Source organism: Halomonas sp. Mc5H-6 (genome assembly GCF_024124705.1).
GTDB lineage: Bacteria > Pseudomonadota > Gammaproteobacteria > Pseudomonadales > Halomonadaceae > Vreelandella > Vreelandella subterranea.
Window position 1 is genome coordinate 343,120 of the sequence record NZ_JAMXSI010000002.1, and the last position, 167,136, is coordinate 510,255.

The 167,136-nt window shown below is 57.8% G+C and carries 136 protein-coding genes, 1 pseudogene and 1 riboswitch (1 of these 138 only partly in view); of the genes and pseudogenes, 70 read left to right on the top strand and 67 right to left on the bottom strand.

Annotation, left to right across the window (positions count from 1 at the left end; translation table 11 throughout):
* From NH395_RS18450 to NH395_RS05030, 3 genes are all read right to left on the bottom strand, one after another.
* Positions 1 to 1,028: the 5' portion of a TonB-dependent receptor gene (locus tag NH395_RS18450; RefSeq protein WP_366065200.1), read on the bottom strand. It extends 529 nt beyond the left edge of the window; the window shows 1,028 of its 1,557 coding nt (coding positions 1-1,028); it begins with the start codon at positions 1,026 to 1,028; the stop codon falls past the left edge of the window.
* A gap of 176 nt (positions 1,029 to 1,204) precedes the next feature.
* Complete coding sequence (locus NH395_RS05025; protein ID WP_253022851.1) at positions 1,205 to 2,197, bottom strand: ABC transporter substrate-binding protein; 993 nt, start codon at positions 2,195 to 2,197, stop codon at positions 1,205 to 1,207.
* 499 nt (positions 2,198 to 2,696) lie between these two features.
* The gene (locus NH395_RS05030) at positions 2,697 to 2,933 is read right to left on the bottom strand and encodes a hypothetical protein (protein ID WP_253022852.1); all 237 of its coding nucleotides are present in this window, start codon (positions 2,931 to 2,933) and stop codon (positions 2,697 to 2,699) included.
* Between the two features lie 386 nt (positions 2,934 to 3,319).
* Here NH395_RS05030 and NH395_RS05035 point away from each other — a divergent pair, with 386 nt between their 5' ends.
* From NH395_RS05035 to NH395_RS05070, 8 genes are all read left to right on the top strand, one after another.
* Positions 3,320 to 3,832, top strand: a complete 513-nt coding sequence (locus NH395_RS05035; RefSeq protein ID WP_253022853.1) for an RNA polymerase factor sigma-70 — start codon at positions 3,320 to 3,322, stop codon at positions 3,830 to 3,832.
* A 117-nt stretch (positions 3,833 to 3,949) separates the two neighbouring features.
* Positions 3,950 to 4,168: a DUF4880 domain-containing protein gene (locus NH395_RS05040; protein ID WP_253022854.1), complete on the top strand. Its 219-nt coding sequence runs from the start codon at positions 3,950 to 3,952 to the stop codon at positions 4,166 to 4,168.
* Between the two features lie 227 nt (positions 4,169 to 4,395).
* Positions 4,396 to 4,641 (top strand): MbtH family NRPS accessory protein, encoded by a 246-nt coding sequence (locus NH395_RS05045; protein WP_230446157.1) that lies wholly within the window; start codon positions 4,396 to 4,398, stop codon positions 4,639 to 4,641.
* On the top strand, positions 4,631 to 5,371 hold the full coding sequence (locus NH395_RS05050; RefSeq protein WP_253022856.1) for an alpha/beta fold hydrolase: 741 nt from the start codon (positions 4,631 to 4,633) through the stop codon (positions 5,369 to 5,371). The genes NH395_RS05045 and NH395_RS05050 overlap by 11 nt, the downstream gene beginning before the upstream one ends.
* On the top strand, positions 5,349 to 6,059 hold the full coding sequence (locus NH395_RS05055) for a 4'-phosphopantetheinyl transferase superfamily protein (protein WP_253022858.1): 711 nt from the start codon (positions 5,349 to 5,351) through the stop codon (positions 6,057 to 6,059). The genes NH395_RS05050 and NH395_RS05055 overlap by 23 nt, the downstream gene beginning before the upstream one ends.
* 31 nt (positions 6,060 to 6,090) lie before the next feature.
* Positions 6,091 to 7,092, top strand: coding sequence for a TauD/TfdA family dioxygenase (locus NH395_RS05060; RefSeq protein ID WP_253022860.1), 1,002 nt, complete (start codon positions 6,091 to 6,093; stop codon positions 7,090 to 7,092).
* A gap of 45 nt (positions 7,093 to 7,137) precedes the next feature.
* On the top strand, positions 7,138 to 12,510 hold the full coding sequence (locus NH395_RS05065) for a non-ribosomal peptide synthetase (protein ID WP_253022862.1): 5,373 nt from the start codon (positions 7,138 to 7,140) through the stop codon (positions 12,508 to 12,510).
* Between the two features lie 3 nt (positions 12,511 to 12,513).
* Entirely contained in the window at positions 12,514 to 24,411 is an 11,898-nt protein-coding gene (locus tag NH395_RS05070; RefSeq protein ID WP_253022864.1) for a non-ribosomal peptide synthetase, read from the top strand.
* Between the two features lie 1,054 nt (positions 24,412 to 25,465).
* Here NH395_RS05070 and NH395_RS05075 read toward each other — a convergent pair.
* The 3 genes from NH395_RS05075 to NH395_RS18455 form a co-directional block, all read right to left on the bottom strand.
* Complete coding sequence (locus NH395_RS05075) at positions 25,466 to 27,661, bottom strand: TonB-dependent siderophore receptor (RefSeq protein WP_253022865.1); 2,196 nt, start codon at positions 27,659 to 27,661, stop codon at positions 25,466 to 25,468.
* A 116-nt stretch (positions 27,662 to 27,777) separates the two neighbouring features.
* Positions 27,778 to 29,070: a lysine N(6)-hydroxylase/L-ornithine N(5)-oxygenase family protein gene (locus tag NH395_RS05080; protein WP_253022866.1), complete on the bottom strand. Its 1,293-nt coding sequence runs from the start codon at positions 29,068 to 29,070 to the stop codon at positions 27,778 to 27,780.
* A 23-nt stretch (positions 29,071 to 29,093) separates the two neighbouring features.
* The gene (locus NH395_RS18455) at positions 29,094 to 30,206 is read right to left on the bottom strand and encodes a GNAT family N-acetyltransferase (RefSeq protein ID WP_253022867.1); all 1,113 of its coding nucleotides are present in this window, start codon (positions 30,204 to 30,206) and stop codon (positions 29,094 to 29,096) included.
* Between the two features lie 204 nt (positions 30,207 to 30,410).
* Here NH395_RS18455 and NH395_RS05090 point away from each other — a divergent pair, with 204 nt between their 5' ends.
* Entirely contained in the window at positions 30,411 to 32,057 is a 1,647-nt protein-coding gene (locus NH395_RS05090) for a cyclic peptide export ABC transporter (RefSeq protein WP_253022868.1), read from the top strand.
* Here NH395_RS05090 and NH395_RS05095 read toward each other — a convergent pair.
* On the bottom strand, positions 32,043 to 32,663 hold the full coding sequence (locus NH395_RS05095) for a cytochrome b (RefSeq protein ID WP_253022869.1): 621 nt from the start codon (positions 32,661 to 32,663) through the stop codon (positions 32,043 to 32,045). The two genes, NH395_RS05090 and NH395_RS05095, sit on opposite strands and share 15 nt — an antisense overlap.
* Entirely contained in the window at positions 32,656 to 33,600 is a 945-nt protein-coding gene (locus NH395_RS05100; RefSeq protein WP_253022870.1) for a siderophore-interacting protein, read from the bottom strand. Before NH395_RS05100 ends, NH395_RS05095 begins: the two co-directional genes overlap by 8 nt.
* Positions 33,601 to 33,775: 175 nt before the next feature.
* Here NH395_RS05100 and fhuB point away from each other — a divergent pair, with 175 nt between their 5' ends.
* The 4 genes from fhuB (at position 33,776) to NH395_RS05120 (ending at position 39,030) form a co-directional block, all read left to right on the top strand.
* Positions 33,776 to 35,776: a Fe(3+)-hydroxamate ABC transporter permease FhuB gene (fhuB, locus tag NH395_RS05105; protein ID WP_253022871.1), complete on the top strand. Its 2,001-nt coding sequence runs from the start codon at positions 33,776 to 33,778 to the stop codon at positions 35,774 to 35,776.
* A 5-nt stretch (positions 35,777 to 35,781) separates the two neighbouring features.
* Positions 35,782 to 36,561, top strand: coding sequence for a siderophore-iron reductase FhuF (fhuF, locus tag NH395_RS05110; protein WP_253022872.1), 780 nt, complete (start codon positions 35,782 to 35,784; stop codon positions 36,559 to 36,561).
* 26 nt (positions 36,562 to 36,587) lie between these two features.
* A complete protein-coding gene (locus NH395_RS05115; RefSeq protein WP_253022873.1) occupies positions 36,588 to 38,246 on the top strand; it encodes a multidrug ABC transporter permease/ATP-binding protein in 1,659 nt (552 codons plus the stop codon).
* A 178-nt stretch (positions 38,247 to 38,424) separates the two neighbouring features.
* Positions 38,425 to 39,030: a LysE family transporter gene (locus NH395_RS05120; RefSeq protein WP_253022875.1), complete on the top strand. Its 606-nt coding sequence runs from the start codon at positions 38,425 to 38,427 to the stop codon at positions 39,028 to 39,030.
* 3 nt (positions 39,031 to 39,033) lie between these two features.
* Here the strand turns inward: NH395_RS05120 and ltaE are convergent, their stop codons facing one another.
* Positions 39,034 to 40,041: a low-specificity L-threonine aldolase gene (ltaE, locus tag NH395_RS05125; RefSeq protein ID WP_253022877.1), complete on the bottom strand. Its 1,008-nt coding sequence runs from the start codon at positions 40,039 to 40,041 to the stop codon at positions 39,034 to 39,036.
* Positions 40,042 to 40,155: 114 nt separating this feature from the next.
* Here ltaE and speG point away from each other — a divergent pair, with 114 nt between their 5' ends.
* The 3 genes from speG to NH395_RS05140 all read left to right on the top strand — a co-directional run bounded on the left by speG (position 40,156) and on the right by NH395_RS05140 (position 43,763).
* A complete protein-coding gene (speG, locus tag NH395_RS05130; protein WP_253022879.1) occupies positions 40,156 to 40,710 on the top strand; it encodes a spermidine N1-acetyltransferase in 555 nt (184 codons plus the stop codon).
* A 675-nt stretch (positions 40,711 to 41,385) separates the two neighbouring features.
* Positions 41,386 to 42,147: a metallophosphoesterase gene (locus NH395_RS05135; RefSeq protein ID WP_253022881.1), complete on the top strand. Its 762-nt coding sequence runs from the start codon at positions 41,386 to 41,388 to the stop codon at positions 42,145 to 42,147.
* Positions 42,148 to 42,278: 131 nt separating this feature from the next.
* Positions 42,279 to 43,763, top strand: coding sequence for an alanine/glycine:cation symporter family protein (locus tag NH395_RS05140; protein WP_253022882.1), 1,485 nt, complete (start codon positions 42,279 to 42,281; stop codon positions 43,761 to 43,763).
* A 37-nt stretch (positions 43,764 to 43,800) separates the two neighbouring features.
* On the opposite strand, the gene NH395_RS05145 is transcribed toward NH395_RS05140, so the two are convergent.
* The 4 genes from NH395_RS05145 to NH395_RS05160 form a co-directional block, all read right to left on the bottom strand.
* A complete protein-coding gene (locus NH395_RS05145) occupies positions 43,801 to 44,751 on the bottom strand; it encodes a cation diffusion facilitator family transporter (RefSeq protein ID WP_253022884.1) in 951 nt (316 codons plus the stop codon).
* A gap of 69 nt (positions 44,752 to 44,820) precedes the next feature.
* Complete coding sequence (nirD, locus tag NH395_RS05150; RefSeq protein WP_253022886.1) at positions 44,821 to 45,213, bottom strand: nitrite reductase small subunit NirD; 393 nt, start codon at positions 45,211 to 45,213, stop codon at positions 44,821 to 44,823.
* 47 nt (positions 45,214 to 45,260) lie between these two features.
* On the bottom strand, positions 45,261 to 47,768 hold the full coding sequence (nirB, locus tag NH395_RS05155) for a nitrite reductase large subunit NirB (protein WP_253022888.1): 2,508 nt from the start codon (positions 47,766 to 47,768) through the stop codon (positions 45,261 to 45,263).
* Positions 47,769 to 47,770: 2 nt separating this feature from the next.
* On the bottom strand, positions 47,771 to 49,111 hold the full coding sequence (locus tag NH395_RS05160) for an FAD-dependent oxidoreductase (protein WP_253022890.1): 1,341 nt from the start codon (positions 49,109 to 49,111) through the stop codon (positions 47,771 to 47,773).
* Positions 49,112 to 49,789: 678 nt separating this feature from the next.
* On the opposite strand from NH395_RS05160, the gene NH395_RS05165 reads away from it, so the two are divergent.
* From NH395_RS05165 to NH395_RS05175, 3 genes are read left to right on the top strand one after another with little or no spacing between them, the layout of a single operon-like run.
* Positions 49,790 to 52,510: a nitrate reductase gene (locus tag NH395_RS05165; RefSeq protein WP_253022892.1), complete on the top strand. Its 2,721-nt coding sequence runs from the start codon at positions 49,790 to 49,792 to the stop codon at positions 52,508 to 52,510.
* A complete protein-coding gene (cobA, locus tag NH395_RS05170; protein ID WP_253022894.1) occupies positions 52,470 to 53,369 on the top strand; it encodes a uroporphyrinogen-III C-methyltransferase in 900 nt (299 codons plus the stop codon). Before NH395_RS05165 ends, cobA begins: the two co-directional genes overlap by 41 nt.
* Before the next feature lie 2 nt (positions 53,370 to 53,371).
* Positions 53,372 to 55,096 carry a bifunctional protein-serine/threonine kinase/phosphatase gene (locus NH395_RS05175; RefSeq protein ID WP_253022896.1) on the top strand — a complete coding sequence of 575 codons (1,725 nt, stop codon included), beginning with the start codon at positions 53,372 to 53,374 and terminating at the stop codon, positions 55,094 to 55,096.
* A 40-nt stretch (positions 55,097 to 55,136) separates the two neighbouring features.
* Here the strand turns inward: NH395_RS05175 and NH395_RS05180 are convergent, their stop codons facing one another.
* The 4 genes from NH395_RS05180 to NH395_RS05195 all read right to left on the bottom strand — a co-directional run bounded on the left by NH395_RS05180 (position 55,137) and on the right by NH395_RS05195 (position 58,691).
* On the bottom strand, positions 55,137 to 55,385 hold the full coding sequence (locus tag NH395_RS05180; protein ID WP_253022898.1) for a hypothetical protein: 249 nt from the start codon (positions 55,383 to 55,385) through the stop codon (positions 55,137 to 55,139).
* 297 nt (positions 55,386 to 55,682) lie between these two features.
* The gene (locus NH395_RS05185) at positions 55,683 to 57,530 is read right to left on the bottom strand and encodes an ABC transporter ATP-binding protein (RefSeq protein ID WP_253022900.1); all 1,848 of its coding nucleotides are present in this window, start codon (positions 57,528 to 57,530) and stop codon (positions 55,683 to 55,685) included.
* A gap of 67 nt (positions 57,531 to 57,597) precedes the next feature.
* Positions 57,598 to 58,128, bottom strand: a complete 531-nt coding sequence (locus NH395_RS05190) for a chromate transporter (RefSeq protein WP_092826908.1) — start codon at positions 58,126 to 58,128, stop codon at positions 57,598 to 57,600.
* Positions 58,125 to 58,691, bottom strand: coding sequence for a chromate transporter (locus NH395_RS05195; RefSeq protein ID WP_253022901.1), 567 nt, complete (start codon positions 58,689 to 58,691; stop codon positions 58,125 to 58,127). Before NH395_RS05195 ends, NH395_RS05190 begins: the two co-directional genes overlap by 4 nt.
* Positions 58,692 to 58,865: 174 nt before the next feature.
* Here NH395_RS05195 and NH395_RS05200 point away from each other — a divergent pair, with 174 nt between their 5' ends.
* Positions 58,866 to 59,534, top strand: a complete 669-nt coding sequence (locus tag NH395_RS05200; protein WP_066316927.1) for an FCD domain-containing protein — start codon at positions 58,866 to 58,868, stop codon at positions 59,532 to 59,534.
* Between the two features lie 78 nt (positions 59,535 to 59,612).
* Positions 59,613 to 60,176, top strand: coding sequence for a DUF1415 domain-containing protein (locus NH395_RS05205; protein ID WP_253022903.1), 564 nt, complete (start codon positions 59,613 to 59,615; stop codon positions 60,174 to 60,176).
* Here the strand turns inward: NH395_RS05205 and NH395_RS05210 are convergent.
* The 8 genes from NH395_RS05210 to NH395_RS05245 all read right to left on the bottom strand — a co-directional run bounded on the left by NH395_RS05210 (position 60,167) and on the right by NH395_RS05245 (position 69,211).
* Positions 60,167 to 61,825 carry a diguanylate cyclase gene (locus NH395_RS05210; RefSeq protein WP_253022912.1) on the bottom strand — a complete coding sequence of 553 codons (1,659 nt, stop codon included), beginning with the start codon at positions 61,823 to 61,825 and terminating at the stop codon, positions 60,167 to 60,169. The genes NH395_RS05205 and NH395_RS05210 overlap by 10 nt on opposite strands.
* 106 nt (positions 61,826 to 61,931) lie before the next feature.
* Entirely contained in the window at positions 61,932 to 62,438 is a 507-nt protein-coding gene (locus NH395_RS05215) for a GNAT family N-acetyltransferase (RefSeq protein WP_253022914.1), read from the bottom strand.
* Positions 62,439 to 62,514: 76 nt separating this feature from the next.
* Positions 62,515 to 63,507 (bottom strand): LLM class flavin-dependent oxidoreductase, encoded by a 993-nt coding sequence (locus tag NH395_RS05220; RefSeq protein WP_066316921.1) that lies wholly within the window; start codon positions 63,505 to 63,507, stop codon positions 62,515 to 62,517.
* 142 nt (positions 63,508 to 63,649) lie between these two features.
* The gene (locus tag NH395_RS05225; protein ID WP_066316919.1) at positions 63,650 to 64,336 is read right to left on the bottom strand and encodes an SDR family oxidoreductase; all 687 of its coding nucleotides are present in this window, start codon (positions 64,334 to 64,336) and stop codon (positions 63,650 to 63,652) included.
* A gap of 99 nt (positions 64,337 to 64,435) precedes the next feature.
* Positions 64,436 to 65,698 carry a nitrate regulatory protein gene (locus NH395_RS05230; RefSeq protein ID WP_253022916.1) on the bottom strand — a complete coding sequence of 421 codons (1,263 nt, stop codon included), beginning with the start codon at positions 65,696 to 65,698 and terminating at the stop codon, positions 64,436 to 64,438.
* 67 nt (positions 65,699 to 65,765) lie between these two features.
* Entirely contained in the window at positions 65,766 to 67,118 is a 1,353-nt protein-coding gene (locus tag NH395_RS05235) for a NarK family nitrate/nitrite MFS transporter (RefSeq protein ID WP_253022918.1), read from the bottom strand.
* A 298-nt stretch (positions 67,119 to 67,416) separates the two neighbouring features.
* Complete coding sequence (locus NH395_RS05240) at positions 67,417 to 68,463, bottom strand: patatin-like phospholipase family protein (RefSeq protein WP_253022920.1); 1,047 nt, start codon at positions 68,461 to 68,463, stop codon at positions 67,417 to 67,419.
* A 25-nt stretch (positions 68,464 to 68,488) separates the two neighbouring features.
* Positions 68,489 to 69,211, bottom strand: a complete 723-nt coding sequence (locus tag NH395_RS05245) for a murein L,D-transpeptidase catalytic domain family protein (RefSeq protein WP_253022922.1) — start codon at positions 69,209 to 69,211, stop codon at positions 68,489 to 68,491.
* 125 nt (positions 69,212 to 69,336) lie between these two features.
* Here NH395_RS05245 and NH395_RS05250 point away from each other — a divergent pair, with 125 nt between their 5' ends.
* Entirely contained in the window at positions 69,337 to 70,971 is a 1,635-nt protein-coding gene (locus tag NH395_RS05250) for a L,D-transpeptidase family protein (protein ID WP_253022924.1), read from the top strand.
* Positions 70,972 to 71,046: 75 nt separating this feature from the next.
* On the opposite strand, the gene NH395_RS05255 is transcribed toward NH395_RS05250, so the two are convergent.
* On the bottom strand, positions 71,047 to 72,771 hold the full coding sequence (locus NH395_RS05255) for a peptidoglycan DD-metalloendopeptidase family protein (RefSeq protein WP_253022926.1): 1,725 nt from the start codon (positions 72,769 to 72,771) through the stop codon (positions 71,047 to 71,049).
* 500 nt (positions 72,772 to 73,271) lie between these two features.
* Between NH395_RS05255 and NH395_RS05260 the strand changes: the two genes are divergently transcribed.
* Together NH395_RS05260 and NH395_RS05265 are read left to right on the top strand one after the other, a co-directional pair.
* Positions 73,272 to 74,186: a LysR family transcriptional regulator gene (locus NH395_RS05260; RefSeq protein ID WP_253022927.1), complete on the top strand. Its 915-nt coding sequence runs from the start codon at positions 73,272 to 73,274 to the stop codon at positions 74,184 to 74,186.
* Positions 74,187 to 74,262: 76 nt separating this feature from the next.
* Positions 74,263 to 75,261, top strand: coding sequence for a glutathione S-transferase family protein (locus NH395_RS05265; protein ID WP_253022928.1), 999 nt, complete (start codon positions 74,263 to 74,265; stop codon positions 75,259 to 75,261).
* A gap of 84 nt (positions 75,262 to 75,345) precedes the next feature.
* Here NH395_RS05265 and NH395_RS05270 read toward each other — a convergent pair whose 3' ends face one another.
* Together NH395_RS05270 and NH395_RS05275 are read right to left on the bottom strand one after the other, a co-directional pair.
* Positions 75,346 to 75,843: a PRC-barrel domain-containing protein gene (locus NH395_RS05270; protein WP_253022929.1), complete on the bottom strand. Its 498-nt coding sequence runs from the start codon at positions 75,841 to 75,843 to the stop codon at positions 75,346 to 75,348.
* A 103-nt stretch (positions 75,844 to 75,946) separates the two neighbouring features.
* Positions 75,947 to 76,144, bottom strand: coding sequence for a CsbD family protein (locus NH395_RS05275; protein ID WP_085918181.1), 198 nt, complete (start codon positions 76,142 to 76,144; stop codon positions 75,947 to 75,949).
* Positions 76,145 to 76,666: 522 nt separating this feature from the next.
* Between NH395_RS05275 and NH395_RS05280 the strand changes: the two genes are divergently transcribed.
* Complete coding sequence (locus tag NH395_RS05280) at positions 76,667 to 78,379, top strand: DEAD/DEAH box helicase (protein ID WP_253022930.1); 1,713 nt, start codon at positions 76,667 to 76,669, stop codon at positions 78,377 to 78,379.
* Between the two features lie 119 nt (positions 78,380 to 78,498).
* Positions 78,499 to 79,191, top strand: a complete 693-nt coding sequence (nfi, locus tag NH395_RS05285) for a deoxyribonuclease V (RefSeq protein ID WP_253022931.1) — start codon at positions 78,499 to 78,501, stop codon at positions 79,189 to 79,191.
* On the opposite strand, the gene NH395_RS05290 is transcribed toward nfi, so the two are convergent.
* Positions 79,192 to 79,908 carry a glutamine amidotransferase gene (locus tag NH395_RS05290; RefSeq protein WP_253022932.1) on the bottom strand — a complete coding sequence of 239 codons (717 nt, stop codon included), beginning with the start codon at positions 79,906 to 79,908 and terminating at the stop codon, positions 79,192 to 79,194. It lies immediately after the preceding gene.
* A 99-nt stretch (positions 79,909 to 80,007) separates the two neighbouring features.
* On the opposite strand from NH395_RS05290, the gene tpx reads away from it, so the two are divergent.
* Entirely contained in the window at positions 80,008 to 80,511 is a 504-nt protein-coding gene (tpx, locus tag NH395_RS05295) for a thiol peroxidase (protein ID WP_253022933.1), read from the top strand.
* Here tpx and NH395_RS05300 read toward each other — a convergent pair.
* Together NH395_RS05300 and NH395_RS05305 are read right to left on the bottom strand one after the other, a co-directional pair.
* Positions 80,501 to 81,184 carry a type 1 glutamine amidotransferase gene (locus tag NH395_RS05300; RefSeq protein ID WP_253022934.1) on the bottom strand — a complete coding sequence of 228 codons (684 nt, stop codon included), beginning with the start codon at positions 81,182 to 81,184 and terminating at the stop codon, positions 80,501 to 80,503. The two genes, tpx and NH395_RS05300, sit on opposite strands and share 11 nt — an antisense overlap.
* 76 nt (positions 81,185 to 81,260) lie before the next feature.
* A complete protein-coding gene (locus NH395_RS05305; RefSeq protein ID WP_253022935.1) occupies positions 81,261 to 82,271 on the bottom strand; it encodes an amidoligase family protein in 1,011 nt (336 codons plus the stop codon).
* A gap of 141 nt (positions 82,272 to 82,412) precedes the next feature.
* Between NH395_RS05305 and NH395_RS05310 the strand changes: the two genes are divergently transcribed.
* The gene (locus tag NH395_RS05310; RefSeq protein ID WP_253022945.1) at positions 82,413 to 84,899 is read left to right on the top strand and encodes a mechanosensitive ion channel family protein; all 2,487 of its coding nucleotides are present in this window, start codon (positions 82,413 to 82,415) and stop codon (positions 84,897 to 84,899) included.
* On the opposite strand, the gene NH395_RS05315 is transcribed toward NH395_RS05310, so the two are convergent.
* Positions 84,816 to 85,247 (bottom strand): hypothetical protein, encoded by a 432-nt coding sequence (locus NH395_RS05315; protein WP_253022947.1) that lies wholly within the window; start codon positions 85,245 to 85,247, stop codon positions 84,816 to 84,818. The two genes, NH395_RS05310 and NH395_RS05315, sit on opposite strands and share 84 nt — an antisense overlap.
* Before the next feature lie 38 nt (positions 85,248 to 85,285).
* Positions 85,286 to 86,275 carry a J domain-containing protein gene (locus NH395_RS05320; RefSeq protein WP_253022949.1) on the bottom strand — a complete coding sequence of 330 codons (990 nt, stop codon included), beginning with the start codon at positions 86,273 to 86,275 and terminating at the stop codon, positions 85,286 to 85,288.
* A gap of 133 nt (positions 86,276 to 86,408) precedes the next feature.
* On the opposite strand from NH395_RS05320, the gene NH395_RS05325 reads away from it, so the two are divergent.
* Entirely contained in the window at positions 86,409 to 87,836 is a 1,428-nt protein-coding gene (locus tag NH395_RS05325) for a hypothetical protein (protein ID WP_253022951.1), read from the top strand.
* Between the two features lie 139 nt (positions 87,837 to 87,975).
* Positions 87,976 to 88,665 (top strand): CBS domain-containing protein, encoded by a 690-nt coding sequence (locus NH395_RS05330; protein WP_253022952.1) that lies wholly within the window; start codon positions 87,976 to 87,978, stop codon positions 88,663 to 88,665.
* 82 nt (positions 88,666 to 88,747) lie between these two features.
* Here the strand turns inward: NH395_RS05330 and NH395_RS05335 are convergent, their stop codons facing one another.
* From NH395_RS05335 to NH395_RS05380, 9 genes are all read right to left on the bottom strand, one after another.
* Positions 88,748 to 89,872, bottom strand: coding sequence for an aminotransferase class V-fold PLP-dependent enzyme (locus NH395_RS05335; RefSeq protein WP_253022954.1), 1,125 nt, complete (start codon positions 89,870 to 89,872; stop codon positions 88,748 to 88,750).
* A 130-nt stretch (positions 89,873 to 90,002) separates the two neighbouring features.
* The gene (cdd, locus tag NH395_RS05340) at positions 90,003 to 90,410 is read right to left on the bottom strand and encodes a cytidine deaminase (protein ID WP_253022956.1); all 408 of its coding nucleotides are present in this window, start codon (positions 90,408 to 90,410) and stop codon (positions 90,003 to 90,005) included.
* A gap of 23 nt (positions 90,411 to 90,433) precedes the next feature.
* On the bottom strand, positions 90,434 to 91,159 hold the full coding sequence (deoD, locus tag NH395_RS05345) for a purine-nucleoside phosphorylase (protein ID WP_092826966.1): 726 nt from the start codon (positions 91,157 to 91,159) through the stop codon (positions 90,434 to 90,436).
* A gap of 14 nt (positions 91,160 to 91,173) precedes the next feature.
* Positions 91,174 to 92,418 (bottom strand): phosphopentomutase, encoded by a 1,245-nt coding sequence (locus NH395_RS05350; protein ID WP_253022958.1) that lies wholly within the window; start codon positions 92,416 to 92,418, stop codon positions 91,174 to 91,176.
* Positions 92,418 to 94,166: a thymidine phosphorylase gene (gene deoA / locus NH395_RS05355; protein WP_366065230.1), complete on the bottom strand. Its 1,749-nt coding sequence runs from the start codon at positions 94,164 to 94,166 to the stop codon at positions 92,418 to 92,420. Before deoA (NH395_RS05355) ends, NH395_RS05350 begins: the two co-directional genes overlap by 1 nt.
* Entirely contained in the window at positions 94,166 to 95,491 is a 1,326-nt protein-coding gene (deoA, locus tag NH395_RS05365) for a thymidine phosphorylase (protein WP_253022960.1), read from the bottom strand. The genes deoA (NH395_RS05355) and deoA (NH395_RS05365) overlap by 1 nt, the downstream gene beginning before the upstream one ends.
* A 1-nt stretch (position 95,492) precedes the next feature.
* The gene (deoC, locus tag NH395_RS05370; protein WP_199283772.1) at positions 95,493 to 96,296 is read right to left on the bottom strand and encodes a deoxyribose-phosphate aldolase; all 804 of its coding nucleotides are present in this window, start codon (positions 96,294 to 96,296) and stop codon (positions 95,493 to 95,495) included.
* Positions 96,297 to 96,385: 89 nt separating this feature from the next.
* Positions 96,386 to 97,669 carry a NupC/NupG family nucleoside CNT transporter gene (locus tag NH395_RS05375; protein ID WP_199283771.1) on the bottom strand — a complete coding sequence of 428 codons (1,284 nt, stop codon included), beginning with the start codon at positions 97,667 to 97,669 and terminating at the stop codon, positions 96,386 to 96,388.
* 33 nt (positions 97,670 to 97,702) lie between these two features.
* A complete protein-coding gene (locus NH395_RS05380; RefSeq protein WP_199283770.1) occupies positions 97,703 to 98,542 on the bottom strand; it encodes an outer membrane protein OmpK in 840 nt (279 codons plus the stop codon).
* A 413-nt stretch (positions 98,543 to 98,955) separates the two neighbouring features.
* Here NH395_RS05380 and NH395_RS05385 point away from each other — a divergent pair, with 413 nt between their 5' ends.
* The 7 genes from NH395_RS05385 to NH395_RS05415 all read left to right on the top strand — a co-directional run bounded on the left by NH395_RS05385 (position 98,956) and on the right by NH395_RS05415 (position 105,596).
* The gene (locus NH395_RS05385; RefSeq protein ID WP_253022962.1) at positions 98,956 to 99,723 is read left to right on the top strand and encodes a DeoR/GlpR family DNA-binding transcription regulator; all 768 of its coding nucleotides are present in this window, start codon (positions 98,956 to 98,958) and stop codon (positions 99,721 to 99,723) included.
* A gap of 308 nt (positions 99,724 to 100,031) precedes the next feature.
* Entirely contained in the window at positions 100,032 to 100,988 is a 957-nt protein-coding gene (cyoA, locus tag NH395_RS05390) for a ubiquinol oxidase subunit II (protein WP_199283768.1), read from the top strand.
* Positions 100,989 to 100,991: 3 nt separating this feature from the next.
* A complete protein-coding gene (gene cyoB, locus NH395_RS05395) occupies positions 100,992 to 103,031 on the top strand; it encodes a cytochrome o ubiquinol oxidase subunit I (protein WP_199283767.1) in 2,040 nt (679 codons plus the stop codon).
* Between the two features lie 2 nt (positions 103,032 to 103,033).
* On the top strand, positions 103,034 to 103,654 hold the full coding sequence (gene cyoC / locus NH395_RS05400) for a cytochrome o ubiquinol oxidase subunit III (RefSeq protein WP_199283766.1): 621 nt from the start codon (positions 103,034 to 103,036) through the stop codon (positions 103,652 to 103,654).
* Position 103,655: 1 nt separating this feature from the next.
* Entirely contained in the window at positions 103,656 to 103,973 is a 318-nt protein-coding gene (gene cyoD / locus NH395_RS05405) for a cytochrome o ubiquinol oxidase subunit IV (RefSeq protein ID WP_253022964.1), read from the top strand.
* 5 nt (positions 103,974 to 103,978) lie between these two features.
* A complete protein-coding gene (gene cyoE / locus NH395_RS05410) occupies positions 103,979 to 104,872 on the top strand; it encodes a heme o synthase (protein ID WP_199283764.1) in 894 nt (297 codons plus the stop codon).
* Between the two features lie 118 nt (positions 104,873 to 104,990).
* Positions 104,991 to 105,596 carry a Yip1 family protein gene (locus tag NH395_RS05415; protein WP_085918156.1) on the top strand — a complete coding sequence of 202 codons (606 nt, stop codon included), beginning with the start codon at positions 104,991 to 104,993 and terminating at the stop codon, positions 105,594 to 105,596.
* A gap of 89 nt (positions 105,597 to 105,685) precedes the next feature.
* On the opposite strand, the gene pta is transcribed toward NH395_RS05415, so the two are convergent.
* Positions 105,686 to 107,869, bottom strand: coding sequence for a phosphate acetyltransferase (gene pta / locus NH395_RS05420; protein WP_253022966.1), 2,184 nt, complete (start codon positions 107,867 to 107,869; stop codon positions 105,686 to 105,688).
* Complete coding sequence (locus NH395_RS05425) at positions 107,866 to 109,050, bottom strand: acetate kinase (protein WP_253022968.1); 1,185 nt, start codon at positions 109,048 to 109,050, stop codon at positions 107,866 to 107,868. Before NH395_RS05425 ends, pta begins: the two co-directional genes overlap by 4 nt.
* Positions 109,051 to 109,218: 168 nt before the next feature.
* Between NH395_RS05425 and NH395_RS05430 the strand changes: the two genes are divergently transcribed.
* The 5 genes from NH395_RS05430 to NH395_RS05450 all read left to right on the top strand — a co-directional run bounded on the left by NH395_RS05430 (position 109,219) and on the right by NH395_RS05450 (position 113,936).
* The gene (locus tag NH395_RS05430) at positions 109,219 to 110,139 is read left to right on the top strand and encodes a DMT family transporter (protein ID WP_253022970.1); all 921 of its coding nucleotides are present in this window, start codon (positions 109,219 to 109,221) and stop codon (positions 110,137 to 110,139) included.
* Between the two features lie 63 nt (positions 110,140 to 110,202).
* Complete coding sequence (locus NH395_RS05435) at positions 110,203 to 111,264, top strand: HlyD family secretion protein (protein ID WP_253022972.1); 1,062 nt, start codon at positions 110,203 to 110,205, stop codon at positions 111,262 to 111,264.
* Between the two features lie 2 nt (positions 111,265 to 111,266).
* A complete protein-coding gene (locus tag NH395_RS05440) occupies positions 111,267 to 112,343 on the top strand; it encodes a DUF2955 domain-containing protein (protein WP_199283759.1) in 1,077 nt (358 codons plus the stop codon).
* Positions 112,344 to 112,528: 185 nt separating this feature from the next.
* The gene (locus NH395_RS05445; protein ID WP_082925981.1) at positions 112,529 to 112,714 is read left to right on the top strand and encodes a CsbD family protein; all 186 of its coding nucleotides are present in this window, start codon (positions 112,529 to 112,531) and stop codon (positions 112,712 to 112,714) included.
* A 142-nt stretch (positions 112,715 to 112,856) separates the two neighbouring features.
* Complete coding sequence (locus tag NH395_RS05450; RefSeq protein WP_253022974.1) at positions 112,857 to 113,936, top strand: NAD(P)-dependent alcohol dehydrogenase; 1,080 nt, start codon at positions 112,857 to 112,859, stop codon at positions 113,934 to 113,936.
* Positions 113,937 to 114,043: 107 nt separating this feature from the next.
* On the opposite strand, the gene NH395_RS05455 is transcribed toward NH395_RS05450, so the two are convergent.
* From NH395_RS05455 to NH395_RS18460, 4 genes are all read right to left on the bottom strand, one after another.
* Positions 114,044 to 115,714, bottom strand: a complete 1,671-nt coding sequence (locus NH395_RS05455; protein ID WP_253022976.1) for a hypothetical protein — start codon at positions 115,712 to 115,714, stop codon at positions 114,044 to 114,046.
* 180 nt (positions 115,715 to 115,894) lie between these two features.
* Positions 115,895 to 117,784, bottom strand: coding sequence for a phosphomethylpyrimidine synthase ThiC (thiC, locus tag NH395_RS05460; RefSeq protein WP_253022978.1), 1,890 nt, complete (start codon positions 117,782 to 117,784; stop codon positions 115,895 to 115,897).
* 34 nt (positions 117,785 to 117,818) lie between these two features.
* Positions 117,819 to 118,502, bottom strand: coding sequence for a thiaminase II (tenA, locus tag NH395_RS05465; protein ID WP_253023083.1), 684 nt, complete (start codon positions 118,500 to 118,502; stop codon positions 117,819 to 117,821).
* Positions 118,503 to 118,591: 89 nt separating this feature from the next.
* Positions 118,592 to 118,747: riboswitch (TPP riboswitch) on the bottom strand.
* Positions 118,713 to 118,958 (bottom strand): phage integrase N-terminal SAM-like domain-containing protein, encoded by a 246-nt coding sequence (locus NH395_RS18460; RefSeq protein ID WP_366065239.1) that lies wholly within the window; start codon positions 118,956 to 118,958, stop codon positions 118,713 to 118,715. Its footprint overlaps the riboswitch before it by 35 nt.
* A gap of 330 nt (positions 118,959 to 119,288) precedes the next feature.
* Between NH395_RS18460 and NH395_RS05470 the strand changes: the two genes are divergently transcribed.
* The 4 genes from NH395_RS05470 (at position 119,289) to NH395_RS05485 (ending at position 121,753) form a co-directional block, all read left to right on the top strand.
* Positions 119,289 to 119,936: a HEPN domain-containing protein gene (locus NH395_RS05470; protein ID WP_253022980.1), complete on the top strand. Its 648-nt coding sequence runs from the start codon at positions 119,289 to 119,291 to the stop codon at positions 119,934 to 119,936.
* Between the two features lie 91 nt (positions 119,937 to 120,027).
* Complete coding sequence (locus NH395_RS05475) at positions 120,028 to 120,987, top strand: DUF6602 domain-containing protein (RefSeq protein WP_253022982.1); 960 nt, start codon at positions 120,028 to 120,030, stop codon at positions 120,985 to 120,987.
* A 156-nt stretch (positions 120,988 to 121,143) separates the two neighbouring features.
* A complete protein-coding gene (locus NH395_RS05480; RefSeq protein ID WP_253022984.1) occupies positions 121,144 to 121,425 on the top strand; it encodes a type II toxin-antitoxin system RelE/ParE family toxin in 282 nt (93 codons plus the stop codon).
* 13 nt (positions 121,426 to 121,438) lie between these two features.
* The gene (locus tag NH395_RS05485) at positions 121,439 to 121,753 is read left to right on the top strand and encodes a HigA family addiction module antitoxin (protein ID WP_253022986.1); all 315 of its coding nucleotides are present in this window, start codon (positions 121,439 to 121,441) and stop codon (positions 121,751 to 121,753) included.
* A 131-nt stretch (positions 121,754 to 121,884) separates the two neighbouring features.
* Here the strand turns inward: NH395_RS05485 and NH395_RS05490 are convergent, their stop codons facing one another.
* The gene (locus tag NH395_RS05490; protein WP_253022988.1) at positions 121,885 to 122,706 is read right to left on the bottom strand and encodes an SDR family NAD(P)-dependent oxidoreductase; all 822 of its coding nucleotides are present in this window, start codon (positions 122,704 to 122,706) and stop codon (positions 121,885 to 121,887) included.
* A 98-nt stretch (positions 122,707 to 122,804) separates the two neighbouring features.
* Here NH395_RS05490 and NH395_RS05495 point away from each other — a divergent pair, with 98 nt between their 5' ends.
* From NH395_RS05495 to NH395_RS05515, 5 genes are all read left to right on the top strand, one after another.
* Positions 122,805 to 123,704 (top strand): LysR family transcriptional regulator, encoded by a 900-nt coding sequence (locus NH395_RS05495; RefSeq protein ID WP_253022990.1) that lies wholly within the window; start codon positions 122,805 to 122,807, stop codon positions 123,702 to 123,704.
* A gap of 43 nt (positions 123,705 to 123,747) precedes the next feature.
* Positions 123,748 to 124,515: a CPBP family intramembrane glutamic endopeptidase gene (locus tag NH395_RS05500; protein WP_253022992.1), complete on the top strand. Its 768-nt coding sequence runs from the start codon at positions 123,748 to 123,750 to the stop codon at positions 124,513 to 124,515.
* 338 nt (positions 124,516 to 124,853) lie between these two features.
* Positions 124,854 to 125,459 (top strand): outer membrane beta-barrel protein, encoded by a 606-nt coding sequence (locus NH395_RS05505; RefSeq protein ID WP_253022994.1) that lies wholly within the window; start codon positions 124,854 to 124,856, stop codon positions 125,457 to 125,459.
* Between the two features lie 245 nt (positions 125,460 to 125,704).
* Positions 125,705 to 126,043, top strand: coding sequence for a phosphotyrosine protein phosphatase (locus NH395_RS05510; protein WP_253023004.1), 339 nt, complete (start codon positions 125,705 to 125,707; stop codon positions 126,041 to 126,043).
* A 106-nt stretch (positions 126,044 to 126,149) separates the two neighbouring features.
* On the top strand, positions 126,150 to 126,518 hold the full coding sequence (locus NH395_RS05515) for a GNAT family N-acetyltransferase (RefSeq protein ID WP_253023006.1): 369 nt from the start codon (positions 126,150 to 126,152) through the stop codon (positions 126,516 to 126,518).
* A gap of 58 nt (positions 126,519 to 126,576) precedes the next feature.
* Here the strand turns inward: NH395_RS05515 and NH395_RS05520 are convergent, their stop codons facing one another.
* The 6 genes from NH395_RS05520 to NH395_RS05545 form a co-directional block, all read right to left on the bottom strand.
* Positions 126,577 to 127,248, bottom strand: coding sequence for an MFS transporter permease (locus NH395_RS05520; RefSeq protein WP_253023008.1), 672 nt, complete (start codon positions 127,246 to 127,248; stop codon positions 126,577 to 126,579).
* A complete protein-coding gene (locus NH395_RS05525) occupies positions 127,245 to 128,204 on the bottom strand; it encodes an aldo/keto reductase (RefSeq protein WP_253023010.1) in 960 nt (319 codons plus the stop codon). Before NH395_RS05525 ends, NH395_RS05520 begins: the two co-directional genes overlap by 4 nt.
* Positions 128,201 to 128,611 (bottom strand): hypothetical protein, encoded by a 411-nt coding sequence (locus tag NH395_RS05530; protein ID WP_253023012.1) that lies wholly within the window; start codon positions 128,609 to 128,611, stop codon positions 128,201 to 128,203. The genes NH395_RS05525 and NH395_RS05530 overlap by 4 nt, the downstream gene beginning before the upstream one ends.
* Positions 128,612 to 128,648: 37 nt before the next feature.
* Complete coding sequence (locus NH395_RS05535; RefSeq protein WP_253023014.1) at positions 128,649 to 129,470, bottom strand: aldo/keto reductase; 822 nt, start codon at positions 129,468 to 129,470, stop codon at positions 128,649 to 128,651.
* 134 nt (positions 129,471 to 129,604) lie between these two features.
* On the bottom strand, positions 129,605 to 130,858 hold the full coding sequence (locus NH395_RS05540; RefSeq protein ID WP_253023016.1) for a permease: 1,254 nt from the start codon (positions 130,856 to 130,858) through the stop codon (positions 129,605 to 129,607).
* A 364-nt stretch (positions 130,859 to 131,222) separates the two neighbouring features.
* Complete coding sequence (locus NH395_RS05545) at positions 131,223 to 131,897, bottom strand: FAD-binding oxidoreductase (protein WP_253023018.1); 675 nt, start codon at positions 131,895 to 131,897, stop codon at positions 131,223 to 131,225.
* Between the two features lie 97 nt (positions 131,898 to 131,994).
* On the opposite strand from NH395_RS05545, the gene NH395_RS05550 reads away from it, so the two are divergent.
* On the top strand, positions 131,995 to 132,417 hold the full coding sequence (locus NH395_RS05550; protein WP_253023020.1) for an MAPEG family protein: 423 nt from the start codon (positions 131,995 to 131,997) through the stop codon (positions 132,415 to 132,417).
* 71 nt (positions 132,418 to 132,488) lie between these two features.
* Here the strand turns inward: NH395_RS05550 and NH395_RS05555 are convergent, their stop codons facing one another.
* Positions 132,489 to 133,445, bottom strand: coding sequence for an AraC family transcriptional regulator (locus NH395_RS05555; protein ID WP_253023022.1), 957 nt, complete (start codon positions 133,443 to 133,445; stop codon positions 132,489 to 132,491).
* Between the two features lie 450 nt (positions 133,446 to 133,895).
* On the opposite strand from NH395_RS05555, the gene NH395_RS05560 reads away from it, so the two are divergent.
* The gene (locus NH395_RS05560; protein ID WP_253023024.1) at positions 133,896 to 135,080 is read left to right on the top strand and encodes an efflux RND transporter periplasmic adaptor subunit; all 1,185 of its coding nucleotides are present in this window, start codon (positions 133,896 to 133,898) and stop codon (positions 135,078 to 135,080) included.
* Positions 135,081 to 135,086: 6 nt separating this feature from the next.
* Positions 135,087 to 138,275: a multidrug efflux RND transporter permease subunit gene (locus tag NH395_RS05565; RefSeq protein ID WP_253023026.1), complete on the top strand. Its 3,189-nt coding sequence runs from the start codon at positions 135,087 to 135,089 to the stop codon at positions 138,273 to 138,275.
* Here the strand turns inward: NH395_RS05565 and NH395_RS05570 are convergent.
* Positions 138,248 to 139,189, bottom strand: coding sequence for a sodium-dependent bicarbonate transport family permease (locus NH395_RS05570; protein ID WP_253023028.1), 942 nt, complete (start codon positions 139,187 to 139,189; stop codon positions 138,248 to 138,250). The two genes, NH395_RS05565 and NH395_RS05570, sit on opposite strands and share 28 nt — an antisense overlap.
* A gap of 119 nt (positions 139,190 to 139,308) precedes the next feature.
* Here NH395_RS05570 and NH395_RS05575 point away from each other — a divergent pair, with 119 nt between their 5' ends.
* Positions 139,309 to 140,271 (top strand): LysR family transcriptional regulator, encoded by a 963-nt coding sequence (locus tag NH395_RS05575; RefSeq protein WP_253023029.1) that lies wholly within the window; start codon positions 139,309 to 139,311, stop codon positions 140,269 to 140,271.
* Between the two features lie 5 nt (positions 140,272 to 140,276).
* Here NH395_RS05575 and NH395_RS05580 read toward each other — a convergent pair whose 3' ends face one another.
* Positions 140,277 to 140,942 (bottom strand): phosphoribosyltransferase, encoded by a 666-nt coding sequence (locus tag NH395_RS05580; RefSeq protein WP_253023031.1) that lies wholly within the window; start codon positions 140,940 to 140,942, stop codon positions 140,277 to 140,279.
* Between the two features lie 172 nt (positions 140,943 to 141,114).
* Here NH395_RS05580 and NH395_RS05585 point away from each other — a divergent pair, with 172 nt between their 5' ends.
* The gene (locus tag NH395_RS05585; protein WP_253023033.1) at positions 141,115 to 141,585 is read left to right on the top strand and encodes a GFA family protein; all 471 of its coding nucleotides are present in this window, start codon (positions 141,115 to 141,117) and stop codon (positions 141,583 to 141,585) included.
* 16 nt (positions 141,586 to 141,601) lie between these two features.
* Here NH395_RS05585 and NH395_RS05590 read toward each other — a convergent pair whose 3' ends face one another.
* Positions 141,602 to 142,327 (bottom strand): CDP-alcohol phosphatidyltransferase family protein, encoded by a 726-nt coding sequence (locus NH395_RS05590; RefSeq protein ID WP_253023034.1) that lies wholly within the window; start codon positions 142,325 to 142,327, stop codon positions 141,602 to 141,604.
* A gap of 243 nt (positions 142,328 to 142,570) precedes the next feature.
* Here NH395_RS05590 and NH395_RS05595 point away from each other — a divergent pair, with 243 nt between their 5' ends.
* The 4 genes and pseudogenes from NH395_RS05595 to NH395_RS05610 form a co-directional block, all read left to right on the top strand.
* A complete protein-coding gene (locus tag NH395_RS05595) occupies positions 142,571 to 143,554 on the top strand; it encodes a zinc-binding alcohol dehydrogenase (protein ID WP_253023036.1) in 984 nt (327 codons plus the stop codon).
* 23 nt (positions 143,555 to 143,577) lie between these two features.
* Positions 143,578 to 143,976 carry a 6-carboxytetrahydropterin synthase gene (locus tag NH395_RS05600; protein ID WP_066318779.1) on the top strand — a complete coding sequence of 133 codons (399 nt, stop codon included), beginning with the start codon at positions 143,578 to 143,580 and terminating at the stop codon, positions 143,974 to 143,976.
* Positions 143,973 to 145,919 (top strand): glycosyltransferase, encoded by a 1,947-nt coding sequence (locus NH395_RS05605; protein ID WP_253023038.1) that lies wholly within the window; start codon positions 143,973 to 143,975, stop codon positions 145,917 to 145,919. Before NH395_RS05600 ends, NH395_RS05605 begins: the two co-directional genes overlap by 4 nt.
* Before the next feature lie 4 nt (positions 145,920 to 145,923).
* Positions 145,924 to 146,799 (top strand): annotated as a pseudogene (locus NH395_RS05610) (lysylphosphatidylglycerol synthase transmembrane domain-containing protein); the annotation flags it as partial.
* A gap of 51 nt (positions 146,800 to 146,850) precedes the next feature.
* Here the strand turns inward: NH395_RS05610 and NH395_RS05615 are convergent.
* Positions 146,851 to 147,699: a RibD family protein gene (locus NH395_RS05615; protein ID WP_366065263.1), complete on the bottom strand. Its 849-nt coding sequence runs from the start codon at positions 147,697 to 147,699 to the stop codon at positions 146,851 to 146,853.
* A 64-nt stretch (positions 147,700 to 147,763) separates the two neighbouring features.
* Between NH395_RS05615 and ribA the strand changes: the two genes are divergently transcribed.
* The gene (ribA, locus tag NH395_RS05620) at positions 147,764 to 148,864 is read left to right on the top strand and encodes a GTP cyclohydrolase II RibA (RefSeq protein ID WP_253023040.1); all 1,101 of its coding nucleotides are present in this window, start codon (positions 147,764 to 147,766) and stop codon (positions 148,862 to 148,864) included.
* Between the two features lie 29 nt (positions 148,865 to 148,893).
* On the opposite strand, the gene NH395_RS05625 is transcribed toward ribA, so the two are convergent.
* Genes NH395_RS05625 through NH395_RS05640 form a run of 4 tightly spaced genes read right to left on the bottom strand, consistent with a single transcriptional unit; the run spans position 148,894 to position 153,932 of the window.
* Positions 148,894 to 149,661, bottom strand: a complete 768-nt coding sequence (locus tag NH395_RS05625) for a creatininase family protein (protein ID WP_253023042.1) — start codon at positions 149,659 to 149,661, stop codon at positions 148,894 to 148,896.
* A gap of 14 nt (positions 149,662 to 149,675) precedes the next feature.
* Positions 149,676 to 150,458 carry an FkbM family methyltransferase gene (locus NH395_RS05630; protein WP_253023044.1) on the bottom strand — a complete coding sequence of 261 codons (783 nt, stop codon included), beginning with the start codon at positions 150,456 to 150,458 and terminating at the stop codon, positions 149,676 to 149,678.
* On the bottom strand, positions 150,458 to 152,443 hold the full coding sequence (gene mdoH, locus NH395_RS05635) for a glucans biosynthesis glucosyltransferase MdoH (protein WP_253023046.1): 1,986 nt from the start codon (positions 152,441 to 152,443) through the stop codon (positions 150,458 to 150,460). The genes NH395_RS05630 and mdoH overlap by 1 nt, the downstream gene beginning before the upstream one ends.
* Complete coding sequence (locus NH395_RS05640; protein ID WP_253023086.1) at positions 152,436 to 153,932, bottom strand: glucan biosynthesis protein G; 1,497 nt, start codon at positions 153,930 to 153,932, stop codon at positions 152,436 to 152,438. The genes mdoH and NH395_RS05640 overlap by 8 nt, the downstream gene beginning before the upstream one ends.
* 301 nt (positions 153,933 to 154,233) lie before the next feature.
* Here NH395_RS05640 and NH395_RS05645 point away from each other — a divergent pair, with 301 nt between their 5' ends.
* Entirely contained in the window at positions 154,234 to 155,742 is a 1,509-nt protein-coding gene (locus tag NH395_RS05645; protein ID WP_332612018.1) for an alkaline phosphatase, read from the top strand.
* A 49-nt stretch (positions 155,743 to 155,791) separates the two neighbouring features.
* Here the strand turns inward: NH395_RS05645 and NH395_RS05650 are convergent, their stop codons facing one another.
* The 3 genes from NH395_RS05650 to NH395_RS05660 all read right to left on the bottom strand — a co-directional run bounded on the left by NH395_RS05650 (position 155,792) and on the right by NH395_RS05660 (position 157,622).
* Positions 155,792 to 156,727, bottom strand: a complete 936-nt coding sequence (locus NH395_RS05650; protein WP_066318755.1) for a lysophospholipid acyltransferase family protein — start codon at positions 156,725 to 156,727, stop codon at positions 155,792 to 155,794.
* 2 nt (positions 156,728 to 156,729) lie between these two features.
* Positions 156,730 to 157,137 (bottom strand): DUF4870 domain-containing protein, encoded by a 408-nt coding sequence (locus NH395_RS05655; protein ID WP_066318753.1) that lies wholly within the window; start codon positions 157,135 to 157,137, stop codon positions 156,730 to 156,732.
* A gap of 101 nt (positions 157,138 to 157,238) precedes the next feature.
* A complete protein-coding gene (locus NH395_RS05660) occupies positions 157,239 to 157,622 on the bottom strand; it encodes a glyoxalase/bleomycin resistance/extradiol dioxygenase family protein (protein WP_066318751.1) in 384 nt (127 codons plus the stop codon).
* Between the two features lie 31 nt (positions 157,623 to 157,653).
* On the opposite strand from NH395_RS05660, the gene NH395_RS05665 reads away from it, so the two are divergent.
* The 8 genes from NH395_RS05665 to NH395_RS05700 all read left to right on the top strand — a co-directional run bounded on the left by NH395_RS05665 (position 157,654) and on the right by NH395_RS05700 (position 166,722).
* Entirely contained in the window at positions 157,654 to 158,307 is a 654-nt protein-coding gene (locus NH395_RS05665) for a class I SAM-dependent methyltransferase (protein ID WP_253023049.1), read from the top strand.
* Between the two features lie 167 nt (positions 158,308 to 158,474).
* Complete coding sequence (locus NH395_RS05670) at positions 158,475 to 159,848, top strand: MFS transporter (protein ID WP_253023051.1); 1,374 nt, start codon at positions 158,475 to 158,477, stop codon at positions 159,846 to 159,848.
* 126 nt (positions 159,849 to 159,974) lie between these two features.
* A complete protein-coding gene (locus tag NH395_RS05675; protein WP_253023053.1) occupies positions 159,975 to 161,762 on the top strand; it encodes an acyl-CoA dehydrogenase in 1,788 nt (595 codons plus the stop codon).
* Between the two features lie 139 nt (positions 161,763 to 161,901).
* On the top strand, positions 161,902 to 163,530 hold the full coding sequence (locus NH395_RS05680; RefSeq protein ID WP_253023055.1) for an acyl-CoA synthetase: 1,629 nt from the start codon (positions 161,902 to 161,904) through the stop codon (positions 163,528 to 163,530).
* 41 nt (positions 163,531 to 163,571) lie between these two features.
* Positions 163,572 to 164,420 carry a 3-hydroxybutyryl-CoA dehydrogenase gene (locus tag NH395_RS05685; protein WP_253023057.1) on the top strand — a complete coding sequence of 283 codons (849 nt, stop codon included), beginning with the start codon at positions 163,572 to 163,574 and terminating at the stop codon, positions 164,418 to 164,420.
* A gap of 117 nt (positions 164,421 to 164,537) precedes the next feature.
* On the top strand, positions 164,538 to 165,311 hold the full coding sequence (locus NH395_RS05690) for an enoyl-CoA hydratase-related protein (protein WP_199283722.1): 774 nt from the start codon (positions 164,538 to 164,540) through the stop codon (positions 165,309 to 165,311).
* Positions 165,312 to 165,437: 126 nt separating this feature from the next.
* A complete protein-coding gene (locus tag NH395_RS05695) occupies positions 165,438 to 166,127 on the top strand; it encodes a glutathione S-transferase family protein (RefSeq protein WP_199283721.1) in 690 nt (229 codons plus the stop codon).
* A 55-nt stretch (positions 166,128 to 166,182) separates the two neighbouring features.
* Positions 166,183 to 166,722: a YaeQ family protein gene (locus NH395_RS05700; protein WP_199283720.1), complete on the top strand. Its 540-nt coding sequence runs from the start codon at positions 166,183 to 166,185 to the stop codon at positions 166,720 to 166,722.
* The last annotated feature ends 414 nt before the right edge of the window (positions 166,723 to 167,136 follow it).

The window sequence follows — 167,136 nt, forward strand, 5'->3', positions numbered from 1 at the left end:
TCGTCCGTGTTTGAGGTAGGGATGCTGACGCCAGCAGTGCTTTGCTGTGTATCGGTTTCTCGGTCAATATGGTTGGCGATAATACGAAAATTGCCGCCGTTATCAAGCTCATGCTCCAGTTCGGCGAAATAGCGCTCGATGCTTTCATCCTTCACGTCCCAAAGCGAGCCGTGATAGGTGGACCGATCAATGTCCAGTAACTGCCCATTGGCGAGCTGCGGGAGGCCATAATTGGGCCTGGATTCGCCTGATTGATCCATGAGACCGACAGATATGGTGGTGCTCGGAGTGACGTCGTATTCTAACGTGCCATACCGTGTGGTGTTTTCGGTATAGACATGGTCGATGAAATGGTTCCGATCATCATGTACGCCGACAAAGCGGCCACGAAGTCGGCCAGATTCATCCAGCGCTCCCGTGACATCGACTTCACCGCGATAGGCGTCGTGAGAGCCATACGATAGCGCCGTCTGAAAGCCGAACTCTTCCTGGGCGCGTTTGCGCGCCAGATTGACGGTACCACTGGGCTCGCCTGAGCCCTGAATGAGCCCGGCTGGCCCTCGTAAGACTTCCACACGGTCCAGTACCGCAGTATCGAACATGGTGTCGGTTACGCCGATTGCGCTGTCGATGGGGGTGCCGTCGAGCAGCATAGTGTCAATTTCGTAGCCGCGCGAGAGGTAGACCGATGCCGTGGGGCCGAAGTCTCGTTTGGTGATGCCTGTGGTGCGTGTCAGGACGTCATCCAGCGTCGTCATGTTCTGGTCATTCATGCGCTCTCGGGTGATGACGCTGACAGATTGAGGTGTCTCTTTGAGGGACAGTCCTTGCTTACCTATAGTCACCCTGTTTGACGTGTAAGACCCTGTATCTTCGGTAGTAGGCTCAGAGATTGCTTCGCCTACTACCCTGACAACGGGCAAATCAGATGAATCTTGGTCTGCTTCCTGAGCAAACGCCGAAGAGCTGCAAGCAGCCAAAGCAATAGCTGCCGACAGCCACCGCTTGCGGAAAAGAGGTTGGCTCACGAATGTTCTCCTTGCATTAAATTTGTATCGATTTTATGCAAATACTAATTGTTATTATTTGTATTATGAATAGTTTTTATGTCATGTCAACGCTATGTAGGCAATGGGAAAGGCAGGAGATAAAAGACAAAAGTTCATGCAAGAGAGGCGATGATTGTTAGCAGGCAGAGCCAGGATCACTGACTAGTATTGGCAGAAGCATTGCCGCTTTCAGTCAGGCGGCTAACAAGATTGTCGGCAAAACGCCGGGCGGCAGGTAAACCTCCCCAGGACCAATAATTGACGGGGATAATCGTATAGCGTCCCTGTTTCACGGCTGGCAAATGTCGCCACTGGCCATCCGAGAGGAGTTGTCTCACACCGCCGTCCGGACCATAGGGGCTATCCAGAAACACCAATTTGGCATCAATATCAAACAGAGATGTCGCGCCGACGGTGGTCATTCCCCATCGGCCTAGGTCCTCCTGCCAAGCGTTATCCAGGCCAAGGCGGTTTAACATCATGCCTTCAACGCTTCCTTCGCCGTACACGCGGGCATGGCGCTCATCCATCAGGCGTACCACTAATAAAGGCGAATCGATATCCGTAAGCGCTTGCTTGAGAGATGTGAAGTGGCGGCTGGCTTGTTCGATATAGTGTTCTACCGCGTCAGGATCTTCCACCAAGTCGCCAAGCTGACGCGTCAGTTCCTCGATTGTTTCCCAGTCGTTATGGTTGCCATTGCTATCGGCATACCTATAAAGCCGGTACTCCTTAACCTCCGCAATTTTTCTGAGCCTGGGGAGTAAACTGACATGAGCAGGCGGTGAGATCAGAATATGTTGTGGTGGGTCACTTGCAAGCAACTCAAGGTTGGGAAGGTGGCGGTAGCCGAGGTTGGTTGCATGGGGTAGAACCCCCTCTTGCCGTGAATATGTTTCGTATCCTTCAAGGCCCGACAGAAACTTAGGTGGATGACCTATTGCATTGAGGGTCTCCGCGATGGCGAAATCAAACGTTGCCAATGGCGCTACGCTGTTTTTCTCGCTGGCCATTGATGCGTTGCCCATTAAGAAACTGATGAGCAACGCAATCAATAAGGCCATGCTTTTATGACGTACAGAGCGATCTAACGTCTTTTTTTGATATGCCAAAATCATGCCTGTGTTTTGCGGATAAAAAAGCGCCATCGTCACTACGGATAGAGCGTATACCAACACCCAGTTTCAGCCTGGGTAGACCGACATCACTGAGGCGATAGTCACCCCATGGCGAGAGCTGGTTTAAGTGGCTTGTGTAGGCATAGGCTGCGACTAGATTGACGTTGAGGATGACGTTTGCCTTATTCGGCATCCCAGGAACGCGAGCCTCCGCTTGCAAGAAGTGAGGTGATTCACGAATAATCTCCAAACATTAACATGTCTTTTTATACGAATATTAATTATTTTTGTTTGTATTATGGATAGTATCAAGGCGAAGTCAATATCGCGTGAGCCTGGAGAAGAAAGGCTATGCCGCGGAGACTTCTTGTTTATTGGGTGATAAGAGGGGAGAACGTTGGCGTCGTCGTCCTATCCATTAAAAAACCCCGCATATGAAAGCGGGGCGAAAGCGCACTGGCATTGAATTCCTCGCGGTCGATATCCAGACCACAATCCAGGATGACGGTATCGCGGATGGCCGATGAAATCAGCGTCTTGAGCCCGGTGAGGGGGTGTTCTGCTTGGAGGTGGTGAAGTAATAGTTGCCATCATCATCCGGGTAGGGGAATGGATGGGAGCTTGATTCCTCTTCACGATGATAGGCTTGAAGGTACAGGTTCTGCCCAAAGAAATCCGCATGATGGTAGTTGGCGTTGAGCATGCGGCGGTCGGTTTTCGGCTCCCGGTCGGCCGAGAAACCATCACGGATTTCAGTCTCTCTCAAGTTGGGCGTCGATGAGGCCAGATTGGGAAAATAAACCCCTTTATCGTCTTCATAGCCGGATTCATACAGCTGGGCCTTGAGATCCAGCGTCTGGTTTTCGGTTAGTTGGAAGCTCAGGTTACCGAGAATATCGAGGGAGCGGTTACCCTGAAAATCAGGGAAGATGTCATCTGTGGGTAGGCATCGCTGTTGAGCATTTCATAGAGATGGTGGTTGGGGGCTACTGGCGATTCTCAAAGCGGTGGCGTCTATGTGCCGCTGGATAACATCAAGCATATCCTTATCAAAAGTGGGTTGGCGCTCACCGATTGACTTACTGTCATTTAACGCAAATAATAACTATTGCTATTTATTCCGTGGTGTTAATCAAGGCAGGAGGCCAAACCGTGGATACCCAGTCGTGGAATGCTGAGTTAGAGGATATCTTCGTTAATCAGCGACCCCGGCTCTGCTGTGTCGCCGCAAAAGTATTGGGCAATACTGATCAAGCCGATGATGTTGTACAGGATGCCTATCTTAAAATTTCAGAAGCAACCACCCTTTTTGAGGTAAAGCAGCCCATATCCTACGTGTCACGGGTGGTGCGTAACCTCGCCATTGACCGCTGTCGCCGTTCCGCTTTTGAGTCTGCATTGTTTGCAAAAGAAGAGGAGGGAGATAACACCTCTTGCGCTTCGCATTCGCCTGAGGTGATTGCCATTGATCGCCAGGCCTTGGCCCAGGTGGTTGAAGCGTTGGATGAGCTACCTGAGCGGACCCGCCGCGCCTTTGAACTCTACCGTTCGGGAAGCCATACCCAGCGGGAAGTGGCCCAGCAATTAGAGGTTTCCACCACGTCGGTTAATTTTATGATCCGCGATGCGCTGACTCATTGCCGTCGGTCGTTACAAAGGCGGTAAGCCTACTTTTGTGTGCCTCCTTTGTTGTCGCTTTGTTACACTGTTTTTAGGTGGTTATAGCGTCGAAAGCCCAGACGCTTCCCCAGGCAGGTATTGAGCAGGCAGTAGGCGCGAGGTTTGACAGTAACGATGGATAATGGAAGCGGCGACGATGCCGTTTGGCAAACTGCTATTGATTGGCTGATGCGAGAGCATGAAGAGACGTTGAGCGACGCTGATCGCGAAGCGCTGAATGCATGGTTGGCAGACTCTTCCCAGCATCGCCGAGTATTTCATGAAGCAGAACAGCTTTGGCTGCTCACGGGGATGATTCCGCGCAGTGATGAGCGCAACTGATAACTCGCTGCTTTTTAACCACTCCGTTTTTTTGTGCCCCTGGTTTTCCTCCTTGATGGTTTGACGCCTTCCATGTTTTTAAGCGCTAGAGCCGTTTAGCCCTCGCCCGCATTCTTTCTATTTTTTCCTTCCCGACATTAAATTTTCTGGTTCCTCACACGTCATTAATTAATGAGAAGCAATTGCGTTTTATTTCTCATTCCTTAGGCAACGGTGAGGTTCTACCCATGACAAGCTGTTTTGATCGTGAAGATGCTGTCTTCCGCGTATTAGTCAACCACGAAGAGCAGTACTCCCTCTGGCCGGAATGGAAAGCGATTCCTGCTGGCTGGACGGATACCGGTGTGCTCGGCGATAAGCCAACCTGCCTCGACTACGTCGAAAAGACCTGGACCGATATGCGACCACTGTCACTGCGCCAGTGGATGGATGAGCAAGCCAGTGCCGAGGCGGAGCAGGTGAATGCCGGTTAAACGTTTAAGGCTGCTCTGCCTGCCCTGCGCCGGGGCCAGCGCCACCATGTATCTGCGCTGGAAGCGCCAGTTGCCCGCCTGGGTCGAGGTGTATCCCGTCGAATTGCCTGGTCGTGGCGAGCGCCTGGGTGAGCCGCTTATCGACGACTTCGAGACCCAGGTGGTGCGGCTGTGCGAAGAGCAGGCAACACGGATGCGCGGTGATTTTGCCCTGTTCGGCCACAGCATGGGGGCGCTGCTGGCCTACGGCATGGCGGCACGCTTGCGCGATGTGGGGCGCCCTCAGCCACGGATGCTATTCGCCTCAGGCAGTGCAGCGCCCTCAATGCGCGACCCAGAACGCTTGGCGGGGCTTGATAACGATAAGGCCTTAATCGCGGATCTGCGTCAACAGGGCGGCACTCCTGAGGAAGTTTTCGAAAGCCCTGAACTGCTGCGCCTTACCCTGGACGTGTTAGCAGCGGACTATCGCCTCTGCCGCAGTTTCCGCTATCGCGGCGGGTCGCCGCTTGCTTACCCCCTACAGGTACTCGCTGGGCGTGAAGACGATATCGAGGAAGAGCGTCTGGAAGCGTGGCGGCGAGAAGCGGGTGGGGCGTTCTCTTTAAACTGGTTCGAAGGCGGCCACTTCTTTATTCGCCAGCAGCAAGCGCAAGTGCTGGAGACCATAGAACGTGCGCTGACCCGGAGGCTTGAGGAGGTGCCCCATGCAGCGCCTGCGGTTAGCTGAAGGGGTGCCAGAGGGACTTGAGGTTTGGTGCCTGGCGCTCGACCTGAATGCCCCGGTGGCCGACGACGATGATCGACTGCTGAGCCGAGCCGAGTGGCAGCGTGCCCAGCAGTTTCGCCATCGCGCCGATGCCATCCGGGCCATGGCAACACGCGCTGCCCTGCGGCGTCTGCTATCTGAGTACACCGGTATAGCGCCAGAAAAGCTGGTGTTTACTCAGAACGCCTACGGCAAACCCGAGCTGGAAAACGCTGAGGGGCCTGCTTTCAATGTTTCCCACTCTGGTGATGTCGCCCTGATCGCGCTCGCTCCCGGCGGCGCGGTGGGGGTCGATATTGAGCGTCGCCGACCCGAGGACGAACTGGCGCCGTTGCATGGGTTGGTTCTATCGCCTAGCGAGCAGCGTGATCACATTAGCGGCGCCAATCTACCCTTTATGGAGCGCTGGGTGGTCAAAGAGGCGGTGCTCAAAACCCTGGGCCTTGGAATTACCGATCATCTGCAGTCGCTCTCTATTACGTCCTCTTCAGGGCCGAACACCTATCACCTTGAGCACTCGCTTCCCGTGTCATCACCTCTGCAGGCATGGCCGCTGCCAGCGCCGAGTGGCTATGCCGCTGCCCTGGGTTATATCGACACAAGCTATCTCGACTCGGGCTATAGCGATCAAGGCTATGCCCAAGGTTAACGCTACTCAATGACTTTTTAGGAGATCAATAATGGACAGCCAAAGCGCAACACTAACGCACCCAACCAACGCCATATCCCAACGTCAGGGGCCAGCTGATTCGGAGCTGCCCATTTTGATTTCCCCCGCCTACCCAGGGCAGCCGCTGCTGGAAGCCTTTGGTGATTTGCGTGCGGATATTGAGTCACTAGTGACCAAAGTGGGCGGCGTGCTACTGAGAGGCTTTGACGTTCCCGCCGTTGATGATTTTCAACAGTTTGCCGCCGCCTTTGGCCATCCACTGCTGAGCTACGAGTTCGCCTCGACGCCACGCTCAGCGGTGTCCTCGGGCATTTATACCTCCACCGAATACCCCGCCCATCAACATATTCCCCTGCACAACGAGCAGGCCTATACCCGTGAGTGGCCGATGAAAATCTGGTTCCACTGTGTCACCGCGTCACCCGAGGGGGGAGAGACGCCGATAGCCGATAGCCGTGCCATTTACCGCCGTATGCCGACAGAGATTCGTGAGCGCTTCGAACCCGGCATTCTCTACGTGCGCAACTACGGCGATTTCGATATGCCTTGGCAACAGGTGTTTAACACTGAAGACCGCGCCGAAGTGGAGGCATTCTGCCAGCGCGCGGGGATTCGCTGCGAATGGAAACCCGACGGCGACCTGCGTACCACCCAGCTATGCCAAGGCATAGAGACTCACCCGGTCACCGGTGAGCCGGTGTGGTTCAACCAGGGCCACCTTTTCCATGTCTCCAACCTGCAGCCAGAAGTACGTGAATCGCTGGAAGAGATGCTCGACCCCGAAGACATGCCGCGCAACGTCTTCTTTGCCGATGGCAGCCCCATTGACGATGCCATTTTCGATGAGATCCGCGGCGTAATGGCCGAGGAAACGGTGATGTTCCCCTGGCAGGCGGGCGATGTGCTGATGCTCGACAACATGTTGGTCGCCCACGCACGAACGCCGTTTAAAGGGCCGCGCAAAGTCGTTGTCGCCATGGCGGAAGGTCACGGCAACCTCTCCAACGACTGAACGCAAGACTTTACCCCACGGCCAGGAACTCCAGCAGGTACGTATATGAATATTAGGCACGCTCAGACAGTGAACAGCCGCCCGTCCCATAACGATGCTAGTCGCAATGACGCTTTTAGAAGCTATGTTGAGCATTTAAGTCGCCTGGCCCGGGAAAGGCCCAACGACAGGGCGCTGACTGTGGTGAATGCTCAGGGTGAAACCACGCTTGACTACGCCACCCTGGAGCGACGTTCACGTGCCCTGGCCAGCGAGCTACAACAACGGTTCCCTGTGGGCGAGCGTGCCTTGATCCTGCTGGATAACGATGAACACTACGTGGTGGCGTTCTTTGCCTGTCTGTACGCCGGGGTGATTGCTGTGCCGGTCTTCCCACCGGAGTCGGCCAAGCAGCAGCACCTGGCACGTCTGTTTGCCATCGCCGATGATTCTCAGGCTGCCTGTGTGCTCACTTCTTCGACGATTATTGAGCTGGTTGCTTCAGCGGGAAAGGACTTCGGTAGCGCTGAATTGATCCCCGTAGATGCAGTAAACGAGGCCCTCGCTGACCATTGGGTCGAGCATCGCCCTAAGCGCGGTGATATCGCCTTTTTGCAATATACCTCAGGCTCCACGGCCACGCCCAAAGGCGTTATGGTCAGCCATGGCAACCTAATGGCCAATGAGCGCGCTATCGAGACAGGTTTCTCGATTGGTGCTGATGATGTCTTCGTTAGTTGGCTACCGCTTTACCACGACATGGGGCTGATCGGTGGCCTGCTGCAGCCCCTCTATCGCGGTATTCCTGCTGTATTGATGAGCCCCACCTTCTTTTTGCAGCGGCCGGTACGTTGGCTGGAAGCGATTTCCCGCCACCGGGGCACCATTAGCGGTGGCCCCGATTTCGCCTATCGGCTGTGCCTTGATCGTATTCGCGACGAACAGATTGAGACGCTCGATTTATCCAGCTGGCGGGTCGCGTTCTCAGGCGCCGAGCCGGTACGCCACGCAACCCTCACTGGCTTTATTGAACGCTTCTGCCCGGCGGGCTTCTCTGCTGATACCGCAGCCCCTTGCTATGGTCTAGCTGAAGCCACGCTGCTGGTTAGCTGTAATCCGCGAAGTACGGGCGTGGTGAGCACGACTTTTTCGCAACAGTCGCTGGCCGAGGGGAAGGCCGCCTCAGCGGTGGAAGGCAATACACTGGTGGACTGCGGCACCCCGGAGCCAGGCCACACAATCGATATTGTCGATCCCGATGGGCTTCACTCGCTGCCCGAAGGCGACGTCGGCGAGATCTGGGTCCAAGGGCCCAGCGTGGCACAGGGGTATTGGCACAACCCTGAAGCCACGGCCAAAACCTTTGTTACCCGTGATGGGGTCAGTTGGCAGCATGCCGGTGCTGGTGATAGCGACGCTCACGATACCTATGCACAAGGCAACGACGCCCGCTGGCTACGCACCGGCGATTTAGGCTTTTTACACCAAGGGCAGTTGTATATCGCCGGGCGTATTAAAGACCTGATCATTCTGCGCGGCAATAACGTCTACCCCCAGGATATCGAGAGCGCTATCGAGGCTGAAGTGGAAGCCGTGCGCAAAGGGCGCGTGGCGGCCTTTGCCGTGACCACGCCTGAAGGCGCTGAAGGAATCGGCGTTGCGGCAGAAGTCTCCCGCGGCATGCAGAAGCTGGTACCCGCCGAGAAGTTGATCGAGGCACTCAGTGAGGCGGTAGGGTCCGCCTGCCATGAGCCGCTCTCTGTCGCGCTGCTACTCAACCCCGGTGGCCTGCCCAAGACCTCCAGCGGCAAGCTACAGCGCAGTGCCTGCCGCCAAGGCTGGGAAGCGGGCAGCCTGGATGTCTACGCCATTCACGCCTTCGGGCATTTTGTCAGCGGCGGCGACGATAAGGACGCTGCTTCTGGAGAATCATCGCAATCTAGTGCGGAACCAGGGAGTGAAACGGAGCAGACGTTAGCGACGCTCTGGCGCCAAGTGCTGGGAGACAGCAATGAAACGCCACTGGGGAGCAATGCCCACTTCTTCGCCAGCGGGGGTAATTCTCTGGCGGCAGTGCAGTTGGCGTCACGCATTAGCGATCATTGGGCGATTGATTTTTCAGCTAAGTCAGTGTTCGAACACTCCTCACTGGGCGCTATGGCAAATCAAGTCGAGCGTATCAGCAGTGACCATGCCAATTCGGGGCGATCGCCGATCCCAATATTGTCATCTACACAGCGTTCCGAGCCATTGCCTCTCTCTCCTGACCAGCAACGCCTATGGTTTTTATGGCAACTGGAGCCTGAGAGCACTGCTTACCATATCGGTGGCATTCTGCGTTTATCAGGCCAATTGGACACGGCAGCAATGCGTGATGCCTTTGGCGGTTTGGTGGCCCGGCATGAGTCGTTGCGTACTCTGTTTTACGTTGATAAGGACGGGGTTCCCAAGCAGTTAATTAGACCTGACGCTTCCTTTGACCTGGAAGTCGTCGATTTTCGTGGCATGCCTGCTGAGGAGGCTCGGCAGCGTGAGGATGACACGATACGGCGGATAAATGATGAGCCGTTCGATCTCTCAACAGGCCCGCTGTTGCGAGCCGCGTTGCTGCGTGTGAGCGACGATGCCTATGCTTTGGTCGTTGTCATGCATCACATTATCTCCGATGGCGTATCGATGCAGATCATGCTCGATGAGCTGGCGACTTCTTACCGTGCCTATATTCGTAGTGAGCCTGCTCAGTTGCCTGAGTTGAGTGTCCAATACGCTGACTATGCAAGTTGGCAGCGTGACTGGCTGGCCGCCGGTGAGGGAGAGCGACAGCTTGCTTATTGGCAACAACAGCTTGGTAGCGAGCACCCTGTGTTGGACTTGCCAACCGACCATCCCCGGCAGGCGTCAACGGCCAAGCGTGCCGGTCAGCATGAGTTTTCTCTTCCCAACGAGCTCCAAGTGGGCCTGCGCCGATTCGCCGAGAGCCAGAATACAAGCCTTTTCACTGTGCTCTTGGCAGCCTTTCAAGGACTGTTGCACCGGTATAGCGGGCAGCAAGATATCCGCGTGGGAGTGCCGGTAGCTAATCGGCAGCGTCAGGAAATAGAGAGGGTAATCGGGTTCTTTGTTAATACCTTGGTATTGCGCAATAACATCGATAGTCGCCACTCATTTGAAACGGTACTGACACAGTGTCAAGACGCTGTTATCGGTGCCCTGGCGCACTCAAACTTACCTTTTGAGCAGCTTGTTGAAGCGCTACAGCCCGCACGTAATTCGATTCATAACCCACTTGTCCAAGTCATGTTCAACTATCGGCAAGAGGATCTCTCTGGGTTTCAGACATTGCCCGATTTGACACTGACTGAGTCAGGGTTTCTACACCAGGATGCTCAGTTCGATTTAACGCTAGAGGTGCGGGAGTCCCCTGACGGAGAGCTGAAATTTAGCATGGTTTATGCGTCGGGGCTGTTCGAGCCTGAGACCATTCGGCGCCTTGCGGGATATTTTGAGACATTACTGCAAAGGTTGCTGATGTCACCAGGGCAGGCACTGGGTGATATCGAGTTGCTTGAAAATTCCGAGCGACAGCAACTTATTCAATGGGGAGTAAACACTCAAGGATACTCCGATGCTGTGCCAGTTCATCATTTGATTGAGCAACAAGCGGCGACAACCCCTGAAGCCACGGCGCTCGTATTTGCTGATAAGTCATTCAGCTACGCTGAGCTTAATACCTACGCCAATCAACTAGCGCACTATCTAATCGGCCTGGGAGTGAGTCCCGAAACCCGAGTGGGCATCGCCATGGAACGCTCCATCGAGATGGTGGTGGGGCTATTGGGTATTCTCAAGGCGGGCGGCGCCTATGTGCCGCTGGATCCAGAGTATCCCATGGAGCGGCTGGCGTTCATCGCCGACGATAGCGGCATTGAGCTGCTGCTGACTCAGCACCATTTACGCGAATCATTGCCGGTAGCGGATGGTCTCAGCGTTGTTGAGTTGGATCGGCTGGACGTTGCACATCGCGGCTCTACCGATCCGGCGGTGGCGCTGCACGGCGAGCACCTCGCCTACGTGATTTACACTTCGGGCTCCACCGGGCGGCCTAAGGGCGCTGCCATCCGCCATGATGCCTTGACCAATTGCATGGTCTGGATGCAAGAGACCTACCAGCTCACCGATGCGGATGCCGTATTGCATAAGGCGCCATTCGGGTTCGACGTCTCGGTTTGGGAGATTTTCTGGCCGCTGAGTGTCGGGGCACGTTTGGTGATCGCCCAACCGGGCGACCATCGTGATCCAGAGCGCATCATTGAGTTGATCCAGCGGCATGGCGTTACCACGCTCAACTTTGTGCCTTCAATGCTCAAGGCCTTCCTAGCCTATCCCGATGTTAAGGCCAAGACGCGGCTCAAGCATATTATGTGCGGTGGCGAGGCCGTTCCAGCCACGCTGCAGCAAGATGTGGCTGAGTGCCTTGATGGTGCCAACCTGCATGATCTCTATGGCCCCACCGAAGCCACCATTCATGTCACTCACTGGTGGTGCCGTGATGACGTCCACCGCCAGATCCCCATTGGGCGACCCATTAGCGGTACCCGTACCTACGTCTTGGATGGCGAACTCAACCTGGTACCACAGGGCGTCGCTGGAGAGTTGTACCTGGGCGGGGTAAGCCTGGCCCGTGGCTATCTCAATCGCAGTGATCTCACAGCGGAGCGTTTTGTCGCCGATCCGTTTACGGAGGGCGAGCGCCTCTACCGCACCGGCGATCTGGTGCGCTGGCGTGATGATGGTCAGCTCGAATACCTGGGCCGCCTTGATCATCAAGTAAAAATCCGTGGCTTGCGGATCGAGCTAGGTGAGATCGAAGCCGAGCTATTAGCTCAGCCGGAAGTTCGCGAAGCGGTGGTGGTCGCCCAAGAAGGCCCCGGTGGTTCTAGGTTAGTCGCTTATGTGGTGCCCCAAAACGATAGTGAACTCTACACCAGTTTACTGAGTGAAATGCTGGGGCAACGACTGCCGGACTATATGGTGCCGGGCGTCGTTGTCACGCTCGAGGCACTGCCGCTGAATGCTAATGGCAAGGTGGATCGCAAGGCATTGCCCGAGCCGGACTTGGCCAGTAACTCGCAGTACGAGCCGCCCCAGGGCGAAGTGGAAGAAGCGCTGGCGGACATCTGGTCAGAGGTAATTGGCGTCGAACGTGTGGGCCGATACGACAACTTCTTCGAGTTGGGAGGCCACTCGCTTTTAGCAACTCAGATATCGGCTCGTTTCACGCAGCGCTTTGGTGAAGCGTTGCCAGTAAGACTTATTTTTGAACATCCAATGCTGACGAAACTGGCAACACAAGTCGCATTAAAACAGGTGAATGCCGAGGGTGATCGCACGAAGCGGCTCTCCACTATGGATCAACTGCTCAACGAATTGGAAGGGTGAAGCATGGAATTGGACGAAAGAAAGATTGCTCAACGTTTTGCAGAGTTACAGGTTGATGCGCAGCGAAGTTTCCTGAATAAGCTGAGAAGTAGTGGCATTGATTTTCGTGAGCTTCCTATCGTACCGGCTACCCGCGCTGAGCGATTTCCGTTGTCATATTCGCAGCGTAGCTTATGGCTGACGTGGCAGCTTGATCCGACAAGCCCGGCTTATAACATGCCCGGTGTATTTCATTTGCAAGGCCCACTGGATGTTGCGGCATTCGAGTCGAGTGTGAATGACCTTGTGACGCGTCATGAAGTACTCCGCACGATATATCCTCAGAGCGAGGATGGAGAGCCTCAGCAGGAAGTTCTCAGTGGCTGGCGGGCTCCGGTATTACAAGATGATTTACAGCACCATGCCGGTTCAGAGCAGGAAAAAGAACTACAGCGCCTTATTGGCGAGTTCTCTCAGCGCCCGTTTGCGCTTGATGTTGAACCGCCATTCCGCATGGCAATCTACCAGTTGAATACTAACCATCATGCGGTTGCCATTGTATTGCACCATATCGCTTGTGACGGTTGGTCGATTCAGTTGCTCATCGATGAGCTGTTCGAGCTTTATGAAGCCCAAATCCAACAACGTAATGCAGCACTACCATCGTTACCCATTCAGTTTGGTGACTATGCGATATGGCAGCGGAGTTGGTTTGAGGCTGGCGAAATGGAGCGGCAGCTAGACCACTGGCGCCAACGCTTGGGGGACTCGCACACGCCTATCGATCTTCCTTTTGATCGCCCAAGAGGCTCCCTGGAGACATCGAAAGCTGGCCAGTGTCATGTTCAATTATCTCGTGAGGTGAGCCAAGGTATTCATCAGCTAGCCCGTGAGCATGGCGCTTCGCTGTATATGGTGATGCTGTCACTGTTAAAGCTGACGCTACATCGCTTCAGTGGACAAAGCGACATAAGGGTAGGTTCTCCAAGTGCTAACCGTAACAAAGCTGAAACACATGGTTTGATTGGTTACTTGCTCAATGTTCAAGTGCTGAGAACCTTATTAGAGCCTACAAAGGGGTTTGCCAGTTTATTAGATGCAGTTAAAGAAACCGTGCTTGATGCGCAGGACTACCAGGATATTCCTTTCGATACTTTGGTAGAGGCGCTACAGCCTGATCGCCAGTCTGGCGTACATCCGCTATTTCAGATCAAGTGCACCCAGCAGAAAGAGCTGGAAAGAGAAAAGACCGTAGGTGACTTAAAGGTACATCTTGAAGAACTCAGCGGTGGTGATGCTCACTTCGATCTAAGCGTTGATTTTACCGATTCCTCCGATGGTATTCACTGCGTCTTCGCCTATGCGACGGCACTGTTTGACGAACAGACAATCAAGAGACTCGCCGGAGCACTACAAAGCCTGGCTGAGCAAGTGCTTAAAGAACCAAATACGCCGTTGGCATCGCTCGAAATCCCCGCCCCGACTTCGGTGCTTGAAGGCAAATCAACCGCATTATCTTATGGCAACGTCACACAGCTCTGGGGTCAGGCCGTCGAAGAGCATTCCCAACAACTTGCGATGCAAGATGCATGGGATAATACAGTCACTTATGGAAGTTTGGATGCCCAGGCTCAAAGGCTAGCTGCAGCGTTAAGGGAACAGGGCGTAGGCCCCGAGGTGCGTGTTGCCATTCACGCCGAGCGTTCATGCGAATACGTACTCGGCATTCTTGCCGTACTCAAAGCGGGCGGGGCCTTCGTGCCGCTTGATCCACAACTGCCAGCGGAGCGTTTGGCCTATCAACTGGCTGACAGTGGCGCTCGCTTAATGCTGAGTAGTACGGCTTGCGACTGGAGCGGTGACGTTCCGGTAATGGAGCTGACGTTTGCCGATGATATTCCAGTTGCAGTAGAGCACGAACTACCCGTTATCCATCCCCAACAGACGGCCTATGTGATCTATACCTCTGGCTCCACGGGCAAGCCCAAGGGCGTAGCGGTCAGCCACGCTGCGCTGGCCAATTACGTGCAGGGCGTTCTGGAGGCGCTGGCGCTACCAGAGGATGCCCGCAACATGGCGATGGTGTCGACGGTGGCGGCGGATCTGGGGCATACGGTGCTGTTTGGTGCCTTGTGCACCGGGCGCACCTTGCATCTTATTTCCCCCGAGTGCGCCTTCGACCCGGATGCCTTTGCGGCTTATATGCGGGAACAGCAGGTGGATGTGCTGAAGGTAGTGCCTAGCCACCTGCGGGCGCTGTTGAGTGCCGCAACCCCGGCCGATGTACTTCCCCACGAGCGTTTGATTCTGGGTGGCGAAGCGGCCGACTGGGCGCTACTGGCGCGTATCGCCGAGCTCAAGCCCACCTGTCGGGTGCTTAATCACTACGGCCCGACGGAAACCACGGTAGGCATTCTCACCCAGCACGCCGACATGGCCGATCGAGCTGCCAGCACACTGCCGATCGGCACGCCGCTGGCCAATACTCAGGCCTATGTGCTTGACCCGTGGCTTAATCCGGTGCCGAAGGGCGTAGCTGGGGAACTCTACTTGGGTGGCCTAGGACTGGCTCAAGGCTATCTACAGCGCCAGGGGCAAACGGCAGAACGTTTCGTCGCCAGCCCCTTCCATGCAGGCGAACGGCTCTATCGCAGCGGTGACCAGGTGCGCCAACTGGCCGACGGTGGCCTGGAGTTCCTTGGCCGTGTGGATGATCAGGTCAAGATTCGCGGTTATCGGGTGGAACCAAACGAAATCGCTGCCCTGCTGCGCGATCAGCCGGATATTGCAGAAGCCGAAGTAATTGCACGGGAAAACGAAGAAGGTCGCGCGCAACTGTACGCCTATGTGGTGATGGCAGCCGGGAGCAGCGTCGATGATACCGCGTTACTCGCGCAGCTTGGCGAACGCGTTCCGAACTATATGGTGCCCAGCGCCATGGTACGGCTGGATGCCTTACCGCTAACCGCCAATGGCAAGCTGGATCGCAAGGCGCTGCCCGAGTCGGTGCAAACCGGTAGTGGTAAAGCCTTTGAAGCTCCCCAGGGAGAAGCAGAAGAGGCTTTGGCAGCGGTCTGGGCCGATGTAATCGGCTGCGAGCAGGTGGGTCGTAATGACAACTTCTTCGAACTGGGTGGCGACTCCATCCTCAGCTTGCAGATCGTCGCGCGCTCTCGTAAGCGTGGCTACAAGGTAACGCCCAAGCAGTTGATGGAAGGGCAGACCGTTGCCGCCGTGGCGGCGATGGCCACGCCCTTGGCGGCTGCTGCCCCTAAACAAACGGCTGCGCCCGATAAGGTGGCCCCCTTTGCACTGCTGCCGGTACAGCGCTGGTTCTTCGAACAGAACTTTGCCGAGCCACACCACTGGAATCAGTCGTTGATGCTGGAAGCGGCCAGTGTGGTAGACACCGCGCGGCTACGGCGTGCCATTGAGGCAGTGGTCGATCATCATGGCGCTTTGCGGCTGCGCTTTGAGCGCATCGACGATCGCTGGCAACAAGCCTATGGCAAGCTAGCCGACGATCTCTTCGAGCACCTCGACCTGAGCGATCAGGCGGATCCGGCGCAGGCCATCACCCAGGCCGCCGATGCTGCACAGCGCAGTCTGAGTTTGGCGCGGCCGTTCCGTGCCATATGGATGGAACTGGGAGGCGAGCATGGCGGGCGACTGCTGTTAGTGGCTCACCACCTGGTGGTAGACGGCGTGTCGTGGCGCGTGATTCTCGACGACCTGCAAACGGCCTACACGCAGTTAAGTGCAGCAAAGGCGCTCGACCTGCCACCAGCCACCACCTCGCTTGATGAATGGGCGCGCGCCCTGGCCGACTACGCCACATCGGAGGCGTTGGCTGAGCAACGCCCCTATTGGGAAAGTCTCGTCAACGAGCCAGAGCCTAGTCTACCGGCACAGAATTCCCAGGGCCGCAACACCGTTGCCGATACCTCATCACTTGCCGGCAGCTTGTCTACTGAGGCAACTACGCAACTGCTGGGGCCGGTGCATAAAGCCTATCGTACCCAGGTGGATGATCTGCTTCTCACGGCACTGTCGGGCGCCCTGTGCCAATGGGCGGAGCGAGACAGCGTACTGATCGAGCTGGAAGGCCATGGCCGCGAAGACCTGTTCGACGGTATCGATCTCAGTCGCAGCGTGGGCTGGTTCACCTCCCTCTACCCGGTTCGCCTGACGCCGGGTAATGCAGAGCCTGCTACGAGCCTAAAAGCAATCAAAGAGCAACTTCGCCAAGTGCCTGACAAGGGGCTCGGTTACGGCGTGCTGCGCTATTTGAAAGAGGAACCCGCGCTGGTCGGTGGTGCCTATCCCCAGATCACCTTCAATTATCTAGGCCAGTTTGACCGCTCTCTGCAGGGCGATGCGGCCTGGAAACTCGCCAAAGAGAACGCCGGGCAGCCCCGCGCACCGCAAAGTGAACGCCGTACCTGGATTGAGGTGGTGGCCTGGGTTCAGGAGGGCCAGCTGCAGTTTGGCTGGCATTACAGTCGTGAGATTCACAGCGAGGCAGCGATACATGCCTTGCAAGCAAGCTTCCAAGCGCAACTAGAGGCATTGATCGAGCACTGTGACAGCGGCGTTCGTGGCGCCACGCCATCGGACTTCCCGCTGGCGGGGCTGAGTCAGGCGCAGTTGGATGATTTGCGATTGGATGCCACCAATGTTGAGGACATCTACCCGCTGGCACCTATGCAGCAAGGGCTACTATTGCATACCCTGCTCAATCCAGGCGCGGGTATGTACATGATGCAGGATCGCTACCGATTTGCTTCGCCGATTGATATCAACGCTTTCGAGAAAGCCTGGCAACGAGTCGTCGAACGGTATGAGGTTTTACGTACAGGATTCGTCTGGCAAACCGAAGACATGCAGTTGCAAGTGGTGTATCGGCAAGTTCCTTCGCCAGTGGAATATATCGATTGGCACGGCATGGACGAGGATGAGGCTGATCGTTGCTTGTCGAAGTTATTGCGCCAGGAACTTGATGATGGCTTCGATCTGGAAAGGCCACCACTGCTCAAGGTACGCCTTATTCAACTGGCGGAGAACCTGTTCTACGTCGTACAGAGTTTCCACCATATTCTGATGGATGCCTGGTGCCGCTCCCTGTTGCTCAGTGATTTCTTCCACTACTACGATGCCTATCGTCTAGGTACGAGTCATGAGCTGACGCAACCAAGGCCGTATCGTGATTTTATCGCTTGGTTGCAGCAACAGGATGCCAATGTCCTCCGCAACTATTGGCAACATGAGCTTGAAGGTTTCGATGAGGTAACACCAATTCCTTATCTTAAACCGCACGGTTCGCTCGACAGTGTTGCCACGGTGGCCGATGTATTCTCTTCTCTCTCCCACGATGAGAGTGCAGAGCTACAGAACGTTGCCCGACAGCATCAATTGACTGTCAATACGATCGTACAAGGAGCATGGGCACTGCTGTTAGGGCGGCTTTCCCAGGTGGATGACATTCTGTTCGGTGTGACAGTGGCTGGGCGTCCGCTAGAACTGGAGGGCATACAGGAGACGATGGGGCTGTTTATCAACACGATTCCACTGCGTGTGTCAGCGCCTTCGCCGCAAACATCTGTCCTTGATTGGCTGCATGAGCTATTGGCGAAAAACCTGGAGATGCGTCAATACGAGCACTTGCCGTTAGTCGAAATCCAATCGCTAGGAGAAGGGCTACAAGGGCGCAGTCTATTCGATAGTCTCTTTGTATTCGAAAATGCGCCGATAGAGGCCAGCATCACGGAGAAAATTGAAGATCTTCATGTGTCCATCAAGGGTAACCGAACCCACACTAATTACACATTGACCGTAGTGGTGGTGCCTGGCGAGCAATTGATGCTGCAGCTCTCCTACGATGCCCGAAAGTTTGACGACTCCGGGGTCGAGAGACTGCTCTCGGGCTTCCGTCAAATCCTCTTGCAAATTATTGACAGGCCTGACGCTCTCTATCATGAGCTGGAAGTATTGCCTGTAAATGAGATGAAGACGCAGCGGGCGCAGTGCAATGGGTATTCAGTTGCTTATCCCTTTGAGCGAGGCTATATCGAGCTGTTCCGTGAGCAGGTACGACAGCATCCACGCCAATTTGCCGTTCGCCACCAGGGAGAGTTTCTCACTTATGATCAGCTAGAAGGCACCTCTAATCGCATTGCCCAGGCGCTGCGGCAAGCAGGGGTGAAGAAGGATGATGTCGTAGCCCTGCAGGCCGAGCGTGGTTTGGCGTTACCGAGCATGATTCTGAGTACGTTTAAGGCTGGCGGTGCGTATCTAGCACTGGATACCCGGCTTCCTGATCAGCGTATCACCGATATGCTAGCGTCCAGCCGGGCATCGGTTCTGGTTGTCACCGCTGAGCAGACACCGCATCTCGAAGGTGTGCTTGCATCCATGCCCAACCCGCCGCAGATGTTTGTGTTCGAAGATCTCGTCGTGGCGGAAGGGCTAGAGGGGGATATCAACGTACGGGTGCACCCTGATCAGGCCGCCTATGTCATCTATACCTCCGGTTCCACCGGTGAACCCAAGGGTGTAGTCGTTAGCCATCGTGGCATGCTCAATAACCAGTTGAGCAAGGTTCCCTACCTGGATCTGTCGGCCAGCGATGTCATCGCCCAGACCGCAGCGCTGAGTTTCGATATCTCCGTCTGGCAAACGCTGGCGGGGCTGTTGTGCGGTGCTTGCATCGAGATCGTGCCTGATGAGATTGCACGCGACCCCAGCGCGTTGCTCCCTTATGTGCGCGACAACGGCGTCACGGTACTGCAAAGCGTACCTGCAGTGATCCAGGGAATGTTGAATACTGCCTCAGTCGACCTGCCAGCACTGCGCTGGCTGCTGCCCACGGGCGAAGCCTCCACGTCTGAGCTAGTGCGCCAATGGTTTGCGCGCTACCCGACGATCCCATTGGTCAATGCCTATGGCCCTGCAGAATGTGCCGATGATGTATCCCTGCACTTACTGCGTAGCGACGATGACGAGCACGTAGCCGTGGTGCCAATCGGTAAACCGGCCGATAACACCCAGTTAATCGTCCTCGACAACCAACTGAACCCGCTACCAACGGGGGTGAGTGGCGAGCTATATGTCGCCGGTGTTGGGGTTGGGCGGGGTTACCTGAATCAGCCGCAGCTGACGGCGGAGCGCTTCGTGCCCAACCCGTTTGCCGATGTGCCTGGAGAGCGGCTTTACCGGACAGGCGATCTTGCCCGCTATCGCACCGATGGCGTGCTTGAATACATCGGACGCACTGATCAGCAGGTCAAGATACGGGGCCAGCGCATTGAGTTGGGAGAGATAACGTCTCGGTTGGTGGAGTTCGATGTAATACGAGAAGCGGTAGTGGTGGCCCAGGAAGGGCCGGGAGGAGCCAGGTTGGTAGCTTATGCTGTCGCCCAGCCACATGAATCGATCGATACGGCCGAGCTACGCGAACGTCTGGGGCAAGTATTGACCGACTATATGGTGCCAAGTGTGGTGGTGATGCTCAATGCCTTGCCACTAACGCCCAATGGCAAGGTGGATCGCAAGGCATTGCCCAAGCCCGACTTCGCCAGTAGCTCACAATACGTTCCACCACAAGGGGAGACGGAAGAGGCACTGGCGGCGATTTGGAGCGAGGTGCTGGGTGTCGAGCAGGTAGGGCGCCACGACAACTTCTTCGAGTTAGGGGGGCACTCGCTGTTGGCACTGAGTGTGCTTGAGCGTATGCGAGTTCGAGGCCTGGAGTCTCAAGTAAGAACGCTGTTCCAATCGCCAGAACTAGCGGCCTTTGCCAAGGCGCTGTCCCTAGAGCCTGATAGGAAAAAACTGGTTGTACCCCCCAACAGGATTCCAGAGCATTGTCGGTCGATCCAGCCGGAGATGCTGACGCTGATCGATTTGGATATAGATGAAATCAGTCGCATAGAAGATGCAGTGCCAGGCGGGGCGATTAATATCCAGGATATCTACCCTCTGGCACCATTGCAGGAGGGCATCCTTTTCCATCACCGATTACAGCAAGAGGGTGACACTTATGTACTCCCTTGCCTGCTGGGTTTTGATAGTAAGGAACGACTTGAGCAGTTCGTTGCCGGTTTCAATCAACTTATTGCCCGTCACGATATTCTGCGCACTGCAGTGCTCTGGGAAGGGCTTCATGAACCAGTACAAGTGGTGTATCGGCATGCCTCACTAGAGGTGGAGTGGCTGGAAATGGAAGAAACCAGTGTTTCGTGCAGCGTTTCCGAGCGACTAAATGCTCATGTTAATCCTGAACATTATCGCATCGATGTACGCCAGGCGCCGATGGTGCGAGCTATTGCGGCACAAGATGCTGAGCAAGGACGATGGCTACTGCAACTGCCCAGCCACCACCTGGTGCTGGATCACACCACACTTGATCTGCTAGTGGACGAGATTGCCCTAATCCAGCAAGGACGAGAAGGTGAGTTACCCAAACTGCTGCCATTCCGAAACTTCGTAGCACAGGCAAGGTTGGGAGTGAGTCAGACAGAGCATGAAGCCTTCTTTAGAGAAAAATTGGGCGATGTTGAGGAGCCTACTGCTCCATTCGGATTACTGGATGTACGTGGCGATGGCAGTGGTATTGAGGAGATTCGCCTACCACTGACAGCAGAACTGGCCCAACAAGTTCGACAGCAAGCACAGCGACATGGTGTCAGTACCGCTACCCTATTTCACCTAGCCTGGGCGCAAGTGCTGAGTAAAACGACAGGGCGGGACGACGTGGTATTCGGCACTCTACTATTTGGCCGTATGCAAGGTAGTGAGGGCGCCGAAAGAGCACTTGGGATGTTCATTAACACGTTACCTATTCGTATTAGACTAGGTACTAACAGCGTGGGCGACTGTTTACGCCAGACCCATAGTGAGTTGGCCGAATTGTTGAACCACGAGCATGCTAGTCTCGGACTAGCACAGCGATGCAGCGGAGTAGGTGGAGGATCACCACTGTTCTCAACCTTACTGAACTATCGTTATAGTGCTCTAGAGGAGAATGCAACTAGCCGGGCGTGGGAGGGGATGAAAGCCCTGGGCAATCGGGGGCGTACTAACTACCCAATTGTGATGTCAGTAGACGACCTTGGCGAGGGGTTCCAACTGGTGGGGCAGGTTAGCCACAAACTCGGGGCTCAGCGGTTGTGTGATTATATGTGTGCGGCACTGGTCGGCATTGTAAATAGTCTTCAAAAGGCGCCTCAGCAATCATTGAGCGATATCAGCCTGCTAGGAAAAGACGAAAGGCAGTTGTTGAACGAGTGGGGGGAGAGCTCACTCCAGCATCCCAGTGGTCAGCCAGTCCACCAAATGATTGAATGCCAAGCCATGAAGACGCCAGAGGCAATGGCATTGATCTTCTCCGAGCACCGTCTCAGCTACGGCGAGCTTAATATTCGTGCCAACCGTTTAGCGCACTATTTGATTGGCTTGGGTGTGCGCCCTGAAACCCGGGTGGGCATTGCCGTTGAGCGCTCTATCGAGATGGTAGTAGGGCTATTGGCTGTTCTTAAAGCTGGCGGTGCATATGTGCCGCTGGATCCTGATTACCCCACTGAACGGCTTGCTTATATTGCCGAAGACAGTGGCATCGAACTACTCCTGACCCAACAGTTTCTTCGCGAGATTTTGCCGGTCTCGGAAAGTCTGAGCGTTATTGAGTTGGATCAGTTGGATGTCACGCATCACGCCTCGACAAACCCTTCGGTGGCGATCCGCGGCGAGCACCTCGCCTATGTGATTTACACCTCAGGCTCCACCGGGCGACCCAAGGGCGCCGCTATCCGCCATAATGCCTTGACCAACTGCATGGTCTGGATGCAGGAGACCTATCAGCTCAATGAGTCAGATGCTGTCTTGCATAAGGCGCTCTTCGGTTTTGACGTCTCCGTATGGGAGATTTTCTGGCCATTGTGTGCCGGGGTTCGCCTCGTGGTAGCTCAACCAGGCGATCATCGGGATCCAGAACGCATCATCGAGCTGATCCAGCGGCACGGAGTCACTACACTTAATTTTGTGCCTTCCATGTTAAAGGCTTTCCTGGCCTATCCCGATGTTAAGGCCAAGACGCGGCTCAAGCATATTATGTGCGGTGGCGAGGCCGTTCCAGCCACGCTGCAGCAAGATGTGGCTGAGTGCCTTGATGGTGCCAACCTGCATGATCTCTATGGCCCCACCGAAGCCACCATTCATGTCACTCACTGGTGGTGCCGTGATGACGTCCACCGCCAGATCCCCATTGGGCGACCCATTAGCGGTACCCGTACCTACGTCTTGGATGGCGAACTCAACCTGGTACCACAGGGCGTCGCTGGAGAGTTGTACCTGGGCGGGGTAAGCCTGGCCCGTGGCTATCTCAATCGCAGTGATCTCACAGCGGAGCGTTTTGTCGCCGATCCGTTTACGGAAGGCGAGCGCCTCTACCGTACGGGGGACCTGGTGCGCTGGCGGGAGGATGGCCAACTTGAGTACCTGGGTCGTCTTGATCACCAAGTGAAGATCCGCGGCCTGCGTATAGAACTAGGTGAGATCGAAGCCGAGCTGTTGGCTCAACCGGAGATTCGCGAAGCGGTAGTGGTTGCACAGGAAAGTCCTAGTGGCTCGAGGCTAGTGGCCTATGTGGTGCCTCAAGCCGACGGTGAGCTCGATACCCGCGCACTACGTGAAGCGCTGGGCCAAAAGCTACCGGATTATATGGTGCCGGGCGTCGTGATTACGTTGGATGCACTGCCATTGAATGCCAATGGCAAGGTGGATCGTAAGGCGTTGCCCGAGCCGGATCTAGAGGAAATTCGTGAGTATGTGGCACCCTCTACCTCGGAAGCCCAGCAGCTCGCCGAGATATGGCAAGAAGTGTTGGGTGTTGAACGGGTCGGTGAGACCGACAACTTCTTCGAGTTGGGCGGGGACTCCCTGCTGAGCTTGAAAGTGATGGGGCGCGTGCAAGCACTGCGAAAACCTGGACTTAACTTCAAATTGTTCGACCTGATGCAGAAATCGACCATTGCGGATCTGCTGGGACTGAGGGGTAACAGCGAGTCGCTGCCGAAAGGGACTGTCATGCTCAACGGTGAGTGTCCCGATCAGCCGCCGCTATTCTGCATCCATGCTGTGATGGGAACGGTTTACGACTATCAACCATTGGCCCGACACCTGCAGGGAATATGCACGGTCTATGGACTGCCGTGCCGGATGCTAACTGATCCTGAGCATCAAGACTCGTCTCTGGAGGCAATGGCGGATGCCTATGTGGAGACGATACGCCGCATACAGCACGAGGGGCCCTATCGACTATTGGGATGGTCCCTTGGTGGGGCATTAGCTGCGATGATCGCGGCTCGACTTGAAGGGCTAGGGCAAAATGTGAGTCAACTGGCTTTGATAGATCCCTATATACCGGGAGGTAGTCTGCGTAGTGAGGATAACTGGCAGCGAGATCTTGTTAGTTTCTCATCGGCCATACTGCCAGGTATTTCACTTGAAGCGCTCGGCGGCAATGAAAAAGATACTAACGAACCGAGTGAGGAAGAAATTGCCATTAAGTTAGAGAGATCAATGACATCATCCGATACAAATGCGCGCGAGGGGTATGCTGCACTGGGCAGTGAAGAGCTTGCTCGGATATTCTGTGTGGCGCGGCACTTGAAGCACCTTTCACTACAGCTTGATACCTTGCCAGAATTAAACTGTGAAGTGAACTGTTGGTGGGAAGCGGGAAGAGCTTGGGAAGAACAGAGAGCGCTGGTTGAACAGTTGAATAGCGTCCCTAAGACCTCAACTGAGACTCTCAATGATCATTTCTCAATCATTACTGATAGTGCCTTGCTCTCTCAGTTGGAGAAGCTGTTAGGAGTTAGTGTTGGGCAACACTCGTACGAAGTTGAGAGAAATCTATTTTGAATAATATATTTTTTTGACTTTATAACTCTTAATGTGGTTTCAGTAGCGCGCTAGGAACGCTTAGCGCGCTTTGATTAAGTTTGGGTATCTGCTTGTAGTGCTTCTTGGAGAGGTTCAGCAAAGCGGAGCATTGAAGTAAAGCCTCCCCATGGCCAATAGTTTCTTTCCATACTTACTGACGTATCATCTAGCCAATGCTGCCATAGCCCTGACCTTGGTAATGTTGAACCAGATATGTCTTGAGCATGAGCTGGGTTAAGAACAACGATTTGGCCTGTCAGTGCAAATGCTTCACGAACTGAAAGAGTACTGAACCCCAGTTATTAGTAGGTCCCTGCCAAGCATTTTCACATCCAAACTGTGTCAAAGCTGCATCTTCCAGGCTCCCTGATCCATAGACACGCACATGTTGGTTATCTCGGATTTTGATAATCAATAGAGTTTCGGTAGGCCTCCCAAGCTGTGCCGCAATCGCTGACATTCTTGCTTCTACAGAGTCAATGAATGCTTCGGCCTGCTGTTGCCCGCCATTAAGCTTCCCCACATTCCTAGCCAATTGTTCAAGGCTTACCCAAACATCCAGGCCTTGCATAAATGGCCAGACTTTACTACATGAGCAATACGGGAAAGTTTGTCTTATAAGTTAAGGTGGGCTGATGGTGCTATCACTATGTAATCAGGAAGTAAATATTCTTTGTATAATTATCTGTATTGTGCTAAGCCCGCTAAAGAAATGGGTAGTTGGTGTAAGGCGCTGAGTGTATCTACCACCGCATAGTCAAAAGTAACATCACGCTGCTGATCATCAGAGTTGGCCGCAGTTAATAAAATTAAAATAAGGAAGATTGGTAATATTATATTTTTATACGCTGATGATGCCATGTCGTCTTTGTATACCTTGACTAGTAGATTAAAAATTAAACTCTGGTTTTTGGCCTGTCATTATAAAAGGGGAGCTTGAACAAAAAAACGAGATGCCTATGAGTATAAAGGCACCTCGATTTTTCATTTTAGCCTGAATATTTTTTCTTAATTCCTCAATAGGACAAGCCACCTACCAACGATAGCTGACGGTTGCCGTCACATTGCGCTCTTCGCCAAAATGGCAAATCGTGGTGCTAGAGCAAGAGGAGGCATATTCTTTATCAAGGAGATTATTGGCATTGACCTGCAAGTTCATGCCCTCAAGGTCGCTTGATAACATGCCAAGGTCATATTCCAACATGGCGTCGACCAGAGTATAGCCGTCTACCTGAAAAGTGTTTGTATCATTGCCCCATGTGGCGTCGTTGTAGCGCACGCCCGCGCCTATGCCCAGTCCGTTTAAAGTGCCATCCGTGAATTCATATTTGCTCCACGCAGAGGCCATATGGCGGGGCACGGCGTAAGGTGTATTGCCTTGGGTTTCATCATTGGTCTCAACATACTCCATATCCGTGTAAGTATAGTTGGCGAGTAATGAAAGCTGCTCAGTGGGACGTAAGATGGCAGAGAGTTCTAAGCCGCGTGAACGTACTTTCCCGATAGACTCATAGAATGATGTGTTAGGAACGGCTTCGGAAACATTCTCCTGCTCTAGATGATATAAAGCGGCCGTGTACTGGTCGTTGCTGCCGGGTGGTTGGTACTTGATACCTGTCTCGTATTGAGAGGCCTCACTGGGATCTAATGTGTTGCCGAAGGCATCAGTCCTTGTAGCGGATGCTGCCTGAAATGATTCCGAGTAACTGACATAAGGGGAAATACCGTTATCAAAGGCATACAATAAGCTGGCACGACTCGTGAATTTCTCATTGTCGCTTTCAGACGACATACCCAAGTTTGTGTAGGCGGTACTGGTGTTAGCCCAGTCCTGACGCCCTGACAGGTTTAAACGCCAGCGGTCTAAACTGATTTGATCCTGCAAGTAAACCCCAGTCTGCTCCACCTTGTTGATGAAGTTAGTAGGCGCTGCGTATGTGATTTGTGTGTTTCCATACTGAGGGTTGAAGGCATCCAGAGGTGACGCCGACCCGAATTGCCATTCTCCAGAGTTGCGTTGGTACTGGTAGTCCACACCGGTCAGCAGCGTATGTTCAAGAGCCCCGGTCTTAAAATCCCCCTGTAGCTGATTATCTACATGGTAGGCGTGCATGGATTCATCGGCTCGCGCTGCGCGTCGGTTTAGCAGATTACTATCGCCAACGTAACCGCTGGAATAGATTTGATCATAATCGATATCCGCAGAGGTGAAGCGGAAATTTTGCCGGGCCTGCCACTGATCGTTGAACTGATGTTCTAGTTGGTAACCTATTAGTCGTTGATAACGCTCGAATCCATTGACACCTGGCTCCCCATCAAAGAAGCCATTATCGATCTTTCTGCCATTATGATCTCGTATCGTTCCATCAGCCGGTGTCCACCCGTAGTAGCCACTATTCGGCTCGTGTTGCAGGTAGGCCATTAAGGTCAGCGATGTCGAATCGGTTGGCAAGAACGTTACTGAGGGAGCAATGGTATAGCGCTCGTTCTCTACATGATCGAACTGGCTGTCCGAACCACTCGCTAACCCTACTAGACGATAAGCGACCTGTTGGCTTTCCCCTAAGGGGCCACTGAAATCAAATCGTGCTGTACGTTTATTATGGCTGCCCGTTTCTAATTGGAGCTCATGGCTGGGTGAGAATAGAGGACGTTTACTGGTCAGCCCAACCAAACCGCCAGGGTAGCTTTGCCCATATAAAACAGATGTTGGTCCTTTGAAAACATCGACCCGCTCAAGAAAATAAGGATCAATTTGCAACGAATTATAGCCTCCAACATCACTTGCCATTTTGAGGCCATCAAAATAGACGTTGTCGATACTACCGACGCCACCAAAGCCACGCATATTAATGAAATCGTAACGATTGCCAAAACCGTTGCGGCCACCTGTGAACACACCAGGGCTATAGCGCAGGGCTTGCTGTATCGTTTTCGCGCTTTGATCTTCGATCTGGTCGCGTGTGACCACGGATACCGACTGGGCTGTCTCCATCAGAGGGGTGTCAGTTTTGGTGGCACTGAGACTAGTATCGGCGGTATATCCCTCAGTCGGCAGTAGGGCACCTGAAACTCTATCCTCGGTTACTCGCACTGTAGGTAGTGTGCTTGAGGTTTCACTACCTGGCGATGTGGTTTGATCAACTTCCTGAGCAAACGCCGAAGAGCTGCACGCAGCCACAGCAATAGCCGTGGTTAGCCACCGCTTGCGGAAAAGAGGTTGGTTCACGAATGTTCTCCTTGCATTAAGTTTGTATCGATTTTATGTAAATACTAATTGTTATTGTTTGTATTATGAATAGCTATAACCCGATGTCAACACCTGGTGAACACCGGGGTTGGCCACTATGAGGTGGGGACTTCTTGCTTACAGGGAGAGGAAGTAGACAAGGCGTTTGTCTGATCTAATGCATCGCAGATTTCACTTGTCCTTGCTGCCAAAATCGACAGCAGGGTGTCGCTCAAGCCATGGGTGGGTTCGCAACTTCCCTGCAGGAAAATAGCCGGTTTGAACTCAGGTTTGGTGTAGAGCTGATAATGACGATTGACGGCAAAGTCAGATAGGTAGTCTTCAACCGGGGCCAGTAGCTGTTTATAAGTGTCGCGTACATAGCCGGTGGCGAGCACTACGGCGTCGTAACGGGTGATATCCGTATGGCCTGTCTCCAGGTCACGCACGTTGAGCTCGACGCCTTCGTTAGTTGCTTCACTGCCGATAACCTCATGGCGGCGGCGGAAGCGGTGGCGGGCTTGGCCGGTCACTTTTTGCTGGTAGAACACATCGTAAATTTCCTGAATCAACGCCAGGTCAGGGGCTGAGTAGTTGGTGCTTTTGTACTCCTGCAGCAGTGCTTCACGCTGGCCGGTGGGGTTGTTGAACACGTAGTCGGTGTATTCGGGATTGAATATCTCGTTAACGAAGGGGCTATCGTCCGAGGGTTTAAAGGCCCACGCCCGGCTAATAAGATCCACCTGAATGCCTTCGCGGTTGTGCAGGTCAAGGAATATCTCAGCGGCGCTCTGGCCCGCGCCGATCACCGCGATGCGTTTGGGGGCGTCTTGCTTGGCCAGCTCCCGGAGATAGTGGCTGGAGTGGAAGACCCGCGGGTCGTCTTTTAGGCCGGCGAAGCATTCGGGCACATTGGGCGCACCGCCTACGCTGATCACCAGTGAACGGGTCAGCCTTTCCTGCACCGTGCCGTTCTCATCCCGTGAGCGCACGCGGAGGTAGACGACCTCGTCATTGTCCGTTTCGGGCAGTACTTCAAACACGTCCTCGCCATAGGCGCACTGGTGTTCAAAGTGACTGGCGGTCCAGCTTAGGTAGTCATTGAACTCGTGGCGGCTGGGGAAGAAGGTCTGCAGGTTGATGAAGTCCTGTAGGCGGCCTTTGCTGTGGAGGTAGTTGAGAAAGCTGAAACGGCTGCCTGGATTGCGGGGCGTGACCAAGTCTTTGAGGAAAGAAATCTGCATATGGGCATTGTCCAGCAGCATGTGCGGGTGCCAGGCAAAGCAGGGCTGGCGTTCAATAAAGAAGGCATCTCTTGCTTGCCCTGACTGTCGTTGCTCGTCGAGCGCAATGGCCAGGGCAATGTTGGAGGGGCCGAAGCCGATGCCGATCAAGTCGTGAATATGCATAAGAGTCCTCGTGGCTGACGTGTTTATAAGGTGAAGCGTGGGTCGGGTCGTGGCGCAGACCCAGGGTGCGGAGGCAGCGGAATCCAGCTGCGCTCGTTAAAGAAGTGTTCGCGTAGCTGCATGCCGAGCATGGCCCGCTTATGGGGGAAATCGAACGCCTTGACGTGGGCATAACCGCACTGGGCAAGGTTGTGCAGCATCTTGGCGTTATCTACGCGGGGTTCGATCACCAGGCGCTGGGTGCGGCAGTCATCCAGAAACAGGTAGTGCGATATGGAGGGTAACCAGGCCGCCACATAGGGCCGCCCGCGAAAAGCGGCTTCGCCGATCAGCACGTGCCAGCCGCGATCAAAGTCACCGGCATCGTAGTAAGCGCCAATGCGATCCTCCTTGGCCCAGTAAGTCTCGAAATAGCCGAAGGGTTCGCCGTCGATACAGCCGATCAGCGGTACCACGCTGGGATTTTGCAACGTGCTTTCCAGCCGCTCGCGGTGCTGTTGCAAATCACCCTGCTCTTCCCAGAAGTGGGCGACGACCGGGTCGTTCATCCAGCGGTTGAAGCGTTCAAGGTCGAGCTCCAGGTCAAGGACGCGAAAGCTCAGGGTGGCATCCAGCCAGGGAATATGGCGCTGATAGACCGTGCCACTGGGGCGCGGTGGGCGGCGTGGGTGTCGCTTGCCATTCGCCAGGATGGGTTGCTGTGGGTAGGGGCGCATGGCGGGATAAGTCAGCCAAAGGGTTGGCAGCTGCCAAAATAGCTCCGCGTAGGCCCAGAGGTCTCCATGGGGATCTTTAACCGCAATGCCAGTTGCGCACAGATTGGCATGCAAAACAGTGGGTAGCTGTAGACGAAGCGCTACAGCCCCAGGGTGAAAGGCAAAAGCCCCTTCGATAGCCGCCAGTAACGCCGGGAGAGGAGGTGCTGAACGCTGTGCCCACTGCAGCGTCAAGGTGCTGTTGTCATCTACTAACAACCACTCAAGACGTTCTTGATGTCCTTCCACATAAAGTGTCTGCGTGGTGATCTCATAGGTAACGCGATAGGTGCCCCCTTCTGGTCGTGAGAGCAGCGAGGCTACCGTGGGGCTTTCATAAGGTACCTGTACCTTTGTTTGTGCCTGGACAGAACTGGACACCGCTAAGCTCCTATCAATAAGAACGAATCAAAGAAACGAAAAAAACGAAAAAATCATCCCACCGGAAGGCGGCGTTACTGACTTCCTTATCTAAGGACGAATGAGAATGAGGCTTGTTTACATAAATATTAATTAACTTTCTGTGTGGGCGGTTCGTCTTTAGAAGTAGCTGTCGATTTTCAATCACTTTCCAACGAGGTGAATGTGCTTTCCTATCTGATTCGTCGAACCCGCGGGTTGATGACCGCTGCTGCGCTGGCCAGTATTCTCTCGGGGCTTTTCAGCGTGCTGCTGATAACCCAAATCAATGCGGCGTTAACCAGCGATGCCGCCAGTCGTGCCAATACAGCCTGGGCCTTCGCGGGGATTGCCGTGGCGTTAATGGTCTGCCGAATGGTGTCGACGGCGCTGTTTGAGCGGTTGGGGCAGCGTGCCCTGGCGGAGTTGCGCAGTTTTGTCGCCCAGTGCGTGGCTGAGACCCCCTTTGCTCATTTCGAGCGTGCAGGCAGTGCGCGGATCCAGTCAGCGCTCACCGAGCACAGCAACAACGTGGCGGTACTGTTCGTTAGCTTGCCGGTGATTTTGACCAATACGGTTATCGTGGTGGGGTGCTTGGGCTACCTGGCAATGCTGTCATGGCAGGTGTTCTTGTTTGCTTTAGGGGTGATTGGGCTGGGGGCTGTCGGCTACCACCTGGTGCACTTACGCGCTATTCGTTACCTCCAAAGTGCGTCGTCAGAGCAGGATCGACTGTTTGGTCATTTCCGCGCGCTGACCGATGGGGCGAAAGAGCTACGCCTGCACCGGCGCAAGAGCCGGGTCTTTATGGATCAGATACTGGGGGAGTCGGTTGAAGGCGTGCGGCGGATGCGCACCTATGGCATGTCGCTGTTCGTGATATCGACCAGCTGGGGGCAGTTCCTGATGTACGCCTTCATTGGCCTGGTGCTGTTTGTGTTGGCGGGCGATGGGCCTAATCAAACCCAGGTCATGACCGGTTTTGCCCTGGTGTTTGTGTATATGGTGACCCCCCTTGAAGGCTTGCTGATCAATATTCCGCGGATCAATATGGCGCGGGTGGCCGCTAGCCGAATTGACGACATCACCCGCGAGATGCCCCATGGGCAGGAGCGGCAGGCGTCACCTCAGGCGCCTGATTTTCAACGGCTTGAACTGCGCGACGTCACCCATCAGTACTACCACGAGCAGAGCGATGACTTCTTTGAGCTAGGGCCGATTAATCTGAGCTTTACGCCGGGAGAAGTGGTGTTTCTGGTGGGGGGCAACGGTAGCGGCAAGACCACGCTGGCCAAAGTGGTAGTGGGGCTTTACCCGCCGGAAGGTGGCGAGGTGTTGCTCAATGGGGAACGTGTTGAGGCGGATGACTGGGATGCCTATCGGCAGCTCTTCTCGGTCGTTTTTTCAGACTTCCATCTTTTCGAGCGCCTGTTGGAGGCGCCGCGGGAAGATCTCGACGAAGAGGGTAACCGCCTGTTGGCCAAGCTGCACCTGCAGCACAAGGTGCAGGTTGAAAACGGCGCATTCACCACCCAGGCGCTCTCCCAGGGCCAGCGCAAGCGCTTGGCACTGGTAGTGGCTTACCTGGAAGACCGGCCCTTCCTGGTGTTTGACGAGTGGGCGGCAGACCAGGATCCGTTATTCAAGGAGGTGTTCTACTGCGAGGTATTGCCAGAGCTAAAACGCATGGACAAAGCGGTGCTGGTGATTACCCACGATGACCGCTATTTCCACCTCGCGGATCGATTGGTGCGGCTGGAGAGCGGCAAGCTGTTGGCGCCAGAGCAGTCGGCTGACGCTGAGGTGGAGGTGGCGTCCTCAGCGGCCACTTGAAACCATCCGCGACAACACCTTGTCTTTAAGCCAGAAGCGGTGAATCAGCGCCATCGCGATATGGCCGATGACCAACGCACATAGCAGCCACGAGAGTGGGCCGTGAAGCAGATTGGCGGGGGCGGTCATCCAGGTGATATCGCGCTCGACTTCGGGCACTAGCTCCATACCGTAAAAGCGCAGCGCCCCGCCACGCCCGTACTGACGCAGAATGGCAAAAGCGGGTAGCCAAATCAGCAGCCCATAAAAGGTGATATGTACAAGGCGTGCTATGCGGCCGCCCCATCCAGGCGGCTGCGGAGGACGCTGCTTGCGGTTGACCCATGCCCAGCCAAGTCGCGTCAGGGTTACGATCAGGAGCATAAAACCCAACGAGCCATGAGGCCCGATGCTCGCTAAAAAGAGCGTGATAGCGTTTTCGCTCATTCCCCGCCAGGCCAGCAACACGGTAAATTGCAGCGTGACCAGTGCGGCGGTCAGCCAGTGCAGCGCACGGCTTATGCGACCGTAGTGGCTGGGGCTGTCTTGCCAGCCAATGGTCGCTTGAATTGGCTTGCTTGTGTGATCACTGTTGAACGCTGTGGCGTTTGCTGCGCCTTTATCCATTGGCCTTGTCCTTGCGCCAGTAGCCCATGCTGGTGACGTACTGTTTGGGAAGCCCGCACTCGTTGACCAAATAGCGGCGCAGCTTCATGGCGACCTTGGTTTCAGCGGCGATCCAGGCGTAGAAGGGCGCGCTGTCGTCCAGGGTGGCGGATTCCCAGAGCGGGCCGTCCTCATCGTCGCTTTCGTCGTTGGCAGTGGCGCTGGTAGTAGCGTTAGCAGGCGTGCCGCCCAGCGCTTGAATTTCCCTATGCAAATCGATATCGCGCAGCGCTCTCATTAACAGCTCCCCGTGCTGGCAATTGGGTTCGGCATCGCGGGCCAACCAGTGCAGTTTGGCGGCCTGGGGCAGCGGCTGCACATCGTCGCTGCGGGGCACTTCGAACAGTGCTTCGGCCCTGGGTTTGAGCGGCAGGTCATCGAGGGTTTCCAGAATACCAGCCGCCGCGGGGAGGGCGGTTTCGTCGGCGATGATCAGGATCCGGCGTACGCCCTGGGGCGGCTTCCACTCGTAACCCAGCTTTGGGCCTTCCGCATTGGCGTCGGGAGCCGTCATGGCCAGGCGGTCGCCGGGACGGGCGCGCATTGCCCAGCGCGACGCGGGGCCATTGTCGCCGTGGAGCACGAACTCTATATCCACTTCAGCCTGTTCGGGGCGCAGGGCACGGATGGTATAAGTACGTGCAGAGGGCCGCTGAGCATCTGGTAGTGCGCGGTAGGCACCGTACCAGTCATGCTCTTCCAGCTTGGCGATCTCAAACAGCGGGTCGAGGCTGCCACCGCCTTCGGGAAAGAACAGTTTGACGCGCTGATCTGGGGCGTAGGTCGCCATGTGCCCAACGTCTGGGCCGGTAAAGGTGAACCTGACGAGGGAGGCGCTGACTTGAGTGCGCCTCGCCAGGGTGATATCGAAAAGCTGATAGCTCGGTTTGGCTGCCATGGTGGTGTCTCCATTTATATAAGGAGTCAATTGTAGTGTTAATTATTATCATTTAGAATCGTCGTCAATAATTTAATCACTAACCTCTAGAAAACAGTAAGGCTAAGACAATGATTCTGCTGCCTATCACATCCTGCTTGGCGAACGGCACGGCCACCACCAAAAGGGGCTCGCTATGCTAGGCGCCGCGCAAGTTGCCCAACGGGTGGGAGGCATGTCGCCCGCGAAAGCCTGCCTGTTGCTTAGCCTGCCGATGGCGGTGCTCTTTTGGCTGGGCCTGGAGGGCCAAGGGGGAATTACGCTAGGGCTACAGGCATTAGTGGCGCCTTCCTTTGAGAACGTTGATGAGCTGCTGCTTCACTATGCTTGGTGGCCGCGCCTTTCGATCGCGCTGCTGGCCGGTGGCGGCTTGGGGCTGGCGGGCGTGCTCATGCAGCAGGTGCTGCGCAACCCCTTGGCGTCGCCCACTACCCTGGGAGTGGCGTCGGGCGCTAATTTGGCGTTGATGGCCGCCACCTTGCTGGCGCCGGGCCTGCTGGTGGCTGGCCGCGAATGGGTGGCTTTGCTGGGCGGCGCGCTGGCGGTGGGGTTGGTTTTCCTGCTTTCCTGGCGGCGCGGTTTGGCACCGATTGTGGTGGTGCTGGCGGGCTTGGTCGTCAATTTGTACCTGGGGGCTCTCTCCACCGCGTTGCTGCTGTTTAACCACGAAGCGCTCTCCGGGCTGCTGATTTGGGGGGCGGGGTCGCTGGCGCAAAACGGCTGGGACGGCGTAGCGACTCTCTGGCCGCGGTTGGCGATTAGCTGTGTCGCCGCCTGGTTCCTGCTGCGCCCTCTGGCGGTGCTGGAACTTGACGACGCCAGCGCGAAGAGCCTGGGGGTCTCGCTTACCTATCTGCGCTTCGCAGGCATGGGGTTGGCCGTATTTATTACTGGCAGTATTGTCAGCGTGGTGGGCATCATCGGTTTTATTGGTTTGGCCGCGCCCAACATTGTGCGTATGGCCGGGGCGCGCCGCTTAGGCCCACGGCTGTTATGGTCGACCCTGTTGGGAGCGGTACTGCTGGCGACGACGGACCTGCTGCTGCAGCAGTTCGGCGGCATGGTGGCGGCCTTTATTCCCACCGGGGCGATTACCGGTGCCCTGGGGGCGCCGCTGTTAATGTGGCTGATTCCACGCCTGAAACTCCAGGGCGACCAGCCGCCGAAAGGGGCGGGGGTTTTCGCTCATCGCCACCCGGCGCCTTACCGCCTGGCCACCGGTTTGATCCTCGCGCTACTGGGCGCCACCCTGCTTGGCCTGCTGGTCGGCCAGGGAGTTGATGGCTGGTACTTGCTGTCGCCGGATAACTGGAACGTGATGCAGTGGCGGCTGCCGCGAGTGATGGCAGCCGCCGCCAGCGGCTTGATGCTGGCGATTGCCGGGACAATTCTGCAGCGCCTTTCCGCCAACCCCATGGCCAGCCCTGAAGTCCTGGGTATCAGTGGTGGTTGTGCCATTGCGCTGATTTTGGGGATTTTTCTACTGCCCGCGCCGACCAACCTAATGCTAATCGGGGTTGGCACCCTGGGGGCTTTCGCAACGCTGCTGGTATTGGTAGGTATCAACCGTAAAAGCGGTTATCTCCCCGAGCGTTTGTTGCTCACCGGGGTGGCGGTCAGTGCGCTGTTTGACGCCGTGCGCAGCGTGATGCTGGCGGGCGGTGACCCTCGCGGCCAGCAGGTGATCGCCTGGTTGGCGGGTTCTACCTATTACGTGGATATTACCAATGCGGTAGTGGTCGGGGGTATTGCTGCGGTGTTGGCATTGGTCACGCTGCCCTTTACCCGCTGGCTGGATATTCTGCCTCTGGGCGCGCCGACCGCACGCGCGCTTGGGGTCACCCTCAACCGCGCCCGCTTGGCATTGCTGCTACTGGTGGCGCTGCTCACCGCCTGTGCCACCCTGGTGGTGGGGCCGCTGTCGTTTATTGGCCTGCTGGCACCCCATATGGCGCGCCTGGTGGGCTTCGCCCGCGCAGGGCAGCATCTGCTGGGGGCGGCGTTGATCGGTATGCTGCTGATGGTGCTGGCGGATTGGGTCGGCCGTCAGGTTATCTTTCCGTATGAGATACCGGCCGGCTTGGTCGCCTCCCTGATTGGCGGCGCTTACTTTATGTGGGGGCTGCGGCGGCTATGAATAACATGGCGATCAAACCGGGTGAGCTTTTGGCAGTGGCGGATCCTGCGGAGGCGCTGTTGGCGCTTTACCGCCAGCCACCGCTGGATAACATGAAGGCCCCGGCGTTTGGTCCGCCTGATGAGCCGACGCTGGCGGCCTCTGCGTTGCTGGATCGAAACTTCTTGAGTGAGCAACTGGCGCGCTATGGCCGCAGCCACGGTGACAATGCTGACCGCAAAGCCGTTGCGTCGATCTGGTCGAAATTTCATTTCAGCAGTGTCTCGATTCCGACGCTGGTGGCCAATCTGTTATTGGGTTACGACTTACCGTTGGGTGGGGATGAGTTGCGACTGGCGTTTGGCGATAAGGGCCAGACCACGCGTATCTGGCTGCCCCACGGGGGCGTGCCATTGGCGTCCAAAGCGCCCCAGGCGCGATTCAGTCGCCTATTCGATGACCACTGTGCACCGCTTATCGAGACGCTGGCTGTGGTCTCCGGGCTTTCTGAAAAAGTATTCTGGAGCAACCTTGGTCACTATGTGGAGTTTGTGGGAAAGACCTGCGCGCGGCACCCCGATTTCAGCGGAGCCGGTGAGCCGCTGTTGGATTATCTCGACACCAAGACGCTTCCCGGTGGGCGGCGCAACCCGCTCTACCAGCCGGTGCGTTATCTGGAACTGGGCGGTGAGACACCGTCCAGGGTGCGGCGGCTGTGCTGCATCAAATATCGGCTACCCGGCGAGCCCCTGTGCGGCGGCTGCCCGCTGAAACCTGAAAACAAGCCGGCCAAGCGTCGGCGCTAACCCCGAATCGCCAAGGAGCCCTATTCATGGAGTTGTTGAGGATTGTCTGGCGTGATTACCGCTGGCCATTTGTGGCCGTGGTGGTGCTCAGTCTGGTCAGCGCTGGTCTTGGCATCGGGGTCATTGCCTATATCAATGAACGGATGCTGGGCACCTTCGCTGATCCCTGGCGAATCCTGCCGGAATTCCTGGCGCTGGTGGCGCTGTTGCTGGCGATCACCCTGGCCTCACAATTAGCCTTGACCACCCTGGGTCACCACTTTGTCTACCGGCTGCGGGGGCAGTTGATCAAGCGCATTCTGGATACCGATATCGAGCGTATCGAGCAGATCGGCAGTGCGCGCTTGCTGGCCAGCCTATCCAGTGACGTGCGTTATATCACCGTGGCCTTTGTACGCCTGCCGGAGTTGGTGCAGGGCGGGGTGCTGACGGCGGGCGTGACCCTTTACCTGGCCTGGCTCGCCCCTGCCATGCTGGCCGTGACGGCGCTTTGGGTGATCTTTACGATCCTGGTAGGCATGCGCCTGGTAGCGATGGTCTATCGGCACATGGCCAAGCTGCGCGATTCTGAAGACCGCCTCTATGAGGACTACCAGTCGGTGATCGAGGGGCGCAAAGAACTCGCGCTCAATCGCGACCGTGCCGAGTGGCTATATCGCGACGTTTACACCCCCAACGCCGAAGCGTATCGCCACCATATCATTCGCGGCGATACCTACCATCTCAGCGCGGTGAACTGGTTCAATATCATGATGCTGGGCGCTATCGGCGTGGTGTTCTTCCTGGCCAACGGTCTGGGCTGGTCATCGGCCCAGGTGGCGACCACCTTCTCGCTTACGCTGCTATTTTTGCGCGCGCCGCTGATTCAGGCCATTGGCGCCTTTCCGCCGCTGATCAATGCCCGGGTGGCGTTCGAAAAAATCAGCGCCCTCGATCTGGCCGAACACCATGAACCGTTCGAGCATTCTACCCATCGTCATGAGTGGCAAACACTGACGCTGGATCAGGTCACCTATCGATACCCCGCGGAAGAGGCACGGCCGGGCTTTGCCATTGGCCCTATTGATCTGACGTTAAAACGCGGCGAGGTGATATTTCTGATCGGCGGCAACGGCAGCGGCAAATCGACCCTGGCAAGACTCTTGACCGGGCTTTATCAGCCCCAGAGCGGGTGTATACGGGTCGATGGCAGGCCCCTGCAAGAGGAAGACTGGACAACCTATCGCCAGCATATCTCGGCTGTCTACACCGACCTGCACCTGTTTGATCGCTTGATTGGCCCGGCGGGCGAGTCACCCGACCCGGCGCTGATGGAAGAGTGGCTAACGGCACTTGGCATGCACAGCAAGCTCGATTTTGACGGCGACCGTGTCACCAACGCCAACCTCTCCCAGGGGCAGCGCAAGCGCCTGGCGATGCTGCTGGCGGTGGCCGAGCAGCGCGACCTTTTGCTGCTCGACGAGTGGGCCGCCGACCAGGACCCGCAGTTCCGGCGAGTCTTCTACCGTGAGCTACTGCCGCAGCTAAGGGCGTTGGGCAAGACGCTGGTGGTCATCAGCCATGACGACCACTACTTCGACCAGGCCGACCGCCTCTTGGAAATGCGCGGTGGGCAGCTAGTTGAACTCACCGGTGCGCAGCGGGAAGCCGCCAGCCGCGATGCGGTGGCAAGGGTGAATGAGTGAAAGCGTAATGGCTAAAATCAGTTCCACTAGTGGCTGGTTCAGGCAGTCTCTGAGGAATTTTTTAAATAAGAAAAACTAATGCCCCATTAGCAGGATGATTTTTTGTTATCAGTGCTGCCCGTTATCTTAGTGCAAGATCAATCAACACGACGCTAATTCTGACGCTGGGAGCGGGGCAATGATGGAAAGTTATATCACCGGGCTGGTGGTCTGCGGCGGGATTATCATGGCGATTGGGGCGCAGAACGCCTACATTCTGGGGCTGGCGATTCGCCGGGAGTATCACTGGTGGTCGGCGGGACTTTGCATAAGCGCGGATATCATCCTGCTCACGGCGGGGATGTTTGGGGTGAGCGCTTTCCTGCTGGCAATGCCCAGCGCTATGGAGGTCATGCGCTGGGTGGGTGTGGTGTTTTTAAGTTGGCTGGCGGCGCAGGCGTTGTTTAGAGCCGTTAGCGGGCGGCAGGGTCTAAACGCGGAAGCGGGCAAGGCGCGCAGTTTAACCAAAGTGATTTTCGCGACCCTTGCCGTGACCGTGCTCAATCCTCAGGTCTACCTGGACACGCTGCTGCTGATACCCGCCATTGGTGCCCAGCAGGAGAGCGCCGGTGTGTTTGTGGCGGGGGCCTCTACCGCCTCCATACTCTGGTTTAGCCTGCTGGCCTGGGGCGGTGCCGCGCTTTCGCCTTGGCTTTCAAAGCCCATCGCGTGGCGCACTATCGATGGCCTGATTGGTTTGATGATGGCCGGGATTGCCGTGCATCTCGCACTTAATGCCAGCTAGTCATCAATGGCGACTAAAATACGCCTCCATCACCGCGATAACCTTGTCGATATCTTCATCGCTGATATCGCGATGCGCGACGAACCGCGTGGCGTAGAGTAGTTCAATCAAGATGCCGTGCTCTTTGAGCCAGGCGGAGAGCGGCTGAACGTGTTCGTCGGGAAAGTGCGCGAATACCATGTTAGTTGCCTGGGAGGTAATCTCGACGCCCGGCAACCTCGCCAAACCTTCTGCCAGGCGCGCTGCACGGCGGTGGTCGTAGGCCAGGTCAGTCACATGATGATCCAACGCATACTGGCAGGCGGCAGCGATAATGCCTGACTGGCGCATGCCGCCACCAACGACTTTCCGCCAGCGACGGGCGCGGTCGATCAGGGTTTGCGAGCCCACCAAGGCCGAGCCAACAGGGGTGCCCATGCCTTTTGAAAAGCATAGCGACACGCTATCAAACGGCAGGCACAGCTGCTTGAGTGAGGTGTTGGTCGCGACAGCAGCATTGAAGAGCCGGGCGCCGTCCAGGTGCGTTGCCAGCCCGCGCTCCCGAGCCAGTTCGGTGGCTTTCAATACGTAGTCTGCGGGCAGCACTTTGCCGCCAATGGTGTTCTCCAGCGCCAGTAACTTTGTGCGCGCAAAGTGAAAATCGTTGGCTTTAATAGCGGCGCTTATTTTTTCCAGCGGCAGCGAACCATCGGCTGCGTTCTCAATGGGCTGTGGCTGGATGCTGCCCAAAACCGCTGCGCCGCCGCCTTCATAGCGGTAGGTGTGGGCCGATTGCCCCACAATGTATTCATCGCCGCGCTCGCAGTGGGCCATCAAGGCTACCAGGTTGCTTTGCGTGCCGCTGGGGAACAGTAGTGCCGCCTCTTTGCCAGTTTGCTCGGCCAGATTTTCCTGAAATGCATTCACGGTCGGGTCATCACCCCACACATCATCGCCGACTGGCGCGGTCATCATGGCGTCACGCATAGCGGGCGTGGGGCGGGTCACCGTGTCACTGCGTAAATCAATCATGAGCATCTCCTGAGCGGCGGGATTAATGACGACAACATTTTCTTGAGCATACTGCATGCCGTACAAGCGCGAAAAGCGCTACGCTAGCGTAAAGACCCGGAGAAGACGTTAATCATGGCAGCACCCGACCTTAAACTCCGCGCCCTGGAGCGTAACGACCTACGTTTTGTTCATCAGCTCAATAACAACCAGAGCATCATGTCGTACTGGTTTGAAGAGCCTTATGAGTCTTTTGACGAACTGGAGGAACTGTACAACAAGCATATCCATGACAATGCCGAGCGGCGTTTCGTAGCCGAAGATAATAGTGGTCATGCCATCGGTCTGGTCGAGTTAATTGAAATTAACTACATCCACCGTAGCGCGGAATTTCAGATCATTATTGCGCCGGACTATCAAGGCAAAGGCTTTGCTCGCACCTTGATTCACCAGGCGCTGCATTATTCCTTTACCATCTTGAATTTACACAAGATATTTCTGATCGTGGCGGTGGAGAACATCAAAGCGATCCACCTGTATCAGCAGAGCGGCTTTGTGGAGGAGGGCCATCTGGTGCAGGAGTTTTTCATCAATGGCAAATACCGCGACGTAAAGCGGATGTATATCCTGCAGGAAGCTTTCCTGGCCCAATTGACCGATACCGACAACTCAGATCTCTTGGGCTTATAAAAAACGCCTCATCAAGAGGCGTTGGTCACTAGCGCAGATAAGCCGCGATGGCATCAAACGCAGCGCGCTGTTTCTCGGCGCGCGAGGCCCATACGTCGAGAACATCAACGTTGGACCCGTTAAGTGATAACGTCATGGCGTTGACTCCTGAGTGGCGAGTAGAAACGTGTTGTTATAGAGAGAACCGCTTGCTGCTTCGCAACATTGTTAGCGGAAAAACGATATTAAGAGCTTTTTAACCCGCAATCTAGTACTTAATACGTAGTCTTTGGCTTACATTTGTAAGCATATTCTTACAATTCTGGCGTCAACAGCCTATGTCATTGGGTGAAAACGCTTTTCACAAAATGAAAAAAGCCGAGCAAAGGCTCGGCTTCGGTTATTCTCTTTTGGTCTAACGGGGTAAAGAGTAAGTCAATGACTCGCAATAATCCGCGAGGGCATCACTAGCCGCGCGTTGCCAGTAAGCGCGCTGTGTCCAGAAATTGAGTACTTCACTGTCCCGCGTCGAGATTACATTGGATATAGACATGTGTGGCCCTCCTAGTCGGACTACAAGGACAGTATAGCGACTTTGCTGCACCGCAGCAAAGTATTTTCAAACGTTCGTATTGACAATGTCCTAAGGAATAGGAAGGTGTTGGGTTTGCCTTGATTTAACAAAGGAATAAGTGCATGCGTTTGCGAATTTTATCGGACCTGCATCTGGAGTTTTTTGACGGTAACCGAGAACTGCCTGATGTGGATGCCGATGTCGTGGTGCTGGCCGGTGACATTCACCGCCAATGCGAAGGCTTGGCCTGGGCCCGGCAGCATTTTCCGGACACGCCGATTATCTATGTACCTGGCAACCATGAGTTTTACGGCACTTGCCTGCCGTTGTTGCGTGAGGAATTGGCCCTTGAAGCCGAACGACTGGATATTGAGCTTCTGGACAATCGTGCCGTCACCCTTAACGGCGTGCGCTTTTACGGCACGACGCTATGGACAGACTTTGCCCTGTATGCAGATAACCCGACGCGCAATCCAGAAGACACGGTCGCAAAAGCGAAGCGCTATATGCCTGATTTCCGTATTGTCGAATCAGCACCCGGTACTATCATGACCCCCGAGGCAAGCAAAGCGCTGCACCAAGAGGCCTTGAGCTGGCTGACAGCAGCACTCGACGATCAGTTTGACGGGCCCAAGGTCGTGATTAGCCACCATGCCCCAATGCGTGAATGCATTCCTGCCCAGTACACAGGCGATGTGCTTTCGCCTGCCTTTGCGTCTCACCTTCCGCAGCTTATGGGCCAAATGCATCTGTGGGTGCACGGTCATGTCCATGAACCAGTCGATATGTGGCGCAAGGGGACAAGAGTGGTCGCCAACCCCGCTGGCTATCCTGACGAGTTCAGCCCGCCACTTTTTAAGCCAGATTGGGTGGTGGGCCTGTAAGGCTCGGCAATGACCACGATGCGACAAGGATAAAAACTGGCTAGACTCGAATAAGAGCGCGAATTTAGACTACCGCCCGTTGCGGGGTAAGGCACTTCCCGCTGTTATTCAGCAATCTGGAGAGCATGGCCATGGAAATCCTCGAATCGATATTAGGCCCGCTGCGTGATGGCCTTTATGCCGTCATGATGCCGGTCAGTGACTTTATCTGGAGCTATATCCTGGTGTATCTGCTGCTGGGCGCGGGGGTGTGGTTCACGATTATCACCCGTGGCATGCAGTTTCGCCTGTTCGGTCACATGGCCCGGGTCACGGTAACGGCCCGCGGTGCTGGCGAAGGTGTTAGCGGCTTTCAGGCGTTTGCGACATCGATGGCTGCCCGTGTCGGCACGGGTAACCTGGCGGGGGTGGCGCTGGCGCTTTGGATCGGCGGCCCGGGGGCGATTTTCTGGATGTGGGTGACGGCGCTGGTGGGCTTTGCGACCGCTTTCATCGAATCCACGCTGGCCCAGGTCTACAAGCATCGCAATGAAGACGGTGTGTTTCGTGGCGGACCTGCCTACTACATTGAACGTTGCCTGGGGTGGCGCTGGCTGGGCTCGTTGTTCGCGGTATTTCTGATTATTGCTTATGGCCTGGCCTTTAACGCTGCGCAATCCAACACCATTGCCCAAGGGATGAACGGTGCCTTTGGTATTCCCAATTGGCTATCCGGTGTGGTGATTGCCATCCTGGCGGGCTTGGTGATTTATGGCGGGCTCAAGTCGGTAGCGCGTACCGCCGAAAAAATCGTGCCGGTGATGGCCATTGCCTATCTGCTGGTGGCGCTGTGGATTCTGATCGCCAACATCTCCGCCGTGCCGGATATGCTTTCGCTGATTGTGATGAGCGCCTTCGGGCTGGGGCCAGCCGTGGGTGGTGCCGCGGGCTATGCCATCAAGGCAGCGATGGAAAACGGCATCAAGCGCGGGCTGTTTTCCAACGAGGCCGGTATGGGGTCGACACCCAACGCCGCCGCCCAGGCGACGGTTAAACATCCGGCCGCTCAGGGACTGGTGCAGTCATTCGGAGTGTTTGTCGATACCATCGTGATCTGTAGCTGTACGGCGGTCGTGATATTGCTTTCCGGCGTATACGAGCGGCTGCTGTCTGAGTCAGCAGGGGATAGCATCGAAGGCATTCAGCTGACCCAGGATGCCATGGTCGATCACCTGGGCGGCTTTGGGGAAATCTTTATCGCCCTGGCGATCTTCTTCTTCGCCTTCACCTCGATTCTGGCCAACTTCTCGTTTTCGTCGGTGAATATCGAGTATCTATTCCGCCGCCATGCAAAAAAAGCGGTCAATGTCTTTAAAGTCATTATCATCGCCATGGTGCTCATCGGCTCGGTGGCTGAACTTAGCGTGGTATGGGACTTTGCCGACCTGGCGATGGGACTGATGGCCACCACCAACCTCTTCGCCATTCTGATCATGGGGCCCATCGCCGTATCAGTGCTCAAGGACTATGAGCGCCAGCGCCGGGATGGCATCAAGGAGCCACGCTTTGACCCAGCGATTCTCAAACGCCCTGAGCTGGTCGATGACGATGTATGGCCGGTGAAAGAAAAGACATAATCGAACACAAGGGCACTAGTTAACCAGATAGGGCGGCTTATGCGCCGCCCTTTTCAGTGCTGTGCTTCTCGACCAACAGCCCGCAGGAGGGCGCCGCCCAGCGGGTGTCGGCGGTGAATACCACATCGCAGACCACGGGCGAATAGTAGCGCCTTACCTCTTCATCGACTTGTACCCGCAGCTTGTCCTGGTCGGCAATGGAAACATCAGGGGTGACGGGCAATACCACATGCACGATGACATACAGCAGGCGGCCGGGGCGTACCATGCGAACGCGTACTTCCTGGGTGTCGATGTCTGCCAGTGCACGCCCCACGGCCTGATGGACCGGCTCCGCAAGGGCATCTTCTGGCGTCTTGTTGAGCAACTCCCTCAATGCCTGTGAGGCCATGCGGACCGGTACACCCAGGCACAAGACGACAACGGCAATGACCAGCAGCGGGTCGATATAGGTGAGCACGCTGTGCCATTGTAGTTTTTCAAAAACAAGCACCAGGCAAAAGGCAGCCAGAACCGCCGCTGAAATCACGCTGTTGACGACCCAGTTCGCCTTGTCGGCTTCCACCAGCGGGCTTTTGACCGAGCGCAGGCTGCGGTGCATGACCCAGGCCGTCAGCGAGCACGCGGCGGTGGCAAAGAGGGCGTAGGCGATGGCGATACCAGCCGCAATGGCGCGTCCGCCCGTCAGCAATGCCGCAATGGCATCGACCAGGGCGAATATCGACACGCCAAAGATCAACAGTCCCTTGCACAGGTTCACCAGCGATTCGAAGTAACTGTAGCCGAACGGGTACGATTCGCTATCCGGGCGGCTGGCAAGGCGACTGACCTTGATGGTAACCAGCGCAACACCGAAATAGATCAGGTTGAAGAGTCCATCCAGCAGAATCGCCTGGGAATTGGATGCCAGCGTGGCGGCAATGCCCGCACAGCCGATCAGCAACGCCATGAAGGCGGAAAAAGCTAAGGTATGAGACTCGGTTTTCATGGCGCCACTGCCCTGTGAGCTTGATAAAAGCGACAGTATAACAGCAGCGCATGTTAGCGAGGGGTGGCGCTACCCCTCAATCCACACCTCATCGCCTTTAAATTCGACCTTCCAGGTCCGCAGTTTGACGTCTTCATCTTCCAAGCACTGGCCATCTTCCAGGCGGAAGTGCTGTTTGTAGATGGGCGAGGCGACCACCGGGGCGCCTTTTAGATCGCCGACAATGCCCCGGGCGATGACGTTGGCGTTGGAGAACGGGTCGTGGTGGTCGAGGGCGTAAAGCTCGTTGCCATGGCCGGGTAAATAGAAGATGGCCACCTGGGCCGGGGGCTCCACATTATCCAGCCAGGCGGCCACCCCGGAAAATTCCACCAGGTCGGCCTTGTTGCAGACTTTTTGCCAGGTCTTGCTGTTTTCAGCACTCACGGTATCCATCTCTTTTTTCATTGCCGTTGCGGTCATGGGATGCCTCGTCGTTTGATCATTGTTTATTCAGTGAAAAGCGTCGCTTAAGCAGGCCGTAGCTGGCCGCGCTCGCTGGTCATGATGATCGACGGATCCGGGCGCTCGTCGTTGACGAAGCTTCTGAAGCGCTTGAGCTTTTCCGGATCGCTGATGGCATCCGCCCATTCGCACTGGTAGTTGTCGATGACGGTTTGCATCTGACGTTCGAGTTCATCGCCAATGCCCAGGCTGTCTTCAAGCACCACCTCTTTGAGGTAATCCAGGCCGCCTTCGAGGTTTTCTCGCCATACCGAGGTGCGCTGCAGGCGGTCGGCGGTGCGCACATAGAACATCAGGAAGCGGTCGATGGTGCGGTACAGCTGCTCGTCGTCCAGGTCGGTGGCGAACAGTTCGGCGTGGCGCGGGCGCATGCCGCCGTTGCCGCAGACATAGAGGTTCCAGCCGTTTTCGGTGGCAATGATGCCGATGTCTTTGCTTTGGGCCTCGGCGCACTCGCGGGTGCAGCCGGACACGCCAAACTTGATCTTGTGGGGCGAGCGTAGACCCTTGTAGCGGTTTTCCAGTTGGATAGCCATGCCGACGCTGTCCTGCACACCGTAACGGCACCAGGTGCTGCCGACGCAGGATTTCACCGTACGCAGCGACTTGCCATAGGCGTGGCCGGTCTCGAAGCCGGCTTCGATCAGCTCGCCCCATATATCCGGCAGGTCTTCCAGGCGCGCACCGAACAGGTCGATACGCTGCCCGCCGGTAACTTTGGAGTAAAGGCCATACTTCTTGGCGACTTCGCCAAGCACGATCAGTTTATCCGGGGTGATTTCGCCACCGGCAACCCGCGGCACCACCGAGTAGGTGCCGTTTTTCTGCATATTGGCCATGAAGGTGTCGTTGGTGTCCTGCAGTGGCACATGGGCGGCGTCGGTGATCGGCTCGTTGAAGCAGGAGGCGAGAATCGAGGCCACGGCGGGTTTGCAGATATCGCAGCCCAGACGGTGGGTCTCGGGGTTGCCGTGCTTGTCGATCAGCTCGCTGAAGGTCTTGATGCCTTCCACGCGCACAATGTCGTAAAGCCCCTGGCGGGTATGGGCGAAGTGCTCGCAGATCGATTTGTCGACCTCCACGCCGCGGGCTTCAAGCTCGTGATCCACGACACTTTTGAGCAGTGCCGTGCAGCCACCACAACCGGTGCTGGCCTTGGTTGCGCCTTTCACGCCCGCCAAATCGACCGCGCCGTCGTCAATGGTGGCGCAAATATCGCCCTTGGAAACGTTATGACAGGAGCAGATGGTGGCGGTTTCCGGCAGCGCACCAGGGCCCAGCGCCGGGGCGGCGCCACTGCTTTGCGGCAGAATTAGCGAGGCGGGTTCTTCAGGCAGCTCGATGCCGTTTGAATAGTACTGCAGCAGGGTGTCGTAGGCGCTGTTATCGCCCACCAGCATGGCGCCCAGTAGCTTCTTGCCGTCGCTGGAGACGACCATCTTGCGGTACACCTGAGTCAGCGGGTCGAGGTAGCGGAACATCCGTGCCCCCGGGTTCTGGTTGCCGTGGGCGTCGCCAATCGACCCCACATCCACGCCGAGCAGTTTGAGCTTGGTACTCATGTCTGCGCCGCTAAAGCGGATATCGCCGTCGGTCAGCGTGGCGAGCGCCGCCTTGGCCATCTGGTAGCCGGGGGCGACCAGGCCGAAAATGCTCTGGTTCCATAGGGCGACTTCACCGATCGCCAGGATGGCGGGGTCGCTGGTGCGGCACTGGTCGTCGACTACCACGCCGCCGCGCTCGCCGATCTCCAGGTCGCAGTCCCGGGCCAGCTGGTCGCGGGGGCGAATGCCCGCCGAGAACACGATCAGGTCGGTTTCCAGCACCTTGTCATCCTGGAAGACCATGCGGTGACGGCTCGCGTCCCCGTCTTCGATGCGCTGGGTGGCGCGCTCAGTAAGGACCTGAACGCCCAGCGCTTCGATTTTTTCGCGCAGTAATTCGCCGCCCTCATTGTCAACCTGCATGGGCATTAGCCGCCCGGCAAACTCCACCACGGCGGTATCCAGGTTCAAGCCGCGCAGCGCGTTGGCGGCCTCCAGGCCCAGCAGCCCGCCGCCGACCACCACGCCGTTGGTGGCGTTTTCCGCCGCCGCGCGAATGTCGTCCAGATCATCCAGGGTGCGGTAGACAAGGCAGCCGTCCCGGTCGTTGCCGGGAATCGGCGGCACGAAGGGGTAGGAGCCGGTGGCCAGCACCAGCTTGTCGTAGGGGTAGCGGCCCTGATCGGTCACCACTTCCTGCTGGTCGCGGTCGATCTCGATCACGGCTTCGCCGGTGCGCAGCGTGACGCCGCTGGTGGTGTAGTAGTCGGCGTCGCACAGGGCGAGCGACTCGGCATCGCGGCCGCTGAAATATTCCGACAGGTGGACGCGATCATAGGCACGGTGACGCTCTTCGCCAAACACGGTGACCTGGTAGCGCTCAAGAGCGCCGTTATCGACCAGTTGCTCGACCAGGTGGTGGCCGACCATGCCGTTACCAATAATAATGAGCTGCTGTTGGGTAGACATGCTTAAGCCGCCTCCGACGTTGAATGAGAAGAGTGTTTAGAAGAATGTTGAGAAGAGAGCTCAGAAGAATCAGGGGGCAGTTGGGCTGCCGCTTCACGCAGCACCTCGACATCCGCGGCACCAAACAGCAGCGCCTGACGGAAGCCGCTGAGGTCGTGCCCCGCCAGCGCCTGCTCGAAATACCAGGGGCCCTGTTGGGTGTCGCCGTACAGCACGGCGCCTTCAATGCGGCCGTCGCGCAGTAACACGCGCCGGTAATCGCCCCGGTGTGGGTCGTGGTAGCACAAGACGTCGTGCTCGGGCGCTGCCTCGGTAGGGCCAAACGCGAAAAGCGAGACGCCGCTGACTTTCAGCTTGGTAGCGGTGGGCACCTCGCGATAACCGTCCCCCGCGTCGCCACAAAGCACTGCCGCCAGCACCTCGACCTGATGCCAGATAGGCTCGACCAGCCCATAGGTATGCTGCTCGAACTGGCAGCATTCGCCCAAGGCAAAAATATGCGGGTCGGAGGTGGTGAGATGGCGGTCGACCTTGACGGCACGGTCGGTGGTAAGCCCGGCCTGCTGGCCCAATTCGGCGTTGGGGGTAATGCCGGCGGCGATAATCACGCTGTCGGCGGGCAGTCGACGGCCGTCATTCAGGATGGCAGCGCAGACGCGGCCGGTCGGGTCGCCTTCGAGTTTTGCCAGCTGTGCCTGGGTGACGATGTTAAGCCCGCGCTCAACCAGCGAGGCTTTCAGCAGATTGGCGGCGGTAGCGTCCAACTGGCGGTTCATCAGCCGGTCGCTGCGTTGTAAAACGCTTACCTGCAGTCCCTGGCCGCGCTTGCGTAGCCCTTCAGCGGCTTCCAGGCCCAGTAGTCCGCCGCCAATTACCAGCGCATGGCCGCCTTGTTGGGCAATGGCCTCCAGCGTTGCGGCGTCGTCCAGGTCCCGAAAGCCATGGACGCCATCCAGCGCTATACCTTGCACCTTGGGAAGCGACGGGCGTGAGCCGGTGGCCAGCACGAGGCGATCATAGTAGAGGGTTTCGCCTGCGTCGGTTGCCAGTGTGCGGCTGTCACGGTCGATGTGCTCGACGCGTTCGCCCAGCTTGAGCGTTACGCCGTTGTCCTGATACCAGTCAGCGTCGCGCAGCGTTAGCGCCTCTGGCTGCATGTCACCAGCAAGCAACGGCGAAAGCAGAATGCGGTTGTAAGCGGGCACCGGCTCTTCCCCAATCACGGTAATGGCTCTGGGGCGTTGAGGATGATTGACCAGCGCTTCCACCAACCGGTGGCTGGCCATGCCGTTGCCGATGATGACCAGGTGGTCATCGGGTGAGCACCGGGAAAAAGTTTCCATGGGTGGCTCCTCATCTTGCATGATGGTGATTCGCTCCAAACAAAAACGCCCCTGACACATGCGCTTCCTGCGAGCAGGATGAACAGGTCAGGGGCGTCGTTGCCCGGTTACGTTGATTAACGCGTGGCCGCCGCCATTGGCTGCCAACAAGTTATATATCTAACTAGTAGCAAGTCAGCGGCCAACTCCGGGGTATTCTTTTTTTTTGGTTTATTTTCATCATGTTGAGTAAGCGCATCAGAAATGCAGAGGGGCCGCTCCTTGTAGCTTTGTGCACGCTGTTGGTGCGCCATGGAGGGTGAGCTGCACTTTCAGTACGCAAGTTTAAGGTGCCAGAGGGGTAAGCTGATGATAGGAAGAAGGCAGGGTTTTATATTTAAGTGGCTGTTTTTAAATAATAATTTAGGCGATTCCGAATAATGGCTTAGGGTTTGCAACCCTACGAGTACAAGCAACAAACGCGCATTGCAGTGCGTTCACCAAAAAACAGTGGCAGCGAATAAGCCCAATAACGTTGTTAGACAAATAAGTTTCTTTACACAATATGTTTGGCACCTTTAGCGGTGCCCGCTGCGGCAACGACGTCCAGCCAGCTGATCGCCTCGCGCTTTGCGCAACAGGGTCAGCGGCCTGGGCGTTTTTTTATGGGCGGCGTTTGCAATTTGCCGAGGAGTCATCATGCACCAAGTCAAAACGACTTGCCCCTACTGTGGCGTTGGTTGCGGCGTTAACGCGACCATGGCGGAGAATGGCACGCTGAGTGCTGTCGAGGGCGACCGTGAACACCCCGCCAATTTCGGGCGGCTGTGCGTCAAAGGCTCAGCGCTGCACGAAACGCTGGGCGAGCAGGGGCGTCTGATCAAGCCGCGTGTAGATGGCGAAGAGGTCTCGTGGGAGCGGGCCTTAAGTGTCACCGCCGAACGCTTAAACACCCTGCGGGCCAAGCATGGCAACCAAAGTGTGGCGGCGTACCTTTCGGGCCAGCTGCTGACGGAAGATTATTACGTTGCCAACAAGCTGTTTAAAGGTTTCTTGGGCACGCCGCATCTGGATACCAACTCGCGGCTGTGCATGGCCTCGGCGGTGGCGGGGTACAAGCGCGCCTTCGGTGCCGATGCGGTGCCCTGTAACTATGAAGACCTGGAAGAGGCCGAACTGGTCGTGCTGGTGGGGTCCAATCTGGCCTGGAACCATCCGGTGCTCTACCAGCGCATCAAGGTTGCCAAAGAGCGTAACCCGTTGATGCGCGTGGTGGTGATTGACCCCCGCGTGACCGAAAGCTGCGAAATCGCCGACCTTTACCTGGGTATTAAACCCGGCAGCGACGCAGAGTTGTTCAACGGCCTGCTGGCCTGGATGGCGGCCAAGAACAAGCTGGACACGGTGTATCTGGAGCGCCATACCCAAGGCGTTGACGATGCGCTAAGCGCCGCCCGGCAATCGGCTGGTTCCATCGCTGAGGTGGCGGCTGCCTGCGAGGTCGATGCCGAGCGCCTGGAAACCCTCTACTACTGGTTTGCCAGCCAGCTGCACGTGGTAACGCTTTACTCCCAGGGGGTCAATCAGTCGTCCAGCGGCACCGACAAGTGCAATGCGATCATCAACTGCCACCTGGCGGGGGGCAAAATCGGTCTGCCGGGGGCAGGGCCTTTCTCGATTACCGGCCAGCCCAATGCCATGGGCGGACGCGAGGTGGGCGGCCTGGCCAACCAACTGGCGGCGCACATGGATTACGACACCCCCGGGGCGCGAGATCTGGTCAGCCGCTTTTGGGCCACCGACAACCTGGTGACCACGTTGCCGAATGGCCCTGGCTACAAAGCGGTTGAGCTGTTTGACGCCATCGCGCGTGGCGAGATAAAAGCGCTCTGGGTGATGGCCACCAACCCGGCGATTAGCCTGCCCGATGCCGCCCACGTGAGGGCGGCACTGGAAAAGTGTCCGCTGGTGATCGTCTCGGATTGCGCGGCGAATACCGACCTGCTGCCCTACGCCGACATCGTGCTGCCCGCGTCGGGGTGGTCTGAAAAAGACGGCACGGTGACCAACTCCGAGCGCTGTATTTCGCGCCAGCGGGGCATGCTGCCGCCGCCCGGCGAGGCCCGCCACGACTGGCAGATCATCTGCGATGTTGCCAAGCAGATGGGCTTTACGGAGGCGTTTGATTACACCCACCCAAGCGAAATATTCGACGAGCACGCACGGTTGTCAGGCTTTGAAAATGCCACTACTACCCAACGGCTGTTCGATATTTCAGGCCTCGCGGGCCTAGGCCGCGACGGCTATGACGCGCTTACGCCGATCCAGTGGCCGGTAAATGCCCAGGCCCCCAACGGGACAGCCCGCTTGTTTGAAGATGGGCAGTTTGCCACGCCTGACGGCCGCGCCAGGTTGCTGCCGATTACCCCGCGGGGGCCCGAACAGAGGCTCAGCCAAGCGTATCCTTTGCGTCTCAACACCGGGCGGATACGCGATCAGTGGCATACCATGACGCGCACCGCCCGCTCGCCGCGGCTGATGAATCACCGCGCTGAGCCCTTTATCGATGTCCACCCTGACGATGCCGCCGAAGCGGGCATAAAGGATCAGTCGCTCGCCGTCTTGTCCGCCGCCACGGGGCAATACCGGGCCCGTGCCAGGGTATCCAAGGCCCAGCGTCGCGGCGAGGTGTTCGTGCCTATTCACTGGACGGATTGTTTCAGCCAGAATGCACGCAGCAGCGCCTTGATTCAGCGTATCATGGACCCGATCTCCGGCCAGCCCGAAGCCAAGCATGGCGCCGTGGCGCTGGCACCCCTGGCACCTGCCTGGGAGGCAACGCTGCTCGTTGCCGATAACGGCGTCATGCCTGCGGGACGCCCCGCCTGGTGCGAAAGCGACTATTGGACGCATATCCCTATGCGCGGCTGCCAACGCTGGCAACTGGCAGGGGCGACGGCCGTTAGCGATTGGTTTGCCACGCTGGCGGCGTGGTTGCCCGCACCACCAGCGCTTTGGTGCGAAGATGTCGCGAAGGGTGGCCTGCGCGCGGCCGGTGTGGAAAATGACCAACTCAAGTGGTGGTTGATGGTAGGGCCGCCCGATGAGCTACCTGGCCTCGCCTGGCTGGAAGCGCGTTTTAACGATGACCGTATCGACGATACCCATCGTCGGCGCCTGTTGGCAGGCTGTGATGACGGCGCGGCGGATACTGGCCCGGTGATCTGTAGCTGCCATCAGGTGGGCCAAACCGCGATTGTTGACGCCATCCGGCATGGCGACACCAGCGTGGAGGCGCTGGGCGCACGGCTTGCCTGCGGGACCCAGTGCGGCAGTTGCATTCCTGAATTGAAATCGCTATTGGAAGAGGAGCGCCCCAATGCACGCGCTAAGCAAAGTTCCGCTCATGAAGTGGTGTAATTCCCTGGCGCGGCTGGTGAGTCGTTTCAATCCAGGCTGGGTAGGGGGGGAGAAACTCGACCGTTATACGTCGAATCGCCTGCCGCTCAAGGGCGATTGTCAGCCTGGGCATGTATATCTGGTCGGGGCCGGTAGTGGCGATGTCGAGCTGCTGACGCTCAAGGCGGCTCGCCTGTTGGGCCAGGCAGACGCCGTGGTGTACGACCGGCTAGTGGGCGACGACGTGCTGGCGCTGATTCCACGTGGCACCGAGCGACATTATGTGGGCAAGGCCAGCGGGCACCACAGCATGCCACAGGCCGAGATTGGCGCCTTGATGGTCACGCTTGCCAGGTCGGGCAAGTCGGTGGTGCGCCTTAAAGGTGGCGACCCGGCCATTTTTGGCCGTATGGGCGAAGAGCTGGATGCGCTGGCTGCCGCTCATGTACCCGCCACGATCGTCCCGGGAATTACGGCGGCGTCTTCGGCGGCGGCGTGCATGGGCATTCCGCTGACCGACCGGGGCCACGCCCAGCAGCTTCGGTTTGTCACCGCCCAGCTGTGCCGTGAAGACGGCACCCCGGACTGGTCGGCGCTTGCTCGGCGTGACGAAACCCTGGTGTTCTACATGGGGCTTTCCAAGGTCGAGGCGATCTGCGCTGGCCTGCGCGATGCGGGTCTGCCCGATGACTGGCCGATCATGCTGGTGGCCAACGCCAGCCAGCCGGACCAGCAGTCGTTAGTGGGCACGCTTTCGGATATGCCCTTACAGCTCGCCGCCTCACCGCTACCGTCACCCTGTGTGATAATGGTGGGCAGCGTGGTGACGCGTGTGGCGACAAGCCCGGCGGCTCTCGATATCCATAACGCCGCTTACTGAGTATGGCAACGCTGCGCATTTCCCTGGGCCAGTATTCCGATAAAGGCCGTAAGCCGAGCAATCAGGATTTTTATGGCGCCTATTTGCCCGACGGTGCCCAGCAGCGTCATAAGGGCATCGCCATTGCGTTGGCCGATGGCATCAGCAGCAGCACGGTGAGTCGTGAGGCCAGCGAAGCCGCGGTGGGTGGCTTTCTTGGCGATTACTACGCCACGCCTTCCTCCTGGAGTGTCAAGAATGCGGCCCAGCGCGTGCTTCAGGCCACCAATGCGTGGCTGTATGCGCAAACCCGGCAGAGCCAATACCGTTACGACATGGACCGCGGCTATGTCTGTACGCTGAGCGCCATGGTGATTAAATCGGCCACCGCGCACCTGTTTCATGTCGGTGATAGCCGTATTTACCAGTTGGCGGGCAGTTCGCTGGAGCCACTGACCGAAGACCATCGCTTCTGGGCCTCCCGTGAGGTGAGCCATCTAAGCCGCGCCATGGGGGCAAGCCAGCACCTGGAGCTCGATTATCGTGCGGTGTCGCTCAGCGAAGGCGATGTGTTTTTGCTGGCCACCGACGGCGTGTACGAGTGGCTGTCTCCCCAAGCCATGACCGCGATGATCCAGGATAATGCCGCCGACCTGGACGTGGCTGCCCAGGCACTGGTGCACGCGGCGCTGGCCAATGGCAGCGACGATAACCTGACGGTCCAACTGGTGCGCATCGAAACGCTGCCCGACCGGGACGCCGATGAACTATACGATGCGCTGGGCGGGTTGCCATCGCCACCCGAGCTTCGTCCCAACAGCGAGCTGGACGGCCTGCGCATCATACGCTCCCTGCACGCCAGCGCCCGCAGCCATGTGTATCTGGCGCACGACCCGGAAAGCGGGCAGCACGTCGTGGTGAAAACGTTATCCACCGAACTTGCCGAAGACCCCGCCAGCGTCGAGCGTTTCGTGCGTGAGGAGTGGATCGCCCGGCGTATCGACAACCCCCATGTGCTCTCGGCGCCCGAGCAGCGAAAGCCCCGGCGTTACCTGTACAGCGTATGGGCGTATATCGATGGGCAGACCCTGACCCAGTGGATGCGTGACCACCCTGAGCCCGATCTGGTCGAGGTCCGCGGTATTATCGAGCAAGTAGCCAAAGGCTTGCGTGCCTTCCACCGCCTGGAAATGCTCCACCAGGATGTACGTCCGGACAACATCATGATCGATCGCCATGGAACGGTGCGCTTGATTGATTTTGGAGCCGTCCGGGTGGCGGGCATTGCTGAAGCCGACGAGGCGGATGGTGAGGATATTCTCGGCACGGCGCAATACACGGCGCCAGAGTATTTTCTGGGCGAAGGTGGAACCCCAAGGTCGGACCTTTACTCCCTTGCGGTGATTGCCTACCAGATGCTGACCGGTACGCTGCCCTACGGCACCGCGGTGGCCAAAACCCGTACCCGGGCTGCCCAGCGCAAGCTTGCTTACCAATCGGCGCTGAGTGAAAACCGTGAGCTGCCCGCCTGGGTGGATGAGGTGCTCAAAAAAGCCCTGCATCCGAATCCTCAACACCGCTACCCGGCGCTTTCGGAGTTTATTTTCGAACTGCGCTCGCCAAGCCCAGGCACCCTGAAGCAATCGCGCCCGCCGCTCCTGGAGCGCGACCCGGTGCGTTTTTGGCAGTGGCTGTGTGCCTTGCTGGGTGTCATTATCGTGGTGCTTTTGGTCAATATGCCTGAATAAACGTAAACGCCCCGGCCACTGCTGGTGACCGGGGCGATCGCTATGTCAGCCGACTCCCGCAGTATGGACATGTTTCGTGGGCGTCACGGGTTTCAGCCTGATGGCGCTGGTTGCGCTGGTCTGTTTCCTCTACCCCGTGAATGGATACCAGTTGGCCCTGCTCCCAGCGTAAGCCGATATCTTTTAGCAGGTGGGGATCATGAAAACGCGGATCTTCATAAAGCCGACGCTGCGTGCGCGAGTGCTTTAAAGCGTTGAGTAGTTTGCGGGTAAGGGTTGCGAATGCCATTGTCGGTCTCCTGGGTTGGGAGGCCGGGCAACATCGCGATCAGGAAATATCAAAGGTAACGATAAAACAAATGGCCGCGACACTTGCCGCGGCCAATTTCCTCACTACATCCCTGGCGCGCGACAGCAACAAGCTGATACCGCATTATTCATAATGCGATGTAGCTTGTTCATTCGTGTCGCGGGGATTTGCCAGCGCATGGTGAGGTCTCTGAGAAAGTCTCGTTAATAAGAGCTGCCTTTAAAAGGCAGCTCTTACCTTATAACCGATGCTCATGAGAGCGTCAAGTTTAGTTAGCTATCTGTAACCCGCCGCCTGAAGTCGAAACAGCTTGGCATAGCGGCCGTCTGCGGCGAGCAGTTCCTCGTGGGTGCCGCGCTCGATGATACGGCCCTGGTCGATGACCAGGATGAGGTCAGCGCTGCGTACGGTGGAGAAGCGGTGGGAGATCAGAATCGCCATCTTGTCGCGGCTATGCGCACGGAAGCGGGCAAACACTTCTGCTTCGGCAGCGGCGTCCATCGCGGCGGTGGGTTCGTCGAGCACGATAATATCGGCGTTTTCACGCATGTAAGCACGTGAAAGGGCGATTTTCTGCCACTGGCCGCCGGACAACTCCTGGCCGTTCTTGAACCAGCGGCCCAGTTGGGTCTGGTAACCGCTGGCCATATTGGCGATGAAGTCATCTGCCATCCCGTGGCGGGCGGCCTCCTGCCAACGCTGCTCGTTGTGATAGGCATGGGTGTCGCCCACGCCCAGGTTTTCGCCTACCTGCAATTGATAGCGCACGAAGTCCTGAAAAATCACCCCGGTACGCTCGCGCAGCGCTTTTGCCTGCCAATTGCGTAAATCGCTGCCGTCCAACAGGATGCGCCCCCCGGTTGGTTGGTAAAGCCGCGTCAACAGCTTGATCAGCGTTGTCTTGCCCGAGCCGTTTTCACCTACCAGGGCCAGGCTCTGCCCGGGGGATAGGTGAAGGGAAATATCGTGCAATACCGGTGTGCTGCCCGGATAGGCAAAGCTGACGTTTTCAAAGCGCAGGCCGTCGCCGGGCAATTCGCCCCGGGTCAGGGTGCCTGTGTCCGCTTCGACCGGCTGTTCCAGGTACTCGTAGAGGTTGGATAGGTAGAGGTTATCTTCGTACATGCCGCTAATCGCGGTCAGGCTGGCGGAAAGCGCGGCCTGTCCTTGCTTGAAGACCATCAGGTACATGGTCATCTGGCCGAGGGTCAGTGCGCCGGTAATCGTTTCAATGACCACCCAGGCGTAGGCCGCGTAGAAGGTGAGGGTGCCCAGCAATCCCAGCACAAACCCCCAGCTTTCCCGGCGCAGCGTCAGGCGCCGGTCCTCGGCGAACAGTTGGGTAAAGATATCGCGGTAGCGCTTGAGAAAAAGCCCTTCAAGGCCGAACAGCTTCACCTCTTTGATGCTGTCTTCCCGGGCGAGTACGGTCTCCAGATAAATCTGCATGCGGGTCTGCGAGGAGCGTCGGCGAAACAGCCGAAAGCCGTCCCCCGAAAACTTGGCCTCCGATATAAACACCGGCAGGGCACCGGCGACCAGAATCAGCAGTGCCCAGGGCGAGAACTGCACCAGCAGGACCCCGAAGCTGCCCAGCGAAATGGCATTCTGTAACAGCCCAAAGGTTTTATTCACCAGGGCGAGAGGGCGGGTTGAGGCTTCACGACGCGCCCGGGTCAACTGGTCGTAAAGCTCCGAGTCCTCGAACTGGCTAAGCGAGAGCTGGCCGGCTTTCTCCAGGATCATCACGTTGACCTTCTGGCCCAGCAGTGCGCGCAGTAATGACTGCTGGGCGGCAAGCCCGCGCTGGGCCAGCGCAATCAGGGCAATAATGAGTGCCTCGAAAGCAACCAGCTTGAGTACCGGGGTAATCGATACCAGCAGGTTGGGATCAGTGGCTGCTTGATGGGCATCCATGGCACTCACCACGCCATCCACAATCAACTGGCCGACCCAGGCAGCAACGGCAGGCAGCACGCCGGCGACCAGCGTACACAGTGCTAAACCCAGCATCATCCAGCGCGAGGTTTCCCATACCAGGCCCAGCGCTCGGCGGCTGTAGCCAAACACGCTAAGAAAGCTGCTGAGTGGCGCGGTAGAGGCGTCAGAAGAGGGTGGCGGCATATGGCAACAAGCAGATACCTGGCAGAAAGGACTGCCATGATGCGATGATTAAGCGAGGATAGCCAGGTCAGCCCAGGAAAAGCCCGCCATAAATCAGCGCTCCCACGACCACAAAGGCGGGATGCGTTTTAAAGCGAATCAGTGCAATCCCAGCAACGACGCCGATAATCAGGGTGTGAATCGTGCCGCTTGAACTAAGGCTTTCGAGCAAAAAGCCCAGGGTCAGCCAGCCCATCATCATGGCGATAACCGGGCGCACCCATTGGCTCATGCGTTTGACGCGGGGAGAGTTGCGATGGCGATACAGAAGACCCAGCGCACCCAGCATGAGCAACAGTGTCGGGATGACCGTGGCGGCCACTGCCACGAAGGCACCGCCAATACCGGCGACTTCATAGCCGATGTAACCGGCCATCTTGGTGGCGATAGGACTGGGAAGGGCATTACCCAGCGCCAGGGTTTCCGCGAAGGTTTGCGCCGTCATCCAGCCGTAGCGGCCAACGACTTCGGTCTCGATCAGCGGAATAATCGCCGGGCCGCCGCCGTAACCGATAATATTGGGAATAAAAAAAGCGAGGAACAGCTCCCAGTAGATCATGCCGACCCCTCAGCTTTTTTATTGCCTTTAGGGCGCAGCAGGGCCGCCAGCAGAATGGCGCCAATCACCCAGCCTGGATGAACACCGAGCCAGTAGATAAGCCCGCCAGCGACAATGGCCATTATGATGCTGGTAAGCCAGCCCAGCGCCGCTTTCGATTTATCAAAAAAGTCCCACGTCAACTGTGCCATCATGACCATGACGACGGGCACCACCGCCTGGCCCATGCCGCGAATCCAGCCAACATCGCGATAACGGCTGAAAATGCTTAACATGGCTATCATGGCAATGATCATGGGTAGAATGATGGCGATAACCGCCGCCGTACAGCCGCTGACGCCGCCCACCCGATAGCCGATGTAGCCCGGCATCTTGGTGGCGATAGGGCCGGGTAACGTGTTGCCGATCGCCAGTACATCGGCGAATTCTTCATCGGTCAGCCAGTGATGGCGGGTGACGACTTCGGCACGCACCAGGGGAATCATGGCGGGACCGCCACCGAACCCTAACAGGCCAACGCGCAGGAATGCCCAGAACAGTTGCCATGTTGTCGACGACGTCATGGACGATGACCTCGCAAGGTCAATGATGAGAAACAGCGCATGGCCGACCCTTGTTTATCGTTTGTCAGTTAAAAAATCGATTATTATGTATAAAATAGAATATAAGCGAGGGCTTCCCAGGGCGTCAACTCCAGCGTTTAGCGGCATGGGCGTCAGGATGAAAAAGGATCTTATATGAACCAGCATCTTCAACCGGTTATCAGCACGGCATCCAGCCGTATTTACGAGACGCTACGCCGGGATTTAGTCGGCGGACGCTTTGCCGCGGGCGAGAAATTGGCGATCAACGCGCTCAAGGAGCATTATCACGTTGGCTTGAGCCCGTTGCGTGAGGCGCTCAACAAGCTGGCCGCCTATGGCCTGTTGATTCAGGAAAATCAGCGTGGCTTTAGAGTGCCGACGCTATCGCGCAGCGAGTTGGATGACATTGCCAATATGCGACTCGAGCTCGAGGGCATGGCGTTTGAACGCGCGATCCAGCACGGCGACGACATATGGGAGGCCGAACTGCTGGCCGCCGCCCATCGCCTGAAACGCGCAGATCTATCGCTGGAAAAAGGCGAGGAGTGGGAGGTGTTGCACAGCCAGTTTCACCGCACCCTTGTGGCGCCCTGCGGTTCGGTTTGGCTGTTGCGTTTCATCGAGCAGCTGCATGACCAGTTTGATCGCTACCGTCGTCTGGGCCCCAAAATGCCGACGGTAAGACAAACCCTCGATGAACAGCACCACGAACTGGTAGAGCTTGCCCTGCAGCGTGACAGCAAAGCTGCCCGCGCGCTCATGGACGATCATATCCATAAATCCTATCAGGTGGCCCTCAAGCGTTATCAGGAACACGCCTAGTGCGTATGGCGTGTAGACTATTGCGCTGTTGGCGATGGCAGGCATCGGCGAGACTACCGAAGGGGACGGGGAGCAGGCATGCAAGACGCAGATAGCACGGTCATCACACAGACCTTGAACTGGGTGAACCGCTTTGTTGTGGCCCACGATATCTGCCCGTTTGCCAGCCGCGAGCTGGCGCGGGAGGCGGTTCGGGTTGAAGTGGTGCGCTCGAAAAAACTGGAAGTGGCGCTGGAAGAACTGATGGTGGAGGTGCACTGGCTAGACGAGCACCCGGAGACAGAAACCACGCTGCTGGTGTTTCCCACGCTGTTTAAGAGCTTTGACCATTATCTGGATTTTGTTGAGCTCGCCGAAAGCATCCTGATTGACCAGGGATATGAAGGCATCTATCAGCTCGCATCGTTTCATCCGGATTACTGTTTTGATGATGCGGATGCCGACGATGCTGCCAATTATACCAATCGCTCCCCCTACCCGATGGTGCATCTGCTGCGTGAAGAGAGCGTCGAAAAGGCGATCGAGTTTTATGGCGATACCGACGCGATCCCTGAGCGTAATGTGGCCCTGCTGAATGGCATGGGCATTGAGGCTGTGGAGCAGTTGTGGCAACGCAGCTGCCGCCTCGATGATCAGGGTTGATGAATCACCAGCCGATGTCTGCCCTGCTGCTTGGCAACATACAACGCCGCATCGGCAAACTGCATGACGTCTTCGATGTCATGGCTGTGCTCTGGCCACCACGCGGCTCCCAGGCTGCAGCTGACGGTCACCGCTGGATGCTCAGGCAACGATATGGGTTGGGAAATGGAGGCAAGCAGGCGCTCGCTTATCGCCTGGGTCAACGTCGGTAATTGGTCCCGGGGGGCTTTCAAGGCCATGACGAATTCATCACCCCCCCATCGAGCGACGACATCGCTGGCCCGGAGCACTTCCTGCAAGCGCTTGGCAATGTCGATTAACAGCAGATCACCCGCATGATGACCCAGCTCGTCATTCACTTCCTTAAAGCCGTCTAGGTCAATATACACCAGCGCAATACTTTGCTGTTGGCGCTCGGCCTCGGGCAGGGCGTGCGCAAGATATCGATCTAGGAAGGCACGGTTCGGCAAGCCGGTCAGTGGGTCGCTATTGGCGATGTCTTCAAGGCGGCGAATGGTACGGTTTTGGTCGAGCAGGCGTCCGACCATGTTGCGCATTGACGTGGAGAGGCGCATCAATTCCGGCGAACCTGTTTCCAGGGGGATCTCGTTGGTGGGTTGGCTGGCATCGTGGATAGTGTCTGCGGCGTGAGAAAGACGGGTTAAAGGTGTCGTCAGCCGCGACGCGATAACCCAGCCAACCACGGCAAACACCATGGCCAGCAGTACGCCGATGCCCATGATCACACGTGTGAGTCGCTCCACGGGAGCAAACGCCTGCTCAACCGGCTGACGACTAACCGCCACCCAGCCCAGACCGGGAAAATCCTCGAAGCCTTGGCTGCGGGCCACACCCGTCACATAGCGCTGGTCATCAGGCCATGTCTCAATTGCCCATGAGGGCTTGGCGCTGGCCTGTAAATGCAGGCTGGATAGGCCCGGAACAGACCGTCCCAGCATATCGTCGGGCCCAAGCAAGACGGTGCCATCGGCTGCCAGTAACAGCATTTCGGTGCCCTGGCGCTGTTGCGCAGGCGAGAACATCGCACGCTGAATGTACTCCGCCCATTCCCAGCTAAGGTGAACGGCAAGCACACCCAGGAAAGTGCCGTTCTGGCCGGAGACCGGGGTCGCAATATCCACAAACTTTATCGCTTCGCCATAAGGGTTGGGCAATAGCTGCGATAGCAGCACCGCGTCGTGAACATCCCCTATCCACATGCCGTCTTGACCGTTTTGAAAGACCGGGCGTTGGGCAATGGAAGTGCCTTCCAGGATGCCACCGGTGGCGGCTTGAACCACACCGTTGGGGTCGATAAAGCCAATCCATGACACGACGTTGTAATTATCCTGAAGCGTTTCTAACTGGGCGCGAAGGGTATCGTTATCGGTGCCGTCGGTCAGGGCTTCAATGCCCAATAACAATTTCACCTCTTTAATACGCGCGTCCATGCTGCGGTCCAGCTTATCGGCCATCTGATAGGCCGACTCTGCCGTAGAAGCGCCGATATTGGCTTCCAACTGATCAGCTGACTGTCGAGCGGCGACCCAGCCAAGCAGGACGGTCGTCCCAAATACCAGGGCAACAGCGAGTAGCGTAAAGCGTGTACGCAGGGATATCTGGCTTAGTCGCAGGGCGTTGTCTGGCATTCAGGTGTCTCGTGGGGCGTAAAAATCGTTAAGAAATACGAAGTGGTATCCAATCACGAAGGATACCGGTGAGCAACCTGCACCAATGCCATTGACGTGGTGGATTTTAACGCTGGTGTTCAAGGGTTTTATGCATGACGTAGGTATCGACCTCGCCAAGGCGGGCGTGACGGTAAGAGTTAGGCACCGTCCCCACAATGGCAAACCCCAGGCGCTGCCAGAGTGCGACCGCCACCTCGTTGGTGGAGACAACCGCGTTGAACTGCATGGCGCTGAAACCCTGCTCGCAAGCCAACTGCTGTGAATGCTCGCACATGGCACGGGCGACCCCTTTGCCCCGCGCGGCGGGGGCCACCATATAACCGCAGTTGCAGACATGGTCACCAGGCCCCGCCGCATTGGCTTTTAAATAGTAGGTACCGAGGAGTGTGCCGGTTTCATCCTTGACCGCAAACGTGGCTTGTGGGGCATTACACCAAAGTTGGTAGGCATCTTCGGCGGTGATATCCGGGTCGATGGCATAGGTTTCCTGGGCCGCCACAACCTGTTGAAAGGTTGGCCAGAACGCCATGAAGTCAGCGTGTGACATTGGAGCATAAATGAGCGCAGACATGGTGCGGTGTACCTGATCGGGTTGGCTCGGCTGCCATCGGCAGCCGCTATGCAAGACTGATGGCCATTATAGGCGGTTATCGAGCTGCCTCGGCAACTATCTGGTAACTTCTTAACCGGTCCTGATGGTCGTAGAAGTCACTGTTGATCATTAACTCGTTGGCCCCCGTGCGCTCCTGGAAGTCGGCAAGCCGGGCTTTGACCGTGTCAGGCCCACCAATAATGGCCGCGCCCAGAAACTGCTCGACCTGGGCGCGTTCCATGGGGGACCAGTCCAGCTGTTCCACCGGGGGCAGCGACACCGTTGGCTTGCCGCGGATCAGGTTGAGAAATTTCTGCTGGGCGGTGGTCGCCAGGTATTCCGCCATGGCGTCGCTTTCCGCGGCAATGACGGGTAACCCGACCGTGGCATAGGGGGCATCCAGATGCGCCGAGGGCTGGAAGTTCTCACGATACAGCCGCAGTGCTTCAAACAGATAGCCTGGCGCAAACTGCGCGGCGAAGGCAAAGGGCAGGCCAAGTTTGGCGGCCAACTGCGCGCTAAAGCCGCTGGAACCAAGCAGCCAGATGGGCACATGCGTACCCTGGCCGGGCACGGCCCTGACGCGTTGCTGGGGCGAGGCATCGCCAAGATAGCCGCGTAGCTCGTCGAGCTGCGCGGGGAAGTCATCAACCCCGGCCCGTGCATGGCGACGCATCGCCTGCATGGTCGCGCCGTCCGAGCCCGGCGCACGACCAAGACCCAGGTCGATGCGCCCGGGGTAGAGGGTTTCCAGGGTGCCAAACTGCTCGGCGACCACCAGTGGCGGGTGATTGGGCAACATGATGCCCCCACTGCCCACCCGAATACGCGAGGTCTGCCCCGCAATATGGCCAATCAGCACCGCCGTCGCGGCGCTGGCGATGCCCTCTATGTTGTGATGTTCCGCCAGCCAGTAGCGCTGATACCCCAGTTGTTCGGTGTGTTGGGCAAGAGAAACGCTGTCTTGAAAGGTTTCGGCAGCGCTGCCGCCCTGACGAATCGGGGCAAGGTCCAGTACGGATAGTGCGGTAGACGCGAGTGCGCTCATGCATCACCTATAAGGCCGGAAGATGGAGCGTGCCAATGAAATGACGACGTATGGTCGTCAAGCAAATCATTAGCACGCTTGTTAATTAATGGTTATGCGGCCAGGATCGATGAATTACAAGGCAGGGTGTCGGCAAACCACGTTATTCCATTGGCGGGGTAGGGCGAATCAGAATTTCGTTGACGTCGACATGGGCAGGCTGCGATAGGGCGTAAATGACCGCATTGGCTATGTCGCGGTCTGCCAGCGCATGCTCGGGCGGTTCGTCAAAGAACGGCGTATCGACCATGCCGGGCTCAATCAGCGTTACCCGCATGCCGGTACCGCGTAGCTCTTCGCGCAGGTTGTAGCCGATGCCGGTAACGGCCCACTTGGTCGCGCTGTACATGGAGCCTGGAATGGTTGCACGGCCTGCGGCTGAGCCGGTTAACAGCACATGGCCTTTACTGCGTTTGAGCGCCGGTAAGCATGCCTGGAGGGTTAAACCCACACCGTAGACGTTGGTCAAGATCATTTCCTGCCAACGTTCATGGTCGGCGCCGCTGAAGCCGCCCGGTGAACCACCGCAACCGGCGTTGGCAAAGACGGCATCGATTCGGCCAAAGGTTTCCAGCGCTTCGTCGACCATGGCGCGCTGTTCGTCCATCTGGGTGACATCCAGCTCGCAAGTCAGCACATTTTCAGGGCCTAGCTCCTGGGCAAGGGCGGTGAGCTTGTCGGTCGAGCGGGCGGCCAAGACCAGCTTGTAGCCCTCACGGGCAGCAGCTCTAGCGGTAGCCGCCCCAATGCCGCTGGAGGCCCCGGTAATCAGTAATACGTTTCTTTGCATCCTATGCACTCCATACGATTAGCCATAACATCCTATTTAGCATGGCTAATTGAGCGCGGTTGTGCAAATCGTAAGCCTGCGAATGAAAAAGAGGGGGCGTTAGTACCCGGCTTCTTTGCGCTTGAGGATGGTGGATAGGTCGAGAATCGACTGCGCCATGTCCGCCATGCTTTTGCTCTGATTCATCGAGGTGGTGCGCAAAAACCGGTACGCTTCTTCTTCTGTCATGTCCTGGTGGGCCATGATCAGGCCTTTCGCCCGTTCGATCAGCTTGCGTTCACGCAGGGCTTTGCGGGTATTTTCCAATTCGTCGCTCAGCCCCTGCAATCGGCTTGATTGCGCCTGGGTCAATTCGATCAATGACCGGCCAAGGGGCGAATTAAGCGCATTGGCGGTCAAGTCGCCCAGAGGCTCACCGTTGCTCAAGGCCAGCAGTTGTTCGCAAGGCGCCGGCGAATTACGGCAAGGCTCTGTTTTGGCTTTTTCCAGCGCGACGGTGGCTTGCTGAATCTTGCTATGGCACAGGGCGGTCAGCTGAGCGTTGAAGGCATCTTCCACGTTTTTAATGCTGTCGATGCGCAGCGTGGTGAGTTCATACCAGGTTTCACCCAGTGAGTCCGATGTATCTGGATGCGAGGCTCGCTGGCGGGCAATGTCGCGCAATTGATGGATGCCCGAGAGCGTGCGCGGCGAGAGCTCCTCCTGCCAATGTTGCTGTGCTTCGGGAGAAGCGAATTCCTCAAAGGTATCAAAGCAGCGCTGCTGGTCGTCGATCAGTTGGCCAAGCAATGCGCTATGGGCGTCGTCAAAATACCCCTGGGTAAAGCCAAAGGCGCCGCATGCGCGTTCCTGCCCCGCCAGTTCTTTGCCCTGCATCAAATGGAAAATGGCGACCAGAGCGCGGGTGATATCAGGGTCGACAGCCGTATCGGCCGCTTCAAAGACAATCGCCAGCAGCCCGCTGGTCAGTTGGTTGAAGGCCTGAGTTGCCGCGTCCGGGGTAATGGCAAAGGTGTCGATGGCGTGGCGCAGCGTGCTGAGTTCGTCCAGCGCTGCCCATACCGTTGCAATCCGACGCAGTAGACGCGCAGCGGCCTGGGGACGAGCTTCCTGGCTTAATGCCTCGAGGCGACGACGCATCAGTGCTTCGGCATCCTGGCTATGCTGGCGGTAAGTCGCGCGGCGTTCTTTGAAGCGGGTGCCCTGTGAAACCAGAAAAATCGTCGACGCACCCCGCTCACGCTGCAGCATGTGAATGAAGTGGCTGATATCGCCCACAATGTCACACGTTGTCGCCAGATGGGTCAGGTTATCGATATCGCAGCGTTTGGCGGTTAACAGTAGCTGTTGAGCTGAAGACATAATGCGTTTCCTTTGTGCTCACCGCCATTGATTGCGCACTTTCAGGAAAGTGCGCAATCGGCGTCGTTTAGCGTAACGATAGGGCGCCCGCCCCGGTATCGTCGCCGACCGCTTCTCGGTAGGCGGTTGCCTCTTCGGCTTCTTGCGCATCGCTGAAGCGAACCAGCAGAACGCATGAGGCCAAGGCAAGGACGGCTAGCCCCAGGTAGAAGAGACCTTGCTGATAGGTCAGGCTTTCACTGCGGAACAGGAAGGCGGCGGAGACGGCGCCTACGTTGCCGCCCGCGCCCACAATACCGGCCACCGCGCCCAGGGCTTTTTTATTGATGAAGGGGACCACCCCGTAGGTAGCGCCTTCGGCCATCTGAACAAAGAGGCTGAACACCAGCATGATGCCAATCGCCAGGCTCAGTATATGCATCTGTGAGAAGGCGATCAGGGCAATGCCTTCACAAATGAGGGCGACCAGTAACCAGCGTACGCGTCCCTTCAAGCCGCCATGTTTGGCAAACAGGTCAGAAAATATTCCACCCAGTGTACGCGCAAAGATATTCATCAACCCAAACAGGCCCGCAATCAGGCCAGCTGTGGCAAGCGTCAGGTTAAAATTGTCGAAAAAGTAGATGGCGGCAATGTTGTTGATCGTCAACTCCACGCCAAAGCAAATCCCATACACGACGAACAGCGCCCACACGCGGATATCCTTTGCCGCGACGGTAAAGCTTTGTAGCGCGCCGTTTTCGCCGCTGGCGGGCGGCAGTTCGCCGCGAGCGCGCAGTTCGTCAAAGTTGCCGTCGGGGGCGTCCTGGGTAAACAGCCAATAGGCAATGCCGGTGAAGAACAGCACAACGCCCGGCACGACCATGGCTAGCCGCCAGCCCAGCGCCTCGTTGACCCCCAGCATCAGCATGCCGGCAAAGATCAGCGGCATGACGATCTGGGTCGTGCCGCCGCCCAGGTTCCCCCAGCCTGCACTGGTGGCGTTGGCGGTACCCACAACGTTGGGCGCAAACATGATGGACGTGTGGTACTGGGTGATCACAAATGACGCGCCGATGGCGCCGATAGCCAGGCGCGCAAGAAGGAAGGTTTCAAAGCTGTCGGCCAGGCCAATGCCCATTACCGGGATGGAGCCGAGCAGCAACAAGCCGGAATAGGTCTTGCGCGGTCCCAGGCGGTCGCACAATACACCGATTACCAGGCGGACAATGACGGTGATGGCGACCGAGGCGATGATGGTGTTGCCGATCTGGGTCTGGGTAAGGGCGAGGTCTTCACGTACCACTGCCATGAGCGGCGCAATGCCAAACCAGCCAAAAAAGCAGAGATGGAAAGCAAACCAGGAAAAATGGAAGGCACGCATTTGCGGCGTAGAGAAATTGAGCAACCGAATACGGTTGGCTTTGTTGCGAATATCCATGGGATGGCCTCACGGGTTCTGTTACGAGTTCAATACCCTGCGCGTGAAGCACGCAGCGTCATCGGTTCACGAGAACATGCCTTCTTCATTGAAGGTCAGGTTCGACGCACTCGTACCCGATTGGGCCTGGTCCACGCCTACCACCACTGCCTGTAATTATGCAAAGTGGTTGCCATGGTTGTATTTTTTTATCTAAATCAGTGAATTATCGTTTGCTGAATAATGGTTGAGGGGCAGGTTTGGAAGATAACGGTTGCGTTAATGCTGCATTATTGGGCATCAGCACACCGGATTTGGCCTAGTTTGGTGCTGTAGAAGGTGCCGAGCTTTCATCCAGATAGACGTCGTCGATATCCAGCGTGGAGCGTTCGCCGAGCGCGTCGATGTTGTCTTCCAGCCAGCGGTCGGCAGCGGCATGGCCCTGTTCAAACAGATGGCAAAGAAAGGGCCACTCGGCATTCAGCTTGCTGGATACCGACAGGGGCAGTAACGCGCCTTCACCACTGATGCGATGGAACAATGCCTGCTGGTAGCAGTTCTCGATCCCCTGGGCGTCAAGCACCTGTTTAAGCATGGCGATCATGCGCACTTCTTTGATCAGCGCTGAATTGAAGGTGATTTCGTTAAGCCGGTTCATGATGGCCGACGCCGTGGTCGGTAAGGTGTCGCGTCGAATGGGGTTGATCTGAACGAGCAGAATATCGCGTGCGCTACATTCTTCCATCAGCGGGAATAGCGCCGGATTACCCATGTAGCCCCCATCCCAGTAGGCTTCCCCATCAATCTCGACGGCCTGGAACACAAACGGCAGGCACGCGGAGGCCATGACCGCATCCAGGCTCATCTCATGGCGGCGAAAGACCCGCTGCTTGCCGGTACGGACGTTTGTGGCAGTCACGAACAGTTTGAGCTGTTCACAGCGGCGGACCCGATCAAAGTCGATCCGTTCGGCCACAATTTCACGCAGAGGATTCACGTTGAGGGGATTGAACTGATAGGGCGAGACCAGTCGGCTCATCAGGTCCATGGCGATATAGCCGGGCGAGTGTTCGAGACTCCAGTTGCCGGTCAGCTTGTCCAGCGGTGAGCGACGGATCGGGCTTGCCATGCCCGCTCGGCTAACGGCCTGCCAGAAGTCGCGCAGTGCCTCGCGGGCGGTTTCTTTATCGCCGCGGGTGAGCGCATCGGCCATGACCACGCCGTTCATTGCCCCCGCGCTGGTGCCGCTGATGCCCTCGATCTCGACCCGGGAGTCCGCCAGCAAGCGGTCAATGACGCCCCAGGTGTAGGCCCCGTGCGAGCCGCCGCCCTGTAATGCCAGGTCTAAGGATTTGGGGGGAATCATGGGCTTGCCTCCTGGATATAGGGCGTTAAAAGCGGTTGGCAAGTGACGGCGCGTTGGGGCAGTTTATCACCTGTGAGGTCGCGACCCATTCCTGGTCAGGGTAATAGGCAAACACATAGTGGTCGCCCTTTAAGCTATCAATCAAGGGATAGGTGATTTCTTCGCGAACCGCCGGGCAGCCGTGGCTGCGTCCCAGCCGCCCTGTCTGGTCAATAAAGGCTTCGCTGACGTAGTCGGCACCGTGGATCACGATGGCGCGCTCATAGGCGTTGTCGTTAACGTTCGCCTCCAGGCCCTCGAGGCGCAGTGAATAGCCATTGCGGCCGTAGTAACTGTTCATCGTCTTAAACAGCCCGATGCTGGATTGGTGGCTGTCGGGGATGTTGGAAAACGTCTCCGCCTGGGCATCCCCCGAACCTTGACCGTGGGAGACCAGTTCCTGGAACATCAATTCATGTTGGGCCAGATCGAACACCCAGAGCCGTGGTTCGGTTGACGGCAGTGAGTAATCGATCACCGCCAAGCGCTCGGCGTGAGGGTCGCGGCAGCTGAGCGCCTGGGCGGCGAGGCGAAGCGCATCCGGGCTGGCGTCTGGTGCGAGCTGAAGCAGTTGATGATTTAACGGCAGAACGCCATCCGGCGGTTCACTATCGAGTTGACTAAAAAAACTGGAAGCGTGGACGGGAAGTGACAATAACGTGGTGGGCAGCCAAATAAGCCAGGTACGAAGCGAAAAAAATGGCACCATATAAGTCCATCCTGGAAGTGGAGCGCGGTTGGGCAGTCATTAACACGCTATGATACAACCACGCTATTATAACAATTAAGTACGACACACTATTGGGAACGTCATAGTAACGCAAGGAGAGGGCAATGAACGAGCGGCAGCCATTAAGACGATGGGCAGTAGGCATGGCGCTTTGCCTGAGCGTGGGTGTGGCGGGTAGCGCGGGTGCAGACACCGCGACACCAATAAGCGAGGCGCTGGAAGTGCGTTTAGCGGCGAGCGAGCAGCGTTTGCCTATCGACAGCTTCTATCAATACCGCAATTACCAGCCAGTATGGACGACGGCCGACAGTGTGGAAGCGCTTGTGGCAGGGCTCAATGAGCTTGAACAGGACGGCATAAACCCCGAGAACTATGCAGCAGCGTCGCTCATGGCGGCGTTTGAGCGCAGCCAGGCAGGCGGGGAGTCCGCCCAGGTGGCGTTTGAGTTGCAGGCGAGCCAGGCGCTGTTGCAAGCCCTTGATCATTTGAATCGTGGCCAGGTCAACCCCCGTCGGCTGAGCGCTCAATGGGATGCTGAGCGTCCGTCGCGAGGTTACTCGATGAGGGCGGTGGCCGAGGCCGTGAATCAGTTGGATGTTGCGGCGGCGCTTGACCAGGCACGCCCGGACTCCTCGGCGTACCGTCGATTAAGGGCGGCGTTTATTGATTTCCAAACGCGGTCATTGCAGGCGAATGCGCCTTACCTCGACCATCGTGAAGAATCGTTGCGACTCGGCGACCAGCATGATGATGTGCTGACCTTGCGGCATCGATTGACCCGCTGGGGTGAGCCGCACCTGCTCGCGGCGAATCCTCAGGCTTACCCCCAGGTAGACGTCGATGTTCCTGATCAACGTCAGTTTGATGCTCAGCTTGCGGCGGCCGTCAAACGTTTTCAACGGCGCCACCTGATTCAGGAAGATGGCGTGGTCGGCGAGCAAACCCGCCGAGCGCTTAACGTCCCCCTGTCATCGCGAGTCGAACAGCTCAGGGTAAATCTTGAGCGCGCGCGGTGGATGGGGGCTCAGCCGGACGATGCGCCGAGGGTATGGGTTGACCTGGCCGGTTACCGGTTGCATTACACTCGGCCAGGTGGTGAGCACTGGCAAACCCGTGTCGTGGTAGGCTCGCCTCAGCGGGCAACGCCGGTGATACAGTCGGCGATTACCCATTTAACCTTAAACCCGAGCTGGACCATTCCACCTACTATCCTGCGCGAGGACATATTGCCCCGGGTGCGGGAAGATATTGACTACCTGGCTGAGGAGAATATTCAGGTAGTTGATTTTGACGGTAACCCGGTGGATGCGGCGGAAGTCGACTGGCAACGACCGGGCAGTGTCATGCTGCGTCAGGTGGCGGGTAGCGCGAATCCATTAGGCAGCGTCGTCGTGCGTTTTCCCAATGACCATATGATCTATCTGCACGACACGCCGGCTCAGGGGCTATTTCAGCGGCACCAGCGCGCACTGAGTTCAGGCTGCGTCAGGGTGGAAGGTGTCACCCAGTTTGCCCAGTTGCTGTTAGAGGATACCGGCAGTACGGCGCAGGTGGCGAGCTTGGTGGCCAGTAGTCAGAGCGATCGGCAGCTCAGCTTGCCGCGTCGCGTGCCCATCGCGCTGCATTATTTGACGGCCTGGCCGAATGCTGAGGGCGAGGTCGAGTTTCGGACGGACATATACGGCCACGACGCGGCCGTGGAGTCGGCACTCAGCCAACCCGTGCGACTGTCAGGCTAATAACTGCGTAAGCAGCCTCGTTGGGCCACACAAAAAAAGCGCCACAAGTGGCGCTTTTTGGCAGGAACGAGAAGGTTATTCGTTGTCGTCGTCCGATGTGTTGCCGACCAGGCTGATCGTGCCGGTCTCACCGCTATCAAGCGCCGCCAGCATAGGCTGGGCCTGGCGCTGGAACGCGATAAGGGTATCGCCATCCAGGCTGGTGTTCTCGGGCAGCTCAACGGTCATCGCGTTGACCGGTGAATTGTTGACGATGACCTCGTAGTGCAGATGCGGGCCAGTGCTGCGGCCGGTGTTGCCCGATAGCGCAATACGCTCGCCCATTTCGATCCGCTCACCCTGGCTGACCAGAGGCTTTGATAGATGTAAGTAACGGGTGCGGTAGCCGTTGTCGTGACGAACGACGATGTAGCGTCCGGCGGCGTAATGGTTGGCGACCTTCTCGACCCGACCTGAGGCGGGGGCCGTGATGGGTGTACCAATCGGCATGGCAAAATCGGTGCCGTTATGCGGGCTGATGCGCCCGGTGACGGGGTGCTTGCGCTGCGGATTGAAGCCTGAACTCAGGCGGTAATTGCCTTCAAAGGGCCGACGTGCAAAGGCCGGGTCCAGGCTCGCACCTTCCGGTGTATAAAATTTATCGTCGGTCGCATTGCGCACGACGGTCAAGTTCATGCGTTCGCCCTGGTATTTAACCGCCAGCACGCGCGAATCGAGCGTTTCGCCTTCAATCATGTCAGATTCGACGAGCACCTGAAAACGATCGCCGCGACGGCTGTCGCGGCGGAAATCGAGTTTTTTCTGAAGCAGTTGGGTCAATTCCGTGACGGCACCACTATTAAGGCCCGTCGACTGGGCCGAGCGGGCAAAGCTACCGCTGACGGTACCGGCATAAAGGCGCTGAACCGGCTCGCCTTTGCGCTCAATACCGGTGATGGCGTACTGGTCGTCCTGGCGCTCAACCAGAACCCCCTCACGGGTATTTTTCATCATGCGCAGCGACAACAGGCGACCTTCTTCATCTAGCTGGTAGTCGAAACTGTGACCTGCACGCCAGTGGGTTAACATTCTGGGGTCGGGTACATCGTCGAGTAGCGTGAGAACCTCACTGTAACCCAGGCCTAACTGATTTTGGGCCAGAACGGCAAAGGTTTCACCCGGCTCAACGATATGGGTTTCCCACTGGGGTACAAACGGCTCTTCTGCAGCAAGTTCCAAATCAAGGAAAGACACATCACCGAACAACTCTGCGCCGTAGTCTTCATAAGAGGTGGCGTCGTCTTCGTAAGAGGTGGCGTCGGCAATCTGGGTGGATGACATGTCATCAGCATCCAGCATGCCGCTGGTCAATGTGCCGACCACAATGGCCATGTGCAATGCGCCATCGTTGAGAGCGGGTGCATTTGTCGGGATCGTGTCACTGATCACGGTGGATGTAGGCGTTGGTTCGCTTGCAGTGTGAAGACTGACATCGGCTTCTGCGTCTTCGATAACGCCAAGGTCGACGATTTCAGTTGCTTTCAGATCGCTCAGCGGGATGTTCTCGCGAGTCGCATCAAGCGCACGGGAGGCGCGGTCAATAGCGTCGGCCACGGGGGTGCGTTCGTTATGTAAGGTGGGAACACCCGGGGTGGCGTCGCTTGGAAGAGGGACCAGGACGCTCTCCATTGAAGCGTCGGGTTGATTCAGTTCGTTGTATGTCGTTAACAGTTTTTGTGTGCCCAGCACCGTAACCATGGTGGCTACCGGTAACAATAATAATTTATGCGTGCGGGGCAGCGAATGAAGGATTCGCAACATGGGTAAATGGACCGCCGAGTTCGTGATTTTAAAGTAACAAAAGTGAATAAACCCACGAACCATAACCCATGATAGCAAGGGTTCCTAGACTGTATATGCATACATAAAATGGACTTACGCTTAAATGCGCAAGAATATCGCACAACCTGCTATTTTCGAACGCCGTTTGCTAAAAAATGTAATGATCGTCGATAAACATCCGTGTCATAAGTTGTATAAGTTGACAATTTTTAGAACTTCCATGTGCTTAGCTAAATAAGCATAGGCGTATTTATGGCTATGTAAAGTATTTATGTAAGTGGTGTCTAATAATTTTGTACTAAAACCTCCCCAAAAGCGGCCCTGCATGACGACAAGGGTTGTTCATCAGGACACGTCTTGCAGATAAACGTCTTGCAGAATAGTTAGTTCAGGTTACGGTAATCTGGGCCATAAGCTGGCACTATGGTTTTATCGAAAGTTTGGCGATTGTTTCGCTGTTTTGCGTCGGGGAAATCGAAATGTCTCGGGTAACACTTGCACAGTGGCAGATGTTAGCCGCCGTGGTTGACCATGGGGGGTTTGCTCGGGCCGCCGAGGCCGTGCATAAAAGCCCTTCAACGCTAAACCACGCGGTACACAAACTGGAAGAACAGCTAGGGGTTCAGGTGCTTGAGCCGGTAGGGCGCCAGGTTCGCCTGACGGAGGCTGGTGAGTTACTCCTGAGGCGGGCGCGTCAGCTAATTGAAAGCTCAGAGTCGCTGGAAGATGTGGCCTCCCGGTTGGCCGCCGGACTGGAGGCAGAGGTCGTGCTCGCCATCGATCAGGTGTTTCCCGCGGCAGCCCAGGCGAAAGCGTTGGAGCGTTTTTCTGAAGCCTATCCCCAGGTGCGGGTACAGCTGTTTGAAAGCGTCTTAAATGGCGGCATTGAAATGCTATACGATGGCCGTGCGGACCTGGTGATATCGGGCATCGAGGCGCAAGGGTTTCTAGGGGAGCCGTTGGTCATGGTGAAGTTTGTCGCCGTTGCCCACCCCACCCATGCGCTGCATCGGTTGGGGAGATCGCTGGATCTGCGTGACCTTGCCCAGCACCGTCAGCTGGTAGTGCGGGATTCTGCGCTTCGCCAATCGACTAACGCGGGCTGGTTGAAAGCCGAACAGCGCTGGACGGTTAGCCATCTGAATACCTCGCTGGATATGCTCAAGCGTGGCCTCGGCTTTGCCTGGATGCCGGAAACGCGCATTGAACAAGAGCTCCGTGATGGACAGCTCAAGCCATTGCCACTGGCAGCGGGCAGTATTCGAGAGGTTCCTATCCAATTGATTTTTCGCGATCAGGACAGGGCAGGGCCGGCGGCTCATGCCATGGCCGCAGCGCTGCGCCAGGCGGTGAGTGAGTGTGCGCCTGAGGATTCGATTGCATCGAATGAATAGCGCTAAAACATCCGCTTGAGTCGCGGGTTCCCAGGCGTATGCTGGATCTACGCTAATCGCTTTGAGGAGATACACCATGGGGCTGCTGATTGACGGCAAATGGCACGACCAGTGGTACGACACTAAGAAGCATGGGGGCGAGTTCGTCCGAGAATCGGCCCAACTACGCGACTGGGTAGGGGATTCTCCCAGAGTCGAAGGTAGCAGCTACCCGGCTGAAACCAACCGTTACCATCTATATGTATCGCTGGCCTGCCCCTGGGCGCACCGCACGCTGATCATGCGAGCCCTCAAGGGGCTCGAGTCGGTTATCGGGACGTCCCACGTCAGCCCGTTAATGCTTGACCAGGGGTGGACGTACCATCAGGACGAAGGTGCCAGCGGTGATCCTGTCAATGGAGTCGAGTTTCATCGCCAGCTTTATACAATGACCGATCCCCACTATACGGGGCGTGTTACCGTTCCCGTGCTGTGGGACAAGCAGCGTAACGCGATCGTCAATAATGAATCGGCTGATCTGGTGCGTATACTCAATGACGCCTTTGATGAGCTGACCGGCAATGACCTGGATTTCTACCCCGATGACTTGCGCGACGTGATTGACGAGGTCAATGCCGACGTTTATGACCACATCAATAACGGCGTATACAAGTCAGGTTTTGCCACCGAGCAGCACGTTTACGAAAAACACGTCAAGGCGCTGTTCGATGCCCTGGAACGTATGGAAAAGCGCTTGGGGCAACACCGTTACCTGGCAGGTGAGTGGTTGACCGAGGCGGATATTCGCCTGTTTACCACCTTGATTCGCTTCGATGCGGTGTATTATGGCCATTTCAAATGCAACGTGAAGCGTATTGAGGATTTTCCCAATCTTTCCAACTACGTGCGCGAGATTTATCAGTGGCCGGGGGTGGCGGAGACGGTCAACATGGACCACATCAAACGCCACTATTATTACAGTCACGACACCATTAACCCCACGCGCATCGTTCCGGTTGGGCCATCGCTGGACTTTGATCGTCCCCATGATCGCGAGCGGTTATCGGGGAAGGGAATACGTCGCAAGGCCGCCTGACCAGGCGGTTGGGAATTAAAAAGCCACCGATTAGGTGGCTTTTTAAGGTTTCCCAAAAGGAAATTTACGAAATCAATTCAGGATTTACTCTTCATTGATGTCTTCGTCAGGGTCAATGGCCTCGCGGGTTGTTTGCCAGGCGCTTTGAACACCTTCCTCGGTACTTTGCCAAGCATCACGGGCATTTGCCTTGGTCTGCTCCCACCAGTCGCGATCGTAAGTAGGAAACGACTTTACTTCCTCTTCTGAGGCGCTGATGAGGACACGATGCTCTGTGTCGTCACCGTCAGTATCGGTTTCCAGACTGAAGTAGTCGGTGTCGACGACGATTTCACGACCGCCCAGGCCAAGGACAGAGCCGCTTTCGACAACCAGGGCGCTGACTTGCATATCTTCGTTCAGCAGAATGTCATCGACATCACCGATTTCTTCATTGGTATTGCCTTCGAGGTAGACATCAGCATCCATGATGTCATCGGCGGAATACATGCCTTGGGGTTCGTCCGAGGCAGCATTGGCATTGAAGGCAACACTGCTGAGTAGGGTTGCACTGATGGCAGTGGTGATCATTGATTTACGCATAGCATCTCTCCTTGTGGCTACGAACCTCAATATCTGATGGGTCAAGTGTCGACTATGCGACAGGCAAAAGAATATTGAGAGAATAGATTGGCGCGATGAGCGATTACAGGGAGTTAGCCCAATCGTCCGCCTTGCGCTCGGCTTCTTCCTTTTCCAAGCCGTATTTTTGCTGAAGCTTGCCCACCAATTGGTCACGTTTGCCGGCGATCTGATCAAGTTCATCGTCGGTGATTTCGCCCCAACTGGCGCGTGCTTTGCCTTTCACTTCGGTCCATCTTCCTTCGACTTGATCCCAGTTCATCGAATCACTCCTTGAGGTGCCATGAAATTGATAAGGCACCCATCAGGCTAGACGAAATGTGGCATGGTGCAAGGAGAAGGCGAACGAAAAAATACTGAAATGGCTGGTCAGATGCCGAAGGCGGTGTTAGGATGCGCATTCCTCGCATGTGCTGACCCCACCATCAAGACGATAAGCGTTTGCCTGTGTAGTCATGAGCCGTTTTCGATACGCTCCCTACAAAGCAACGTTTGCTGGAACATCTTGCTAATGCCTGATGTTGACTGCTGTGAAGATGGCGCGCCTCCAGTATTTCACCAAACGGGTGAAATCGGCGCAACAAGGTCGCCACGGCGGATTGAGCCGCTATCAAGCTGTCAATCCGGATGCTGGGTGCGACCGGCGTCTCCGACTCCACCGATGACGATATCCGCTATGCGGAGCCATGTTCTTTGATGCTGCCTTGACGTGCGCATCATTAAACGAGTCAGAGACGCTTACGATGTTTTTTGCCGGAACAACCGGCCTACCAAGGTGTGATTAATGACCTCGACTTCTGTCGCTTCGCCGAGCTTCGGCGATCTTGCTTTATTGCCTGCCGTTCTGACTGCTGTTGAATCTCAGGGCTATGAAACTCCCTCTCCCATTCAGGCGCAGACCATTCCTGCGTTGCTCGAAGGCCGGGATATGCTGGGCCAGGCGCAAACCGGTACCGGTAAAACCGCGGCGTTCGCATTGCCATTGTTATCGCGTCTGGAACTGACGCGCCGTGAGCCTCAGGTGCTGGTCATGGCACCAACTCGCGAGCTTGCTCAGCAGGTGGCGGTCTCGTTCAGTAAATACGGTCAAAACCTTAAAGGTCTTGAAGTGGCTACCCTGTGTGGTGGTCAAGAGTACCGTGAACAGCTCGGCGCGCTGAAGCGCGGTGCCCAGGTCATTGTCGGCACCCCTGGCCGGATTATCGACCATCTCGACCGCGGCAGCCTGAAACTCGACGGCCTGACGGCGCTCGTGCTGGACGAGGCGGACGAAATGCTGCGTATGGGCTTTATCGACGACGTAAAACGCGTGGTTGCCGATACCCCGAAAGATGCGCAGCGTGTGTTCTTCTCAGCGACACTGCCCACTGAAATCGAGCGCATCGTTAACCGTTACCTGGTTAACCCGGTTAAAGTCGCGATCGAGTCGGGCACCACGACCGGCGAAAACATCGAACAGCGCATCGTGCGTGTTGACGGCGGCGCCAAGCTTGAAGCGCTGTCGCGCATTCTTGAAGTCGAGCCGGTCGATGGCGCCATTGTCTTCGTCCGTACCCGTGCCGCCTGTACCACGCTGGTTGAGCAGTTGACGGCGCGTGGCGTTAATGCCGCAGGCCTGTCGGGTGACCTTGACCAGAGCCTGCGTGAGCGCACCATCACCCGTTTGAAGCGTGGCAAGGTCGACGTGCTGATCGCCACCGATGTGGCTGCCCGTGGTCTTGACGTGTCGCGGATCACCCACGTCATCAACTACGATCTGCCCCAGGATGCAGAAGCTTATACGCACCGTATCGGTCGTACTGGCCGTGCCGGGCGTAGCGGTATCGCGATTACCTTTGCCGGTTTCCGTGAAGGTCGCAAAGTGGGCTGGATGGAGCAGGCAACCGGTCAGAAAATGACCGAAATGCCGCTACCTGACGAATCTGCTATTCGTGCGCACCGGGATGAAGTATTCCACCAGCGCGTCATTGCCTCGTTGACCAAAGGGGCAGAAGAACAGCGTGCGCTGATCGAGCGTCTGGTCGAAGAAGGTCATGACCCGATCGAGCTGGCCTGTGCATTCTCTGCCATGGCCCGCGCTGATGAAGCACCGATTGGTCGTTTGCAGGCACCGCGCAAAGAGAAGCCCTCGCGTGATGGCGCGTCTGGCGGCAAACCGGGTGCTCGCCGTGAGCGTTCAAACACGCCCAGCGAAGGCATGACCCGCTACCGCGTTTCTGTCGGCCATAAAGACGGCGTCAAGCCCGGTCAACTGGTCGGTGCGCTGGCGAACGAAGGAGGCATCGAAGGCGCACGCATCGGGCGTATCGATATCCGCAATGCCTTCTCGGTGGTTGAACTGCCCAGCGGTCTGCCGTCCACCATTCTGACGAAAATGGCCCGTGCCCGTGTCTCCGGCCGTCCGCTGGAAATCAGCGAAGACAGCGCACCAGAGCGTGCCCCGCGCCGCCGCCGTGATGAAGGCGATGCGCCGGTCCGTCGCCGCGAACGCGCCTAAGGTGCCATCAGTTGCCGCTTAGCGGTCACTGGTGATATCCCGACGCCCCCGTGCCTTCCCAGGTGCGGGGGCGTTTTTTTGCTACCGTGTTCATCATTTAACCGCTCAAGGATGAAACCATGTCGGCACCGCTACACGAATGGAACCTTGCGCCCAAGGACGCGATGGCGCTGCAGACGGAGTTGGCAAAGCGGCTCGAGCTGAGTGACCGACTCGACCCGGTGCGCCACCTTGCCGGGGTGGATATCGGCTTTGAGGATGGCGGCGCAACAACCCGGGCAGCGGTGGTGGTGCTCAAATGGGACCCTGATACTGCGCCTGACTTAAGCGTGATAGAGCAAGTGGTTCACCGCGAGCCCACGCGGATGCCCTATATCCCCGGGCTGCTGTCGTTTCGAGAAATCCCTGCTGCGCTTGGCGCCTTCGCAAAGCTGGCCGTTCAACCCGAACTGGTGATGGTGGACGGACAGGGCATCGCCCATCCACGGAGACTGGGGGTGGCTGCTCACCTGGGGTTGTGGCTGGACACACCCACCATTGGCATTGCCAAATCCCGGCTGACGGGCCGCCATGCCGAGGTAGGCGAGCAGCGTGGCGATTGGGTGCCGCTCACTGACCGCGGCGGCGAGGTGATTGGCGCCGTGTTGCGCTCCAGAACCAGGGTGAAACCGGTGTTTGTATCGCCTGGCCACCGCCTGTCACTGGACACGTCGTTGCAATGGGTGCTGCGCTGCCTGGGGGCGACCAAACTGCCAGAGCCCACCCGTCTGGCAGACCGGCTAGCCTCGCGGCGGGATCAAAGACGCGGTTGATTACACAAACGCCAGGAAGCGGCGCAGCAGACCGGATGCCTCTGGCGTGTCGTGAACCCCACTGATCAGGGCGTCGGGGTCTTCGCCCTGATCGCGCAGCGCTGCTCGCTGACGCTCAAGATACGCCCGCATCACCGGTGCAGTGAATTCGGGGTGAAACTGCACGCTCCATTGGCGTGGTCCATAGCGCAGTGCCTGATGGGCATCGTGGCTGTTATGCGCAAGCACCGTGGCATTGTGGGGTAGTTGCATGACCGATTGCGCATGGGTGAGATGCGCCGGGAAGGACACGGGCAACTGGCTGAAGAGGGGGTCCTGCTGGCCGGCCTGGGTAAGCCGTACCCGATGCGTGCCCGATTCCCGACCGGCGGGGTGGTAATCGCTGACGCCGTCAAAGGCCGCGGCCATGAGCTGGTGCCCGTAACATACGCCGAGCATTGGCACGTCGTCGGCCAGCGCCTGCTTGAGCCAGGGCTTTAGCGCCTCACTCCATGGCGGCGCTTCACTCACCATGCTGTGCGAACCGGTGATAACCACGCCAGCCAATGAAGCGGGCGAGGCCGTTGGTGTGCTCTCCCGCGCATCCCACACGCTTAACGTCATGCCGTCAGGTAGCGCCTCACGCAGCTGCTGGATAAAAAGCTGCTCGAAATCACCGTGCTGTTCGACCACTTCCGGGAAGGCATCACCGGTTTTGATAATCACTAAAGAAGGCATGATGGCTCTCGTCTTGACGCGGTGTATGACAAACCCAGCTAGGATAATTCCCTTTTAGGATGCAGTATAGACATCCCATACTATGTTCAGGAGCCTGATATGCAACAGATTACCCGTGCCGGTGAACCGATGGATGTCGCCGGTCGTTTGCCAGCCCCAGGAGAAGTGGCGCCTGCCATGACGCTCACCAACAGTGAGCTTCAGGATGTCACCCTTGATACGTATCAAGGCAAACGCAAAGTGCTCAATATTATTCCCAGCGTCGATACGCCGACTTGTGCGATGTCGACCCGGCAGTTTAACGAGCTGGCGTCCAAACTGGACAATACCGTGGTGTTGGTGGTGTCGGCCGATTTACCCTTCGCGGCCAAGCGGTTTTGTGGCGCGGAGGGGCTGGACGATGTCGAAACACTGTCCACCTTCCGCCATCGCGAATTTCAGGAAGCCTGGGGCGTGGCGTTGTGCAACAGTGCCATGGAAGGGCTATGCGCCCGCGCCGTCGTGGTGCTGGACGCCGATAACAGGGTGCTGCACAGCGAGCTGGTCAGTGAGTTGAAAAACCAGCCGGACTACGACGCGGCACTCGCCGCCCTTAACCCCTGATAGCGGTTCGATGACGCTCTGCCGCCGCCACCAGCGCGCGAATCAAGCGCTGCTGGGGGCGGTTGAACACCAGCCATTCGGGGTGCCATTGCACGCCCAGCAGAAAATCGTGGTCCCGGGACTCAATACCCTGAACCAGGCCGTCGCGGTCGCGGGCGACAATGTCGATTCCCTTGCCAGCCCGGTTGACGGCTTGATGGTGCAGGCTATTAACGCGGCACCAGGACACGCCGAGCAGGCGGTGCAGCTTACTGGCCCCGACGATATCGACGGTCTTGCGCGGGAGCACCGTGCGGCGCCGCTTGATGCCCTCATGGGTGGTATAAATATCCGGGTCCAGGGTGCCGCCCAGGTGGACGTTGATCAGTTGGGCACCCCGGCAGATTCCCAGGACGGGGGTATGCCGCGGGATAAAATGTTCCAGCAGTTTGAGTTCCAGCTCATCCCGGGCTGGGTCAAGGCGCACGCCTAACTGCACCTCCCCGCCATACAGGGACGTCTGAATATCATCACCACCGCCGATGATGAGTCCATCCAGGTCGTCGGGCATGGGTCTTGACGGTGATAAACGCAGCGGTCGGCCGCCGTGGCGCCAGACCGCAAACCAGTCGAAACACCAGGCAAGCTGGCTTTTTGCATCGGAAGTGGTAATGCCAATTAACGGGCGGGCCATGCAAGGGCACTCTTGGTCGATGTGAATGAATAGACGGTAACAGGCGTATCGCAACGATGATGCGATCAACGCCTCGTCAGAAGCGCTCACCCCACCAGCGCTTGGCGCGGCTTGCCAGGCGAGTGATCAATGGCCGGTTATGCTGGGCGATATAGTGATCACAGCGTGCGGCCAGGGTCTCCTTGGCGGCTGCCAAGCGTTCCACGGCGACCCAGCGGTTCCATTCGGTGACGCCTCCCCAATGGGGCTCCGAAAGCTGCGCATTAGGTAGGCGGTAATGAAACGTTGGCCGTGGTTGGGTCAACTCACCATGCAACAGCTTGTGCGGGTGGTCAGGGCGAAGGTAAGCAAACAGGGGCAGTAAATCCAGTTCCCGGTTGCGGGTGGGATTGTAGTACAGGTAGTCATCAATCAGGGTGTCGATATCCGGCGTGTACTGACGGTTTAATACCTTGAGCGCATACTCTTTGGGGAAGGGGTTGGCGTGGGGCAGCACTTCGCGGGTGATGTCCACCTTGATCTCGCTGCGCAACCAGCTTGCCAGGAGCAGGTAGGCGCGCAGCATCGACAGCAGGTAATCCACATCTTCGCGCTCCACTTCAGGGTTGAGGTGCAACCCGAAACCGTAAAGTAAGCTGGCATCCGTGCCTTTTGCCCCATGGGTCCGCAACGCTTCGAATAGCGTATCGAGTTCGTCGAGTTCGTTCCAGGGCACCGGCGGGCACACGATCTCTGTGGGCACCAGCCCCGTGACCATATCGCCAATCAACTCGCGGGTCTTGCGGTGGAACTCCAGGCGGTGTTGGTGCTGCTGGCGCGACCACTCGCTGTCCAGCTCGTGGTGTTCCTCCAATAGCGCCCGGTCAGGATGCGCATATTGGGTATCCAGTTCAATACCAAACTCGCCCCAGCGGGTGCCTTCGACCAGTAGCCGGTGGGGGCTGACCACGTTAAGCTCACCACCAAACAGTTCGCACACAATCAGGGCTGTGTCACGTGGGGGCAAGCCGGCGAACTCGATTTCGACACCGACCTTGCGGGTTTCGCCCTTTGAGTTCCACCCATTCGGTGGCGCTTCTAACGTCATCTCGGCATCCTGTGAGGTGAACGATTTGTGGGCTCAGCCTATCATAGTCACGCACTTGGGCTGAGAATATTCGCTCAGCGAGCCCTTTACGGGGATAATCATGCGGCATTGCCTTTTGATGCCTTGGTTCAGGAGTAATATGTGCGACCGCACTGGCTAATCAATACCGTTGTTCGTTTTATTTTCATCATGCTGATGGGCGTCATGGCGTCCCACGCTCATGCACAGGCGATCTCGTTGCCAAGCCTCGGCGGTGGTGAATCGGAAGAGCAGAACGACGTCAGCAGTGAGGACTTTCAGGGGTCGCTGAATGACGTGATTTCAGTGCTCGAAGACGAAGAGCGGCGCAGTGAGTTGATCAACTCGCTGCGTGAACTGCAAACGACCACGCAAGAAGCCAGTGGGGATGAAGGGGTGGTTCGCCAGGGGGTGCTGGGGGCGCTCGCGGATACGCTCACCGACATCGGCGAGCAGGCTCAGGCGGGGGGATCGCCAGTAGAGGAGTGGCAGCGTCAGTTGGTTAACGGCGGTAAAGGGTTGCAGGCCGTGGCCAGTAGTGCCAGTCGAGGCGAGATGATTCGTGCGGTGGCCGAAGGCGCTGTGCTTGCAGTGGTCTGGGTTGTGCTGCTGGTGTCCATGATCGGTGCGGGAAGGGTGATCGCCAAGCGTCGCAAGTGGCCGCTGGATTTGCCCCGCGACCCTAAAGGCTGGCTGATGGTCGTGCACTTCTTTCGGCGTATCCTGCCCTGGACACTGGCGTTTGCGATCACGCTGGGGATTGGCCAGTTGATGGCTTACAGCCCGGGCCGAACCATGGTGCTGGTCGTGGCCTATATTTGCGTTTGTGGTCGACTGCTATCGGTGGTGTTTGAAACCGTTGTGGCTTTCTTCAGCCGTGGGCATCGGTTTACGGCTGTGCAATTGCTGCATCAGCGTGCTCTGCGCAGCCTGTTTGTCATTGGTGCGCTGATTGCACTGGGCGACGCGGTGAATTCGAGCCGCATTGTCGAAATGCTGGGCACCGAGCTTTCCAGCCTGGTTTCCGTGCTGGCCAATATGCTGGCAGCGTTGATCTCGGCGCGTTTCGTGATCAAATTCAAGCGTCCAGTGCGCCACCTGATCTGTAATCGCCCCTACCGGCAACGGCGGGATGCCAACACTGCTGTGGAGATGATTCGTGCGCTCGGTGGGCTGTGGCATATCCCGGCACTTTTGTTGGTAGGTGGCTCGCTGCTGGCGATCTTTATTACCGTTGGCGATGTGGGCACGGCACTTGCCCGGTCGATCATTTCGGCGAGCCTGCTGGTGCTGACGTTGGTCGTGACGGGCCTGCTGCGTCGTCAAGCCGAGCGCTTGGGCAAGCGCCGCCATCGCCGCCGTCGGCAGAGTCAGTATCGCAAGCGGCTGGAGCGTTTTGGGTTCGTGCTGGCACATATTTGTGCCTGGGTGGTTTTTGCCGAACTGTCGATGCAGGTGTGGGGTAGCTCGATGTTTGGCCTGGGCCAGCGCGGCCTGGCCGGTGCACAGCTTGGTCCCGCCCTGGTGAGCCTGGGGGGAACCGTGCTGCTGGCGTGGCTGGTATGGATATTTGCCGATACGGCCATTCAGCGGGCGTTGATCTCATCGACGCGCTCCCGCGGCAAGCGGGTCAATCAGGCGCGTGCGCAAACCATCACGCCGATGATCCGCAATGTCATTTTCATCACGATTCTGATTATTGCCGTTATTGCCGGACTCGCCAATTTGGGTGTTAACGTGACGCCGTTGCTGGCGGGTGCCGGTGTGATTGGTCTGGCGATCGGCTTCGGGGCGCAAACGCTGGTACAGGATCTGATCACGGGTATTTTTATCCTGATCGAAGACTCCCTGGCCGTGGACGATTTCGTCGAAATCAACGGCCACATGGGCACGGTAGAAGGCCTGACCCTGCGCACGGTCAGGCTGCGCGACCTCGACGGCATCGTGCATATCATCACGTTCAGCCGCATCGAATCGATCCACAATATGTCCCGGCAGTTCGGTATTGCGCTGATGCGTATCCGGATTCCCCACGACATGAAAATAGACGATGCCATCCATTTGATGCAGGAAACCGCCCAGGAACTGCGCAAGGATCCGATGATGCGCCACCATATCTGGTCGCCGCTGGAGATGCAGGGAATCGACAGTTTCGACGATGGTGGGGCGATTTTGCGCATGCGGTTCCGTACCGCACCCGAAATGCAATGGGACGTGGCCCGCGCCTTTAACCTGATGTTGAAACAACGCATGGAAGCCGACGGTGTCGACCTGGGCGTGCCACGTTTGAGTGTCAGCATGGAGGGTCAGGCAGGCGGCCTGATGGCGCCTGACAGCAGCGTTGAGATGAACCTGGAGGACGGTAGTGAGGCTGGCCACGGTCAGTCCAGCCAGAATGCCAGCGATCCTGAAGAGGCAGCAGAAGGGAGGGAAAGGCCAACGCCCCCCAAACCTGCCCCCATGCCGACCAAAGCCGAAATCAGGAAAGATGAGCGGCAGCGTAAGGGAAGTGAAGAAGACCGTCGCCTATCCCGCGGCAAGCCCCAGGCAGAGGGCAAATCCCATTACGACGCCGATACCGGCCCCGGTAGCGAACACGGCGACGAGTAGCCAGGGGCCTCGCCAGCGACGCCAGCGGTTGTACAGCGAGACCGCGTTGCTGACGCGGTCGACCAGTTCATCGTGGCGCGAAATGGCATGATCCGGGGGCAGTGAAAAATCGTTGGCCACATCACCTTGCCAGTGGGCCCCGTGGGTCAAGCCGAGTCGCGCACGCAGGCAGCCAATATCGTTGAGCGTGTGATGTAGCGTATCGTAGGCCTCACGGTGCTCGTTGACCGCGAGAACACTCTCAGCGTCCTGGCGTAGGGCGCTGTTGGGGCAGCGCATCACGGCATTCTGGATGTCGTGCTCACTGGCCTCTGGTGAAAGCGATAGGCGTTGATACAAATCGCGCATAAGGATGGTCTTGTTCCGTCGGTCGCTGCTGCGTCTTTTTAGTAGGTTTGCATCAGGTAATCATACGCGTTTTTGATGCGCTGAAAACGTGCGGATGCCAGTGCCACCTGATGCTCGCTTTCGGTGAAAAAGCGGTCCGGGTGATGAAGCTGTGCCATGCGCCGATAGGCGAGGCGTACGTCGCTACGACTGGCCCCCGGCGGCAGTCCGAGTACCGCCAGGGCACGCGTGGTGCGGTCCGGAGGAGGCGCGGTGCGTTGCCACTGGCGGCGTTCTCCCTGGGCGCGTTCGTAACGGGACCGGTCTTGCCGCGCCTGCTCACGTTGGGCCTGATCGCGGCGGCTCTGGTCATCGCGTTGCCGTTGGCGTTCACGCTCCTGTCGGGCATGCGCCTGACGCGCCTGGGCCTCTTCCTGTTGGCGCTGCTTTTCCTGCTGTTTTCGTTGTTTTTTCTGTTTGCGTTGCTGGTGTTTCTCGTCAGCCTGCTGTGCGGCTTCATCCCGAGCCTGCTGTTCAGCGGCGGCCTCGCGTGCCTTTTGGTTAAAGTAGTCCGGATTGTGACGTTGCCAATAGGCATGACGGCTGGGGTCCTCGGGGGACGTTAATGGCCTGCCGGTTAACTCATAAAACAGGGTGCTCAGCGTTGTGGGCGTCACATTGAGCAAGTCCGCCAGAAAGCGCAGGATATAATGGTTGGCCAGCGACAGGTCGCCGTCATCGGTTGCCACCGTGATCGACTGATGCAGGACACTCAGGCTGCGCTCTTGCGAGCACTCTTTACGTAGAATCTCGGCGGCCAGCTGAATGGCTTGAAGATCCTGATGATGGGCAATGCTCATGACCGGCCCCAATTCATGCCCATGACGAAACTGCGCCGTGACCTGGGCCAGGCGACGGCGTCGCTGGCCTTCCGACACGTGCTGGCGGTTAACAAGTACCCAAGCCAGCAATAGTAGCGTTGCCGTATCCACTTGGCTGCGGCTATTTAACAGCACCAGCTCAAAGGGTGAAAAACGGGCCATGGACATCCAAAGGCTCCCAAAGTGAAAAGAACAGCGGGCAATAGTGGCGTCAGGCGTGCCTTAAGGCAAGGCCTTCACCGGTTAGCGATGATGCCATGTTATCGCATTGACGTATCCAGGGAAGCAGGAGATTGGTGAGTTGATTAATGTAGAGCGCAAAAACAGCTTTCAACTGCGTATTTCACGGCGCTTGAAGGAGGAAACCTCTCACAATCTGGATATTTATCTGTTTGTACCGGGGGATCTTGGCCTTTCGACCCAGTTGATTTCGGAGGAAGCGTTTTACCACGCGGCGATTCAAGTGTCGCGTACCTACTACAGCGACGAATATCATCTGCCCCTGGTGCACAGCCGTTTGGCGAGCCGCAATCAGCTGGGCAGTGACTCCTATCGCCTGAGCCTCAGCCTTTATGCTTATCAATACGTGGGCGCGATGGAGCGCAATACCCAAGCCATGCTGACAAGTGCGCGGGAGATACGCCGAAGCGAAGATAAGCATCAGGTCGACCAGGAAAGTGTCCATCGGCTGCGTGACCAGCTGCAGCAAACCAGTGACTTGAGTGAAAGTATTCTGAGGCGCCTGCGCCGCCATCCGCCCCGGGATGAACGACTGACCAAGTATTTCACCAATATCGATAATTACCTGTCGTGGTTTACCGAACAGCAGTTATTGGCGCTGGTGGCTCACATGCCCAGGGGCGGTGAGTTTACCCCCATCCGTCACCGGTTCGTGGCGATTTGCCAGCGAGAAGAAGCGTACCGGCGCGAGCAGGAATACAACGCCGAACGGGTGATGGCTGACCCTACCCGGATGTCGAATAAAATGCGGTTGCTGCGTCGCTTGATCGAGTATCCCATTACCCTTAAGCAGCGGCCCCAGGAGTTGGGCGGCGGTGAGCAAAAAGCCGTCAAAGCCCTGGCGACGGCCGTGGTCATGGCCTTTGTTTCGTTTGGCGTACTTCGCCTGCGCGATACCCTCGGTGATATCACCTCGTTGTTCGTGATTGCCATGGCCGTACTTTATGCCATGCGCGAAGTGTTCAAAGACGATTTACGTAACACCCTATGGCGCTGGTTGCGCCGTGGGCGGCCTAAGTGGCGGCGGCAGTACGTCGACCCCAACCGCAATGTATCGGTGGGGCATCAACTGGAATGGTTCGACTATAAGCGCTATTCGTCTCTGGACCCTGAAATTCAGCGGTTGCGTCGCCGGACCGTGGCCCAGCGTGAGGAGGTGGTGCTGCATTACCGTTCGCGCTCCCGCATGTCACCGACCCGCTTCCTAAGTGGTTACGAACACACCCAGGAAAGTTTGACGCTGGATATCTCCATGCTGACCCGGCTGATGAGCAAGGGCAAGTATGATATCTACCGGCTTAAAGAAGACCAGGCCGTGCGCGAAAGTGTCGAGCGTCGTCACCTGTTTAATTTGGTCATTCGCGAAACCGGCAGCGAAGACCAGCCTTACCTGGCTCGCTGGAAGGTCGTGGTCAGCCGGTCTGGGATTGTCGATGTAGAAAAAGTCGGGGAGAGCGGCACAGCAAAGGTCAGTGAAAAAGACCGGTGAATAAGCTGCGCTAGATCAAAAAGACGCCAACTAAATGGTGTCAGCATGGGCAACTGAAGAGCAGCGAACTAGTCTGAAGTAGAGGGCTTTGCAAATTACGACGATAACGTCGCAAGGGCCCGTTGCCAGGAGGAGCACCATGCAAGCTATCGATATCATGACGCCCAAAGTGGTGAGTGTGGCGCCCGACACCGATGTGCGCGATATAGCACAATTGCTGCTGAGCCACCGTATTAGTGCCGTCCCGGTGGTGGATGACGAGCATCGGGTGGTCGGGATCGTCAGCGAAGGCGATTTGATGCGTCGCCTAAAAGACGATGACGGCCAGCCCCAGTCAGGGTGGTTGTCGCTTTTGAGTGGCGGAAAAAGTTCGCGCGACTATGTGAAATCCCATGGCCGTAAAGCTCAGGATGTCATGACGCCCGACCCACTGAGTGTCGAGGAAAACACGCCAATACACAGTATTGCTCGCCTGCTGGAAAAGCACCACATCAAACGTGTGCCTGTTCTGCGTGATGGCAAATTGGTGGGCATCGTCAGTCGCGCCAATTTACTGCAAGGCATTGCGAATGCTGTCGTGGGGCCGACGCAATCGCCTGCCGACGATCGCCAAATTCGCGACGCCATCCTCAACGACGTTGAGCGCCATACCGACGTGCGCGTCGAAAATATCAGTCTGATCGTCGATGGCGGCGCTGTGGAAGTCTGGGGGCTGGTTGAATCCCTTGAACAGAAAAAGGCCGTGACGGTGGTGGCAGAGAACGTTCCAGGAGTGAAACAGGTTGAAAATAACCTGGGCATGATGCCCCGAGGCGTAGGCTATATGTAAGATCAGCCTGGCAGATGGCGTACAAATGCCCGCTATTGAGTAGCGGGCTTCTGGCCTTGATTGCCTGGTTTAGCCCAAGGCGTTAACTCACTGACTTGATGGCTTGCTCAAGGTTTTCCACGCTGCGCTGGGTATGGTGCAGCTTATCGAGGCCAAACAGGCCAATGCGGAAGGTCTGGAAGTGGTCGCCCTCATCGCACATCAGTGGCACCCCGCCTGCCACTTGTACGCCTGCCTGGGCAAGCTTGCCGACCAGGCCGCTGTCATCGGTGTAGCACACCACCACACCCGGCGCGTCAAAGCCATCTGCTGCGACGCTTTTAAAACCGTGGCGCTTGAGCATGGCGCGAACTTCTCGGCCGACCGCCTGCTGCTCCTCTTTGACCTTGCCAAAGCCGTAGTCACGCGTTTCCTGCATGATGTCGCGCAGCTGGCGCAGGGCATCGGTGGGCATGGTCGCGTGATAGGCGTGCCCGCCGTTCTCGTAGGCCCGCATGATGCTGTGCCACTTGCCCAGGTCGCAGGCAAAGCTGTTGCTCTGAGTCTCGGCAAGACGCTGGGTCGCACGTTCTGAGAGCATCACCATGGCGCAGCAGGGCGAGCCGCTCCAGCCTTTCTGCGGCGCACTGACCACGACATCCACCCCCAGCGCCTGCATGTCCACCCACAATGTACCCGCGGCAATGGCGTCGAGCACGAACAGGCCGCCCACGTCACGGGTTGCCTGGGCAACGGTGCGGATGTAGTCGTCCGGCAAGAGCATCCCGGCGGACGTTTCCACCTGAGGGGCAAAAACGACCGCAGGCTTTTCAGCGCGAATGCGCTCGGCAACCTCGTCGGCGGGGACCGGCGCAAAGGGCGACTGGGGGTCGTTGGGGTCTTCGCGCCGCGCTTTCAGCACGGTGTGCTGGTCGGTCAGTCGGCCCATCTCGATAATCTGCGTCCAACGGTAGCTGAACCAGCCGTTACGGATCACCAGCGTCGGTTGGTCGACGGCAAACTGGCGCGCCACCGCTTCCATGCCGAAGGTGCCGCTACCCGGCACGATCACTGCAGCATGGGCGTTGTAGACCTCTTTCAGCGTGGCGGAAATATCCCGCATCACGCCCTGAAACTGTTGCGACATATGGTTCAGCGAGCGGTCGGTGTAGACCACCGAATATTCCAGCAGGCCGTCGGGATCGACGTTGGGCAGTAGGCCAGCCATGGCGTTCTCCAAAAAAGTGGTGTGCTCTTGACGGCACACTCTGCGTCAACAAAAGCGTGAGCTTAAGAGTACGAGTAATAAACGCACAAAACCAGCCCGTGGGCTGGTCTGTGGTGGGGTACCTGACGGCTTAGCGCGGCGGCAGTTGCTCGGGGCCGAAGGCGTCGGGCAGCAGCGTTTCCATGGTGTAGGTTTTCAGTACTTCGCCTTCGCGAGAGAGCACCATGATCTGCGTGTCGGGCGTGGCAAACTCGCGGATACGCTGGCGACAGTCGCCGCAGGGCGTACACAGGTGCTCGCCGGGCCCCATGACATAGACCTTGGCAAGCTCACGCTGCCCGGCCGTGGCCATGGCTGAAATGGCCGAGGCTTCGGCACAGAGCCCCTTGTAGTGGGCCACTTCGACGTTGCCGCCGACGAACTGCTGGCCATCCGGACACTCCATCACGGCGGCCACCGGGTGGTTGGAGTAGGGCGCATAGGCATTGCCAAGCGCTGTCAGTAGTGTCTCAACCAGTGCCGTATCGACTTGGCTCATGGCGATTTCCTTGGTGTTGGCCTTCAGGTGCGCGCTGCGTCGTCGCGTAATACCGTGTCGAGCGCAATCGTCATCATGTCGTTGAAGGTGGTTTGACGGTCTTTGCTTGAGAGCGAGTCGCCTTTCAGAATATGGTCGGATACCGTGCAGATGGTCAGTGCCCGGGCGCCGAATTCCGCGGCCACGCCGTAGAGACCCGCGGCTTCCATCTCGACACCGACAATGCCGTAGCGTTTGAGCAGCTCGGCCATCTCGGTTTGCGGGTTGTAGAACAGATCCGCCGAGAAGATGTTGCCGACTTTCACCGGCACGTTTTGCGCGTTGGCGGCGGCGACCGCGTGCTGGGTCAGGTCGAAGTCGGCAATCGCGGCAAAGTCGTGGTCGTTGAAGCGCATGCGATTGACCTTGGAGTCGGTGCAGGCACCCATGCCGATGACCACATCGCGAACGTTGACGTCGTCGCGAACCGCCCCGCAGGAGCCCACGCGAATGACGGATTTAACACCGTAGTCGGTGATCAGCTCTTTGGCGTAGATCGAGACCGAGGGGATGCCCATGCCGTGGCCCATGACGGAAATCTCGCGGCCTTTATAGGTGCCGGTGTAGCCCAGCATGCTGCGCACGTCGTTGACCTGGCGGACATCGTCCAGGTAGGTCTCGGCGATGAACTTGGCACGTAGCGGGTCGCCGGGCATCAGCACGGTATCGGCAAAATCGCCTTTCTCAGCATTAATATGTGGTGTCGCCATTGTAGGTTTCTCCTTTAAGCGGCGCTGGGTAAAAAGCTTTCGCCGTCGGCCATGGCCTCGAGCGCGAAGTAGTCGGCCAGTGTCTGGCCGATATCGGCGAAGGTGCCGCGTTCGCCCATGGGGCCGGGGGTAAAGCCTGCGCCACGCACCATCACCGGGACGTATTCGCGGGTATGCTCGGTGCCTTCCCAACTGGGGTCGCAGCCGTGGTCGGCGGTGAGCAGCAGCAGGTCGTCGTCGCTCAGCGCGGCGAACAACTCGGGCAGGCGGGCATCGAAGTGCTCGAGCGCTGCGGCATAGCCCGGCACGTCGCGGCGGTGACCGTATACCGAATCAAAATCGACGAAGTTGGTCATGATCATGGTCGGGCGGTCGCTGGTTTCCCTAGCGGTGCGCGCCACCTCGTCAAGCGTTGCCTCCATCAGCGCGTCGTGACCGCTGGCCTTGACCTTGTGGGTAATCCCGCAGTGGGCGTAGATATCGGCAATCTTGCCGATCGACACCACCTCGCCCCCCGCCTCGGCGAGCTTTTGCAGCACCGTGGGGGTGGGCGGCTCGACGCTGTAGTCGCGACGGTTGCCGGTACGTGCAAAGTCGTCGCGGTTATTGCCGACAAAGGGGCGCGCAATCACGCGGCCAATATTATAGGGCTCGAGCAACCCGCGCACGGTTTCGCACAGTTCATAGAGCCGCTCGAGGCCGAAGTGCTCCTCGTGGGCGGCAATCTGGAAGACGGAATCCGCCGAGGTGTAGACGATCGGCTTGCCCGTGGCGACGTGCTCTTCGCCCAGGCGGGCGATGATCTCGGTGCCCGAGGCATGGCAGTTGCCGATCACGCCGGGCAGGTTGGCGGCATCGACAATCCTGTCGAGCAGCTCCGACGGGAAGCTATCGGTCTTGTCGAGAAAGTAGCCCCAGTCGAAGCGCACGGGGACACCGGCAATTTCCCAGTGGCCCGAGGGGGTGTCCTTGCCGCTGGAAATTTCCTTGGCGTGGGCGTAGGCGCCGGTCAGCGTGTCCGGCAGGTTAACGCCTTCCGCTTCAGTGCCGGTGGCATCGCGGTGGGCGTGAAACAAACCGAGTTTTGCCATGTTGGGTAGTTTCAAAGGGCCTGAGCGCTCGGCCGTATCGGCGTCGCCACGGGCGCAGGCGGCGGCGATGTGGCCCAGGGTGTCAGATCCCTGGTCGCCGAAGGTGTCGGCATCCGGCGCGCTGCCGATGCCAAATGAATCGAGGACAACAACAATCGCGCGGCGCATCAGGCTTCTCCTCTGAAGGTGTCTTGAAGTAGCGTGTCCGCGGTCGCGGCGGCGTCACCCAAGGTGACCGCGGCGCGAAGCTGGGCGGCGGCAAGGGCGGCGGCGTCTTCGGTTTTGGCGTGAACCATGGCGATAGGACGTTGACCATCCACACGCTCGCCGATTTCGGCAATGTCGCTGAAGCCGACGCTGTGGTCGACGCTGGCGTCGTTGCGCAGGCGGCCCCCTCCGAGTTCCACCACGCTCATGCCGACGGCCCGGGTGTCTATGCGCTGGATGATGCCCGACTGTTCGGCGTATACAGGCTTGATCACGTCGGCTGTGGCCAGGTAGTGATCCGAGCGCTCCATGAAGTCGGCAGGGCCACCAAGCTCGCTCACCATGCGGGCAAAGACCTCGGCCGCCGCACCTGACGTGAGGGCTTTTTCAAGCTTGGTCAGCGCTTCCTCGCGGCTATTGACCAACTTGCCCGCCATCAGCATTTCCACCGCCAGTTCGCGGGTTACCTGCATCACCCGACTGTTGGAGCGCTCGCCGCGCAATAGCGCCAGGGTTTCGACGATTTCGACCGCGTTACCGGCGCAGGGAGCCAGCGGCTGGCTCATGTCGGTGAGCAGGGCGGTGGTAGGTGTGCCCGCCTGTGTAGCCACGTTGGCAATGCTCTTGGCCAGTTCGCGGGATTTTTCCGGCGTGGGCATGAAGGCGCCGCTGCCGACTTTGACATCCATGACCAGGGCATCCAGGCCGGAGGCCAGCTTTTTGCCCAGGATAGAGGCGGTGATCAGCGGGATGGATTCCACTGTGGCGGTCACGTCACGCACACCGTAGATGCGCTTGTCCGCTGGAGCGAGGTTGCCGGTCTGGCCGATAATCGCCACGCCAGTGGATTTGACCACATCGCCGAAGCGCTCCGGGGCGGGATAGGGGTTATAGCCGGGAATGGATTCCAGCTTGTCCAGCGTGCCGCCGGTGTGGCCCAGGCCGCGGCCGGAAATCATCGGTACGAAAGCGCCGCAGGCGGCGACCCAGGGGCCGAGTACCAGAGAGACCAGGTCACCCACGCCGCCGGTGGAGTGCTTGTCGACGATCGGGCCCGGCAGGTCAAGCGAATCCCATTGCATGACGTGACCGGAGTCACGGGTGGCGGTGGTCAGCGCGACGACTTCCTCACGGCTCATGCCGTTTAAAAACACCGCCATGGTAAAGGCGCCAATCTGGGCATCACTGATACGGTCATCGGCAATGCTCTGAACAAAGGCCTTGATTTCTTCTGCCGGCAGCGGCTGGTTATCGCGCTTGAGGCGAGCATGGCAGTTGCCGATCACGCCGGGCAGGTTGGCGGCATCGACAATCCTGTCGAGCAGCTCCGACGGGAAGCTATCGGTCTTGTCGAGAAAGTAGCCCCAGTCGAAGCGCACGGGGACACCGGCAATTTCCCAGTGGCCCGAGGGGGTGTCCTTGCCGCTGGAAATTTCCTTGGCGTGGGCGTAGGCGCCGGTCAGCGTGTCCGGCAGGTTAACGCCTTCCGCTTCAGTGCCGGTGGCATCGCGGTGGGCGTGAAACAAACCGAGTTTTGCCATGTTGGGTAGTTTCAAAGGGCCTGAGCGCTCGGCCGTATCGGCGTCGCCACGGGCGCAGGCGGCGGCGATGTGGCCCAGGGTGTCAGATCCCTGGTCGCCGAAGGTGTCGGCATCCGGCGCGCTGCCGATGCCAAATGAATCGAGGACAACAACAATCGCGCGGCGCATCAGGCTTCTCCTCTGAAGGTGTCTTGAAGTAGCGTGTCCGCGGTCGCGGCGGCGTCACCCAAGGTGACCGCGGCGCGAAGCTGGGCGGCGGCAAGGGCGGCGGCGTCTTCGGTTTTGGCGTGAACCATGGCGATAGGACGTTGACCATCCACACGCTCGCCGATTTCGGCAATGTCGCTGAAGCCGACGCTGTGGTCGACGCTGGCGTCGTTGCGCAGGCGGCCCCCTCCGAGTTCCACCACGCTCATGCCGACGGCCCGGGTGTCTATGCGCTGGATGATGCCCGACTGTTCGGCGTATACAGGCTTGATCACGTCGGCTGTGGCCAGGTAGTGATCCGAGCGCTCCATGAAGTCGGCAGGGCCACCAAGCTCGCTCACCATGCGGGCAAAGACCTCGGCCGCCGCACCTGACGTGAGGGCTTTTTCAAGCTTGGTCAGCGCTTCCTCGCGGCTATTGACCAACTTGCCCGCCATCAGCATTTCCACCGCCAGTTCGCGGGTTACCTGCATCACCCGACTGTTGGAGCGCTCGCCGCGCAATAGCGCCAGGGTTTCGACGATTTCGACCGCGTTACCGGCGCAGGGAGCCAGCGGCTGGCTCATGTCGGTGAGCAGGGCGGTGGTAGGTGTGCCCGCCTGTGTAGCCACGTTGGCAATGCTCTTGGCCAGTTCGCGGGATTTTTCCGGCGTGGGCATGAAGGCGCCGCTGCCGACTTTGACATCCATGACCAGGGCATCCAGGCCGGAGGCCAGCTTTTTGCCCAGGATAGAGGCGGTGATCAGCGGGATGGATTCCACTGTGGCGGTCACGTCACGCACACCGTAGATGCGCTTGTCCGCTGGAGCGAGGTTGCCGGTCTGGCCGATAATCGCCACGCCAGTGGATTTGACCACATCGCCGAAGCGCTCCGGGGCGGGATAGGGGTTATAGCCGGGAATGGATTCCAGCTTGTCCAGCGTGCCGCCGGTGTGGCCCAGGCCGCGGCCGGAAATCATCGGTACGAAAGCGCCGCAGGCGGCGACCCAGGGGCCGAGTACCAGAGAGACCAGGTCACCCACGCCGCCGGTGGAGTGCTTGTCGACGATCGGGCCCGGCAGGTCAAGCGAATCCCATTGCATGACGTGACCGGAGTCACGGGTGGCGGTGGTCAGCGCGACGACTTCCTCACGGCTCATGCCGTTTAAAAACACCGCCATGGTAAAGGCGCCAATCTGGGCATCACTGATACGGTCATCGGCAATGCTCTGAACAAAGGCCTTGATTTCTTCTGCCGGCAGCGGCTGGTTATCGCGCTTGAGGCGAATCAGTTCTTGCGGGAGCATGTTAGTAGCCTCCGTCATTACGCGAGAGCGACGCGGTCTGCGGGTTGCCACTCAGGGTATTGAGCAAGTCCCCCAGCAGGCTGGACGCACCAAACCGGAAGTGGCGTGGCGAGATCCACTGGTCCCCCATGATGTTGGCGGCGAGAGTCAGATATTCGGCGGCCTCTTCGGCTGTCTTGACGCCACCTGCCGCCTTGAACCCGACATCCTTGCCGCTGGCTTTGATCGCCTGGAGCATGATCTCGGCGGATTCCAGCGTTGCGTTGACCGCCACCTTGCCGGTTGAGGTCTTGATAAAGTCGGCGCCGCCTTCAATGGCCAGCTCGCTTGCCCGCTTGATAAGCGCAGGCTCTTTAAGCTCGCCGACCTCAATGATGACTTTCAACAGCGCCTGGCCACCGCAGGCCGCATGGCACATTTCCACCAGCTCGCGGCCGGTCTCTTCGTCGCCCGCCATGAGGGCGCGGTAGGGGAAAACGACATCGACTTCATCTGCCCCGGAGGCGACGGCTTCACGGGTCTCGCGGGCGGCGCCCATGATGTCGTCACCGCCGTGGGGAAAGTTGGTGACCGTGGCAATTTTGACGTCACCGTTGAGCTCGTGGGCGGTGAGGGCGCGACGTGCGGTCACGACGAACTGGGGGTAGACGCATACCGCCGCCGGGTAGCCAAAGGGGGTTTTTGCCTTTTTGCACAGCGATTCGGTGGACGCATCGGTGTCGGTATCGTTGAGACTGGTCAAGTCCATCAGTGAAAGCGCCTGGCGCGCAGCAAGGGTGATGTTAATCGAAGCGGTCATGGACATCTCGCACAGTATTAGGATTTAAGAACGACTGAAAAAAACGGGCACTACTGTATATGACAGCAGCGCCCGCGTAATCGTTGACGGTTACGTTAAGAAGCTACGCTGCTCAGGGCGATAAAGAAGCCTGCAATAGAGGCCGACATCAGGTTAGACAAGGTGCCTGCCAATACCGCCTTGACGCCAAAGCGGGCGATTTCCTTGCGCCGCGAGGGGGCAATGCTACCCAGGCCGCCGAGCAAAATCGCAATAGAGGATAAATTTGCAAAGCCGCACAAGGCAAAGGAAAGAATCGCCATGGTGTGCGCGGTCATCGCTTGGCCAGTGGCTGCGACCATCTGCTCGCCTTCAATATAGGGTGCAAGGTTGATATAGGCGACAAACTCATTAACGACCAGTTTTTGGCCAATGAATGAGCCGGCCAGTGTTGCTTCTTCCCAGGGGACACCCAGTAAAAAGGCCAGCGGGGCAAACAGCCAGCCCAGAATCCACTCAAGGCTCAACGATTCAAAGCCGAACCAGCCGCCAACACCGCCGAGAATGCCGTTGATCAAGGCGATAAGCGCGATGAAGGCAAGCAGCATGGCCCCTACATTGGCAGCCAGCATCAAACCGGATGTCGCGCCAGACGCCGCTGCGTCCAGTACGTTGCTGGGCTTGTCTTCCTGCTCCTTTAATTCTTCCTCAACCTTGGAAACACTGTCTCTATCCTGTATTTCCTGCGTTTCGGGCATGATCAGTTTAGCAAACAGCAAGCCGCCGGGAGCTGCCATGAAAGAGGCAGCCACCAGATATTCCATGGGAATGCCCAGCGCGGCGTAGCCCGCCAGTACGGAGCCCGCCACCGACGCCAAGCCGCCACACATCACGGCAAACAGCTGAGAAGGTGTCATCCGGGCAATAAACGGACGTACCACGAGCGGCGCTTCGGTCTGGCCGACGAAGATGTTGGCCGTGGCGGAAAGCGACTCGGTACGCGAAGTGCCCAGCGCTTTCTGCAGGGCGCCACCCAGAATACGGATAACCCACTGCATGATCCCGATGTAGTACAGCACTGCAATCAGCGAGGAGAAAAAGATAATCACCGGCAGCACTTTAATGGCGAATACGAAGCCGACCTCGTCAGTATCTGCCAAGCCGCCGAACAGAAAGCTGATGCCGTCATCGGCATACACCAGAATCTGGCTAACGCCAGCCGAGATCGTCTGCAAGACGCTCTGACCAAAGGGCACATAAAGGACGAAAGCGCCAATGCCCGCTTGAATGCCGAAGGCACCCAACACCGTACGTAAGCGAATTGACTTGCGATCATAAGAAAAGATCAGGGCGATGGTCACCAGGGTGACCATGCCGACCAAGCTCATCAGGAGTGTCATAAAAAAAGATCCTTCGCGTGGGCCAAGTGCGTGTTACAGCAGGTTGAGCTTCACAGTGTAAATCATCGCGTTCTGATAATTGTTAGGCGTGCCTAGTTTTTCATCAGAATAGCGGTACTGGATGCCGGTCGTGATCAACTCGGAAGGATGCCACCACAAGCTTACCGCGCCATTGGTGCCCACGCTGTCAGCCTTGCCACCGACGTAGTTCTGTTCCAGGTATTCGTCGTCCCGGCCAAAGGTCTGCTCGTGCCAGTTGGTGACACCAAACTTCTGGCCAAAGGCATTGAAGTCGTAGCCCGCGACCCAGCCGGACATGAAGCCGTTCGAGCCGGTATAGTTATTACTTTGTACCCGGGCGGCGCCCAGAAACGGCTTGAACCAGACGCCGTTATCAAAGTTGGCGAGATAGCCCAGGCCCAGGATCTGGTCTTGCTCGCGGCTGTTGAAACCGTAATCACGGAAGTCGTAGAGGTGGGCATAAATCGACATCGGGCTGTCGCCCAGGTAAATGTGTGAGGTCAGCTTGCCCGCCGTGCGGAAGTTATCGGTGCCGCCGCTGGCTTCGTCGAACTGGTCGTTGGTGGGGTTCTCAAAATCAAAAAAGCCGTAAAACTCACCCCATTCGTAACCCAGCCCGCCCTCGATCTCCAGGAACATGAAATCGCTCTTGGCGGCATTGCTCGCGGTGCGGTCTTCGGTGCCGTCAGACCAGTCAAGATAATTGACCGACACATTGGCGAACGACCAGATGGGATCAAAGGCGTCCGCGTTAGCGGTGCTGGCGGTACCAGCGATTAGTAGGCCAGCGCCAAGCGCTGTTAGCGATGCGCGTGATGGAATAGCAGTAGTAAAACGAGTACGAGCAGTCATGGTAGCCTCAACCGGTTTGTTAGTTGCAGTTTTGATCCGCCTCGACGACGGACGTGAGGGCTGGCGTTGACCCGAATCAGCGGGTTTCTTGAGTTGTAATGTTAAAATTATAACATTTAGTGTTATTTTTCTAACGCGGATTTGCAATTTTTATCACGTGATCCGCTGTTAAATGAAAAACGGCTGACATAAAGTTTCAACGGCCGTTGATTTAATGGTAATTCTCTGGCCGCTCGCTCAGCATGGGGAGGAGAAACCTCAGCTAAAGGGGGAGAGCCACCCGTCAATGGGAAAGGCCATCAGCAAGTGGAGAAAGCTATCCCGCAAGCGCTCTCAAGCCCTCACAAGAGGTAACCTCCGCGATAACCCAGGCCCATTCAACGACAACAGGCCGTTACCAGGAGAAGCTGTCAATGAAAGACCGAAGCGCGTTGCGCTTGGCAACGTTGCAGGAGGCACTCGCTAGCGGTGGGACGCTGCATTTACGCGATGCGGCCGAACTGTGTGGTGTGTCCGAAATGACCATCCGGCGGGATGTTAACGCCTATCCGCAGGTGATTAGCCTGCTCGGTGGCCGATTGGTCATGGCGCATACGCCTGGTGTCACCCCGGTATACGACCTGACCGAGCAGCAGGCCAGCCACTACCAGGCGAAAAATCGCCTCTGCCAGCGTGCCCAGGGGTTCATAGAGGACGGCGATACGCTGTTTGTTGACTGTGGCTCGACATTGATGCCGCTAATGAATCAGCTGAGTGGTTATCAGGATCTGACGGTGATTACCTATGCCCTCAACATCGCGAATGCTGTGGCCCCCTTGCCGAACGTGCGACTGGTGTTGCTGGGTGGCTTGTTTTATCCGGCGTCGCAGTCGTTCGCCAGTGACACCATGGCGGAGTCCATCGAGCGGCTGGGGATTAACAAGGCGTTTATTTCGGCGGCGGGCGTTGATGTGCAGCGTGGGGTAAGCTGCTTCCATTTTCATGAGGTGCTGCCCAAGCAGGCGGCGATGGCGGCGGCCATGCAGCGTCTATTGGTCGTAGATGCCAGCAAGTTCGGTGTGGTGCGCCCGGCGTACTTTGCGTCGGTGAACGAGTTTGACGTGATCGTCACCGACGAGGAGGGCGCCCCGACCTTGCTGCGCGACGCACACAGCGCTTCGCCGACGATCACCGCGCCATAGTTCGTTGCATGGTTTTTTTGATTAAATTAGCCAAGTTACCTTTAAGCCTTAGGCCAATCGTGGCAGAATCCGCGGCGTTTACCTGCGGCAAATCGTCTCTTCTCTTCTGCGTCATTGATGCGAGAATAGCCTTCGTCTGCGGTAACTGTGTTCGGTGTTAGCCTGCCGAACGATCCTCTCTCGCGATCAGACGTCGACGTTAAGCACCTGCTTATCGACTGCGTTTGCTCAAGAGATTTTGTTAGCTCGCTATCCAGAATGGCAGCTTGTTTACAATGTTTGCCTCCCAGCCCTGACGAGGTCGTAACATGAGAAAAAACCTCTACGCCAAAGCGGCAGGTATTCTACTGTTGCTTTCTTTATTTTTATTGCTGGGTGGTTGTAGCTCGGCGCTGATGGATCCTAAGGGTCAGATCGGCGAAGAGCAACGCACCCTGATTCTGACAGCCTTTGGCATTATGCAGATCGTCGTGCTTCCCGTTATCGGGATGACGCTGTTCTTCGCATGGCGCTATCGTCGCAGTAACCACAAGGCCGCCTACACGCCTGACTGGGCTCACAACACCTGGGTTGAAGTGGTGGTGTGGCTGATTCCATGCGTTATTGTTCTCTTCCTAGCGGGGCTGACCTGGTACACCTCGCACAGCCTGGACCCGCACAAGTCCATTGCTGAGGAAGGCGAAGAAACGCTTGAAATCCAGGCTGTGTCCATGGATTGGAAGTGGCTGTTCATCTATCCCGAGCAAGGCATTGCCACGGTCAACGAGGTGGCGTTCCCCACGGATACGCCCGTACGTTTCCGGGTCAGCTCCGCGTCAGTGATGAATTCGTTCTTCATTCCTGAGCTTGGCAGCCAGATCTATGCCATGGCGGGTATGGATAACGACGTCCATCTGATTGCAGACGAGGAAGGCACTTACCCAGGTCGTTCTACCAACTACAGTGGTTCGGGCTTCTCGGGCATGACCTTTGACGCGCATGCGACATCGGAAGAAGGCTTCGATGAGTGGGTGGCAGAAGTCAAAGCGTCCTCCCAATCGATAAGCTTCGACGATGGCTATAACGAGCTGTTGAAGCCAAGCCGTAATCATCCGGTCGAGTACTTCTCTGAAGTATCGCCAACCCTCTATGACGACATCCTGAACGTTTACCACAGCGGTGAGCCTGTTGAGGTGTTGCCTGATGAGACCGGATACAAAAATGCCAGTAGCGATCATCAAGAGCAGGACGGCGATATGGCGATGAACGCGGAGGCAGCGGAGTAAACTATGTTTGGAAAACTCGGTTTAGACTCGATCCCCTTTTACGATCCCATCATGGTAACGCTCATGGTCATGACCGCCTTGGGCGGAGCGGTAGTGTTAGGGGGTGTTACCTACTTCCGCAAGTGGGGCTACCTGTGGAGTGAGTGGGTAACCTCGGTCGATCATAAAAAGATCGGGATCATGTATTTCATCGTGGCACTGGTGATGCTGATCCGCGGTATTGGTGAAGCGCTGATGATGCGTGCCCAGTTGGCGATTGCCTCTGGCGGGGCAGAAGGCTTCCTGCCGCCGGAGCACTACGACCAGCTGTTCACGACCCATGGCGTGATCATGATCTTCTTCGTGGCCATGCCCATGGTCATCGGTTTGATGAACCTGATCGTGCCGCTGCAGATCGGTGCGCGCGACGTCGCCTATCCGTTCCTGAACAACCTCAGCTTCTGGTTGTTTGTATCCGGTGCGATGATCGTCAACCTATCTCTGTTTATCGGCCAGTTTGGTACCACCGGCTGGTTGGCCTATGCGCCTCTCTCGGGGATTGAGTACAGTCCCGGGGTCGGGGTCGACTACTGGATATGGGCGTTGCAGATATCCGGGGTGGGTACCACCTTGACGGGGATCAACTTCTTCGTGACGATCCTGAAAATGCGTGCGCCGGGCATGAAAATGTTCCGCATGCCTATTTTCACCTGGACGTCGCTGTGCGCCAACGTGCTGATCATCGCGTCCTTCCCGATTCTGACCGCGACGATCGCGCTGCTGACCCTTGATCGCTACCTGGGGATGAACTTCTTCACCAACGATCTTGGCGGCAACGTGATGATGTACGTCAACCTCATCTGGGCCTGGGGCCATCCTGAGGTATACATCCTGATTCTGCCGGCCTTCGGGGTGTTCTCTGAAGTCGTGGCGACGTACGCCCGCAAACGGCTGTTCGGCTACCACACCATGGTATGGGCCACCGTCGCGATTACGATTCTGTCGTTTGTCGTGTGGCTGCACCACTTCTTCACTATGGGGGCGGGGGCCAACGTCAATGCCTTCTTCGGCATCATGACGATGATCATCGCCATCCCCACGGGCGTGAAGGTATTCAACTGGCTGTTCACCATGTACCGCGGCAGCATCGAGCTGTCCGTGCCCATGCTGTGGCTCATCGGTTTCATCATCGTCTTTACCATCGGTGGTATGACCGGCGTCATGTTGTCGGTGCCAGCGGCCAACTTTGTGCTGCATAACAGCCTGTTCGTTATCGCCCACTTCCATAACGTCATCATCGGCGGTGTGGTGTTCGGCATGATGGCGGGATTGTACTACTGGTTCCCGAAGGCGTTTGGCTTCAAGCTCGACGAAAAGTGGGGCAAGCGCAGCTTCTGGTGCTGGTTGATCGGCTTTCTCATGGCCTTTATGCCACTCTACGTGCTCAGCTTCGATGGGGCCGTGCGTCGCATGTCGTCTTACGGACCCACCGAGTGGCAGCCGATGATGATCATTGCCTTTATCGGTGCCTGCATTATCCTGATGGGTATCTTGTCGACGCTGATCATGGTGGCGGTCAGCATCAAGAACCGCCATAGCATGAAGTATGCTGACATGAGCGGTGACCCCTGGGATGGCCGTACCCTCGAGTGGGCAACGTCCTCTCCTGCGCCGTTCTACAACTTTGCGCATCTGCCGAAAATCAGCGGTATCGATGACTTCTGGCGCCAGAAACAGGAAGGTCGTGATGCGATCAGCAGCGGTCCTTATCAGGACATCCACATGCCGCGGAATACGATTGCGGGACCGGTGATCAGTCTGTTCTCGATGATCTTTGGCTTTGCCTTGGTATGGCACATCTGGTGGCTGGCGATTGTCGGTGGTATCGGTATGTTTGTCGCCTTCATCGCACGCGTTGCCAATGACGACATTGATTACTACGTGCCAGCGGCTGAAGTCGAACGTATTGAGACTGCACATAAACAGCGCCTCGAAGAGTATCGGGAGTGGTTGAAGCAGCATCCCGAAGAAGCGTCTCATCTACAGGTCCGGATGCAGGGGTAACCATGGCGAACGAAGCAGTAACTAACCACGACGATCACGCTCATCCCGAGACGCATGATCACCACGATACCGGCAGCATCAAGGTGTTCGGTTTCTGGGTTTACCTGATGAGCGACTTGGTAATCTTCGGAATACTATTCGCTACCTTTGCCGTGCTCCTTCGGGGCACGGCCGGTGGACCCGACGGCTCAGAGATCTTTGATCTACCACTGATTCTGACCGGTACCTTTGCACTGCTGATCAGTAGTTTTACCTATGGGATGGCGGTGCTGGCAATGACCGCCGAGAAGGTCGACAAGGTCAAGAAATGGCTTTGGATCACCTTCGTGCTGGGAGCAGCCTTTATCGCCATGGAGATTTATGAGTTCCAGCATCTCATAAATCTCGGCTATGGCCCTGATCGCAGCGGCTTCTTGTCTGCCTTCTTTACACTGGTTGGCACACACGGTCTGCACGTAACCTTCGGGCTGATCTGGATCCTGGTGGTACTCTATCAGCTGCGTACCAAGGGTCTGAACGATATGACGCGTCCGCGTATTTTGTGTCTAAGCTTGTTCTGGCACTTTCTGGATATCGTGTGGATTTGTGTATTCTCATTCGTCTACCTGATGGGGGCTCTGTAATATGAAGGACTCACCCACTGCACACGGCAGCGTCAAGTCTTATGTGACGGGGCTGATTCTCTCCATCGTGCTGACCATTATCCCGTTCGCGGCGGTGATGAGCGGCGCGTTGAGCATGAATGCCACCGTCTGGACGATCGTGATCACTGCAGTTGCCCAGATATTGGTGCAGCTTGTGATGTTCATGCACATGGACACCAAGCAGGAGGAAGGCTGGAATTTCATGTCTTTCGTCTTCACCTTGGTTATTCTCGGCCTGGTTGTTGGAGGATCGTTGTGGATCATGCAACATCTACACCTCAATCTACAAATGGGATAACGTTTATGGTCAACGTGGGCGATTATTTCGCCCTCACCAAACCGGGCATCATTGGTGGCAATACCATTTCGGTCATGGGCGGCTATTTTTTAGCCGCCCGCGGCGACTTTGACTTGCTACTGTTTATGAGCGCGGTGGTGGGCCTGGCGCTGGTCATTGCGTCGGGCTGTGCCTTCAATAACGTGATTGATCGCGATATCGATGCGGTGATGAGCCGTACGCGTACGCGGGCCCTGGTGCAGGGGCGCATTACCCCTGTTTCGGCGCTGTGCTTTGCGACACTACTCGGCATTGCCGGCTTCTCGGTACTGGCGTTGGGCACCAATGCGCTCACCGTCGGGCTTGCCGGCTTTGGCTATGCTATTTATGTCGGGGCATATAGCCTTTACATGAAGCGGCATTCAGAGTTCGGCACCCTGGTGGGGAGCCTATCTGGCGCAATACCGCCGGTGGTGGGTTACTGCGCCGTGACGAACCAACTGGACGCAGGCGCACTGACGCTGCTGTTGATTTTCTGCCTATGGCAAATGCCGCATTCCTATGCGATCGCTATTTTCCGGATGGATGATTATCGCGCCGCTTCAATTCCGGTCCTGCCAGTCGTTCGCGGTATTGCCTCGGCTCGCCGCTACATCCTTGGCTATATTGTGGCGTTCATTGCCGCGTCATTGGCATTAGCGCTGGCTGGCTATGCCGGCGTTGGCTATCTGATCGTGGCATTGGTGATGGGAAGCTATTGGCTTTACCAAGCCGTGCAGGGCTATCACGGAAGCGATGATGTTCGCTGGGCCAGGCGCGTTTTTGGTGTATCGATTCTGGCGATTACGGCGCTTAGTGTTGCCATGTCGCTGGATGCCAGCCTGCTCTCGTTACCTCCGTTGTTAGACCGTTGGTTATGAAGTACGTCAGAAATTAGGCAGGAGTGCAATGCTCCTGTCTATACTGTCTATAAGCCCGATGCGGGTTTGACCGGCTATCCCGTCGGTTAGAATAAAAAGGACAGTAGGAGGCGTACCCATGCTGACACACGTCTGGGGCTTGATGGCCCACCCTCAGCGCGAATGGAAACAAATGCACGATGAGCACGAAACGGTGTTTCATCTTTATGCCCACCATGTGCTGATTCTAAGCGCAGTACCCGTAGTCTGTTCCTTCATTGGCACCACTCAGTTTGGCTGGGGACTCGGTGCTGAGCGCACCATTCAGTTGGGTTTGCTGGACGCCTTTTATGCGGGCATCGTTTTCTACCTGGTCATTCTGGCGGCCGTGTTTTTCATGGGCAATGTTATCCACTGGATGGCACAACGTTTTGTTGACCCCCCGAACCGTCGCCGCTGCGTAAAATTTGCAGGCTATGTCGCTACCCCCATGTTGCTCAGCGGCGTTGTGGCGCTTTATCCCATTGTATGGCTCTGCCTGCTGGCCGGTGTGATCGGACTTTGCTGGTCGGGTTATCTGCTCTACGTGGGGATACCGAACTTCCTGGATATCTCTGATGAGCAGGGGTTTATCGTTTCCAGCGCGACGTTGGCAATTGGGGTGCTGGTATTGGAGATGCTGCTGGCAGCGACGGTACTGCTGTGGGGCTACGGTGAGCGGATAATCCTGAGTATTCTGCAATAGCCAGTGTCGACATGCCTTCTGTATGTCTTCAGACATTTAATGCCTGCCACCTCATCGTCAACGATAAGGTGGCAGCTTGCGTTGGTGAGTCAGGCGAGTCGTTGACTGGCCTGAATGGCGGTGAGGGCAATGGTATAAACGATATCATCGACCAGCGCGCCACGTGAGAGGTCGTTCACCGGCTTGTTCAGGCCCTGCAGCATGGGGCCAACGCTGACCACCCGTGCGCTACGTTGAACGGCTTTGTAAGTGGTATTGCCGGTATTGAGATCCGGGAAGACAAACACCGTGGCCTTGCCCGCCACAGGCGAGTCAGGAGCCTTCTGTTTGCCGACGCTTTCGATCGCGGCAGCGTCGTATTGAAGCGGGCCATCAATGAGTAAGTGTGGTGCGCGCTGCTGGGCAATGCGCGTCGCCTCGCGCACCTTGTCGACATCGGCCCCGGTACCTGAGTCGCCAGTCGAGTAGCTGATCATCGCGACGCGTGGTTCGATACCAAAGGCTTCGGCAGAACGGGCGCTCTGCAGGGCGATCTCGGCCAGCGTTTCAGCGTCCGGGTCGGGGTTCACGGCGCAATCACCATAGACCACTACCTGCTCCGGCAGCAGCATGAAGAAGATCGACGAGACCTGATGATATTCTGGCGCGGTTTTAATCAGTTGGAACGCAGGGCGTACGGTATTGGCCGTAGTGTGTACCGCCCCTGATACCAAACCATCGACTTCATCCAGCTGCAGCATCATGGTGCCGAGCACGACATTGTCCTGCAACTGGGCCTCGGCGGTTAACTCGTTGAGCTTGCCGCGCCGGCGGTCGACCATGGGCGCGATGTAATGTGCGCGGGTGCTTTCCGGGTCGATGATGGTCAGCTCTTCTGGCAACGTCAGGCCGCGGTTGCGAGCGATGCTGTCAATGTCATCGCGTTTACCCAGCAGCACACAGTTGGCGATGCCGCGGCGTTGACAGATAATCGCTGCTTCGATGGTGCGTGGCTCGTCGCCTTCAGGCAGCACAATACGTTTCTTGGCGTGCTGGGCGAGCTTGACCAGTTGGTGACGAAACGCCGAGGGCGAAAGACGATGCGTGTAGCCGCGACTGAGATGGGTCTTTAACCATTCCAGGTCGATATGGGCTGCAACATAACGGGCCACCTGCTCGGCGCGCTCGAAATCGTCCATGGGAATTTCGTTACTCAACTGGCTCAAGTTCTGGGCGGTGGTCAGGCTGTCGGTATCGACGGCGAGCACAGGGAGGCCGGTTTTCAGCGCTGGTCGACACATTTCAATCATGTTGTCGTTAGGCATAAAGCCATTGGTCAGCAGTACGCCTGCCAGCCGAGTGCCGTTCATGGTGGCAAGCGCAGAAGCCAGTATCACGTCGTCGCGGTCGCCAGACGCCACGACCAGGCTACCCGGCGTGAAAATATGCAATGCATTGGCGGCACTTCGGGCGCATAGGCTGGTGGAAAGCACCCTGCGACTGAGGGCCTCGCCTTCGTTCAGCATCTTTGCCTTCAGTGCCCGTGCGACATCCAGCGTGCGCGGTGCGCTGAGGGCGTTGCTGTAAGGGACAACGCCAATCAGGTGAAACTTGTCAGTCGCCAGAGCAGGGGAATACTGGCGGAGTTCAGCGAGCACCGACTCTTCCAACTGAGGTTTAAAGGTGCCCGGCGCTGCAGAAAGATCATCGTCCTGGGCATAAGGTAAGTTTTTCATACGCATTAAAATGCCGCCCAGGGTACGGCTTGAGCTGACGCCGCCAAAGCTGCGCGCGTGCATATCTAGCTGGTCCGCCAAGGCCTCAGGCTCATTTAAATCCCCGGTGCCGACCAGAATAATGCGTGCATTTAATGCATTGGCCAACTGTGCATTGGTCTGGGTGGCGTAGGTGGTGTGCTGGGTAGGGACGACGCCCTCGACCACCACCAGATCCAGTGCGCTGCCGTCGCGATAAGCCTGCTGGGTGACCTGATCGTAGAGCTCGATGACGTTTTCCATCAGCTCATCGGTCTGGTTGTCGCGCAGCAGGCGCTCCAGGCGGGTCTGGGAAATGGGCGAGGGCGGGCGCTGATTCAGCGCCCGGGACACCAGCGCCGTTGAGCGATCAAGGCCCGGGCCGTTCAACTCGTTCTGCATGAACGGCTTTAGGAAACCCGCCTTTAGGCCAATGGTATCCAGCGCCTGAATCAGGCCGAGACAGGCGGAGGTTAACCCGGCCCCTTCGCTGGTGGGGACCAGCAAAATGGCCTGGGGAGTATCGGCGGGCGTATTCATGCGCAGGCCTCCAAACAGTGTCGGGTTTCCATGGCGATGCGGCCTTCTTCGTCGGTGGGGATGACCCAGACTTGCGGCCCATTCGGGTCGGCGTTATCCAACCTGCCTTCTTTACCTCGAATTGTGGCTTCGTTGGCCGCGTCGTCCAGGGAGAACCTAAAGTGGTGAAGCAGGCCGATGACATGGCGGCGAATGAGCGGTGAATTTTCGCCGATGCCGCCGGTAAAGATCAGGCCATCGAGCCTGGGCAACGCGCAAGACAGCGCGGCCAGTGACTTGGCGATGCGGTAACCGAATACCTCCAGCGCCAGCGAGGCGCCTGCGTGGCCTTTTTCGGCCGCCGCTTCAATTTCGCGCATGTCGTTGGTCATGCCCGAGAGCCCCAGGAGCCCGCTTTGTTTATTCAGTACCTGATCAATCTCGTCCAGCGACCAGCCAAGCTGACGATGCAGGTGGGCGTGAAGGCCAGGGTCAACGTCGCCGCTGCGGGTCCCCATTACCAGGCCTTCCAGTGGCGTTAACCCCATGCTGGTGTCCAGGCTTTGATTTTGCCACACGGCGCTGGTCGAGCAGCCGTTGCCCAGGTGCGCTGTCAGCCAGCCGCCAGCCCCCCGGTCGCTCAACTCTCCGGCACGCTGGCTAACGAAGGCATGGCTGGTGCCGTGAAAGCCGTAGCGGCGAATGCCGTGATCGCGGTACAGCGCTTCAGGCAGCGCATAGCGATAGGCGCGCGGCGGCAGGGTTTGATGAAAGGCGGTGTCAAACACGGCGACCTGGGGAAGCGATGGAAAGACTTTCTGAGTTGCGGCAACACCGATCAGGTTAGCCGGATTATGCAGGGGCGCCAGGGCGGCGGTGGTTTCAATGGCGGCGATGACATGCTCATCAATCAGCGCCGCTTCTGTGAAATGCTCCCCGCCATGGACGATGCGGTGGCCCACGGCTGATGGGCGTCGGCCCTCCAGGCTATCCAGAATCGCGCTGATGGCTTCGGCATGGTCGGCGCCAGGCAGTGATTTGATGAACCGCTCACCAGCGCTATCGTTACCCTTTAGCTGAGCCTCAGCACTGCCCAAGCGCTCGGCAATGCCATCAAGACGTGGCGCCTTGGGATCCGCCTCAATCAATGCATATTTAATGGAAGAGGAACCGCAATTAATGACCAGTACCGACGCGTTCATAGGGGCCTTCTGTCAAAAGAGAGACAACGGAGTTGATTAGACGTTAGTATAACATTACGGGAGGGTGGCGGTCAGTGTATCTATGTCGTTAGCCTTCTAGCTAAAATCCCGGCATGCTGGGTATTACCATCACTTCCTTTATCAACATAAGAAGAGCCTGCTTCGAACATGCAATCCCCCTCGCTTCCGTCCGTTTTACCCCGTCACTTGGCCATCCTGCTGTTAATGACGGTGGCGACGATGTTCGCAGCCAACCACGTCTCAGCCAGGCTGGCATTCGATAATGGCACTGGGCTTTTGTTGGCGGTGCTGACCCGTTCAGGTGTGGCCTGTTTGATTCTGGTTTGCCTGGTCGTTGCGCAAAAAAAGCGCCTCTGGCTGCCGCCGGGTACCTGGCCGTGGCAGCTTGCGGTCGGGCTCTGTATCACGGTGCAGAGCGTCTGCTTGTACTCCGCCGTGGCGCGCTTGCCGGTGGTGATTGCATTGCTGCTGGTGAATACCTTCCCGATCCAACTGGCACTGCTGAGTTGGGCGTTAGGCGGGCCGCGCCCCACGCTGCGCAGCTGTCTGATCATGGGCACGATTCTGATCGGCCTGCTGGTGGTGCTCGATATTCCCGCCTGGTATGCCAACGTGGACGATATGGGGCCGGGTTGGCTGGCGGGCATCGGTTTTGGTCTGACGGCGGCGTTTGCCTTCGCCTGCGCGCTCTGGACCACTGAACACCGGCTCGCGAGGGTGGGGAGTACCCTGCGCAGCCTGTTGACCATGCAGACCGTGTTTATCGCCATGATCATCGGTGGGCTTTCCGGCATCGTGCCCGGGGGGATGAGCCTACCGGAAACCCACCAGGGCTGGCTTGGGTTAGCGCTCTTGGGTCTGTTGTACGGCTCGGCGTTTTCGACACTGTTTATCTTCGTGCCACGGCTGGATATGGCGCGCAACGCGCCGGTCATGAATATCGAGCCCGTCGCCTCGTTAGTGATCGGTTACTTCGTCCTGGGCCAAATGCTCAGCCCCAGTCAGTTGGTCGGTGGGGCCGTGGTTGTTGGGGGGATTATGGTGCTGAGTCTCTCCAGGCAGCGGTAATATTGTTAGCGCGCTAATTAAATGATAAGCTAATGCTGTCATTAACACGCTCATGAGTCCTGCATGTCCCCCGAACAACGTTTTGCCCGTTGGGTAAAGGTAGCGGTTGCTGCCTTTATTCTTTTGTTTGTGTATTTTCTCATCGCCGATAGCTTTATGCCCATCACCCCGGAAGCGCGGGTGATGCGCCCGGTGACGCGTATTGCCCCTGAATTGAGCGCGCCTGTTAAGGAAGTGATGGTAGACGACCATCAGCAGGTGGCTAAAGGTGATGTGTTGTTCCGCCTGGACCCGGCGCCGTTTCAGCTAGCGCTCGCCGAAGCCCGGCTCAATCGCGAACAAGCCCTGCAAGACAATGCCCGCTTGAGGGCAGAGCTTGCGGCCGCCCGTGCCAGGCTGGCATCGGCAGAGGCCACGGCCCAGGAACGTCGTGGCGAGCGCCGTCGTGGGGAAGCGTTGCTCGCACAGCACAGCCTTTCTCGTCAGCAGTACGATCAGCAGGTTGCCGCCGAACAAACGGCGACATCCGCCGTCGCCTCTGCCCAGGCCGAAATTGAAAGCCTTGAAGTACAGCTGGGTGAGGAGGGCGAGGCCAATTTGCGTTTGCGCCAGGCGGAAAATGCCCTGAAAAAAGCGCAGCTGGATATGGCGCATACCCAAGTTCGTGCTGCGCAGCCGGGGGTAGTTACCAACCTTCAGCTGCAGGCGGGCGACTATGTGCAGGCCGGGCAGCCTGCATTGGCGCTGGTGGCCAATCAGATGGATATCATTGCCGATTTCCGCGAGAAGAGCCTGCGTCATGTGCACCCCGGCGATCAGGCAAAAGTTGTCTTCGACAGTTGGCCGGGGAAGGTGTTTGAAGGCAAGGTCAGTGCCTTTGATGCGGGCGTGCGTAACGGCCAGCTGGCTGCCGATGGCCAACTGGCTGATATTCCGACGACGGATCGCTGGGTGCGCGATGCCCAGCGGCTACGCCTCCACGTGGCACTCGACGAACCGGTCCCCTCGTTACCGGCCAGTGGTGCTCGTGCCTCTGTTCAGCTGGTGCCGGGCGGCCACCTGTTGGCCAGGCCGTTCGCCGCGCTTCAGGCGCGTTTAATCAGCTGGCTTCACGCGGTGTATTGAGCATGGCAATCCGACGGCTATTGAAGCCCTACCGCCCGGCGGCGGATAAGCACCCTGCCGGATTAACGGAGAACGGCCTGCGCCAATGTTTGCGGGTGGCAGGCGGTGGCCTGATGGGGTTTGTGGTCAGCCAACTGATGGATTGGAACTACGGCGTGTTCTTCACCGTTTTTCCGATGTTTTTGCTGGGGATGGTGCCCATCCTGAACGGCCATATCGTGCGCCAGTTTCTGGCCAATGTGTCGATCAATGTACTCGAGGTCAGCTTGGTCGTTGGTTTGCTCAAGCATATGCCCGTGGTGATGACGTTGGTAGTGCTGGCGATGTTCTCCTTTCGCTTTTATCTCATGGCCAAAGGCCCGTTGTTCTTGTTCGGGGCCAACGGTGTGCTGACGCTCAGCATTCTGCTGCACTTTGCCAGTTACCCAAGTGTTGATTTGAGCGACTTGCTGGCCAGTAACATGGTGGCCAGCGGGCTTGCGGTGTTCATCGCCATGCTGATGTACACGCTATTTCCCGATGTTGAGCCACGTCAGCCGCCACCCAAAGGCATAAAACCCGCTGAACAAATTCGCCACGAAACCCTGATGGGCGGCATCACCGCGACGCTATCGTTTGTGATGTTTCAAGTATTTGATCTGCAAGGGTCGCTCTCGGCGCAGATGGCGACCATTCTGGTGCTTTTCTCACTGGGCTATGACGGCGCCAAAGTGTCTGCGGGCAAGCGTGCCGTGGGCACGCTTCTGGGGTGCAACCTCGCGCTTGCCATGCAACTGGTGCTGTATACCCAAAGCCACCATTTTATGCTGGTCATCCTGCTCTACTGGCTGGGTCTCATGCTGTTCGCAAGGGAGCACATTCTGGAAGGCGGCGGCTCTGGCATCGGTTTTGGTGGGCTGACAACGCTGGGCATTTTATTTGGTCAGTCGTTGGGGCCGGGGCAAGACCTCGTTTACAGCGCGCTATACCGTTTTTCGTCGATGAGCGTGGCGTTGCTGGCAACGCTGCTGGTGATGGCCTGCCTGCATGTTGCACTGAACTCCAGGTCGCCCACGCGCTTACCCGATGCGGTAGGCTAAAAGAAATTGCGGTGATATTTCAGATACCGACTATGCTGATGAAAGCGCCTAGGACGAAGTAAGTATTTACTTTTTAGGCGCTGTCTCCAGATCTATCTTCAGAACTATCTCCAGAACTATCTCCAGAACTATCTCCAGCGCTGTCTCCAGCACTATTCTCCACTAACGGACTAGAGGTGTTCATCATGGCAAGTGGCAAAAAAGACAAGGCGAAAGGGGCTGCCAGTCAGACCGTCGGTAAACTGAAAGAAGCGGCGGGCAAGGTGACCGGAAGCGGCAAAACCGAAGCCAAAGGCAAAGCCCAACAGGCAAAGGGCGGCATGCAGAAAGGCGTAGGTCATTTGAGGGAGAATCAGAAAAAACAACGCTAGCCACATGATACTGACGACCAACAGGGGGCTTCGGCCCCCTGTTGGCGTTTAAGCGCGGTAAGTTTGATCCAGCGCAATATGGCGCGTCGTCTTGTGTGCCGTAATGGTCAGGTGATTCGACTTCCGACCGAGGAGACGTCCCATGCCGACCATGATGAAAGCGGCCATTTTTGTTGAACCTGGCCGTATTGAAATTGACGACAAACCGATCCCTGAGATTGGCCCCAACGATGCCTTGATGCGCGTGACCACCACGACCATCTGCGGCACCGATGTACATATCCTGAAAGGCGAATACCCGGTGGAGCGTGGCCTGACGATTGGTCACGAGCCCGTGGGTGTTATCGAGAAATTGGGTGCTAACGTCCAAGGGTACCACGAAGGCCAGCGAGTGATCGCTGGGGCGATCTGCCCGAGCTTTACCTCCTATGGCTGCCAGGACGGCTGTTCATCCCAGGATGGCGGCCACCACAGCCACGGCTACAAACCCATGGGCGGCTGGCGTTTCGGTAACACCATCGACGGCGCCCAGGCGGAGTACCTGTTGGTACCGGATGCCCAGGCCAATCTCTCGCCGGTGCCGGATGGCCTGACCGATGAGCAGGTACTGATGTGCCCCGACATCATGTCGACCGGGTTTGCCGGTGCCGAAGCCGGAGGGATCAAGATTGGCGACATCGTGGTGGTGTTTGCCCAGGGGCCGATCGGCCTTTGCGCGACGGCCGGTGCAAGGCTGCGCGGGGCGGGCATGATCATCGCCGTTGACGGCGTGGATGAGCGTTTGACCATGGCCAAGCAGATGGGCGCCGACGTGACGCTGGACTTTCGCAAGGTCGACGTGGTGGATGAAATCCTCAAGCTCACCGGTGGGCGTGGGGTCGATTGCGCCATTGAAGCGCTCGGCCTGCAGCAGACGTTCGAGTCGGCCTTGCGGGTGTTAAAACCCGGTGGCACGCTCTCCAGCCTTGGCGTCTACTCCGAAGACCTGACGGTTCCGCTGGGGGCGTTTTGTGCGGGGCTTGGTGACCACAAGATCATTACCTCCCTGTGCCCGGGTGGCAAAGAGCGCATGCGCCGGCTGATGAGCATCATCGCCGCCGGCCGCCTGGATCTGGGCCCCATGGTTACCCACCGCTACGCGCTGGAGAACATCGTCGAAGCCTACGATCTTTTCGCCCACCAGCGCGACGGCGTCTTGAAAGTGGCGCTCGGGGTCTCCTGAGTTTCAGGCACCGTATAAAACAACGAGGCTATAAATGAAAAACCCGCTAACGGTTATCTGTATAACTGTCAGCGGGTTTTATTGCTGGCGGCAATAGCCGCCAGGTATCAGTCCAGTTCCAGCGAGAAACTCATTTCAACGCCTGCATCGTCCACTCTGAACCAGTACTCCATGTTCTTGTAGATATCCGCATACTGTCTGAACATTTCAATATCGGACGTTTCCAGCTCATCGGAAGGCACCTGCTCCATGACATCGGCCAGGGAATGATAAAACTCGCCGGTCAGATGACCATGAAGCAGTAGGTCGCGCTCTGACGCAGGGGCTTGCAGGGCTTTCTGCAGTGACGACGGGTCGCTGATGTCTGCGCCCAGGGCAATGGCCGTGTCAGACATGGCGGCATGGAGCGTCGGTGTCTCTGGCGGCAGCATCATGCTTTCGATTTGCTTGGCCTCTCCGCCTGGTTCAAGTTCGAGCGCCCCGAATTCAGGCATGAAGGCACCTGCGGTCGTCACCAGCCCCATAGGGTTGGGGGAGGCAAGGGTCAGGATGCCGCTGCCACTGGGTTCGCCATCGGTGACTGTCAGGCTGTCGATGCGCGCTCTCAAGCCGGATAGCGCTGACCCGATCATCATGGTGGCCGGGTTGTTCATCGCCGTGTTGATGTCTCTCCAGGCGCTATTCAAATCCTGTAGCTCATCACAGCTGAAGGGGTTCTGACGCACTTCCTGGGCATATCTCTGGGCTGTCTGAAGCAGTAAGGGTAAGTTCAGGCCCATTCCGAAACTGGCCATACCCTCCGTGCTGCCAAGACCTGGCACCTGAGTGGTCAGAGCGCGCAGGTCACTGACGATCGCTTCATCGGTTTCCAGGATGACATTCATCTCCATGCGGTCTTGATTGTACTCGCGCATGCCCATAACAAGGCCGGGGAAGCGGCTGGTGAGGCGGTCAATATCGGTTTGGCAGGCAGACAGATCCAATTGCTCTGCCTCAACGGCGTCCATCAATGCCTGAGTACCTGCATGGGAAGGAGAGCTGAGCTCATTAAGCAGGCGTGAAAAGTCGACTTCCCCGGCACCGTAAGGGGTAAAGTCATGGCGTTGCTCAAGCGCTGCCAGCGCGCCAGAATCTTCAAGGCTGCTGTCAGGCAAATCGCTACCCAGTACCTGCGCAAGCAACTCGTCGCTGGCATCCTGCGGTACTACCGACATCAGCAGCTGCTGATCTTCAATGACGAGGATCGCCTGGACGGGCGCCTCGGGCGTCAGGACCCAGTACTCGGTGCCGTTGGTGGTGGCCGTGCTGGGGGTGATCTCCGCCTTGGTCAGGATGCGCTGAAGCGTTTCGCGAAAGGCCTCTTCATCCTGCAGCTGCATGCGCAATACAGGCAAAATACCCAGTCCATACAAGGCGGCGCGAGGGCTCACCTTCAGGCCCAGCGCATGGAAATCATCCAGTGACTCAACACCGTCGAGCTCTTCACCCATGGCGATCAGCAGCTTCATCATTGACCGCGACGCTTCATCGTCAATATCGGGCAGCGTCGCGCGCAGTTCATCCAGATCAGACTCAAGGCTCGCCATGGGCTGAAAGCGCTGATAGAGATCAAAGGCTTCCTGCTCGGGCATTGCCTCACTGGAGGCCATGAAGTAAGGAGAATCAGCTGGAATATAACTCAGCATCGTCGCTGCTTCGGTTGATGCGTTGTCATCGCTGCAGCCGCTAAGCAGGCCTGCGCTGATCAGGGTAACCGCCAGGGAAAGTTGGGTTTTCATCGGGGATTCGTTCCTTGAATGGTGTTGGTTTTAGGTGGTTGTTGGCCTTAATAATCAGTAAATGATAATCATACACATAATTTTATTTATGATCTTCTCCTTAAGTAAAAAGTGACTCTTGAGGCTTGTCAACACTCAAGAGCCACCCTACTCAGCCGCGTTATTCGCTAGGCCGCTGATTTAAACCTCCTGATACAGCTCGCTGCCTTTCTGGCGAAACTTCTCCGCCTGCTCTTCCATGCCTTTCATGATGGCTTCCTGATCGCCGTCTAAGCCGTGTTCGGCAGCGTACTCGCGCACTTCGTGGCTGATCTTCATGGAGCAGAACTTCGGCCCGCACATGGAGCAGAAATGGGCCACCTTGGCGGAGTCCTTGGGCAGGGTCTCGTCGTGGTATTCCCGGGCGGTGTCCGGGTCCAGCCCCAGGTTGAACTGGTCTTCCCAGCGGAACTCGAAGCGCGCCTTGGAGAGGGCATTATCCCGCCGCTGTGCCGCCGGGTGGCCCTTGGCCAAGTCCGCCGCGTGGGCGGCAATCTTGTAGGTGATGATGCCGGTCTTGACGTCGTCTTTATTGGGTAGGCCCAGATGCTCTTTAGGCGTCACGTAGCAGAGCATCGCGCAGCCAAACCAGCCGATCATCGCCGCCCCAATGCCCGAGGTAATGTGGTCGTAGCCGGGGGCGATATCGGTGACCAGCGGGCCGAGGGTGTAGAAGGGCGCTTCGTCGCAGTACTCCAGCTGCTTGTCCATGTTCTCTTTCACCAGATGCATGGGCACGTGGCCGGGGCCTTCGATCATCACCTGCACATCGTGCTTCCAGGCAATGTGAGTGAGCTCGCCCAGGGTCTTGAGTTCGGCCATTTGCGCTTCGTCGTTGGCATCCGCCACCGAGCCGGGGCGCAGGCCATCGCCTAGGGAGAACGCCACGTCGTACTGCCTGCAGATCTCGCAGATATCTTCGAAATGGGTGTACAGGAAGCTCTCCTGGTGGTGGTACAAACACCACTTGGCCATGATCGAGCCGCCGCGGCTGACAATGCCGGTGACCCGCTTGGCGGTGAGCGGCACATAGCGCAACAGTACGCCCGCGTGAATGGTGAAGTAGTCCACGCCCTGTTCGGCCTGCTCGATCAGCGTATCGCGGAAGACTTCCCAGGTGAGGTCCTCGGCCACGCCTTTGACCTTTTCCAGCGCCTGATAGATGGGTACCGTGCCAATCGGCACCGGCGAGTTGCGCAGAATCCACTCGCGGGTTTCGTGGATGTTCTGCCCGGTAGAAAGATCCATGATGGTGTCCGCGCCCCAGCGGATGCCCCAGGTCATCTTGTCCACCTCTTCTTCTATAGAAGAGGTCACCGCGGAGTTACCCAGGTTGCCGTTAATCTTGACCAGGAAGTTGCGGCCAATGATCATCGGCTCGCTTTCCGGGTGGTTGATGTTATTGGGAATGATCGCCCGGCCACGAGCCACTTCATCGCGTACAAACTCCGGCGTAATCTCTTCTGGCAAGCTGGCGCCAAAACTCTGGCCTTTGTGTTGATGGCCCAGAATACGCTCCACTTCCGCCGTACCCAGCGCTTGGCGGCGCTGGTTCTCACGGATGGCAATAAACTCCATTTCCGGCGTGATAATGCCCTGGCGCGCGTAGTAAAGCTGAGTAACGTTTTTACCCGGCTTGGCCCGGCGCGGGGTGCGGGTTAAATCAAAGCGCAGCTGGGCCAGCGTCGGGTCGTTGGCGCGGCGGTTGCCGTATTCTGACGTTGGGCCGGTGAGAAACTCGGTGTCGTCGCGCTCTTCGATCCAGGCCCGGCGAAGTTCCGGCAGGCCGCGGCGCAGGTCATTGTTAGCGTCGGGGTCGGTATAGGGGCCGGAGGTGTCGTACACCAGCAGCGGCGGGTTCTCTTCATCAATGCCGGTGGTTTTGGTCGGCGATAACGAAATTTCCCGGAACGGCACGCGGATATCCGGCCGCGAGCCTTCGACATACACTTTACGCGAGCCGGGCAGCGGCTGAATGGCGGCGGCATCGACCTGAGCGGTTTCGGCTAAAAAATGACTGGTTTTGCTCATCTCGGTCTCCTTTGGTTGTGGTTGTGGGTAAGACTTAGCGGGTCAGGTCGGCATCTATCAGCGCTAAACCCATCTGCCAGAAGTCGATTTCCAGGCGGGTGGCATCGCGGAAGATCTTGCTCAGCTCGGCAAAGCGGGCGGGGGTGACATCGGCTAAGCGGGTATTGAGCCATTCAAGCTCCGCCTGCATGGCGGCCTGAAACTCGTCGCCTTCGTACATGGCGATCCAGGCGTCAAAGGGGTTTTGCGCGCCGCGCACTGTGGTGGGCTGGTCGTTCAGCCAGTTGGCGATCTCGCCGTAGCCCACGAGGCAGGGGGCCAGCGCCACGTGCAGGTCCAGCAGGTCGCCGCGGCTGCCGGTATCCAATACATAGCGTGTGTAGGCAAGCGTCGCCCTGGCTTCGGGAAGTGCTTCCAGCTCCTGCTCGGAAATCCCCCACTCTTGGCAAAAGCCCACGTGCAGGCCCAACTCCACATCCACAATGGCTTTTAAGCCTTCATGGGCCTGGCGAAGATCGGCAAGGGTGGGGCTTTTATAGGCCGCGAGTGCGTAGGCGCGGGCGAAGTGAATCAAAAACAGGTAGTCCTGCTTCAGGTAGTGGCGAAATGACGCTTCAGGCAGCGTGGCACTGCCCAACTGACGCACAAAATCGTGCTCGATGTAGGCGCGCCAATCGTTATGGCAGGCGGTGGTGAGATCGGTAAAGCGGTAGCCCATGATGCCTCCGGTAGTAATGATCCGGAGGGCAGGCGAGAGATCGAGGAAATGGCCCGGAAAGGTGGCTTGCGATCGTGGGAGAAAGTTAGCCATGGCCATCGCTTGATCCCTACGCCGGTACCCGTGCTGCTCAATGTTAAGCAGCGCATTAGCCGGATCAGGTTCAGCGGGACCAGCGCTTGGCAGCAAAAATGCTCGCCCTGCGCCATCTCAGCCGGATATCACCGGCACCCCGTCAAGCTGTTCGTTAGCGGAGTGTAGGAGGCGGTTGGGGGAGATGCAAGGGGGACTAATGGTGAAGCGCATTCTGCGAGTGGTTGATCTAAAAAGGGGGTCAAGAAATACGATGGCATTCAGCGCTTGGTTCTGTTTTTCCGTAGCAGCGCGCCTTTCTATCGCGAGATATTCCAAAAATTGCCGCACTTCATTGCCTGTCATGGTGGCGGGATGCCGCATACTATGAAAACGAATGAAAAAGCGAATCCTGTAGCAATAAGTTTTCTCAGTGCGAAGTATAGCGCTTGACTCTTAGGGCAGCTTTCACCCTCTCCATCAGTTTCATAGATTGCACCCATGTGACTTTAGCTGTTTTTATATACAGTTTTATTGAAAACAGAAAATCGCGCAAGCGTGCGAATTTTGGCTATGCTGCCAAATTTTGCTTTGCTCTCAAGGGAATCAATGGGGTAGAGTCAAAATGGTTGGCTACAAAATACCAATGAATGTGCCGTCGCATTCATTGATGTTTTGTAGCTGGGTGTAGATTCACTGTTAAAAGGGTCCTTGATGCCGTCATCAAGCTTTAAAAAATTCGAGAGCAACTTGCTAATCGATGTCGATCGCATCATAGAAAGCCATGGGCATCTTAATCACGATGGTAAAGGGCGGCGGGCACTTGGGCATATTACTCGCAGCGGAGTTCTTATGCTCTGCGCTGCATGGGAGCTATACATAGAAGAACTACTCATGGAAGGCGTTAATTACTTTACGGGAAAACTGGATTCGCCGAAGCAACTGCCGAAACCGGTACAGAAAGAACTCTCCCGAACCGTCAAAGAGTCAAAGCACGAATTAAAGCCGTTGGAGTTGGCGGGCGAGGGCTGGAAAGACCTGTACAGGAACCATGTTTCCGAGGTTCTTCAAGGGTTGAATACTCCTAAGTCCGGAAACTTAGATCCGCTATACACCCGTTTCCTCGGTATTCCAGAGATGTCTGGTTGGTGGACTTTAGGTAAAAATTCAATCAACGACTTCGTGTCATCCCGGGGTGATATAGCCCATAAAGGTAGGGATGCTCATTATGTCACCATCATCAATTTAAGAGAGTATCGCCAGCAGGTTGAAACAACAGCGCTGGATGTCGATAACGAGCTAACTGAGTACCTGTGCCAAAATACTCCGGGAGTAGAGCGCCCTTGGCGTAGGCGTTTTTAACAATCGGCTGCACAGCGACCGGTTTTCCGCCGCTTCGCGGCTCCAATCCGTCGAGTGAGCCGGGCGTTGGCCAAAATTTGATTTGGATGTCATGGCAGATAAAAATCAATATCAAGCGTTCTTAAGAGCAAAGGTGGCCGGTGCAATCGCGAATGCTAGAGCGGCGAGTACTCTTACCCACAGAGGAGTAAAAGGCTCAGTTCTTGAGATTTTAATTTCCGAACTATTTCGGCCATTATTGCCGGCCGATATAGGTATCGGAACCGGGCAAGTAATTGAGAATCATGCTGGTCGGCTGTCGAACCAAATAGATATTGTTCTTTACGATAAGTCTATTGTTCCCCCGATCCTTTTTGATAAATTTACTGGAATATTTCCAGTTGAAGCCGTCCTTTATACGATTGAAGTAAAGACGACTCTCACTTCAAAAGAGCTTGTCACAGCGCACGAAAGTGCAAAGCTTCTATCTGAATTTAGATATCTCCCAGGCCTTAAGAACGTAGATGGCTCAGATCGCCATCATTCAATAGAAAAAGTTAGGAGTGTGGTCTTCGCCCTAAATACGGACCTTTCTGGAACAAATCTAAGTGAATCCGAGCGGTACGAAAAGATTTACAAAGAAAAGAACGACTCTGTTCACATTAGAGCGATATGCGTTGCAGGCCGTGAATATTGGTATGACAACGGGGAATACTGGGTTACATTTGAGTCAAATGATGAGTTTGATGAAATATTGGGTTTTATTGGTGGGGTAACTAACACATATAAATCAGTTGCCCAAAGTCGTCATAATCCGTTGCTGGGGCATTACATTGTTCCGGAGGCAAGCCCCAAAGCTGGACCTAAAACACGAGAAATTAAAAGAATCGAGATTATATGTGAGTCGTGCAAAAAGACGCTTCAACTTAAGCCTAATATTGGCAGACAAAGCATTACAGTGAATGGCTGTATAAACTATGATGAGCCTTGTCCTGATTGCGGAGGTAAGATGAAGTCCAAGTCTGGCGTTTACGTTTTTGAGAATGGTGAACTCGTCGAAGACCAAGGCTAACAAGTAGTTGCAGTTCGTTCCGGCCCTGGCGGGCCTCCACCGGACCGGTTTGCTACGCTGCGCTCCACTCCACAAACCGGCCGCTGAACATTGTCGTTATGCAGTCATTCCCATACCTCATTGACAAGCGTCACGTGACGCAATACGCTTTGTTTCATGATCAAATCCTTTGCTGACAAAAGAACCCAAGAACTTTACTCCAAGGGCAAGTCGAAGAAATTTCCTGCGGATGTTGCGCCGAGAGCAGCTAGAAAACTTGAATACGTGGATCTGGCCGTACAGCTAGAGGATTTGAAAGTGCCGCCTGGCAATCGCCTTCACCCGCTGTCGGGAAACAGGCAGGGGCAGCACGCAATTTCAATAAATGATCAGTGGCGTATCTGTTTTCGTTTTGAAGATGGTGATGCGTTTGAAGTCGAAGTGTGTGACTACCACTGAGTGAGGTGATGATATGGCTATTCTTAATACTACCGGTATGCAGCGCAAGCCCACCCATCCTGGTGAGATGCTGAGAGAGGATTTCTTGCCGGACTATGACCTGACAGTTGCAGGACTGGCTGAGTCTCTGGGCGTCTCGCGCCAGTCAGTCAATGAACTGTTGCGTGAACGCCGTGCTGTCAGCCCTGAAATGGCACTTCGGCTGGCGCGTTTGTTTGGTAACTCTCCAGAGTTTTGGCTGAATGCACAGCGCGCTATTGATCTTTGGACGGCAGCCCAGTCGGTCAAAGAGGAAGTTGACCGGATTAAGCCATTAAACGTCGCATAACCATGCTATGTATTGGGTGCCAAGCCCTCCGCTTCGCCGCGGTTTTGTCACCGGTGATGGCGGGTCATTCACCACTCATTGCCTCACAAAATGGAGATGGTCACAAAATCAATGACTCTGATCCCATTGATTTAATGTCCGTTCGCGATACTTACTGACTGTTCGACCTCCATTTTGAGGCGATTTACCTTATCGGTGGCCCATTCCTGTGCATCGTCACCAAAGACGAAACGGGCGGGTGGCTTGTTCGACATGCCGAGGGAGACGATTCGTTCTGCGAGCATGGCTGGGTCACCAGGCTGGTTATGATTGGCGGCGGCGATAAACGAGCGGAACTGCCGGGTCGCTTCTGCATAGTCGGGAACGTCGATATCACCGTGCTCGGCTGATTTGTCGTCAAGGAAATCTGTACGCAGCATGCCCGGCTCAACCACCATCGATTTGATATTGAGGGGTGCCAGCTCCTGTGCAAATCCCTCGATCCAGCCCTCAATGGCAAATTTTGACGATGCGTAGATGGATCCTCCCGGGTTGGCGAGCAGCCCGTTAACGGAGGAGATGGTAACGATGAGGCCTGACTGGCGCGCACGCATGTGTGGCGTCACAGCACGGGTTACGTTCATCGTGCCGAAGACATTCACCTCGAACTGACGTCGCACTTGTGCGCTGCTGATTGTCTCGAACCAGCCGAGCTGTGCTTGGCCAGCGTTGTTGACCAATACGTCGATCGTGCCAACCCGATCCACTGCCTCCTGTGCCACGGCGACGGCCGCACCTTCGTCCGTAATATCGAGTGCCAGCGCGTGTAGTCTGCTGTTTGGTCCAAGTGCTTCCGTAATGTCGTTGGCAGACCGAGCCGTAGCGACGACGGTTTCACCAGCCGCAAGCGCCGCCCGGGCGATCTCCAGACCTAATCCACGGCTTGCGCCGGTGACGAGCCAGTTTCTAGCCATGAGGTGCTCCCTATCTATAATGTTGTTATAGAGTATGCTCACTAATAAATGCTGATAACCTGCTTATCAGTTATAGGGTCTATAAGGAGAGCTAACGAATGCGCCCAAGCCTGCTCGGCGATCTGGAAGTTTTCCGCGTCATCGCTGCCGAAGGCAGTTTTACGCGCGCCGCTAAGCGGCTGGGCGTTACTCAGTCGGCGCTCAGCCAAACGCTCAAGCGGTTGGAGGAAGACATTGGGATCAGGCTTCTGGCGCGCACGACGCGCAGCGTGTCGCCCACGCATGCCGGTGCCCGTCTGCTGACAAAACTTTCGCCCGCGCTCGACGAGGTGACCAACGAAATCAATTTGCTCACCAGCCTGCGCGATGAACCGATCGGTATGGTCAGGGTGAGTGCCGGAAAACACGCGGCCGACACGATTCTCTGGCCGGCGCTGAGTTCTTTGATTCGACAGCATCCGGGTATTGAAATCGAGGTCTCCGTCGAAAACGACTTCGTTGACCTCATCGCGGGCAGGTTTGACGCTGGCATCCGACTGGGCGAAAGGCTTGAGAATGACATGGTGGCAATGCCAATCAGCCCTCCGATGCGGGTCGCTGTTGTCGCCTCCCCTTCTTATCTCTCGCAACACGGCACACCGAAACAACCTTCTGAACTGTCCCTGCACTCCTGCATCAGCTTCAGAAATCGCAGCGGGCAGCTATCACCTTGGGATTTCGAAAAGGATGGGCGCAGCCTCGCCGTTAAGCCTGGTCGAGGCCCCATTTTCAACGACAGCGATTTGATGGTTGCGGCGGCAACCGAAGGGTATGGCTTTACTTACATTCTCGAGGACATCGTTAGCAGGCAAATAGATTCTGGTACGCTGGTGCGCGTGCTGGAAGAATGGTGTGAGCCGTTCGCTGGTTACTACCTCTACTATCCGAATCGCCGACAGCAAACGTCCGCCTTCACACACTTCAAGAATGCTCTGCGGGATGTGGTTTCGTTGAGTTAATGGGGTAAGGTTATCGTGGGATAATGAGCCACAGGATGTGCCTATGACTACGATTGACACCATCAGATTTCCGCGACTCAAGCTCGGTTTGCTCCTGTTCCTTGCAGGCATGCTCGGCGTGGTTGCCCTCACCGTTACAGTGCTTCCCCAGGTGTTGGGCGACGCGTCACTCCCTTTACCCTTGTGGTTGGTGTTGGCGGCGAGCATCGCGCAGAGCGGGCTCCTTGTCGCGCTCGTCGTGTGGTTGGGGGTGTTGCTTGCACCGAAGGTTGGCCTCAGTGCGCCCGCGTTTGAGGCAGTGGTAACCCGTCAATCGGTAGCCGCAGCACTCCGACCCCAACTGTTCCTCGGGCTTCTTGGTGGGTTGCTGGGAGGGTTTGGGCTCTTTGTGATTGGCGGCTACGCCCCTGCGGAGCTTGCTGACGTGGAACAGCCGTTCACCTTGCCACTCGTCGCCCGCGTTCTCTATGGCGGTATCACGGAGGAGTTGCTTTTACGGTGGGGGCTAATGACGGTGCTGGTTTGGATGGCGTGGCGACTCTTGCAGCGTCGAAAAGGTACACCACAGATCGTCTACATCTGGTTCGCCATTGTCGTAAGCGCACTCTTATTTGGCGCAGGTCACCTGCCAGCTGCTGCAGCGCAGGTAGGGGCGTTGACGGCTGACCTGGTAGCGTTCGTCGTCGGCGAGAACACTGTCTTCGGCATACTTTTCGGCTACCTTTTTTGGCGATACGGCTTGGAGGCGGCGATTATCGCTCACGCCTTTGCGCATGTGGTGAGCTATGTCGTTAGCATTGTAGTGGCATGACAATGGCACTGCAGGGGACGCTAAAAAGCGTCACACCTTGCGCTTTCGCAAAAGCTGAGCCGCTATCCGGTACCGCTGATCGCCGACGTTAAAGAAAAACCGTTTTCAGTGCGGAATCGATGACTAAAACGCCTCTACCGCCCCGGTAGAAGCGTTTTTCACAACAAAAGCTTACCTTCCGTAACTGAATCCTCCTTGTTATCGAACAGTGTTCTGCCTATGTTTGATACGTGTGAATCAAACGACTGTCACATGGTGTGAATCAAGGCAGGACCGCCTTTCAGTACCATGACGATTCATAGAATCTTTCATAGCAAGTCGTCACAAGGAGAATACCCGTGAAACTCAGAACCCTACTTACCGCCTCGTTTGCCTCTACCGCTCTGCTCGCCGCGGCACCGTCGGCATTTGCTGCACCCAATGCTGATGGTCTCTATCTGGGCATCGGTACCGGTTTCAGTTCGTTGGAGAATGACGACGACGATGTCGACGATTTCATCTCCGATGGCGCTGAAGACTTTGATCTGGATGATGACGAAGACAACGTCTTCAAAGGTTTCGTCGGCTACGAAATCAACCCTTACTTCGCTACCGAAATCTTCTATGCCGATCTGGGTCGTACGCGCCTGAAGGGTAACAGTGACGCCAATACCGATTTGGAATCCGACGCCTACGGGGCGAGTCTGGTCGGTCAATTGCCCATCACTTCCTGGTTTACCGCCTTCGCCAAGGCCGGTGTGGCCAAGTGGGAAACCGACGTGGACGGTAACCTTGGCGGGGCTAGCGTTGATCTTGAAGATCAGGATGGTACCGATCCGGTCTATGGTGTCGGCGCGCAGTTCAACTTCGATCCCTTCCTGGTCCGTACCGAATACGAGCGCTACGACTTCGACAGCGACTACAAGATCGATACCTTTACCGCATCAGCCGGTTTCCGCTTCTAACCGTCAATTTGTTTTGCCATGTGCCATATCAGCGCCGGGGCTCGCCCCGGCGCTGTCGTTTTATCTCACGCAACCCTCCTATACTTCCAGGCGGTACGCTGTCAGCGCGTTAAGGCGCTGGTCTAGCTCAGGCTCATAACCATTATCGGCCGCGTTACGATGCAACTTGCACTGATCGTGCTGTTATGAATGCCAACGTCTCTGGCAAATTGTCGCTGGCACATACAGTAAACAAGGGAGCGCCTATGAACCTTCTATTTATCTGCAGCGAAAACAGGCTACGCAGTCCGACGGCGGAAAGTGTCTTTTCAGCTTATCCCGGCATCCAGGCAATCGGGGCTGGCACAGGGGTAAATGCTCAAACGCCCGTTTCCCGGGACTTGATTGAGTGGGCCAATATCGTTCTGGTGATGGAAAAGCACCACCAGGATGAGGTCGCAAGGACGTACAAGGACGTGTTGAAGGAGAAACCGCTGGTCTGCCTGGATATTCCCGATCACTATGAGTTCATGGAGCCGGAGCTCATCACCTTGCTCAAGGAAAGGGTGCCAGAGTATGTGAGATTATCTTCTGGCAAAATATAGCCGGAGACTCGGCTAAGCGCGGCGACAATTACCCTGGCACTAAAGATACATTAAGACAATTTATAGAAAGTATACCCACCAAGACGCCCAAGCATTGGTTCTGCTGATGGATCAGCTTGGCTATGATCACTCTGAAGAAACGCTATCCAGCAATATAAGGTTGGTACGCGAGCAGGGCGGGGAGGTGTTTGTTGCGCAAGTGGCTGGCAACGTTCTCGGCTGTGTTTCTGCCATTATCGATGTGCGCTTGGCCGAGGGCATAAAGGGCGAGATCGTTAGTCTGGTGGTCAGCGGGGAGGCAAGAGGCCAAGGGCTTGGTAAGGGATTGATTCTGGAAGCGGAAAAATGGCTATCAGGAAAAGTCCGTGTTATCAGAGTGCGGGCCAACGCGCTTCGGGAGCAGTCCCACCTCTTTTATGAGTCTCTGGGCTACAGTAGGGAAAAGACCCAGGCTGTTCTCATAAAAAAGAGTTAACACCAGACGCTGTAAGCAGCTCCTTTGCCTCCGCGTCAACGGTACGGGTGCTGAGACCTTATCGCTTGGATTTAAGGCTCTTCCAAACTACCCCCACCAGCGCAATCACCAACACAGCGAACAGCGTTGCTGCGCCCGTCGAACCCAACACCTGCAGGGTCAGGCCAGAAATGAGCAGCCAGAGTGCTGGGATAATGGCGGCTATCCAGAGAGCGAACCCCCGAAGCATGATCAGCGTCAGCCCCAGCGTGGTCACTGCCGTAGGGTCGGCGTGGATGCCGAACACTTCTGCCTGAAACCAGGAACCGCCGTTCAGCGGCGCCATCAGCGGCACAATGATCAGGCCGTAGAGGGCGATGGCGATGCCTATCGCAACCGGTGGATTTGTTGCGCGTGGCGCGTTATCCACTCCCCACCCCGTTAGCGCCATCAGTATCAGCAGCCCGGCCTGGGTGATGAAAGCATAGCCAACATAGCCCCCGGCCCAGTTGAGCTCTGCATAGCGCTGAAAGAAAAACGCCACGGCGACAAAGGCCCAGAGCGGGGCGGGCAGCAGGCAGGCGAGTCGCGTGCGGTGTTTCAGCGCCAGTGCCAGGGTGGCGCCGCCCAGGGCGAGGGTCAGCAGGTGCAGCGGCCAGAAGGTTTCGCTCATGCGCTCCAGCAGGCGGAAGTACACCTCCGCCGTGAAGGGAATAAAGTCCTGTAGCCGGTAGCTTGTCCAGGCGTTCATAGCGACTCGATATAATCAGCCATCCGCTGCCGGGCATCGGTCGAGGGCATAGGAGAGTGGCCGGCGCGCATGTTCTCGCGCATATGTTCGACCTGGGTGGTGGCAGGTATCGCGCAGGTGATCGCCGGGTGGCTGACGATGAATTTCAGCAGGAAGTCCGCCCAGGTGTCGCAGCCGCATTCCTCGTTGGCCCACTCGGGCAATGCCGCGTCACGACGCTTGAGATCCTTGATCAGGCTGCCGCCATCGTACGGCCGGTTGGCGATCACGCCGATGCCGCGTTCTTCCGCCAGGGGCAGTAGCCGGTTTTCGGCCTCGCGGTGGGTGATGTTGTAGGTCAACTGAACGAAGTCGATATCCTCAGACGACATGATCTGCTCCACCTCGTCGTGGCGGCGCCCGTGGGAGGTGGTAATGCCGACATGGCCGATAACGCCTCCGGCCTTCATTTCCTGCAGCGCGGCCAGGTGCTCGCGCCAGTCCGTCAGGTTGTGCACCTGCACCAGGTCGAAGTGATCCACCGTCCAGCGCTCTTTCAGCTCCGCCACCTGCTCTCGGGCGGTGCCACCGGCAGGGCTCCAGACCTTCTCGGCGGAAAACAGGCTCTCGGGCGTGCCGAGTTGTTGCAAGGCATAGCCCATCACGTCCGGCGCCGAGCCATACATGGGTGAGGAGTCGATCAGGCCGCCGCCATGCTCGAAAAAGGCCTTAACCACCTCGGTGCGCGCATCGAGCAACGTCGGATCACTGCCAACGTTGAATGTTCGCCAGGTGCCCATGCCGATCACGGGCAGCGTTTTATCAGTACCTGCAAAAGCCTTCTGACGCATCCCACCCGTGTTGGCAAGCAGCGGCACGCTTGGCAACATCGTGGCGGCCAGCGTGGCGCCGATGAGCGTAAGGCTTTCTCGGCGCGTGATGTGATGCTTGATGCGGTGCTTGATGCAATAGCTCATAGCGGTCGCTCCTTCCATTTTTTGGGGATCGGCACCGTGGCCGCCAACACCAGCACAAAGCAGGTCAATACAAACACCTTATTCACAAACCAGTTGGTGCGCCATATCGACCACTCGGGGTCATTAAGGAAGCGCACAAACAGGGTGCCGATGATGAGGATTTCAATAACGGACATACCCACCGCCAATGCACGCGTATAGCGAGGCTGTTTGAGCAGCGCCCAGCCTAGCCAGGCGTGGGCCACTGGCCATAGATCCCAGTAGATATACCGCGCCCAGGGCTCCCCATATGCCAGCGCATAGCCAACGGGGAACAGGTATTTGATGAACAGCGTCCACGCGGCAAGGATGAACAGCAGGTGGGCGAGGAAGCGTATCCAGGCATTGAGTGGGGCGGGCAGTGACATGGCATCGCTCCAGTGCTGGGCCGTTGACGGCCTGGCCTTACACCATCTGCAAGGACTGCTTGCGGGTTGGCGGAGGAAAGGCGGCGTCAATCTGAGCCAGGTCATCGTCGTCGAGTCTGACGGTATCTGCCTTGGCGTTCTGTTTGAGGTGATCCAGGTTAACGGCTTTGGGAATAGCGATCACCCCGGGATGGCGCAGTGACCAGGCAAGGGCGACTTGCGCGGGGGTAGCGCGGTGTTTGTCGGCGATGCGTTGCAGGGTGGCGTCATGCAGTAGCGCGCCGCCCTGGCCGATGGGGCAGTAGGCCATGAGTGGCATGTTGTGCTGTGCTTGCCAGGGCAGTAGGTCGACTTCAATGCCGCGTGCTTCGGGGTTGTAGAGCACCTGATTGGTGGCGCAAGCGGGTGCGTCGAGCTCTGCAAAGTCGTCAGTGTCGAAGTTGGACACGCCCCAGCGCAGGATCTTGCCCTGCTCGCGCAGCCGCTCAAAGGCTTCCACGGTTTCGATCAGCGGATACTGGCCGCGCCAGTGCAGCAGGTAGAGGTCGATAGTGTCGGTGCCCAACCGGCGCAGGCTGCGCTCGCAGGCGGCTTGAACACCCTGGGTGCTGGCGTTGTGTGGGTAGACCTTGCTGACCAGATACACCTCATCGCGCCGGTTACGGATGGCTTCTCCAACGATTTCTTCAGCGCCGCCTTCCGCATACATCTCGGCGGTATCGATCAGGGTCATGCCCAGATCGATACCTTCCCGCAGTGCCCTGACCTCCGCCTGCCGCTGCCCTGCATCTTCGCCCATATGCCAGGTGCCCTGGCCGATACGGGGTACGCTTACGCCGCCTAGTTCGATCGTTTGCATATCTCTTCCCGGTTGTGAAGCTGTTCCGACGCATGCTCATCAAGCTGAATCGACCACCATCGAGGCGATATAAATGAGCCGCTGATGCCGACCGAGCCCAGTGCGCAAGTCAGTCAAAGCAAAAAAATAGTCGCTTATGCCATCAGTGGCGCCACAAGGAGGCCGCCGGCCAGCCATAGCATCGCAATAACGACAAGGCTACGCAGAACCCAGGTGCCTGCCCCTGCGCCGCCATGGTCATGATGATGCTCATGGCCATGCTCATGTCCATGGCCCGAATCAGCGTGTTTGGCCCGGTACCAGAAAAACACCAGCACCGCGGATATGGCCAGGAATATCAGGTTGAGAATGAAACCGTAATTCACCTTGAAATGGTCACGTTCCGTTGCCGTTTGGACGGTAGTGGCATCCGGCAGCAGGCCGAACGCCGCGAAGCCGTAATGCATGATCAGGGAAACAAATACCAGCCCACAAAGCAGCAACGCCAGAATATACAGCGACATCTTCCAGCCATAATATTGCGCATTGATCCTCAGAACCGGCAGTACCACCAAATCCGAAAAAATAAAGGCCATGACGCCCGCAAAGCTGACGCCGTTACCGAAAAGCACTGCCGCCAAGGGAATATTTCCCATGGAACCGATAAAGGTGAAAAAGGCCGCAACAGGGCCGATCAACGTTTGAGCAAGCAGGGATAAAAAGCCCAGATCACCTTCTGTCTGGCCAGCGCCAGGAAAAAGCCCATGGAAGAAGCTTTCAGGCACGAAGGCGGCAATCACGCCCGCCACGGTAAAGCCGATTAAGACATCTTTCCATACCATCTGCCATTCCATGACATAGGTCATGCCGATCTGCTGCCAGCCCTCACGGCTGGTCAGTTTTGACTGCCAGCTCGCCTGCTGATCGCCATGCTGATGCTCTTCATCGCCATCATGCAGCCGCTCCCTGGCTTGTTTAATCAGCTTTTTGGGGTTGGTGATGCGAATGAAAAGCCAGGCAAAAAGGATCAGCAGGATACCGCCGATATACTCAGCCACCACGAACTGCCACGCCAGGAAGATCGAGATGACGATACCCAGCTCAATCACCAAGTTGGTGGAGGCGAGCAGAAACGCAACGGAGGGCGCTAAGCCAGCCCCCTTCTGGAACAGGCTACGCGTGGTGGCCAAGGCGGCAAAACTGCAAGAACTGGAGATAAAGCCAAAGAAGGTGCCCAGCGCCATGCTGCGCGGGCCGGTTTTGCCCATGGCTTTCTGCATACGTTCCTTCGTTACCAGCACTTGTATCAGGCTGCTGATGATATAACCCAGTACGAATGCCCAAAGGGCCATCCAGAAATAACCGGTACTGGTAAGCGCAGCCTGATGCCAAAGGCTGAAAAAATCCATATTGGCTCCGGTTGATTAAACACAGACCTAGTAAAAGCTAGCAAGGTTTAGCCGAATCAACAAAGGTGGCCATCTATCATCATGGTTGCTGCAGAGGCGGGATCACCCACCCGACCAACGGCGAGGCCGAGAGTGGTTCAGTCGGGTTCGGTAAGCAGCGAGGGTAGCGTCGGCGATAACAATGCGTCACGACACGACCCTACCTGATTAGGTGAAGGGTTGTGCTTGGTCATTGAGACCGCCGAGCAAAGCATTAAGTGATTGCTCCCCATCCAAGTGGGCGAGAAGCAAAAAGCGGATAGTCTTAAGCCTTCAAACCGCCTTGGCACTGTAGATGCGCCGTTGAATCAGGGCGCAAAACATCTTATTTTTCAAAGATGAGCGCGTCCGGGTTGGCGCCCAGCTCTTTCAAGGCTGCCATGATGCTCTCGTTGAACGGGTCAGGGCCGCACACGTAGAAGGCTTGGCTCATGTCCTTGATATGCGATGTCAGGAAGGCCTTGTCGATGACGCCATCGGTGAAGATATGGTCGCCGGACGGCTTTTCGTCGGTGATGACGTTGATGAACTGGTCTCCCAGCATCGTCTCGAATTCTTCCTTGAGGATGATGTCGCGTTCGGTCTTGTTGGAGAAGATCAACTGGTTGTTGCCGATCTCGCCCTTGCGATGCAGGTCGCGCAGAATGGCGATAAACGGCGTTACGCCCGCACCGGCTGCCAGGAACACACCTTCGTCCTTGTACTCGATGGTGCCCCAGGGCTCGCCAACGATCAGCGAGTCCCCCTCCTTGAGTTGGCCGATCTGCTGGGTGACGCCCTCGTGGTCCGGATAGATCTTGATGACGAACTCCAGCCACGGATCAGACACCAGCGAGGAGAAAGTGAACGGCCGTTTCTCGTCGGTCCACCCTTCACGATTGACGGCGACCTCGGTCGCCTGGCCAGGCGTAAAGGTGTATCCCTCAGGCTTGGCAAGCCGTATCTGTTTGACATCATGAGTGAGATTGCGGATTTCCTGGATTTCGAGTGTATGGTCCATACTTCGCCTTATGCCTCTCATCGTTAGGTTGCGATACGTCATGTTGGCCGCGGGAGCGTCGGGTTGCAAAGTCGGGCATTAAACGCAAGGAGACACCATGGATAACGCAGTGTATTGGTACGCGGTGGCGTCAGTGCTGCTTTTTTTGAAGATGTTCGCGATTGCCGTGTATCAAGGGTTTCATCGCATCACCAAGATGACTTTCAAGACCCCCGAAGATGCCGCCTTTGTCGGCAGAGACGCTGCGAAAGAGGAATTGCCCCAGGTACAAAGGGCCGCTCGTGCCTGGTCAAACGATGTCGAAAATATCCCCATCTTTCTGGCGCTTGGGGTTGCCTATGTGTGGGTGGGCGCTGCGCCAGGGTTGGCGGCCTGGCTTTTTTTGACGTTTACCGGGGCCCGTTACGTGCACACCTTGTGCCTGCTGGCAGGCCTGCAACCATGGCGAACGGTGGCCTATTTCGTCGGCGTGGGGTGCATGTTTGTGATGTGTGGCCTGATTATGTCGGCACTTCATTGAAACGACCCAAAACAGAGCACCCACGCTTTCCCAGCGCCCTGTTTTAACCGACAAGGGGTATGCAATACGCCTCAGGCAGGCTCGGGCGCTGCTCTGGCCCCTCGCAAGTAGCTGACGTCAGCCCGTGGCGGCGAGCCGAACATGCGGCTATATTCGCGGCTGAACTGGGAGGGGCTTTCATAGCCAACCCGGTAGCTGGCGGTGGCTGCTTCCAGCCCTTCGGCCAGCATGAGTCGTCGGGCTTCGTGGAGGCGCAGCTTCTTCTGGTACTGCAGGGGCGACATGCGTGTGACCTGGCGGAAGCTGTGATAAAGCGTCGATTCGCTCATGTTGGCGGCCGCTGCCAGCTCTCGAATCTTGAGCGGCTGCGTATAGCGTTCCTTAAGGGCATAGATGACCCGTGCAATTCGGTTTGCCTGGGAATCAGAGGCGGCAAATCGGCGCATGTGCGGCCCCATGGCGCCCATGAGTGCCCGGTAGATCAGCTCCCGGCGGGCCAGCGGTGAAAGCACTTTGATGTCTTCCGGGGAGTCGAGCAGGCTCAGCAATCGGTAGAGTGCGCCCTGCATACGTGCATCCATGGGGGCCGATTTTAAGCCGCAGTCCATCTCGGGGCAGATCGTGTCATTCCCCGCCAGCGGCGCGGTGTCGCCCAGTTCCAGTATCAGTCCTGCGACCTCTTGAGGATTCACCGAGACCTTCACCGCCAGAAAGGGGGTTTCCGGGGTCGCATGGTCAATCCTGCCGACCACTGGCAGGTGAACGGCGCTGCCCATGTAGCTGGGTCCGGTGTAGACAATCTCTTTGTCACCCAGCAGCACCGTCTTGCTGCCCTGGATGACAAAGCACAGGCACGGGTCGTAGACGGCACAATGGAAGGTGGTGGGCGAGTCAGCGCGCACCAGCTGTACCTCGGCAATCGCCGTATCCTGAAGTTCTTCCAGGGGCGTCCAGCGGCGCGCGATGCTGCTCAGTTGCAGTAGCGTGTCCGTGGAATGGCTAGCTTGTATGGGCAAGGTATCGGTCAATGGGGGCTCCTCCCTATCGGCTAGCAGTATAAGCCTTCGTTCCATGGGGCGAGGGCTTTTTCATTTGCTTTTGCAGGATCAGGCAAGCACTGCGCAGAAAACGACAACCCATGCTGCGTGTCACACAACGGTCATTATCCTCAAAACCCTAGTAGCAGGCTTATCAAAATACCCCGCCAGATGATGCCCTGCACGTCTCGCGACAGAATCAGGCAATCTTCTCGCAGGAACCCGATACCCTCTTCGTCCCCGCTCACCCTATGGTAGGCATCCTCTGGTAGGTGTTTCGCATTCAGCTCGATCCTGCCAATCCGCCAGCTCTGCTTATGACAACAACATCACTGTCGATTCTGGCGCTATTCAAGCGACTGGAAAGCTGACCGCTAACGCGGTACGAAATAGATCACCAACGCGGCTATCGGCTTCCGATAGCCATTGGAGCAAGTCATCATGGGAAGTTTGAATCAAAGAGCTCGCTCAACGAGTGGCCGGGGGATCCTCCCGTTTTTGCTGTTAATGGTTTTGCTGACCGGATGTGAAGCCAAGAGTGAGGAGGCAGCGGCCGCGCCACCACCGCCGCCAGAAGTCGAGGTGGTGGATATCGTTGCTCAGCCGGTCGTGTTGAACGAGTCTTTCACCGGGCGGGTAGAAGCGGCGGAAACGGTTGAGCTAAGGCCCAGGGTCAGCGGCTATATCGAGGAAGTGGCGTTCGAGGAGGGGGAACTGGTGGAGCAGGGTGACTTGCTTTTCCAGATCGACCCTCGCCCCTATCAGGCGCGAGTCGGCGCCGCCCAGGCTGAGCTTGCCCAAGCCAGGAGCCAGAGTGCCCAGGCCGCCAGTGAGGCCGAGCGGGCCCGTGTGTTGCTGGGGCGCCAGGCTATTTCCCAGGAAGTACATGATCAGCGCCAGTCGGCCCTGAACAATGCCCGCGCCATGGTGAATGCTGCCGAAGCCGCGCTGGAGACTGCCGAGCTTGATCTTGCCTATACCCATATCACCGCGCCAATCAGCGGCCGTGCTGGTCGGGCCATGGTGACCCGGGGCAATCTGGCTAACGCCGACCAAAGCCTGCTGACCACCGTCGTCAGCATTGATCCTGTCCATGTCTACTTCGAAGCGGACGAACAGGCCGCCTCCACCAGCCAGGCACTGCTGGTCGATGGCGAAAGCAGTCTGACGATTGAGTTGGGTGGCGACCCCCAGCGTCAATACACAGGCACGCTGGACTTTATCGACAACCGCTTGAATCCCAGTACAGGCACCCTGCAGTTCCGGGCGCTGCTGGCCAACCCTGACGGCCGTATCCGGCCGGGAGAATTTGCCCGGGTTGAGGTGCCGATAGCCCGTTTGGAGCAAGCGCTGCTGGTGGAGCGCAAGGCGATCCTGACCGACCAGGACCGTCGCTACGTGTACGTCGTCGATGGTGATAACCGGGCAGAGCGGCGCCAGGTGGCCACCGGCCGACAGATGGGCGAACGGATGGTGATCACCGAGGGGCTCAGCCCCGGTGACCGGGTGATCGTCAACGGGGTGCAAAAGGTGTTCTTCCCCGGCATGCAGGTAAGCCCGCAAAGCGTCGCTGCCGATGCCCCTGTTGTCGATGACCAGCCCGCTCTTGCGGCCAGGGAGGCGTAGACCGCCATGAATTTCTCCCGATTCTTCGTCGACCGACCGATCTTTGCGGCGGTGCTGTCGATTATTATCCTGGCGATCGGGCTGATCTCCATCCCCAACCTGCCGATCAGCGAGTACCCGGATGTGGTGCCGCCCTCGGTGGTGGTGCGCACCGTCTATCCGGGTGCCAACCCGAAGGAGATCGCCGAAACGGTGGCGACGCCGCTGGAGGAAGCCATCAATGGCGTCGAGGATTTGATGTACTTCAAGTCCGTCGCAGGCTCTGATGGCGTCCTGCAGATGACCGTCACCTTCCGCCCGGGTACCGATGCCGAAGAGGCTGCCGTGCGGGTGCAGAACCGTGTCAGCCAGGCCGAAGCGCGGTTGCCGGAAGCGGTGCGCCGCCAGGGGGTGACCACCCAGAAACAGTCGCCCACCTTCCTGATGGTTGTTCACCTGACCTCGCCTGGCGGTGAATACGACACTCTATACCTGCGTAACTACGTACGTCTGCATGTCAGGGACCGCCTTGCCCGGCTCGAAGGGGTAGGCGATGCCCAGATATTTGGCGGCGGTGACTACGCCATGCGCGCTTGGCTGGACCCTGATCGCGTCGCCGCCCGTGGCTTGACCGCCAGCGATGTGGTGGCCGCCATGCGCGAACAGAATGTCCAGGTCTCTGCCGGGCAGCTGGGTGCCGAGCCCATTGAAGAGAGCGATTTCCTGACCCTGATCAACGCCCGTGGGCGGCTGGAAACGGTGGAGGAGTTTGGCGATATCGTGCTCAAGCGTGGTGACAGTGGTGATATCTTGAGGCTCTCGGACGTGGCCCGGCTGGAGATGGGCGCCGGGGACTATACCCTTCGCTCGCAGTTGGACGGCAATGAGGCGGTGGCCATCGGTATTTTCCAGGCGCCGGGCGCCAATGCGCTGGCGATCCGCGAGCAGGTGGTGGCCACCGTGGATGAACTGTCTGAACAGTTCCCTGAAGGCGTTGAGTATGAGGCGGTTTATGACACCACCATCTTCGTCAGCGATTCGATCAAGGCAGTGGTGAAAACCCTGCTGGAAGCCGTGCTGCTGGTGGTGCTGGTGGTCACCCTGTTCCTGCAAACCTGGCGCGCCTCGATTATCCCGCTGCTGGCGGTGCCGGTATCGGTGATCGGCACCTTCGGGGCGCTCTATCTGCTGGGCTACTCCATCAACACGCTGACCCTGTTCGGCCTGGTGCTGGCCATTGGCATCGTGGTGGACGACGCCATCGTGGTGGTGGAGAACGTCGAGCGGAACATCGGCGAAGGGCTCAATCCCAAAGCCGCCGCCCACCAGGCAATGAAGGAAGTCTCCGGCCCGATCGTCGCCATCGGCTTGGTGCTGTGTGCCGTGTTTATCCCCATGGCGTTCCTTTCCGGGGTGACCGGGCAGTTCTATCGCCAGTTTGCCGTCACCATTGCCATCTCCACGGTGATCTCCACGATTAATTCGCTGACCCTGTCACCCGCTTTGGCGGCGATGCTGCTCAAGCCCCATGACGCGCCCAAGGATCGCCTTACACGCATCATTGACGGGTTGTTCGGCTGGATTTTCCGCCCCTTCAATCGCTTCTTTAACGCCAGCGCCAACAAGTACCAGAGCGGCGTGGCGCGCTCTTTAAAACGCCGGGGTGCGGTGTTTGTGGTCTACGCCCTGCTACTGGCGGGTACCGGGGTGATGTTCAAGGTGGTGCCGCCCGGGTTTATCCCGGTGCAGGACAAGCTTTACCTGATTGCGGGCGTTATCCTGCCGGAAGGCGCCTCCCTGGAGCGAACCGACCAGATGCTCCAGGAGGTTGTGGATATCGCCATGGAGACCGAAGGCGTCGAGCACGCCATCGCCTTTCCTGGCCTGAACGCGCTGCAGTTCACCAATACCTCGAATACGGGGGTTGTATTTCTCACCCTTAGCCCCTTTGGTGAGCGCAGTCTCACCGCCGCGGAAATAAATGCCAGGATCAACCAGGGCATCGGCGGGCTGAAGGAAGGGTTTGCGTTTGCCTTTATGCCACCTCCGATTCTGGGCCTCGGCAATGGTTCGGGCTATCAGATGTTTATCGAGGATCGCGGCAACCTTGGCTACGGGGCCTTGCAGCAGGCAGTCAATCAGTTCCAGGGTGCCATCGCTCAGACGCCGGGCATGACCTTCCCGATCAGCAGCTACCAATCCAACGTGCCGCAGCTGGATGCCGAGGTGGACCGGCTCAAGGCCAAGGCTCAAGGGGTACCGCTAACCGAGCTGTTCGATACCCTGCAGACCTACCTTGGTTCGACGTACGTCAATGACTTCAACCGCTTTGGTCGTACCTGGCAGGTGATCGCCCAGGCGGACGCGCCTTACCGGGCCAGTGTGGAAGATATCGCCCGCCTGCGCACCCGCAATGATCAGGGAGAAATGGTGCCAATCGGCACCATGGTCAATATCACCCAAACCTTCGGCCCGGATCCGGTGCTGCGTTACAACGGCTACCCGGCGGCGGATCTGGCCGGGGAGGCTGACCCAAGAGTGCTTTCCTCTGCCCAGGCGATGGATGCCATCAACGCGCTGGCGCTGGACGTGCTGCCGCCGGGTATGGCGTTCGAGTGGACTGACTTGAGCTACCAGCAGTCCACCCAGGGGAACGCGGCGCTGGTGGTCTTCCCGCTGTCGATCCTGCTGGTGTTCCTGGTGCTGGCGGCCCTCTATGAAAGCTGGACGTTGCCCTTGGCGGTGATTCTGATTGTGCCCATGTGCATGCTCTCGGCGCTGATTGGCGTCTGGTTTGGCGATGGTGACAACAATATCTTCGTGCAGGTGGGGCTGGTGGTGCTGATTGGTCTGGCGTGCAAGAACGCCATCCTGATCGTGGAGTTTGCCCGGGAGCTGGAACTGCAGGGAAGAAGTATCGTGGACGCCGCCCTGGAGGCCTGCCGACTGCGGCTACGCCCCATCATCATGACCTCCATTACCTTCACCGCCGCCGTGCTGCCGCTGGTGATTGCCACCGGCGCGGGTGCCGAGGTGCGGGCAGCGCTGGGCACGGCGGTGTTTGCGGGCATGATCGGGGTTACCCTGTTTGGGCTATTCCTCACTCCGGTGTTCTATGTGGCGCTGCGCAAGCTCTCCGGTTCCCGGCCGCTTGTCAGCCATCACAGCGCCACCTTGGCGGGCACGCCTCAGCCTGCCAGCCATCCCCAAAGCTGATGATAGAGCGGAATACCAATCAGCACATTGAAGGGGAAGGTGAGTCCTAACGACGCCAACATGGCAAGGCCAATGTTGGCGTCTGGAATCGCGGCGCGAATGGCGACAGGGGCGGCAATGTAGGAGGCGCTGGCGGTAAGACTCGCCAGAATCACCGCGGAGCCAGCGGGCAGCCCAAGCCAGAACGCCATCATCAACCCCAGGCAGGAGAGCGCAACGGGCGCTGCCAGGGCTAAGATGATCAGGCGGCTGTGCCCCCAGCGCAGGCTGCGTAGCGTCTCTGCTGCCACCAGGCCCATTTCCAGCAGGAACAGCGCCAGAATGCCCTGGAAAGCATTGGTGTAAAGGCTGGTCACCGATTCGCCGGCATTCGGCCCGTATAGCCAGCCGATCAAAACGCCGCCGACCAGCAGGATGACGCCGCGATTGGTCAGCGTCTCGTGCCACAGGCTGGACATACTAGTGGCGGAACCTGCTTGGCTAAAGCGACGATAGAGCAAGATCCCGAGCATAATCGCCGGCAGTTCAAGCAGCACCAGATACAGCGTTACCTGCCCGCCGGTCATCAGGCTGTGCGCTTCGGTATACGCCAGGGCGACGGCGAAGGTACCGGCGCTAACCGAACCGTAGTGGGCAGCAAGGCTGGCGCTGTCTGCCAAAGAGAGCCGCACCAGGTAGCGAACAACGGGGAAGATGATCAGCGGGATTAAAATGCCCAGCAGGGTAACCCCGGCAAGCTCGATTAACAGAGCCGTATTCAGGCTCCCGTGCAGCGCCATGCCGCCCTTGAGGCCTATGGTCAGCATCAGCAGCAGACTTAGGATGTCATAAGCGGCTTTGGGAATGCTGAGATCGGAGCGCACCACACCGGCGACGACACCTAGTACAAAGAACATGACCACAATATCCGGCACGGCAACTCTCCTTGAAAGACTGGGTTGAGTGGACTGGGCGACTACTTTAGCGATCTCAAGAGATTGATGAAAACAAATAAGCTTTATATAGTCATAGAGGATTATCTATGGTGTAAGCAATGAAAGTTCGACAACTGACCTTCCGTCTGCTGCAGGTCTACGCCGACGTGGTACGCACAGGCTCGATTACCGCCACCGCCAACCGGCTCCACTTGACCCAGCCGACGGTGTCCCAGCAGTTGAAGCGGCTGCGGGAGATTGTCGGCGAACCCATCGTGCGCCAGGAAGAGGGGCGTGTAGTCCCCACCGAGGTCGGCCAGGCGCTCTATCAGCTCAGTCAGGACTTGCTCAGCCGCACCGATGTGTTTAGCCAGTATCTGGACGAATACAACCGCGGCGGCCGCGGCCATTTCAGTATTGGTTTAGTGAATACCGCCCAATACGTATTGCCGCGGCTGTTGGGGCCCTTCAGTCAGGCTAACCCCCAGGTAGACGTCACGGTCGAGATCGGTAACCGTCAGCAGATGCTCAATCGCTTTGAGCGCCACGAAGATGACCTCTACGTATTTAGTCACCCGCCTTCGGACGACGCTGTGATGGCCGCGCCTTTTCTGAGCAATCCGTTGGTGGTGGTAGGGCCCGAAAACAATCGCTGGGCGAATATTAAAGACCTCACCATGGAGGCTCTGAAAGACGAGCGTTTTCTGCTGCGTGAACCGGGCTCGGCGACCCGGCATACCTTTGATGCCTGGCTATACAGCGCGGGCATTGAGCTGCGCTCCACCCAGCAGATCGCCAGCAATGAAGCGATTCGCCTCGCCGTGGCCTCTGGTATGGGGTTGGCGGTGTTGTCCCGCCATGTGGTGGCGGATTCGCCCAAAGGGGTTCAAGAGCTGCCCTTGCAGGGGTTTCCGCTGAAAAGCCGCTGGCACTTCGTGGTGCGTCGAGAGCGCCGTCTACCGCCTGCCGCCTATCGTTTCCTGAGTTTTGTACAAGGTCTGCTGGCGCTCGAGTTTAATGAACCGGAAGGAGAACTTGCCGTCGCTGAGCTGCTACGAACCCTGGACACCGAGAGACGGTAGCTTACTTATTCTGCATTTGAGGCGTCTCGTGCCGCCTGCAACAACCCAATGACATCGTCATCGCTGGTCTGGGTAAAGTCCCGGTAGTGCTCGCCCACGGCGTTGAAGGGCTCGGGGGTTGCCAGGCAAATCACATCGTCGACATTGCCAGCCAGTTCATCCAGTGTCGAGGCCGGGGCAACGGGCACGGCCAAAGTGACAGTGGCAGCCCCCGCCTGCTGCAGTGCCCTGACGGCTGCCTTGGCCGTGCCACCGGTGGCGATACCGTCATCTATCAGTAGTACCCGGCGTCCGCTCACGTTCACCGGCGCTCGGTCGCCTCTGTAGGCGTGGCGACGGCGGGTAATCTCGCGCTTTTGGCGTTGTATTTCCTCTTCAATATAGCGCTCGGGTACCTGCAGCATCTCCACCGTCTGCGAATTCATCACCACCTGAGATGGATCGCCATCCACCACCGCGCCGATACCGAACTCGGCATGCCCCGGTGCGCCCAGCTTGCGTACCACCAGGACATCCAGCGGCAGTTGAAGGTGCATGGCCACTTCGTAGGCCACGGGCACACCGCCGCGCGGTAGGGAGAGAACGACGTCGTGGTGTTGGCCGGTCAGTGCGTTGGCGAGTTGACGTCCTGCGTCATGTCGATTTTCGAAGCGCTCTTGACGGTTGGGCATGAGTAACTCCTGAACACCCTATCGGTGGGCGCCCGCCACGCTATAGACGGGGGTGGGTGTCATCACACGATGGATTAACGCTCCTTAGACTATAGTAAGAGGTAGTGGCTTATCCAAGCCGGGTCGGTTCTTCACCGACCACTATTGCGGTAACCCTTGTGAAGGAGGCGTCATGCTGCTCAAAGGATCATGCCACTGCCAGGCAGTGACGTTCAGCGTAAAGTCACATCATCCCTATCCTTTTAACCGCTGTTACTGTTCGATATGCCGCAAAACGGCGGGTGGAGGCGGCTATGCGATCAATCTTGGTGCCGATAGCAGTACGTTGAGGGTCAGTGGTGAAGAGCATATTGCCATCTACCGAGCCGTGATCGACGGCGAGGAAAGCACTGGCGAGCGGCACTTTTGCCAGCATTGCGCCAGTGCCCTCTGGGTATACGATCCCGAATGGCCTGAGCTTGTTCACCCTTTCGCCTCGGCGATCGATACACCCTTGCCTTCGCCGCCAAAGAAAACGCACATGATGCTGGGCAGCAAAGCGGAATGGGTCGAAGTCAACGCGCCGATACAGGACAAGTGCTTTTATGCCTACCCGGACGAGAGTCTGGCCGAATGGCATCAACGCCTCGGGCTGGAGCAGTGATGCAGGCAGATAGGCGCTACCGGGCGTGTGCCTGCCGGTATAGCCACCACGTATCTACCCCAAACGAATAGGCTAAAGATAGCAGGGCGCTTAATGCCAGCATTTCCGCGATGCCGGAGGAGGTCAGCGGCGTCAACGCCAGCAGGAGCGCCACCACCTGCCAGACGCATACGGTTTTGCGGCGCATGCTGGCAAACAGCGGTTGGGTCAGCCAGGTGAACCGCCAGCCAGCGGCCACAAACAGGTAGCGCATCCCGCCAATCAGCACTACCCACCCGCTTATTGATTCAAGCCACAAGCCCACGCAGAGGAGCATGATCAGCAGGGCATCCAGCTCCATATCAAAACGCGCGCCGAACGGTGAAGCGCTTTGCGTGCGGCGTGCCAACCAGCCGTCAACGCCGTCCAGCAACAGAGCGAGTATGGCAATGGCCAGCCAGAGCCATATGGCAGCCATGAACGCCTGGTTGGCCAGTGCGCCCGCCACCAGCGCGACCAGCACCGCCCGGGCCAGTGTCACCCGGTTCGCCCAGCCCAGCAGGCCATGAGGCCAGTAAGTCGTCACTAACCCACCGATTAGCGCATAACAAAAAATGGCAACGCCCCAGTTAAGCGGTCCGGGTAACAAACCAGGCAATAGCCATCCTGAAAGAACCAGTGCGATGCCGCACAGAAAGACTTCCATGGCCGTTTGCCAGCGCCTGGTGGTTGTAACAGTCGGTGTGTTGGTGAACAAATACATGGCACTCCTGCCATCATGGTCGTTGCATCGATAAAATAATTCGATGCAAATATTTTTATATGTACCATTCTTGTAGAAGAAGGTAGGGTTGTCTAGTCTGCAACATCGAATATCCGATTGTTTAACGCTACGCTAGAAAGGTGCTGTCAGTGAATACAATTCGACACCAGCTTGATCTAACTGGTTCGTCATTGCACATCGGCATACCCCAGGAGAAGCGAGCGGCACAAGGAAGGAGTGCTGATGAGCAACAGCAATAACGCGACGGCGTTCTGGGTGACCCACCCAGGCCGTGGTGAACTCAGGCATGAGACATTGCCAGCGGCGGGTGAGGATGACGTTCTTGTGCGTACCCTCTATACCGGGATCAGCCGTGGCACCGAATCGCTGGTGTTCAATGCCCGCGTGCCGGAAAGCGAGTTTGCCCGCATGCGAGCCCCCTTCCAGGCGGGTGATTTTCCCGCGCCGGTCAAATACGGTTACGCCAATGTGGGCCATGTTCTGCAGGGTCCGCCAAAGCTACTGAACCAGCGCGTATTTTGTTTGTACCCCCATCAAGACCACTTCGTGGTGCCCGCGTCGGCGGTGCTACCGCTTCCAGATGCCTTACCGGCCGAGCGCGCCGTGCTGGCCGCCAACATGGAAACCGCGATCAACGGTGTCTGGGATGCCGAGCCTGTACTGGGCGAACGGATTAGTGTCATTGGTGCGGGCGTTGTTGGCGCGCTGGTAGCCTATCTATGTGCCCGGATACCCGGCGTCGAGGTGCAGTTGATCGATATCAACCCCGACCGCGAATCGCTGGCAGCGGCGCTTGGCGTGCCGTTCAGCCTGCCTGAAGCGGCCAGAGCCGAACGGGACTGCGTGATTCACGCCAGCGGCCACGCAGACGGCCTGCGTCAAGCGCTGAGCCTGGTGGGTAATGAAGGGCGCATCATCGAAATGAGCTGGTTTGGCGAAGGCGAGGTAGCGGTGCCACTTGGCGGTGCTTTTCATTCCCGGCGGCTTAGCCTACGTGCGAGTCAGGTGGGTCAATTGCCGCCTCGCTTGCAGCCACGCTGGGATTATCAGCGGCGGCTCCGCCTGGCATTGAACCTGCTGGTGGATGATCGCCTGGATGCCCTGATCAGCGGGGAAAGCGACTTTACCCGCATGCCTGACCTGGCTCCCGCGCTGTTTGCATCCAGTAGCACCGAGCTGTGCCATCGTCTGCGCTATTCCCACTAACGCTAAATACGACAGGAGTGTCTATGTACCGCTTATGTGTCCGTGATCATTTTATGATTGCCCATAGCTTCAAGGGTGACGTCTTTGGCCCAGCCCAGCGCACCCACGGCGCGACCTACGTGGTGGATGTCATCTTCCAGCGACCCGAGCTGGATGATGACGGTCTGGTCATCGATATCGGCTTGGCGGGTGAGACGCTTAAAGCGGTCCTGGCAGGCTACAACTACCAGAACCTGGATGAGGTGAATGAACTGCAGGGCCACAATACCACCACTGAGTTCATGGCCAAGGTGATTTATGACCAGCTTGCTGCCGCGATCAATGCAGGCGAGATGGGCAAGACGGCCCGGGGGCTGACCCATCTCGAGGTTAAACTGCATGAGTCGCACGTGGCGTGGGCGAGCTACGAAGGCGCACTATGAACCAGCGCTTTAGCCTGATAGTGGCTGGCGACCCAGACCAGCGCACCGGCGGCTACCTTTACGATGCCCACATCGTTTCGGCGCTGCGGGCACAGGGTTGGGTAATCGAGGTGATCGGGCTGGACGGAGCGTTTCCGGACGCCGACGCTGCCGCGACCCAGGCATTGGCGGGCGCATTGGCGGCCCAGCCCGATGGCGCGACGGTCGTCATCGACGGTCTGGCCATGGGCGCGTTGCCCGAGGTGGTGAACCGCCACGTGGATCGTCTGGCCATCACGGCACTGGTGCATCACCCGCTGGGCGATGAATTGGGCCTGGACGCGGATGATCAGCAGCGGCTTCACCAAAGCGAGTTGCGCGCCCTGGCGACTGTCCCGCGGATTATCGTGACCAGCCACTTTACCGCCCGCCGATTATCGGCGCTGGCGGACGAATACAGCCTACCGCTGGTCGCCGCTGTCAGCGTTGTCGAACCCGGCGTTGAGCAGGCGCCGGTGAGCCCTGCCTGCGCGCCGGGTGAGCCACTGAACTTGTTGTGCGTGGCGACCTTGACGCCCCGCAAAGGGCAGGACGTGCTGATTGAAGCCTTGGCCGGGCTCAAGGCGAGCCGCTGGCGCTGCGACTGCTTCGGTGGCGCACGGGATGCTGAGTTCACCCTCCGCTTGCAGTATCTGATTGAATTTCATGGCCTGGAGGGGCAGGCCACCCTGCATGGCGAGTGCGACAGCAACACCCTCGAAGCCGCCTACCATAACGCTCATGCCCTGGTGCTGCCTTCCTGGTACGAAGGTTATGGCATGGTGGTGACCGAGGCGCTGGCTCACGGCCTGCCCGTCATCACCACGACCGGCGGGGCACTACGCGATACCTTGCCCGCCGGTGCCGGTTTAAGCGTTGAACCCGGCGACGTCGAGGCCTTGCAAAGCGCTATCGAGCGGTTCTGTAACGATGCCGACCTGCGTGCCTCACTGCGCCAGGGAGCCATTGAGGCCCGCCAGACACTCAGGGACTGGCCCGCCGCGGCCGAGGCATTTGCCCGTGCGCTGGCGGCAACACCGGCGCCCCTGGTGTCGGGTAGCGAATTTCCTGCCTCTTGGTTGGCGCTGCGCGAGCCGGTGGACCACGACTCACGCTCCCAACACCTTGTCACGCTTGCCAATGACTGGCTGTCTGCCTGTCCCACGCCTCATCGGCTGGTGGACCTGGGTTGTGGCCGGGGCAGCAATGTGCATTACCTGGCACCTCGTCTGCCTGGCCCGCAAACCTGGACCCTGATAGACCACGACGCCACCTTGCTTGGCGACGCCCGGGCGCGGGTAATGACGTTGCGGGATGCAAACGGACAGTCCATCGCTGCCGACACCGAGACAGCCTCTTTCGCCCGTCTCGACACCCCGGTGTTGAACGGCGCGCACCTTATCACCGCCTCGGCACTGCTCGATCTGGTTTCGAAGTCCTGGATTGACCAACTGGTTGCCCACTGCACTGCGCATCGTCAGGGAGTGCTCATGGCGCTTAGCGTTACCGGTGACTGGTGGTTTACCGACCGCCATCAACGGCCGATTGCCGATGACGAAGATCAATGGGTGCTCGATCTTTTTCGTGCCCATCAGCAGCGCGATAAAGGCCTTGGCGGTGCCCTTGGTGGTCGCGCGCATGCCACCCTTGCGGCTGCTTTTAAGGTGGTGAATTACCGCGTTGAAGAAGCGGATACGCCGTGGCAGTTATCGGCGGGTAATCCTGTCCATCAGCCACTGATGGCGTCATTGATCGAGGGCTGGGCGTCGGCGGCCAATGAACACGCGCCCCACGCCGTCGGCCGCATTGCCGACTGGGCCGCCCAGCGCCGTCAGGCCGTCGCCAGCGGTGAGCTGGGCATCTGGGTAGGCCACCGTGATCTGCTGGCCTTGCCCCAGGAAGCACAGCCCCAGGGGGAGGCGTAACACCATGGTCAATGCGCAGTGGTGGCACTCCCCGTGGCTGCGCCGCGTGGTCGTCAGCGGCTTGCTGCTGGGGGCCGTTGCGCTGTGGGTCGATCCCCGGGCGATTGTCGCGCAAGTGCAGCGATTCTCCCTTGGCTGGGTGCTGTTGGCACTACTGATCAGCGTCGGTCAGGTGGCTCTTAGCGCCTGGCGGTGGCAGCTAACCGCCAGGTTGATCCAGGTGCCCATGCGCTTCGGTTATGCGCTGCGCGAGTATTACCTGGCCTTGCTGGTGAACCAGCTATTGCCGGGCGGCGTCTTGGGTGATGCGGGGCGTGCTCACCGGCATGCCAGCCAATCCTCCTCAAGGGGGCGGGCGTGGCGCGCAGTGATTATCGAGCGTGTCTCCGGCCAGGTGGCCATGGGGTTGCTGACGCTCGTGGCGCTTGCGCTGTCGCCGCTGTGGCATGCAGCGCTCGGCTGGTCGGTGTGGTTATCTATCGGTGTCGCCGGGGCGCTGTGCGTGGGGGGGATCTCGACGCTCGTCGGTCTGGCACGTAAAGGGTCGATCAACGTGCCTGGCTGGTGTCTATCCGTCGGCCGGGATATCCAGCGCGGCCTGTTAACGGCGGGTGTCTGGCCTCTTCAGTTGCTGTCCTCGCTGACCATTGTACTCAGTTATGGCCTGGTCATGGTTTGTGCGGCGCGGGCGATCGGCGTTGAGCTGCCGGTGTCGAGCCTGTTGGCTCTGGCACCGGTGGTGTTACTTGCCATGCTGGTGCCTTTGTCGGTGGCCGGTTGGGGCGTGCGTGAAGGCGCCGCAGCAGGCGCCTGGATGTGGGTGGGCTTGCCCGTCGCCCAGGGCGTGGCGGTGTCGCTGGCCTACGGTGTGGTGGTGCTGCTGGCCAGTTTGCCGGGCCTTTGGGTGGCCATCGGCCGCCGCCATGCGGCACTACCCCCCGAAAGTGGCGGGGCACAGCAGGACGTCGAACAGGGTGTCTTCCCCACAACGGAAGGTTCGCAGCGCGGGGCGCAGGGCAGTGTCCAGCGTTTCAATCGGTGTCATCTGCAATCCAGGGCGCCCCGAGCCAATCAGCAGCGGCGCAACAAGCAAGTGCAGCCGGTCGACCACGCCTGCCTCGATAAACTGAGAGACGGTAATCCCGCCGCCCTCGACCAGGATCCGGCGCAATTGGTGCGCGTCGAGCAGTTCAATGACATCACGGGGTTCGAATTGGCCTCGGTCATTCAGCGCCAGCACGCAGCGCGTCACGTTGGCAGGCGGGGCGGGAAGCGTGGCATCCGGCCCGATTACATGCAGGGTGGGCGCCACGCGGGTCTGAAACAGTTGCCGATCCATCGACACGCGGCCACGCGGGTCGAGTACAACGCGAGTGGGGTTAACGCCGCTAACGTGGCGCACGGTCAACTGCGGATCATCCGCATCGGCGGTACCGGCACCGATAACCACGGCATCGGCAAGCCCCCTCAGTCGGTGCAGATGCATAAGGCTCGCCCGCCCGTTGATGTAGTGGGAATGACCGCTCTGGGTGGCGATGCGTCCGTCCAGGCTTTGCCCCAACTGCGCCACCACCCACGACGCCGTCGTTGCCAGGGGGGCCAGGCAGCTCGCCAGCTCGCTGGCCTCAGTGGCCATCGGGTTCCTGTCATCCGGGAGTTGGCCTGCCAGCAGGCGCTGCCAGATGGCGTCCGGGATGACGTCAGTGTCGGGGCTCAATCGATTCGTACGTTCCATGGAGTCGGGCATGACGCCTCCGTTCGGGATCAATCGTTGCATCATGCGGTGCACGGCGACCCGGCGCAAGCGCCACTCGCCCGTCACGACAGTCAGCCAGGAGGCTTCTATGTATCACATTGAACGCGCCATCTTTGATATTCGACGAGGGCTCCCCGTGGTGGTTAAGGCGGGCGATCAGCAACTGCTGGTTCAGGCCCTGGAGGGCGGCGAGTCGGTAAATGAGCTGACACGGCTCTCAGGCTCGCGGCCTTCGCTGGTTTTGACGCGCCACCGTCTGGAAGCCATGGGGGTGTCGATCACCTCCGATGCTGCCTACCTGCCCCTGGCAGCCCAGATGGACGAAGGTGCCCTGCATGCGCTGGCCGTCGCCCAGGTGGCACCAGGTGATGCGCCGACCCTGCTGAGCGGCTTGCAGCCAGCGGGTACCGCCGAGCGGGCTGCTCTGGCGCTGATGCGTCGGGCGCTGCTGATCCCTGCCGCCCTGGTTGCCGTGGTGGGTGACAAGGCAGCTGAAGGAATCGCGCAACAGTTGGCGAAGGGGGAGCTGTTGGCCGTTGATGCCAGCGACGCCGAGTCCTGCCTGAACGGGGCACCGGGCATGCTCAAGCGGGTCAGCGAAGCTCGCATTCCGTTAGAAGATGCCGCCGAGAGTCGGTTTGTGCTGTTTCGCGAGCCGGATGGCCTGCGTGAGCATGTGGCTGTGGTCATCGGTCGGCCCGAGGCGCACACTGAGGCCGTGCCGCTGCGCATGCACTCGGCGTGCCTGACCGGTGATCTGTTTGGTAGCCTGCGGTGTGACTGTGGCGAGCAATTGCGTAACGCCGTCGCCGATATTGAGGCGATGGGGGGCGGGGTACTGCTGTATCTGGCTCAGGAAGGCCGGGGAATCGGCCTGGCCAACAAGCTTCGCGCCTATACCCTGCAGGATGATGGTCTGGACACCGTCGATGCTGACCAGATGCTGGGCTTTGGCGATGATGAACGCGACTACGCCGTGGCGGTGGATATGCTGCATGCGCTGGATATTTCCCGCGTGCAGCTGCTCACCAACAACCCGTTGAAAATGCAGGCACTCAGTGAAGGCGGGATTGAGGTGGTCGCTCGTCAGGCACTGTACGGCCGCTTGACCGATCAGAACCACCGTTACCTCAATGCCAAGGCCACCCGAGCCGGGCACTTTTTGGAAGAGGTGTTAAGTAGTAAGTAGTAAGAGGTAAGCCGCTATCGCTAAGCCATTTAAAGTGGTGGCAGGTTGGCGGTTTCCGCCACGACCTTGGCGAGTAGACGGGCGTAATGATGAACCAAACGTGCGCCCAGTTCGGCCGTCGCCTGGCGAGCATCGCCCGCTACCCCCTGGTGGCTTAGATCTTCCGCCAGCCAGGCGAAGGCCGCAGCACCCTCTGGCCCAACTAGGGCATCCTCTTTAGGATCAGCCGTAGAGGGCGCTTGATAGCCCTGCAACTGCACCAGCGTAGGTGCCAAATGCAGCATCATGGCGGTTTCCAGCGCGCCACCGTGCAAGCCGTTGCGCAATTCATTGGCGTCAATGGCCCCTTCAAGGGGCGGCAGGCGGGTGTAAGTCGCCTTGACCACACGCATGCCGTGGCGGCGGCGCAGCGTCAGCGCGGCCAGATCCATCACCGCCTTGTTGCCGCCGTGGCTGTTGATCAATACCAGGCGCTGTATCCCCGTGCGGGCCAGGCTATCGCCGTAGGATTCCAGGGTGGCAATGGCTATGGGGGCGGGCAGGCTGAGCGTGCCGGGATAGCTGGCATGTTCATCGCTTGCGCCAACGCTGATCGGCGGCAGACAGATGACTTCCAGCGATGGCGATAGCTGCTCGAGCATCGCGCTTTGCAGGCCTTCGCCAATCATAATATCTGTGGCTAACGGGAGGTGGGTGCCGTGTTGTTCAACGGCGCCGAGAACCAATACGGCTACCGGGTCGCGTTGGGCAACTTCGGCTAGCTGGGGGGCGGTAAGTTGCTGCCAGTGGTGGATCATGGGGTTAAACGTGCCTATGGGGTGTTCAGGAGGTGCGGGTGGTCCGAACGGCAGGCATAAAGGTCGCCAGAGGGCAGGGCGTCTGCCCCCTCGTTCAGCCATTGGCGAATCGCCTCCGGTGTCTGCCATTCTTTCCAGCGAAAATGGCGCTGCTCGCCGACGACGACATTGTAGCGATAATCGCCCAGGTGGCTTAACCGGTCGATGCATTCATGGCTGACCTTGAGAGCGCCGGTTACAAATTCCACCGATAGCGCTGCCACGGGATAGCTTAGCCCGGCCAATACCTCGGCTTCAAAGCCTTCCACATCGATCTTGATGAAACTGGGCTCGCCGTAGTCGGCAATGAGTCGATCGAGCGTGATGACGGGAACGCTCAGGCGTTGCTCCCAGCGCACCTGGCGAAAGCCCGCATTGTGTTGGCCGATCTGCTCGCGCCATTCGCTGGCGAGGGTCGAGAGCGTGGGGTTGGCGCTGCTGATGGCAATCTCGGCAATGCCCTCGGTGGAGCCTGCCGCCACCGGCAGCAGGGTGACGGCGGGCGTTTTTACCATGCGCTTGAACCACAGCGCGAGAACAGGCTGCGGCTCCAGGGCAATCACCCTGGCGCCCAGCGCGTAAAAGGCGGCGCTTCGGTCACCCAGGTGGGCACCAATATCAAATGCGGGTTTGCCCGGCACAATGAACGGCCGGTAAAGCTGCTTAAGCCCCCGCTGGCGTCCTGGACGCCAGTAAATGAACAGCGAGCGGGCAAGTCCGCTCGCTTGACGTAGCCGTTGTCGATACCCGAACGGCATTAGTGGGGCTCCTTGAAGGTGGCTGACGAAGCGGTGAGCGTCTTTTGAACAAAGTGACTGAAGGACTGGTCAGGCATCTCTCCACAGCGCTCCGCGGGTAACGGCGCCAGCGGCAACGGCTGTTGGGAGGCCGGGTCCAGCGGATAAGGATCGCTATTGGCGACCAGGCTTTCAAAAGTATTCAGTAACGGAGGCTTGAACGTGCTGCTGGGGGTTTTGAGCAGCCCCAGTTGACTGATAAAACCGCCCCAGGTGGCGCTGCTGGAATATTTGACCAAGGGGGCAGCGCCTACCAGCCCAAGCCAGGCAGGCGTCAGCCAGCCAAATGCCGTGGGTGAAAAGGCGGCCATGATGCCTGCCCAGAGCAGCCCGCTCAGGGTCATCCAGCCGGTGTGCTGCCAGGTTTCCCGCCAACTGAGCGAGCGTTCGCCGCGAGTCTGGGTTTGCCACTCGATGGCACGGCCCAGCAGGACGCTGATAATGAACAGACTATGCCAGGCCATCATCAGTGGGGCGATCAAGGCGGCGAACAACATTTCCAGGCTGGTACTCACCAGCAAACGTAGCCGACCGCCGAAGGCATGGGGTGTTTGACCCAAGGCCAACAGGCAACCCAGCAGCTTGGGGGCCAGCAGCATGCCCAGGGTAATCGACAGCAACCCGAGCGAGAGCGGCTGGGGAAGCGTCCTGGCGGTGACATCGCCAAATACATGATAAGTCACTAATACGCTTGTGCAGATCAACAAGCCCAGCCATACCAGCGAGGATAAAAAGGCAAAGGCACCGTAGAAAAAATGCAGTCGGCTAAGCGGGTGCAGACCTGGCCCGCCGAGTAAGCGAAGGTGTTGGAGATTCCCTTGCAGCCAGCGGCGGTCGCGTTTGGCAAAGTCCAGCAAGTTACTCGGCATGGCTTCAAAGCTATTGTGGGAGGCGCTGACGTAAGGGTCGTGCCGCGAAACTGCCGTGGTTACGGTGGTGTCCAGCAACACCTGCCAGCCACCGCGTTTAAGCAGGGCAGCCTCGACAAAATCATGGCTGAGTATCTCGCCGCCCAGCGGCGGCTTGCCGGGCAGCGTGGGCAAGCCCGCATGGTTCATGAACGCTCGGGTGCGGATAATGGCGTTATGTCCCCAGTAGTTGGCCGTATCGCCCTGCCAGAAGCTCTGACCGGCCGCGAGCATGGGGCTATACAGCGCTGAGGCAAACTGGGTGAAGCGGCCGAACAGCGTCTTCTGGCCCACCGGCATTGGCACCGTCTGGATCAGGCCAATGCCGGGCTGGCGCTGCATGCGCTGAACCATGCGTAACAGCGTCGCGCCACTCATCAGGCTATCGGCATCCAGCACGACCATAAAATCATAATGCCGCCCCCAGCGGCGGCAAAATTCGGCAATGTTGCCCGCTTTGCGGCCTTGGTTGTTGAGCCGCCTCCGGTAATGGATGGCAAGCTCACCGGCAAAACGGTGCTGCAAAGCCGCGACGTGAGCCTCCTCTATCTGGGCCTGATCAGCGTCCTGGGTGTCGCTTAGAACAAAAATATCAAAATGCTCGCCGAGTGGGCGTGCCGCCTCGTTGGCGTCTTTATCGTCAAGCGTGTGCTGCATAAGCGAACGGCAGGTGGCTTCCAGGCCAGCAAAGGTAGGCACTGGCGGTTCGGCGTAAATCGGCATGACCACGGCCGTCCGGCTGACCAATAACCGTGCGTTGGGGACTTCGTGATTGAGCCTGCGCAGGCTTAGCGGGTCAAGTCTTAGTGCGCATACCACAAAGCCGCATAGGGCGTTCCAGAATGCCAGCGCGATCCAGGTGAACGTCAGTGCGAATAACACAAGCATCGATACCTGCCAGCCCAATGCAAGGCTCGATGTAACCCGGTACATGGCAACACACCCAGCGACACTCGATGCCAGTACCGCGATGGCCAACAGCACACGGCGTGTTTTCAGCCAGGGAATTGAGGGGGCCAGCGGATCTGTATCAATCATCGGGATACCACACATAGTTCCAGGTCTCGCTGACGGGCTTGCCTTCATGAGTTAGCCGTAGGCGAATATCGCTGGGTCGGTCGCTTGCGGGTAGCCGGAAGCTCGCCCGCCAGCCACCGTTGGGCAGCGCAGTGACCTGGGGCAGTGTCACTTCGCCTTGTTGAAGGCTGATATCCAGTTGGACGGGTTGGTCGGCAGCGATGTCGTCAAGCGCACCGCCCTGGAAATCGACAATGAACTGGCGTTCGCCTTCAGTGATTTCCTCGGTTTGTCCTGGCACTTCGGCGCGGCCGTGACGAGTGCGCACCACGCGCCCTAATGTGTGGTTTTCGGGCTGTGAGTTGAGCGTATAGGTCTGGTAGTGCAGGCGACGGGAATCGCCAGCTTGGAGTGGTTCCTCGGCGACCCAGTAGGCAACGATATTGTCGTGGGTTTCGTCCGGCGTGGGGATTTCCACCAGCTCAACGTGGCCCTCACCCCAGTCCTCGAGGGGGGCGACCCACTGGCTGGGGCGTCGGTGATATTGCGCTTCTGTATCCAGATAGCGGTTGAAATCACGCTCGCGCTGCATCAGTCCAAACCCTTGGGGGTTGTCATCGAAGAAGGATGAAATGCGCACGCTGTCTGGGTTGCTCAGCGGCCGCCAAATCCACTCGTCGGTGCCGGTCTGTATCAGTAGCCCATCGGAGTCGTGAACCTGTGGGCGATAGTCATCCGGGCGTTCGCGACTGGCTTCACCAAAGGTGAACATGCTGGTCAGCGGGGCAACCCCCAGCTTGGCGATGTCGTCACGCGCAAACAGTGCCGCTTCGACCTCTACTTGCGTCCTGTCACCGGGCTGGATCACAAACCGGTAGGCGCCGCTAAGCGAAGGGCTATCCATCAGGGCAAGCACCTCGACCTGGCGGGCGTCCGCGTCGGGTTTGTGTAGCCAGAACTCGCGAAACGCTGGAAACTCTTCGCCATCGCTTGACGCGGTATCAATGGCTAATCCCCGAGACGATAAGCCGTAAACCTGGTCGCGGCCGACCAGCCGGAAATAGCTGGCACCCAGAAACACGGCAAATTCATCGGCATAGTCATCGCTATTCAGGGGGTAATGCAGGCGAAACCCCGCGTGGCCGCTGCCGGTCAGGTCGTGGTCAAGTAACGCACTCGCCTCGCCGTCATAGGAAAAATCATCCGTCGAGAAGGGCAAAGGGGCAACGTTGCCGTTTTCAATGACATTGATACGAACAGGCGTCTCGAACAAAAAACCGCTGTGAAACAGTTGCACACTGAAGGGGCTTTCATCACGCCAGTAGGCGTTTGCAGGGTCAAAGCGAATTTGCCGATAGGTGTCGTAGTCGATGTTGCGTAGCGGGGCGGGGAGCTCAGCCTCTGACGGTTGGTAAGGCGCGTCGGCCAGTTCTCGTGCCTGTTCAACCACGACCTGATAGTAGTGGGGGTGATCAGCCATGGCGGGCAAGGTGGCCAGCGAGGTGATCATGACGAGCAACCTTCCTTTTTTGTAGTGCATAACGGTGATGTCCTTTCAGCGGCGTGTGCTATCTGCCCTCTACCTCGGCCTATCTTCTACCACTTCGTGCAATTTTTAAACAATAGTTATACATTTAGTCAGTAAAGTACATGTCGAGTTCGTTTACCAGCATTGTCGTGATCGTGCGACGATATGGCGCTCGACCACTTCAATGGCAACGGATGGCAAGCCTGCAATGCGGCGATTATGGATAGGAGCGGTAGCGCTCAATATAGGTTTGGTGGCCCCACTTTGGTGGCGCTATGGCGATATGTCAGGGAACCTGATCGCCTGGGAGGCTTGGCTGGTCATGCCTCTCATGCTGCTCATGCCCCGAGGAAACTTGCGCTTGGGGCTTGGCATTGCACTAGCAAGCTGGCTCATCCTGGCCACGTTGATCAACCTTGGGGATGCGGCGACTTACACCGCCTTTGGTCGACCGTTAAACCTGTATCTCGACATGCCGCTGCTGGGCTCCATTGTCGACTTGCTAGTGGGTAATGTAGGCCAAATCTGGGCAGTTTGCACAATAGTCGTGGCGGTTTCATTGCTTCTGCTATTGGCCTTTGGCGTTTTCAGGCTGCTGTTGCCGGGTGAACGTTACCCGCTAAAGGGAAGGGCGAGAGTATGGGCACTGGCAGTGCTGGCGTTCTCAAGCCTGGGGGCGGGACTAACCCTGGGTGGCATGCCCATCATTGAGCGCACCAGCCTGCCGGTGGTTAAAGCGACCCATGTTCAGTGGGGGCAACTGGTCACGACCCATCAGGCCAAACAGGCTTTTGCGCGAACGCTTGAGGCAGCGCCGATCGAGCAACGCTCGCTCAACGGTTTGGCGGGTCGCCGGGTGTTGATGACGTTTATCGAATCCTATGGTGTTACGGCGCTGGAGGACGATCGCTATCGCTCTGTCCTGGCACCTACCCTGGACGAGATCGAACGGCGGCTCGCCGAGCGGGAGATCAACGTCGTATCGGGTCTGCTCGAGTCGCCGATTCGTGGTGGTCAATCCTGGCTGGCGCACGCCACGGCGTTAAGCGGTTACACCATCGATAACCAGCTGTGGTACCAGCTATTGTTAGACAGCGATGCGACCACGCTGGTGGATGACTTTCGGGCCACAGGGCAGCGCACGCTGGTCGTGATGCCGGCGATTACTCAGCCCTGGCCGGAAGGCGCGGCCTACGGTTTTGATCAATTGGTAGTGGAGAAAGATATTGACTACCGGGGACCAGCGCTGAACTGGGTGACGATGCCGGACCAGTTTACCCTGGCCTATACCCAGCGCGAATTGCTGGATGATTCGCCTGTCTTTGCGCAGTTGGCGCTGATTTCGAGTCACGCACCATGGACGCCGATTTTGCCGGTACTGGATGACTGGTCCAGCATTGGTGATGGCAGGATTTTTGCCCCTTGGGAAGACGCAGGGGATCCACCGGAAGTCTTGTGGCAGGACATCGAACGTATTCGCGATCACTATGCCTGGTCGGTCGACTACTCGATCAAAACGGTCGGCCGCTGGGCCGAGCGCGTGGCGGACGACAATACGTTGCTGATTGTGCTGGGCGACCACCAACCGGCCCCGTTGATTACCGGCGACGACGCCAGCGGTGCCGTCCCCGTCCATATTATCAGCGGCGACCCGGACTTGCTGGTGCCGTTTCAGGCCCGGGGCTTTGTACCCGGCATGTGGCCGACGCCAGAAAGCCAGGCACCCGCGGCTGAACTACGCCAGTTGCGACGTTGGCTGCACGCTGATTTCACCTCGGACGCTACCCGCTGACACCACGAAGCGGCCGGTGTTATGGCATACGCTTGCGACGGCAGGGGAACTAGTAAATCCGGTAATCGTGGAAATTGGCCAGCTTCTGCTGTTCTTGAATGGTTTTGCGGTAGCGCTTGTATTCCCACTGATACTGGGCCGGGGCAAGGGCAATGGCGGCTTCGACGCTGGCATTGACGCCGGTGGCTGACTGCACGTCGTCTGGGTCGTAGACGCGCTCGTCGGCGTCGAGGAAGTGAATCTCAAACCCTTTCCCGGGCACGCGCAGGGCGACTCCCGTCACCACGCGGGCCTGGGTGCGTGCTACCAGTTTAGGCAGCAGTGTGGCCGTGTAGGCATCGCGGCCAAAGAACGGTGCAAAGACGCCACTGCCCCAATCAGGCTCCTGGTCGGGCAGGATGCCGATGGCTTCGCTGCGTTTGAGGGCCTTGAGCAGTGCCGCAACCCCGCGAGGGTTGGTAGGCACCAACTGCGCGCCCATGCGCTCGCGGCCCTGCCGGATAACCGGGTCAAGTGCGGCCATCTTGGGTGGCTCATACATGGCAGTGAATGGAAAATGGCTCGACAGCCAGAAATTCAGCACTTCCCAGTTGCCAAAATGCGGCGCCAGTACAATCACGCCGCGTCCTTCCGCCCTGGCGTTGTCCAGTTTGTCGCGGCCATGCACCGCTAAAATGCTGGCTTCCACTTTATGAGGTTCCGCCATCCATGCATGGCCAAGTTCCAGCATGGTGGCGGTTGAGTGACGTAAACTGTGTTGGGCAAGTGTTTTGCGTTTTAAAGCAGACAGGCGAGGATACACAACGTCCAGGTTGCGCTCCGTCACCTCGCGCTCTCGCTTGTTAAAGCGGTAAACCAGTGGACCCAGGCGAGAAGAGAGTCGCCACAGTCGCACGAGTGGCCAGCTTGATAACGTACGCCATAACCAGCTGATCGCACTGGCTTTGAAGCGCTGCACGCTGGCTTCACCCCGGTGTTGAGCCATGCTTAAAACAGCCAGGTGTCTACATTAGAAGGTGCACGTTGCTCCTGCAGCCCTTTAAAGCCTTTGACACAGCGCACAATGAGCCACACGGCCAGTGCCAGCATGAGCAGGAATCCAATGCCGATGACGGCCAGGACCAGGCACAGGAGCCCGTAAACCATACCCATCCAGAAAGTGCGAATCTGGTAGCGGTAGTGTTCGTCCAGCCACTCAGGGCCTTTGCCTTTGTAGACGTAGGCGATGACGACGCCGACAACCGACGTGAAGCCGAGGATAAAGCTGGCGAGATAGAGCGCATAGACCACCATCGCCATGGTGGTGTCGGGTTTGCGCTGGTTTTCAGCCGCGCGCTCGGGCTCTCCGTTGACAACCGTTCCTTCAGTTGGCATGTCCTGGCTGCTGTCTTGCATAACGTTTCCCTTTACGTGTTTTCGGAGTGATACTGTAACAATAAGGATTGTCTATCGTATTTCAGCGACCGCTATTATAGCGTGCCTGATCAGCCTTGGCATTAACGTGCCGCGGGGCGGCAAATCTCGAGCAGGTTGCCGTCCGGGTCGCGTAAGTAAATCGACTCGATGGGCCCGTTGGCGCCCTGACGTGCCACCGGGCCCAGTTCGATATCAATACCCAGAACGTCCAGATGCTGTTTGAACTCGTCCAGCGGCAGCTGGCAGCGCAGGCAGAGGTCCAGACTGCCAGGGGTGGGCGTTGCGGAAATGGGGGCGATATCGGTGTCGGTCTGATGCAGACGCAACGCGGTATCACCGAGCAGTAAATCCACCCGTTGAGCGTCTCGGTAGCGTACCTCCAGTCCCAGAACACGTGAGTAAAAATCCACCGCGCGACCCATGTCGGTCACAGTCACAACCAGATGGTCCAGACCTGAGAGCATGCCACTTTCCTTAATACAAAACAGTGAGCCAATGAAGACGACGACGCGGCGTTGCCCGCTATGTGATGAGGACGATGCCACCTTCTACCATCAAGATCGTCGCCGAGACTATTTCCAGTGTGCCACCTGTGCACTGGTCTTCGTGCCGCCAGAGCAGCATTTGAGCGCAGCCGCCGAAAAGGCGGAATACGACAAGCACCGGAACTCGCCGTATGATACGGGATATCGACGCTTTTTAGGGCGTTTATTTACCCCGCTGACCGCTAAACTGACCGCCCAGGCCCGTGGGCTTGATTTTGGCTCTGGCCCTGGGCCCACGCTGTCGGTAATGTTCGCAGAGCAGGGCTACCCCATGTCAATTTATGATCCCTTTTATGCGCCAGAACAGCGGGTGCTTACTCATGAGTACGATTTTATCACCGCGACAGAAGTGGTCGAGCACCTGGCGAAGCCCGGCCCGGTGCTGGCTCAGCTGGCTGGAATGCTCACGCCCGGTGGCTACCTTGGGTTGATGACCAAGCGGGTCACTTCCCCGGAAGCGTTTGCCCGCTGGCACTATATTAGCGACCCTACGCATATCAGCTTTTTTAGTGAGAAGACCTTTCGCTGGTGGGCGCAAAAGAATAATTTAGTAGTGGAATTTCCTGGGCCAGACGTGGTTCTTCTATACAAACCGCTAACGTGAATAATTGTAACGTTAGAAAAGCATTGACTTTGCTCCCTTGAGGGTAATAATTGCGCGCCGCTATCCCGGCCTGACTCGATGCGCCAGGTGAGATAACGGTTTCTGTGAACCCATTTATTTGCGTTTTCACGCCTGTTTTTCACCCCTTTAGGCAAGACGAGGTTTTCATGTCGCGGCAATTGCTGGCCATGGCGCTGGCCCCCCTGTTAGGGCTGTTCATTCTCGGGATCGGTAACGGTTTTCTCGCTACCTTGATCACCATCCGCCTGGATGCAGCGGGTGAGTCGGCCACGTTAATCGGTATTGTCTCGTCTGCCTACTTTATTGGCCTGGCACTGGGTGCCATGGTGAATGATCGCCTGTTGCTGCGTATCGGTCATATCCGTGCCTACGGTAGCTTTGCCTCGCTGGTGGCCGTGACGGTACTCCTACAGGGGCTATTCTTTGATCCCTGGGCCTGGTTCGTGCTGCGCTTGATCGGCGGCTGGGCCACGGTGGGCGTGTATCTGGTCATTGAAAGCTGGCTGTTGACCTCTGGCGACCAGAAGGTACGCGGTCGTCTGCTCGCGCTGTATATGATCTCGCTGTATGCCGCTGGCGTGTTGGGCCAATTGCTGCTGGGCGTGACCGATGCCATGGGCATGACGGCACCGTTCATGGTGATCGGGCTTCTAGCGTCACTCTCGGTACTGCCGATGGCCATGATTCCCCGCGTATCACCGCTTATCGAGCATGCCGAACCACTGCCTCCTCTGCGTTTGATTACCATGACGCCTACCGGTGTCATGGGCAGTCTGGGGTCGGGCATGGTGGTCGCGGCGGCGTATACGCTGCTGCCGCTCTATTTACAGCGAATTGGCATGACGGTCAGCCAGGTCGGCCAGATGATGGCCGTGGTGATTATGGGCGCCATGCTGCTGCAGTATCCCATTGGTCGCTGGTCGGACCGCCACGACCGCCAGATGGTGTTGATCGCGATCAGCGCTTTCTGCGTGCTGATCTCGGCGGCCATGCTGTGGCTGCCGCTCTCCACGCCAATGCTGGCGGTGCTGCTCTTCCTGCTGGGTGGCGGGGTATTTGCGCTTTATCCGGTAGCAGTCAGCCATGCGGCTGACCGTGCCCCGGCCGGTGCCCTGGTGCGCATGAGTCAGGGACTGCTGTTGATCAACTCCATCGGTGCGACGATCAGCCCCTTGATGATCTCCCCGGTGATGACCGCCCTGGGCGATGCCGGGCTGTTCTGGGCTTTCGGGGCGCTGAGCCTGTTTTTTGTGGTGTTCTTCAGCTGGCGTCGACGTGTCCGCCCCGCGCCTGTCCCGGTGGCACCGTTTACTGCCACGACGCCGATGAGTTCTGCGGGTGCCGAGCTGGTGGTCACCGAAGAGTTGATGCAGGGAGCGCTGGAGCACGAGCATCTGGAGGATCTATCCGACCTGGTGCCCGATGTGGACGTGGCAGCACCTATTGTCGGGCCACCGCCTGAAGATGAAAGCCACATCGTGTATTACGATGATATCGAGCAGGCTGGCGAGCGGCATTGAAGGGCCTCCATTGCCTGGATGACGCCTTGTTGAGACCTTGGGCTAATGGTGTGTAGTGGCGAGGATTACTAGTATCCACTGTAGACTTTCAAACAATTGTTTAAAATCTTAGCCCGAGGTCTCGTTATGAACTATTATGCCGCGCCGGTACGCGATTTGCGCTTTGTGCTTGAAGAACTGCTAGCGCATCGTTCGCTGAACCTGCCGGGCTTTGAAGAAGCCACCCCTGAACTTGTCGAGGCCGTGCTTGAAGAAGCCGCCAAGCTGGCCGGTGATGTCTGGGGGCCGCTGAACGATGTTGGCGATAAGCAGGGGGCGATGCGCCAAGCGGATGGCAGTGTAACGACGCCGGATGGCTTCGCGGCGGCTTACCAGGCGTATGTGGAAGGTGGCTGGAACGGCATTGGCGTCTCTGAATCCCTGGGCGGACAAAATCTGCCGGAAGTGGTGGCCAGCGCCGTTCAGGAAATGCTCCACGGCGCCAATATGGCGCTGGGCCTGTGCCCCATGCTGACGGCCGGTGCCATCGAGGCCTTGGCCCACCATGGTAACGACGACCAGAAAGCGGTCTATCTCCCCAAGCTGGTAGAAGGTACCTGGACCGGCACCATGAACCTGACCGAGCCCCAGGCTGGCTCGGATCTTTCGAAAGTCCGTACCAAAGCCATTCCCGAAGGCAGTCATTACCGCATCAGCGGCCAGAAAATCTACATTACCTGGGGCGAGCACGACGCCGCCGAGAACATTATCCACCTGGTACTGGCCCGCAAACCCGACGCCCCGGAGGGCAACAAAGGCATTTCGCTGTTTCTGGTGCCCAAATTTCTGGTCAACGACGACGGTTCCCTGGGTGAGCGCAACGACGTCACCTGCGCCTCCATTGAGCACAAGCTGGGTATTCATGGTTCGCCCACCTGCACCCTGAGCTTTGGCGAAAACGGCGGTGCAGTTGGTTATCTGGTCGGCGAGGAGGGGCGTGGCCTCAACCATATGTTCACCATGATGAACGAGGCGCGCCACAAGGTTGGCATTCAGGGCATTGGCGTGGCCGAGCGCGCCTGCCAGCACGCCTTTGCCTACGCCCTGGAGCGCACCCAGGGGCGTTCCCCTAAAGCCCGGGGCGGTAAGGACTGCACCATCAGCGACCACCTTGATGTGCGCCGTATGCTGCTCTCCATGCGTTCACGTACCGATGCGCTGCGCGCCCTGGCGCTGTACTGCGCCGCCGAACTGGACACCGCTCGCCATGGGGAAAACAGCGATGCCCGCCAAACCGCACAGGCCCGCGCCGATATTTTGATTCCCGTCATCAAGAGCTTCTCCACGGATCAGGCCGTGGATATTGCCTCCATGGGCATTCAGGTACACGGCGGCATGGGCTATGTGGAAGAGACTGGCGCCGCCCAGCTGCTGCGCGATGCCCGGATTGCGCCGATTTACGAAGGCACCAACGGTATCCAGGCGCTCGATCTGGCGGGGCGGAAGCTCCAGCGTGACAACGGCGAAGCGCTCACCGCGCTCTTGAAAGAGGTAGCCGCGACGGTGGAGCAGCTCAACGCCGACCCCGCCTTGGCAGCATTGGGCCGCGGCTTGGCCGCCGGGCTTGACGATTTAAAGGCCGCCCAGGCCATGGTGCTGGCAGAAGGTAAAGACCCCGATAGCGGTGCAGACGCCGTTCAGGCTTACGCGACTCCTTTCCTGAATCTGGCGGGGCATGTGCTGTGCGCGTGGCAGATGGGCCAGTCGGCGTTGAGTGCCAAAGCCGCCATTGATAATGGCAGTAATGATCCCTTCTATACTGCCAAGATGCGCAGCGCTGAATTTGCCATCACCCAGTGGCTGCCGGTAGGCAGGGCCCAGCGGGCGGTGATCGAGGCAGGCGTTCAGTGTTTAAGCGACTTTGAGGTTCATTAACGCGAACCTTTTCAGTCAGCACCGCCGCCCTTTGAGGCGGCGGTGCTGTTTCTAAGCGATCAAAACAACTATTTAAAACGGACGCTTTTAGTAATACCGACTTCAACAACACGCTTAATAATAAGCCCAGGAGCCGACCATGACCGCTATCTTTGAAAAAGGCTTGCCCAAGACCGTTGCCAACCACGTGCCGCTTTCACCGCTGACCTTTATCGAGCGCTCCGCGTCGATCTACCCTGACTATACGGCGGTGGTGCACGGAAGCACGCGGCGCAATTGGGGCGAGACCTGGTCGCGCTGCCGCCAGCTTGCCTCTGCCCTTCAGCAACGGGGCATTCAGCCGGGCCAAACCGTGGCGGCGATGCTGCCCAATGTGCCCGCGATGTTTGAAGCACACTTTGGCGTGCCGCTGGCGGGGTGTGTCTTGAACACGCTCAACATTCGCCTGGATGCCGAAGCGATCCGCTATATGCTGGAACACGGCGAGGCCAAAGCCATTCTGGTCGACCCCGAGTTTGCCGACGTCATCCAGCAAGCGGTAGCCAAGCTTGAGCATAAACCGCTGATCATCGATGTCGCTGACGTTGAGTTTCTCGGCGACACCCAGGGCATTGGCGAGGTCGAGTACGAAGCGCTGCTTCAAGAAGGCGACGCGGATTTCGCCTATCAGCTGCCCGCGGATGAGTGGGACGCGATCTCGCTGAACTACACCTCCGGCACCACCGGCAAGCCCAAGGGGGTGGTTTATCACCACCGCGGCGCTTACCTTAACGCGGTGAGCAATATCATGGAGTGGGCGATGCCCCACCACCCGATCTACCTGTGGACACTGCCCATGTTCCACTGCAACGGCTGGTGTTTCCCCTGGACGATTGCCGCCAACGCCGGGGTCAATATTTGCCTGCGTAAAGTCGACCCTCAAAAGGTCATGCAGCTCATTACCGCCGAGAAGGTCACGCACTTCAGCGGAGCGCCGATTATTCTCAATGGCCTGGTGAACCTGCCGGCTGAAGACAAATGCGAGTTTGACCACCCGGTAAAAGTCACCACCGCCGGTGCAGCGCCGCCGGCCTCGGTGATTGCCGGGGTAGAGAAGCTGGGCATTGAAGTCACCCATGTCTATGGCCTGACGGAAGTGTATGGGCCGGTGACCGTGTGCGCCTGGCGCGAGGCCTGGGATGAGTTACCGCTGGAAGCGCGGGCCAAGATCAAAGCCCGTCAGGGGGTGCGCTACCACATGCTCGAAGCATTGTGCGTTGCCGACCCCATCAGCCTTGAGCCGGTACCCAAGGATGGCCAGACCATCGGCGAGATTCTGATGCGCGGCAACAATGTCATGAAGGGGTATTTAAAGAACGCCGAAGCCACCGAGCAGGCGCTGGAAGGCGGCTGGTACCATACCGGCGACCTGGCCGTGTGGCACCCGGACGGCTATATCGAGATCAAGGATCGCTCCAAGGACATTATTATTTCCGGCGGTGAGAATATCTCCACCATTGAAGTGGAAGACGCTATTTACGGCCATCCAGCTGTGGAAGAGGCCGCGGTGGTGGCCAAACCCGACGAGAAGTGGGGCGAAACCCCCTGTGCCTTTGTGAAGCTCAAAGTCGGCTATGGCGAAGTCACCGAGGCCGATATTATCGCCCATTGCCGTGAACACCTGGCGGGCTACAAAGTCCCTAAAACCGTTATTTTCAGCGAGCTGCCGAAAACCTCGACGGGCAAGATTCAGAAATTTGTACTGCGGGAAGAAGCCAAACAGCATTAATAATCGTCAACAGCATTAGTCATCGACAGGGGAGAGAGTGCATGAGTAATCAGAATATCGGTGTCGTCGGCGCAGGCACGATGGGGCAGGGGATCGCCCAAGTGGCGGTTGCCAGTGGCTTCAATGTGCACCTTTACGATGTGGCCGAGGAGCCGCTTGGCCGTGCCAAGGCGAATATCGATAAAGGTTTGACCAAGCTGGTCACGAAAGAAAAAATCAGCGAGGCGGATAAAGACGCCGCGCTGGCGCGCCTTTCTACCACGACTACACTGGACGCGCTAAGCAACTGCGCGGTGATTATCGAAGCCGCTCCTGAACAGCCTGAACTGAAAGAGTCGCTGTTCCGCGACCTGAGCCAGCTGAGCAGCACCGCGATACTGGCCTCCAACACCTCGTCGTTATCGCTCACCCGTCTGGCAGCGGTGTGCGAACGGCCCGAGCGCGTGGTAGGCATGCACTTCTTCAACCCGGTGCCGGTACTCAAACTGGTGGAAGTGATTCGCGCCGAGCAGACCGCCGATGCCACCGTGGCCGAGATTGAAAAACTCGCCAAGGCCCTTGGCAAAACCGCCGTGCCGGTAGGTGACGCGCCTGGCTTTGCGGTCAACCGCTTACTCGTACCGATGATCAACGAAGCGGCATTTATCGTCCAGGAAGGCACTGCAACGCCTGAAGCCGTGGACGACGCCATGAAGCTAGGCGCGGCTCATCCCATGGGGCCGCTAGCGCTGGCGGACCTGATTGGCCTGGATGTCTGTCTGGCGATTATGGATGTGCTCCAGGAGGGCTTTGGCGACCCCAAATACCGTCCCTGTCCGCTGCTCAAGCGCATGGTCGCGGCGGGCTATCTAGGTCGTAAGAGCGGCCGCGGTTTTTATCATTACGATTAGCTTGCACTGACCTGAAGAGCGCGGCATAAATAAGTGATTGCCACTCAACCAAGCGTTCGCTAGGGTTGATGGGTATTCATTTTAAAATTCCATAACAAATCAAATAAGGAGCCCATCATGAGCGAAGCAGTGATCGAAAAGGTTGATAACGATGGGATGGTGCGCCTCACCATCAATCGTCCCAAAGCACTGAATGCGTTGAATAGCGATGTACTACTAGCGCTGGAAACACACCTGGTGGAGCTTGAAGCCCACCCGAATTTACGCGGCGTACTGCTTACCGGTGCCGGGGAGAAAGCCTTCGTGGCCGGTGCCGATATCACCGAAATGCGTGATAAAACACCTGAGGAAGCGCGGGACTTTGCCAGTCAAGCGCTGCGTACCATTAAACGCCTGGAAACGTTACCCGTGCCGGTGGTCGCGCTGGTGAACGGGTTTTGCCTTGGCGGCGGCTGCGAACTGGCACTGGCCTGCGACTGGGCGGTAGCCAGCGACAACGCCGTGTTCGGTCAACCTGAAGTGCTGCTCGGGGTCATCCCGGGCTTTGGCGGTACCCAGCGACTGCCGCGCCGCGTTGGCCCCGCCATGGCGATTGATCTGGTCACCACCGGACGCAAGATCGACGCCCAAGAGGCGCTGCGTATCGGCCTGGTGAACCGGTTAATGCCGCAAGCCGAGCTCGAGAGCTACGTTGAAGAGCTCACCAAACAGCTTAAAGGTAATGGCGCACAGGCGGTGCGCGGTGCCAAGCAGGCGGTTCACGACGGCTTGGATCAGGATCTGGACAGTGCTCTGGCGCTGGAAACCAGCCTTTTCGCCTTCTGCTTTGCCGGTGGTGAGCAGAAAGAGGGTATGTCCGCCTTTGTCGAGAAGCGCAAACCGAACTTTTAAGCGTTTGCTCATTCAATATTTGCTGATTTAGGGGGTGGCGCTTGCGCCACCCCCGTTTTATGCTCGAAGCAACATGGTGAAGCATTTCGTTCGATTAACGTCTCTGTTATCAACAAGGAGCGCTGCATGTTTGAGTTGTATATTGCCAACAAGAATTACTCTTCCTGGTCGCTGCGTCCTTGGGTGCTGATGAAAGCGCTGGAAATTCCGTTTAACGAACATCTCATGCCGTTCGAGGGTGGCTTTGGTGCCAGTCATGAGGCGTTTAGGCGTTTTTCCCCTTCGGGGTTGGTTCCTTGCTTGGTGGATGGCGAGCTGGCCGTGTGGGATTCTCTGGCAATCGTCGAGTACCTGGCCGAGCAACACACCAACGTATGGCCTGCAGATAAGGCAGCCCGTGCCTGGGCACGCTCAGCCACTGCCGAAATGCACAGTGGCTTTGGCGCTTTACGCGACGAGTGCTCAATGAACTGCGGCCTGCGGGTTGAGTTAAACGGCTTGTCGGATAAGTTGAAGGCTGATGTGTACCGCCTGGATGCCCTATGGCAGCAGGGACTTGAGCGCTTCGGCGGGCCCTTCCTGGCAGGCAAGTACTTCAGCGCTGTCGATGCGTTTTATGCGCCCGTGGCGTTCCGTGCGCAGACGTTCAACCTACCGCTCAGTGCACCCTCTCAGGCTTATGTGGAGCGCCTGCTGGCGCTGCCTGCCATGCAGGCCTGGTATCAAGCCGCCCTCGAAGAGCCGTGGCGCGAGCCGATGCACGAGGCCGAAACGCTAAAGAACGGCACCCTTAAAGCGGATCTCCGCCTGTCATGACCTGTCTATACCCTGTATCAGGTACACTGGCGTAAATTTTCGTTTGGAAACTGCAATGGCCCTTAGTGCAACGCCCTACAAAGTGGATATCAATCTGACCGATCTGGATCGCGGGGTGTATGAGACGCTGCGTTTTACCGTGGCACGTCATCCGTCAGAGACCGAAGAGCGCATGACCGCGCGCTTGCTTGCCTATGTGCTTTGGTATGACGAAGCCCTTGCCTTCGGGCGTGGCCTTTCCGACGTCGATGAGCCCGCTTTGTGGGAAAAGAGCCTGGATGGCCGTGTGCTGCACTGGATTGAAGTCGGCCTGCCGGATGCTGAGCGCCTTACCTGGTGTTCCAGGCGGGCTGAGCGCGTATCGCTGCTTGCCTACGGTCGCGTCGATATGTGGGAGAGCAAGGTACTGCCTAATGTGGCATCGTTGAAAAATGTGCATGTGGCGGGGCTGCCACAGGAAGCACTCGCGACCATTGCCAAGGATTTGCCAAGGGCGATTAACTGGGCCGTGATGATCAGCGAAGGATCGATGTTCATTACCGATGAAAACGGCCAACATGAAATCACGCCGTACTGGCTGCTAAGGGGTGGTTAGCCCTGCGCAAGAGTCGCTGGAGCACGGTGAATCGGAGACGCATCGGAGTGCCCTTGAGATCATCTTTTTTGATGCGCGCCAGGCTTGGCGCGCAGCGCCTTGACTGGCGCTGTTCCTGAGTTGGTACCTGAGGGTGACTTTGGGGTTAAAGTCCCCTGCACGCCCGGTAAGGGTGTCCCTCGCGAAGGGAAATCTGAAGAAAGCTCGAGGCAAAACGCTGGCCTGACGAACATGAAACGGATTGAGGCGTCATAGCGGCGTGAGGTGGCCCCATCATCAAAGCCTAGGGAGACTCTGAATAAGTCTCCGAAATCAGCGATAATACGGCCATCGTCAACTGCCTAGGATTCATTACCGCATGGATCAGATCACTTTCTCCGAAGCCGAGTACCAGAACAAGAAGCGAAAGACCCG

What these genes read in the sequence shown, in the direction of transcription:
- NH395_RS05025 (WP_253022851.1), bottom strand. Translation starts at nt 2,197, where the DNA reads ATGGCGCTTTTTTATCCGCAAAACACAGGCATGATTTTGGCATATCAA.
- NH395_RS05045 (WP_230446157.1), top strand. Translation starts at nt 4,396, where the DNA reads ATGACAAGCTGTTTTGATCGTGAAGATGCTGTCTTCCGCGTATTAGTC.
- NH395_RS05050 (WP_253022856.1), top strand. Translation starts at nt 4,631, where the DNA reads ATGCCGGTTAAACGTTTAAGGCTGCTCTGCCTGCCCTGCGCCGGGGCC.
- NH395_RS05055 (WP_253022858.1), top strand. Translation starts at nt 5,349, where the DNA reads ATGCAGCGCCTGCGGTTAGCTGAAGGGGTGCCAGAGGGACTTGAGGTT.
- NH395_RS05060 (WP_253022860.1), top strand. Translation starts at nt 6,091, where the DNA reads ATGGACAGCCAAAGCGCAACACTAACGCACCCAACCAACGCCATATCC.
- NH395_RS05065 (WP_253022862.1), top strand. Translation starts at nt 7,138, where the DNA reads ATGAATATTAGGCACGCTCAGACAGTGAACAGCCGCCCGTCCCATAAC.
- NH395_RS05070 (WP_253022864.1), top strand. Translation starts at nt 12,514, where the DNA reads ATGGAATTGGACGAAAGAAAGATTGCTCAACGTTTTGCAGAGTTACAG.
- NH395_RS05080 (WP_253022866.1), bottom strand. Translation starts at nt 29,070, where the DNA reads ATGCATATTCACGACTTGATCGGCATCGGCTTCGGCCCCTCCAACATT.
- NH395_RS05095 (WP_253022869.1), bottom strand. Translation starts at nt 32,663, where the DNA reads ATGGATAAAGGCGCAGCAAACGCCACAGCGTTCAACAGTGATCACACA.
- NH395_RS05100 (WP_253022870.1), bottom strand. Translation starts at nt 33,600, where the DNA reads ATGGCAGCCAAACCGAGCTATCAGCTTTTCGATATCACCCTGGCGAGG.
- fhuB (WP_253022871.1), top strand. Translation starts at nt 33,776, where the DNA reads ATGCTAGGCGCCGCGCAAGTTGCCCAACGGGTGGGAGGCATGTCGCCC.
- fhuF (WP_253022872.1), top strand. Translation starts at nt 35,782, where the DNA reads ATGGCGATCAAACCGGGTGAGCTTTTGGCAGTGGCGGATCCTGCGGAG.
- NH395_RS05115 (WP_253022873.1), top strand. Translation starts at nt 36,588, where the DNA reads ATGGAGTTGTTGAGGATTGTCTGGCGTGATTACCGCTGGCCATTTGTG.
- NH395_RS05120 (WP_253022875.1), top strand. Translation starts at nt 38,425, where the DNA reads ATGATGGAAAGTTATATCACCGGGCTGGTGGTCTGCGGCGGGATTATC.
- ltaE (WP_253022877.1), bottom strand. Translation starts at nt 40,041, where the DNA reads ATGATTGATTTACGCAGTGACACGGTGACCCGCCCCACGCCCGCTATG.
- speG (WP_253022879.1), top strand. Translation starts at nt 40,156, where the DNA reads ATGGCAGCACCCGACCTTAAACTCCGCGCCCTGGAGCGTAACGACCTA.
- NH395_RS05135 (WP_253022881.1), top strand. Translation starts at nt 41,386, where the DNA reads ATGCGTTTGCGAATTTTATCGGACCTGCATCTGGAGTTTTTTGACGGT.
- NH395_RS05140 (WP_253022882.1), top strand. Translation starts at nt 42,279, where the DNA reads ATGGAAATCCTCGAATCGATATTAGGCCCGCTGCGTGATGGCCTTTAT.
- NH395_RS05145 (WP_253022884.1), bottom strand. Translation starts at nt 44,751, where the DNA reads ATGAAAACCGAGTCTCATACCTTAGCTTTTTCCGCCTTCATGGCGTTG.
- nirD (WP_253022886.1), bottom strand. Translation starts at nt 45,213, where the DNA reads ATGACCGCAACGGCAATGAAAAAAGAGATGGATACCGTGAGTGCTGAA.
- nirB (WP_253022888.1), bottom strand. Translation starts at nt 47,768, where the DNA reads ATGTCTACCCAACAGCAGCTCATTATTATTGGTAACGGCATGGTCGGC.
- NH395_RS05160 (WP_253022890.1), bottom strand. Translation starts at nt 49,111, where the DNA reads ATGGAAACTTTTTCCCGGTGCTCACCCGATGACCACCTGGTCATCATC.
- NH395_RS05165 (WP_253022892.1), top strand. Translation starts at nt 49,790, where the DNA reads ATGCACCAAGTCAAAACGACTTGCCCCTACTGTGGCGTTGGTTGCGGC.
- cobA (WP_253022894.1), top strand. Translation starts at nt 52,470, where the DNA reads ATGCACGCGCTAAGCAAAGTTCCGCTCATGAAGTGGTGTAATTCCCTG.
- NH395_RS05175 (WP_253022896.1), top strand. Translation starts at nt 53,372, where the DNA reads ATGGCAACGCTGCGCATTTCCCTGGGCCAGTATTCCGATAAAGGCCGT.
- NH395_RS05180 (WP_253022898.1), bottom strand. Translation starts at nt 55,385, where the DNA reads ATGGCATTCGCAACCCTTACCCGCAAACTACTCAACGCTTTAAAGCAC.
- NH395_RS05185 (WP_253022900.1), bottom strand. Translation starts at nt 57,530, where the DNA reads ATGCCGCCACCCTCTTCTGACGCCTCTACCGCGCCACTCAGCAGCTTT.
- NH395_RS05190 (WP_092826908.1), bottom strand. Translation starts at nt 58,128, where the DNA reads ATGATCTACTGGGAGCTGTTCCTCGCTTTTTTTATTCCCAATATTATC.
- NH395_RS05195 (WP_253022901.1), bottom strand. Translation starts at nt 58,691, where the DNA reads ATGACGTCGTCGACAACATGGCAACTGTTCTGGGCATTCCTGCGCGTT.
- NH395_RS05200 (WP_066316927.1), top strand. Translation starts at nt 58,866, where the DNA reads ATGAACCAGCATCTTCAACCGGTTATCAGCACGGCATCCAGCCGTATT.
- NH395_RS05205 (WP_253022903.1), top strand. Translation starts at nt 59,613, where the DNA reads ATGCAAGACGCAGATAGCACGGTCATCACACAGACCTTGAACTGGGTG.
- NH395_RS05210 (WP_253022912.1), bottom strand. Translation starts at nt 61,825, where the DNA reads ATGCCAGACAACGCCCTGCGACTAAGCCAGATATCCCTGCGTACACGC.
- NH395_RS05215 (WP_253022914.1), bottom strand. Translation starts at nt 62,438, where the DNA reads ATGTCTGCGCTCATTTATGCTCCAATGTCACACGCTGACTTCATGGCG.
- NH395_RS05220 (WP_066316921.1), bottom strand. Translation starts at nt 63,507, where the DNA reads ATGAGCGCACTCGCGTCTACCGCACTATCCGTACTGGACCTTGCCCCG.
- NH395_RS05225 (WP_066316919.1), bottom strand. Translation starts at nt 64,336, where the DNA reads ATGCAAAGAAACGTATTACTGATTACCGGGGCCTCCAGCGGCATTGGG.
- NH395_RS05230 (WP_253022916.1), bottom strand. Translation starts at nt 65,698, where the DNA reads ATGTCTTCAGCTCAACAGCTACTGTTAACCGCCAAACGCTGCGATATC.
- NH395_RS05235 (WP_253022918.1), bottom strand. Translation starts at nt 67,118, where the DNA reads ATGGATATTCGCAACAAAGCCAACCGTATTCGGTTGCTCAATTTCTCT.
- NH395_RS05240 (WP_253022920.1), bottom strand. Translation starts at nt 68,463, where the DNA reads ATGATTCCCCCCAAATCCTTAGACCTGGCATTACAGGGCGGCGGCTCG.
- NH395_RS05245 (WP_253022922.1), bottom strand. Translation starts at nt 69,211, where the DNA reads ATGGTGCCATTTTTTTCGCTTCGTACCTGGCTTATTTGGCTGCCCACC.
- NH395_RS05250 (WP_253022924.1), top strand. Translation starts at nt 69,337, where the DNA reads ATGAACGAGCGGCAGCCATTAAGACGATGGGCAGTAGGCATGGCGCTT.
- NH395_RS05255 (WP_253022926.1), bottom strand. Translation starts at nt 72,771, where the DNA reads ATGTTGCGAATCCTTCATTCGCTGCCCCGCACGCATAAATTATTATTG.
- NH395_RS05260 (WP_253022927.1), top strand. Translation starts at nt 73,272, where the DNA reads ATGTCTCGGGTAACACTTGCACAGTGGCAGATGTTAGCCGCCGTGGTT.
- NH395_RS05265 (WP_253022928.1), top strand. Translation starts at nt 74,263, where the DNA reads ATGGGGCTGCTGATTGACGGCAAATGGCACGACCAGTGGTACGACACT.
- NH395_RS05270 (WP_253022929.1), bottom strand. Translation starts at nt 75,843, where the DNA reads ATGCGTAAATCAATGATCACCACTGCCATCAGTGCAACCCTACTCAGC.
- NH395_RS05275 (WP_085918181.1), bottom strand. Translation starts at nt 76,144, where the DNA reads ATGAACTGGGATCAAGTCGAAGGAAGATGGACCGAAGTGAAAGGCAAA.
- NH395_RS05280 (WP_253022930.1), top strand. Translation starts at nt 76,667, where the DNA reads ATGACCTCGACTTCTGTCGCTTCGCCGAGCTTCGGCGATCTTGCTTTA.
- nfi (WP_253022931.1), top strand. Translation starts at nt 78,499, where the DNA reads ATGTCGGCACCGCTACACGAATGGAACCTTGCGCCCAAGGACGCGATG.
- NH395_RS05290 (WP_253022932.1), bottom strand. Translation starts at nt 79,908, where the DNA reads ATGCCTTCTTTAGTGATTATCAAAACCGGTGATGCCTTCCCGGAAGTG.
- tpx (WP_253022933.1), top strand. Translation starts at nt 80,008, where the DNA reads ATGCAACAGATTACCCGTGCCGGTGAACCGATGGATGTCGCCGGTCGT.
- NH395_RS05300 (WP_253022934.1), bottom strand. Translation starts at nt 81,184, where the DNA reads ATGGCCCGCCCGTTAATTGGCATTACCACTTCCGATGCAAAAAGCCAG.
- NH395_RS05305 (WP_253022935.1), bottom strand. Translation starts at nt 82,271, where the DNA reads ATGACGTTAGAAGCGCCACCGAATGGGTGGAACTCAAAGGGCGAAACC.
- NH395_RS05315 (WP_253022947.1), bottom strand. Translation starts at nt 85,247, where the DNA reads ATGCGCGATTTGTATCAACGCCTATCGCTTTCACCAGAGGCCAGTGAG.
- NH395_RS05320 (WP_253022949.1), bottom strand. Translation starts at nt 86,275, where the DNA reads ATGTCCATGGCCCGTTTTTCACCCTTTGAGCTGGTGCTGTTAAATAGC.
- NH395_RS05330 (WP_253022952.1), top strand. Translation starts at nt 87,976, where the DNA reads ATGCAAGCTATCGATATCATGACGCCCAAAGTGGTGAGTGTGGCGCCC.
- NH395_RS05335 (WP_253022954.1), bottom strand. Translation starts at nt 89,872, where the DNA reads ATGGCTGGCCTACTGCCCAACGTCGATCCCGACGGCCTGCTGGAATAT.
- cdd (WP_253022956.1), bottom strand. Translation starts at nt 90,410, where the DNA reads ATGAGCCAAGTCGATACGGCACTGGTTGAGACACTACTGACAGCGCTT.
- deoD (WP_092826966.1), bottom strand. Translation starts at nt 91,159, where the DNA reads ATGGCGACACCACATATTAATGCTGAGAAAGGCGATTTTGCCGATACC.
- NH395_RS05350 (WP_253022958.1), bottom strand. Translation starts at nt 92,418, where the DNA reads ATGCGCCGCGCGATTGTTGTTGTCCTCGATTCATTTGGCATCGGCAGC.
- deoA (WP_366065230.1), bottom strand. Translation starts at nt 94,166, where the DNA reads ATGCGCCGCGCGATTGTTGTTGTCCTCGATTCATTTGGCATCGGCAGC.
- deoA (WP_253022960.1), bottom strand. Translation starts at nt 95,491, where the DNA reads ATGCTCCCGCAAGAACTGATTCGCCTCAAGCGCGATAACCAGCCGCTG.
- deoC (WP_199283772.1), bottom strand. Translation starts at nt 96,296, where the DNA reads ATGTCCATGACCGCTTCGATTAACATCACCCTTGCTGCGCGCCAGGCG.
- NH395_RS05375 (WP_199283771.1), bottom strand. Translation starts at nt 97,669, where the DNA reads ATGACACTCCTGATGAGCTTGGTCGGCATGGTCACCCTGGTGACCATC.
- NH395_RS05380 (WP_199283770.1), bottom strand. Translation starts at nt 98,542, where the DNA reads ATGACTGCTCGTACTCGTTTTACTACTGCTATTCCATCACGCGCATCG.
- NH395_RS05385 (WP_253022962.1), top strand. Translation starts at nt 98,956, where the DNA reads ATGAAAGACCGAAGCGCGTTGCGCTTGGCAACGTTGCAGGAGGCACTC.
- cyoA (WP_199283768.1), top strand. Translation starts at nt 100,032, where the DNA reads ATGAGAAAAAACCTCTACGCCAAAGCGGCAGGTATTCTACTGTTGCTT.
- cyoB (WP_199283767.1), top strand. Translation starts at nt 100,992, where the DNA reads ATGTTTGGAAAACTCGGTTTAGACTCGATCCCCTTTTACGATCCCATC.
- cyoC (WP_199283766.1), top strand. Translation starts at nt 103,034, where the DNA reads ATGGCGAACGAAGCAGTAACTAACCACGACGATCACGCTCATCCCGAG.
- cyoD (WP_253022964.1), top strand. Translation starts at nt 103,656, where the DNA reads ATGAAGGACTCACCCACTGCACACGGCAGCGTCAAGTCTTATGTGACG.
- cyoE (WP_199283764.1), top strand. Translation starts at nt 103,979, where the DNA reads ATGGTCAACGTGGGCGATTATTTCGCCCTCACCAAACCGGGCATCATT.
- NH395_RS05415 (WP_085918156.1), top strand. Translation starts at nt 104,991, where the DNA reads ATGCTGACACACGTCTGGGGCTTGATGGCCCACCCTCAGCGCGAATGG.
- pta (WP_253022966.1), bottom strand. Translation starts at nt 107,869, where the DNA reads ATGAATACGCCCGCCGATACTCCCCAGGCCATTTTGCTGGTCCCCACC.
- NH395_RS05425 (WP_253022968.1), bottom strand. Translation starts at nt 109,050, where the DNA reads ATGAACGCGTCGGTACTGGTCATTAATTGCGGTTCCTCTTCCATTAAA.
- NH395_RS05430 (WP_253022970.1), top strand. Translation starts at nt 109,219, where the DNA reads ATGCAATCCCCCTCGCTTCCGTCCGTTTTACCCCGTCACTTGGCCATC.
- NH395_RS05435 (WP_253022972.1), top strand. Translation starts at nt 110,203, where the DNA reads ATGTCCCCCGAACAACGTTTTGCCCGTTGGGTAAAGGTAGCGGTTGCT.
- NH395_RS05440 (WP_199283759.1), top strand. Translation starts at nt 111,267, where the DNA reads ATGGCAATCCGACGGCTATTGAAGCCCTACCGCCCGGCGGCGGATAAG.
- NH395_RS05445 (WP_082925981.1), top strand. Translation starts at nt 112,529, where the DNA reads ATGGCAAGTGGCAAAAAAGACAAGGCGAAAGGGGCTGCCAGTCAGACC.
- NH395_RS05450 (WP_253022974.1), top strand. Translation starts at nt 112,857, where the DNA reads ATGCCGACCATGATGAAAGCGGCCATTTTTGTTGAACCTGGCCGTATT.
- NH395_RS05455 (WP_253022976.1), bottom strand. Translation starts at nt 115,714, where the DNA reads ATGAAAACCCAACTTTCCCTGGCGGTTACCCTGATCAGCGCAGGCCTG.
- thiC (WP_253022978.1), bottom strand. Translation starts at nt 117,784, where the DNA reads ATGAGCAAAACCAGTCATTTTTTAGCCGAAACCGCTCAGGTCGATGCC.
- tenA (WP_253023083.1), bottom strand. Translation starts at nt 118,502, where the DNA reads ATGGGCTACCGCTTTACCGATCTCACCACCGCCTGCCATAACGATTGG.
- NH395_RS18460 (WP_366065239.1), bottom strand. Translation starts at nt 118,958, where the DNA reads ATGCGGCATCCCGCCACCATGACAGGCAATGAAGTGCGGCAATTTTTG.
- NH395_RS05470 (WP_253022980.1), top strand. Translation starts at nt 119,289, where the DNA reads ATGCCGTCATCAAGCTTTAAAAAATTCGAGAGCAACTTGCTAATCGAT.
- NH395_RS05475 (WP_253022982.1), top strand. Translation starts at nt 120,028, where the DNA reads ATGGCAGATAAAAATCAATATCAAGCGTTCTTAAGAGCAAAGGTGGCC.
- NH395_RS05480 (WP_253022984.1), top strand. Translation starts at nt 121,144, where the DNA reads ATGATCAAATCCTTTGCTGACAAAAGAACCCAAGAACTTTACTCCAAG.
- NH395_RS05485 (WP_253022986.1), top strand. Translation starts at nt 121,439, where the DNA reads ATGGCTATTCTTAATACTACCGGTATGCAGCGCAAGCCCACCCATCCT.
- NH395_RS05490 (WP_253022988.1), bottom strand. Translation starts at nt 122,706, where the DNA reads ATGGCTAGAAACTGGCTCGTCACCGGCGCAAGCCGTGGATTAGGTCTG.
- NH395_RS05495 (WP_253022990.1), top strand. Translation starts at nt 122,805, where the DNA reads ATGCGCCCAAGCCTGCTCGGCGATCTGGAAGTTTTCCGCGTCATCGCT.
- NH395_RS05500 (WP_253022992.1), top strand. Translation starts at nt 123,748, where the DNA reads ATGACTACGATTGACACCATCAGATTTCCGCGACTCAAGCTCGGTTTG.
- NH395_RS05510 (WP_253023004.1), top strand. Translation starts at nt 125,705, where the DNA reads ATGAACCTTCTATTTATCTGCAGCGAAAACAGGCTACGCAGTCCGACG.
- NH395_RS05515 (WP_253023006.1), top strand. Translation starts at nt 126,150, where the DNA reads ATGGATCAGCTTGGCTATGATCACTCTGAAGAAACGCTATCCAGCAAT.
- NH395_RS05520 (WP_253023008.1), bottom strand. Translation starts at nt 127,248, where the DNA reads ATGAACGCCTGGACAAGCTACCGGCTACAGGACTTTATTCCCTTCACG.
- NH395_RS05525 (WP_253023010.1), bottom strand. Translation starts at nt 128,204, where the DNA reads ATGAGCTATTGCATCAAGCACCGCATCAAGCATCACATCACGCGCCGA.
- NH395_RS05530 (WP_253023012.1), bottom strand. Translation starts at nt 128,611, where the DNA reads ATGTCACTGCCCGCCCCACTCAATGCCTGGATACGCTTCCTCGCCCAC.
- NH395_RS05535 (WP_253023014.1), bottom strand. Translation starts at nt 129,470, where the DNA reads ATGCAAACGATCGAACTAGGCGGCGTAAGCGTACCCCGTATCGGCCAG.
- NH395_RS05540 (WP_253023016.1), bottom strand. Translation starts at nt 130,858, where the DNA reads ATGGATTTTTTCAGCCTTTGGCATCAGGCTGCGCTTACCAGTACCGGT.
- NH395_RS05545 (WP_253023018.1), bottom strand. Translation starts at nt 131,897, where the DNA reads ATGGACCATACACTCGAAATCCAGGAAATCCGCAATCTCACTCATGAT.
- NH395_RS05550 (WP_253023020.1), top strand. Translation starts at nt 131,995, where the DNA reads ATGGATAACGCAGTGTATTGGTACGCGGTGGCGTCAGTGCTGCTTTTT.
- NH395_RS05560 (WP_253023024.1), top strand. Translation starts at nt 133,896, where the DNA reads ATGGGAAGTTTGAATCAAAGAGCTCGCTCAACGAGTGGCCGGGGGATC.
- NH395_RS05565 (WP_253023026.1), top strand. Translation starts at nt 135,087, where the DNA reads ATGAATTTCTCCCGATTCTTCGTCGACCGACCGATCTTTGCGGCGGTG.
- NH395_RS05575 (WP_253023029.1), top strand. Translation starts at nt 139,309, where the DNA reads ATGAAAGTTCGACAACTGACCTTCCGTCTGCTGCAGGTCTACGCCGAC.
- NH395_RS05580 (WP_253023031.1), bottom strand. Translation starts at nt 140,942, where the DNA reads ATGCCCAACCGTCAAGAGCGCTTCGAAAATCGACATGACGCAGGACGT.
- NH395_RS05585 (WP_253023033.1), top strand. Translation starts at nt 141,115, where the DNA reads ATGCTGCTCAAAGGATCATGCCACTGCCAGGCAGTGACGTTCAGCGTA.
- NH395_RS05590 (WP_253023034.1), bottom strand. Translation starts at nt 142,327, where the DNA reads ATGTATTTGTTCACCAACACACCGACTGTTACAACCACCAGGCGCTGG.
- NH395_RS05595 (WP_253023036.1), top strand. Translation starts at nt 142,571, where the DNA reads ATGAGCAACAGCAATAACGCGACGGCGTTCTGGGTGACCCACCCAGGC.
- NH395_RS05600 (WP_066318779.1), top strand. Translation starts at nt 143,578, where the DNA reads ATGTACCGCTTATGTGTCCGTGATCATTTTATGATTGCCCATAGCTTC.
- NH395_RS05605 (WP_253023038.1), top strand. Translation starts at nt 143,973, where the DNA reads ATGAACCAGCGCTTTAGCCTGATAGTGGCTGGCGACCCAGACCAGCGC.
- NH395_RS05615 (WP_366065263.1), bottom strand. Translation starts at nt 147,699, where the DNA reads ATGATGCAACGATTGATCCCGAACGGAGGCGTCATGCCCGACTCCATG.
- ribA (WP_253023040.1), top strand. Translation starts at nt 147,764, where the DNA reads ATGTATCACATTGAACGCGCCATCTTTGATATTCGACGAGGGCTCCCC.
- NH395_RS05625 (WP_253023042.1), bottom strand. Translation starts at nt 149,661, where the DNA reads ATGATCCACCACTGGCAGCAACTTACCGCCCCCCAGCTAGCCGAAGTT.
- NH395_RS05630 (WP_253023044.1), bottom strand. Translation starts at nt 150,458, where the DNA reads ATGCCGTTCGGGTATCGACAACGGCTACGTCAAGCGAGCGGACTTGCC.
- mdoH (WP_253023046.1), bottom strand. Translation starts at nt 152,443, where the DNA reads ATGATTGATACAGATCCGCTGGCCCCCTCAATTCCCTGGCTGAAAACA.
- NH395_RS05640 (WP_253023086.1), bottom strand. Translation starts at nt 153,932, where the DNA reads ATGATCACCTCGCTGGCCACCTTGCCCGCCATGGCTGATCACCCCCAC.
- NH395_RS05645 (WP_332612018.1), top strand. Translation starts at nt 154,234, where the DNA reads ATGTCAGGGAACCTGATCGCCTGGGAGGCTTGGCTGGTCATGCCTCTC.
- NH395_RS05650 (WP_066318755.1), bottom strand. Translation starts at nt 156,727, where the DNA reads ATGGCTCAACACCGGGGTGAAGCCAGCGTGCAGCGCTTCAAAGCCAGT.
- NH395_RS05655 (WP_066318753.1), bottom strand. Translation starts at nt 157,137, where the DNA reads ATGCAAGACAGCAGCCAGGACATGCCAACTGAAGGAACGGTTGTCAAC.
- NH395_RS05660 (WP_066318751.1), bottom strand. Translation starts at nt 157,622, where the DNA reads ATGCTCTCAGGTCTGGACCATCTGGTTGTGACTGTGACCGACATGGGT.
- NH395_RS05665 (WP_253023049.1), top strand. Translation starts at nt 157,654, where the DNA reads ATGAAGACGACGACGCGGCGTTGCCCGCTATGTGATGAGGACGATGCC.
- NH395_RS05670 (WP_253023051.1), top strand. Translation starts at nt 158,475, where the DNA reads ATGTCGCGGCAATTGCTGGCCATGGCGCTGGCCCCCCTGTTAGGGCTG.
- NH395_RS05675 (WP_253023053.1), top strand. Translation starts at nt 159,975, where the DNA reads ATGAACTATTATGCCGCGCCGGTACGCGATTTGCGCTTTGTGCTTGAA.
- NH395_RS05680 (WP_253023055.1), top strand. Translation starts at nt 161,902, where the DNA reads ATGACCGCTATCTTTGAAAAAGGCTTGCCCAAGACCGTTGCCAACCAC.
- NH395_RS05685 (WP_253023057.1), top strand. Translation starts at nt 163,572, where the DNA reads ATGAGTAATCAGAATATCGGTGTCGTCGGCGCAGGCACGATGGGGCAG.
- NH395_RS05690 (WP_199283722.1), top strand. Translation starts at nt 164,538, where the DNA reads ATGAGCGAAGCAGTGATCGAAAAGGTTGATAACGATGGGATGGTGCGC.
- NH395_RS05695 (WP_199283721.1), top strand. Translation starts at nt 165,438, where the DNA reads ATGTTTGAGTTGTATATTGCCAACAAGAATTACTCTTCCTGGTCGCTG.
- NH395_RS05700 (WP_199283720.1), top strand. Translation starts at nt 166,183, where the DNA reads ATGGCCCTTAGTGCAACGCCCTACAAAGTGGATATCAATCTGACCGAT.